Annotated in this window: 162 protein-coding genes, 1 tRNA gene, 3 pseudogenes and 1 riboswitch (2 of these 167 only partly in view); of the genes and pseudogenes, 82 read left to right on the top strand and 84 right to left on the bottom strand. The window is 70.6% G+C overall.

Annotated features, from left to right (window positions below):
• Positions 1–225, bottom strand: the start of a protein-coding gene (locus LXT23_RS26815; protein WP_253983136.1) for a hypothetical protein. Its footprint begins 483 nt before the window's first position; only the first 225 of its 708 coding nucleotides appear in the window; the start codon lies at positions 223–225; its stop codon lies beyond the left edge, outside the window.
• Between the two features lie 234 nt (positions 226–459).
• Here LXT23_RS26815 and LXT23_RS26810 point away from each other — a divergent pair, with 234 nt between their 5' ends.
• From LXT23_RS26810 to LXT23_RS26775, 9 genes are all read left to right on the top strand, one after another.
• Positions 460–1,134, top strand: coding sequence for a hypothetical protein (locus LXT23_RS26810; RefSeq protein ID WP_253983135.1), 675 nt, complete (start codon positions 460–462; stop codon positions 1,132–1,134).
• A gap of 172 nt (positions 1,135–1,306) precedes the next feature.
• The gene (locus tag LXT23_RS49765; RefSeq protein WP_256561135.1) at positions 1,307–1,783 is read left to right on the top strand and encodes a GNAT family N-acetyltransferase; all 477 of its coding nucleotides are present in this window, start codon (positions 1,307–1,309) and stop codon (positions 1,781–1,783) included.
• Positions 1,784–1,875: 92 nt separating this feature from the next.
• Entirely contained in the window at positions 1,876–2,787 is a 912-nt protein-coding gene (gene bla / locus LXT23_RS26800; RefSeq protein WP_253983133.1) for a subclass B3 metallo-beta-lactamase, read from the top strand.
• 32 nt (positions 2,788–2,819) lie between these two features.
• Positions 2,820–3,239: a serine/threonine-protein kinase gene (locus LXT23_RS26795; protein WP_253983132.1), complete on the top strand. Its 420-nt coding sequence runs from the start codon at positions 2,820–2,822 to the stop codon at positions 3,237–3,239.
• A gap of 969 nt (positions 3,240–4,208) precedes the next feature.
• The gene (locus LXT23_RS26790; RefSeq protein WP_253983131.1) at positions 4,209–5,555 is read left to right on the top strand and encodes an AHH domain-containing protein; all 1,347 of its coding nucleotides are present in this window, start codon (positions 4,209–4,211) and stop codon (positions 5,553–5,555) included.
• A gap of 21 nt (positions 5,556–5,576) precedes the next feature.
• A complete protein-coding gene (locus LXT23_RS26785) occupies positions 5,577–6,146 on the top strand; it encodes an imm11 family protein (protein ID WP_253983130.1) in 570 nt (189 codons plus the stop codon).
• Between the two features lie 870 nt (positions 6,147–7,016).
• Positions 7,017–7,280, top strand: coding sequence for an AAA family ATPase (locus LXT23_RS50725; RefSeq protein WP_407692910.1), 264 nt, complete (start codon positions 7,017–7,019; stop codon positions 7,278–7,280).
• 41 nt (positions 7,281–7,321) lie between these two features.
• Entirely contained in the window at positions 7,322–8,590 is a 1,269-nt protein-coding gene (locus tag LXT23_RS26780) for an ATP-dependent nuclease (RefSeq protein ID WP_253983129.1), read from the top strand.
• A 187-nt stretch (positions 8,591–8,777) separates the two neighbouring features.
• Entirely contained in the window at positions 8,778–10,274 is a 1,497-nt protein-coding gene (locus LXT23_RS26775) for a hypothetical protein (protein ID WP_253983128.1), read from the top strand.
• 258 nt (positions 10,275–10,532) lie between these two features.
• On the opposite strand, the gene LXT23_RS26770 is transcribed toward LXT23_RS26775, so the two are convergent.
• From LXT23_RS26770 to LXT23_RS26750, 6 genes and pseudogenes are all read right to left on the bottom strand, one after another.
• On the bottom strand, positions 10,533–11,675 hold the full coding sequence (locus LXT23_RS26770) for a glutathione-independent formaldehyde dehydrogenase (protein WP_253983127.1): 1,143 nt from the start codon (positions 11,673–11,675) through the stop codon (positions 10,533–10,535).
• A 729-nt stretch (positions 11,676–12,404) separates the two neighbouring features.
• The gene (locus LXT23_RS50720; RefSeq protein WP_407692917.1) at positions 12,405–12,962 is read right to left on the bottom strand and encodes a transposase; all 558 of its coding nucleotides are present in this window, start codon (positions 12,960–12,962) and stop codon (positions 12,405–12,407) included.
• Positions 12,848–13,432: a transposase zinc-binding domain-containing protein gene (locus tag LXT23_RS50715; RefSeq protein ID WP_407692916.1), complete on the bottom strand. Its 585-nt coding sequence runs from the start codon at positions 13,430–13,432 to the stop codon at positions 12,848–12,850. Before LXT23_RS50715 ends, LXT23_RS50720 begins: the two co-directional genes overlap by 115 nt.
• Positions 13,433–13,774: 342 nt before the next feature.
• Positions 13,775–14,002 carry a hypothetical protein gene (locus tag LXT23_RS26760; RefSeq protein WP_253983125.1) on the bottom strand — a complete coding sequence of 76 codons (228 nt, stop codon included), beginning with the start codon at positions 14,000–14,002 and terminating at the stop codon, positions 13,775–13,777.
• Between the two features lie 51 nt (positions 14,003–14,053).
• Positions 14,054–14,776, bottom strand: a complete 723-nt coding sequence (gene sitI6 / locus LXT23_RS26755; RefSeq protein ID WP_253983124.1) for a SitI6 family double-CXXCG motif immunity protein — start codon at positions 14,774–14,776, stop codon at positions 14,054–14,056.
• A gap of 6 nt (positions 14,777–14,782) precedes the next feature.
• Positions 14,783–14,962 (bottom strand): annotated as a pseudogene (locus tag LXT23_RS26750) (DUF2380 domain-containing protein); the annotation flags it as partial.
• 157 nt (positions 14,963–15,119) lie between these two features.
• Here LXT23_RS26750 and LXT23_RS26745 point away from each other — a divergent pair.
• From LXT23_RS26745 to LXT23_RS26730, 4 genes are all read left to right on the top strand, one after another.
• Positions 15,120–16,907, top strand: a complete 1,788-nt coding sequence (locus tag LXT23_RS26745) for a hypothetical protein (protein ID WP_253983123.1) — start codon at positions 15,120–15,122, stop codon at positions 16,905–16,907.
• Complete coding sequence (locus tag LXT23_RS26740; RefSeq protein ID WP_253983122.1) at positions 16,904–18,253, top strand: cytochrome P450; 1,350 nt, start codon at positions 16,904–16,906, stop codon at positions 18,251–18,253. The genes LXT23_RS26745 and LXT23_RS26740 overlap by 4 nt, the downstream gene beginning before the upstream one ends.
• A gap of 120 nt (positions 18,254–18,373) precedes the next feature.
• Positions 18,374–20,821, top strand: a complete 2,448-nt coding sequence (locus LXT23_RS26735; protein ID WP_253983121.1) for a hypothetical protein — start codon at positions 18,374–18,376, stop codon at positions 20,819–20,821.
• 167 nt (positions 20,822–20,988) lie between these two features.
• Positions 20,989–21,861, top strand: coding sequence for a peptidoglycan-binding domain-containing protein (locus LXT23_RS26730; protein ID WP_253983120.1), 873 nt, complete (start codon positions 20,989–20,991; stop codon positions 21,859–21,861).
• 100 nt (positions 21,862–21,961) lie between these two features.
• On the opposite strand, the gene LXT23_RS26725 is transcribed toward LXT23_RS26730, so the two are convergent.
• On the bottom strand, positions 21,962–39,514 hold the full coding sequence (locus LXT23_RS26725; protein WP_253983119.1) for a non-ribosomal peptide synthase/polyketide synthase: 17,553 nt from the start codon (positions 39,512–39,514) through the stop codon (positions 21,962–21,964).
• A 112-nt stretch (positions 39,515–39,626) separates the two neighbouring features.
• Between LXT23_RS26725 and LXT23_RS26720 the strand changes: the two genes are divergently transcribed.
• The 3 genes from LXT23_RS26720 to LXT23_RS26710 all read left to right on the top strand — a co-directional run bounded on the left by LXT23_RS26720 (position 39,627) and on the right by LXT23_RS26710 (position 43,436).
• Entirely contained in the window at positions 39,627–41,027 is a 1,401-nt protein-coding gene (locus LXT23_RS26720) for a cytochrome P450 (protein WP_253983118.1), read from the top strand.
• Entirely contained in the window at positions 41,024–42,694 is a 1,671-nt protein-coding gene (locus LXT23_RS26715; protein ID WP_253983117.1) for a cyclic peptide export ABC transporter, read from the top strand. The genes LXT23_RS26720 and LXT23_RS26715 overlap by 4 nt, the downstream gene beginning before the upstream one ends.
• Positions 42,695–43,043: 349 nt before the next feature.
• A complete protein-coding gene (locus tag LXT23_RS26710) occupies positions 43,044–43,436 on the top strand; it encodes a hypothetical protein (protein ID WP_253983116.1) in 393 nt (130 codons plus the stop codon).
• Positions 43,437–43,847: 411 nt separating this feature from the next.
• On the opposite strand, the gene LXT23_RS26705 is transcribed toward LXT23_RS26710, so the two are convergent.
• From LXT23_RS26705 to LXT23_RS26670, 8 genes are all read right to left on the bottom strand, one after another.
• Positions 43,848–44,078: a hypothetical protein gene (locus LXT23_RS26705; protein WP_253983115.1), complete on the bottom strand. Its 231-nt coding sequence runs from the start codon at positions 44,076–44,078 to the stop codon at positions 43,848–43,850.
• Between the two features lie 111 nt (positions 44,079–44,189).
• Positions 44,190–48,560 carry a type I polyketide synthase gene (locus LXT23_RS26700; protein ID WP_253983114.1) on the bottom strand — a complete coding sequence of 1,457 codons (4,371 nt, stop codon included), beginning with the start codon at positions 48,558–48,560 and terminating at the stop codon, positions 44,190–44,192.
• A gap of 20 nt (positions 48,561–48,580) precedes the next feature.
• On the bottom strand, positions 48,581–49,882 hold the full coding sequence (locus LXT23_RS26695) for a glycosyltransferase (RefSeq protein WP_253983113.1): 1,302 nt from the start codon (positions 49,880–49,882) through the stop codon (positions 48,581–48,583).
• 26 nt (positions 49,883–49,908) lie between these two features.
• The gene (locus LXT23_RS26690) at positions 49,909–54,621 is read right to left on the bottom strand and encodes a type I polyketide synthase (protein WP_253983112.1); all 4,713 of its coding nucleotides are present in this window, start codon (positions 54,619–54,621) and stop codon (positions 49,909–49,911) included.
• Positions 54,622–54,677: 56 nt separating this feature from the next.
• The gene (locus LXT23_RS26685) at positions 54,678–59,231 is read right to left on the bottom strand and encodes a type I polyketide synthase (RefSeq protein WP_253983111.1); all 4,554 of its coding nucleotides are present in this window, start codon (positions 59,229–59,231) and stop codon (positions 54,678–54,680) included.
• Positions 59,232–59,237: 6 nt separating this feature from the next.
• Positions 59,238–65,711, bottom strand: coding sequence for a MupA/Atu3671 family FMN-dependent luciferase-like monooxygenase (locus LXT23_RS26680; protein WP_253983110.1), 6,474 nt, complete (start codon positions 65,709–65,711; stop codon positions 59,238–59,240).
• 469 nt (positions 65,712–66,180) lie between these two features.
• Positions 66,181–67,239: a 4-hydroxyphenylpyruvate dioxygenase gene (hppD, locus tag LXT23_RS26675; RefSeq protein WP_253983109.1), complete on the bottom strand. Its 1,059-nt coding sequence runs from the start codon at positions 67,237–67,239 to the stop codon at positions 66,181–66,183.
• Between the two features lie 174 nt (positions 67,240–67,413).
• Positions 67,414–69,063 (bottom strand): cyclic peptide export ABC transporter, encoded by a 1,650-nt coding sequence (locus LXT23_RS26670; RefSeq protein WP_253983108.1) that lies wholly within the window; start codon positions 69,061–69,063, stop codon positions 67,414–67,416.
• Between the two features lie 219 nt (positions 69,064–69,282).
• Between LXT23_RS26670 and LXT23_RS26665 the strand changes: the two genes are divergently transcribed.
• Positions 69,283–70,287 carry an Lnb N-terminal periplasmic domain-containing protein gene (locus LXT23_RS26665; RefSeq protein WP_253983107.1) on the top strand — a complete coding sequence of 335 codons (1,005 nt, stop codon included), beginning with the start codon at positions 69,283–69,285 and terminating at the stop codon, positions 70,285–70,287.
• On the opposite strand, the gene LXT23_RS26660 is transcribed toward LXT23_RS26665, so the two are convergent.
• Entirely contained in the window at positions 70,276–71,016 is a 741-nt protein-coding gene (locus LXT23_RS26660) for a hypothetical protein (RefSeq protein ID WP_253983106.1), read from the bottom strand. The two genes, LXT23_RS26665 and LXT23_RS26660, sit on opposite strands and share 12 nt — an antisense overlap.
• Before the next feature lie 153 nt (positions 71,017–71,169).
• Between LXT23_RS26660 and LXT23_RS26655 the strand changes: the two genes are divergently transcribed.
• Complete coding sequence (locus LXT23_RS26655) at positions 71,170–71,556, top strand: ArsR/SmtB family transcription factor (RefSeq protein ID WP_253983105.1); 387 nt, start codon at positions 71,170–71,172, stop codon at positions 71,554–71,556.
• Between the two features lie 80 nt (positions 71,557–71,636).
• On the opposite strand, the gene LXT23_RS26650 is transcribed toward LXT23_RS26655, so the two are convergent.
• Together LXT23_RS26650 and LXT23_RS26645 are read right to left on the bottom strand one after the other, a co-directional pair.
• Positions 71,637–72,593 (bottom strand): ketopantoate reductase family protein, encoded by a 957-nt coding sequence (locus tag LXT23_RS26650; RefSeq protein WP_253983104.1) that lies wholly within the window; start codon positions 72,591–72,593, stop codon positions 71,637–71,639.
• A 73-nt stretch (positions 72,594–72,666) separates the two neighbouring features.
• Entirely contained in the window at positions 72,667–73,986 is a 1,320-nt protein-coding gene (locus LXT23_RS26645) for a styrene monooxygenase/indole monooxygenase family protein (RefSeq protein ID WP_253983103.1), read from the bottom strand.
• A 243-nt stretch (positions 73,987–74,229) separates the two neighbouring features.
• On the opposite strand from LXT23_RS26645, the gene LXT23_RS26640 reads away from it, so the two are divergent.
• Positions 74,230–75,225, top strand: a complete 996-nt coding sequence (locus LXT23_RS26640) for a nucleoside 2-deoxyribosyltransferase (protein ID WP_253983102.1) — start codon at positions 74,230–74,232, stop codon at positions 75,223–75,225.
• 6 nt (positions 75,226–75,231) lie between these two features.
• Here LXT23_RS26640 and LXT23_RS26635 read toward each other — a convergent pair whose 3' ends face one another.
• Positions 75,232–76,323 (bottom strand): alanine racemase, encoded by a 1,092-nt coding sequence (locus LXT23_RS26635; RefSeq protein ID WP_253983101.1) that lies wholly within the window; start codon positions 76,321–76,323, stop codon positions 75,232–75,234.
• Between the two features lie 143 nt (positions 76,324–76,466).
• Between LXT23_RS26635 and LXT23_RS26630 the strand changes: the two genes are divergently transcribed.
• A complete protein-coding gene (locus LXT23_RS26630) occupies positions 76,467–77,567 on the top strand; it encodes a winged helix DNA-binding domain-containing protein (RefSeq protein WP_253983100.1) in 1,101 nt (366 codons plus the stop codon).
• Positions 77,568–77,655: 88 nt separating this feature from the next.
• Positions 77,656–77,796, top strand: a riboswitch (cyclic di-AMP (ydaO/yuaA leader).
• Positions 77,796–79,790: a potassium transporter Kup gene (locus LXT23_RS26625; RefSeq protein ID WP_253983099.1), complete on the top strand. Its 1,995-nt coding sequence runs from the start codon at positions 77,796–77,798 to the stop codon at positions 79,788–79,790. It overlaps the preceding riboswitch by 1 nt.
• 90 nt (positions 79,791–79,880) lie before the next feature.
• On the opposite strand, the gene LXT23_RS26620 is transcribed toward LXT23_RS26625, so the two are convergent.
• Together LXT23_RS26620 and dacB are read right to left on the bottom strand one after the other, a co-directional pair.
• Complete coding sequence (locus tag LXT23_RS26620) at positions 79,881–82,067, bottom strand: prolyl oligopeptidase family serine peptidase (RefSeq protein ID WP_253983098.1); 2,187 nt, start codon at positions 82,065–82,067, stop codon at positions 79,881–79,883.
• A gap of 180 nt (positions 82,068–82,247) precedes the next feature.
• On the bottom strand, positions 82,248–83,729 hold the full coding sequence (gene dacB, locus LXT23_RS26615) for a D-alanyl-D-alanine carboxypeptidase/D-alanyl-D-alanine endopeptidase (RefSeq protein WP_253983097.1): 1,482 nt from the start codon (positions 83,727–83,729) through the stop codon (positions 82,248–82,250).
• Between the two features lie 145 nt (positions 83,730–83,874).
• Between dacB and LXT23_RS26610 the strand changes: the two genes are divergently transcribed.
• On the top strand, positions 83,875–85,107 hold the full coding sequence (locus tag LXT23_RS26610) for a GAF domain-containing sensor histidine kinase (RefSeq protein WP_253983096.1): 1,233 nt from the start codon (positions 83,875–83,877) through the stop codon (positions 85,105–85,107).
• A 73-nt stretch (positions 85,108–85,180) separates the two neighbouring features.
• Here the strand turns inward: LXT23_RS26610 and LXT23_RS26605 are convergent, their stop codons facing one another.
• The 4 genes from LXT23_RS26605 to LXT23_RS26590 form a co-directional block, all read right to left on the bottom strand.
• Positions 85,181–90,700 carry an RHS repeat domain-containing protein gene (locus LXT23_RS26605; protein WP_253983095.1) on the bottom strand — a complete coding sequence of 1,840 codons (5,520 nt, stop codon included), beginning with the start codon at positions 90,698–90,700 and terminating at the stop codon, positions 85,181–85,183.
• 37 nt (positions 90,701–90,737) lie between these two features.
• Entirely contained in the window at positions 90,738–95,192 is a 4,455-nt protein-coding gene (locus LXT23_RS26600; protein WP_253983094.1) for a hypothetical protein, read from the bottom strand.
• Positions 95,193–95,446: 254 nt separating this feature from the next.
• Positions 95,447–95,665, bottom strand: a complete 219-nt coding sequence (locus tag LXT23_RS26595; protein WP_253983093.1) for a hypothetical protein — start codon at positions 95,663–95,665, stop codon at positions 95,447–95,449.
• A gap of 5 nt (positions 95,666–95,670) precedes the next feature.
• The gene (locus LXT23_RS26590; protein WP_253983092.1) at positions 95,671–96,138 is read right to left on the bottom strand and encodes an FBP domain-containing protein; all 468 of its coding nucleotides are present in this window, start codon (positions 96,136–96,138) and stop codon (positions 95,671–95,673) included.
• 147 nt (positions 96,139–96,285) lie between these two features.
• Between LXT23_RS26590 and LXT23_RS26585 the strand changes: the two genes are divergently transcribed.
• Positions 96,286–97,065, top strand: coding sequence for a carbohydrate-binding protein (locus LXT23_RS26585; RefSeq protein WP_253983091.1), 780 nt, complete (start codon positions 96,286–96,288; stop codon positions 97,063–97,065).
• Between the two features lie 18 nt (positions 97,066–97,083).
• The gene (locus tag LXT23_RS26580; RefSeq protein WP_253983090.1) at positions 97,084–97,584 is read left to right on the top strand and encodes a GNAT family N-acetyltransferase; all 501 of its coding nucleotides are present in this window, start codon (positions 97,084–97,086) and stop codon (positions 97,582–97,584) included.
• Between the two features lie 3 nt (positions 97,585–97,587).
• On the opposite strand, the gene LXT23_RS26575 is transcribed toward LXT23_RS26580, so the two are convergent.
• Complete coding sequence (locus LXT23_RS26575; protein WP_253983089.1) at positions 97,588–98,262, bottom strand: hypothetical protein; 675 nt, start codon at positions 98,260–98,262, stop codon at positions 97,588–97,590.
• Between the two features lie 102 nt (positions 98,263–98,364).
• On the opposite strand from LXT23_RS26575, the gene rdgC reads away from it, so the two are divergent.
• Both rdgC and LXT23_RS26565 read left to right on the top strand, forming a co-directional pair.
• Positions 98,365–99,015, top strand: coding sequence for a recombination-associated protein RdgC (gene rdgC / locus LXT23_RS26570; RefSeq protein ID WP_253983088.1), 651 nt, complete (start codon positions 98,365–98,367; stop codon positions 99,013–99,015).
• Positions 99,002–99,691, top strand: a complete 690-nt coding sequence (locus LXT23_RS26565) for a hypothetical protein (RefSeq protein WP_253983087.1) — start codon at positions 99,002–99,004, stop codon at positions 99,689–99,691. The genes rdgC and LXT23_RS26565 overlap by 14 nt, the downstream gene beginning before the upstream one ends.
• Positions 99,692–99,757: 66 nt before the next feature.
• On the opposite strand, the gene LXT23_RS26560 is transcribed toward LXT23_RS26565, so the two are convergent.
• The 10 genes from LXT23_RS26560 to LXT23_RS26515 all read right to left on the bottom strand — a co-directional run bounded on the left by LXT23_RS26560 (position 99,758) and on the right by LXT23_RS26515 (position 110,873).
• Positions 99,758–101,470 (bottom strand): PA14 domain-containing protein, encoded by a 1,713-nt coding sequence (locus tag LXT23_RS26560; protein ID WP_253983086.1) that lies wholly within the window; start codon positions 101,468–101,470, stop codon positions 99,758–99,760.
• A gap of 235 nt (positions 101,471–101,705) precedes the next feature.
• Positions 101,706–102,389 carry a VTT domain-containing protein gene (locus LXT23_RS26555; protein ID WP_253983085.1) on the bottom strand — a complete coding sequence of 228 codons (684 nt, stop codon included), beginning with the start codon at positions 102,387–102,389 and terminating at the stop codon, positions 101,706–101,708.
• On the bottom strand, positions 102,382–102,807 hold the full coding sequence (locus tag LXT23_RS26550; protein ID WP_253983084.1) for a GAF domain-containing protein: 426 nt from the start codon (positions 102,805–102,807) through the stop codon (positions 102,382–102,384). Before LXT23_RS26550 ends, LXT23_RS26555 begins: the two co-directional genes overlap by 8 nt.
• A gap of 86 nt (positions 102,808–102,893) precedes the next feature.
• Positions 102,894–103,613, bottom strand: a complete 720-nt coding sequence (locus LXT23_RS26545) for a hypothetical protein (protein ID WP_253983083.1) — start codon at positions 103,611–103,613, stop codon at positions 102,894–102,896.
• A 78-nt stretch (positions 103,614–103,691) separates the two neighbouring features.
• Entirely contained in the window at positions 103,692–104,780 is a 1,089-nt protein-coding gene (locus LXT23_RS26540) for a hypothetical protein (protein WP_253983082.1), read from the bottom strand.
• Between the two features lie 2 nt (positions 104,781–104,782).
• Positions 104,783–105,631 carry a PEGA domain-containing protein gene (locus LXT23_RS50175; protein WP_267146714.1) on the bottom strand — a complete coding sequence of 283 codons (849 nt, stop codon included), beginning with the start codon at positions 105,629–105,631 and terminating at the stop codon, positions 104,783–104,785.
• A 6-nt stretch (positions 105,632–105,637) separates the two neighbouring features.
• Positions 105,638–107,329, bottom strand: coding sequence for a protein kinase domain-containing protein (locus LXT23_RS26530; protein WP_253983081.1), 1,692 nt, complete (start codon positions 107,327–107,329; stop codon positions 105,638–105,640).
• Between the two features lie 47 nt (positions 107,330–107,376).
• Positions 107,377–108,717: a sigma 54-interacting transcriptional regulator gene (locus tag LXT23_RS26525; protein ID WP_253983080.1), complete on the bottom strand. Its 1,341-nt coding sequence runs from the start codon at positions 108,715–108,717 to the stop codon at positions 107,377–107,379.
• Between the two features lie 19 nt (positions 108,718–108,736).
• Positions 108,737–109,750 carry a serine/threonine-protein kinase gene (locus LXT23_RS26520; RefSeq protein WP_253983079.1) on the bottom strand — a complete coding sequence of 338 codons (1,014 nt, stop codon included), beginning with the start codon at positions 109,748–109,750 and terminating at the stop codon, positions 108,737–108,739.
• A gap of 142 nt (positions 109,751–109,892) precedes the next feature.
• Entirely contained in the window at positions 109,893–110,873 is a 981-nt protein-coding gene (locus LXT23_RS26515; protein WP_253983078.1) for a hypothetical protein, read from the bottom strand.
• Between the two features lie 335 nt (positions 110,874–111,208).
• On the opposite strand from LXT23_RS26515, the gene LXT23_RS26510 reads away from it, so the two are divergent.
• Positions 111,209–113,425, top strand: a complete 2,217-nt coding sequence (locus LXT23_RS26510; RefSeq protein ID WP_267146713.1) for a hybrid sensor histidine kinase/response regulator — start codon at positions 111,209–111,211, stop codon at positions 113,423–113,425.
• A 152-nt stretch (positions 113,426–113,577) separates the two neighbouring features.
• Entirely contained in the window at positions 113,578–113,811 is a 234-nt protein-coding gene (locus LXT23_RS26505; protein WP_253983159.1) for a hypothetical protein, read from the top strand.
• Positions 113,812–113,954: 143 nt separating this feature from the next.
• Here the strand turns inward: LXT23_RS26505 and LXT23_RS26500 are convergent, their stop codons facing one another.
• On the bottom strand, positions 113,955–114,821 hold the full coding sequence (locus LXT23_RS26500; RefSeq protein WP_253983077.1) for a hypothetical protein: 867 nt from the start codon (positions 114,819–114,821) through the stop codon (positions 113,955–113,957).
• Between the two features lie 40 nt (positions 114,822–114,861).
• Here LXT23_RS26500 and LXT23_RS26495 point away from each other — a divergent pair, with 40 nt between their 5' ends.
• Positions 114,862–115,269: a hypothetical protein gene (locus LXT23_RS26495; RefSeq protein WP_253983076.1), complete on the top strand. Its 408-nt coding sequence runs from the start codon at positions 114,862–114,864 to the stop codon at positions 115,267–115,269.
• A 10-nt stretch (positions 115,270–115,279) separates the two neighbouring features.
• Here the strand turns inward: LXT23_RS26495 and LXT23_RS26490 are convergent, their stop codons facing one another.
• The gene (locus LXT23_RS26490) at positions 115,280–115,699 is read right to left on the bottom strand and encodes a hypothetical protein (RefSeq protein ID WP_253983075.1); all 420 of its coding nucleotides are present in this window, start codon (positions 115,697–115,699) and stop codon (positions 115,280–115,282) included.
• Between the two features lie 196 nt (positions 115,700–115,895).
• Between LXT23_RS26490 and LXT23_RS26480 the strand changes: the two genes are divergently transcribed.
• A complete protein-coding gene (locus LXT23_RS26480; protein WP_267146712.1) occupies positions 115,896–116,903 on the top strand; it encodes a cupin-like domain-containing protein in 1,008 nt (335 codons plus the stop codon).
• 18 nt (positions 116,904–116,921) lie between these two features.
• Here LXT23_RS26480 and LXT23_RS26475 read toward each other — a convergent pair whose 3' ends face one another.
• Entirely contained in the window at positions 116,922–117,089 is a 168-nt protein-coding gene (locus LXT23_RS26475) for a hypothetical protein (RefSeq protein WP_253983074.1), read from the bottom strand.
• 126 nt (positions 117,090–117,215) lie between these two features.
• Here LXT23_RS26475 and LXT23_RS26470 point away from each other — a divergent pair, with 126 nt between their 5' ends.
• The 3 genes from LXT23_RS26470 to LXT23_RS26460 all read left to right on the top strand — a co-directional run bounded on the left by LXT23_RS26470 (position 117,216) and on the right by LXT23_RS26460 (position 121,842).
• Positions 117,216–118,184, top strand: a complete 969-nt coding sequence (locus LXT23_RS26470; protein WP_253983073.1) for a cupin-like domain-containing protein — start codon at positions 117,216–117,218, stop codon at positions 118,182–118,184.
• A complete protein-coding gene (locus tag LXT23_RS26465; RefSeq protein ID WP_253983072.1) occupies positions 118,181–119,032 on the top strand; it encodes a cupin-like domain-containing protein in 852 nt (283 codons plus the stop codon). The genes LXT23_RS26470 and LXT23_RS26465 overlap by 4 nt, the downstream gene beginning before the upstream one ends.
• A gap of 245 nt (positions 119,033–119,277) precedes the next feature.
• A complete protein-coding gene (locus LXT23_RS26460; RefSeq protein ID WP_253983071.1) occupies positions 119,278–121,842 on the top strand; it encodes an Ig-like domain-containing protein in 2,565 nt (854 codons plus the stop codon).
• 183 nt (positions 121,843–122,025) lie between these two features.
• Here the strand turns inward: LXT23_RS26460 and LXT23_RS26455 are convergent, their stop codons facing one another.
• The gene (locus LXT23_RS26455) at positions 122,026–123,279 is read right to left on the bottom strand and encodes a hypothetical protein (protein ID WP_253983070.1); all 1,254 of its coding nucleotides are present in this window, start codon (positions 123,277–123,279) and stop codon (positions 122,026–122,028) included.
• Between the two features lie 41 nt (positions 123,280–123,320).
• Complete coding sequence (locus LXT23_RS26450; protein WP_253983069.1) at positions 123,321–126,089, bottom strand: CHAT domain-containing protein; 2,769 nt, start codon at positions 126,087–126,089, stop codon at positions 123,321–123,323.
• 134 nt (positions 126,090–126,223) lie between these two features.
• On the opposite strand from LXT23_RS26450, the gene LXT23_RS26445 reads away from it, so the two are divergent.
• The 7 genes from LXT23_RS26445 (at position 126,224) to LXT23_RS26415 (ending at position 133,803) form a co-directional block, all read left to right on the top strand.
• The gene (locus LXT23_RS26445) at positions 126,224–127,162 is read left to right on the top strand and encodes an FAD-dependent oxidoreductase (RefSeq protein WP_253983068.1); all 939 of its coding nucleotides are present in this window, start codon (positions 126,224–126,226) and stop codon (positions 127,160–127,162) included.
• Between the two features lie 69 nt (positions 127,163–127,231).
• Entirely contained in the window at positions 127,232–127,411 is a 180-nt protein-coding gene (locus LXT23_RS26440; RefSeq protein WP_253983067.1) for a hypothetical protein, read from the top strand.
• A 25-nt stretch (positions 127,412–127,436) separates the two neighbouring features.
• Positions 127,437–128,750, top strand: a complete 1,314-nt coding sequence (locus LXT23_RS26435; protein ID WP_253983066.1) for a poly-gamma-glutamate hydrolase family protein — start codon at positions 127,437–127,439, stop codon at positions 128,748–128,750.
• 90 nt (positions 128,751–128,840) lie between these two features.
• Entirely contained in the window at positions 128,841–129,872 is a 1,032-nt protein-coding gene (locus tag LXT23_RS26430; RefSeq protein WP_253983065.1) for a hypothetical protein, read from the top strand.
• 208 nt (positions 129,873–130,080) lie between these two features.
• Positions 130,081–132,381 (top strand): PQQ-dependent sugar dehydrogenase, encoded by a 2,301-nt coding sequence (locus LXT23_RS26425; RefSeq protein WP_253983064.1) that lies wholly within the window; start codon positions 130,081–130,083, stop codon positions 132,379–132,381.
• Positions 132,382–132,504: 123 nt separating this feature from the next.
• Positions 132,505–132,903 (top strand): hypothetical protein, encoded by a 399-nt coding sequence (locus tag LXT23_RS26420; RefSeq protein WP_253983063.1) that lies wholly within the window; start codon positions 132,505–132,507, stop codon positions 132,901–132,903.
• 159 nt (positions 132,904–133,062) lie between these two features.
• Positions 133,063–133,803: a peptidoglycan-binding protein gene (locus LXT23_RS26415; RefSeq protein WP_253983062.1), complete on the top strand. Its 741-nt coding sequence runs from the start codon at positions 133,063–133,065 to the stop codon at positions 133,801–133,803.
• A 34-nt stretch (positions 133,804–133,837) separates the two neighbouring features.
• Here the strand turns inward: LXT23_RS26415 and LXT23_RS26410 are convergent, their stop codons facing one another.
• Positions 133,838–135,115: an endonuclease/exonuclease/phosphatase family protein gene (locus tag LXT23_RS26410; protein ID WP_253983061.1), complete on the bottom strand. Its 1,278-nt coding sequence runs from the start codon at positions 135,113–135,115 to the stop codon at positions 133,838–133,840.
• 226 nt (positions 135,116–135,341) lie between these two features.
• Here LXT23_RS26410 and LXT23_RS26405 point away from each other — a divergent pair, with 226 nt between their 5' ends.
• The 5 genes from LXT23_RS26405 (at position 135,342) to LXT23_RS26385 (ending at position 139,915) form a co-directional block, all read left to right on the top strand.
• Complete coding sequence (locus LXT23_RS26405) at positions 135,342–136,151, top strand: hypothetical protein (RefSeq protein WP_253983060.1); 810 nt, start codon at positions 135,342–135,344, stop codon at positions 136,149–136,151.
• Between the two features lie 198 nt (positions 136,152–136,349).
• Entirely contained in the window at positions 136,350–137,180 is an 831-nt protein-coding gene (locus tag LXT23_RS26400; RefSeq protein ID WP_253983059.1) for a serine aminopeptidase domain-containing protein, read from the top strand.
• The gene (locus LXT23_RS26395; RefSeq protein WP_253983058.1) at positions 137,177–138,169 is read left to right on the top strand and encodes an alpha/beta fold hydrolase; all 993 of its coding nucleotides are present in this window, start codon (positions 137,177–137,179) and stop codon (positions 138,167–138,169) included. The genes LXT23_RS26400 and LXT23_RS26395 overlap by 4 nt, the downstream gene beginning before the upstream one ends.
• Positions 138,170–138,252: 83 nt before the next feature.
• Complete coding sequence (locus tag LXT23_RS26390) at positions 138,253–138,702, top strand: hypothetical protein (RefSeq protein WP_253983057.1); 450 nt, start codon at positions 138,253–138,255, stop codon at positions 138,700–138,702.
• A 16-nt stretch (positions 138,703–138,718) separates the two neighbouring features.
• A complete protein-coding gene (locus LXT23_RS26385) occupies positions 138,719–139,915 on the top strand; it encodes an SMI1/KNR4 family protein (protein WP_253983056.1) in 1,197 nt (398 codons plus the stop codon).
• A gap of 25 nt (positions 139,916–139,940) precedes the next feature.
• On the opposite strand, the gene LXT23_RS26380 is transcribed toward LXT23_RS26385, so the two are convergent.
• The 10 genes from LXT23_RS26380 to LXT23_RS26335 form a co-directional block, all read right to left on the bottom strand.
• The gene (locus LXT23_RS26380; RefSeq protein WP_253983055.1) at positions 139,941–141,068 is read right to left on the bottom strand and encodes a hypothetical protein; all 1,128 of its coding nucleotides are present in this window, start codon (positions 141,066–141,068) and stop codon (positions 139,941–139,943) included.
• A 254-nt stretch (positions 141,069–141,322) separates the two neighbouring features.
• On the bottom strand, positions 141,323–144,010 hold the full coding sequence (locus LXT23_RS50170; RefSeq protein ID WP_267146711.1) for a tetratricopeptide repeat protein: 2,688 nt from the start codon (positions 144,008–144,010) through the stop codon (positions 141,323–141,325).
• Positions 144,007–144,609, bottom strand: coding sequence for an RNA polymerase sigma factor (locus LXT23_RS26370; RefSeq protein WP_253983054.1), 603 nt, complete (start codon positions 144,607–144,609; stop codon positions 144,007–144,009). Before LXT23_RS26370 ends, LXT23_RS50170 begins: the two co-directional genes overlap by 4 nt.
• Before the next feature lie 153 nt (positions 144,610–144,762).
• Complete coding sequence (locus LXT23_RS26365) at positions 144,763–144,948, bottom strand: hypothetical protein (protein WP_253983053.1); 186 nt, start codon at positions 144,946–144,948, stop codon at positions 144,763–144,765.
• A gap of 115 nt (positions 144,949–145,063) precedes the next feature.
• Positions 145,064–148,081 carry a CHAT domain-containing protein gene (locus LXT23_RS26360; protein ID WP_253983052.1) on the bottom strand — a complete coding sequence of 1,006 codons (3,018 nt, stop codon included), beginning with the start codon at positions 148,079–148,081 and terminating at the stop codon, positions 145,064–145,066.
• Positions 148,078–148,659, bottom strand: a complete 582-nt coding sequence (locus LXT23_RS26355; protein ID WP_253983051.1) for an RNA polymerase sigma factor — start codon at positions 148,657–148,659, stop codon at positions 148,078–148,080. The genes LXT23_RS26360 and LXT23_RS26355 overlap by 4 nt, the downstream gene beginning before the upstream one ends.
• 152 nt (positions 148,660–148,811) lie before the next feature.
• Positions 148,812–150,419, bottom strand: a complete 1,608-nt coding sequence (locus LXT23_RS26350) for a sensor histidine kinase (RefSeq protein WP_253983050.1) — start codon at positions 150,417–150,419, stop codon at positions 148,812–148,814.
• Positions 150,420–150,452: 33 nt separating this feature from the next.
• Entirely contained in the window at positions 150,453–151,304 is an 852-nt protein-coding gene (locus tag LXT23_RS26345) for an alpha/beta fold hydrolase (protein WP_253983049.1), read from the bottom strand.
• Positions 151,305–151,397: 93 nt separating this feature from the next.
• A complete protein-coding gene (locus tag LXT23_RS26340) occupies positions 151,398–151,976 on the bottom strand; it encodes a TetR/AcrR family transcriptional regulator (protein ID WP_253983048.1) in 579 nt (192 codons plus the stop codon).
• Positions 151,977–151,989: 13 nt separating this feature from the next.
• Positions 151,990–152,751, bottom strand: coding sequence for an alpha/beta fold hydrolase (locus LXT23_RS26335; protein ID WP_253983047.1), 762 nt, complete (start codon positions 152,749–152,751; stop codon positions 151,990–151,992).
• A gap of 106 nt (positions 152,752–152,857) precedes the next feature.
• On the opposite strand from LXT23_RS26335, the gene LXT23_RS26330 reads away from it, so the two are divergent.
• From LXT23_RS26330 to LXT23_RS26320, 3 genes are read left to right on the top strand one after another with little or no spacing between them, the layout of a single operon-like run.
• Positions 152,858–153,604, top strand: coding sequence for a helix-turn-helix transcriptional regulator (locus tag LXT23_RS26330; RefSeq protein WP_253983046.1), 747 nt, complete (start codon positions 152,858–152,860; stop codon positions 153,602–153,604).
• A complete protein-coding gene (locus tag LXT23_RS26325; RefSeq protein WP_253983045.1) occupies positions 153,601–154,491 on the top strand; it encodes a hypothetical protein in 891 nt (296 codons plus the stop codon). Before LXT23_RS26330 ends, LXT23_RS26325 begins: the two co-directional genes overlap by 4 nt.
• Before the next feature lie 42 nt (positions 154,492–154,533).
• Positions 154,534–155,154, top strand: a complete 621-nt coding sequence (locus tag LXT23_RS26320) for a cysteine hydrolase family protein (RefSeq protein ID WP_253983044.1) — start codon at positions 154,534–154,536, stop codon at positions 155,152–155,154.
• Between the two features lie 9 nt (positions 155,155–155,163).
• Here LXT23_RS26320 and LXT23_RS26315 read toward each other — a convergent pair whose 3' ends face one another.
• On the bottom strand, positions 155,164–156,531 hold the full coding sequence (locus LXT23_RS26315; protein WP_253983043.1) for a tetratricopeptide repeat protein: 1,368 nt from the start codon (positions 156,529–156,531) through the stop codon (positions 155,164–155,166).
• Positions 156,532–156,614: 83 nt separating this feature from the next.
• A complete protein-coding gene (locus LXT23_RS26310; protein ID WP_253983042.1) occupies positions 156,615–157,583 on the bottom strand; it encodes an AraC family transcriptional regulator in 969 nt (322 codons plus the stop codon).
• Between the two features lie 168 nt (positions 157,584–157,751).
• On the opposite strand from LXT23_RS26310, the gene LXT23_RS26305 reads away from it, so the two are divergent.
• From LXT23_RS26305 to istB, 6 genes and pseudogenes are all read left to right on the top strand, one after another.
• The gene (locus LXT23_RS26305; RefSeq protein WP_253983041.1) at positions 157,752–158,405 is read left to right on the top strand and encodes an NAD(P)-dependent oxidoreductase; all 654 of its coding nucleotides are present in this window, start codon (positions 157,752–157,754) and stop codon (positions 158,403–158,405) included.
• A 44-nt stretch (positions 158,406–158,449) separates the two neighbouring features.
• On the top strand, positions 158,450–158,920 hold the full coding sequence (locus tag LXT23_RS26300; RefSeq protein ID WP_253983040.1) for an anthrone oxygenase family protein: 471 nt from the start codon (positions 158,450–158,452) through the stop codon (positions 158,918–158,920).
• A 186-nt stretch (positions 158,921–159,106) separates the two neighbouring features.
• Positions 159,107–159,879 (top strand): annotated as a pseudogene (locus tag LXT23_RS26295) (IS5 family transposase).
• A gap of 83 nt (positions 159,880–159,962) precedes the next feature.
• A complete protein-coding gene (locus LXT23_RS26290; protein WP_253983039.1) occupies positions 159,963–160,943 on the top strand; it encodes an IS701 family transposase in 981 nt (326 codons plus the stop codon).
• Positions 160,944–161,632: 689 nt separating this feature from the next.
• Positions 161,633–163,138: an IS21 family transposase gene (gene istA / locus LXT23_RS26285; RefSeq protein WP_253983038.1), complete on the top strand. Its 1,506-nt coding sequence runs from the start codon at positions 161,633–161,635 to the stop codon at positions 163,136–163,138.
• Positions 163,135–163,896 carry an IS21-like element helper ATPase IstB gene (gene istB / locus LXT23_RS26280; RefSeq protein WP_253983037.1) on the top strand — a complete coding sequence of 254 codons (762 nt, stop codon included), beginning with the start codon at positions 163,135–163,137 and terminating at the stop codon, positions 163,894–163,896. Before istA ends, istB begins: the two co-directional genes overlap by 4 nt.
• Positions 163,897–164,477: 581 nt before the next feature.
• Here the strand turns inward: istB and LXT23_RS26275 are convergent.
• Positions 164,478–169,682, bottom strand: a complete 5,205-nt coding sequence (locus LXT23_RS26275; protein ID WP_253983036.1) for an NACHT domain-containing protein — start codon at positions 169,680–169,682, stop codon at positions 164,478–164,480.
• Between the two features lie 545 nt (positions 169,683–170,227).
• On the opposite strand from LXT23_RS26275, the gene LXT23_RS50710 reads away from it, so the two are divergent.
• Together LXT23_RS50710 and LXT23_RS26265 are read left to right on the top strand one after the other, a co-directional pair.
• On the top strand, positions 170,228–171,175 hold the full coding sequence (locus LXT23_RS50710) for an IPT/TIG domain-containing protein (RefSeq protein ID WP_407692915.1): 948 nt from the start codon (positions 170,228–170,230) through the stop codon (positions 171,173–171,175).
• 223 nt (positions 171,176–171,398) lie between these two features.
• The gene (locus LXT23_RS26265) at positions 171,399–171,563 is read left to right on the top strand and encodes a hypothetical protein (RefSeq protein WP_253983035.1); all 165 of its coding nucleotides are present in this window, start codon (positions 171,399–171,401) and stop codon (positions 171,561–171,563) included.
• A 222-nt stretch (positions 171,564–171,785) separates the two neighbouring features.
• On the opposite strand, the gene LXT23_RS26260 is transcribed toward LXT23_RS26265, so the two are convergent.
• Positions 171,786–173,855 (bottom strand): lipoxygenase family protein, encoded by a 2,070-nt coding sequence (locus LXT23_RS26260; protein ID WP_253983034.1) that lies wholly within the window; start codon positions 173,853–173,855, stop codon positions 171,786–171,788.
• Positions 173,856–174,068: 213 nt separating this feature from the next.
• The gene (locus tag LXT23_RS26255; protein WP_253983033.1) at positions 174,069–175,952 is read right to left on the bottom strand and encodes an RICIN domain-containing protein; all 1,884 of its coding nucleotides are present in this window, start codon (positions 175,950–175,952) and stop codon (positions 174,069–174,071) included.
• A 302-nt stretch (positions 175,953–176,254) separates the two neighbouring features.
• On the opposite strand from LXT23_RS26255, the gene LXT23_RS26250 reads away from it, so the two are divergent.
• Positions 176,255–177,304, top strand: a complete 1,050-nt coding sequence (locus tag LXT23_RS26250) for a hypothetical protein (protein WP_253983032.1) — start codon at positions 176,255–176,257, stop codon at positions 177,302–177,304.
• A 23-nt stretch (positions 177,305–177,327) separates the two neighbouring features.
• Here the strand turns inward: LXT23_RS26250 and LXT23_RS26245 are convergent, their stop codons facing one another.
• Positions 177,328–177,822, bottom strand: coding sequence for a hypothetical protein (locus tag LXT23_RS26245; RefSeq protein ID WP_253983031.1), 495 nt, complete (start codon positions 177,820–177,822; stop codon positions 177,328–177,330).
• A 293-nt stretch (positions 177,823–178,115) separates the two neighbouring features.
• Positions 178,116–178,676, bottom strand: coding sequence for a dihydrofolate reductase family protein (locus LXT23_RS26240; RefSeq protein ID WP_253983030.1), 561 nt, complete (start codon positions 178,674–178,676; stop codon positions 178,116–178,118).
• A gap of 92 nt (positions 178,677–178,768) precedes the next feature.
• Between LXT23_RS26240 and LXT23_RS26235 the strand changes: the two genes are divergently transcribed.
• Positions 178,769–179,389, top strand: coding sequence for a winged helix-turn-helix transcriptional regulator (locus LXT23_RS26235; RefSeq protein ID WP_253983029.1), 621 nt, complete (start codon positions 178,769–178,771; stop codon positions 179,387–179,389).
• Positions 179,390–179,481: 92 nt separating this feature from the next.
• Here the strand turns inward: LXT23_RS26235 and LXT23_RS26230 are convergent, their stop codons facing one another.
• From LXT23_RS26230 to LXT23_RS50885, 5 genes and pseudogenes are all read right to left on the bottom strand, one after another.
• On the bottom strand, positions 179,482–180,657 hold the full coding sequence (locus LXT23_RS26230; RefSeq protein WP_253983028.1) for an FAD-dependent monooxygenase: 1,176 nt from the start codon (positions 180,655–180,657) through the stop codon (positions 179,482–179,484).
• Between the two features lie 110 nt (positions 180,658–180,767).
• Positions 180,768–181,166 (bottom strand): GFA family protein, encoded by a 399-nt coding sequence (locus LXT23_RS50705; RefSeq protein ID WP_456106252.1) that lies wholly within the window; start codon positions 181,164–181,166, stop codon positions 180,768–180,770.
• A gap of 186 nt (positions 181,167–181,352) precedes the next feature.
• Positions 181,353–182,117 carry a DUF5953 family protein gene (locus LXT23_RS26225; RefSeq protein WP_253983027.1) on the bottom strand — a complete coding sequence of 255 codons (765 nt, stop codon included), beginning with the start codon at positions 182,115–182,117 and terminating at the stop codon, positions 181,353–181,355.
• Positions 182,114–182,260: a hypothetical protein gene (locus LXT23_RS26220; RefSeq protein WP_253983156.1), complete on the bottom strand. Its 147-nt coding sequence runs from the start codon at positions 182,258–182,260 to the stop codon at positions 182,114–182,116. Before LXT23_RS26220 ends, LXT23_RS26225 begins: the two co-directional genes overlap by 4 nt.
• A gap of 32 nt (positions 182,261–182,292) precedes the next feature.
• Positions 182,293–182,624 (bottom strand): annotated as a pseudogene (locus tag LXT23_RS50885) (DUF6310 domain-containing protein); the annotation flags it as partial.
• A gap of 254 nt (positions 182,625–182,878) precedes the next feature.
• Here LXT23_RS50885 and LXT23_RS26210 point away from each other — a divergent pair.
• Positions 182,879–183,400: a DUF4112 domain-containing protein gene (locus tag LXT23_RS26210; protein ID WP_253983026.1), complete on the top strand. Its 522-nt coding sequence runs from the start codon at positions 182,879–182,881 to the stop codon at positions 183,398–183,400.
• A gap of 46 nt (positions 183,401–183,446) precedes the next feature.
• On the opposite strand, the gene LXT23_RS26205 is transcribed toward LXT23_RS26210, so the two are convergent.
• Positions 183,447–185,900 (bottom strand): CBM96 family carbohydrate-binding protein, encoded by a 2,454-nt coding sequence (locus LXT23_RS26205; protein WP_253983025.1) that lies wholly within the window; start codon positions 185,898–185,900, stop codon positions 183,447–183,449.
• Between the two features lie 258 nt (positions 185,901–186,158).
• Here LXT23_RS26205 and LXT23_RS26200 point away from each other — a divergent pair, with 258 nt between their 5' ends.
• From LXT23_RS26200 to LXT23_RS26175, 6 genes are all read left to right on the top strand, one after another.
• On the top strand, positions 186,159–186,851 hold the full coding sequence (locus LXT23_RS26200; protein WP_253983024.1) for a RibD family protein: 693 nt from the start codon (positions 186,159–186,161) through the stop codon (positions 186,849–186,851).
• A gap of 133 nt (positions 186,852–186,984) precedes the next feature.
• Positions 186,985–188,406, top strand: coding sequence for a serine/threonine protein kinase (locus tag LXT23_RS26195; RefSeq protein ID WP_253983023.1), 1,422 nt, complete (start codon positions 186,985–186,987; stop codon positions 188,404–188,406).
• Positions 188,407–188,625: 219 nt separating this feature from the next.
• Positions 188,626–189,438: a lipoate--protein ligase family protein gene (locus LXT23_RS26190; protein WP_253983022.1), complete on the top strand. Its 813-nt coding sequence runs from the start codon at positions 188,626–188,628 to the stop codon at positions 189,436–189,438.
• A 191-nt stretch (positions 189,439–189,629) separates the two neighbouring features.
• A complete protein-coding gene (locus tag LXT23_RS26185) occupies positions 189,630–191,051 on the top strand; it encodes a serine/threonine protein kinase (RefSeq protein ID WP_253983021.1) in 1,422 nt (473 codons plus the stop codon).
• A 3-nt stretch (positions 191,052–191,054) separates the two neighbouring features.
• Positions 191,055–191,549, top strand: a complete 495-nt coding sequence (locus LXT23_RS26180; protein ID WP_253983020.1) for a hypothetical protein — start codon at positions 191,055–191,057, stop codon at positions 191,547–191,549.
• 95 nt (positions 191,550–191,644) lie between these two features.
• On the top strand, positions 191,645–192,184 hold the full coding sequence (locus LXT23_RS26175) for a GNAT family N-acetyltransferase (RefSeq protein WP_253983019.1): 540 nt from the start codon (positions 191,645–191,647) through the stop codon (positions 192,182–192,184).
• A gap of 329 nt (positions 192,185–192,513) precedes the next feature.
• On the opposite strand, the gene LXT23_RS26170 is transcribed toward LXT23_RS26175, so the two are convergent.
• The 3 genes from LXT23_RS26170 to LXT23_RS26160 all read right to left on the bottom strand — a co-directional run bounded on the left by LXT23_RS26170 (position 192,514) and on the right by LXT23_RS26160 (position 195,613).
• Entirely contained in the window at positions 192,514–193,149 is a 636-nt protein-coding gene (locus LXT23_RS26170) for a hypothetical protein (protein WP_253983018.1), read from the bottom strand.
• A gap of 906 nt (positions 193,150–194,055) precedes the next feature.
• A complete protein-coding gene (locus LXT23_RS26165) occupies positions 194,056–194,514 on the bottom strand; it encodes a dirigent protein (RefSeq protein ID WP_253983017.1) in 459 nt (152 codons plus the stop codon).
• Positions 194,515–194,707: 193 nt separating this feature from the next.
• A complete protein-coding gene (locus tag LXT23_RS26160; RefSeq protein ID WP_253983016.1) occupies positions 194,708–195,613 on the bottom strand; it encodes a sugar phosphate isomerase/epimerase family protein in 906 nt (301 codons plus the stop codon).
• Positions 195,614–195,742: 129 nt separating this feature from the next.
• On the opposite strand from LXT23_RS26160, the gene LXT23_RS26155 reads away from it, so the two are divergent.
• The 3 genes from LXT23_RS26155 to LXT23_RS26145 all read left to right on the top strand — a co-directional run bounded on the left by LXT23_RS26155 (position 195,743) and on the right by LXT23_RS26145 (position 197,896).
• The gene (locus LXT23_RS26155; RefSeq protein WP_253983015.1) at positions 195,743–196,621 is read left to right on the top strand and encodes a DMT family transporter; all 879 of its coding nucleotides are present in this window, start codon (positions 195,743–195,745) and stop codon (positions 196,619–196,621) included.
• A gap of 115 nt (positions 196,622–196,736) precedes the next feature.
• The gene (locus LXT23_RS26150) at positions 196,737–197,285 is read left to right on the top strand and encodes a hypothetical protein (RefSeq protein WP_163998408.1); all 549 of its coding nucleotides are present in this window, start codon (positions 196,737–196,739) and stop codon (positions 197,283–197,285) included.
• Positions 197,282–197,896, top strand: a complete 615-nt coding sequence (locus LXT23_RS26145; RefSeq protein WP_253983014.1) for a tRNA-uridine aminocarboxypropyltransferase — start codon at positions 197,282–197,284, stop codon at positions 197,894–197,896. Before LXT23_RS26150 ends, LXT23_RS26145 begins: the two co-directional genes overlap by 4 nt.
• A gap of 3 nt (positions 197,897–197,899) precedes the next feature.
• On the opposite strand, the gene LXT23_RS26140 is transcribed toward LXT23_RS26145, so the two are convergent.
• A complete protein-coding gene (locus LXT23_RS26140; RefSeq protein WP_253983013.1) occupies positions 197,900–199,342 on the bottom strand; it encodes a protein-disulfide reductase DsbD family protein in 1,443 nt (480 codons plus the stop codon).
• Between the two features lie 61 nt (positions 199,343–199,403).
• Positions 199,404–201,491, bottom strand: coding sequence for an SPFH domain-containing protein (locus tag LXT23_RS26135; RefSeq protein ID WP_253983012.1), 2,088 nt, complete (start codon positions 201,489–201,491; stop codon positions 199,404–199,406).
• Positions 201,492–201,870: 379 nt separating this feature from the next.
• Between LXT23_RS26135 and LXT23_RS26130 the strand changes: the two genes are divergently transcribed.
• From LXT23_RS26130 to LXT23_RS26100, 7 genes are all read left to right on the top strand, one after another.
• On the top strand, positions 201,871–203,232 hold the full coding sequence (locus tag LXT23_RS26130; protein WP_253983155.1) for an IscS subfamily cysteine desulfurase: 1,362 nt from the start codon (positions 201,871–201,873) through the stop codon (positions 203,230–203,232).
• A gap of 98 nt (positions 203,233–203,330) precedes the next feature.
• Positions 203,331–203,732 carry a Fe-S cluster assembly scaffold IscU gene (gene iscU, locus LXT23_RS26125; protein WP_253983011.1) on the top strand — a complete coding sequence of 134 codons (402 nt, stop codon included), beginning with the start codon at positions 203,331–203,333 and terminating at the stop codon, positions 203,730–203,732.
• A gap of 29 nt (positions 203,733–203,761) precedes the next feature.
• Positions 203,762–204,163 (top strand): HesB/IscA family protein, encoded by a 402-nt coding sequence (locus tag LXT23_RS26120; protein WP_253983010.1) that lies wholly within the window; start codon positions 203,762–203,764, stop codon positions 204,161–204,163.
• A gap of 103 nt (positions 204,164–204,266) precedes the next feature.
• Positions 204,267–204,824, top strand: a complete 558-nt coding sequence (gene hscB / locus LXT23_RS26115; protein ID WP_253983009.1) for a Fe-S protein assembly co-chaperone HscB — start codon at positions 204,267–204,269, stop codon at positions 204,822–204,824.
• Positions 204,821–206,665, top strand: coding sequence for a Fe-S protein assembly chaperone HscA (hscA, locus tag LXT23_RS26110; protein ID WP_253983008.1), 1,845 nt, complete (start codon positions 204,821–204,823; stop codon positions 206,663–206,665). Before hscB ends, hscA begins: the two co-directional genes overlap by 4 nt.
• Before the next feature lies 1 nt (position 206,666).
• On the top strand, positions 206,667–207,044 hold the full coding sequence (locus LXT23_RS26105) for a 2Fe-2S iron-sulfur cluster-binding protein (protein WP_253983007.1): 378 nt from the start codon (positions 206,667–206,669) through the stop codon (positions 207,042–207,044).
• Between the two features lie 82 nt (positions 207,045–207,126).
• A tRNA-Leu gene (locus tag LXT23_RS26100) sits at positions 207,127–207,210 on the top strand.
• A gap of 56 nt (positions 207,211–207,266) precedes the next feature.
• Here LXT23_RS26100 and LXT23_RS26095 read toward each other — a convergent pair.
• A complete protein-coding gene (locus LXT23_RS26095; RefSeq protein ID WP_253983006.1) occupies positions 207,267–208,343 on the bottom strand; it encodes a lysylphosphatidylglycerol synthase transmembrane domain-containing protein in 1,077 nt (358 codons plus the stop codon).
• 13 nt (positions 208,344–208,356) lie between these two features.
• Positions 208,357–209,919 (bottom strand): alkaline phosphatase family protein, encoded by a 1,563-nt coding sequence (locus tag LXT23_RS26090; RefSeq protein ID WP_253983154.1) that lies wholly within the window; start codon positions 209,917–209,919, stop codon positions 208,357–208,359.
• A gap of 178 nt (positions 209,920–210,097) precedes the next feature.
• Between LXT23_RS26090 and omp85 the strand changes: the two genes are divergently transcribed.
• Complete coding sequence (gene omp85, locus LXT23_RS26085) at positions 210,098–211,273, top strand: Omp85 family outer membrane protein (protein WP_253983005.1); 1,176 nt, start codon at positions 210,098–210,100, stop codon at positions 211,271–211,273.
• A 24-nt stretch (positions 211,274–211,297) separates the two neighbouring features.
• Here the strand turns inward: omp85 and LXT23_RS26080 are convergent, their stop codons facing one another.
• The 7 genes from LXT23_RS26080 to fni form a co-directional block, all read right to left on the bottom strand.
• Positions 211,298–211,900, bottom strand: a complete 603-nt coding sequence (locus LXT23_RS26080) for a hypothetical protein (RefSeq protein WP_253983004.1) — start codon at positions 211,898–211,900, stop codon at positions 211,298–211,300.
• Positions 211,901–211,973: 73 nt separating this feature from the next.
• Positions 211,974–212,561, bottom strand: a complete 588-nt coding sequence (locus LXT23_RS26075) for a DUF642 domain-containing protein (RefSeq protein WP_253983003.1) — start codon at positions 212,559–212,561, stop codon at positions 211,974–211,976.
• Between the two features lie 150 nt (positions 212,562–212,711).
• Positions 212,712–213,791, bottom strand: coding sequence for a mevalonate kinase family protein (locus LXT23_RS26070; protein WP_253983002.1), 1,080 nt, complete (start codon positions 213,789–213,791; stop codon positions 212,712–212,714).
• On the bottom strand, positions 213,791–214,777 hold the full coding sequence (mvaD, locus tag LXT23_RS26065; protein WP_253983001.1) for a diphosphomevalonate decarboxylase: 987 nt from the start codon (positions 214,775–214,777) through the stop codon (positions 213,791–213,793). The genes LXT23_RS26070 and mvaD overlap by 1 nt, the downstream gene beginning before the upstream one ends.
• Positions 214,778–214,785: 8 nt before the next feature.
• On the bottom strand, positions 214,786–215,718 hold the full coding sequence (gene mvk / locus LXT23_RS26060; RefSeq protein WP_253983000.1) for a mevalonate kinase: 933 nt from the start codon (positions 215,716–215,718) through the stop codon (positions 214,786–214,788).
• A 4-nt stretch (positions 215,719–215,722) separates the two neighbouring features.
• On the bottom strand, positions 215,723–217,051 hold the full coding sequence (locus LXT23_RS26055) for a hydroxymethylglutaryl-CoA reductase, degradative (protein WP_253982999.1): 1,329 nt from the start codon (positions 217,049–217,051) through the stop codon (positions 215,723–215,725).
• Between the two features lie 33 nt (positions 217,052–217,084).
• Positions 217,085–218,143 carry a type 2 isopentenyl-diphosphate Delta-isomerase gene (gene fni, locus LXT23_RS26050; RefSeq protein WP_253982998.1) on the bottom strand — a complete coding sequence of 353 codons (1,059 nt, stop codon included), beginning with the start codon at positions 218,141–218,143 and terminating at the stop codon, positions 217,085–217,087.
• Positions 218,144–218,356: 213 nt separating this feature from the next.
• Between fni and LXT23_RS26045 the strand changes: the two genes are divergently transcribed.
• Positions 218,357–218,743, top strand: a complete 387-nt coding sequence (locus LXT23_RS26045) for a hypothetical protein (protein WP_323379086.1) — start codon at positions 218,357–218,359, stop codon at positions 218,741–218,743.
• A gap of 10 nt (positions 218,744–218,753) precedes the next feature.
• On the opposite strand, the gene LXT23_RS26040 is transcribed toward LXT23_RS26045, so the two are convergent.
• Together LXT23_RS26040 and LXT23_RS26035 are read right to left on the bottom strand one after the other, a co-directional pair.
• Positions 218,754–221,165: a TonB-dependent receptor family protein gene (locus tag LXT23_RS26040; RefSeq protein WP_253982996.1), complete on the bottom strand. Its 2,412-nt coding sequence runs from the start codon at positions 221,163–221,165 to the stop codon at positions 218,754–218,756.
• Positions 221,166–221,289: 124 nt separating this feature from the next.
• Positions 221,290–222,765 (bottom strand): NHL repeat-containing protein, encoded by a 1,476-nt coding sequence (locus LXT23_RS26035; protein ID WP_253982995.1) that lies wholly within the window; start codon positions 222,763–222,765, stop codon positions 221,290–221,292.
• Between the two features lie 235 nt (positions 222,766–223,000).
• On the opposite strand from LXT23_RS26035, the gene LXT23_RS26030 reads away from it, so the two are divergent.
• The gene (locus LXT23_RS26030; RefSeq protein WP_253982994.1) at positions 223,001–224,182 is read left to right on the top strand and encodes an imelysin family protein; all 1,182 of its coding nucleotides are present in this window, start codon (positions 223,001–223,003) and stop codon (positions 224,180–224,182) included.
• Positions 224,175–225,620 (top strand): HTTM domain-containing protein, encoded by a 1,446-nt coding sequence (locus LXT23_RS26025; protein WP_253982993.1) that lies wholly within the window; start codon positions 224,175–224,177, stop codon positions 225,618–225,620. The genes LXT23_RS26030 and LXT23_RS26025 overlap by 8 nt, the downstream gene beginning before the upstream one ends.
• Before the next feature lie 29 nt (positions 225,621–225,649).
• Here the strand turns inward: LXT23_RS26025 and LXT23_RS26020 are convergent, their stop codons facing one another.
• Positions 225,650–226,468, bottom strand: a complete 819-nt coding sequence (locus tag LXT23_RS26020; RefSeq protein WP_253982992.1) for a 2-oxo acid dehydrogenase subunit E2 — start codon at positions 226,466–226,468, stop codon at positions 225,650–225,652.
• A 246-nt stretch (positions 226,469–226,714) separates the two neighbouring features.
• Here LXT23_RS26020 and LXT23_RS26015 point away from each other — a divergent pair, with 246 nt between their 5' ends.
• Positions 226,715–227,779 carry a coiled-coil domain-containing protein gene (locus tag LXT23_RS26015; protein ID WP_253982991.1) on the top strand — a complete coding sequence of 355 codons (1,065 nt, stop codon included), beginning with the start codon at positions 226,715–226,717 and terminating at the stop codon, positions 227,777–227,779.
• Between the two features lie 160 nt (positions 227,780–227,939).
• Here the strand turns inward: LXT23_RS26015 and LXT23_RS26010 are convergent, their stop codons facing one another.
• The gene (locus LXT23_RS26010; protein ID WP_253982990.1) at positions 227,940–228,386 is read right to left on the bottom strand and encodes a MarR family winged helix-turn-helix transcriptional regulator; all 447 of its coding nucleotides are present in this window, start codon (positions 228,384–228,386) and stop codon (positions 227,940–227,942) included.
• Between the two features lie 127 nt (positions 228,387–228,513).
• On the opposite strand from LXT23_RS26010, the gene LXT23_RS26005 reads away from it, so the two are divergent.
• Together LXT23_RS26005 and LXT23_RS26000 are read left to right on the top strand one after the other, a co-directional pair.
• Positions 228,514–229,878 carry a TolC family protein gene (locus LXT23_RS26005; RefSeq protein ID WP_253982989.1) on the top strand — a complete coding sequence of 455 codons (1,365 nt, stop codon included), beginning with the start codon at positions 228,514–228,516 and terminating at the stop codon, positions 229,876–229,878.
• Positions 229,879–229,904: 26 nt separating this feature from the next.
• Positions 229,905–230,686 carry the 5' portion of an efflux RND transporter periplasmic adaptor subunit gene (locus tag LXT23_RS26000; protein WP_253982988.1) on the top strand. The gene runs 373 nt beyond the window's last position, so 782 of the gene's 1,155 nt are visible here — the first part of the coding sequence; the start codon lies at positions 229,905–229,907; the stop codon falls past the right edge of the window.

The following is a 230,686-nucleotide window of genomic DNA, read 5'->3' as shown; positions in this document are numbered from 1 at the left end:
TGCGCGCTCGGCAGCCACGAGACCGGTCACACCGGCCGCGGCCTTACCGAGGCTCGCGGCCTTGCCGGTCTTGCCTAGTTTCGCGCCGACGCTGACCGCCTTGCCGCCCTTTGAACCGACGCGACCGAGCTTGCCCAGCAGGCTGCCGATGCCTGCGTGCGAGACGAGGGGGACGACAGCCAGGGACAGCGCCACGATCAATGCCAGTGTTCGAGAGCCGAGCATGTCGAGTCATACATGCCATGTTTCCGGCCGCTGTGCAGCCGGGGGGCGGTCAGCAGGCCGTTGAACCCGGGGTGCGACGCGACCCCGGCTGTGCAGGAGTTGAAGCGTACCGGCTGAATCCTTTCAAGCGACAACCACCTTGTCGCTCACCGAAGGCGGCTGACGGGGGCCCCAAGCTGTGCGCCAGGCCGGTAGGATGGAGCGCCTCGTCCAGACAGCCACCGGGTGGGAAACATGAAGCTCGCAACGTCCTACCGGGAGCAGCTCGCCACCGAGAAGCGGTCGGCGTACGTGCGTCTGGTGGGTGCGGTGGCTGCGGCCATCGGAGGGCACTGGTTGCTCTACGCTTTCAACGGCCCGCTCCGACTGGGGTCCTTCTGCCTCACGTTCTGCAGCGCCGGGGTGGTGCTCTACGCGGTGATGGTCCTGCGGCGGAAGCCCAGAGCGCTCCATGCCGTCTTCGACCGGCGGGTGATACGGCCGAGCACACCGGAGCCGCATGTGCAGCACCTCCACCGGCTGGCGTTGATGAGCGCTGTAGAGGAACTCGAGGTGCTCCCACGTGAGCCTGGCGTGGCTCCGCTGAGCCATTTCGTCCACATCGAAGGGATGAGGGAGGGCATCGCGTGTCACGAGCCGAGCCTGGGGCTGGCGACGCTCGACGCCCTCCTCGCCGCGCTCCCCCGGACCAGGCCGCCGCTTCGGGATGCTGCGGCGGTGCGCGAGGGGCTCGAGGATCTCCGTGCGGACTTGCAGGCCGCGGACGCGTGCGGGGCACGCTTCTGCCTCATGCCGGTGGCCGCCTGGACGGGGTTGGCCGAGTCGAACCTGGGGCTGTTCCTCGGGACCTGGCCCAGAGGCTCCTCTTCCTCCAGCGCGCGCATCAACGGGGTGAAGCGCGGCCGGTAGCTGAGGCCATCTGCTGTTTAGGCCTCCGCCACCGCTCCATCCAGCAACTCGATGAGGTGCCGCAGCTGCGTGCCGAGTCCCCTGCGCATGCCCGATTCGTATAACGGCTTATGCAAATGCTCAAGCGCGGTGAGGATAGGAAGAACAGCCCGGGTTTCTCGTGCAGCGCCGCATGACACGCGCGCCCCAGGCGCCGCCGCTCCCCGCCATTCACGTCGAGCGCTCGGGACGGGGAGTTTGTTTTCACCCCGCGGGCGTACCTCGCCTGCGCCTCACCCGCTCGCCCCTGCCCTGCCCTCCGCGCGCGCGCCCTCGCCCCTACTCCCACGCCGGTGGGCCCTGCGCTGCCGCGAGCGGCGCCATCTGCGTCGCCTCGCCCACGTGCGGGGAGCTCGCGGTCTTCGTGCTGTGCTGGTTGGACCCGGAGAATGCGGTGGGTGAGCTGGAGCCCGTTGGCACTGCGCCGGAGCACCGTCGCAAGGGCGTGGCCCGCGCGCTCATCGTCAGCGCACTGCACCGGCTCGAGGAGGCAGGAGCCCGCACGGCGCTCGTCTATGCCAAGGCGAACAATCCTGCCTCCGTCGCGCTCTACACCTCGGCGGGCTTCAGAGAGGTGGACTGCAACGTGGGCTACGTCCACGGTGGGTGAGGCACACAGCTGGCACGCGGAGTGCAACTCGGGCGACCCCCGTGGCCCGTGAGCCACAGTGCCCCGTGTACCCTCGTGAAATGGAGACCCAGATGACAGCGAAGATGATGATGGCGGCAGTCCTGCTTGCGCTGGTCGGCCCGGCTGCAGTCGCCGAGGTCACGCCCACCACGCCCATCGTGTGCTCGGCGTGCGAGGGTTGGAACAAGCCGCAGAAGCCTTTCAACATCTACGGCAACACCTGGTACGTCGGGACCAGCGAGCTGTCGGTCCTGCTGGTCACCGGCCCCAAGGGCCACGTCCTGCTCGACGGTGCGCTGCCGCAGTCCGCCCCCATCATCGCGGCGAACATCCAGGCGCTGGGCTTCAAGCTGAAGGACGTGAAGCTCATCCTCAACACGCACGAGCACTTCGACCACGCAGGCGGCATCCCGGCCCTGCAGCGCACCACCGGTGCCACCGTGGCGGCGAGCGTCAAGGGCGCCAAGGTCCTGCGCGCGGGGACCGTGGGCAAGGACGACCCGCAGTACGACCCCGCCAAGCCCTTTCACCTCGCGAAGATTGCGAAAGTGCGTGAGGTGGCCGATGGCGAGACGCTGTTGGTCGGTGACGTGAAGCTCGCCGCGCACTACACGCCGGGCCACACGCCGGGCGGCACCAGCTGGACGTGGAGCTCGTGCGAGAAGGACCGCTGCCTGAACATGGTGTACGCGGACAGCCTCACACCGGTGTCGACGGACGGCTTCCACTTCAGCGGCGGCAACGGCACCCCCGACATCTCCAAGTCCTTCCAGGCCACCATCGACAAGGTCGCGGCGCTGAAGTGCGACGTGATGGTGTCCAACCACCCGGGCTTCTCGCAGGTCCTGGAGAAGCTGGCTTCGCGCACGGCCGAGAAGAACACCTTCATCGATCCGACCGGTTGCCAGAAGTACGCGGAGGCTGCCTCGAAGCGGCTCGCGGACCGGCTCGCCGTAGAGGCGAAGGAGAAGGCTGCCAGGTAGGAGGAGCATAGGAGAGCATCAGTGCGCCCGACATGTTGCTGGAGGGCTTGTGGGCGCTCGTACCTGAAGCGGAGCGGGAGCGGCTGAGCAGCGCCATTGCCCGCGTGCAGGATGATTGGGATGGGGTGGACCCAGAGGAAACCATTCTGCGGGCAGCCACCTTCACCCCGGCGGACGTGGACGCGGCAACGCAACGGCTGTCCGAGCCCACGCGGGCCGTGTTCCGCAAGTTGCTGCGCCGGGAACCGGCAGAGCGCTACCCGTCCGCACTCGCGCTGCAAGAGGCCTTGTCCAGCGTGCTCCGGGAGCGCGGGGGGTACAGCGCCAAGAATGCGGCAGACGAAATCCAGGCGGCAATGCGGCGGGCGGGCGAAGCGCGGGCCGATGAAGAGGACGGAGCGCAGAGCGCGTTCTGCGTGGACGCCATCACGACGGAGCCGAGCCCGCCGTGACTGCGCCTGTCCGGCGTCCGGTGACGTTTCGCGTCGCCGTTACGGACGAGTCCCTACGCGCATCCATTGGCCACGCCGCGAAAGCGGCGCTGCTCCGGTTGGGGCTCAGTCAGTGGGAATCGCGGAGGCCATCGACATCAACTCCGAGGTTTACGGGCGCTTGGAGCGGGGGGTAATGGCTCCGCGCATTGGCGCGCTGCACCGCCTGTGCGTGGCGCTCGGCATTTCAGCTGACGTGGCTTTCGGCCTGGAGTCCTCCGGTGCGCGTGCTGCCGCGCTTGAACCCGTGAAGCCACAAAGCACCCTGATTCGCCGCCTCTTGCGGCGTGCGTCTGTCCTCAGTGCGCGTTCGGTGCGTACGCTGACGTGGGTTGCCGCCAACATGGAGCCCAACGCGCGGAAGAAGCGGGCGCGGTAATCACTGCGCACCGGGCGGGCGCCACGGCTCCGAGGTGGCGCTCGGCACGGGCCCTGACCGCAACCACTCACCGGGTGGGCGCCACAATCCCGAGGTGGCGCTCGGCACGGGCGCTGGCGGCTACCGCGCACCGGGCAGGCGCCAGTGCCCCGAGGTGGTACTCGGCACGGGCGCTGGCGGCCACCGCGCCCTCGGCAGGCACTACGGTTCCGAGGTGGCGCTCGGCGCTGGCAGGCACCATTGCGCCGAGGTGGTGCTCGGCGCGGGCAGGCTCTACGGCGCCGAGGTGGTGCTCGGCACGCGCACAGGCAGCCACTACACACCCGGCAGGCGCCACAGCCCGAGGTGATGCCCGGCGCGGGCTCTGGATGCCACCAAGAACCGGGCAGGCACCACGGCCCCGAGGTGGCGCTCGGCATATCCCCTGGCCGCCGCTGCGCTCGGTGGAGGCGCCACGCCCCGAGGTGGTGCTGGGGGAGGCCCGATCCGATGGGTCCTGGCCGTGACTCGCCGCGCCCCGGAGGATGGAGCCCTTTTCCGCTGGGGGGCTGATGAGGGTACATCGCGCTGCCGCGCTGCTGCTGGCTTTGGTGACAGGTTGTTCCTCGGGGCGCGTGGTGCGCTTGGAAACTGGCCGGGGGCCGTCGGTCGTCTTCACCCCCGTCAGCGGTGAAGCCGGGCCCGTGAAGGTGGAGCGGGACGACTTCAAGAAGGCCGTGGCTCGGCTGGTGCGGGAGATGCGGCCTCCGGCCAATCCCCAGCAGGCCGCGCGGCATCTGATGGGAGTGGATGCCCGAGGCGGCGCGTTCTTCTTCAACGAGCGGACCCGGCAGCTCACGCCGCTGAACGGCGCTGCATTGGTCTCCGACATGCCCCCAGCGGACGTGGAACTGACGCGGGCATATCTGCGCTGGTGCGAGCGCACCGGGCGCAAGGGCGATTGTCTGCGCCTGTTGATAGAGAGTCCTACCGTCACCGGAGACGGGCGCTACACCCTGGCCATGGCCCTGGCTCAAGGTGTCGTCCGGGAAGAGATGCTGGACGCCTTCCGGGACATGGCCGACCCGCACGCGGCGCTCTCGGCGGTGCTGTGGACTATGACCCTATACCTGGTCCTCTGGTCGGTACCCGAGCCGGTGAGCAAGGGCCTGGCTGCCGTTATGACGGCCACAGCCATCGTCTACCTGGGGGTAGATACCTTCTGGTCGCTGATAGCGGGCTTCAAGCGACTGGTGGAAGCAGCCGACCGGGCCACCACGTTTGACGACTTGCGCGAGGCGGGCGAGCGCTACGGCAAGGTCATGGGCCAGAACGCGGCGCGAGCCTTCGCGCTGCTGGCGACGGTGGCCGTGGGCAACACTGCGGTGGGTTTCGCGGGCAAGGTGCCCACGCTGCCCGGCTCCGCTCAAGCGGCGGTGCTGGCCGGGGGCCGGGCGGGCATCCGCCTTGCCGCCGTGGGCGAAGTGGGCATGGTGGCCGTGTCGGGCGAGGCCGTCACCGTGGCACTGGCCCCCAACGCGGTGGCCATGACGGCACGGGCCATGGGTGGCGCGGCTGCCGGTCCGGTGGACCAGGAAGGCCACGACCACCACATCGCTACGAACAAGTGGTGGAAGTCCACGAACAATGCAGGCCCGTGGTCCCCACAGTTCCAGAAGATCTTCGACAGGGCGGGCATGACGCTGGACGACCCGGCCAACATCGTCCACGTCAAGGGCCACAAGGGGCCTCATCCACAGGAGTATCACGAGGAAATTTTCCGGCGCTTGAGTACCTCGGTGCGGGACTGCCGCACCATGGAGCAATGCCGCAAGGCGCTGACAGCCGAGCTTGGCCAGTTGGGGCAGGAGATCGCCACCCCAGGGACTGACCTCAACAAGCTGGTGACGCGCACCTAGAAGCGGCGCCACAATGAGCCTATGCCAAAGCGGTACTTCGACCTGTTTGACGACATGACCGTTCGGGGGCGGTGGTTGCTCGGCACCCCCACAGATGTTCAAGGTCGGGAGGTGGACGACCCGTGGATGTTCCAGCGGGGAGAGCGACTCCCGGACCCGGGCCCCTTGAATCTCCCCGTGACTGTGCCCGGCAGGGCGCTCGATTTCTCTCGGGCGGCGTTCGGGGTTCCGGTGGTCCACGCCCGAGTGGCTTCGGTATTCTCGGAACTCGCGCCCACCGAGGTGCAAACCCTGCCGGTGGAGATTCAGGGCCAGTCGGAACAGTTCTTCATTCTCGTTGCTACCAAGCTGATTCGCTGCATTGACGACAAGGCGTCCAAGCAAGTCCTGAAATGGATGCCGGAGGACGGGACCCCTGAGAAGGTTGGAGAGTACCGAAATGTCCGAGGTATGCGGATTGACGCCTCCCAGGTAGGCGACGCGAAGGTGTTCCGCCCCTGGGGATGGCCCATCGCCTTGATCGTCCGAGAGGAGATCCGCACCGCACTTGAGCGTATGGGCGCCACGGGAACGAAGGTTGAAGAGGTTTAGGGGCATGTTCCACGGCGCCGAGGTGGATCTAGGCACTACGGCTCCGAAGGGAGGCTCAGCTTAGAACTTGGCCGTCTCCGCGTACGGAACCGGCACCAAGGCCCCGAGGTGGTGCTCGGCGTGGGCGGCCGCCACCGTGAATCGGCCAAGCTCTACGGCCCGAGGTGGCGCTCAGCACGGGCCCTGGCCGCCGCTGCGCACCGGCATGGCCCCACGACCCGAGGTGGTTCTCGGCATGGTTCCTGGCTGCGAATACGCACCGGGCAAGCCCCACGGCCCCGAAGCGATGCTCGGCGTGGGTAGCCGCCACCACGCACTGGAATGGCACCACGGCTCAAGGTGGCACTCGGCACGGGCGCTGGCAGTCACCACCCACCGGGCAGGCACCACGGCGCAGGGGGGCTCGGCATTAGTCCTGGCGGTCACCACGTAACAGGCAGGCGCCACGGCCCGAGGTGGTGCTCGGAGCGGGCGCTGGCGGCCACCACGCACCGGGCGGACACCACGGCTCTGAGGTGGTGCTCGGCGTGGGCGTGGCTGACACTGCACATCGTGCAATCACTACGGCTCCAGGCGACGCTCGGCACAGCCTTGTCCGCCACTGCACACCGGGCAGGCTCCACGGTCCTATCGAGCGACACCACGCCCCGAGGTCTCGCTCGGCAGAGTCCTGGCCGCCGCTGCGCTCGGGCTCAGCTAGGGAAAGTGAATCCATTCAGGGACACCGCAGCGCTCCTTGGGCGACAAGACGGCTGGGGCGCTTGGCGTTTCGGGTGCTCCTGAACGGATTTAAAACCCTTGGCTCAGAAGCAGTCGGACCACTATATTGCAGAGTCATCTATTCTTGGCTTTGGTTGATTTGGGTTCTACATGATCCACATAAAACAAGCTGTTCTCGAAGCATTCCGCTGTTTCGACAAGGTAGAGCTGGAGCTGTCTCATGTTAATATATTCGCAGGCCCAAATAACTCCGGAAAATCAGCGCTCCTCGCAGCAATTCGACGGTTGCCTTCAATCAATCTTGAGCGACACCCGCGCGATCCCCAAGGGGGAGGGTTTCTAGGCTCATTCACTGATTTAAAACTCCAACACGACGACATACAAGACAACAAGTCCCCGCTCGGCTTGGCCTGACTGTTTCAAAGACTGCACGCATCCAAGAGGCAATGCAGACCATGAAGATCGGACGCAAACATGGACGCTACAGCAAGACAGAAGTTCTCTTGCAGGACGCCTATTGGCCTTTCACGGTGGTAGCTCGATTCGCCGAAGAACGCGTCAAGATGCTTGAACTAGTCCAACATGACCGCATGCCTCCTGAAGAGGAACTCCCTGAGAACGAACGTGTAGGACTTGCAGGAACAATCCTTGAGCTTATCGAAGCACTGCCAATCGTAGTGCTGCCTGAGCGTCGAGATTGTGGCCCTGAAGCGGGTAAGGCAAATGGGATTCGCGAAGAACGAATCGACGCAAGCATACTGCTATCAGAACTGATAGACATGTATTGCGTGGACCAGTCTCGTTTCAAAGGCTTTGTGTGCCGTCTTGGGGAGCTGGCGGGAATGTCCGCGAGAATCACCTTGCATCCCCGAGAGCGTCAACTCAAATTGTCGCTCGGCAATGAAAGTGCTCGCTCAGTCGAGAACCTCGGAGCTGGCGTGTTGGAGTTAATGATGTTGTCATTGGCTCTGGAAAAACACAATGGCGGTCTGCTCCTTTATGAAGAGCCGGAACTACACCTGCACCCCACTCTCCAGCGAAGCGTGATGCGCATGTTGAAAAAAGAGTGCGTTGATGGCAGTTGGCAGTCGCTTGTCACCACTCATAGTAATCACATTTTAGATCTGGAAATGAAAGAGGGCGTCGCAACCCACATTGTTAAACGCACTTCAACAGCAAGCAGCATCACCACTCTAAATAAGAATGAAATGAGGGATGCTGTTGAACTGCTCGGTGTTCGTCCTAGTAGCCTACAGGAAGCCAATGCCCTCATCTGGGTGGAGGGTCCCTCCGATGCAATCTATCTCCGATTCTTCATTGAAGTGGCGTCTAGACGACGCGACATCAAGCTGGAAGAATTTATGGATTTCAGCTTCGCATTTTTCGGCGGCGCCCTCTTGGCTCACATGCGCCTCACGGATGAGCCTGTTGATGGTTTTGTTTCTCTACTCTCAATACATCCGGGATCCTATTTAATTTTAGACTCAGACAAGAAGTCGGATATGCCAGAGCTTGGTAAGCTGTATGCGCGAAACTTCATTGAGAATTCCGACTATCGGGATCGCATTTGGGTAACCGAGGGCAAAGAGATCGAGGATTATCTCCCATCTCGCATAGTTGCCGATGTTATTCCCAGGACAAGAAATGACATGAAGAAGGTCAAGGACTCTGGACGCTCACGGTGCGCCCGGGCGCGGAGGTGCCCATCGAGGCGACGCTGGTGAGCGAGCGGGCTGTCGGGACGTTCGAGCAGGTCCTTCTTGCGGCGGTGGGGTTCGGGACACGGGGCCTGCGGGTGCACTGTGAGCCCAAGCTCGACGCCACGCGTCTCGAGCGCCTGCGCCGGGCCGCGTCTGTCTTCTCCCACGTCGAATGGGTGTGCGCGTGTCCGCGTCGCGGTAGAGTGGCGATGTGGATGACATCGTGTACGGTCACCTGGAGCGCGCCGCGGAGTCCTTTGCCCGGCACGACGAAGAGGAGACGCTCGGCGCCCTGTTGGCCGCCTGGCGGGTGTGTCGCTCACCGGCCCTGGTCAAGGTGTGTGAAGAGGTCGAAAGGCGCCTAGTCGCGAACGGCCTCTCCGCGGATGGCAACGCGAGGCCGCCGCCGCACGAGGCGTGGGAGTACACGCCCAGGTCCATGGCGTGGCTCCTCGTGTCGCAGGCAAAGAGGTCCTCGACATCGGCGGCGCATTACCTCGACCAGCTCCTTCGGATGTCCCCGAACCCGCAGTTCGGGCCAGCGCTGCTGCTCCTCTCCCGGCTGCCCGAGTTCCAGGCTCCGCTGAACCTGACGAAGCTGTGTCTGGCGCTCAAGCACGTGGGCCCGCCCTTCGACGTCGCGCCGCTCGAGGCGCTTCACGCCAGACTGGCGCCGGACAACGACTCCGCCGGTCGGCTCGCGTTCATCATCCGCATGGGGCGTGAGTGGGTGCCCCCGGCCCTGGATGCGCGCGCCGAGGCCGCGCTGCAGGACTTGAGCAAAGCGCTCGGCGAGAGGGAGGAGCATGAGCGGCGCTGCGCGAGCGTCCGGGAGCAGTGGCTGCCCCTGGTCTACGCCCAGCTCGACGACGATGCCGCGCGACTGGTGATGGCCGATGAGTTGGTGGCCCTCGGAGACCCCTGGGGCGAGTTCATCGTGCTTCAATGCTCGCCCGCTTCCGATGAGGCCCGAGTCAACGTGCTGCTCGAGGCGCATCGGTCGAGCTGGGAAGAGCCCCTGGGGCTCCTCGTCGTGCCGGGCAAGACGCGTTTCGAGCGGGGGTTCCCAGTGGCGGTCCAACTGGGAAGGAGGACTTCGATGCGACCTTCCTTCCCTGCGCCGAGCCCTTCGTGGAGCACGGTGCGGGAGATTGATTGGGGCGGAGGCGAAGGGCCCGGTTTCCACGGGGAGTGGTTCATGCATCCACACCTGCGCGGTATCAGACGGATGCGCCGGATGGAGTTCCACGAGGCCCACTTCATGGGCCCACATCCTTCCGTGAGCAGGCTGGAGTTGCGTGCGCCTCAAGTGGGCGGGGTCTATCCGGTCAGGGAGCCGGGTGTTGAACGGTCGGAGACGTTCGAGAAGCTGGCGCTGCTGCCAAGCTTGTCGTGGCTGGAGCTCCGCGACGCGGAGCCGGAGGACCTGCGCATCTGCGCCAGCTCTTCCCTGGCGAGGAAGCTGGAGCGCTTCGATGCCGACAGGCAGGGCGCATGGCGGCTCACGGCGCGGCCGGCGGCGGAGGTACCCATCGAGGCGACGCTGGTGAGCGAGGAGGCTGTCGGCCTGTTCGTGGAGGTCCTTCGCGCGGCAGAGGGGTTTGGGACGCGAGGGGTTCGCGTGCGCTGCGAGCGCAAGCTCAAGCCCTGGGAGATGCAGGACCTGAAGCAGGCCACGGCGGCCTACGCCCACGTCGAGTGGGCGTGAGCTCCGCTGCGCTGGTAACCGTCCGGAGAGTGGCCGGCTCCGGCTTCCACCGTCTTGATGCCCGCGAGGCCCGGTACCTGTGTTCCCCCAAGCAGGAGAGGAGGAGGCGAGAGCGGGGAAGGAGGCAGCGGCCAGGAAGGAGCGGATACAAGAGGTCGGCGGTCCCTGCCCAGGCACCTCTGCACTCTCCCTCCCCCTCAACAGGGCACCCATCCCTCTGATGCTTCGCCCCCTCCCTTTCTCCGCTTTCGCGCCGGCTCATGCGGCCGGCTGCAGGACGACCTTGGTCCAGCCGCTGTCGCGTTTGTCGAAGTGCAGGTAGCCATCCGGCGCCTTGTCGAGCGGGAGCGTGTGCGAGACAATCCACGAGGGCTTCACCTTGTCCAGGTGGATGAGCTCGCGCAGCTGGCGGTTGTAGGCCTTCACGTTGCACTGGCCGGTCGCCACGCGCTGCCCCTTGAACCAGAGCATGCCCCAGTCGAAGACGAGTTCACCCTGCTTGGCCAAGGTGTCCGGGCCGCCGGGGTCATTGGGGATGAAGACGCCCACCACGCCGATGCCGCCGGTGAACTTCACCGACTTCACCAGGTTGTTCATCGTCAGGTTGGGGTGCTCCCTCCCCTGCGGGTCGTGCGCCTGGTAGCCCACGCACTCGCAGCCGCGGTCGGCGCCCTTGCCGTTGGTGAGCTCCATCACCCGCTCGACGGGGTCCACCTTCGAGTAGTCGATGGGGATGGCGCCAATCTTCTCGCAGAGAGCGAGCCGGTCCGGATGCCAGTCGACGACCATCACCTTGCTCGCGCTCTTGATGGTGGCGGAGAGCGCGGCCATCTGTCCCACGGGCCCTCCACCGAAGATGACGACGGATTCGCCCGGCATGAGCCCGGCGAGCTCGGTGACGTGGTAGCCGGTGGGGAAGATGTCGGCGAGCATCACGTAGTCGAGCTGCTTCTCCTCGGCGTCCTCCGGCAGCCGCAGGCAGTTGAAGTCGGCCCAGGGCACGCGCAGGTACTCGGCCTGCCCGCCGTTGTAGGGCCCCATGTCGGCGAAGCCGTAGGCGGCGCCGGCCGTCCCCGCCGGGTTGGCGGTGAGGCAGAAGGCGGTCAGGCCGTGCTCGCAGTTCTCGCAGTGGCCACAGCTGACGTTGAAGGGAACGGCCACCCAGTCGCCCACCTTCAGCTTGTCCACCGCCGAGCCGACCTCGACCACCTCTCCGAGGTTCTCGTGCCCGAGCACCCGGCCCGACTCCATGTCGGTGCGGCCTTCGTACATGTGCAGGTCCGAGCCGCAGATGTTGGTACTGCGAATGCGCACCACCGCATCGGTGGGCCGCTCAATCTTCGCGTCCGGCACTTCTTTCACACTGACCTTGCGCGGTCCCTCGTAGACGAGTGCCTTCATGGTGCCCCCTTGTGCATGGCGTCGCAGCAGTCCTCGACAAGCCTTGGCAGGAACGCACGTCAGGACAACCCGCCCCACAGAGGGAGCCGGCCGCGCGGCGGAAGGGTGACCGAAGCACTGCAGGGCCTGCCCTGACGTCGGCTGCCTGCGGACCAGTGCAGGGGACCGGGGCCCTCCTGGGGCGCCTCCGGGAAGGGCTCGCGCGCCAGCTCCGTTGTCGGAAACGGTCCGGATGCCGGCCTGCTGCAGCCGGCGGAGCGCGACGCGGTAGCGTCGGCGCCAGCGCTCTTGCGCCTGCGCGCTCGGCGGCTCCGGATGGGCAGCGCCCCCCGACAGGAAGGTTGCAGCCAGGGAGGTGATGGCGAGCCTGGACGCCGCCCACAGCTCCGCCACCGCGCCCGACTCCTGCAGCCAGCCATACTCCCGCTCGTCCAGCGCGCTGAGGATGAGCGACACGGCGTCCAGGCTCAGGAAGAGGGTGAGGGTGTCGTCGTCGATACCGAGGATGAGCCCCGCCTTCCGGCAGCGGCGAGCATAGGCGGCATGGGAGCCCTGTTGCGTGCGAGGGCCGGGGTAGGTGGTGGGCCAGGAGGGCCTTGCGACATGCCCTGGACGTTGAAGGAGGCCCCCCCAAGGAGGCCTGCACGTCGCGTTCCAGGCGCACCACTGCCTTGCGCGGGCGACCGGTTGCCGCGAGCTGCTCGAGAGGGGGAGACCCTCAGCCGAGAGTTACTCCCAGAGCGCCTGCTGCGGTGGCCCCAGCGCCGGAGCCAGGCGGGGCGGCTGCTCGGGCAGCTGAAGGTGACGGAGAATGCGCCGGATGACGGCGCCCTGCGTCAGGTATGCCAGCCCCCGTCGCTGGCCTGCGCACCTTGGGCACGAGAAGACATCTATTGCGAACGTCCTGCGCAGCAACCCGGCCCAGTCCAGCCTCGGAGCGCGCTGACGCCTCTCGCAGCTGCCCACAGTTGCCGCCCCTGCAGAGGGTGCCTCCTCCTCGCCCGAGGCCGCCGCTGCGGGGACCAGAAATGGCCGCAGTTTCGCCCCTGGGGCGAAGACGCCATGGAAGCGCGTCAAATTTGTCCTGGGCGGGGGTACCCGACTGGCCACCCGCCGGAGCAGCTCCAGTCCTGTGAAGAGCAGGTGCGTGGTGCCATCCGGCATGGGCCGCTTCATGCGGTAGGCGATGCGCCCGTCTTCTGCCTCCTCGAAGCGCTCCATCGCGAGGGCGCCCCGCGCTCCGTACCTGCACAGCCGCTCCAGGCCCTCCCTGTCATTTGCATGCAGGTGGGTGTTGGCATGGAGGGAGAAGCCCTCCAGGAAGGCGCAGCGGGGCACCTTCTTGGGCGGTGGCCGCACGTCCAGCCCCGTCCATCGGAAGCGCTGCTGAAGGGACTGGGCCTGATAGGCCTGCCGCGCGTCCTCGGGCCCTTCCCCGGGCAGCGCCCATTGCGCGTGCCCAGCTTCCTTGCCCTTCGGCGCTGTAGGGCGAAGAGCGCGCGCAGGAAGACGGTGAGGACATCCGACAGCAGCCCGCTGTCCTTCAACAGCGCCCAGCGCACCCGGTGCGGGAAGGACAGCGTCCACTGACGGTAGGGCACGTGTGGCAGCACCCGCTCCACCAGGTGCACCTCCGTCACATGCGCCCGCTTCGCGTTGCAGGACGGGCACACCCCTCGTCCCTTGCACGAGAAGGCGACGAGAAGCTCGTCCTTGCAACTCTCGCAGCGCACCCGCGCGAAGCCGTGCGCCAGCACTCCGCATTCCAGGTACTTGGCGAAGTCCCGCTCCACGTACCGGGGCAGGCCGCGCCCTACCTCGCTGGCTTCCCCCAGCAATGTGGCCAGGTTCTCCCGCACCGCCTCGTACAGCACCGTCCCCTCCGGCTGCCTTCGCCGGTACGCCCACCCGTGCGTTCCCACCTGCCCCTCCCAGCCACACCTCGCCAGGGCACACGCTACCGTCCACCTCCCACAGGCCCCGTGGAGCCCCTGGCTGCTTGTGGGGATCGGGGCCTACGAGAGCAAGCTACAGCAGCCCCGCGCTGAAGGCGCGGGTTCGATTCCCGCCGCTTCCAATGAGCACCTCCCGGAAAGGACTCAGCTCTCCAGGAGACTGGAGTTGGGCACGTTCCGTACGATGATCGCGTCGAGGCGCTTCCCGAGGTCGCGCTTCCAGCCCGGCATCCCGGCGATGTACTCCTGCGCCGGGGCGTCGCCGTCCGCCTTCTCGATCTGAGGGTTGCCGCCCGAGAGGAGGACGACGGCGACCTTCTCGCCTTTTCGCACCTTGATGGGCCTGGCCTCACTCGCACCTGGCCTGAGCATGCCAGTCGCACCAACTGCGGGACGAGCCCACCCTGCCAGCTCCAGCGTTGATCAGCGTGCGGGCAGCTCGCGCGAGGTGATGCCGTCCAGTTCCAGGCGGCGGACGGCCTCGACGAAGCGCTCGGTGCCGATGACCATGGTGGCGAAGTTGCCCACCCGGAACAGGTCCAGTTCCGGGGGCAGGGACGCAGCGTCCAGAATGGGCTCATCTGGTCGAGTGAGCCCGTACCGCCCGCAGGTGGCGCAACGAGGAGGCGCATCCGGTGGGATGCAGTCCGGATGCAAACGGCCATGGGGCTCCACCTGGAGTTCCAGCAACTCCGGTGGATTCTTCTGCCGGAATCGCAGCACGGTCGGGCAAGCCAGCAAGCCCCGCACGCCCTCCGCCTGGAGACGCTCCAGCACCTCCCGTCGAACGACCAGCTTCAGTCCTCCGACCCAGGTAATAGGGCCGAGCTCACCAAAGGCGCGGCCCACCAGCGGACCGAAGCCCGTACCGGGTGGTAGCTCGGCATGGGGAGGCGCCAGGGGACGTACCAGCTCGCGCAGGCGCACGAACTCGGCGAAGGGCTCGGGCCTGGCCTTCTCGAACTCTCCGCGCTCGGGGAGCTGAGATAGGTCCACGCACGGGTACTCGTGGCCCGCGCCAGCCCAGGTGACCCCGCAGGTGTGACACCTCGCGCCGGGCAGCGAAAGCTTATGCCACCCGTCGATGCCACCGCCGTACTTCGCGGCTACCGCCATGTCCTCATGTATCCAAAAGAACCGGCTCATCCGTCCTCACGCTACCGGGCAGGAATAGTAGGGCTGGATGGGACCACCGATGAGCTGGAAGCGATAGATGAGCTCTCCCGCGTGCTTGTAGATCTCGGCAGGGGGGGCATCTGGCTTCGCGATTCTGAACTCGCGCCATGCCTGGTTCCACGGCCCGCCACGTCCGCCGCTGCCGTGAATCCTCCGAAGGTGGAGCAGCCCAGCCAGGACACGGCCAGCAGCGACAACCAGAAGGCGTGCAGGGTCCGCATCACCTGCCAATCCTCATCGAGGCGCGGCGACTGCGACGGCCCTCAGAGAGCACTGTTCCCGTCAGGGGGACATGCTGGGATGATGGGAAAAGATGGAAACCCCCGCTTCCCCTGGAGGCCGCTGGCTGGCCTTCCCACGCATCCTCTGGCTGTCGCTCGCCGCCGCGCTGGTGCTGTCGCTGCCCATGTTCCTGGCGGGCTTCGTCACCGACGACTACGTCTACCTCGGCGTCCTCAGTGGCAGGCCGCCTCCGGGCCCGCTCCCCAACACCAGCTACGACCTCTACCGGTACGTCGACGGCAACCCGGACACGCTCCAGCAGCTCGTCACCCGGGGCGTCTATCCGTGGTGGACGCTGCCCGAGCTGCGGCTCGCCTTCTGGCGGCCTCTGTCCAGCGCCCTGGCGGTGCTCGACCACCGCCTCTTCGGCATGAGCCCCACGGGGTACCAGGCCCACTCGATTCTCTGGTACCTCGCGGCGGTCGCCGTGGCGGGACTGCTGTACCGGCGCCTGCTGCCGGGGCTCGCGGCCGGGCTGGCGGTGCTGCTCTTCGCGCTCGATGACGCCCATGCCGTGCCGGTGGGGTGGATCTCCAACCGCAACGCGCTGGTGTCCGCCGTCCCCGCCATGCTGGGCCTGTGGCTGCACCTGGAGTGGCGTGAGCGGGGCCGCGTCTGGGCGATGCCCCTGTCCATCGTCGGCCTCGCGCTGGGGCTCGGGGGAGGTGAGGGGGCGCTGGGCTTCTTCGCCTACCTGGGCTGCTACGAGCTGCTGGGCCACAAGGGTCCGCTGCGCCAGCGGCTCCTGGCCCTGGTCCCCGCAGTGTTGCTGGGACTCGCGTACGTGGTCGCCTACAAGTCGCTCGGCTATGGCGCGTTCGGCTCGGACTTCTACATCGACCCCGCACGGCAGCCCGGTCCGTGGCTGGCGAATGCGCTCACCCGGGTGCCTGCGCTGTTGAGCGGGCTGCTGCTCAGCCTGCCCTCGGACATGGCCCTCTCGGGGCCCGGCTTCCAGGTCGCGCTGGGCCTCGCGGGCCTCGCGGGCGTGGTGGCCGTGGGCCTGCTGGTGCGCGCGGCGTGGCCGGGCCTGGAGGAGCAACAGCGCCGCCACCTGCGCTGGCTGATGGCCGGCGCCGCCCTGTCCCTGCTGCCCGTGGCCTCCACGCTTCCTTCCAACCGCCTGCTGCTGACGCCGAGCCTCGGCGGCGCGGCGGTGGTCGCCGTGGCCCTCACGCAGCTGTGGCGCTGGCGGGAGCGGGCGTGGCAGCCCCGGGCCCTGGCGGCTGGCGCCGCCGTGCTCGTGCTGCTCCACGTGGTGACGGCGCCGTACTTCTGGTGGGAGACCGCCGCGGGGTTCCGCGCCGTCAGCGCCCGGGGAGACCGCATCCACGGCGTCCTCACGGGAGAGCTGGACTCGGGCCGGCTCGCGCAGCAGCGGGTGGCGGTGCTCGCCGCGCCGGACCCGATGGTGGGCATGTACACGGCCGCGCGCTGGTGGATGGGCGGCGGCGTGCTGCCGCGCGCCTGGTGGACGCTGTCCTTCTCTCCGGAGGTCCACCGCGCCACCCGCACCGGCCCTTCCACCCTGGAGCTGGAGCTCGAGCGGGGACGCTTCCTCACCACGCGGGGCGAGCGCCTCTACCGGTACGCCGATGCTCCCGTGGCCCAGGGCACCGATGTGGACCTGCAGGGCGTCCGCGTGAAGGTGCTGGAGGCCGATGCCGAGGGGCCCCGGCGGCTGGGCGTGACGTTCGACGCGCCGCTGGAGGACCCTTCGCTCGTGTTGCTGTACTGGAAGGAGGGTGCCCTGCGCCGGCTGCAGCCCCCTCCCACCGGAGGCCAGGTCCTCCTCAACGTCAGGATGAACGTCCCATGACCGCGTCCGCTCCGCTCTCTGCTCCCGGTCCCAAGGGTACCTGGCCCTTCGGCAGCTTCTTCGACGAGGCGAAGGACCCGCTGGGCTTCATCAAGGAGAACCAGCGCCGCTACGGCGACGTGTTCCTCTTCCGGATTGGCGGCCGCGTCCACTGCGTCCTCAGCCACCCCGAGGACGTGAAGCGCGTCCTCATCGACGAGCCTGCCGCGTTCCCCAAGCCGCGGATGCCGCCGTCCCTCTTCGCGGGCAAGGGCCTCTTCGGCAGCGAGGGCGACTACTGGAAGAAGCACCGGCGGATGATTCAGCCCGCCTTCCAGCGCGAGCGGATGCTCGCGTGGGTGGACACCATCTCAGATGCCACGCGGAAGATGCTCGACCGGTGGGAGCCGCTCGCCCGGAGCGGGCAGCCCGTCGACGTGTACGAGGAGTTCCTGCGGCTGGCCTACACCATCCAGGCCCGGCTCTGCCTGACCACCGAGCCCGACGACGCCCTCTACGCGAGCATCCACGGCGCCGTGAAGCACATCGGCCGGAGGGACCCGCCGATGCACGAGCTGGTGTTCACCGTGCTGCCCTTCCTCTCGTCGTGGCGCCAGAAGATGGCGGCCTACATGAAGCCCGTCGACGAGTTCATCCACGCACGCATCGCCGAGCGGCGGCGGGGCGAGGGCGTGCAGCAGGACCTCCTGCAGATGCTCCTGGAGCTGAAGGACCGGGACACCGGCGAGGGCTTCAGCGATGTCGAGGTGCGCGACGAGCTGATGAACATCTGGGGCGCGGGCTACGAGGCCACCGGCGCGGGTCTGGCCTGGTCCGTCTCCCTGCTCGACCGGAGCCCGGAGGCCCTGGCGCGCGTGGAGCGCGAGGCCGCCGAGGTGCTCGCGGGCGGCCTGCCCACCGCCGGCTCCTCGGAGGCGCTCACGTACACGGGCCAGGCCTTCCGTGAGGCCCTGCGCATGTACCCGCCCGCCTGGCGGCTGGAGCGGCAGGCCACGCAGGCGGTCGAGCTTCGCGGCGTCTCCGTGCCAGCGGGCACCATGCTGTTCATGCTGCCCTATGTGCTCCACCGGGACTCGCGCTTCTGGGACTCGCCGGAGCGGTTCGACCCGGAGCGCTTCTCGACGGAGCGCTCCGTGGGCCGGCCGAAGTGCTCGTATGTCCCCTTCGGAGCGGGGCAGCGCACCTGCCTGGGCAACCTGCTCGCCCTGCTGAAGGGGCCCCTCATCCTGGCGATGGTGACGCAGCGCTACCGCGTCACCCCCGTGTCCCGGGAGGAGCCCGGCTTCGACGTGGGCGTGACGCTGTCACCCCGGGGCGGGCTGCCGGTGCGCCTCACGCTTCGGTGACGTGGGGCGGCCTCGGGCACCCGAAGGTGAAGGATTCCGCCCGGCCCCGTTGAGGGAGGTGATGCGCTCGTCACGGGGGTGACGCAGGCATCGATTCCGTCCCTCAAACCAGGTGAGTCCTTGCGCACACGTCCGACCGTTCCGCTCTATCCGCTGGCACTCCTGGTTGCCCTGACCGCCTGCTCCGACTCCAACGACGACACCGATGACCCGGATGCCGGCTCGGACAACGCGAAGGTGGACCGCATCGTCGTCACCCCGGACCAGGGCTTCCTGTGGGTGGGGGAGCAGCTGACGCTGGCGGCGTTCGCCTACGACGAGGACGGCACGCTGCTGAAGGACGTGAGCTTCACCTGGTCCGGCACCGACGCCTCGGCGGTGGGCCTCGAGGACGGACGCATCCAGGGCGCCTCCACGGGGGTGTCGCTGGTGAGCGCTTCCGTCGGACGCGTCGAGAGCCCGCCGGTGACGGTGCTGGTCCTCGACGCCCCGGAGGACGTGCGCAGCTCCGAGGAGGCCCTCGCCCAGGCCGCCGAGGCGGGGCTCCTGACGCCACACGAGGTGCTCACGTACCGCGTCTATGCCGCCTTCTCCGACCCGCGCCTGCCGCTTCAATACAAGGGGCGCGCGACGGGGGCCTTCGAGACGGAGGCGCTCCAGGACGTCCTCGACCAGTACGACACGCTGCCCGCCGAGACGCGCGCCGCGGTCGACCCGTTCCTGGTGCCTCCCGCCGCCGACGCCAGCTGGCTCTCGCCTCCCGGGAGTGGCAAGGGGCTTGGCAAAGGCCGCCCCACCTGCCAGGCCAGCCTCGACGGGTGGGACTTCGTCAACTCCACGCAGGCCAAGGTCAACGTCTGGTACCAGTTCAACGTCCCCGGCCAGAGGGCGAAGGCCGCCCTGGTGTCGGAGGCCATCGAGAAGGACATCTGGCCCAAGCTCTTCGGGACGCTTGGCTTCCCCGAGCCCCTCTCTGACGCCACCTCGAGCTGCCCGCTCCACAGCCCGAAGCTCGACGTGTTCCTCGTGCGCAACGTCGAATTCCGCGGCCTCACCGTTCCCGAGGCCGGCGCGCCCTATCAGTCCTCCGTGTTCATCCTGCTGAAGGAGTCGATGACGCCCGACGAGCTGAAGGCCGTCGCCGCCCACGAGCTGATGCACGCCAGCCACTGGGCGTACCGGACCCAGTCGTTCCAGACGAGCTACGGGTGGCTTCGCGACGCGGTCGCCAACTGGGCCATCGACGCCGTGTACGGCCAGAGCATCCAGTTCGAGCAGGAATTCGCGAGCTGCTACCTGAGCTCGGCGGAGCTTCCGCTCCAGGACCGCTCCAAGGGCCACTGCAGCGCGAGCAAGTCCAAGGTGGAGCGTGACTACGGCGCCTACCTCTGGTTCCAGTACATCGCCAACACGCTCGGCCCGTCAGCGGTGAAGAGCATCCTCACGGCGACGCAGTCCGTGGACACGGGTGTGGAGGCCATCGACAGCGTGGTGCCGGGAGGCTTCCAGAAGCACTGGCCGCTCTTCGGGAAGATGCTGTGGAACAATGCTCCGGTGGACTCGAAGCCCGCGTCCTTCTCGACGTGGGACTCGCTGGGCGAGGTGGTGAAGAGCGTAGACGCGAGCGGCGACCTGGGCGGCGCGGCGGAGAAGAAGGACGAGCTGGAGGCGGAGTCGCAGAACCTCTCGCACCGCGTCTACTACTTCGACTTCAAGGACCCGCAGACCCGCTCGGTGCTCTTCTACAACGGCTTCTTCGAGCCGAAGAAGGAGGGCAAGCACCTCAAGGTGCAGGCGCTGTGGCTGGACGGCGCCGGCGCATGGCAGGAGGAGGACTGGTCCGACTTCGAGTTCGTCGGGCTCTGCCGGGACCTCAAGACCCAGCGCGCGCAGTACCTGGTCATCATCGTGAGCAACGCGGAGACGGAGGAGGGCGAGAGTGTGACGGCTGCCCGGACGCCGTACCTGAAGCGCAGCAACGTGGGCTGCTGGAAGATTGAGGGGGTGGCGAGCGCCATCGAGATGCAGCCGGGCTGGTCGAGGCAGGGGCGCAGGGGTTTCGCCACGGTGAGCTTCGAGGTCGACGCCTCGACGACGCAGCTCGACTTCAAGCACCCGCAGTTCCCGGACACGCTCCGGGTCGGAGCAAACCTGCTCCTGCCCCCGAGCGGCTCCTTCTCCTTCGAGGTGGACTATGGCGACGGTGGCTGCTCGCACAGCTTCGGCCCCGCGAGCTTCTCGCTGGCTCCGTTCTCCGGCTTCCTGAAGACGAATCCCTTCCCCGAGCTGCACAGCCCCGACGCCGCCGTGACGGCATGGCTGAAGCAGCCGGCGCGCGCGTACGTCGGCGCGCTGGTGGACAACTCGGGCATCGAGGAGCGGGTGGCGGGCCTGGACTGCCAGAGTCCCCAGTACGGCGTCCCAGGAGGACTCCTCGTCACCAATGACGTGAACAACGAGGTGTACGTGAATCCTCCCACCGTGCTGCCGGATGGCCGCTTCATGAAGACCTACTCCACTCTGGGGTTCACCTTCGACTGGAGCTTCACGCCCCAGAGGCAGCCGTGACGGTCGCCGGTGCGCCTCAGCCTCCGCTGATGACTCCATGCGTCAGGTGCTGAGCGTGGTTGAGGCGCGGCGGAAGTGAGGAGAGGAAACATCTTCCCCTACCTCCCGATAATCAGGTTGTTCCTCACGAATTTCCTCGCGGGGCACGACCGATTGGGAGCCTGGCCATGACGGGTGTTTCGCGTTCTTCGGACAACCATTCTCGCTCTTACGGCTCCTCTCGCGACACTTCGGCGCTGTCCCCCCAGAAGACGCAGGCCGACCGTTCGGGACGCCAGCCTCCCAGCAGCGACGTCGCGGGGGCGCGTCCCAGTGCTCAGACGCCCACGGGCTTCAGCAATGTCAGCGCCTTCACGCCCGCGGGGCAGAGGACCTCGACGGGCTCGCTGACCTTCGGCGCGCGGGGTGAGGAGGTGCGTGCGCTCCAGGACCAGCTGCGGACCGCGGGCTTCGACCCGGGCGCCAGCGACGGCATCTTCGGCCAGCGCACCGATCGCGCGCTTCGTGACTTCCAGGCCTCGAAAGGCCTGGAGGTGGACGGCATCGCCGGCCGCAGGACGTTCGCGGCGCTCAGCGGCGTCGACGGCATGGACCCGAACGCGCCCGCGGCGGGGGGCGTCAATGGCACCGCGCGTCTCAACGGCCAGCCCGAGGGCGTCGGCATGACCACCGGCAGCATCACGGTGAACGGCAACACGTACCAGTTCAACTCGGGCGGGGCCAACGCCTACTCGGTGCCGCAGGGCACGTACCGTGTGACGGCGCATCGTGACAGCCGCTCCGATCCGGGCTTCGTGCGGGATGGTGTCGGCTACAGCTTCCTCATGGAGGATCCGAACCGTCCCGGCTCCGACAAGATGTATGACGCCCGCGCGGGCCGTGACCGCGAGTGGCTGCGCATCCACCCGGACGGTCGCAATCCCGGCACGGAGGGCTGCATCGGCATCGTCGGTGACGCGGAGACGCAGCGCCAGTTCCGCGCGGACCTGAACGCGGAGCTCCAGCGCAACGGCGGCGTCTACACGCTCCGCGTGGAGTAAAGCGAAACACCGGACCGCGCAGGTGTCCACCCAGGTCGCGAGCAAGTCCCCTGGGTGGCATGCCGGTGCGCCTCCTCCTTCGTTGAGGCGCTGGTGCCCCTCACCCTCGGGTGAGGTGAGGCGCGAGCGCGGCGGCCAGGGCCTCCACGTGCGGCGGCTTCAGCAGTGAGTAGTGGTCTCCCGGCACGGAGGCCACCTCGCAGCGGAGCCACTGGGACCAGCCACGGTCTCCGCCGGCGTCCTCGGTGTCGCTGGCGCGGAGCACGAGCGCCGCACCCTCGTAGGGCCGCACGCTCCAGCCGTCGAGCGCGCGCAGGTGGCTCTCCAGGACGTCGTAGTGCCGCCGCAGCGACGCGGGCGCCTGTCCACCCAGTGAAGCGAGGAAGGCGTCGAGCTGCTCCGGGGTGGTGAGCGTCTCGGGCACGGCGACGTCCAGCCCCAGCGTCTGCACCACGTCCATGGCGAAGATGCGGGGGGCCAGCGCGGCCTGCTGTCCCTGGCCGTCGGGCGCGGGCGTGGGCTCGATGAGCAGCAGGCTGGAGACCTGCGCACCGAGGGCCTGAAGCTGGCGTGCCAGCTCCACCGCCACTACGGCGCCGAAGGACCAGCCGGCGAGGTGGTAGGGGCCCGTGGGCTGCTGCTCCCGCACCGCGCGCACGTAGAGCGCCGCCAGCGCTTCGATGGAGTCGAGCGGCGCGTTGTCGGGCCCCAGGCCCGGGGCCTCGAGTCCGTACACGGGCTGCTCGGGCCCCAGGCACCGGGCCAGCTCCTGGTACGCGAAGACAGCGCCTCCAATGGGGTGGACGCAGAAGAGGGGCGGCCGTGAGCCCGCGGGCTGGAGGGGGACGACGGGCGTCCAGGCGGCGCTTCCTTCGCGAAGCCGCGTCGCCAGCCCCGCCACCGTGGGGGCCTCGAAGAGGACGCGCGGCGACAGCGTGCGCCCGGTGCGCTCCTGGATGCGTGCAATCAACCTCATGGCCAGGAGCGAGTGGCCGCCCAGCGCGAAGAAGTCATGCTCCGCGCCGACGGGACTGATGCCCAGCAGCTCCTCGAACGCCGTGGCCAGCGTGGCCTCCAGCGCGTCTCGCGGTGCGACGTAGGGGGTGGCGTCCCCCGCGAGCGCGTCCGGGGCGGGCAGGGCACGCGTGTCCACCTTGCCATTGGGCGTGAGCGGCAGGGCCTCCAGGACTCCGAGGGCCGAGGGCACCATGAACCCGGGCAGGCGGGCCTTGAGCCAGTCCCTCACGGCCGCGACGTCCACGGTGCCTCCCGGCGCGGGCACCACGTAGCCCGCCAGTCGGGTGTCACCGTCCGCTTCACGCCGCAGCACGGCGGCGGCGTGCCCCACGCCTGGCGCGGAGGCGAGCGCGGACTCCACCTCTCCCAGCTCGATGCGCAGGCCGCGCAGCTTCACCTGGGCGTCGACGCGCCCGAGGAACTCCAGCTCACCACCGGGGAGCCAGCGCGCGGCGTCTCCCGTCCGGTACAGGCGCGCACCGGGCACGTCCGAGAACGGATGCGGCAGGAATCGCTCCGCCGTCAGGTCCGGGCGGCGGTGGTAGCCGCGCGCCAGGCCTTCACCCGCGATGTAGAGCTCGCCCGGCATTCCCACCGGAACGGGCCGCAGCCCCGCGTCCAGGACATACAGGCACGTGTTCGGCCAGGGAGCACCGAGGGTGATGTGCTCCGGGTCTACGCCTTCCGGAGTGATGGCCGCGCAGATGCTCGCCTCGGTGGGACCATAGGCGTTGAGCAGCAGGCGCCCGGGAGCCCAGCGCCGCGCGAGCTCCGGCGGGAGCGCCTCACCGGCCGAGATGAGGGTGCGCAGCCCCTCCAGTCCTTCCGGTTCGAGTCCCGCCAGCACTGAAGGCGTCAGCGTCGCGGCGGTGATGCGCTGCTCCTGGAGCAGCGTGCGCAGCGGGAGGCCAGGGAGCAGCGACTCCCTCGGCGCCATCACCAGCGTGCCGCCCGCGAGCAGGGTGCCGAACACCTCGCACAGGGAAGCATCGAAGCTGGAGGCCGCCACCTGCAGCACCCGGCTCTGCGGCGTGAAGCGGTGCAGGCGCACGGCGGCCAGCGCCGTGTTGCAGAGCCCGCGGTGCTGCAGCAGCGCGGCCTTGGGCTGTCCGGAGCTTCCGGACGTGTAGATGACGTACGCGAGGTTCGAAGCCAGGACGTCGACGCCCGGACTGGACGACGGCCAGTCCTGGAGCCGGAGCTCCTCCAGGCACAGCGTGGTCCGCTCCGTCCGGGGCAGCGAGACGCGGGTGGCCGTGTCCGTCACCAGCAGCGCCGCGCCCGAGTCCTCCAACATGAAGGCGAGCCGTGCGGCGGGATAGGCCGGATCCAACGGCAGCCACACCCCCCCGGCCTTCAGTACGCCGAGCAGGGTGGTCACCAGCTCGAGGCCTCGGGGGAGCGCCACGGCGACGACCTGCTCCGGCCCCACGCCGGCCGCTCGCAAGGCGTGTGCGAGCTGGTTGGCGCGCGCGTCGAGCTGCGCGTACGTGAGGGCCGTGGTGCCATACTCCACTGCGGTGGCCTGGGGCGTGAGGACCGCCTGTCGCTCGAAGAGGTGGTGGATGCAGGCCCCGTCCGGGAAGGGCGAGGCGGTGTCGTTCCACCCGTGGAGGACCTGATGGCGCTCGGCCTCGTCCAGCAGCGGCGCTTCGAGGGCGGGAGCTTCCGGCGCGCGGAGCACGGACTCCAGCAGGCGCTGGTAGTGCCGCGCCAGGCGCTCCACCGTGGAGGCCTCGAACAGGGCGGTGCTGTACTCGATGAGGCCCTCGATACCCCGAGCCGACTCCGCGAGCTCCAGGGTGAGGTCGAACTTGCAGGTGGACCGCTCCGTCTCCAGCGGCCGGGTCTCCAGTCCGGGGAGCGTCAGCGCGGGCCCTCCGGCCTGCTGGAACGCGAAGCCCACCTGGAACAGCGGGGAGCGGCTCCGGTCCACCGGCGGGCGCAGCGCCTCGACGAGTCGCTCGAAGGGCACGTCCTGGTGGGCATAGGCCCCCAGCGCCGCCTCGCGCACGCGGCGCAGCACCTCGCGGAACGAGGGCTTGCCGTCCAGCCTCGCGCGCAGCACGAGCATGTTGACGAAGAAGCCCACCATGCCCTCGAGCCCGGCCTCCGTGCGGCCCGCGATGGGCGTGCCCACGCAGACGTCCTCCTGCGCCGCATGGCGCGCCAGGAGCACCTGCCACGTGGCGAGCAGCACCATGAACGGGGTGACGCCCTCCTGACGGCAGAGCGCGGCCAGCGCCTCACCCGTGGCGGGCGACAGCGTGAAGGCTCGCGCGGCGCCCTGGTGCGTCTGGACGGCGGGACGGGGCCGGTCCGTCGGAAGCGACAGGGCCACCGGCACGCCTGCGAGCTGCTCCCGCCACCATGCGAGCTGCCGCTCCAGCACGGCCCCTCGCAGCCAGCGGCGCAGCCAGGCCGCGTGGTCCACGGAGTCCAGCCGCAGGGGCGGCAGGGGCGAGGGCTGGCTCCGCGAGAAGGCCTCGTAAAGCGCCCCCAGCTCCCGCATCAGCAGGCCCAGGGACCAGGCGTCGCAGATGATGTGGTGCACCACCAGCAGCAGCAGGTGGCGCGTGGGCGACAGCCGCACCAGCGTGGCGCGGAGCAGTGGGCCCCGGGCCAGGTCGAAGGGCCGCTGGGACTCTTCCTCCGCGAGCGCGCGGGCCCGCGTCTCCGCGTCTTCGAACCGGGAGAGGTCGATGCGGCCCAGGCGCAGGTCCGGCTCCGCGAGCAGTCGCAGCACCGGCTCACCGCCCGCCGAGGCGAAGGTGGCGCGCAGGGCTTCGTGGCGCCGGCACAGCTCGGCCAGCGCGGACTCCAACGCCTCGTCGTCGAGTGGCCCCTCCAGCAGCAGGTGCGACGGGATGTTGTAGAAGGCGCTGCCCGGTTCGAGCTGGTCCAGGAACCACAGCCGCTGCTGGGCGAACGACACCGGCAGGTCCCCCGTGCGCGGCGTACGCACCAGGGGCGGGCGCGCGGACTCCAGCGCGCGCGGCTCGAAGGGCAGCCGGGCCAGGGGCGTGCCGGGCGCGTCGAGCACGGCCTGGGCGAGCGCCACCAGGTCCTCCGCCATGCGCTCGGCGGTGCCGCGCAGGTAGAGGTCCGAGCTGTACTCCAGGCTGCCTTCGAAGCGCGGGCCGTCCTCGCCCAGGCTGAGGGTGAGGTCGAACTTCGCGGAGGCGTCGTCCCGGGCGAGCGGCTTCAGTGCCAGGCCCGTCGCCGACACGTCTGGCAGCGGCGTGTTCTGGAAGGCGAACATCACCTGGAACAGTGGAGAGCGGCCCGGCACGCGCTCGGGTTGGAGCGCCTCGACGAGCTTGTCGAAGGGCAGCTCCTGGTGCGCGAAGGCGCCCAGCGTGGCCTCCTTCACGCGCTCCAGCAGGCCGGTGAAGGAGCGCTCCGCGTCCACCTTCGCGCGCAGCACCAACGTGTTGACGAAGAAGCCGATGAGGCGCTCCAGCTCCACGTGCGTGCGCCCGGCGGTGGGCACGCCGACGGCGAGGTCGTCCTGTCCCGAGTAGCGCGAGAGCAGCGCGTCGAAGAGGGCCAGGAAGACCATGAAGGGCGTGGTGCCCGTGCCGCGGCACAGCGCCCGTACGCGGCGGCTCAGCGCCTCGGGGAAGCGCACCGGCACCGCGCCACCCCGGCTGGAGGCCAGCGCGGGACGCGGAAGGTCGGTGGGCAGCTCCAGCACCGGCACGCCGCGCAGCTGGTCCGCCCACCAGGACACCTGGGCGTCCAGCCTGGGGCCCGTGAGGGCCTGACGCTGCCACTGCGCGTAGTCGGCGTACTGGAGCGGCAGGGGCGGCAACGTCGACGGCTGTGCCCCCGTGTGCGCGCCGTAGAGGTGCATCAGCTCGTCCATGAGCACGCCCATGGACCAGCCGTCGGAGACGATGTGGTGCATCGCCAGCAGCAGCGCGTGGGTGCGAGGCCCCACGCGGACCACGGTTACCCGGAACAGCGGCCCCCGGCTCAGGTCGAAGGGCTGCCGGGCCTCATGCTCGACGACGCGGCGCAGCTCGTCCTGCACGCTGCTCGCGGGCAGCGCGGTGAGGTCCGCCCAGCGCAGCGGCAGCGGGGCCTCCGGGGCGATGGACTGGACCGGCTGATGGCCGTGCTCCACGAACGTCGTGCGCAGCGACTCGTGGCGGGACACCACCTGGCCCAGCGCCCGGGCCAGGGCCGGCACGTCCAGGGCGCCTTCCACGAAGGCCGCCGAGAAGAGGTTGTAGGCGCTGCTGGCGGGCTCGAGCTGTTGCAGGAACCAGAGGCGCTGCTGCGCATATGACAGCGCAGGAGCGTCCTCACGCGCTCCGGGCGCGGGCGGCGGTAGCGGCTCGGAGGTGGGCTCCGTGCGCGCCGTGTCCAGTCTCCTCGCGAGCGCTTCGATGGTGGGCGCGGCGAAGAAGTCCTCCAGGGACACCTCGCGTCCGAAGGTGCTCCGGATGCGGGCGGCCACCTGGGTGGCCTGCAGCGAGTGGCCTCCCAGGTCGAAGAAGCTCTCGTCGACGCCGATGGCCTGACCGGGAAGGAACGTGGCCCAGAGCGTCGCGAGTCGCTGCTCGGTCTCCGTGCGCGGCGGAGTGACGGCGCGCTCCGGCCCGGTCGAGGACTCGGGGTCGGGCAGCTCCGACACGGCCACCTTCCCGTTGGCGGTGAGCGGCAGGGCGGGCAGGGCGACCAACGCCGAGGGGACGAGGTGCTCGGGGACCGAGGCGCGCAGCTTCGCCCGGAGCGCCACCGGGTCGAACCCGGTGCCCGCTTCGAGGACGAGCCAGCCCAGCAGCCGGGGCTGGCCTCCCGCGTCGGGGCGGACGTGGGCCACGGCCTCGCGCACTCGCGGCAGCGCGCGCAGCGCGGCCTCCACCTCGCCCAGCTCGATGCGGAACCCGCGGACCTTCACCTGCGAGTCCGTGCGGCCCAGGTACTCCAGCTCCCCGGGCTCCACCCACCGCACCCGGTCTCCCGTGCGGTACAGCCGGGCGCCCGGCTCCGTGCTGAAGGCATCCGGCAGGAAGCGCTCCGCCGTGAGGTCCGGCCGGTCCAGGTAGCCGCGGGCCACGCCGACACCCGCGATGTACAGCTCTCCGGCCACGCCGGGAGGCACCGGCTCCAGGCGCTCGTCCAGCACGTAGAGCCGGGTGTTGGGCCACGGGCTGCCAAGCGTGAGCCGCGTCGCCGAGGCGCCTCCGCGCGTGATGCTGGCGCAGACGGTGGTCTCGGTGGGGCCGTAGGCGTTGAGGAACGTGCGCCCCTCGCCCCACTGCCGCACCAGCTCGGGACTGCAAGCCTCGCCCGCGGAGATGAGGGTCCGCAGCAGTGGCAGCGGCCCTGGTGGAAGCTGGGCCAGCACGGAGGGCGTCAGCGTCACGCCGGTGATGCGGGCCTCCGCCAGCAGCGCTCGCAGCGGCTCTCCGGGGAGCATCTTCTCGCGCGGGGCGAGCACCACGCAGCCCCCCGCGAGCAGCGTGGCGAAGACCTCGCACACGGCGGCGTCGAAGCCGAAGGCCGCGGCCTGGAGGACGCGGCTCGTCTCATCGAAGCCATGCTCACGCGCGGCCGCGAGGCCCGTGTTGCACAGGCCCCGGTGATGGAGCGCCGTGGGCTTGGGCAGCCCCGTGGAGCCCGAGGTGAAGATGACGTAGGCGAGGTTCTCGGGGCCCCCATCCGATGCCACGGGCAGCGATGGCAGGGCGGCCAGTGACTCGCGCTCGGCGTCGAGGAAGACGCGCGTGGCCGGGCCCGGCGACAGCCGGTCCACGAGCGCCCGGTGGGTGAGGAGGAGCTTCGCACCGGAGCGCTCCACCATGCCGTCGAGCCGCTCGCGCGGGTAGGCCGGGTCCAGCGGAACGAAGGCCGCGCCCGCCTTCAGCGTTCCGAGCATGCCCACGACGCGGTCGATGCCGCGCTCCAGCAGCAGGCCCACCCGGACCTCGGGGCCGGCACCGAGGGCCTTCAGCCGGTGTGCGAGCTGGTTCGCGGCGGTGTCCAACTGCGCGTAGGTGAGGGACTCGGACTCGTACTCCACCGCTCGGGCGGCAGGCGTGAGGGCAGCCTGACGCTCGAAGAGGTGGTGCGCGCAGACGTCGTCGGGGAGGGGGACGGCGGAGCGGTTCCACTGGACCAGGACGCGCTCGCGTTCCTCACCGCGGAGCGCGCAGGCCTCCCGGGGAGACACTTCCGGTTGGAGCAGCGCGGCCTCCAGCAGGGCCTGGAAGTGTGAGAGGGCAGGTCGCGCCCAGGCCAGCGCGAACCGGCCTTGGAGCAGGACCTGGGGCCGGGGACCACCGTAGGCGACCACCAGTCGCAGCGAGCCCGTTCCTTCGTCCAGGGGCAGTGGCCGCCAGCTCGCGACCTTCCGGGTGTGCACGATGCGCAGCTCGACGCGGGGGAACGCGGCATGAGCGGCGCGCAGAGTCGGTAGCGCCTCTCGCGCCAGGTCCTGCAGGGCAGCGTGGAGGGCCAGCTCCGCCAGGGGCGCGTCCATGGACACCCGCGCCCGGTACAGCGTCAGTCCGCCTTCCTCGCTAGTGAGGAAGCAGACTTCACCCTGGCCCGAGTGCAGGCGCAGCCAGGCCGCGAAGGCGGAGGCGACGGGCTCGACGCCGCGCGCCTCCAGCGCTTCCACGAGCCCGCGCCGCAACGGCACCGGCAGTTCCTGGACCTCCGAGGCCCCCGTCTTCAATTCCAGGGGCTCCACATCCGCGAGCGCCCTCCGTGCCTGACTGTCCGCTTGGGTTGCGACAGCCCTCGGGGCCGCGCCGCAGGCCAGGGCGACTTGCTCCAGCAGCGCCTCCGGACCCAGCTCCGAAGCGCGCACGCTGACGACCAGCGCACAGCGCTCCTCGTCGAGCAGGACCCGCCGGGCCCGGGCTGTTTCGGGGAATGGCAGCAGTTGCTCATCCGCCACGAGCCTGCGGCAGCGCTCCAGCCGCTCCTCGGGTGCGGTGTCTCGCAGGTCCACGTCTCCCGCGAACGCGACGGAGAGGGCGGCGAGCGCCGAAGCGAGGCGCTCCGCTTCGAGTGGCCCTTCGATGAGCACGGCCGCGGTCCGGTTCAGCGTGGGGACCGGGATGATGGGGACGCTCGGAGGGTGCGCGGCCTCCTCGGCAACCGGGGCCTCGGGTGAGGCAGAGTCCAGCCGCGCGGCGACCTGTTCCAGCGTGGGGAACTCGAAGAGCACGCGCAGCGGGAACTGCGTCCCGAAGCGCTGGCGGATGCGTGAGGCCACCTGGGTGGCCAGCAGCGAGTGTCCTCCCAGCTCGAAGAAGTTGTCGCGAGCACCCACCCGCTTCAGTCCGAGCACCTCCTGCCAGATCTCCGCGAGGGCCCGCTCCGCGTCGGTGCGCGGGGGCACGAAGCCCTCATCCGCCTCGCGCTCCAGACGGGGCGCGGGCAGGGCCTTCCGGTCCACCTTGCCATTGGCCGTCAGGGGCAGCGCGTCGAGCACCACGAAGGCGCCCGGCACCATGTAGCCGGGAAGGCGCTGCTCCAGCCGGGCCCGCAGCTCGGACGCCGTGAGCTTCGGCTCCCCGGGCATGGCCACCCACGCCACCAGCTGCTTCGTCCCCGCGCTGTCCGGACGCGCGAGCACCACGGCCTGCCTCACGCCGGCCACGACGTTGAGGGCCTGCTCCACCTCGCCCAGCTCGACACGGAAGCCGCGAATCTTCACCTGCGAGTCCGCGCGTCCCACGAACGCCAGCTGCCCGTCCTGCTGCCACCGCGCCACGTCGCCCGTCCGGTACATGCGCGCGCCCGGCTCCCGCGAGAACGGGTCCGGCAGGAACCGCTCCGCCGTCAGTCCGGGCTGGCCCAGGTAGCCTCGCGCCAGGCCCACGCCGGAGAGATAAAGCTCCCCCGGCGTACCCACGGGCACGGGCCGCAGCCGCGCGTCCAGCACATACGCCCGCGTGTTGGCGAACGGCCTGCCGATGGGGGGCTCTCCCGTGGAAGGCACGCACTCCGTCAGCGTGGCGATGACGGTGGCCTCCGTAGGGCCATAGGTGTTGAGGAAGGTCCGGCCCGGCGCCCAGCGTGAGACGACGTCCGCGCTGACGGCCTCTCCGCCGGAGATGACGGTGCGCAAGTCCTCCAGCCCTTCCGAGGGCGTCGCCGCCAGCGCCCCCGGCGTCAGGCTCACCACCGTCAGCCGGTGCTCCTTCAGGAAAGCGTGCAGCGGCTCGCCGGGCATCAGCTTCTCCAGCGGCGCCATGACCAGGCAGCCTCCGGAGGTGAGCGTGGTGAAGATCTCCTCCACCGAGAGGTCGAAGCTGAGGCTCGCGAACTGGAGCACCCGGCTGCCGGGGCCGATGCCGTAGGCGCGGGCCTCATGCGTGACGAGGTTGCAGACGCCCTGGTGCTGCAACAGCGTCCCCTTGGGACGGCCCGTGGAGCCGGACGTGTAGAGCAGGTACGCGAGGTTCTCCGGCGCGGCGCGGCGGGGCCGCGAGTCCCCGGAGTGGTGCGAGAGGCTGGCCGCATCCTCGTCCAGCATGATGGTCCGCACGCCCTCGCGCGGGGGCACGGAAGTGCGCACGGACGAATGGGTGAGGACCACCGTGGCCCCGGAGTCCTCCAGCATCAGCGCGAGGCGCTCGCGCGGGAGGAGCGGATCCATCGGCAGGTACGCGCCGCCGGCCTTCAGCACGCCGAGCAGCGCCACCACCAGCTCGAGCCCGCGAGGAAGGCACAGCGCCACCGGCACCTCGGGCCCCACCCCCAGGGAGACGAGGTGGCGCGCGAGCTGGTTGGCACGGGCGTCGAGCTGCCCGTACGTGAGCACGGTGCCCTCGAACTCGACGGCCGGAGCCTGCGGCGTCCGCAGGGCCTGCGCCTCGAAGAGCTCGTGCAGGCAGGCTTCGGTGGGGAAGGGGGCGTGGGTGCCGTTCCAGGCTTCGAGGACGAGCTGCCGCTCCTCGGGGGACAGCAGCGCTGCGTCCTCCACCCGCTGGTCCGGCGCATCGAGGAAGCGCTCCAGCAGGGCTTGGAACCGGAGCGCCAGCCGGTGCGCGCTCGGCGCATCGAAGAGGTCCAGGGCGTACTCGAAGTGGCCCCCCCAGCCCTCGGCGTCCTCCTCGGCATGGACGGTCAGGTCGAACTTGGCGGACTGGATGGCCACCTCGGCGGCCTGGAAGGACAGCCCGGGCAGCTCCAGCTTCGACGCGGGCGTGTTCTGCAGGATGAGCATCACCCGCACCAGCGGCGTCTCCAGCTCCTCGAAGGGCAGGTGCGGATGGGCGAACGCGTCGAGGGTGGTGGCCTTCGCCCTGCGCAGGAGGGCGCGGAAGGGCTCGTGCGCGTCCACCTCGTTGCGCAGCACCAGCGTGTTGACGAAGAGGCCGACCAGCCCCTCCAGCTCGGTGTGCGACCGGCCCGCGAAGGAGGTGCCGATGCAGATGTCCCGCTGCCGGCCCACGCGCGCGAGCAGCGCCTGGAGCGTGGCGAGGAACACCATGAAGGGCGTGACACCCTCCTGGCGGCAGAGCGACTGGAGTGCCTGCGCGTGCGCGCGAGTCAGGCGGAAGGGCGCCGTGGCCCCGCGGTGGCTGGGGGACTGCGGCCGGGGCCGGTCCATGGGCAGCTCCGGAGGCTCCGCGCCGTCGAGCTGCCGCTTCCAGAAGCCGAGCTGGGACTCCAGCGTGTCGCCGGTGAGCCAGCCCCGCTGCCACACCGCGAAGTCTCCGAACTGGAGGGGCAGCTCGGCGAGGGGCGACGGCAGGCCCTGGGAGAGGGCCGCGTAGAGCTGCGCCAGCTCGCGCACCAGCACGTCCATGGACCAGCCGTCCGAGACGAGGTGATGCACGGTGAGCAGCAGCAGGTGCTCCTGTGCGTCCTTGCGGATGAGCGCTGCCCGCAGCAGCGGGGGCCGTGACAGGTCGAACGGAGTGCGCGCCTCTTCCTCCAGCCGCCGCTGGGCCTCCGCCTCGCGGGCCTCCGGAGGCAGCGAGCCCAGGTCCACGCACGACAGGACGAAGGGCGCGGGCAGGAGCACCGTCTGGTAGGGCGTGCCGTCCTCCTCGTGGAAGGCGGTGCGCAGCGACTCGTGGCGGCGCAGCAGCTCCGTGAAGCAGGCCTCCAGCACTGCGGTGTCGAGCGCGCCCCGCAGCCGCACGGGCGAGGGGATGTTGAAGGCCGGGGAGCCCGGCGCGAGCTGTTCGGTGAGCCAGACGCGCTGCTGGGAGAACGAGAGCGGCAGCCGCCGCAGGTCCGCGGACCGCCGGGGCACGGTGGGCAGCGGCGCGTGGCCGGCCGAGGCTGCCCGAGCCTCCATGAGGTACTGCGCGAGCGCGGCCAGCTCGGGGCGGGCGAAGACCTCCTTGAGGGGGAGCTCCACGCCGAAGGACGCCTTCATCCGCGAGACGAGCCGGGCCGCGAGGAGCGAGTGCCCGCCGAGCTGGAAGAAGTCGTCGCGCCGGCCCACCCGCTCCACGCCGAGCAGCCCTGCCCAGAGGGACGCGAGCTGCTGCTCGACCTCGTTGGCGGGCGGCTCGTACTCCACCTCCGTGCCGAGCTCGGGCGCGGGCAGGGCACGCCGGTCGACCTTCCCGTTGGGCGTCAGCGGCAGCCGCTCCAGCACCACGAAGGCGGAGGGGACCATGGCGTCCGGCAGGTGCTCCTTGAGCCGGGCGCGAAGCGCCGCCACGTCGAGGGTGGCACTCCCGGTGGGCACGAGGTAGCCGACCAGCCGCCTCACGCCCGGGGCGTCCTCTCGCACGTGGGCCACGGCCTGCTCCACGCCGTCCTGCGCGAGCAGCGCGGCCTCCACCTCCCCCGTCTCGATGCGGTAGCCGCGCAGCTTCACCTGCGAGTCCACGCGGCCCGCGAAGGCCAGCGTTCCATCCTGCTGCCAGCGCGCGAGGTCGCCCGTCCGGTACAGCCGCTCTCCCGGCGAGGCTGGGAATGGATGGGGCAGGAACCGCTCGGCGGTGAGCTCCGGCCGTCCCAGGTAGCCGCGGGCCAGCCCGGGGCCGGAGAGGTAGAGCTCGCCGGTGGTGCCAGGAGGAACGGGGCGCAGCCGCTCGTCCAGCACGTACGCCTTCGCGTTGGCATAGGGCCGTCCGATGGAGGGCATGCCCTCGCCCGGCGTGCACTCCGCCAGGGTGCAGAAGACGGTGGCTTCGGTGGGGCCGTAGGTGTTGACGAAGCGGCGGCTCCGGGCCCAGCGGTCCACCACGTCCGCGCCGCAGGCCTCGCCTCCGGAGATGATGACGCGCAGGGACGACAGCCCCTCCGAGGGCGTCGCGGCGAGCACTCCCGGCGTGAGGCTCACCAGGTGGATGCGCTGTTCCAGGAGCGTTCGGTGCAGCGGCTCTCCGGGGAGCACGCGCTCGGAGGAGGCCATCACCAGCGTCGCGCCGGAGGTGATGGGCAGCAGGTGCTCCTCGATGGAGGTGTCGAAGCCCGGGCTGGCGCACGCGAGTATGCGCGTGCCCGGACCGCACTCCAGCTCCCGCGCCTCGGTGGACAGCAGGTTGAGCAGGCCGAGGTGCGGCAGCAGTGTGCCCTTGGGCGTCCCGGTGCTGCCGGAGGTGTAGATGATATACGCCAGGTGCTGCGGCGAGATGGGCACACCGGGGGAGGACGAAGGCAGCGACTGGAGCCGGTGCAGCAGCGACGACGAGTCGAGGCACAGCGGCAAGCCGGAGAAGTCCTCGCCCAGCAGCGGCAGCAGGGCCTGATGCGTGAGGCACAGGCGGGCGCCCGCATCCCGGAGCATGAAGCGCAGGCGGGAAGGGGGAAGCTGGGCGTCCAGGGGCAGGTAGGCGGCACCGGTCTTGAGGCACGCCAGCAGGGCGACGACGGCATCCAGGCCGCGCGGCAGCAGCACGGCGACGGGCTGCTCGGGGCGGACACCGGACTGGAGCAGCCGGTGTGCCAGGCGGTTGGAGGCGGCGTCGAGCTGGGCGTAGGAGAGGACCTGGCCCTCGAAGTCGACGGCGGGAGCGTCAGGGGTGGCGCGCGCCTGGGCCTCGAACAGCGCGTGCGCCGAGGGCAGCTCGGGCAGTGGCGACGCCGAGGCATTCCACGCCTCCAGCACCTGCCTGCGCTCCTCCTCGCCCAGCAGCGAGACCTCATCGACGCGGGCATCCAGGTCCGACAGGAAGGTGTCGAGCAGGCGCGTGTACTGCGCGGCCATGCGGCGGGCCGTCGCCTCGTCGAAGAGGCGGGTGTTGTACTCCAGCGAGCCGGACCACCCGGAAGCCGACTCGGAGAAGGCGAGCGTCAGGTCGAACTTGGCGACGCGCCCCTCCAGCTCCAGCGGTGCGATTGCCAGCCGAGTGGAGGTGGTGTCGAGCGTGGGCTCGGCATTGAGGGCGAACATCACCTGGAACAGCGGGCTGCGGCTCAGGTCGCGCTGCGGACGCAGCTCTTCGACGAGCTTCTCGAAGGGAATGTCCGGGTGCGTGAAGGCATCCAGCGTGGTGTCCCGCACGTGGCGCAGCAGGCCGCGGAAGCCGGGATGGCCACCCAGCCGCGTGCGCAGGATGAGCGTGTTGACGAAGAAGCCGATGAGCTGCTCGCACTCGGGATGGTTGCGCCCGGCGATGGGCGTGCCCACGGCGACGTCGTCCTGACGGGCCAGGCGGCCCAGCAGCACCTGGAGCGCCGACAGCAGCACCATGAAGGGAGTGACGCCCTCCTGGCGGCACACGACGCCGAGCCGCTGGACGAGCTCCTCCGGCAGGCGCACGTCCACCACTGCCCCGTCGTACGTCTGCAGCGCGGGCCGGGGACGGTCCGTGGGCAGCTCCAGGACGGGCAGCGCGCTCAGCTGCGCCTTCCAGTAGGAGACCTGGGCGGCGAGCACGTCATCCTTCAGCCAGCTGCGCTGCCACGCCGCGTAGTCCGCGTACTGGATGGACAGCGGCGGCAGCGGCGCGGGCTGGCCCTGGGCGAAGGCCTCGTAGAAGGCGGCCAGCTCGCGCACGAGGACGCCGAAGCTCCAGCCGTCCGAGGCGATGTGGTGCATGTTGAGCAGCAGCACGTGCCGCTCCGGCGACAGCCGCAGCAGCGTCGCGCGCACCACCGGGCCGTTGTGTAGATCGAAGGGCGTCGCGGCGTCCTCGCGCGCCAGCGCATGCACCCGGGCTTCGGTATCGGGCAGCGAGGACAGGTCCTCCAGCCGCAGCGCGCACGCCGGTGCGTCGTGGATGCGCTGCCCGGGCTGGCCGTCCTGGGTGGCGTACGTCGTGCGCAGCACCTGGTGGCGCTGGACGATGGCCTCGAAGCTCCGGGCCAGCGCGGCGGCGTCGAGCGGCCCGCGCAGCTCGAAGGCGCCGGGCAGCGAATAGGACACGGACCCGGGCTCCAGCAGGTCCAGGAACCATAGTCGCTGCTGGGCGAAGGACAGCGGGAGCGCACCCTCGCGGGCCACGGGCAGCAGCTGCGGCAGCCGGGAGGCGCGCGCGGACGCGTCCACGACCCGGGCCAGGTGCTCCAGCGTGGGAGCCTCGAAGATGCGCCGGACGGGCAGGTCCACGCCGAGCGCATCGCGCAGGCGGGAGCCGAGCCGGGTGGCCAGCAGCGAGTGCCCGCCGAGGTCGAAGAAGCTGTCATGCAGGCCCGCGCGAGGCACGCCCAGCAGGTCGCACCACAGCGCCGCGAGCGCCTGCTCCGTGCGGGTGCGCGGGGCCACCCAGGCTTCATCCGCCGTGGACGTCTCGGGAGCGGGCAGGGCGCGGGTGTCCACCTTGCCGCTGGCCGTCAGGGGCAGGGCCTCCAGCGAGACGAAGGCGGCGGGCACCATGTACTCAGGCAGGGAGGCGCGCAGCCGGGCGCGGAGCTCCGAGCCGTCCAGCCGGGGGGCCACGTAGGCGACGAGCCGCTCCTGGCCGGGCGCGTCCCGCCGCAGGAGGACGTGCGCAGCGGCCACGCCGGGACTGGCGAGGAGCGCGGCTTCCACCTCGCCGAGCTCGATGCGATACCCGCGCAGCTTTACCTGCCCGTCGGAGCGACCGAGGTACTGCAGCTCACCCGAGGACCGCCAGCGCACGATGTCTCCGGTGCGGTAGAGGCGGGCGCCCGGAGTGCGCGAGAAGGGATGGGGGACGAAGCGCTCCGCGGTGAGGTCCGGACGTCCCAGGTAGCCTCGGGCCAGCCCCGGGCTGGCGACATACAGCTCGCCGGGCACGCCCACGGGCATCGTCTGAAGCGCCCCGTCCAGGACGTAGAGCGCGGTATTCGGCCACGGCGTGCCGATGGACAGCCGGGTCGGGTCCACGCCTTCCGCGGTGATGGAGGCACAGACGGTGACCTCCGTGGGCCCGTAGGCATTGAGGAGGAGCCGCCCCCGGCCCCAGCGCTCCGCCACTGCGGGCGGAAGCGCCTCGCCGGCGGAGATGACGGTGGCCAGCCCTCCCAGGCCCTCGGGCTGGAGCTGCGCGAGGACGGACGGGGTGAGCGTCACGGCGGTGATGCGCTGGCGCACCAGCAGCTCGCGCAGCGGCGCATCCGGGAGCAGCGACTCACGCGGCGCGAGCACCAGCGTGGCTCCGGCCGCGAGCGTGCCGAAGACCTCGCACACGGAGGCATCGAAGCCCGGTGATGCGAACTGGAGGACGCGGCTGCCCGGTGCGAAGCGGTGCAGCCGGGCTGCCGCGAGCGCGGTGTTGATGAGGCCCTGGTGCTGCAGCAGCGTGCCCTTGGGCGTCCCGGTGCTACCGGAGGTGTAGATGATGTACGCGAGGTGCTGCGGCGAGACGGCCACCCCAGGGGAAGAGGGCGGCAGTGTCTCCAGGGGGTGCGAGTCGAGGCACAGCGGCGAGCCGGAGAAGTCCTCGCCCAGGAGTGGCACGAGTGCCTCATGGGTGAGGCACAGCCGGGCGCCCGCATACTGGAGCACGAAGCGCAGGCGGGAAGGGGGATGCTGCGCGTCCAGCGGCAGGTAGGCGGCACCGGCCTTGAGGCACGCCAGCAGGGCGATGACGGCATCCAGGCCGCGCGGCAGCAGCACGGCGACGGGCTGCTCGGGGCGGACACCGGACTGGAGTAGCCGGTGTGCCAGGCGGTTGGCGGCGGCGTCGAGCCCGGCGTAGGAGAGGACGTGGCCCTCGAAGTCGGCGGCGGGGGCGTCAGGGGTGGCGCGCGCCTGGGCCTCGAACAGCGCGTGCGCCGAGGGCAGCTCGGGCAGCGGCGACGCCGAGGCATTCCACGTCTCCAGCACCTGCCTGCGCTCCTCCTCGCCCATCAGGGGCAGTGCCGACAGCCGCGGCTCCATCGACTGCGCCACGGTCTCCAGCACCTGCCGGAGGTGGGCGCTCATGCGACCCAGGGTAGCGTCGTCGAAGAGGTCGATGTCGTACTCGAACCAGCCGGTGACCTCGTCCGGCGCATCACCCTCTTCGCGCAGCTCCAGCACCAGGTCGAACCGGGCGATGCGCGGGTCGAACGGGAAGTACACCGAGGTGAGCCCGCGGATGGCGAGGTCCTGCCGGGGCGTGTTCTGGAACGAGAACATCACCTGGAAGAGCGGGTTGCGGTTGAGCCGGCGCTCGGGTTGCAGCTCCTCGACGAGCTTCTCGAAGGGCAGGTCCTGGTGGGCGTACACGTCCAGGCACGTCTGACGCACGCGGGCGAGCGCATCCTGGAAGGTAGGGTCGCCCGTCAGGTCCGTGCGCAGCACCAGCGTGTTGACGAGGAACCCGATGAGCAGCTCCACCTCCGGCCGCTGGCGGTTGGCGATGGGGCTGCCGATGAGCAGGTCCGTCGCGCCGGTGTAGCGGTGGAGCACGGCCTCGAACGCCGTCAGCAGCAGCATGAAGAGCGTGCAGCCCTCGCGCTGGCTGAGCGCCTTGAGCGTCCGGATGAGCGGCGCGGGAAGGCGGATGAAGTGGCGCGCGCCCTCGTAGCTCTTCAGCTCGGGCCGGGGCCGGTCCGTGGGCAGCTCCAGCGGGGGAGGGCGGTTCGCGAGCCGGGCCTTCCACCAGTCCAGCTCCCGCGTCAGGTACCCGCCCTCCAGCTGCTCCCGCTGCCAGCGCGCGAAGTCCGAGTACTGGATGGGCAGCGGCGGCAGCGGGGACGCACGGCCCACGGCGAAGGCGTCGTAGAGCATGACCAGCTCACGCACCAGCACGCCCAGGGACCAGCGGTCCACGACCAGGTGGTGCATGTTGAGGAAGACGACGTGGTCCTCCTCACCGAGCTTGAAGAGCGTCACCCGCAGCAGCGGGCCCCGCGCCAGGTCGAAGCGCTGCCGCGACTGCACGCGCATCCGCCGCTCCACCTCGCGCGGCTGCTCGTCGGCGGGAAGACCCGTCAGGTCCTCCCACTGGAAGGGAAGCTCCATGGCGGGCGCCACCACCTGCACCGGCTCGCCGTCCACCGAGGCGAAGATGGTGCGCAGCGACTCGTGCCGGTCCACCACCTCACGCAGACACCGCGACATCACCGCCACTTCGAACCGACCGAGAAACTCCACTCCGATCGGAATGTTGTATGCGAACGAGGCTTGCGGCTCGATCTGGTCCACCAACCACAGCCGTCGCTGTGAGAAGGAAGCAGGGAATGGGCCGCGTCCTGGCTGTCTGGAGATCTGCGACGGAGCGCGCTTCTTCTCCTTCACCAGCAGCTCATAGAGCGCCCGCTGCTTGGGCGAGAGCTTGTCCAGACGGCTTCCGATGTCGCTCATGTGTCGCTCACGGGTGCGAAGGTCTACGATGCGGGCCCGACACGTGATGACTCATGAATTCTTTGAAATCAAGAGTCCCAGGGATGTCGCACCTGAGTGGTAGGTCTCCGCCATGAGCACTGCTGAGTCACCGAAGCCCACCCCGCCTCCGCCCGGGCCGCGAGGTCTCTGGCCGCTCGGGCCCATCGTGGGCGCGACGTTGGACCCCCGTACTTTTTACGCGACGCTTCATCGCGACTACGGGGACATCGTCGGCTACCGGATTGCGCGTCACCGGTTCTACGTCATCAACGATCCGGACAGCATCCAGGCGGTGCTCGCGGGCAGGACATCTCTGTACCAACGACACGCCGCGCCAGGGACGCCGTCGCCCATCGTGGGCATGGGCCTCATCCGCAATGAGGGGGCGCCGTGGAAGAAGCAGCGCGGCCACATCCAGTCGTCGATGTCGAAGGAGCAGTCGGCGGCGATGATGGAGCCGTGCCTCGACGCCTTCGCGCGGCGCGCGCGCCCGTACGTCGAGCAGGGCCGGGTGGACCTGTTCCCCGCCGTCAAGCGGATGATGTTCGAGGGCATGGCCGCGGTGCTGGTGTCCGAGCCTCCCGGTGACGAGGTCTACGCGGATTTCTCCCGCGTCCTCGAGTCCATCGACCCGGAGGAGAGCGAGCTCACGAGAATCTTCCAGACGCTGGCGCTGGTCTTCACTCCTACCAAGATGCCGCCGCCCACGGGGCGCACGTCTTCGCTGATGAACGGGCTGCACGGCTGGGTGGATGGCCTGATTGCCCGACGCAAGGCCGCTCCGGCCGCGGAGCCCCGGGACGTGCTGGACCGGCTGCTCGCCGCGCGCGGTCCGGATGGCGCCCCGGCGATGGACGACCGCCAGCTGCGCGATGAGGTGGTGACGCTGTTCTTCACCAGCTTCACGACGCTGTCGAAAATCATCGGGTGGACGCTGTGCCTGCTGCACGCCCACCCCGACGCGATGCACAAGGCGCGCGCGGAGCTGGACTCCGTCTGCGGGGACGGGCTGCCACGGCCGGAGTCCCTTCCGGGCCTGCAGTACCTCACCTGGGCGTGCCAGGAGTCCATGCGCCTGATTCCGCCGCAGATGCTGCTCATCCGCTACCTCAACGCTGAGGATGTGCTGGGCGGCTTCCGGCTGGAGCCCGGCGCGCAGGTCCACGTCTGCACGTGGACCACGCACCGGCACCCTCGCTACTGGAAGGAGCCGGAGGCCTTCATCCCCGAGCGCTTCAGCCCCGAGCGTGCCGCGGAGCTTCCTCGCTGGCTGTACCTGCCGTTCGGCGGCGGGCAGCGGGCCTGCGTGGGCACCCACCTGAGCCTGGCGATGCTGCCCGCGGCGCTGGCCACCCTGCTGCAGCTGGCGGACGTGGACTTCACGGACGCCCGCGTCCCCGAGCTGGCTCCCGGCTTCACCATCCGGCCGAAGAAGCCGGTGGAGCTGCGGCTCACCCCGCGCGCCGCCGCCGCGGCCAGGGCCGTGGGATGAGCGCCCTCCTGTTGTTGCTCCGCGCATCGCGGGGCCGCTTCGTGCTCGCCATCGTCATGGGTGCGCTGTCGGGCGCGAGCAGCGCGCTGCTCGTGTCCCGCGTCAATCAGGCCGTCGCGGGCCAGGAGCCGGTGAGTCCGTCGCTGGTGCTGGGCTTCGCGGGGGCCGGGCTCGCGGCGCTGCTCACCCGGCTGGGGGCCCAGTTCCTGCTCAACGGGCTGCACTATGGCGCGCTCTTCGAGCTGCGGATGGCGCTGTGCCGCCGCGTCCTCGCCGCCCCGCTGCGCAAGCTGGAGGAGCTGGGCACGCACCGGCTGATGGCGTCGCTGGTGGAGGACGCCAACGCGGTCAGCGCGAGCCTGCTGCACCTGCCCAACCTGTTCATCAACGGCGCCATCATCGCCGCGTGCCTCGTGTACCTGGCCTGGATGTCGCCGCCGCTGTTCCTGGCCATGCTGGGGTTCATGGTGGGGGCCGTCGTCTCGTACTGGCTGCCCACCACGCGCACGTTCGGTCTGCTGGTGCGCTCGCGGCAGGCGCAGGACGCGCAGTACCAGAGCTTCCAGTCCCTGCTGGGCGGCCTCAAGGAGCTCAAGCTCAACGGCCGGCGCCGCGCGGCCTTCACGCGCACGGTGCTCGAGCCCTCGGCGCGGGAGCTGCGGCACCTGTCCACGCTCAGCTCCAACATCTTCTCCGCCACCGCCAGCTGGGGCGTGTTCCTCCACGTCATCGGCGTGGGCCTGCTGCTCTTCGCCGCCCCGTCTTTCGGGGGGATGAGCTGGGGGCTGGTGGTGGGCTACACGCTCGTCGTCCTCTACATGCAGCAGCCGGTGGAGGCCCTGATGGGGCTGCTCCCGCTGCTGGGCCGCGGCACCGTGGCGGTGCGGAAGATGGAGCAGCTGGGCCAGCAGCTGGCCGAGGCCGGCACCGACACGGGCCTCGCCGGCACCGAGCCGCGTGCCTTCCAGTCGCTGGAGCTGGCGGGCGTCACCCACACCTACCACCGGGAGAACGATGACCGGCCCTTCACCCTGGGCCCGCTGGATTTGCGGCTGGAGCCCGCGGAACTCGTCTTCCTGGTGGGGGGCAATGGCAGCGGAAAGACGACGCTGGCCAAGCTGCTGACCGGCCTCTACACGCCCGAGGGCGGAGAAGTCCGCCTGGACGGAGCGCCCGTCACCGGCGCGCGGCGCGAGCACTACCGCCAGCTCTTCTCGGTGGTGTTCTCCGACTTCCACCTCTTCGAGTCCCTGCTCGGCGTGGATGGCTCGGACCCGCAGGTGGTGCGCGAGGTGGAGCGCTCGCTGGCGCGGCTCCAACTGGACCGCAAGGTGCGCATCCAGGACGGCGCGCTGTCCACCACCGCGCTGTCGCAGGGGCAGCGCAAGCGGCTGGCGCTGCTCGCCGCGTACCTGGAGGACCGGCCCATCTACGTCTTCGACGAGTGGGCCGCGGACCAGGACCCCATCTTCAAGGACGTCTTCTACCGGGAGCTGCTGCCGGAGCTGAAGCGGCGAGGGAAGACGGTGTTCGTCATCTCCCATGACGACCGGTACTTCCCGCTGGCGGACCGCATCCTCCGGCTGGAGTCCGGGAAGCTGGCGTCCCTGGCAGAGCATCCCGGGGCGCAGCGCGTCTCCTTGGGGCCCGGATTGGCACGGCCCTGAGAGGGGCTCATCGACCGGCCGAGGTCTCGTGAAATACGGTCACTGCTGCCTATGAGCGGTTGGCCTCAAAGGGCTTCCTATACAGCCGCATCGGCTCGGGCACGTTCGTTCGCCGATGCTGCCAGCAGCATTCCGGGAGACTTTAGAGCCTGCTTTGGTAGGCCTCAGCTCTGACAGGCCGGCCTTGCCCCCTCGGTAGAACCCCCACGACAAAGAAACCGCATCGTCATTGGAAAAATAATGCATTGGCAGAATTGAGTTTATCGAGATCCATCCAATGCATTACTCGGCAATACTAGTTGAGGCTCAATGGCGAGCCTCGAGGTTTCACTCATTCACAGGAGTTCAAGTGAAGAACATCGTGCTGGTCGGCGCGCTCGTGTTCCTGGCGGGCGGTTGTGGTGGTGTGAGCGATGGACAGGCAGATGCGAATGAGCCGTTGCCGTCCGAAACGGATTCGACGAATCCGTCGGCGGATGCTGAGCCCGCTGAAACGCATGCAATGTGCAGCACCAACTCCTACGGAGTCATCTGGTCGGTTGCTGGAGTGTATAACCGGCCCAGCCACGGCGCCTATCACATCATGAACAAGCGCGCGGGCGACATCGTTACCGGGCCGACCGGCTGGGGTCACGTGGCCAACGAGGGGAATTACTGGACCAAGGTGTGGATCTACAGCGACCCCAGCTTCCGTGAGGGTTGGATCCGCGACGATGCCGTAAACTATCGCGGCTGCAACTAGCGCTCTTCACGGTCGCAAGGTTGATACCTGGCTGACGAAGGCGCGTGACGCGTCTATCTTCCTGAAGCCCCGCTGGGCGCCCGGTGTGCTGGGCGCCCAAGCCTGGGAAGGAGTGGGAGCTGTCTACCGCGAGCCACTGCCGGAGCTGAAGCGCCGGGAGAAGACGGTGGCGGCAGGTCCGCGGAGTAGAAGACCTTGTACTTCTGATAGCTCACGATGGGCCGGCCCTCGGCATCGAAGCCGACCTTCACGTTGTTGAGCAGGCCCTGGTTCGTCTGGCTGGGGTCACCACGGCGCGGGACGAAGTCGTGATGGGGAGGGGCACGTGGAAGCGATAGCGCCCGCGCCACACCGATTGCTGGCGGCCTGCTCGGCCATGAGCTCCGAGGTGCCCGAGAGCACCAGCTGGCCTCACGGATCGTCGTAGGCCGAGGCTCCTGAATAGACATGGATGCGCAGGGAGGCCGCGACGCCCTGCTGACAGGTCCAGCCATGCAGGAAGTACTGGTCTCCCTCGAGTACCATGCCCTCCAGCGTCCCGATGATGGCGCCGGGCTCGGCCAGTTCCTGGCCGGAGGGCTCCGCCGCGGACCAACCTGGCAGCAGCAGGACGGACAACACGATGAAGCGGAGAGCGGCCATGGAGCCTCCTCGATTCGTTGAGGTCCCCGGGCGACGGCCACCGAGCATGGGCATCGGAGCGCAGCGCAGCTTGTGCGCCCCGGGCCGGGCTGGCCCGGGGCAGGCTCACCCCTAGCTGGAGCGCCTTGCCAGCTCGGCTTCGATTTCCTCGTCGCTGAGGTTGGCCAGCTCATCCAGCGCGGCCTGGCTGGCGGCTTCCTCCAGCGCGGCCTGGTGGTCGGCGACGAGCTTCGCGAGCGCGGACACGGTGGCCGCCTCGAAGAGCTTCGCCAGGGGGACGTCGAAGTCGAACTGGGTGCGCAGGCGTCCCGCCACGCGGGTGGCCAGCAGCGAGTGGCCGCCGAGGTCGAAGAAGTTGTCGTGCAGGCCGACGCCTTCCACGCCCAGCACCTCCTGCCAGAGCGCAGCGAGCTGCTTCTCCAGCTCCGTCTCCGGCGCCACGTAGGGCGTCTTCGAGCGGCGTGCCTTGCTGGCGACACGCCCGCCCGTCGACTGCTGCGACGTATCGCGCTGGATCCACAGCTTCCAGCGCTGCTGCAGGTCGCCCGTGGCCACCACCACCTGACCATCCACGCCGAGCGTCGCCAGCCGGCGCACGGCCTCGGCGCCCTCCTGCGTCGTCATGGCGTACTGGTCCATGCTGGTGCGCACGTTGTTGTGCTTCGTCTCCTCCGGCCACGGGTCCCACGACGCACTCACCCAGCGCGTGCCGGGCCGTCCCGAGCGCGCCTGCGCGAAGGCGTCCATGAAGAGGTTGGACGACGCGTACGTGAGGTAGCCCAGGCCGCCCAGCACCGCGGCGTTGGAGGAGAACAGCACCACGAAGTCCACGGCCCGGCTGCGCAGCGCCTTCTCCAGCGCGTAGGTGCCGTACACCTTGGGGCCGAACTGCGTCTCCGACTCGCCGCGGCCGATGTCCGTCAGCGGGTTGTACAGCGAGGGGCCCTGGGTGACGCCCGCGCAGTGCAGCACGCCGTGCAGCGCGCCGAAGCGGGCCTCCACCTGCGCCACCGCCGCCTCCAACTGCGCCGCGTCCGCCACGTCCGCGCGCACCACCATCACCTCGGCGCCGCGCTTCTCCAGCTCGCGCACGCTGGCAATCTGCCGGGACACCTTGTCGTCCGCGGAGTGCGACGCCAGGTACGCGTCCCACTCGGCGGGGGCGGGCATCTCGGAGCGGCCCAGCAGCGCCAGCCGCGCGTGCACCGTCTCAGCGAGGTAGTTGGCCAGCAGCAGGCCCACGGCGCCCAGGCCACCGGTGATGAGGTAGACGCCCTTCTCGCGCAGCGGATGGGGCGGCTCGCCCTCCGCGTCCAGGCGCATCGGAGCGAAGTGCTGCGCGAAGCGGTGGTTGCCGCGCCACGCCACCACCACGTCCTTCGGCTTCTGGCTCAGCTCGGCCAGCAGCCGCGAGGCCACCTCCGCCACGCCGTCCGACAGGGGCTCGGGCGCGATGATGTCGATGCAGCGCGTGCTGACGTGCTCCTGCTCCTGCGGAATCACCTTGCAGGGGCCCAGCACGGTGGCCTTCTCGGGCAGCGCGTGGTGCTCGCCCTCCAGGTCGTGCACGCGGTTGGTCACCACCTCCACGCGCACCTGCCGCGAGGTGTCACCCTTCGCCAGCGCCTGCCCCAGGTGGAGGAGGCTGTAGTAGCCGGTGTCCTGCGCCTTGCGGAAGAGTTCCGGGCTGGAGACACCCTCGCCCTGGGGCGTGAGGCTCCACAGGTGCACCACCGTGGACGCCTGCAGCTCCTGGTCCGCCAGGTCCTTCCACAGCGTGGCGTAGTCGCCGGGCTGGCGCGGGTCGAGCGCGTACCGGCGCTCCGCATCGCGCATGAAGGCGGTGCCCGGTCGCACGCGCACCACCTCCTGGTTCGCTTCCTCCAGGCGGCGGCACAGCGCCTCGCCCACGCCCAGGCCGTCCACGAAGACGACCCAGCAGCGGCGCTCGGCCAGCGCCTTGCGGTCCAACGCTGCCGGAGCCGTGCGCCGCCACGAGGGCACGTGGAACCACTCCGCCATGTCCACCAGCTTGCCCTGCGGGCCCTGCGCCTGCGCCGTGGCGGAGCGCTCGGCCGGAGCGACCCAGAAGCGCTGGCGCTCGAACGGGTAGGTGGGCAGCGGCACGCGGCGGCGCGCCTGGCCCTCGTACAGGCCCTCCCAGTCCACCTCCACGCCCTCCAGCCACAGCCGGCCCAGCATGGTGAGCACCGCGGCGGGGACCGGCGTCGTGTCACCCGGGGCGGGCAGCGACGCCAGCACCGTGCGCGTGCCGGTGGAGCCCGCCAGCGCGCGGGCCGCCTCCAGCAGCACTCCAGGCGAGCCCACCACCAGCAGCACCCGCGTGGCCTCCTTCACCAGCTCCCGCAGCCCGTCCGTCACGCGCGAGGGCCGGCCCGCGGCCTCCAGCCACGTCGCGGCGCGAGTGGCTTCGGCGGCGGTGAGCAGCGCGCCCGTGGCGGCCGAGTAGAGCGGCACCTCCGGGGCCTTCAGCGTGTGGCCGTTCAGCACGGGCTCGGCGCCACCCGCGCGCGCCACGGCCAGCGTCAGCGCATCCTCCAGCGGCAGCACGCCCGCGAGGCACGCGGCGACCAGCTCGCCCATGCCCTCGCCCAGCAGGGACTCCGGCTGGACGCCCCACGCCATCCACAGGCGCGCCAGCGCATACGGCTCCACGAAGTGCGCGGCGGCGGCCACCGGGCCGGTGAGGGCGGGGCGGCCGCCGTCGTCCGGGTAGAGCGCGGTGCGCAGGTCCAGCCCCAGGTGCTTCTGGAGCAGCTCCGCGCACCGGTCCACCTCCGCGCGGAAGGCGGGCTCGGAGCGGTAGAGCGGCTCCAGGTGCGCGCCGACGCCCGCGTCGGAGAAGAGGAAGGCCACGGGCCGGTTGCCCGTCTCGTGCGCGCCGGTGAGGACGCGCTGGGGCTCGGCCATGCGCAGCACGCGCGCGGCATCCCCGGAGTCCTTCACCACCACCAGCCGCCGGTGCGCGTGCGCCTTGCGGCCCACCTGGAGCGTGTACGCCACGTCCGCGAGCGCCGCCTCCGGGTGGTCTTCAAGGTGCTGAGCCAGCCGGGCCGTGGCGGTGTCCAGCGCGGTGTGGCTGCGCGCGGAGAGGACGAGCAGCTCCCACGGCCGGCCGGGCGCGGACGGAGGAGCGGGCGGGGCCTCCTCCAGCACGATGTGCGCATTGGTGCCGCCGATGCCGAACGAGCTGACGCCCGCGCGACGCGGCGTGCGGCCCTTCGCCCAGGGCTGCAGCGAGGTGTTCACGTAGAAGGGCCCGCTGTCGAAGTCGATCTGCGGGTTGGGCGACTCGAAGTGCAGGCTGGGCGGCATCTGCTGATGCTTCAGCGCGAGGATGGCCTTGAGGAGGCTGGCGCTGCCGGCCGCCGCGTCCAGGTGGCCCACATTGGTCTTCACCGAGCCGATGGCCACCGAGCGCTTCCCGCGCGTCTTGCTGCCGAAGGCCTTGGTGAGGGCGCGGATTTCGATGGGGTCGCCCAGCGCGGTGCCGGTGCCGTGCGCCTCCACGTAGTTGATGGAGTCCGCCGGCACGTCGGCGGCGGCCAGCGCGTCCTTGATGACGGTGGCCTGGCCCTGCACGCTGGGCGCGGTGAAGCTGGCCTTCACGGAGCCGTCGTTGTTGATGGCCGAGCCCTTGATGACGGCGTGGATGGTGTCGCCATCGGCCAGCGCGTCCTCCAGCCGCTTGAGGACCACCAGGCCCACGCCGCTGCCGAAGATGGTGCCCGCCGCCTTCGCGTCGAAGGCGCGGCAGTGCCCGTCCGGGGACATGATGCTGCCGTACTGGTAGAGGTAGCCCACCTTCTGCGGCACGTTGATGGCCACGCCGCCGGCAATCGCGAGCTGGCACTCGTCGGCGAGCAGCGCCTGGCTGGCCAGGTGGAGCGCCACCAGCGACGTGGAGCACGCAGTGTGGACCGAGTACGCCGGGCCGCGCAGGTTGAGCCGGTGCGCCACGCGCGTGGTGAGGAAGGCCAGGTCGTTGCCCAGGCCAATCTCGAAGGGGTCCAGCCCGCCCACGGCGGCCTGGTTGGAGAAGAGGTTGAAGACGTAAGTGTCCGTGCGCGCTCCGGCATAGACGCCCACGCGGCCCCGGAAGCGCTCGGCGTCATAGCCGGCGTTCTCGAGCGCCTCCACGGCGCACTCCAGGAAGACGCGCTGCTGCGGGTCCATCACCTCCGCTTCCTTGGGGGTGACGCCGAAGTAGCTCGCGTCGAAGAGGTCCGCGTCCTCCAGGAAGGCAGCGGCCTTCACGTAGTTCGGGTCGCTCCGGATGCCGGGCGAGTCGAGCGCGCTGGCCTCCAGGTCCGAGTCCTTCAGGAAGGTGATGGACTCCACTCCGTCGCGCAGGTTGCGCCAGAAGGCTTCCAGGTCCCGTGCACCCGGGAAGCGCCCCGCCATGCCGACGACGGCGATCTCCAGTCCCGTGGTGCCCGTGTTGGACGTATCTGCGGCCATGTCTCTCTCCCGCGAACCGCTCAGGTGTCTTGTTTCCGGGCGCGCTGTTGCTTCAGCGCCGCCCTGCGCCGCTGCTGCCGGGCGCTGTCGTCATCACTCTCTTCGTCCGCGGTGCCCTCGTCGCCAGTCCCGGCCGACAGGCCCACCCGGCGGACCAGGTCCTCGATGAGGTGGCGTGCCTTCGCGGCGCCATGCTCGGAGCGGATGCCCTCGCCCAGCCGGGCCGCCGCCTCGCGGTGGTGCCCGCCGGTGAGGACCGTGTCGAGTGCCCCCGCCAGCCGCTCCGCGCTCAGCTCGCCGATGGGCACGGCGGCGCCGCCGCAGCCCAGCTCCTGCACCAGCTCGCCCCAGGTGAACTGGTCATAGGTGTGCGGCACCACGACCTGCGGCACGCCCGCGCGGAAGGCCGCGCCCGTCGTCCCGGCGCCGCCATGGTGGACGACGCAGGCCACGCGAGGCAGGAGCCAGGCGTGGGGCACCTGTCCGAGCGCCCGCACCGTCGGGGGCAACGGCCGCTGTCCCAGCCCGCTCCACCCGTGCTGGATGAGCGCCCGCCGCCCCGCGCGCACGGTGCCCTGCACCAGCGCGTCCGTCAGCGCGGCCGGGTCCTCGTGCGTCATGCTGCCGAAGGTGATGACCACCGGCGGCTCGCCCGCGTCCAGGAAGGCGGCCAGCTCCGCGTCCGGCGTGAAGTGGGGCTCGTCGAGGAAGAAGTAGCCGACGGTGTGGTGGTGCGGCGGCAGGTCGGTGGGCGGCGGCCGCACGTGCCGGCTGAGCGCCGTGAGCACCAGCTGCGGCGACAAGCCGTCCACCAGCGGATTCTCCAGGGGCGGCAGGCGCAGCGAGTCCCGCAGCGGATTCACCAGGGCGCGCACCGCTGCCTGGAAGGCGGGATTGCCGCCGCCGCTGCCGCTGTGCTCCACCAGCACGGTGACGAAGGGCACATGCGTCACGTCGTGCACCATGCGCGCCGCGGGCTGCACCCGGCCGCTGACGAGCACGTCCGCGCCCCGGCACACCGCGCGCAGGTCCTCGAACATCTTCGGCAGCGCCTCCATCAGCGGCTGGAAGAGCTGGAACATGCCTCCGGCGGACTGGAGCACGTCGGGGGCCGCCATCATCGCCTGCGTGATGCCGCTCTGCGCCTGCCGCAGGTCCGGGCCCACGGGGGCGAAGTCGATGCCGTGGGACTCCGCCATCGCGCGGTACGAGGGCGCGGCGGCCAGCACCGGGTGGTGGCCATGACGTTTCAGCTCGACGGCCAGCGCCAGGAAGGGCTGGACGTCGCCGAGGGTACCGAAGTTGGTGAGGACGGCTCGCATGGGGGTGTGGGGAGCGAGGGCGGTCGCTAGCTGCCGGCCTCAGCGTCCTCGTCGTCGTCGGCGCGCCGGCGTGAGCGCTGGCGCTGGAGGTTCTGCTTGCGGCGCTGGAGCGCGGACTCCCGCTCCTCCGCCTCGGTGGCCGCCGCGCCAGGGCCTGCCTCGGGAGGCGCGAGCAGCGCGGCCAGGGCCTGCACGGTGACGCCTTCGTAGAGGCTGGAGGCAGGCACGTCCACGCGCAGCTTCCGCTTGAGCCGGTCACTGAGCTGCACGGCGATGAGCGAGTCACCGCCGAGCTCGAAGAAGTTGTCCTGCGTGCCGATGGGCGCCACGCCCAGCGACTGCTGCCACAGGTCCACCAACGTGCGCTCCAGCTCGGTCGTCGGCGCCACGTACGCGCTGCGCAGGCTGGCGGGGCGCGCGTGCAGCGGGCGCGCGGAGGTGTCGACCTCGGCTCCCGCCGGTGCGGACGGTGCCGCCTCGCGGGGAGCCACCCAGCGGCTCAGGCGTGCGGCCAGGTCATGCGTGGACACCGCCACGTAGGGGCCGGTGGCATGCGCGAGCGCGCGGGTGAAGGCCTCGGCGCCCTGCTCGGGCAGGAGGGCCAGCCGGTCCAGCTCCGCGCCGCGCGTGCCGGGGTGCGCGCCATAGTCCTCCACGCGCACCACGTCCCAGCCCAGGCTCAGCCAGCGGCGTCCCTCGCGCGAGCGGGCCTGGGCGAAGGCGTCCTGGAAGAGGCTCGCGGCCGCGTGCGCCACGGTGGCCACGCCGCCCAGCACCGCCGACACCGACGAGCCCACTGCGCGGAAGTCCAGCGGCCGGTCACCCAGCGCCGCGTCCAGCATGGCCAGGCCCCGCGCGCGAGGCTCGAAGTGCCACGCGCTCACGGCGTCATCCGTCTCGGAGACGAGCCGCGCTACCCGGTCCGGGGGCAGCCACGCGCCATGCACCACACCGTGCAGCGCGCCGAAGCGCGCCACCGTTGCGTCCACGGCCGCCCGCATCGACTCCAGTTGGCCCAGGTCGGCCTCCAGCACGGCCACCTCGGCGCCCAGTGTCTGCAGCGCCTTCGCACGGCGGATGCGCTGCGCGAGCGCGTCCGTGGCGGGGTGGGCGGCGAGGTACGCGTCCCACGTCTCCTGCGCGGGGAAGCCGGGGGCCTCCACACAGGACAGCTTCACGCCCGTCGCACCCTTCGCGAGCGCCAGGGCCTGCATGGCCCCCATGCCGCCCAGGCCATGGGTGACGAGGTACACGCCGCCGTCCCGCACCACGGGGTGGGAGGCGGGGGGCAGCCGCACCGGCTCCACGGACTGGGCCCAGCGGTGCTGTCCGCGCAGCGCGACGACGGCATCCGAGCTGGAGGCGCGCAGCTCGGCGCGCAGGGCCCGCACGGTGGCCTCGGACAGCTGCGCGCCGTCGGCGGGCAGCACGACGTCCACGTTGCGGAAGGTCAGGTGCGGGTGCTCCTGCGGCACCACGCGGCAGGGGCCCAGCAGGGTGGCCTTCTCCGGGGCCAGCACCTCGTCGCCCGTCACGTCATGCAGGTGGTTGGTGACCACCCAGACGCCCACCGGCCGCTCCGGCGCGTGCTCGGCCAGCGCTCGCGCCAGGGCCACCAGGCTCTGGTAGCCGAGGGGCAGGGCGTGGAGGAAGGAGGCGGGAAGCTCGCGGGTGAGGCTCCACAGGTGGAGCACCGCGTCCGGGAGCAGGCCCGTGTCACGCAGCGCGCCCAGCAGCAGCCCGAAGTCGGAGACCGAGCCTGGCGCCACGGTGAAGTCCCGCTCGCCATTCCGGGCGAAGCCCAGGCCCGGCCGGACGCGCACCAGCACGCGCTCTTCACCGAGCCCCGGCGGCTCCGAGGCCAGCACGGCCTCGGCGGCGGGCACCGCGTCCTCGAGGACCAGCCAGACGCGGCGCGAGGTCTCCTTCGCGGCGGCCACGGGCGGCAGGGGCGCGCGCTTCCAGGACGGTACGTAGAACCACTGCTCCATCGGGAGCTGTGCCTGCGGCGTGGCGCTGTCACTCGCGGCCTGCACGGTGGGCGCAGGCGCCTCCGCGGCGGGCTCCACCCAGAAGCGCTGCCGCTCGAAGGGGTAGGTGGGCAGCGGCACGCGGCGGCGGCGCTCCGTGCCGTGGAAGCCCTTCCAGTCCACCGTCGCACCCGCCTGCCAGAGCCGGCCGAGCGTCTCGTACGCGAGCGGCGCGGCCCCTGGCTGCGCGGTGTCCTGCGGCGGAGGCATGGAGGGCAGCACGGCGCGCGCCGGTGTGTAGCCCGGGTGCCGCTTCGCCAGCCGGCCGAGCACCTGGCCGGGGCCGACCTCCAGCAGCACGCGCTTGGGGTCGGAGAAGAGGGCGTGCAGGCCGTCCGCGAAGCGCACCGCGCCGCGCAGGTGCTGGGCCCAGTAGCGCGGGCTCGTCGCCTGCTCGGCGGTAATCCAGGTGCCGGTGACGTTGGAGACGAAGGGCAGGGTGGGCGGCTTCAGCGGCACCGCGGCGACCTGGGCGGTGAAGGCGTCGAGGATGGGGTCCATCATCGACGAGTGGAACGCGTGCGACGTCACCAGCACGTGGCTCTGCACGCCCGCGTCCTTGAGTTGCTTCTGCACCGCCTCCACCGCCGCGTGCGTGCCGGACAGCACGCACTGCATCGGCGAGTTCATGGCGGCCAGGCTCAGCCCGGAGGCGAGGTAGGGCTGCACCTCGTCCTCGGAGAGCGGCACCGCCAGCATGGCGCCGGACGGCAGGCCCTGCATCAGCCGCCCGCGCGCGGCCACCAGCTGGAGCGCGTGCTCCACGGTGAGGACACCCGCCAGGCACGCGGCCACGTACTCACCGATGCTGTGGCCCAGCATCGCGGCGGGCTTCACGCCCCAGGACATCCACAGGCGCGCGGTGGCGTACTCGAGGACGAACAGCGCGGGCTGGGTGAGCGACGTCTGCGCCAGCTTCTTCCCGCACTCCTCGGCGGCCTCGGGCTTGGGGTACAGCACCGTGCGCAGGTCCAGCCCGTCCAGGTGCCGCTTCAGGACTTCCGCGCACCGGTCCACCTCGGCGCGGAACACCGGCTCCGACTCGTACAGCGCGCGGCCCATGTCCACGTGCTGCGAGCCCTGGCCGGGGAAGAGGAAGGCCACCGGCCGGTCCACCGCGTCCTGGGACTCGGTGAGCACGCGCGCGCCCTGCGGCTGCGACAGCGCCTCCACCGCGTCCTCCGCGCTCTTCACCAGCACGAAGCGGCGGTGCGCGAAGCGCTGGCGTCCGGCCTGGAGCGTCCACGCCACGTCGGCCAGGTTCACGCCCGGCTGACTCCGCAGCGCGTCCGTGAGGCGCTGCGTGGCGGACTCCAGAGCCGTGGGCGTGCGCGCGGAGACGGGCAGCAGGTGCCACGTACGACGCGACGGCGCGGTGGCCGGGAGCCTGGGGGCCTCTTCCAACACCACGTGCGCGTTGGTGCCGCCCACGCCGAAGGAGCTGACGCCCGCGCGCCGGGGCGAGGCGCCAGCAGGCCAGGGCTTGAGGGCGGCGTTGACGTAGAAAGGGCTGCCGTCGAAGTCGATGGCGGGGTTGGGCCGCTCGTAGTGGAGGCTGGGCGGAAGCTCGGCGTGCTCCAGGGCCTTCACCGTCTTCAGCAGGCCGGTGACACCGGCGGCCGCGTCCAGGTGGCCCACGTTGCCCTTCACCGAGCCGAGCGCGCAGAAGCGCCGCCGCTGGGTGGTGGCGCGGAAGGCCTTGGTGAGCGCCTGCACCTCGATGGGGTCGCCCAGCGGCGTGGCGGTGCCGTGCGCCTCGATGTAGCTGATGGCGTCCGCGTCCAGACCGGCCGCGGCGAGCGCCTCGGCCACCACCTGCGCCTGCCCTTCCACGCCAGGCGCCGTGAAGCCCGCCTTCAGCGAGCCGTCGTTGTTGATGGCCGAGCCCTTGATGACGGCATGGACGGTGTCTCCGTCCTCCACCGCGGCGCGCAGCTTCTTGAGCACCACCACGCCCGCGCCGCTGCCGAACAGCGTGCCCTGGGCCTTCGCGTCGAAGGGCCGGCAGCGCCCGTCCGGGGACGCCATGCCGCCGTCCGCGTGGCGGTAGCCGTGGAAGAAGCTCACGTTGACGGACGCGCCACCCGCGAGCGCCATGTCGCACTCGCCGTTGAGGATGCTCTGGCAGGCCTGGTGCACCGCCACCAGCGACGTGGAGCACGCGCTCTGCACGGTGTGGCTCGCGCCGCGCAGGTTGAGCTTGTACGAGACGCGGGTGGCCAGGAAGTCGCCGCCGTTGCCGATGTTCACCTGCACCGGCTCGAACGACGCGAGCATGCGCGGGTTGCGCGCCAGGTTCATGAGCAGGTACGTGTTGAGCGTGGCGCCGCCGTACACCGACACGGAGCCCGGGTAGTCGCGGGGCGAGTAGCCCGCCTGCTCCAGGGCCTCCCAGCACACCTCCAGGAAGACGCGGTGCTGCGGGTCCGTCAGCTCCGCCTCGCGCGGCGGCATGTCGAAGAAGGCCGCGTCGAAGGACTCCGGCTCCGGCAGCACGGCCGCGGCGCGCACGTAGGACGGGTCCTCCAGCTGCTCCTCGGGCACTCCGGCCGCGCGGCACTCCTCGCGGGTGAAGTGGCTGATGGACTCCACCCCGCCGCGCACGTTGGCCCACAGCTCGGCCACATCCCGTGCGCCTGGGAAACGTCCGGCCATGCCGATGATGGCGATGTCGGCGTCGTCGATGTCCAGCGGCAGCTTCGTGTCCACGTCAGTCACTCCTGAATCTCGTAGCTCGTGAGGCGGGGGCGGACGACAGGCCGTCCCTACTCACGGCGGCTGCGCCGCTCCCTTCGCTGGGCGCCGCGGCTCTGGCTGGCCTCGAAGGTAGGAGGCTCCACGGCGGCCGTCTGTCCCAGCTTTTTCGCGAGCGTGGCCACCGTCGGCGCCTCGAAGACGGAGGTGAGGGGGACGTCCCGCCCCAGCTCGCGCTTCAGCCGCCCGACAATCTTCAGCCACAGGAGCGAGTTGCCCCCCAGGTCGAAGAAGTTGTCGTGGATGCCCAGCTGCTCCAACCCCAGCTGCTCCTGCCACACCCGGGCCAGGGCGTGCTCGACTTCGTCGGTGGGCGCCACGTACTCGGTGCCCAGCGTGGGCCGCGCATGCAGTGCGCCGCCCGCGGAGTCCTTCTTCGCCGCCGCGCCCTCGCGCCGCACCCACTGCGCCAGGCGCGCGTCCAGGTTGCCGGTGGACACCACCACCTGCCCGGCGAGCGGCAGCTCCACCACGCGGCGGAAGGCCTCCAGCGCCTCGTCGCGGGACATGGCGAACTGGTCGATGCTCGTCTGCACCGCGCGCTCGCCCTCGGCGGCCACCGGCCACCCGTCCCAGTTGGCGCTCAGCCAGCGCGACTGGCCGTCACGCGAGCGCGACGCCGCGAAGGAGTCCAGGAAGGCGTTGGCCGCGCCGTACGCCGCCAGGCCCAGGCCGCCCAGCACGGCGGCGTTGGAGGACACCAGCAGGACGAAGTCCAGCGTGCGGCCCGCCAGCGCCGCCTCCAGCGCGTACGTGCCATGCACCTTCGCGCGGAAGTGGGGCGCGCAGGTGGAGGGGTCCAGCCCGCCGAGCAGCGCCACCGCGCCGTCTCCCGCGAGACCGGCCGCGTGGATGACGCCATCCACCGTGCCGAAGCGGGCCTCCGCCTCCGCGAGCGCCGCGCGAAGCTGGGCTTCGTCCGCCACGTCCGCGCGGACCACCAGCACCTCCGCGCCCAGGGCCTCCAGCGCCTGCACCGCGCGCTGGCGGCGGCCATCCGCGTCCGCAGCGCCCGAGCGGCCGACCAGCACCAGCCGGGCCTGATGCGTGCGCGCTAGGTGCTCCGCCAGCAGCAGGCCCACGCCGCCCAGGCCGCCGGTGATGAGGTACACGCCGCGTGCCTTGAGGGGCCGTGCCGCCGGGGCATCTGCCTCCAGGCGCTGCGGCTCGTACGTCTGCACATGCCGGTGCGCGCCGCGCCAGGCCACCACGGGCTCGTGGGAGCCGGACGTCACCTCGCGCAGCAGCGCGTCCGCGGCCGTCGCCACCGGGGCGCGCAGGTCCACGTAGCGGCAGGCCAGGGTGTCCTGCTCCTGCGCGATGACCTTGCACAGCGCCGCCAGGGGGGCGCGCTCGGGAGCCACCGCGTCCGCGCTCTCCACCTCCAGCGCCTCGCGGCCCACCACCGTCAGCTCCACCGTACCGGCCAGCTCCGCGCCGGCCAGGGCCTGCGACAGCCGCAGCACGCCGAAGTAGCCGCGCTCCTGGGCCTCCTCGAAGCGCGCTCCGGCGGGGAGTGCCGCCGCGTCCGGGGGCACGTCCAGGCTCCACAGGTACACCACGCGCTCCAGCTTGAAGTCGCGCGCCTTCAGCGAGCGCAGCACGCTCGAAAGGTCCTCGCGCTCGCGCGGGTCCACGGTGAAGTGGTGCTCCGTCTCCACGTTGAAGCGGGTGCCGGGGCTGACGCGCACGACGGAGTGGCCCTGCCGCTCCAGCCGGTCCGCGAGCGCCGAGCCCACGCCGCCCGCATCCTGGAAGACGAGCCAGCCCCGCGGCTCCACCGGGCCCGCCTTGGGCAGCGGGAGCGGCGCGCGCTGCCACGAGGGCAGGTAGAACCAGCCCGCCACGTCCGCGCTCTTGCGCGCCACGCCCTTGCGGCGCGACGAGGCGGCCTCGGGCGCGAGCCAGTAGTCCTGGCCTTCGAAGGGGTAGGTGGGCAGCGGCACGCGCAGCCGCCGGGCGCCACCGTGGACGGCGCTCCAGTCCACCTCCAGGCCCGCGGCCCACAGCCGGCCGAGCGCGGTGGTGAGGAACTCGTCGTCGCCCATCGGGTCCTGCGGGTGGCGCAGCGAGGACAGCACCGCGGGCGCCTTGGGCCCCGTGAGCTGCAGCCGCGCCAGCGTGCCCAGCGTACGGCCCGGGCCCACCTCCACGTAGACGCGGCCGGACTGCGCGGCCAGCGTGCGCACGCCGTCACCGAAGCGCACCGTCTGCCGCAGGTGCCGCGTCCAGTACGCCGGGTCCACCGCCTCCTCGGGCGTCATCCACGTGCCGGTGACGTTGGAGACGATGGGCAGCGACGGCGCGTTGCGCTTCAGCGTCCCGACGAATGCCTGGAAGCGCGCCAGGATGGGCTCCACCAGGTGCGAGTGCGCCGCCACATCGATGGGGATGTGGCGGAACTCCACCTCGCGCTTCGTCAGCTCGGCGGCCAGCGTCTCAATCGACTCCACCGTGCCGGCCACCACGCACTGCGACGGGCCATTCACCGCGGCCATCGACAGCGTGGCACCCAGCATCGGGCGGACCTCGGCCTCGGGCAGCGGCACGCTCAGCATGCCGCCACCGGGCAGTTCCTCGAACAACTTGCCGCGCAGCACCACCAGCGCCAGCGCGTCCTCCAGCGAGAAGATGCCCGCGAGGCACGCCGCCGCGTACTCGCCCAGGGAGTGGCCGATGAGCGCCTCGGGCTTCAGGCCCCAGGACTGCCACAGCTGCGCCTGTGCGTACTCCACGGTGAAGAGGGCGGGCAGTGCCAGCGAGGTGCGCTTGAGCTTCTGCACCGCGTCCGCCGCCTGCGCCGCGTCCGGGTACATCACCGGCCGCAGGTCGAAGCCCAGCCGGGGCCGCAGCAGCTCGCAGCACTTGTCCACCGCCGCGCGGAAGACCTTCTCGGAGGCATAGAGCCCCCGGCCCATGTCCGGGTACTGCGCGCCGCCGCCGGGGAACATGAAGACGGCGCCAGGCGCGGTGCTGCCCGGGGCCAGCGTGAAGGTGCGCTGCGGGTCCTTCGAGGCCAGCGTGCGCAGGGCGTCCTCGCGGCCCTGGCACACCACCACGCGACGGTGTTCCATGGGCTTGCGGCCCGCCTGGAGCGTCCACGCCACGTCCGCGAGCGCCTGCTCCGGGTGCGCTTCCAGGTGCGCCAGCAGGGCCGAGGCCTGGGCCTCCAGCGCGGAAGGCGTCTTCGCGGACATCACCAGGAGCTGCCACGGCCGCGCCGCGTCGCCAGGCTTCGTGGCCGGCGCCTCCTCCAGGATGACGTGCGCGTTGGTGCCGCCGATGCCGAACGAGCTGACGCCCGCGCGCCGGGCCGTGGTGCCCTCGGGCCAGGGCTTGAGCGAGGCGTTGACGTAGAAGGGGCTGCCCTCGAAGTCGATGCGCGGGTTGGGCTTCTCGTAGTTCAGGCTGGGCGGCAGCTCGCCGTGCTCCAGCGAGAGCACCGTCTTCACCAGGCCCGTGACACCGGCCGCGGCGTCCAGGTGGCCCACGTTGGTCTTCACCGAGCCCAGGCCGCAGAAGCCGCGCTTGTCGGTACCGGCGCGGAACGCCTGGGTGAGCGCCTGCACCTCCACGGGGTCACCCAGCGGCGTGGCGGTGCCGTGCGCCTCCACGTAGGTGATGGAGTCTGGCGACACCTCCGCCACGGCCTGCGCGCGGGCGATGACCTCCGCCTGGCCCTCCACGCCGGGGGCGGTGTAGCCCACCTTCACCGCGCCGTCGTTGTTGATGGCCGAGCCGCGGATGACGGCGTGAATCGTGTCGCCGTCGTTGAGCGCGTCCTCCAGCCGCTTGAGCACCACCACGCCCGCGCCGCTGCCGAACAGCGTGCCCTGGCCCTGCGCATCGAAGGCGCGGCAGTGGCCGTCCGGGGAGGTGATGCCGCCCTCCTGGTAGTGGTAGCCGGTGCGCTGCGGCATGTGCACGGACACGCCGCCCGCGAGCGCCACGTCGCACTGGTAGCCCAGCAGTGCCTGGCAGGCGAGGTGCGTGGCCACCAGCGACGTGGAGCAGCCCGTCTGCACGGTGAGGGCAGGGCCCTTGAGGTTGAAGTGGTAGGCCACGCGCGTGGCGAGGAAGTCCTTGTCGTTGCCCACCATGGCCGGGAAGGTGTCCTCGGCCTGCTGGAACTCCGCGCGGGTGAGCAGGTTGAAGAGCAGGTAGCTGCTCAGGCTGGAGCCGGCATAGACGCCCGTGGCGCCAGGAATCCGGCCCGGCGCGTAGCCCGCGTGCTCCAGGGCCTTCCAGGCGCACTCCAGGAAGACGCGGTGCTGCGGGTCCAGCAGCTCGGCCTCGCGGGGTGCGTAGCCGAAGAAGGCCGCGTCGAAGCGGCCGGGCCGCTCCAGCATCGGCTGGGCGCGCACGAAGTTCGGGTTGGCCAGCCAGGCCGGGTCCACGCCCAGCGCCTTGAGCGCGTCATCGCCGAGAAAGGAGATGCCTTCCTTGCCACCGCGCAGCAGCCGCCAGAACGCGTCCACGTCCTCCGCGCCCGGGACTCGCACGGCCATGCCGACGATGGCCACCGCGAGTCCCGCATCTCCTTCGTACTCCGTCTGACGGCCCATGACTGTCTACCCCTGCTTCCTTGCACGCTGCTGCTGGCGCTTGAGGCTCTCGAGCTGCTTCTTCGCGCGGTCCTGGGCCGCCTCCACCGGCGCGGCGCCCGAGGCGGGCTCCTGTCGCAGGTAGCGCGCCAGGGCGCTGATGGTCGGGTGCTCCAGCAGCTTCAGCAGCTGCACGTCCTGCCCCAGTGCCGCCTTGAGCTGCGTGTGCACCTGCACCATCAGCAACGAGTGCCCGCCCAGGTCGAAGAAGTTGTCGTGCACGCCCACCTGCTCGACCTTGAGCACCTTCCGCCACACCTCGGCGATCTGCTGCTCCAGCTGGCTCTGCGGCGCCACGAAGGCGGTGCGCGAGGTCCGGGCCGCGGTGGGCGCGGGCAGCGCCTTGCGGTCCACCTTGCCGTTGGGCGTCAGCGGCAGGGCCGCCAGCTCCACCACCAGCGACGGCACCATGTGCTCCGGCAGCCGCAGCGCCACTGCGTCGCGCAGGGCCGTCGCGTCCACCGGCTGGCCCTCACGCGCGACGACGTAGGCCACCAGGCGCACGTCGCCCGGGTCGTCCTCGCGCGCCACCACCACCGCCTCGCGCACCGCGGGCTGAGCGGTGAGCACGGCCTCGATTTCACCCGCTTCGATTCGGAAGCCGCGCACCTTGAGCTGGTAGTCGACGCGGCCCAGGAACTCCACCGTGCCGTCCTCGCGCCACCGCGCCCGGTCTCCCGTGCGGTACAGCCGCGCGCCCGGCTCCTTCGAGAACGGGTCCGGCACGAAGCGCTCCGCCGTCAGCTCCGGCCGCGCCAGGTAGCCGCGCACCACGCCCGCGCCGCCGATGTACAGCTCACCGGGCACGCCCACCGGCACCGGCCGCAGCTTCGCGTCCACCACGTAGAACTGCGTGCGCGAGAAGGGCGTGCCGATGGACGCCACCGGCCCGGCCTCCTGCTTCACGTCCTGCGTGGAGGACCATATGGTGGTCTCCGTGGGGCCGTACATGTTGAGCAGCGCGGAGCCCTCCGGCAGCCCCTGCCGCAGCGACGCGGCCAGGGAGGAGGGCAGGGCCTCGCCGCCCACCATCAGCCGGCGCACGCCGCCCAGCGCCTCGGCGGACTCGGCGTCGGCGAGCAGCGCGCGCGCCAGCGACGGCGTGCATTGGAGATGTGTCACCGCGTGCTCGCGCAGCTGGAGGGGAATGGGGCGCGCGCCACCGGAGCGGCGGCTGTCCCTGTCACTCCGGGCCTTCACCTCGTTGAGCAGCGGCAGGCTCGCCAGCACGGTGTCGGCGGGGATGCCGAAGTCGATGAGGCAGCCCACCTCGTCCACGCCGGACGCCTTGAGCTTCTCCACCTGGTCGCGCACGGAGCGCGGCGTGCCGAACAGGCCGCTCGTCTCGAAGTAGCGGTCGAAGGCGTGCGCGGCCAGCCGGTCCAGGTCCGCCTCGGTGAAGGCGGCGGACTTCATGTCCAGCCCCAGCGTGCCCGCCAGGCCGCGCATGAGGTCCGCGGAGCTCTTGAGGTAGTTCTTGAAGGGCTGCTCCACCACCGCGCGCACCTTGCCGGCGTCCTCGCCGATGAAGGTGTGCAGCATGAGGGTGACGTGGCCGTCGCCCGGGTGCCCCGCCGCGCGCCAGGCGTCGCGGTAGAGCGTCAGCTTCTTCTCCAGGTCCTCCCACGTCTGCCCCAGCAGGTGGGTGAGGACGTGGCAGCCCAGCTGCCCCGCGCTGACGAAGGTGTCCGGGTTGCCCGCGGCGGTGAGCCACACGGGCAGCTCCGCCTGGAGGGGCTTCGGCCGCAGCGTCACGTCCACCTGCGTGCCCGCGCCGCCCGGCAGGCGCACCGTCTCGCCGCGCCACAGCCGCCGCACCGTGTCCAGGCCGGACAGCATCAGCTCGCGGCGCTGCTCGTAGCGCTCCGGGGCGAAGACGAAGTCGTTGGCGTGCCACCCGGATGCGACGGAGATGCCCACGCGGCCCCGGGAGAGGTTGTCCACCAGCGCCCACTCCTCGGCCACGCGCACCGGGTGGTGCAGCGGCAGCACCACGCTGCCGGCGCGGATGCCCACGCGCTCGGTGACGGCGGCGATGGCCGCGCCCGCGACGGAGGGGTTGGGGTACAGGCCGCCGAACGCGTGGAAGTGGCGCTCCGGCGTCCACACCGCCGCGAAGCCGTTCTTGTCCGCGAACTTCGCGCCCTCCAGCAGCAGCCGGTAGCGGTTGCCGCCCGCGTCGTCCGCGTCATCCGCGAAGTAGAAGAGGCTGAACTCCGCCGGCTTGCGGCGCGCGGCGGACACGCGGGCCGGGGCCTTGAGCAGCGCGCCCTCGCCCTGCACGACGACCTTGAAGCCGCGCGTGAGCGTCCACAGCAGCTCCAGCACGGAGATGTCGAAGGAGATGCTGGTGACGGCCAGCCACGAGCCCGCGGGCTGATTGCCCACCCGCGCGTCCATGGCCGTGAAGAAGTTGGCCACGCCGCCGTGGGGCACCATGACGCCCTTGGGCCGTCCCGTGGAGCCGGAGGTGTAGATGACGTACGCGAGGTTCGCCGGGCCGGTGCCGGAGGGCGGAGGCCCATCGCTCGACACCGCACCGGGCGCATCCGGCCCGTCCAGCAGCACGGTGCGCGCACGGCCCGCGGGCACGGTGCCGTCCAGGTGCGACTCGGTGAGCAGCACCGCCGCGCCAGAGTCCTCCAGCATGTACGCCAGGCGCTCGCGCGGGTAGTCCGGGTCCAGCGGCACGTACGCGCCGCCGGCCTTGAGCACGCCCAGCATCGCCACCACCATCCGCGCGGAGCGCTCCACGCAGAGGCCCACGCGCACCTCGGGGCCCACGCCCAGGCCGCGCAGGTGCCACGCCAGCGCGTCGCTCCGCCGGTCCAGCTCCGTGTAGCTCAGCGTCTCGTCGTCACCGGCCACGGCCACCGCGTCCGGCGTGCGTGCGGCCTGGGCCCGGAACTGCGCGTGGATGCAGAGGGCCGCGTCCTCGGGAGCGGGCGGGGTGAGGTCGTTCCAGTCCACCAGCAGCCGGCGCGTCTCGCCCTCGGTGAGCAGGGGCAGGTCCTCCACGCGGGCGTCCGGCGCGTCCACCACCGCGCGCAGCAGCGTCTCCAGGTGGCCCGCCAGCCGCGCGGGCGTGGAGGGCGCGAAGAGGTCGGTGCGGTACTCCAGCGCGCCCGTCAGGCCGTCCGGCGTCTCCACCAGGGAGAGCTGGAGGTCGAACTTCGAGGTGCCCTCCACCGCGCCATCCGGCACCGGCAGCACCGGCTTCCACTCCATGCCCGGCACCGCCAGGTCCGTGGGCGGGGGCACCTCCAGCAGGAGGCTCGTCTGGAACAGCGGGTTGTCCGCGCCACGGGCCACGCGGGCCGCGCCCACCACTTCCTCGAAGGGCAGGTCCGCGTGGGCCAGCGCCTCGTGGAAGGTGCGGCGCGTGCGGGCCAGCAGCTCGCGGAAGGTGGGCTGGCCGGACACGTCGCCGCGCAGCACCAGCGTGTGCGCGAAGAAGCCGACCACGTCCCGCAGCTCCGGCCGGTCGCGCTGGGCCACCACCGTGCCCAGGCCGAAGTCCTCCTGCCCGCTGTAGCGGTTCAGCAGCGCCGTCCAGGCCGCCGCCAGGGTGACGAAGAGGGTGCAGCCCTCACGACGGCCCAGCGCGCGCAGGTTCTCCACCAGCGGGCGGGGCAGGGTGAGCCGGTGCACCGCGCCCTGGAAGCCGGGCTCCTTCGGGCGAGGGAAGTCGGTGGGCAGCTCCAGCCGGGGCAGGCCCGCCAGCCGCTGCGCCCAGTACGCGCGCTGCCCGTCCAGCAGCGAGCCCAGCCCCTGCTGCCAGCGCGCGAAGTCCGCGTAGTGCAGCGTGGGCGAGGGCAGGGTGACGGCCGCGCCAGCCACGGCCGCGCGGTAGAGGGCCGCCAGCTCATGGGCCAGCACGCCGATGGACCAGCCGTCCGTGACGATGTGGTGCTGCGTCATCAGCAGCACGTGCTCCTCGTCCCGCAGCGCCACCAGCGCCGCGCGCGTCAGCGGGCCCTCCGCCAGGTTGAAGGGCTCGCGCGCCTGGGCCAGCGACAGCCGGTGCAGCTCGGCCTGCCGTGCGTCGGGCGCCAGCGCGCGCAGGTCCGACTTCGGCAGCTCCAGGGCCATGGAGGGCCGCGGCGCCCGGCGAGGCTGGCCGTCCGCCTCCGGGAAGGCGGTGCGCAGCACCGGGTGGCGCTCCACCAGCGCGTTCAGGCTCGTGCGCAGCGCGGCCTCGTCCAGCGGGCCGGTGAGGTGGAGCTGGAAGTGGACGTTGTAGAGCGGGGTCTCCGGGACCAGCCGGTCCAGGAACCACAGCCGCAGCTGGCCGGAGGACAGCGGCGCCTCCGCGTCCGCGGGGCCGGCCACCAGCGGGGGCGCGACCAGCGCGGACACCGGGCGCACGCCCTTCCACGTCTCCAGCAGGTGCGCGGCGGCCGCGCCCAGCGTCGGGCTCTGCCACAGGAAGGCCGCCGGGAGCTGGACGCCCAGCCCCGACTCCAGCTGGCCGTGCAGCTCCAGCACCATCAGCGAGTCCAGGCCCAGGCCCGCCAGGTCCGTGTCTCCGGCCAGCGTCGCCGCGTCCACGCGCAGCACCCGCGCCACCGCATTGCGGAGGAAGCGCTCCATCACGCCCGCGCGCTCCGCCTCGGACGCCGTCGCGAGCTGCTCCTTCAAGGGCACCGCCGGCTCCGTCACCGCCGGGGCCTCGGCCGTCACTACCGACGCCTCCACCACCTCCAGCTCACCGGCCAGGTACGCCGCCCGAGTCGCCCGCCGCTGAATCTTCCCGCTGGACGTCTTGGGGATGCTGCGCGCCTGGAGCAGCACCACGCCGTGCGCGTGCACCGAGTGCTCCTCCGCCAGCGCGCCTCGCACGGCCTCCACCACGGCGGCCGCGTCGAAGCCGTCGCGCATGTCCACCTCGGCCGCCACCACCAGGCGCTCCTCGCCCTCCACGTCCACGCTGAAGGCCGCGCAGCAGCCCGGCCTCACCGCGCGGTGGGCGCGCTCCGTCGCCAGCTCCAGGTCCTGGGGATACAGGTTGCGGCCGCGGATGATGAGCAGGTCCTTGAGCCGGCCGGTGACGAACAGCTCACCGTCCGCGTTCACGAAGCCCAGGTCACCCGTGCGCAGGTACGGCCCCTCGCCCGAGGCCAGCCGCGCGTCGAAGGCGTGCGCCGTCTCCTCCGGCCGCGCCCAGTACCCCTGCGCCACGCTGGGGCCGGACACCCAGATTTCGCCCACCGCGTGTGTCGCGCACGGCACGCGCGTCTCCGGGTGCACGATGAGCATCCGCTGGTCCAACGCGCTGCGGCCGGCGCCCACCAGCGTCCGCGCCTTCGGCCCTTCGTCCTGGTCCGACGCGTCCACGGCCCTGCCGTGCTCCAGCGCCTCCGCGTCGAAGCGCCCTTGCACGACGGGCTCGCCCTGGGTGCCACCGGTGACGATGAGCGTGGCCTCCGCCAGGCCGTAGCAGGGGTAGAAGGCCGTGGACTTGAAGCCGCACGGGGCGAAGGCGTCCGCGAAGCGCTCCAGCGTCTCGCGCCGCACCGGCTCCGCGCCGTTGAATGCCAGCGCCCAGCTGCTCAGGTCCAGCCGCTCGCGGTCCGCGTCCGTGGCCTTCCGTACGCACAAGTCGTACGCGAAGTTGGGACCGCCGCTGCACGTGGCCTTGAAGTGCGAAATCGCCTCCAGCCACCGCAGCGGCCGCTGCAGGAAGGCGATGGGCGACATCAGCGTGCACGGGAAGCCCAGGTACATGGGCTGCAGCACCTTCCCGATGAGCCCCATGTCGTGGAACATCGGCAGCCAGCCCATGCCCGACGAGCGCGAGGCCTCGAGGTTGAAGCCCCGGGTGATGAGCGCCTCGTTGTGCAGGATGTTGCCGTGGCTCACCATCACCCCCTTGGGGTTTCCGGTGGAGCCCGACGTGTACTGGAGGAAGGCAATCCCGTTCGTGTCCGTCTCCGGCAGCTTCCAGTCCGCCGCGCGGGCCTCGGGCACCGCGTCGCTCGCCAGCCACTGCAGCTCACCCAGCTCCGGCGCCTGCGGCTTGAACAGCTCCGACATCTCCAGGATGAAGCTGGTGGTGAGCACGTACTTCGCGCCGCTGTCCTGGGCGATGGCGCGCAGGCGGGGCAGGGTGCGCTCCAGCCGCGTCGGATCCGGTGGGTAGCACGGCACCGCCACCACGCCGCCATAGAGACAACCCATGAAGCCGGCGACGAACTCCATACCCGGAGGGTAGAGCAGCAGCGCCCGCTCACCCGCCGCGCCCGACTCGCGCAGCAGTGCGCCCAGCGCCCGGGCCCGCGTGTCCAGGCGCGTGTAGCTCCACTCCTCCACGCCGCCGTCCACGTCGCCCGTCTCCAGGAAGCGGTAGAGCAGCGCGTCGCCCTTCCGGTCCGCGCGGTACCGCAGCAGCTCCACGAGCGTGGGAAATTCGCTGGCCGCCTTCTCGTTCCGGTCACTCATGCGTGCTCCCCGCCTCTGGCTCGCAAGGCTGTGCGTCAGGCCCGGACGGAGGGCGTCGCCCGGATGGCCCATTCACTTCATGCATGCAGGTAGCGACTTCGTCCGGACCGGACCGCTGCAGCCGCGGTCAACGCCTCCCGGCGTCCAAGACCGCCGCAGCCACGCTTCCGTGCGAACCTGGCGCCGAGCCCCAGAGGGCCCCGCGCGCAAGAGACGCCGTTGTAGCGGGCGACCGCGTCAGCAGGAAGATAGGTCGAAGTTGAACCATGCCCGGTGCTTTCATCCCTTGTTTTCTGAGGAATGTCTAGTCAGCCAGGAAGCACTGTAAGGGGCTGTATTGCATGGAGGTCTGACCTCCTCGCCACCCTGCGCGGCCCTTCACGAAACCCACCAGGTTCCCGCGAATCCTGGCTCACCTGGAGCAGGGAGGCTGCCCGCGAGGGGCAGCCTCCGCGCGAACCGGGCCGGATCAGCGCGCCGACGTCCGGAGCGCCTCGCGCTCCTTGGCCTCGTAGAGCGCCTGGATGTTGGCGCCGCCGAAGCCGCGCGCGGCCTGACGCTGGATGACCTCGAAGAAGAGGGTGCGCCGCGCATGCTGCGTGCGGGTGAAGACCTGCAGCAGGTGGCCCCACGCGTCGCGGTCCATGAGGATGTTGCGCTCCTGCAGCGCGTCCCGGCGGAAGCCGGCCAGGTCGCCCAGCCGCGTCTCCAGCCCCTCGTAGTAGCCCGGCGGCGCGTCCAGGATCTTCATGCCGCCGCGGGCCAGCGCGTCCACCGAGCGGACGATGTCGGGCGCCAGGAACGCCAGGTGCTGCACGCCCGAGCCGCCGTGCGCCGCGAGGAAGTCCTCGAGCTGCCCACGTCGCGTGCCGGTGTACGGCTCCTGCATCGGGAAGCAGATGCGCCCGCCGGCCGTCTGCACCACCCGCGAGTTCATCCCGCTGTACTCCGTGCGCACGTTCTCCTCGTGCGTCTGCTCGAAGCCCAGCACGTCCCGGTAGAAGGCCACCGAGGGCAGCAGCGTGCCGCGCTCCAGGCACAGCGCCACGTGGTCCAGCGCGGTGAACAGCTCCTCCGTCCCCGTCGGGACCGACTCCAGCGGCAGGTACACGTCCGGCAGGAAGCCGCTGCCGCCGTCGCGCTGGATGAACGAGTGCACCAGGTCACCCGGGCCGGCGATGGTTGCCTTCACCACCCGGCCACCCGCGCCCTCGTACGTCACCGGCTCCTGCACCGCCTTCGCGCCCCGGCGCACCGCCTCGCGGAAGGCCCCGGCCGCGTCGGGCGTGGAGAACGCCACGTCCTTCACCCCGTCGCCGTGCACGCGCACGTACTCCGCCACCGGGCCTTCAGAACCGAGCGCGGAGGTGACCACCACCCGCGAGCTGCCCTGCTTCAGGACGATGGACCGCCGCCCCTCGAGCCCGCTCTCCGGCGCTGCCTGCGCCACCATGCGGAAGCCCAGCGCATGGCAGAAGAAGTAGGCCGACAGCATGGCGTCGCCCACGTACAGCTCCACATGATCCACGCTCGTGAATTCCACCGGAGGACCCCTTGTCGTGTTGGCGTGGCCGTCCATCGTGCTATGGGGCCGCGAGATTATCTGCCAGTGAAAAGGCTGATACATCCCCTAGCATGAATCACGGGTCTGACGGGAGCGTCGTATATTCCAGTTGAAATTTTATAATCCTGGAATTCCGCCTCAGGCGGAAGCGGCAGTGTTTACGGGTGGTTGCATCGAGGTCGCCACCAGCCGCCCTGCCTCGAGCTTCAGCACCCGGTCCGCCATCCCGAAGTATCGGTCATCATGGCTGATGACAAATACCAGTTTTCCCCGGCTTCTCAGCTCAGGGAGCAGCTCCCGGTAGAAGAGCTCACGAAACACCGGGTCCTGGTCGGCGGCCCACTCGTCGAAGATGTAGACGGGCCGGTCCTCCAGGTACGCGGTCAGCAGGGCCAGCCGCTTGCGCTGCCCCTGGGACAGCTTCGTGGTGGAGAGCCGGTCGCCCTCGAGCCGCACCTTGCGGTCCAGGTGGAGCTTGGCGAGGTACGTGCGCGCGCGCTCCAGCAGCTCCGGGCGGCCCAGGCCCAGCAGCCGGTCGAAGAGGTGGAAGTCGTAGAAGACGGCGGTGAAGAGCTGCCGGTACGCGGCGCGCGTCTCGTTCACCACCGGCACGCCGTCCACGCGAATCTCTCCGGCCTCGGGCACGTAGAGGCCGGTGAAGAGCTTGGCCAGGGTGGTCTTCCCGCTGCCGTTGCCGCCCACCAGGAAGACCAGCTCGCCCCGCCGCAGCGTCAGGTCTATCGGGCCGAGGGTGAAGTGGCCGTCCTCGTGCTCGCGGTAGTAGCTGTGGGTGATGCCGGCCAGCTCGAGGGTCTCGAAGGTGGGGTTGGCGGGCACGTTCTCCGGGACGATTTCCCGGGCGTCCTCCAATGAGAGCCCGAGCTTCTCCAGCTTCCGGATGGCCACCTGGCTGCGCGCGAGGTGGGGAATCTGCGTCGCCAGGCCGTCCAGGGGCTGCTGGACGTAGAGCACCACCAGCGTGTAGCCGACGAGCGTGGCCATATCGACGTCGAAGAAGCGCGGCACGCCGAAGAGGACCGCGCCGATGACGGCCACGATCATGAAGTTGCCCCAGTTGGCGCTGAGGATGAACAGGTTGTTGGAGGAGATCATCGACTCGGACACGGCCTCGGCCGTGGGCCTGAGCTCGGTGCCCATGAAGGCCGTCCTCCGGGCATGGTGGAGCCTCAGCTCCTTCGTCCCCTCGATGAGCGTGCGGAAGCCGGCGAAGAGCTGGTCGTTCTGCTCGCGGCGCCGCTCGAGCTGGCCGAAGGCCTTGCGCATGGGCAGCACCACGGTGACGCCCACCAGGGCCAGCACGCCGAGCATCAGCGCCAGCACGGGCCCGGACAGGTACGCGAGGTACGCCAGGCAGCCGGCGATGGTCGCCACGCTGATGAGGACGTAGGGCGCCAGGGAGATGGACGTGCTGATGACGAGGATGTCGTCGGTGAGCGACGACAGGATGCGGTGCGGGCCCGCCTCCTCCATCTTCCGCAGCGGCGCGCGGAGGATGCGCTCGCACAGCTCCATCCGCAGGTCCTGCACCACGCGCTGCTGCAGCACGTTGAGCTGGATCTGCGACAGCAGCCGCGTCACCAGGACGGCCACCGCCATCGCCGCGAACTTCGGGAGCAGCCGGAAGGCCTCCTCGGGGCTGCTGGAGGTAATCGCCTCGTTGGTGATGGCGATGAGCGCCGCGCCGCAGCCACCCGCGAGCAGGCCCAGCAGCAGTGAGGTGATGATGGGAAGCTTGGACTTCCGGAACAGCAGCGCGAGCAGGGTCAAGGCGTCTCCCGGAGACCGGGGAGCCCGGTTGGCGCGGGCTCCGAGCGCCGTCATATGTCATCGCCGTTCGCGGCGGTACCCCGTGCCTCAGGAGTCGGGCTCCATGCCGGGACGCGGCTGGCACCCCGAGTGTGGCTCGCGGTGGAGCGCGTCAGGAGAACGGAGCGGAATGCGGGGAGGGCGGTGACAGCTTCCGTGGGGACGCGGATACTCCGGTCCATGCGCCTGCTCTCCCATCTCGCCACCGGCCTCGTGCTCCTGCTGGGGACCGCCTGGATCGCGCTCGCCCTCTCACTGACGGGCGCGGGCGCGGAAGGGTCGCACCCGGTGCGGGCGCTGCTGGCGCTGGTGCTGGCCGGCGCGGCGGTGGTGGTGTGGCGCAAGGGCTCGCGGCGCGGAGCGGTGGCGGTGGTGGTGGCGGGCTGCGCGGCGGTGTTCGGGTGGATGCAGACGGTGAAGCCTTCGGGTGAGCGCGACTGGGCGCCGGACCTGGCGCGCGCGGCGCGGGCGGAGGTGGACGGCCCTCGCGTGACGATTCACGACGTGCGCGACTTCCGCTACCGCAGCACCACGGACTGGGACGCGTCCTGGTACTCGGCGACGTACGACACGCGCGAGCTGACGGGCGCGTGGTTCATCGTGGAGCCGTTCTCCGGCTTCTATGGCGCGGCGCACACCATGGTGAGCTTCGGCTTCTCGGACGGGCGCTATGTCGTCTTCTCCGTGGAGGTGCGGCGCGAGAAGGGGGAGACGTTCTCCGCCGTGGGTGGCCTGTTCCGCCAGTTCGAGCTCATCTACGTCGTGGGCGACGAGCGCGACCTGGTGCAGCTGCGCTCCAACCACCGCAAGGACGACGTCTACCTGTACCCGGTGGACGCGTCGAAGGAGCGCATCGTCTCCTTCTTCCTGGACATGGTGGCGCGGATGAACGCGCTGCACGCGCGGCCGGAGTTCTACGACACGCTCACCAGCAACTGCACCACCAACCTGGTGCGCCACGTCGAGAAGGTGAGCGACGTGGACGTGCCGTACGACCACCGGACGCTGCTGCCGGCCTACTCGGATGCGCTGGCGTACGAGCTGGGTCTCATCGAGAAGGACGCGCCGCTGGAGGTCGTCCGCGCGAGGCACCACATCAACGCGCGCGCGCTTGCAGCGGAGGGCCGGCCGGACTTCTCCCGGGCCATCCGCGGGCTCGCGGCCACGGCGGACTCAGCCCCCTGAGGCTGTGGCCGGCGCCGGCCCCGCCTTCAGGTGCTTGTCGTAGTGCTGCTGGAGCGCGAGGAAGTAGCCGCGCTCCTCCCACAGCTCCGCGAGCAGCCGGTCCGTCAGCGACTTCACCTCGGCGCTCTGCTCCGCGTCGGGCGTGCGGGGGCCGGGGTTCTTCGGGCTGAAGAAGGCGCGGGTGGCCTCAGCCATCAGCACGCGGCTGCTGGCGAAGAGCCGGCGGAGGATTTGATTCACCGGGCGGGCGTCCACCTCCGCGCAGGCGGCGACGATGGCGTCGTGGATGCGCCGGGGCATGTCGCCCGCGAGCGAGCCGGCGTCCACGTCTCCCCGCTCCACGGCGTGGGTGAGCAGGTAGCCGTGGTGCAGGGACAGGGACGCCATGTCCACGCAGTCCTTGATCCACAGCACGAAGAAGACCTTCCGGAAGATCTTCTGCACGGGGAAGAGCACCACGCTCTTGAGCAGGCTCATCACCCGGCCGCCCATCGTCTGGCTCACGTGCGAGCCGGCCAGCAGCTCCACCGCCCGGGCCGGCGCGGGCAGGCCGTGCTCCCGGAGGATGGTGCGGACCATGCCCTCGCGCGTCTGGCGCAGGGCGTAGTCGTCCAGGAAGGGCACCGGGATGAGCGGCGTCAGGCCGGAGGCGACGGCGAGAAACGCCACCCGGCCCATCAATGGCGGCAGGTCGCTGGCGGCGGCGGGACGGGGCTTCGGCTCGGGCATACCCCCTCCATATGCCAATCCCGGCCCGCCATTGCATGCACTGGAGGGCCGTGCTGGCGGCTCCCAGGACGTCCGAGCACGGCGGCCCCGCCTGGCCCCCGGACTTGACGCCGGAAGGGGGTGTTTTTATATAACCATATGGATATAAATCCGATGACTCATGGAGGCGCGGCCGGGAGCCGCCTGGATGCGATTTTCGCCGCGCTCGCGGACCCGACCCGGCGGGCCATCCTCGCCCGGCTCGCGGCGGGGGAGGCGTCGGTGAACGAGCTGGCGGAGCCGTTCGCGATGAGCCAGCCCGCCATCTCCAAGCACCTCAAGGTGCTGGAGCGCGCCGGCCTGATTTCGGGCGGCCGCGATGCGCAGCGCCGGCCCCGCCGACTGGAGGCCGCCCCGCTCGCGGAGGCCAACGAGTGGCTGGAGCGCTACCGCGAGTTCTGGGAAGCCACCTTCCAGCGCCTCGACGCCGTGCTCGATGACATGAAGGCCGAAGAGGAGGGACGCGAAGCTCCCCGGCGCGGCAGGAAGAAGAAGCCCTGAGCGGCCTCAGCCCTTGCGGAGCCCGTGCACGTGCGGCAGCCGCGGTGGCAGGAAGCAGAAGCCCTGAGCGGCGCGCGGCCTCAGCCCTTGCGGAGCCCGCGCACGTGCGGAAGCAACAGTGAGTAGAGCGTGCTCATCACCGGCGTGGGCACGCCGCGGGCCTTGCCCCGCCGGGACACCGTGCCCTGGAGGTACTCCACCTCCAGCGGCTTGCCGCCCTCGAGGTCCACCATCATCGACGGGCGCATGTCGTCCTGCAGCCCTTCCATGAACTTCCGCACGTCCTCGGGGCGGGTGGTGGTGACGACGCCCTCGGCGGCGGCCACGCGGAGCACCTCGGCGGCGGCCTCCTGGAACATCTCGCGGAAGGGGCCGGCCTCCCGCAGCGGCCCCAGGGGCAGGCGGGCCGCGGTGCAGAAGCCGGACATGGCCGCGAGGAAGGCGAGCTTCTCCCAGAGCGGCGCTCGCGCGTCGGCCACCGCCTCCACGTTCAGCCCCGCGCCCGCCAGCACGTCGCGCAGCGCCTGCACACGCGGGGACACGCGGGACGTGTCGCCGAACACCTCGCCCAGCACGATGCGGTGGTACTTGCCCGTCTGCGAGATGACGCCCGGCTCGCTGATGGCGGTGGAGATGTACGTCGTGCCGCCGATGACCGGTGCCTCGCCCACCACGGCGGCCACCTCGCCGGGGCTGTCCACGCCATTCTGCAGCGTGAGGATGGCGGCGGTGGTGCCGCCCAGGGCGGGCGTGTCCGACGCGGCGGCGAGCGTCTTCACCGTGGGCAGCACGGAGGCGACGTCGTAGTTCTTCACCGCCAGGACGACCACGTCCACCGGGCCCACGCGGGCGGGGTCCTCCTCGGCGCGCACGGGGACGGTGAAGTCTCCCTCGATGCTTCGGATGGAGAGGCCCTTCTCACGCATGGCTCTCAGATGAGCGCCCCGGGCGAGGAACGTCACCTGCTGGCCGGCGCGCACCAGCCGCGCGCCGTAGTACCCACCGACTCCTCCCGAACCCACGATGGCGAATCGCATGGCGCGGAAGATAACCGGGCGCTCCCGCGGCGGCAGGACTCAATCCCGCCGCGCGGGGGGACGGCCGCCGGGCTCAGTGCACCCGGGCCACCGGCACCACCACCTCTTCGGGAGGCAGCTGCCAGGCCGGCGCGTCCATCGCCGGGGACACCGCGGGGGCCGGCTGACGGCTGTTGGCGACGAAGGCCGCCGCGCTCTCCGGGCTCCCACAGGCAGCGAGGATGCGCTCCGGAACCATGAAGGCACTGACGAAGGCGTCCGCGACGCGCTGCTCCTGGCTGCCGGCGACCAGCACGTCGACGACGTGCGGAGGCGGCGGCTGGAGCAGGGCATTGGTCCAGTGCGTCGCCGGGGCGGCGGCCGCCCACGTCTTCGTCTCCGCGTCGCGGCAGAAGGCCTCGTCGAACGGACGGTCCATGCCCACGGCGTCGAGGATGCTCGCCGCCAGCGCGAAGGCGGAGGCCGACGCCGCGTTGGCGCCCTGGCCGGCGACCGGGTCGTTCGTCACGTGCGTGTCGCCCACGGCCATGACACAGCGGCCGTTGGCCAGCCGTGCCCAGCCCTGGCGGACCATGGGGGTGAGGCTGCCCTGCAGCCAGTCCATGGGCCCCAGCACGCCGAACTGCTCCGGCTCCACGCGCTCGAAGGTGGTGGGCGCGAAGCGGCGCAGCCGGTCCATCAGCAGCGCCTCGAAGGCGCGCGGGTCCGCGTCGTAGCGCTGCTGGCCGAGCACCGCCAGCTCCCCCTCGGGCAGCGCCTCGATGAGGATGCTCGGCACGCGGCCGTAGCGGGTGATGACCTGAGCCTCGAAGATTTCACCATGGCCCGGCACCAGGTTCGCAATCATGCTGATGGGCTCCTGCATGTGCACGCCCTTGAGCAGGGCGGCGAACAGCAGGCGGGCCGGCTTCGTGTGCGGCGACAGCTCCGGGATGCGCGGGAAGAGCGACGTCAGCCCGTTGCGGCCGGTGGCCACCACCACCAGGTCATGCCGGAGCGTCACCGCCTCCAGCACCGCGACGTCCACGGGCAGCACCTCCAGCCGGCCCCCGCGCGCCACGAAGTCCTCCGCCAGCCTCGGCTGGTACAGGCGGTAGTCCACGAAGATGGTGGACGAGTCCAGCCGGCCCCGCAGCCCGAACGGCTGCGGCCCGTTCACGTGGATGCCCACGGAGTGCAGGTCCGCGTGCGGCCCGCTCCAGTGGTCCACGCCCAGCTCGCGCTCCCGGTTCCGGGTGGGCGAGTGGTGCGCCACCGTGTTGAGCAGCCGCCCGGTGCGCAGCTTCGCCGGGTCCTGCTCCGCGTACAGCGTCACGGGGATGCCGTGGGACAGCAGCTTCAAGCCCAGGTGCAGGCCGGCCGTGCCGGCGCCGATGATGCCGATGCTCGCCATGTGACTCTCCTTCCGTGCCCGGCAGGCCAGCGGCCGTGTCGGGTTGGACCCCCCCCAAGGGGACATGGGGTGCCCCGGACTTTTCCCGGAACGCTGGGCTCCATAGCACAATACGGGTGGAGAACTTCAAATGGGTCGTACTAATTTTTTGAGAATCTGCGCACGACTCCAGATTTCCTACTGCGACGGACGGTGTGGGTCCGGGTTGGGTGGACGTGGCGGAAGGCCCTACAGTCGGGGGCGATGAGTGTGTCCCTGGACTTGATTCTGGAAGTGGGAGACCTCGCGGACACGTCCGCGGACGCGGTGCTCTACAAGTACGCGCAGCGGCTCTACGGGGCGGCGGGCGCGGCGGCGAAGCGGCTGGAGCGGGTGGGCATTCCCGCCTCGGAGGTGGAGGTGCTCCCGGGGCAGTACCGCCTGGTGGAGACGCGCGGGGGACTGGCAGCGCCCCTGGCGCTCTTCCTGGGCACGGTGCGCCTGGGCGACTTCGGCTACCACGAAATCCGCCAGTTCTCCGTGCGCGCGCTGAAGGCCCTGGAGTCACACACGGCGCTGAAGCACGTGGCCGGCACGGTGCACGGGCCGAACTACGGGCTGGACGAGGACGAGGCGGCGCTCGCGTTCGTCGGTGGACTCGTGGAGGCCTTCCAGCGGGGCACGGGGCCGCAGGGCCTGGAGCGCTTCACGGTGGTGGAGGTGGACGCGCGGCGCGCTGCGCGGCTGCGCAAGGCGATGGAGCGGGGGCTCGTCGGCACGCCCGGGGTGACGGCGCTGCCGGGCGGCAACGGCTTCCGGGTGCAGCGGATGAGCGCCGTCGTGCAGGCGCCGCCCATGGCCACGGCGGGCACGGTGTCCTTGGAGAAGCCGCACGCCTTCGTGGCCATGCCCTTCGCGCCGGAGCTGGAGGACACCTACCACTACGGCATCCTCGGGCCTGTGAAGACGGCGGGCCTGCTGTGCGAGCGCGTGGACCAGGCGGTGTTCGACGGGCCCATCATCCAGCGCATCCGCGAGCGCATCGACACGGCGAAGGTGGTCATCGCCGACCTGTCCATGGCCAACCCCAACGTGTACCTGGAGGTCGGCTATGCGTGGGGCCGCGGGCGGCCGTGCATCCTCATGGTGCGCGACGTGAGGGAGCTGCGCTTCGACGTCGCCTCCTACCGCTGCATCGTCTACAAGAGCATCCGCGAGCTGGAGACGCTGCTCGCGCGAGAGCTGGAGCGGCTGGCCTGACGCCGCTCACCAGCCCCGTGCCGCCACGCTCCACGTGGCGTGCGGGGCCCCGCTGCGCAGCACGTGCAGCCGCTCGTGCAGGTTGACGGAGGTGCAGACGTGGTTGGGCACCACGCGCACGCGCTCTCCCACGCGGGGGCGCCACGCCGTGCCGGACACGTCCAGCAGGCCGTGCTCCTCCGACACGCCGCGCACCACCACCTCCGGCCTGTCCAGCAGGGCGCCGTAGCCCCCGGCGGGGTCCACGCCTTCCTCCTTGGCCAGGGCCTTGGAGCCGGCGTCGATGACGACCTGTCCGGGGACGGCGGTGCTCACCACGGTGGCGAGCACGGAGTACGCACACTCCGTCCACGCGCACGCGCCCAGGGCGGCGGAGTTGCGGTCGTTGAACACGTTGACGCCGGGCCGTATCTCCGTGAGCCCGGCCACCTCGTGCGAGCGCCACAGCGTGGGCGTGGAGCCGCCGCTCACCTGTGGAGGCTTCAGGCCGGCGGCGGCCAGCGCCGTCACGAAGGTGCCCACGCGTGAGGCCTGCTCGCGCAGCACCGGGCCCTGCTCGGCCACGGGCGTGCGCACGTGCCCGGCGTAGAAGGTGATGCCCTCGTAGCGCACGCCCTCGGTGTCAGCCACCGCGCGAGCCAGGGCCACAGCCTCCTCGGGGGCCTGGAGGCCCACGCGGCGCATGCCCATGTCCAGCTCCACCAGCACGCCCACGGTGCGGCCCGCGTCGCGCGCGGCCCGGCCCAGTCCGTCCAGCGCCTCGCGCGAGTCGAGCGCGACGGTGACGCGGACGTGGCGGGGCAGGGCCATCAGGCGCGCGAGCCGCTGGGGGCCCACGGGCGGGTAGGCCACCAGCACGTCGTCCGCGACGGAGGCCATGACCTCGGCCTCGTGGAGCGTGGCCACGGTGGCGCCGGCCGCGCCGGCCCGCAGCTGCAGGGCGGTGAGCTCCACCGTCTTGTGCGTCTTGGTGTGGGGGCGCCAGCGCAGGCCGTGCTCGCGCGTATAGGCCGCCACGCGCTGGAGGTTCGCCTCCACGCGGTCCAGGTCCACGATGGCGGCCGGAGTGACGAGCGAATCCAGGGATGGAAGGTCCATGCCGCGCATGGTGGCACCCGACGCGCGGTGGCTCCAGCGTCAACGCCCGTGCTCGCGACCTCCTGCGGAATGGTACACACCCGGCTCCAGCGCGCCGGCCGGGACTTCTCCCTGCGGGGGCGTGCCACCCATCCGAGGGCTCCATGCCAGCCACTCCCATCATGACCCTGCGCGCGCTCAACCGGGCCACGCTCGCGCGACAGCTGCTGCTGGAGCGCGAGAAGCTCCCCCTCCTCAAGGCCGTCGAGCGGCTCGTGGCGCTCCAGGCCCAGCAGGCGAAGCCGCCCTTCCTCGGCCTCTGGTCCCGCGTCGAGGGCTTCGAGCGCGAGGCGCTCCTGCGGCTGCTGCAGCGCCGCGAGGTCGTCCGCGCCACGCTGATGCGCGGCACGCTGCACCTGCTGAGCGCGAAGGACTACGTGAAGCTGCGGGCCCTCTTCGCGCCGCTGCTGGAGGCCTCGGTGCACGCCATCCTCCGCGAGCGCGCGAAGGGCCTGGACATCGCGCCCCTGGTCCAGGAAGCGCGCGAGTACCTGCTGGAGGAGCCTCGCACCTTCGAGGAGGTGCGCGACTACCTGGTGGAGCGCCACCCGAAGACGGACGAGCGCGCCATGGGCTTCGTGGTGCGGATGTACCTGCCGCTCATCCAGGTGCCCACCGACGCCGAGTGGGGCTACCCGGGCACCACGGACTTCGCCGTGGCGGAGTCCTGGCTGGGTGAGCCGCTGGGCACCGACGGGACGCCGGAGGCGCTGGTGCTGCGCTACCTCGCGGCCTTCGGCCCGGCGACGGTGGCGGACGCGCAGACGTGGACCGGCCTCAAGGGCCTCAAGGACGTGGTGGCGTCGCTGATGCCGAAGCTGCTCACCCTGCGCGACGAGAAGGGGCGCGAGCTGTTCGATTTGCCGAAGGCGCCCCGGCCTCCCGAGGACACGCCCGCGCCCGTGCGCTTCCTGCCCGAGTTCGACAGCCTCATCCTCGGACACGAGGACCGCACGCGGCTGGTGGCGGACGAGTACCGCTCCCGGCTCATCACGAAGAACCTGCGCATCCCCGCCACGTTCCTGGTGGACGGCCTCGTCACCGGCACGTGGAAGGTGGAGCGGAAGAAGGCCACGGCGACGCTCGTCGTCGAGCCCTTCGCGCCGCTGGGCAAGAAGCTGCGCGACGCGCTGGTGGGGGAAGGGGAGGGCCTGCTGCGCTTCGCCGAGCCCGACGCCCGCGCCTTTGAGGTCCGCTTCGCCTGAGTGGCCGGGCCGGGGGCTGCGCAAGTGCCCGCCATGCCTGGGCTTTCCTCCAGACGCATTGCGGTGCGGGAGGGCAGGGACTAGTTATGGGCCTCATACGCCGAATCCCGCTGTCAGCGGGAGCGGGGGACCCAGGTTCGTTGGGGCGAGTCGCTCGAGGTCGAGCGTAGGGCAGGTTCTCTCAGCCCGAGTCCGTCAGCTAACCCCGCAGGCGTCGAGGAGAACGCAATGTCTTCCGACCCTGGCAGTTCCGGGCCGGGCTCGCCGTCGTCCGCGAGCTCGGCTGCTCCCGCTTCACCCCGTCCTCCCTCCGGTGGCCATGCGGCCGTCAGGGGCCGGGAGCCCCTCTCCCGCCTGGCACCGCTCGCCCTGGGCGCGCTCGGCATCGTCTACGGCGACATCGGCACCAGCCCGCTGTACGCGCTGCGCGACTGCTTCAGCGGCGAGCACGGCATCGCTCCCACTCCCGACAACGTGCTGGGGGTGCTCAGCCTCGTCTTCTGGAGCCTGCTCATCGTCATCTCGGTGAAGTACCTCGCCTTCGTGATGAAGGCGGACAACCGGGGGGAGGGCGGCATCCTCGCCCTGCTGGCGCTGGTGCTGCATCGACGCGGGAGCCCTGGTGGCGAGGCGGGCGGCGGGGCGCGACGCATGGTGCTGCTGACGCTGGGCCTCTTCGGCGCCGCGCTGCTCTACGGCGACGGCATCATCACCCCGGCCGTCTCGGTGCTGTCGGCGGTGGAGGGGCTCGCGGTGGCCACCCCGCTCTTCACGCCCTACGTGGTGCCCATCGCGCTGGTCATCCTGCTCGCGCTCTTCCTGGTGCAGCACAAGGGCACGGGGGGCATCGGCCGGGTGTTCGGCCCCTTGATGGTGGCCTGGTTCGTGACGCTCGCGGTGCTGGGCGTGCACGAGCTGGTGAAGAACCCTTCGGTGCTGCAGGCCGTGCTGCCCACGCACGCGGTGCGCTTCTTCGCGCACAACGGCTGGCACGGCTTCCTGGTGCTGGGCGCGGTGTTCCTCGTGGTAACGGGCGGCGAGGCGCTCTACGCGGACATGGGCCACTTCGGCTACCGGCCCATCCGCCTGGCCTGGTTCGTCCTGGTGCTGCCGGCGCTCCTGCTCAACTACTTCGGGCAGGGGGCGCTGCTCTTGCGCGAGCCCGGCGTCGCCAGCAATCCCTTCTTCCACCTGGCCCCGGACTGGGCCCTCTACCCGCTGGTGGGGCTGGCCACGGCGGCCACCGTCATCGCCTCCCAGGCGCTCATCTCCGGCGTCTTCAGCCTCACCCGGCAGGCCATCCAGCTGGGCTACTGGCCCCGGCTGGAGGTGGTGCACACCTCGGCGTCGGAGCAGGGGCAGATCTACCTGCCCGGAGTGAATCTCGCGCTGCTGCTGGGTGTGGTGGCGGTGGTGCTGGGCTTCCGCTCCTCGCTCGCGCTCACGGCGGCGTACGGCATCGCGGTGACGGCGACCATGGCCATCACCACGTGCCTCGCCTACGTGGTGGCGCGCGAGCGCTGGGGCGTGCGGCGCTCGCTCGCGCTGCCCGTGGCCGCCGCGTTCCTCGCCATCGACCTGGGCTTCTTCGGCGCCAACATCGTCAAGGTGGCGCACGGCGGCTGGCTGCCGCTCTCGCTGGGCGTCGTCCTCTTCACCCTGATGACGACGTGGAAGCGAGGCCGCGAGCTGCTGGCGGAGAAGCTGCGCACGGGCGCGCTCGGGCTGAGGGACTTGCTGGAGAGCTTCGGGGACACCGGGCCCCGCCGGGTGCCAGGGACGGCCATCTTCATGACGGGCAACTCGGACCTCGCGCCCACCGCGTTGCTTCACAACCTGAAGCACAACAAGGTGCTGCACGAGCAGACCCTGTTCCTCACCATCCTCACCGAGGACGTGCCACACGTGCCCTCCGCCGAGCGGGTGACGGTGGAGGACCTGTCCCAGGGCTTCCGCCGCATCGTCGCGCGCTACGGCTTCATGGAGGACCCGTCGATTCCCGACATCCTCAAGCGTTGCCGCGAGGCGGGCCTGCCCTTCAACGTCATGAGCACCAGCTTCTTCCTCGGCCGGGAGACGCTCATCCCCAGCAAGAAGCCCGGCATGGCGCTGTGGCGCGAGGTGCTCTTCACCTGGATGAGCCGCAACGCGCGCAGCGCCACCTCGTACTTCCGGATTCCCCCCAACCGCGTCGTCGAGCTGGGGGCCCAGGTGGAGCTGTAGGCCGGCCACCGCGCCCACACGAAGCCCGCCGCGAACACGGTGTCCCCGTGTCCACGGCGGGCGGAGTGCCCTTGCGTCAGGGCTCGTGCGTCACTGGGGAGGCGGCGCGCTGACCTTCTTCGCCGGCGGCCGGTACTTCATGCCCAGCTCGTTGAAGACGAAGGAGTAGACGTCCACCTCCTCCTCGATGCGGGCGTTGAGCGGGGTGCCGGCGCCATGGCCGGTCTCCGCGTTGGCGCGCAGGAGGACGGGGCGCTTGGAGGTGGTGGCCTCCTGCATCCGGGCCACCATCTTCCGCGAGTGGAACGGGTCCACGCGCGGGTCATTGGCGCCAGAGGTGAACAGCACGGACGGGTACTGCGTGCCGTCCTTCACGTTGTGGAAGGGCGAGTACGCGCGCAGCGCCTTGAACTGCTCGGGGTCCTTCACCGTGCCGTACTCGGTGATGTTGAACTGCCCGTTGGGCGTCAGCTCCACCCGCAGCATGTCGTAGATGCCCACGCGCGCCACGACGGCGCCGTACATCTCTGGGTGCTGGGTGACGGCCGCGCCCATCAGCAGGCCGCCGTTGCTGCCGCCCTGGATGGCCAGCTTCTTCGGCTGCGTGTACTTCTGGTCCACCAGCAGCTTCGCGGCGGCGTAGAAGTCGTCGAAGACGTTCTGCTTCTTCGTCAGCGAGCCCTCGGCGTGCCACTTCTCGCCGAACTCCGAGCCGCCGCGCAGGTTGGCCACCGCGTACACGCCGCCCTGCTCCAGCCACAGGCCCGTCAGCGCGCTGAAGCCCGGGGAGATGGAGACGTTGAAGCCGCCGTAGCCGGTGAGCAGCGCCGGGTTCTTGCCGTCCAGCTTCGTGCCCTTCTTCTTCAGGATGGTGACCGGCACCTTGGTGCCGTCCTTGGACGTGGCCTCGGTGCGCACCACGTCCACGTCGCTCAGGTCCATGGGCGACGTGCGGGCCAGCGCCGTCTTCGTCACCTTGTTGTCCTTGGCGGAGTAGCGGTACCAGGCCATCGGCTGCACGAAGCTGGTGTTGACGAAGAGGATGTCGTCGCCGCCCGCGCTCACCAGCCCGCCCACGGAGGACACCGGCAGCGTGGGCACCAGCCCCAGCACCTGGCCCTTCAGGTCCACCATGCGCACCTGGGACGGGCCGCCGAGCTGCTCGTTCACGTACACCCGCGACTTCGCCGGGAAGATGCCCTGGATGCTGGCCTCGCCCTCGGGCACCAGCACCGTGGCCTTGTCCAGCGTGGGGGTGGCCAGGGGCAGCCGCAGCACCTTGCCGCGCGGCGCGTCCTTGCGGCTCACCAGGTACAGGGCCCCGTCGTGGCCGAAGCGCGCGCGGATGACCTTGTCCTCGAACTTCGACACCTGCGTCCACTGCTTGGAGGGGCCGCGCAGGTACAGCATGAACTCGCCGCCGTCGCCGTTGGCCACCAGCGCGGAGGTGTACTGGCCGTCGTGCGACGTCTCCAGCTCCGTCATCGCGATGCGCGGGAAGTCCTTGCCCAGCGCGTACGTGTCCTTCTCCGTGGGCGTGCCCAACTGGTGGAAGTACACCTGCTGGAAGAAGTCGCGGTCGGCCGCCGGGCGCTCCTCGCCGCGCGGGTAGCGCGTGTAGAAGTAGCCGGTGCCCTCCGCGTTCCACGCGAGGCTGCCACCCGCGGTGCCGCCATTCACCTTGGGCACCACCTCGCCAGGCAGCGCCTTGCCGGTGGCCACGTCGTAGACGGTGACGTCACCGCTCTCCGTGCCGTTCTTCGACAGGGACACCGCCACCTTCTTGCCGTCCAGGGTGGGGACGTACCAGTCGATGGTGGTGTGGCCCGACGGGTCCACCACCATGGGGTCCACCAGCACGCGCTCCTTGGACGTGTCGTCCACCGAGCCCAGCACCACCAGGAAGGCCTGCTGCTTCGGCGGCTGCGACTTCATGGCGAAGAGGGTGCCACCGGCATCCTCCAGCGCGCCGTAGCCCGGCGACTTCCAGGACAGCAGCTCGGAGATGCGCTGGCGCAGGCCCTCGCGGCCGGGCAGCTTGTCCAGGATGGCGCGCGTGTGCGCGTTCTGCGCGTCGTTCCACTGCTGCACCTTCGCGTCGCCGGAGGACTCCAGCCACTGGTACGGGTCCTTCACCTCCGTGCCGTGGTAGGTGTCCACCTTCTCCTGCTTCTCCGTCGCGGGCGCCTTGGCGGCACCCTTGCCCGGGGCCGGCGCGGCCGGCACGGCCAGCGGCAGCATCAGCACCGCCGCCGTCACTGCGGTTGTCAGCTTCAAGCTTCACCTCCAGGGTGAGGTTGGGAAGTCGCGCGCAGCCTGCCACGTCCCCTGCCCACAGGCGCACCTTCCCCGTCATGGGAATGTCGTCCCCGCCCGGGTGTTCGCTCGCGTTCCGGCCGACCGGCTTTCGCGTCCCAGCCGTGGGAATGCGCCGGGCCCATGCGGTTGCCTGGAGCCTCAGCGCAGGGGCAGCTCCACCAGCGCCGCCGCGAAGCGGTCGAAGGCCTCGCTCGAGGGGAGCGCGGTGCCCTCGTCCATGTTGCCCAGCATCAGCGCGAAGACGACGCGCGGGTGCTGGCTGTCACCGGGGCGGTCCACCACGCCCACGAAGCAGCGCTGCCCGGAGAGGGTGCCCGTCTTCGCGCGGATGCGGCCGGCGGTGACGGGGGTGACGGGGCGGGTGGCCAGCGTGCCGTCCTGGCCGGCCACGGGCAGGCTCTCCACCAGCGCGGTGCCGTACGGCTCCCGCAGGCTGGTGAAGAGCACGCGCACCAGCCCGCGCGCGGTAGCCAGGTTGTAGCGGGACAGCCCGCTGCCATCTACCGGGCGCAAGTCCCGGGCGGGGATGCCGCGCCGGGTGAGCTCCTCGCCCAGGGCGGAGCGCAGGGCGGCGTACGTCTCCGCGCCGGTGCGCTCGCGGGTGAAGCGCAGCCCCAGCCGCTCCGCGTAGAGGTTGAGCGACTCCTTGTTGGTGACCTTGACCAGCTCCGACAGGGGCGGGCTGACCAGGGTGACGAGCGGCTCGGGCACGGGCGGGCGCAGCGGGGCGGGGGACTCCAGCGTGTGCGGCAGGCGGGGCACGCCGCGCTTGAGCAGGGCCTCCTCCACGCACGCGGAGAAGAGGACCTGGGGCTCGTCCACGGCCAGCTTCACGGTGGCGGCGCGCGGGCACTGGTTGGCGGGAGAGCGCCACACGCAGCGCACCCCGGGGCCGCCGCGCTGGCGCACGCACGCGACGTTGGTGCGCTCGGCCGTCATGTCCACGCTCACCACCGTGGACAGCGACGCGAAGGCGGGCGTCAGCTGCACGGTGGGAGGCTGCGCGCAGTCCACGCCCTCCGCGCGCGACAGCGACAGGTCCACCACGTTCTCCCGGAACACGAAGCTCGTCGGGGCGGCGCTGTAGGCGTAAGCGGCGTCGTCCCAGGCCCAGCCGGGGCCGAAGGGGAAGTCCGCCTCGTCGGTGCCCCGCACCCGGACGTTTCCGCGCCACTGGCGGATGCCGCGCGCCACCATGGCGTCCGCCACCTGGTCACACGCGAGCGCCGTCTCCGGGAAGCGCCACGAGCCCAGCGAGGGGTCTCCAGCCGCCTCCACCACCACGTCCCCCAGGAAGAGGCCATCCACGTGGGCGCCCTCCAGCGCCACGGGCGTCTGGTAGCGGAAGTCCGCGCCCAGCGCGGACAGCACCGACGCGGTGGACACCACCTTCATGGTGGAGGCGGGCAGCAGCCGCACGTGCTCGCGGTGGTTGAAGAGCGGCTCGCCCGTCACCGCGTCCACGACATAGGCGCTCGCCAGCGCGCCCTCGTCTTCCAGGGTGCCGAAGAGCGACTTCGCCAGCGAGGGGAAGGTGGGCGCGTCCGGACGCTTCGCGCGGGTGCATCCGGCGAGCGGTAGGAGGGCCAGCAGCAAGGGGAGCAGGAGAGCGCGGCGCATCACGCGGCCACGCTACCGCCGCCTCTGGTGCCCTGTCATGCGAACCCGCGAGGGGGCTGGCCGTTCGGTATTCGACCCACCGGCCCGGGAGCGTCCTGGCGGTGCAAGAAGCCCCGCCGGGGTGGCGGTTAGAGTCCGCACATCCATGTCGGACTCGTGGAAGACATCATCCCTGGGCAGTCTCTCCCCTGAAGAGTCGCGGCTCGCCGAGGACGTCGCAGCGGTGGGGCGCATCGAGGCCGTCAAGACGGTGCTGCGGTTGCTCCTGAAGACGACGGGCCTGCGACTGGGCGTGGTGGCGCGGGTCACCGCCGAGTCGTGGACGTGCTGCGCCGTGCTGGACGAGGTGAACTTCGGGATAAAGCCCGGAGACACCCTGGCGGTCGCCACGACGTTCTGCAGCACCGTGCGCGGCATGATGGCGCCGCTGCTCGTCAACCATGCGAGCCAGGACCCGCGCTTCGCGACCCACCCGGCACCGAAGCTCTACGGCATCGAGAGCTACATCGCCGTGCCGGTGTACCGGCGGGACGGTTCCTTCTTCGGGGTGATGTGCGCGTTGGATCCGCGCCCGGCCGACCTCACGGAGGACAAGCTGGAGGTGTTCCGCCACCTCGGAGAGCTGATCGGCTACCAGCTCGAGCAGCTGGACGAGCTGGGCCGCCGGGATGCCCAGCTGTTCAGCGCCCAGGAGGCCGCGCAGCTTCGCGAGCAGCTCATCGGCATCGTCAGCCATGACCTGCGCAACCCCCTGAATGCCATCACCCTGTCCGCCGCGACGCTGCTGCGCCGCACGGACCTGGATGACCGGGCCCGCAGCGGGCTTGGCCGCATCCTGGAGTCAGCGAACCGGGCCAACCGGCTCATCCGGGACCTGCTCGACTTCACCCAGGCCCGGATGGGCAAGACGCTCCCCGTGAAGCCCCAGGCCATGGACCTCCAGGTGATTGCACAGCAGGTGGTGGCCGAGGTGTCGCTGGCCGCGCCCGAGCGCCGGTTCGAGGTGGAGGGCCCACACGACGTGTGGGGCTCGTGGGATTCAGACCGCATCTCGCAGGTCCTCACCAACCTGCTCACCAATGCCGTGCAGTACAGCCCTCCCGGGACGCCCATCCGGGTGAAGACGGAGGCGGAGGAGCGCGGGGTCGTCCTCTCCGTCTCCAACGAGGGGCCGCCCATCCCGGCGCAGGTCCTGCCCGGCCTGTTCGAGCCGATGACCCGCGGCACCGACGGGGGCGGTGAGCGCCGCAGCATCGGCCTGGGCCTCTTCATCGTGGACCAGATTGTCCGGGCCCACGGCGGCAGCGTCGAGGTGGTGTCCACGCACGACGCGGGCACCACCTTCCGCGTCCGCCTGCCTCGGGACGCTCAGCGGTAGGCACCGGGTCGAGCGCCGGCGTGCTGGGGGCCGAAAGTACGGACCGGCCCCCAGGACGCGTCAGGAGCGTTCTCTACTGCAGCTCCTCCTTGGTTACCTCCATGAGCTCCAGGTTCTCGCTCATCTTGTCGATCTTCTTCTGCATCTCACTGTCCTTGCGGGACAGCTCCAGGATGCGCGAGTCGACGAAGTTCATGCGCGCCTGATCCGGCGAGGACTGCATCCCCTCTTCCAGGTAGAGCGACAGCTCGTTCTGGAGGGCGGACTGCTGCTTCTGCAGTTCCTGGATGCCTTCCTTGTTGACGCGAATGTAGTACTCGCGCGGTGGTGACCCGCTGAACAGCGGGTTGGCGCCGATGTAGCAACCGCCGATGAACTTCACCACGTTGATGGCGGACCCCACCGAGCTGATGACGTTCAACACGGACTTCATCTCCTGCCGGCGCGAGTTGGAGGCTTCGAAATACTGGTCCTCCGCATTGGAAATGTCCTCCTTCGCGTTTGCGACGACCGCGGGCGTGCCCACGCTCACCGCCGCACCGGCAGCCTGGTTGGATGGGACGTCCTTGCCCTCGGTGCCGGTGGGGTCCACGAGGTCCAGCGGGCGATTGCGCACATAGCCGTAGAGGTTGCACTCCACCGGGCTCTCACGGCACTTCTCCAGGTCCTGGAGGAACAGCGGGTCTGGCGTGGTGAAGCGGCTGATGCGGGGGTCGTAGTCGCGCGCTCCCATGCGGACGAAGCCGAGGTCGGCGTCGTACCCCTTCTCCACGTAGTCCAGCGCTGCCGCGCCCGCCGTGTGGGTGGTGCGGTCTCCGAAGGGCGAGGCCAGCCGCTCCGTCCCATCCAGGTCCGCCATCACCGTGCCGCGGCGGTCCGTGGACAGCAGCTGGAAGACGCCATTGCGGAGCGAGCCCACCACCTGGCCTTCCACGCGCACCGGCAGGGTGAGGCCCGAGGCGTCCAGGTAGCCGCCGCCCTCGAGGTAGCCAGCCAGCGGCACGCCCCCCGCTCCGAGCTTGAGGATGCGCTCACCGTCCTCGTCGTAGAGGAAGCTCCAGGTTCCCGCCCCGTGCTGAGCGGTGGCCACCTGGCCGTCGGGGCCGTAGGTGAGGGTGAGGCCATCCCGGCTCACCGTGCGGCCCAGCCCGTCGAACGTGTACGTCACGCCGCCGGCCACGAGCGTGTTGCTCCCCGTGGCGAGCGTGCGCATGCCCGCGCCATCCGTGATGTGGGTGGGCAGGCCCATGGCGTCGAAGCCGTAGGCGTACGCGTGCTGCGCGTCCTGTGCGCTGCTGAGGAAGCCCTGCTCGGAGTAGCTGTACTGGCGCGTCAGCTGCGTGCCGCCAAACCCCATCACCTCGCTGCCGGTGAGGCCGCGCGTGTTCAGCTTCCACCCCACGGACGACGTCCATGTCGGCGCCGTCTGCGCCAGGCTCGTGCGCTTGCGGGTGAGCAAATCGTAGCCGAGCTCCACGAAGGTGCCGCCGCCGAAGTCCACCTTCGTCAGCTGTCCGAGCCCGTTGTACAGCACGGTGGCCCAGGGCTGTCCGTCGAGGCTCAGGCTGTTCATCCGGCCATGGGCGTCCCAGGAGGTCCCGAGCGCGGTGGTGGTGAGCACGCTGCCGCCGCCGTCCTTCACCTGCGTCACCTCCAGCTTCACGTCGCCGCCCTCCGCATGGGTGAGGGTGGTCTCCACGCTGCGCCAGCCGGTGAAGCCCAGCGTCGTCCGGGCCAGGCTGCCGTCCGGGCGGTACTCGAACTTCTTCGCGTACCCGTCACCGGCGGCGGCCGTGAGCAGCCCCGGCCAGCTCGTGTTCGTGGGCTGAGCGGGTGAGGCACCGTCGTAGTAGAGCTGGTACGTCTTCACCCCGCCACCCGCCTGCGTGTGGGTGATGACGGTGCGGCGGCCCACCGCGTCGTAGAGGTAGCCCTCGCCGCGCACCAGCGTGTTGGCGGGCGTGCGGAAGCGCTTCGCCGAGGTGAGCCACGTGCCGGGCGCGTACTCGTAGTCCACGCTCGCCACGCCGTCGCGCTCCACGCGCCCGACACGGCCGTAGCCGTCATACGTCAGCCGGTGGCCCTGGCCACCCGGCAGCGTCACGACTCGCAGCCGGCCCAGGGCGTCGTAGCCGTAGGTGTAGGCCGCGCCGAGCGCGTCCTCGTACCGCGCCAGCCGGCGCCCCGCATCCAGGAACTGGCGGTGCTCCAGCGTCCCGTTCTCCACCGTCTGCACGCGCAGGCGTCCGGCGTCGAGCACCCACGAGGTCGCCAGCGTCTGCTCGACGTCCGCGTGGTGGCGCAGCGCCTTCTCCACCTCGTAGCCGAAGACGGCGGTGCGCTCGCTCGCCGTCTGCTCGATGCCGCTCAGGAGCGTTGCGTAGTCGAGCGTCGCCATGTCGGTGTTGGCCGGCAGGTTCTGGCGCACGTAGTGCGTCGTCTCGCGCTGCTGGCGGTCGTGCGCCGTCAGCCCGTCCACCACCCAGCCCTCGGGGATGAGGCGGGGCTTCGCCACGTCCTCGCCCGCGGCGGTGGAGAGGTCCTGCGTGAAGCGCCGGGCGTTGAGGCCCGCGTCCACCAGCGCCGTGGCCGCGATGCCTCCGGGCCGCGTGGCCGTGGCGAACCGGTAGGCCAGCTGCTCGTTCGGGTTTGCCTCGCTCGCGCCGCCGAGCGCGTCCCACCGCTTCACCAGGCGCTCCAGGGCGTCGTAGCGGAAGCGCTCCGTGTGGGCATTCACCCCGCGCCGCGTCGTCAGGGTGAGCAGCCCGTCGTGCAGGGGGGCGCGCTCGGTGACCTCCGCCACCACTCCGTCCGGCTGGGTGATGCGCGACAGCAGCATCCGGCGGTCGTAGTCGAACGTCGTCGTTCCCTGGCCCGGCACGCTCACCGTCTTCACGGTGAAGTCCGGCCAGTACGTCACCGTCTGTAGCGGGAGGGCGCCTTGTGGCCCCAGCGCCTCCACCTTCTCCACCAGCCCCACCGCGTTGCGGGTGATGACGCCCGGGTACGAGAAGTCGAGCGAGGGTTGCTGCGGGTGGCTCCCCGAGTAGCTCACCGTGGAAGGCAGGCAGTGCAGGTGCTTCACCAGGCCCGCGAGGTTTGCTCGCATGGAGATGCTGGTGAGGGTGCCCCACGGCGTGGCGCGGACCGTCTGCTGCGGGCACACGCCATCATGGACGAGCGTCTGCGTCGTCTCGGTCAACGTCACCGCCGGGTTGCCCGCGTCCTGGAACCCCGTCGCCTCCTGGTTCACCCGCTTGTAGGGAACGCCCTGGTGCGTGGCGTCCTCGTACTGGCGGGACGTCACCTCCTTGACCAGGGGCGTGCGCGCGTCCGTCCGCGTGCTGGACAGCTGCAGGCCCGCGAAGGTGTCCCCGTTGAGGAAGTTGATGGCGTGGCCCTCCTGCGGCGCCGTGCGCACCACGCTGTCGAAGCCGAGCAGGTAGCCGCCCTGCGAGTGGTAGTTCGCGCCGAAGTACTGGTACGTGTAGGTGACGGGGTCGTACCCGGACGATGCCGACGTCAGCGACGCCAGCACCGGCTGACGGAAGCGCGCGCCGGGGGCCGCCGGCAGGCGGGTGTACGTGAAGCCCAGCACGGTGCCCTTGCCGTCGTCCGCGGACTGGAGCAGGCCCGTCTCCGGCCCGTCCAGCGAGGTGCTGTAGGCGTCCAGGCCCTGCGTCACGGTGAGGCTGGTGTTGCCGCTGCCCGCGAAGTCACCCTGCGTGAGCGCGCTCGTCGTCCCGTTGAAGAAGCTCAGCGCCGGGACGCTGACCTCGCGGAAGGCGGTGCCGTCGTTGACGAAGAGGAGCGCGAGCCCCGTCTTCGACAACAGGACGTCGGAGAGGCCGTCGCGGTTCACGTCCACGAACATCACGGAATAGGTGCCCAGCTGCGCCAGGCTCGTCCCGTTCTTCGTCAGCACCTGGAACAGGCTGCCGGACGTCGAGTCGAAGCTGAACCCGCCGGTGCCCGGCCACACGTGCAGGCCGTTGGTGAGCCGCGCGACGATGTCCGGGATGCTGTCGCCGTTCATGTCGTGCACCCACGTCGCGCTCGCCGACACGCTGGGGCTGAGGGTGCCGGTGATGGCGGGACCGAAGCTGATGCCCGGCGGCGCGCCGCTGGTATTGGGCCGCACCTGGAAGCCGCCGGGGACGACGCGGATGAGGTCCGGCTGCTGGTCGTTGTCCAGGTCCACGAAGCGGGTGTGGGGCCCCAGCTGCCAGGCGCCGGAGAGGGACTGCTGCGCGAGGAGCGTGCCCGCGCGGTCACAGACCTTGAACTCGGTCGCCGAACCGCCCGGGTTGTTGATGGCCACCACCTGGGGCACCGGCTGGTTGGGGCGCAGCCGCGTGAGCAGGCGCGGCCCGTTGCTCGTGCTCGCCGAGGGACGGCACACGCTCTGCGTGCCCGCGTTGGGGGGCGGGAGCGGCTCGGCCCGGAAGCCGTGGTCCTCCTGCACGTAGAGCGTCTGGGCCTGGGCGTGCTCGAAGTCGAGCCGGCCGTCCTCGTCATTGTCCACGAGCGCGGCGCGCCAGGGCTGGATGGCGTCCTGGCCCGCGGCCACGAGCGTCGCGTCCAGCTTCGTCACGCGGGCGAAGAAGGCGCCGGCGAGCGCGTCCGTGGACTTGTAGTACGTGTAGCGGGACGGCGGCGCCGCCGTCGCGTTCCGCCCCAGGCCGTACGTCGGGGTCAGCTGGGTGAGGTAGAAGGCCACGCCCTGCGCGGGCTCCTCGTAGGTGAGCTGGTACTGCCAGCGCGGCTCGAAGAGGCCCAGCGACGCGTGCCTCGCCTTCACCTCCACCGTGGACACGCGCCGGTCCAGGCGCAGCTTCTGACCCGAGCGGAAGTCGTCGACGGGCTTCGTCAGCGGCGCGTAGCCCAGGTCCACCTGGTACTGGAAGTCGGTGCCGGTGCCGCCGTACTGCACCGTCTTCAGGAAGAGCCGCCTGGTCGCATTGGCCTCGTAGGTGAAGCGCGTCCTGCGGCCGGTGGCGCTCACCACCTCACGCAGGTGCCACGCGTAGGTGCCCTTCGGCGTGTTCACCTGCGCCGAGCCCGCCGCGCCGCCCGCGCCATCACCGAAGCTCCAGACGCTGCCGTCGGGCAGGTAGGCGGTGAGGCCGGTGGCGGACGCCTCCACCCGCACCGCGGGGTTCATGTCGGACGGGTACCAGGCCCCGTCGCTGCCCTGGATGAGCCGGCCCCAGGGGCTGGAGCGCTCGTCCGTCGTGTAGTCGAGGTCGCCGCGCACGCGCCAGCGGCGGATCTCCAGCCGCGTCTGCCAGCCATGGCCCCACTCCGACAGGCCCGCGTCCGACGAGTAGGTGGGAAACGGCGTGGCGAGCAGCTCGCCGCGCTCGGTGGGGAAGGTGAAGGCGGAGGCGAGTGCGAAGCCGCCGCGCGCCACGTCCGCCGCGCCGAAGGCCGTCTGGGCATAGGTGCCGATGAGCGAGCCGCGCTGTGGGGCGCCGAGCTTGGGGGGTTGTATCGTCGCGTCCGTGAAGCCGGCGGGCTGTGCGAGCGCGAGGGGGGAGATGAGCAGGGCGGTGCCACCTAGCAGCCGCCGTACGAGGGATTGCAGTGTCATGGGGTCCGGATGTCGTTCGAATGGTGCGGGGTGAGGGCTACTGGCAGACCGCGGCGCCCATGGCCGGGCCAGCGACTTCGAGCGCGTCTACCTTCAGGGTGACGACCAGCGCGGAGGCATCGGTGAACATGGCGGGGTCCACGTTGCCCAGGCCGAGGGTGAAGGTGCCGAAGGGCGACAGGCCATTGCCCGCCACGGTGGCGAACGGATGCTGGATGTCCTGGGCGAAGGTGGTCAGCACGTCGATGTCGTTGCCGAAGAGCAGGTGCGGGGCTCCGACGAGGAAGTCGGGGTTGAGCATCGCGTAGTGCTTGAAGCTGCCGGCGGCGGGGTAGGCGAGCACGTCCTCCCACCGCACCGGCACCGTCAGCCCCGCCTGCGAGTCCGCCGCGTTGGTGCTGCTGAAGGGCCTGACCACCTGGACGCCCAGGTTCTTGATGACGGGCATGTGGTGGTTGCAGAGCAGCATGCCCCCCTGGCCTCCCGCGCTGTAGAGGTCGTCCGGCGTGAGGGTGATCATCACTTCGCCCGAGCCCGTGGAGATGCTGTTCCACACGGCCTCGGAGCGCTCCAGGTCCGCGCTGCTCCAGCGGGTGCCCAGGTAGAACGAGGGGTTGGGGAAGGCGAAGGCCAGCGCGAACTCCTTGGGCGCCTTGTCGTTGACGCGCGCGGTGGCAAGCTCGGTCTCGATGGTGCCCACGGCCGTGAGCGCCTTGGCGCAGAGCACCGCGAAGTCGTCGGACCAGTCCGCCTGGACCAGCGCGTCCATGCTCGCGTGCGTCTTGAGCGGCGCGAGCGCGCTGGGGTGGCGCAGGTCCATCGTCGGGTAGAGGTACTCGGTGACCAGGCTCGTCAGTGCGCGCGACTTCTCGCGCAGCTCCACGCCATCCAGGTTGCGCAGCCGCCACAGGGGCAGCAGCCGCAGCAGCCGCGCCTTCTCGGCGCCCGCCGTCAGGTCGTCCCCCAGGGTCTGCAGCTCGAGCAGCTGCAGCTCGAGGGCGCGCTCCACGGTGCGCAGCTGCACCAGTCGCTCCAGCCTCGCGAGCTCCTTGCTGACGAAGGTGGTGAAGAGCGAGCCGAACACCTCCGGCATCTGGCTGGTGGAACAGCCGGGGCACTCGGCCCCGTACTCCAGGAGCAGCCGGCTCTGCGCGTTGCTCCTGAGCGCCTCCAGCTCGGAGCCCGTCACGCGTCCCTGGTTGACGAAGGCGGGCGTCGCCGCGCGCAGCTCGGTCATCACCGTGGCCATGGCGTTGCCCAGCGCCCTGGCGGCCTCGCCCGTGGGCATCAGCCGCATCACCGTCAGCGTGAGCCGGTGCGAGGTGTCGTCGCCACAGGAGCCCTGGTCGTTGACCACCAGGTAGTAGTCGGCGTCCTGCTTCACCACGATGGACGTGCGCGCCTGCAGCACCTGCACGTCGAGGACGCCCGACCGGTCGGAGGTGCCCGGGCTCATCGCGACCAGGAGCAGGCTGCCGACGGGGGCATTGGGGAAGGGGGTGTTCGGCAGGCGCAGGCCGATGGCGAAGCTCGCCGAGGTCCGCGCCTCGGTGCCAGCCTGCGAGTTGATCGCCTCGTCGATGCCCGTCGAGCCATTGACACAGGCCTCCGCGAATGCGTACGCCTTGGTCCCGTTGCCAAAGAACGAGACGCCGGTCTCCACCTTGACGCCGGCGCAGGCCCGTACCTCGGTCGAGGCCTTGGCGAAGGTGCTCGCGCTGGCGTTCTCCGCCGTGAAGCTCCCGTTGCTGAAGACCGCCGTGTAGCCTCCGGGGCCCGTCAGGGCCGCCGTGCCGCCCACCCCGATGGTCACCGGGGCACCGCTCGCCGGGTCCAGCAGCCGCGCTCCCGAGATGGCGCAGCTGGGCGCGTACTCGCCCGAGACCTCGAAGTTCAGCAGCTCCCCCCTCAGCGCCGGAATGCCGAAGGCAGGCGGTCCTCCCACGCCACCGGACGGCTGGCGTACCGCGAGCGTGAAGATGTCGAACGCCCCCCCTGTCACGCCGTGCGCCTCGGCGGCGCTGATGTTGAGCGTCTGCAGCGGCCCGCGCTGGATGTCCGTGCCCAGGTTCGGAGACTCGTTCTCCAGCGCGGTATTGAAAGCCGCCGCGAACTCGCTGAACTGCGCCTCCTGGCTCAGCAGGTTGTCCTGGAGTCCGACGAGGTCCGCGGCGAGCGCGTAGAACTCATTCAGCTTGCGGGCGAGCGTGGTGCGCACCGTCTTCTGGTTCGCGGCGTTCCCCACCTCGTTCAGCACCTCGCTGATGAGCGCGGCGCGGTTCTGGGTATAGGTGTCCACCGCCGTCGTGAGCGCGCTCTTGCGCGTGGTCACCACGTCGTTGATGAAGTTGGCCTTGTAGTCCTCGATGCCCGTCTTCAACGTGTCACGCGCGGTGCTGACGAAGAACCCGGACTTGGCGTAGCTGTCCGCGTAGGCGTCTGCCTTCTCGACCATCCGGGCCCAGCCGGCCATGGGCGCGGGCAGGCCGTTGGCGCCGCCCTTGAGCAGGTCCGGCGTGTACGAAGGCGCGCCCGTGGCGGCCACCACCGCCTGGGTGAAGGTGGCGTGATTGGCGTGCAGCAGGTTGAACACCCCCACCCATTGCGCGTGGTGGTCGTAGCTCGACGTGTTCAGCCGGTTGGCGTCCGTCACCGCCGCCTGCAGCTTCGCCGTGTCGGGCACGGCGCCGAAGAGCGCCCACAGCTCGGCCATCTCGGTGTCCACGGCGGGGCCGCAGCCCTTGAAGCGGCAGCCCAGGTCGTGCAGGTAGCTGAAGTCCTCCATGCGCTCGAAGAGGCCGTGGAAGCCGTCGCCCAGGAGCATCAGCAGCGGCGGGCCGCTCATCGCCGGGGTGCCGGTCAGGACCGCGGTGAGCACCGTCTGGTCCACCAGCAGCCCCGCGTTGAGGGGCTTGGCGTGCACCGGCGGCCCGGTCACGTTCAACAGCGTGTTCTCGTAGGCGGCCTTCCAGAAGACACCGAACGTCTCGCTCAGCTGCCGCATCAACACGGGGCTGTCGGGCTCCGCCGGGAACAGCTGCGCCTGCTGCACCGCGTGCCAGTTGCTGATGCTCGCCAGGTGGATGCGCACGTCGGACGGCTCCGGCACCTTCCGCTGGAGCATGTCACCGGGCACGTCCTGGCGGCGCATGTCGGAGAGCGTGCGCTCGTACAGCTTCAGCCACATGCCATGATAGTTGTCCCGGTAGGCGTCGCCCTGGCAGACGCCCGCGGGCACCGCCGCCACCTGCGACGCCAGGCCCACGCAGAAGGGAAGCTGGGCGCGGGCCGAGGCTCCCGGCACGTGGGCCCCCGACAGGCGTGTGCAGGCGTCCAGCGCCGCGTTGAGCGCCGTCAGGTTCATGCCGCACCTGCCGAGGGAGGGCGGGAGGTAGCCGGAGCTGCAGGAGGTGTTCGCCAGCGGGTCTGACTGGTACAAGCCGCGGCTGAACTGCTCCTGGGCAGGCGTCATGTGGTGCGCGTGCAGCTCGAAGAGGAGCTTCAGCCGGGCGACGACTTCGGAGCGCAGCTGCGCGCCTCCAGCCCCCGCGGGGAGCCCCGCGGCCAGGCTCTGCACCAGGCAGTCGTACTTGGCGGTGACCTGCGCGGCATCACTCTGGGCGGTGAGCGTCAGATGGTCGCAGGTCCGGCAGAACGGCGGCTGGACGTAGAGCGGGGTCGCCTCGGAGTTCTTCGGGGCCATGGCCCCCCAGACGGTGCCCGCCGTCTGCCTCACGCCGCTCAGCATGGTGCCGGCCGGAGCGAACAGGACGCTCGCGTTACAGGCGGAGGGGACGTCGTCTCCGAAGCTGTTGTTCCGGCACGTCGGGTAGATGGGGTTCGAAAGGTCGTCGCAGGTGCTGGTGCCCGTGGCGGCCCCGCACGCGGTGTCCTCCTTCGCATTGTAGGTGGGCCAGTTGCTCAGCGTGTACGTGCAGGCGCCGGACGACGTGCTGGACTCGGTGGCCCCGCTGGCGGAGAGGATGGTGACCAGGTTGCGGTCCGCCAGGGGAAGGCTGTTCCTCTTCGCCTGGGCCGCGGCGACGCACTGCGACTGGCAGTTGTAGTAGGTGACCGTCGTGCAGAGCTCGATGTCGGGCGTCGTCGGCTTCGGGCGACATTCCTTCACCGTGAAGGAGCTGCAGGAGGAGACAGTCTGGGTGAAGGTCTTGGTCGCCCGGCCCTCGACCCCGAACTGGGGGAGTCGGCATACCGGGTAGTGGATGCACGTCTTCTGCTGGTACCCGGTGCGGGCGCCACAGGCGCTCGTGCTCCCCGACTTGTTGCAGTCGAGCCCGTACTGCCACGGCACCGCGCAGACGTTGGACGGATTCCCGGCGGACTCCCACGCCAGCCGTGTCTCGTCACACGCGCCGGAGGCCTGCTCGCTCGTGGCGAGTGCCTCCAGGTCCGGCACCTCGTCCTCGAGAGGTCCTCCGCATGCCACCAGCAGGCACACCACACCGAGCCACCACGGATTGAAGCGACGCAAGGGAAGCACTCCATTCATGGAGCTCGCGCGCAAGCGCACGGGCTCCCGGCGCCCCCGAGGGCGCCTGCAGACTGAGACTGAGAAGAACGCCACGGAGCGCGCCCGGGCGAGGTGTGTGCCCGGGCGCTCCAGCGGCGGAGTGGGAAATGTCTGCTGAATGAACGAAGTCGCTTCGGGATATTCCTGGAGGTGCCGGAATTAAAGCTCCGACGAGCCCGCCCAAGAGGTCCCGCGCGTGTCGTGCGGACGGCGGTCTACACGGCCACGGTCGTCTTCTGCTCCCGTGCCGCTTCCACGGGCGCCAGACTCGGCTCCTTCGACCCGAGGTGGGAAGTGGCCGGCCCCGTCGCGCCGACCTGGTGCCGGGCCGCGAGGTCGCTCGCCCCGGCGAGCACCGCCATCCGGCTCCGGGCGTGCAGCACGCCCACCAGGGCGGGGACGACCGCGGCGCCCACCAGGGGCAGCGGCCCCACGCCGCCTACGTGCGGACCTCCATGCCCAGCGCCTCGTCCGCGAAGCGGGCCATGTGGCCGAGCAGCTTCTGGGTCCCTTCCAGCAGGTCCGCGCCGGCCAGGTTCATCATCGACTCCAGCTTTTCGTTGCAGCGCAGGTCCAGACAGAGATTCACGCCCACCCTGCGCTTCGCATCCACATCCGTGGTGAGCAGGCCAATCTGGTCCGCCGTGCCGTGGGCATGGCACCACTCGCACACCCGCGACGCCAGGGCCTTGTCACCCTGCTGGTCCCGGCGGAAGGCGATGCCCATGGGACGGGTACTGCCCGGCGGCGAGAACAGCAGGAAGATGCGGACGCCGTACGGGTCTACCCACGCCAGGTAGTCGCGGACGAAGAGGGGAAGCTTCGTCCCCTTGGGCAGCTCCACGTGCTTGCGGTCTCGCGAACGGAATGCGTTCAGCAGCTCTTTCTCTGTCTCGATTCGGAACATGGGACTGTGACGACGTCATGACGGTTCGTGGGATGCTCTTCACAATTCCAGACGGGCTTGAATCCATCAAGGAAAGCCCGACGGAAGTCGTTCTCTCTGCGATTGCCTCGGGGTTGAATGGTGCCCCCGCAACCCGAGGAGCCCCACTTGAAATCCCTCAACCCTGGACGCATCGCGCTGCTCACCCTGACCTTGCTGTTCGCCGCCGCGGGCACCGCGCGCGCGGAGGACCCGAACGTGCGGCTCGCCTACGCGAAGCTGAAGAAGACGTGTGGCTCGGCGGCCTGCAACCAGCTGGTGGGCGTGGTGGAGGTGAGGAGCCTCGACTACGCCAAGCAGGTGACGCTCGTCTACACCACCGACGGCTCGCAGTGGAGCGAGACGGCGGCCGGCTACTTCGGGGCCGCGCCCAGTGGCTATGAGAGCTGGTCCTTCACCCAGGACGTGCCCGCCGGCGCGGAGGCGCGGTTCGCCTTGCGCTACACCGTGGCGGGACAGACCTTCTGGGACAACAACGGCGGTGGCGACTACCGCGTCGGAGGCGCCAGCGCGCCGGAGTTCCTCCTCGGGAGCAGGGCGGTGAAGCTGGACACCGCCGTCCTCGGGCCCAGCCGCTCGGGCTTCTTCGTCACCGGCTACCTGGTGCTGAAGAACCTCGCCTACGCGAAGAACGTGGTGACGCTGTCCTCCTCGGACAACTGGGCCACCGTGCAGGAGTTCAGCGCGGTCTACCGGGAGGCGGTGCCCGGCTCTGGCGGCAGCCAGGAGCGCTGGCTCTTCAGCATCCCCGTCTACCCCCAGGGAAGCCCGACGGTGCCCACGGTGCGCTTCGCCATCCGCTACACGGTCGACGGCGTGACGTACTGGGACAACAACTTGGGGTGGCAATACTCACTGTCCTATCCGAACGGCAACACGATTCCCTAGCATCCAGGTGGGCCAGTCATGTCACCGCCGCTGAGCATCCGTGAAGCAGACCCGCGAGACTGGCCCCGCATCTACCCCTTCTTCTCCTCCATCGTCGCGGCGGGGGAGACGTATGCCTTTCCGGAGGGCCTCTCGCTGGAGGAGGCCCTCCCGTGGTGGATGGAGCGCCCGCCCGGACTGACGGTGGTCGCCGTGGACGCCGACGGCACGATGCTCGGCTCCGCGAAGATGGGCCCGAACCGGCCCGGCCGGGGCTCTCACGTGGCCACGGCGAGCTTCCTGGTCGACCCGGCCCACCAGGGGCGCGGGGTGGGACGGAAGCTGGGCGAGTACATGGTCGGCTGGGCGCGGCGGGAGGGCTACCACGGCATCCAGTTCAACGCCGTCGTGGAGACCAACACGGTGGCGGTGCGGCTGTGGCAGTCGCTCGGCTTCCACATCATTGGAACCGTGCCCGAAGCCTTCGACCACCCGAAGCACGGCCGGGTCGGGCTGCATGTCATGTTCCAGCGCCTCTGAGCTTCAGAACCGCCCGACGAGCCCGCCCATGACGCCGCCGCCCGGCGAGGCGCTGACGGCGGGCATCAACCTGACGCGGCCTTCCGTCAGTGAGAAGCCCGTGTCGGGCTGGGCGAAGCGCCCCAGCTCGTAGCCCGCCACGGCACCGATGGCCGGCAGGGAGAACAGGGCAATCGCGCCCGCCGCCTCGTCGGGACCGTTGGAGCCCACGATGAGCAGCCCCGCGCACGTGCCCAGGGCGCCGCCGATGAAGGACCCCAGGAGGCTGCCCTCTCCCTTCATCCAGGTGCCGGTGGCGTACGTGGCGCTCGTGGCGCCCAGGGACATCCCGGCCAGGGCGAGGACGCCCGTGCTGCTGCAGTCACCTTCGAGGATGGCGCAGTCGGAGGTCGCGATGCCCAGGAAGGCCCCCAGCAACCCGCCCACCACCATGCCCGCGCCGCCCGCCAGCGTCTCCAGCACGATGCGCGGCAGGGTGGGCATCCCTCCGCCTTTCTCCTCCCGGGTGGGAGTGGGCTTCGGCGGGGCGAGGGGCTCCGGCTCCACGTGCTCCGGCGCGGGGACGAGCGGCGGCGCCACCAGCGTCTCATCGGTGGGCGTGGGGGCCGGGGTGTCCTGGGTGAGCCCCGGACGGGGCAGGAGCGCACACACGAGGAGGAGGGCGAGGAGGCGGGACATGGCGGAAAAAAGTACCTCGAAATCGCGCCCGGGGAAGGGACGCGTCCAGAGACAGCGAGTGCCTTGACGGCGCGGCGCTCGCCCCCCATCCTGCCGCGCCCCATGCCTGTCCTTCGTGGTGCCGTCACCTTCTCGCGCTTCCGGGTCGAACCGGCGAAGGAAGCGCCCTCCGATATCAAGCGCTGGCTGTCGCGCGGCCTCAAGGCGCACGCGTTCGAGCCCATCGACCGGAAGTCCGAGGAAGAGCGCGCCGCCGGCTTCGTGGAGCTGGAGAACGCGGACGCCAGCGAGTTCTCCGCCGGCCGCCTCTTCTATGGTGAGTACGCGCTGTTCGCCTTCCGCATCGACACCATCAAGGTGCCCGCCGCGCAGATGAAGGCGGAGCTGACCAAGTGGGCCGCCGCCTTCGAGAAGGAGAACGACCGTCCTCCCAGCCGCGGCGAGAAGACCCAGTTCAAGGGCGAAATCCGCCAGATGCTCCGCAACCGCGCCACGCCCCGCACCAACGTGCTGGACGTGAGCTGGAACCTGAAGACGCAGCAGATGCAGATCTGGGCCGCGTCGCGGAAGGTGGTGGACGAAATCATGGTGGCGCTGGAGAGCGCGCTGAGCGTGAAGTTCATCGGCATGACGCCGGCGGACCAGGCGCGCACCGAGGGCATCGACGAGGCCGCCCTGGGGCCCACCGCGGAGCTGATTGGCATGGACCTGCCGGCGTCGGCGGGCGAGGAGGTGTCCCATGGCAGGGCGTGAGCAGGCGCGGGCCGAAGCGGCCTTCATGCGCGGCGACGTGGGTGTGGACGGCGGCGCCACCGAGGAGAAGCAGGACGAGGCCGAAGCCGAGAAGGGCAAGGCCCGCGAAGCGCTGCTGCGCGGCCGGGCCTACCTGGGCCGCGAGTTCCTCACGTGGCTCCTGTGGCGCTCGGAGTCGGGCGACCCGCTGGTGGAGTACGAGAACGAGGGCGTCAAGGTCCTCTACATGGGCCGCGTGGTGCTGCGCGGCGTGGCGGGCGACGTGACGGAGCTGAGCGCCAAGGGCACGCTGGCGCCGTACTCCGAGCAGGTGAAGCACTCGCTGGACCGGGGGCTGCTGGTGTCCCAGGCGCGGCTGCGCTTCACCCACGGAGAGAAGGAGTACGAGGCCACGGTGGACTCCGAGTTCCTGGACGTCCGCGCGGCGAAGCTGCCGGCGCTGATGAGCGAGGAGGAGGATGACCAGCTCTCCGAGCGGCTCTTCCTCACCGAGCAGCTCGCGGCCATGGTGGACGCGCTGGTGAAGGACTTCCTCGCCGTGCGCGCGGGCCGGGCCTGGAGCAAGCAGGTGGTGCCCGCCATGAAGGAGTGGATGCGCGGCGACGAGAAGGGCGCGGACGCGCTCTCCAAGGCCGCCAGGGCCAAGGGCCGAGAGGCCCGCGCCGCCCGGGGCTGAAAGAGGTTGAACCGGACCGGGCGTGCCCTCGTGAGCGCGCCCGGCCCGTGAAGCAGGTGCCTCAGGCTACCGGGGGCTGCACACGGTGGCGCCTTCGTTCCAGATGGTGACGTTGCCCACCGGGTAGACGGAGCAGTACCCGCCGCAGCAGTCCTCGCTGGAGCGGCACTGCGAGCCCAGCGGCCGGCACGCGAAGAGGGACGGCGTGGTGAGCGCGGAGGTGATGGTCTGCAGGGGGATGCCCGGCCCGGACCACGCCAGCTGCGCGTGGGCGGTGCCGTAGCCCTCGAAGAACTCCATCACCAGGTCGTGCTTGCTGCCGGCCGTCATGGACACGTTGGCGGTGAGCGTCTGCCCGCCGGGCGCCTCGAGCCAGTTGTCCATCAGCATGTTCCCGTCCAGCCACAGGCGCACGCCGTCCTCGGTGCTGGTGCGCAGGGTGTACGTGCCCGTGGAGGGTGCGGTGAGCGTGGCGGACCAGCGCGCGGACCAGCGCTCCGCGGGCACGCCGGGCGCCGGGGCCGTGGTGCCCCAGAAGGTGGACACGTACTGCTCCTGGCGCGCCACCACGGGGGTGTAGAGGAACTCGGAGGCGAAGTACTCGGCCTTCACGCCGGGCTCGCCCTCGGGGACCGGGGGGGCGCAGACGGCGTCACCCTCGTTCCAGATGGTGACGTTGCCCACCGGGTAGACGTTGCAGTCGCCGGAGCGGCACTGGCTGTCATCCGTGCAGTGCGCGCCCAGGGGACGCGCCAGGGGGAGTGAGCGCGTCTCCAGGCTGGACGTGGGCACGTCCTGGAGCGGCTGGCTGGGGCTCTGCCACCGCAGCAGCAGCGAGGCCGCGGCCTCCGCGTCGAAGAACTCCACCACGACGCTGGCGGGGATGCCCTGCGCGAGCCGGATGCTGCCCGAGTGCTGCTCGACGCCGTGCTCGAACCAGTCGTCCACCAGGAGCCGGCCGTTGACCCACAGGCGCACGCCGCCGCTCGCCTGCGTGTAGAAGGTGTACGTCTGCGAGTACGCGGGGGTGACGTAGCCCTCGATGCGCGCGCCGAAGAAGTCCGCGGGGATGCCGGGCACCGGTGCGCCGGTGCCAGCGGAGAAGCTCACGTCGGGCAGGTAGCGCAGCACGGGCACGCCTCCCATGCGGATGTCGGGGAAGTAGCGGGCGATGACGCCCGGCTGGGGCGTGACGAACTGGGCGACCACCGCGTACTGCGCGTTGGTGCCCTGCGCGGGGGCGGCCATTCCGCCGCCCAGCACCAGCGTCCCGCCCGGCACGGACTTCACGTACACCTTCATGGGCGTGGAGGGGGTGGACGTGGTGGCGGACGGGTCGTTGGTGGCGAACGTCTCGTCGGTGAGCGACCAGGTGCCATCCGCCAGCCACGCCGGCAGCACGGTGTTGCGGCGGTCCATGGCCACGTAGACGGTGGCGGCGCTGTTCAGCCGCAGCCGCACCTGCTCCGTGCCGGTGTATTGCTTGTCGTCATTGGCCGCCTGGAGCAGCACGCCGCCCTGGAGGCGCGAGGACAGGCCGGTGATGGCGTGCTGCGCGCGGTCGACGTACAGCTTCGTGCCCACCTGCGCCGTGGCGAAGGTGTAGGGCTTGCCGGTGGCCACGGCTTCCAGCGTCACCAGGCCGTTGCTGGAGGTCTGCGCCTGGGCGCTCGTCTCGAGCTCGGCGCCAGCCGCGGGCTCCTGCGTGGGACCACAGGCGAGCAGCGCGGTGAGCGCGAGCGCGCCGGCCATGAGGCGCACAGCGGGGGTGTGTCGCATCGGAGGGACTCCTCTCTGAAGGGGAAGGCCCATCCTCGGGAAGGCGGAGGGAGGAGGGCCCCGGCAACTTGCGTCGGCGCTCCACGCGAGGGAAGAGACGTGAGGCGCCTTCACCGAGAAATGAAGCGCCTCTCGTCACAACTTTTCCGCTCCGCTGCAGCCAGGCTCCACGGTGTCGCTCCGGAGCGTGGGACCGGGTCGCTGAGGTCGCTCTTCGCGCCCCCAGGTGGGAGCCTCAGCGGAAGGCGCCTCGGCGGCGCACCCACGCGAGCGCGAGGCCCGGCACCATCACCATGCCCGCGAAGAGCACCAGGAAGGACTCCCAGCGCGCCGCCGTGGCGCCCAGCGCCGCGTACGTCGCGGACACTCCCAGGTTGGACAGGGCGCACACCATGAGGAAGGTCCGGCGCGGCATCCGTCCCGTGCCCGCGAAGACGACGGAGGTCTCCGCCAGCACCGGCACCGCCCGGAACACCAGCAGGAACCAGGGCCCCAGCCGCTCGGCGGCACGCGCCAGCCGCTCCACCTCCGCGTCGCCCGTCAGGCGCCGCAGCGCAACCGTCCCCGCGCGGGCGCCCAGGCCGTAGCCCACGACGCAGCCCACCATCATTCCCAGCCACGCGGTGACGAGGCCGCCCCAGAAGCCCAGCAGTCCTCCCGCCGCCGTGCCCACGAGGCTGGAGGGCACGGGCAGCAGCACGTCCCCCGCGAGCAGCCCGCCCAGCACCAGCGCCACCTGCCAGGGGGGAGGGCGCACGGAGAGGAACCGCTGCGCCACTGCCTCCAGCTCCGCGCCGAACAGGGCAAAGGGCACCAGCACGCCGGCCAGCAGCAGCGCGCTGAACGCCGCCCAGCCGACCCATACCCGGGGGCTCGCGGCGCGGGTGGGGGTCAGGCCTCCCGGCGCGGGCTCAAGCATCCGCGAGCGGCAGCCGCGCCGCCGCGGCCATCAGGGCCTGCTCCTGTTCGGCGGGCAGCTCGCCTTCCTTCATGAAGGCGATGCCCACCACCGCGCGCACCTGGCCGTCGCCGTCCAGCACGGGCAGCGCCACCGCGGCGCGGGCGTCCACTGCCTTCGCACCGGGCTTGATGCGGCCCGTGTCGTCTTCCTTCAGGTTGCAGGTCTGCACCGGCGCCTTGCGCACCTGGGCCAGCCCGGCCATGCCCTTGCCGTGGGGCACGTGCCGGACGGCGTTGAGTACGGGCGGCGGGATGTTGAGGGCCGCCACCAGCTCCAGGTCTTCACCGCGCTGCACGTGGATGGTTCCCGCGGCCGCGCCGTGCTCGGCCGCGAAGGACTCCAGCCACGCCTGATACGAGGGGGTGTTCGTGCTCATGGCGCACTCGACTGTGCGCCCCCGTCTCTCGGGGTGTCAACGCGCCGGTCCGCGACTATGCGGCAGTCGACGTTGCCCGCGGGGGCTCACGGCCCGCCGCGGATGCCGAAGATGGGCGCCCACCAGGGCTCCACGCCGCGCATGTCCACGCGGCCGGCGCCGGCGGTGAGCTCCACGAACTCGCCGCCTCCGATTTCGAACTGCCCCGCGAGCGCCACGCCCGCATACGTGGCCGACGCGGTCCGGTCCGAGATGATGAGCCGGTGCACGCCGATGAAGGGCACGACGCCGAACACCGCGTCGTCGCCGTGCAGCGCGAGCGAGGCGGACGCCTCCACGCCCAGCACGCTGCTGGGGCCTCCCACCGACGCGAAGCCGAAGTCGGTGGCGCCGCGCAGCACCACCGCGGGCGCGATGCTCACGTCACCGAGCTGGAAGAAGTGGGACATGCCCAGGGAGAGGCCATAGCCGGGCACCGGGACGGGGCAGGTGGCCTCGACCTCGTCGCAGCCCACCTCGCCCTGGAAGCCCACGTGGACGCCGGTGCCGCCGCCCACCGGGATGAGCAGGTCCGCGTCGTACGCCACGCTCCACTGGGGGGAGGAGAAGGGCGCGCGGTTGCCCTGGAACTCCTCAGGGGTCTGCAGGGGCACGGACAGCCGGGGACCGGTGCGAATGCCCGCGCGCTTCGTGACGTGGCCTGCGCCGCCGCGAGCCAGCCGCACGCCCATGGGGCTCATCGTGGTGGGCGCGCAGCCGGCCAGCCCCGTGAGCACGGCACCCAGCATCCATGGCGCGGCTCTCACGGCGGCCCCCTTTCCGACGCGGTCGGAGCAGGGCCTCAGGATAGCGCGAATGGCGCGCGGTCGCCGGGAGCCCCCGGCTCACCTGCACCAGGTGGGAGTACAGACGTTCTGCCGGCACGCGGCGGTGGGGCCGCAGTCCTGGGGGAAGACGCAGCCCTCCCCGGGCGCGGCAGGGGCCAGGCAGATGAGCTGGAGGCCGCCGCCAAGGAAGCAGAGCGTTCCTGAGCACAGCACCAGCTCATCCGTGCCATTCACGTCTCCGCACGCCGAGCCCTGGGTGGGCCAGGGCCGGCACCGGCTCGTCGCCGAGTCGCAGTAGTGCAGGAGCTCGCACTCCCGCGCACCGGGTACACACGGCTCGTCGAGCCTCTTCGTGGGACGGCACTCGAGGGGGGACTTGTCCTTCGCGGCGGGCTGCGTCCGCACGCAGAGGTACCCGGTGGCGCAGTCGTCATTCGCCTTGCACGTGCCGGACGTCCTGCGCTGTACGCAGCGGCCTTCCGGGCCGCAGACGATGTTGCTGTCCGGGTTGCACTTCAGGTCGGACGTGCACGCCTCGCCCGCGCCCGGGTACTGCCGGCACGTCCCGGACACGCAAATGGAGCCTGGCATGCACCGGTCCGTCGCGGTGCACGCGCGACCGGCCGGAATGAGGCGCGCGCACGTGCCGGGACAGGTGTTGGCCGTCCTGCACCACCCCTCGTTGCACTCGGCCGAGTTGCCGCACTCCCCGCCTTCCTCCACGCGCGGGACGAAGGCCGCGCACTCGTTCAGGAGGAACCCGTCGAGCCCCATGGAGACCTGCCCGCACGGCAGCTCACGAAGGCTCCGCAGGCAGGTGCCGAACATGGATGGCTGGAACTCCAGCCTTCCCGCCCTCACGCTGGCCTCCACCGAAGGGCACACCTGCGTGGGGTCCACCGCGTGGAGGTAGCCTTCCGCCGTGCCACCGAAGCACGTGTCCGCGCGCATCGCCATTTCCTCTACTGCCATGCGGCACGACTCGGCGAGCAGCTCCTGTGAGCGCGCGCCCTCCTTGCACGTGCGCTCCAGGCCGCAGTGCAGCTGTCCGGGGCACTGCAGGTCGTCGTTGCACGGCGCACCGGCGACCTGCACGGAGCAGCCCAGCCACAGCAGTCCCAAGAGTCCCACCATCCCTGCGCGCATGGTCAGAAGCTCCCTTCGACGAAGAACAGGGTGACGCCCGCGGCGCCAGCCACGCCGGCCACCGCGTAGAGGACGTTGGCCGTCCGTGACTTGCTCACCGCCGAGTCGTGCAGCCGCTGCGCCTCGGGCTGCTCGTGCCGGCTGCCCACCAGCTCGCGCGAGTCCTTGCGTGCCATCAACCCCAGCGTCACCGCGCCCGCCGCCGCCACCCCGGCCGCGCCCGCCGCCACCCACGTCCAGGTGCGGCCCCGGGGACGCGGTTGCTCCTTCACCTCGCCCGTGAGCGCCATCTCCGGTGTCAGCGCGAGCTGAAGCTGCACCGGCTCGCCGGAGCGGACCTCCAGCTCGCGCCGCAGGGGCGCATGGCCCGGGTGCGTCAGCTCCAACTGGTGCGTGCCCGCCTCCACCGGGCCGCTCCAGGGCGTGGCGCCGACGGCCGTGCCGTCGAGCCGAAGCTCCGCGCCCGAGGGCTCACTGGCGATGTTCACCTGGGGTTTGCGCCGGGCTTCGGCGCGTGCCTCCAGGCTGGCGATGAGCCGCTCGACGGTGTCCCGGTCCTCCGCCTGGGGCACGTCGCGCAGGTATGCGCGGTACGACTCCAGCGCCTTCTCCAGGTTGCCGAGCTTCTCGTGGCACTGGCCCAGGTTGTAGTGGACGACGCCATTGGGCCGGAGGCGGTAGGCCTCCTCGAACGCGGAGACGGCTTCCTCGTAGCGGGCCTGTTGGTAGAGGCGGGTGCCTCGCTCGAACTGCTTGCGCGCGGCGGCGCGGTTGTCGGCCGCGTGGGCACTCGTGCCTGTGACGAGCAGGGCGAGCGCGAGGAAGAGGAGGGGACGAAGGCCGCGAGTCATAGGGGCTCAGAATGGATTGGGCTTGAGGTCCTGCACCTTGGGCAGCCGCGTGGGCGCAGGCGTGCGGACGGAGGACGAGGCCTGCTTCTTCAGAGTCACATCCAGCCGCGTGCCCGGAGTCAGGCGCTCCACCGACACGGATTCATGGCCTTGCAGCGTGAAGCGCAGGGGGCCCTCGCCCACGGCGGCGCGGTCGAGAACCAGGGGCGTGACGCCCAGGACGCGCCCGCCCACGGACACGCTGGCGCCCGGCGGCGTGGAGCGCACGTGGAGCCGTGTCCGGGCAGCGGTCTCGGACGAAGGTGCCGGTTCCGTGGCGCGTGCGGAGGGGTGTCGCGTGGCAGGGGCGCTCGCAGGGCCTCCCTCGGCGGAGGCCGTGTCGGGCCGAGCGGAGGCCGGCCCCGACGCGGGAGGCGCACCGGGACCTGGCGCGGATGACGCACCCGGGCCGGAGGCCGCGACCGCTGAAGCATCCCCCTGGGCGGGTGGAGTCGCGCGCGTCGTCGGCGGAGGCTCCGCGCCGTTCATCCACACGAGTCCCGCCGCCGCGGCCAGCACGACGGCCCCGGCGCCCATGCGCCAGCCGCCACTCCTCCGCGTGCGCTCGGGAGCGCCACCCCCTGAGGCCACGGTCGGAGGCAGGGCCTCCTCTTCCACGGGCGTGGCGCTGTCGGCCCTCCTGCTCGGAGTGAGCGGTCGCGTCGCGGCCGTGGGGGTGTGTCGTGGAGACGCTGGCGCCTCGGGTGGGGCCACACCCGCACTCGTGACGAGGGGAATCGTCCTGGCCCCCACGGGCAGCGCCTCCAGCCCCGCGCGGAAGCGGGCCATGGAGGGGCGCGCGGCCGGGTTCTTGGCGAGGGCCGCCATCACCAGTGCGTCCAGCTCCGGGGGCAGGCCGAGCTCGGGGCGGCGGCGGCCCGGCGGCTCGGGCGTGGCCTCCACGTGCTGGAGGATGGTGGCGAAGGTGTTCTCCCCGCGGAACGGCAGCGTGCCCGTGCACAGCTCGTAGGTGAGCACGCCCACCGCATACACGTCGGCGCTGGCGTCCACGTCGATGCCCCTGGCCTGCTCGGGCGCCATGTAGTCCGCGGTGCCGAGGATGGCGCCTGCCTCCGTGAGCTTCACGCCCTGCGGCGTGCTCACCTTGGAGATGCCGAAGTCCACCACCTTCACGAAGTCCGGCCGCCCCTCGCGCATCAGCAGCATCACGTTCTGCGGCTTCACGTCACGGTGGACGATGCCTCGCGCATGCGCGGCCTCCAGCGCCCGGCACACCTGCGCCAGCACGGGCACCGCGCGGGAGAGTGGCAGGTACCGCTCGCGCAGCAGTACCGAGCCCAGGCTCGCGCCCTCCAGCAGCTCCATGACGTAGTACAGCTCGCCCCCGGGCGTGCGCCCCAGGTCCGTCACGTCGACGATGTTCTCGTGGCCCATCTGGCTGGCGGCGATGGCCTCCAGCTCGAAGCGCCGGGCGAAGGTGGCGTCGCGTGAGAATTCCCCGCGCAGCACCTTCACCGCCACGCGCTTGCCCAGGCCCACGTGCTCGGCCAGGTACACCCGCCCCATGCCGCCCGCGCCCAGCGGGGACAGCAGCCGGTAGCGGCCCTCCAGCACCATGGGCAGCAGCGCCTCGGCGTCGCGCGGGCAGTAGACGAGGCCGTCCTCGTACTCGCTCTGGCACTTCGGGCAGCGAGGCATGACGGCGGAGGACGGTAGCACGAGCAGCAGGGCGGATACGGTGGGAGTCAGCGCACCGCGTGCTTGCGCAGCAGCTTGATGACGTGGGCCCGGTCCACCTCCGCCTCGCGCGCCATCTGGCTGACGTTGCCGCCCGCGGCGCTCAGCCGGTGGCGGAGGTACGTCTCCTCGAAGTGCGCCAGCCAGGTGTCCTTCGCCTCCTTGTAGGGCAGGTCCACGCGCACCACGGGGCTGCCCGGCGTCGCCGTGTCCGTCCGCGCGCCCTGGACGAAGGACGTGTCCAGCGCGCCGGACATGGCCACGCTGCGCTCCACGAAGTTGCGCAGCTCGCGCACGTTGCCGCGCCAGGGCAGCGACGCGAGCTGGCGCAGCGTCTCCGCGCCCGGAGCCGCATAGGGGCGCGGCGGCAGGCCCAGCGCGCGGAACGTCTCGTCCCACAGGTGCTGCAGCAGCAGGGGCACGTCCTCCAGGTGCGCGCGCAGCGGGGGCACGCGGACCATGCCCACCGCGAGCCGGAAGTAGAGGTCCTCGCGCAGGTGGCCCCGGTTCACCGCCTCGCGCAGGTCGCGGTGCGTGGCGGCCACGAAGCGCACGTCCACGCTCCGGTACTGGTCCGAGCCCACGCGCTTGACCTGCCGCCGCTCCAGCGCGCGCAACAGGCGCGGCTGCACCGCCAGCGGCAGCTCGCCAATCTCGTCCAGGAAGAGGGTGCCGCCGCTCGCTGCCTCGAAGGCGCCGCGCCGCTCGTGGGTGGCGCCGGTGAAGGCGCCCTTCTCGTGGCCGAACAGCTCGCTCTCCACCAGCTCCGAGGGGATGGAGCCGCAGTCCACGACGATGAAGGGCCCGGAGGCACGCGGGCTCTGCTGGTGCAGGGCCTCGGCCACCAGCTCCTTGCCGGTGCCGCTCTCTCCCTCGATGAGCACGGTGGCGTCCGTGGCGGCCAGCCGCGCGAGCTGCGCGAACAGGGCCCGCATCGCCACGCTCTCTCCCACCAGCCGTCCGTAGTGCGGCTCGGGGTGGAGCGGCACCACGTCCTGCTCGGCCACCAGCGAGAAGCGCACGGAGGTGCCGCCGAAGGCGAGCGTGGCCCCGTCCGCGACGTACGCGTCCGCCACGCGCACGTGGTCCACGCGGGTGCCGTTGGTGCTGCCCAGGTCTCTCAGCCGGTGGCCGCCGCGCTCCCGCACCAGCTCCGCGTGGAAGCGGGACACCGTCGGGTCGCCCAGCACCAGGTCGTTGCCCGGCGCGCTGCCGATGGTGAGCTTCTCCGCGGACGTGCACACCTCCGCGCCCGCGTCCGCGCCACCGGAGACCTGGAGCCGCACGCGCCGCACGGTGAGCCCGCCGGCCGCGTCCCGCGTGGAGATGACCTCGGTGTGTCCCGACATGCCGCTCCCGCTCATACCATCAACCCTCGTCATCGCCCTGGACCTCGAGCAGCGCGGCGGAGAACGGGCCGGGCTCCCGGCCAGCACGCGGCGCGCCGGAGACCGCGGCCTTCTCGGCCGCCAGCGTGTCCGCCACCACCTCCGCCACCCGCCAGGGCTGCTCTCCGGCCAGGGCCTCCGTCTCCACCGCCATCAGCGCGCGGGCCATGTCGGCGGCGGAAGCGAAGCGCTCGGCCGGGTGCGCACTCAGCGCGCGGTGGAGCACCTGTGCCAGCGCGGCCCCGCCCGCGCGCACCAGGGCCTCCGGCGGCACCAGCCGTGCCTCGCGCACGGCGAACAGCAGCTGTGCGTCCGTCGTTGCGGCGAAGGGGCTCTGGCCCACGGCCACCTCGTAGAGAAGCACCGCCAGGGAGAACAGGTCCGCGCGCGCATCCAGCGGGCCTCCGCGCAGCTGCTCCGGAGACATGTACCGCAGCCGGCCGCGCGTGCTGCCGGGCGCCGTGCGCGCGGGGGAGCGCAGCCCCTTGGCGATGCCGAAGTCCGCCAGCTTCACGTCGCCCGTGCGCCCCAGCAGCACGTTGGCGGGGCTGATGTCGCGGTGGACGATGCCCAGCCCCTCGCCCCGGGTGTCGCGCAGGCCGTGCACGTGCTCCAGCGCGCTCAGCAGGCACAGCCCCAGGTGGCGCACCAGCGCGGGCGTCAGCGTGCCCTTCACCGCGAGCGCCCGGCCCAGGTCCACGCCGTCCACGTACTCCAGCACCAGGAAGGGCGCTTCGCCCTCCACGCCATAGTCCAGCGCGGAGACGACGTGGCCGTGGCCGAAGGTGGCCATCAGCCGCGCCTCCTGGGCGAACATCTGCCGGTACGTCTCCTGGCCGGCCAATTCGGGCAGCATGCGCTTGAGCACCACGGGCTTCTCGAAGCCTTCCGGGCCCGGCAGCACGCCCACGTACACCTCCGCCATGCCGCCGCGAGCCAGGCGCGCCGTCAGCCGGTACCGGCCCAGCGTGCCGAGGTCAGCCGCGTGCGCCATGGCGCCGGACCGTCCTCGAAGGGGAGGGAAGGCGGCGCGCGAACGCGTCCGCCGGGGGCTGCTCGGAAGAGAGGTGGGATGCCGCCACGCACGCAGCATAGCCGGGGAGGTGCGTGGCGGCATGGGGTGTCGACCGGGGTCGTCAGTCCGCGTAGTCGGGCGCGGTGTAGGCGCAGCCGGTGGGCGCGCTGCCCCAGGCCTCGTAGGCGTCGCTGCGCACGAGCACCGTGCTGCGGAAGCGCGCGTCCCAGCACTCGCCGAGGGTGCCCTCCACCGTCAGGTCGCCACCGCGCACGCGCGCGTCCGAGCGGCCCTCGCCGTTGGACTTCCAGCGGCTCTTGATGCTCAGCCGCTCGGGCGCCAGGCGCGTCAGGTCGAACCAGTGGATGTTGTCATCCTTGGCGAACGCGAAGGAGCCCTCGCCGCCGGGCACCTGCGTGTAGCGGTACAGCGCGGTGAGGGGCACGGGGTTGTCGCCGTGGAACTCGCGGAAGTCCACCTCCACGCGCACCGTCTCTGCCGGCGCGGCGCGGGTGTAGCGGAACTCCGCGCTGCCCTTCTTCACCGGCTGGTTCGACAGGCGCGTCACGTGCTCCCACTCGATGAGGAAGCTGCCCTCGCCGTAGCCCCGCCTCGCACGGCCGTCGTCGCCCACGGCCACGGTGTGGTTGCCGGACAGCAGGGTGACATAGGCGGAGTCCGGGCCGTCCTTCGGCTTGCCGGACAGGCCATACGTGAAGCGGTCCGCATCCGTGCGCGTCACCGTCAGCCGCCACGTGGTGGAGCTGCCGGCGGGCGTGTGCGGGCCGAAGGTGGCGGTGTCCCCGTCCACGGACGTGGGCTCCTGGCTGGCGACCGCCGCCAGGCCCGCGAGCGTGAAGGCGGTGGTGCCATTCACCAGCACCACGGAGCCGAGCGTGAGGAGGTAGAAGCCGGAGACCTCGCCCTGCTTGTGGGCGCGCACGCCGCCCTCGGTGCTCACCAGCCCCTGGCCCTGCGAGTCGCTCGCCGGCAGGGCCAGCTTCACGGTGTCCACGGTGGGCAGGCCGTCCTGGAAGTCGACCTCCTTCTGACAGGCGGTGAGGGCCAGGGCGGAGAGCAGCCACGCACTCTTCTTGAACATGATGTCGTCCTTGCGTTGAGGCCGTCGGGGGTGTCGTTGGCGGCCAGACGCGGGGCGGCAAGAGCAAGCCCCGGGCCCGAGCCAAGGGTGCGAAAGGACGAAGCCCGCTCACCCGGCCTGTAGGCTGACGACTACAGGTGCGGGCCGGGTTGATGGCTGGCGCCTGCGATGGCACTCCATGTGCGGCTTTCCGGAGCAGGAGTGTTCAGCCCGCGCCACTCCGACGGGAGCGGGTGCTTATTGACTCTGAGGCGGGGCAGGATGGGGCCCGCCGCTTCTTGTCCTTTGTGGCGCTGACCCCTCCCCATGCACGAGCTCCTCCTGGACTCCGGTCGATGATGGCGCGTCCGCTTCGCTTCCACCTCGCGCTGCTCGCGCTGGGCCTGCTCATTCCGGTCGTCCTCTTCGCCGTGGGCGTCGTGGAGCGCTTCGCCACCGCCCAGTGGGACGCGCGCGAGCATGGCATGCGCGAGACGGCACGGGCGCTGTCGCTCGCCATCGACCGCGAGCTGGGTCAGTCCATCCGGGCCCTGGAGGTGCTGTCCCACTCCGAGCCGCTCGCGCACGGTGACCTGAAGACCTTCTACGCAACGTGCAAGGCCGTCGTCCGCTCGCAGCAACCCTGGGTGTCCCTGGCGCTGCTGGACCTGGAGGGGCGGACGGTGCTCTCCACCGAGCAGCCCTTCGGCTCGCCCGGCGCCATCGAAGGAGAGCGTCCCTACCTGCGCGAGGTGCTGGAGACGGGCCGGCCGGTCATCTCCGACTTCCCCTTCGCACGCTCCCACGGGCAGCCCCGGGTGGTGGTGGCGATGCCGGTGCGGAAGGGGCAGCGGATTACCAGCGTCCTGGTCGCGATGTACGCGATGTCGCACTTCAACAAGCTGTGGGCGGAGCAGCGCATCCCCGGAGACTGGCTGGGCGCCCTGGTGGACGAGGAGGGCATCATCCTCGCGCGCAGCCGCGCCGCCGACCGGTTCGTCGGGACACATGCCAGCGCGGGGTTCCGCGAGAAGCTCCGCTCCGCGCCGGAGGGCTTCTACCCGACGGTGACCCGGGACGGCGTGGAGTCGTACACGGCCGTGTCCCGCTCGCAGCTGGTGCCGTGGTCGGTGGTCTTCTCCGCGCCACGGGCGACCTTCGATGCGCCCATCCACCGCTCACTGCTCTCGCTGGTGGGCGTGGGCCTGGTGTGCTGTCTCATTGCCGGGGCCTGGGCGGCCTGGGTAGGGCGCCGCATCACCCTGCCGCTGAAGGCCCTGGCCCGCGCGGCCACGGACAGCGCGGCCACGTCCGCTGCCTTTGGCCGCGTCGGCCCCACCGGCATCTCCGAGCTGGAGGGGCTGCGGGTGGCGCTGGCCCGCACCACCGCGCTGGTGGCGGAGCGCGAGGTGGTGCTCCGGGCGAAGATGTCCGAGGCCGAGGCGGCGCGCGCCGAGGCCGAGGCGGCCAACCGCGCGAAGGACCAGTTCCTCGCCATGCTGGGCCACGAGCTGCGCAACCCGCTGTCCGCCATCACCAGCGGCGTGAAGGTGCTCAGCGTGGCCCGCGACGACGTGCGGCGCGAGCGCGCGCGGGCGCTGGTGGAGCGGCAGGCGCTGCACCTGGCCCGGCTGGTGGATGACCTGCTGGACGTGGCCCGCGTGAGCACCGGCCGCATCGTCCTCCAGAAGGGGAGCCTGGACCTGGCGGAGTGCGTGCGCCGCGCCGTCGTCGCGCTCGAGTCCGCCGGCCGCACCCGGGCGCACCAGGTGGAGCTGGACGTGGAGCCCGCGTGGCTGGAGGGCGACGAGGGCCGGCTGTACCAGGTCGTCACCAACCTGGTGTCCAACGCGCTCAAGTACACCCCGGACGGAGGCCGCGTCCACGTCCGCACGCGGGTGGAGAGCGAGCACGTGGTGCTGGAGGTCTCCGACACCGGCGTGGGCCTGCCGCCCGAGGTGCTGCCGCGCGTCTTCGAGCTGTTCTTCCAGGCGGACCACACCCTGGACCGCTCCCAGGGCGGGCTGGGCGTGGGACTCACGCTGGTGAAGCGCCTGGTCGAGCTGCACGGCGGCACCGTGCAGGCGCGGAGCGAGGGCAACGCGCGCGGCAGCAGCTTCACGGTGCGCCTGCCCCGGGGCGAGGTGACGACGGTGACGCCGCCGGGCGTGGACGTCGTGGCTCCCGGCCAGGGGCTGCGCATGCTGCTCGTCGAGGACCACACCGACAGCCGGCAGCTCGTGCGGGAGCTGCTGGAGACGGATGGCCACACCGTCTTCGAGGCCGAGGATGGCCTGTCGGGACTGGCGAAGGCGCGCGAGCTGCACCCGGACGTCGTCCTCCTGGACATCGGCCTGCCCGGGCTGGACGGCTACGAGGTGGCGCGGGCGCTGCGTGCGTCCGAGAGCGGGCGCGCGCTCCTGATTGTCGCGGTGACGGGCTATGGCCTGCGGGAGGACCGCCTGCGCGCCCTGCAGGCCGGCTTCGACGAGCACCTGGTCAAGCCGGTGGACCTCGCCCGGCTGCGCGAGGTGCTCGCCGCCCGGGAGCCGCGGGTGGTCGCCGCCTCCTGAGGCGGACGTCCAGTCTGGAGCAGTCGCACCAATCCGGTGCTCCAGTCTGGAGCAGCCCGGGGGACGGCGGCACGTAACCCGCTGGAGCCACGGGCACTGCGTCCTGGCATTCGAGGTGCAATCCCTGGCGGCGTCCCTCAGAGGAGGCCGCGATGCCTGTCCGTGACTCGTCGTTCATCCCCTCGCTGTCGCGCTTTGGCGTGGTGGTCGTCGTGGCCGCCGTGGCGGTGTGGTGGGTGCGCCGGCGCCGCCGGCAGGCGTCCCGGAGTGCGAGCCGGCCGTCCTCTCGGCGGGGCGAGGTGACGTTGCTGCCGGCCGTGACTTCGCCGGAGGGCCGGGGGGCCCGGAAGCGAAGCCCCGGGGGCGCCAGCACCGCGCAGGCGTAGTGGAGCATGTCCACGGCGACCCGGCGCGAAGCCAGGGGGCGCACGCCGTCCAGGTCCAGCAGCACGCCGCGCTCGTGCGCCAGGATGACCGGCGTCAGCAGCGGTTGGGGCCTTCCTGTTTTCTCGCTACCGCACCGGCGGGCTCACGGCGGAGGAGGCGCGAGCGCGCGGAAGCCCTCCGCGATGGCGAGGCCGATGTTGCTCATCAGGTCCTGCCGCGCGTTGACCACGTAGAGGTGCGGGGTGAGGGCCCAGACCTCGCGGACCACGCGCCGGGGAGCGGGGGGCGGCTGGGTGCTCAGCTCGGCCTGGAGCAGGGGCAGCACCTTGTCGGACAGGCGCAGCGCGGTGTCCATGACGAAGATGGCCAGGTGGGGCCGCAGCGCGCGCACGCGCCGGAAGAAGGCTCCTACCTCGTCGGGCGCCAGGTGCTTGGGGGGCGAGGACTTCATCTCCAGGTACAGGAGCTTGCTCTCGGCGGTGGCGACCACGTCCAGGTCTCCGCCGACTTCCGGCGCGTGGAACTTCACGCCGACGGCGACGTCGAAGCCGAACCGCAGGCGCAGCTCGCGCGCCACGTACCACTCCAGCGTGCCGCCGAAGCTGGCGGCGGGGTACAGGAGGCGGAAGCGCCCGTCGTCCTCGCGGGCCGCGAGCCCCAGTGTCACCAGGTCATTGGCGAACGTGGTGGCCTGGGACTCCTCCAGGTACCGCGTGGCCTCGGCGGGAAGAAAGCTGCCGCGCCGGAGGATGGCGCCGCGCAGGAAGAGGCGGAAGGCGTAGTGCCCCAGGCGCTCCACGAGTCGCTCCAGGCGCTCTCCGTCCATGTCGGCGGGGAAGGGCAGGTCCAGCGGGGCGAGGGTGGGCTGGAAGCCACGACGCACGAGCATGGCGCGTGGCTCGCTCCCGGACGCGAGCAGCAGGCGCGGCGTGGGCGGCGCGTCGGCCGCGCTCTGTTCCAGGACGCGGGCCGTGGGGAGGTCTCCGGGGGGCGGTGGCTGCTCCGGCATTCCGCGAGCTTAGTTGAAGACGAGGAGAGGTTGGCGGGACATGCTGTCGACCTCCATGGCAACGAAGAAATCCGCAGTGAAGAAGAAGCAGCCTGTGGCGAAGAAGCAGTCCTCCAAGGCCAGCAAGAAGTCCGCCGCTGATGCGGAGATGAAGCGGCTGCTCAAGGCCGCCGACCGCATCGAGAACGACCTCCTCGACGTGGAGCCCGACGACCCGGAGCTCGATGGAATGCTCGAGGACCTGGAGCAGGTCTTCAGGGCCATCCTGCAAATGGAGCCGGAGAACGTCCCGACCCTGATTCGCCTTGGCGAGTTCTTCCTTGAGCGGGGTGGGGCCGAGGATGTCGCGCTGGAGTTTCTCGAGCAGGCCCTCAAGCTCCAGCCGGCGAACAAGGAGCTCGCGAAGACAATCAAGAAGGCACGAGCGCGGCTCAAGCGAAACAAGTGAGCCAGGCTCCTCAGTGCACGTAGACGGGGCAGTAGCGCAGGAACTCCGTCACCGGAGGTTGGCAGAGCTGCACCGCACGCCACTCCTCGAGGAAGGTCTTCCGCCGCGCCTGGAGGTAGCAGGCGGCGGGGTCCTCCTCGGGGGTGGCGAACTGGCAGAGCTGGACGGCCTGCCCCTGCGTCAGGGAGCCCTCGTCCTGCACGCGCAGGAAGCACCGGGCGGGAGCGGACGAGCGGGCTCCACGGCACAGCTGGGTGGCCGCGTATTCGTCCGTCAGTCCGCCATCCAGGGCCAGCCGGTAGCAGGACAGCTGCGGCGCTGCGTCCCCTGCATGTCCGCTCGCCGGTGCCGCGAGGACGAAGAGGCTGGCAAGCACCGCCGCACCAGCCGCATGACGGAAGAGCCGGACCGGGCCGCTGCCTGTCTTCATTCGGACCTCCTGCGGGCAATCTAGGTGTCCGTGGGCCAGTGGAGCGTCGCGATGGCGCAGGCCCGCTCCAGGCCGGAGCCGTCGGTGGAGGGCCCGGCCGGCCGCCTTCTGGCTGCAACGAAGCTGCCGCGAGAAGCAAGGGTGATGAACAGCCGCCGAGCAGGCATGCTCGCCCCCGATGCGAAGGGCAGGGTGCATGGCGGACGCGGTAGCGAGTCTCTCGCCGGAGTGCCAGGCGTGGCTGGCGGAGAACCTGGTCCTGGGCGTGGCGCCGGAGGCGCTGGAGCGCGCCCTGGTCCAGGCGGGCACACCGCCGGAGCAGGCGAAGGCCGGGGTGGAAGCGGCGCGGCGGCATCCCGCCGTGGAGCACGGGCGCCAGCGCACGAAGCTCCACGGAGAGCACCGGGCGCTGCTCGACACCCGGGTGGCGCTCCATCGTCAGGCCGGCTGGCACCGGCAACTGGAACGCCGCCGTGGCGTGTCCCCGCGCGAGCTGATGGAGCGCTACTACTTCGCGCACCGGCCCGTCATCCTCCAGGGCTTCATGGACGGCTGGCCGGCCCTGGAGCGCTGGCAGCCCCAGGCCCTGGCGGAGCGCTACGGCCACGTGGAGGTGGAGGTGATGGCGGGCCGCGAGTCGCGCGCGGACCATGACCTGGAGCCGGACCCCTGCCGCACGGTGATGCGCTTCGGGGAGTTCATCCGCCGCCTGCTCGAAGGCGGACCGTCCAATGACTTGTACCTCACGGCGCGCAACTTCGCCCTGGAGCGCACGGAGCTGCGCACGCTGCTGGACGACGTGCGCTATCCGGAGGGCGTGCTGCGCCGGACGCAGCTGGCCGGCGCCGTGAAGCTCTGGGTGGGGCCGGCGGGCACGCTGACGGCGCTGCACCATGACCTGGGCACGGTGCTCTTCGGGCAGATTGCCGGGCGCAAGCGCTTCCGGCTCATCCCCTCGTTCCAGACGCAGTCGCTCTACAGCCACCGTGAGGTCTGGAGCCAGGTGGATGCCGAGCACCCGGACCTGGAGCGCTTTCCCGCCTACGGGGAGGCGGACGTGCTGGAGGACGTGGTGGGGCCCGGGGAGATGTTGCTCATCCCCGCGGGCTGGTGGCACCAGGTCCTGGCGCTCGACGTCAGCGTCTCCATCACCTTCCAGGAGTTCGACGTCCCGGGAGGCAACACCTGGTGGAGGCTGCGGTGAGGCGGGACGGCCCGGCGACTACTTCTTCAGCGGAGGCGTGGTCGGCGGCGGCGTCGGCTGGCGCGTCACGTCTGCCGGATGGGGATGGCTGCCCGGGTTCGGGACGATGGCCGGCTCCTGGATGGTGGGCGGGTTGGGCGGCGGGTTGGGGACGATCTGCGGGAGAGGATCGGGTTGCGTGGCCATGGGTCTCCAGGAGCACAGCGGCGATGGACAGCACTGCGGGTATATCGCACCGAGCACGTGATGCGGCCTGACAAGAATGCCTTGCACGAGCGGCGTGCCTGGATAGCGGAAAACCTGACTCGCGGCGTGCCGTCGCAGCGTCTGGTCATGCTCTTGCGAGCGTCGGGTGAGTCGTTGGAGCAGGCGCAGGCGGAGGTGGAGTCCGTCGCGGAGCACCCCGCGGTCCGCCAGGCGAGAGCGGCGGCGCCCCGGAGGAGGGAGCTGGAGGCGCTGCTGGAGGCGCGGTCCGCCCTCTACCGGAGCGAGGGGCCGCAGGTGGAGCGACGGCGTCAGCTGTCCCCGGGGGAGTTCTTCGAGCGCTACTACCTGCGCAACCGGCCCGTCATCATCGAGGGGCTGATGGAGGACTGGCCCGCGCTGAAGCGCTGGACGCCGGAGTGGCTCGCGGAGCGGTTCGGTGACGAGGCGGTGGAGGTGATGGCGGGCCGGGAGTCGGACGCGGACCCGGACTTCAACGCGGAGCACCTGCGCCAGTCGTTACCCCTGCGCGAGCTGGTGGCCCGGATGCGGAGCGCGGGCGAGACGAACGACCTGTATGTGGTGGCGCGCAACAGCCTGCTGCTGCGCGAGGCGTTCCGGCCGTTGTTGTCGGATATCCGGGCACCGGCGGGCTACGTGCACCCGGACATCCTGACCCCGGAGAGCGTGCACCTGTGGTTCGGGCCGGCGGGCACGCTGTCGAACCTGCACCACGACCACCTCAACGTGCTGTTCTGCCAGGTGCTGGGGCGCAAGCGCTTCTGGCTGGCGCCTTCTTGGGAGACGCCGTGGCTCTACAACGACCGCGGGCTCTACAGCGCGGTGGACATCCGGGCGCCGGACCTCGAGCGCTTCCCTGACTTTGCGCGTGCGACGGTGCACACGTGCGAGGTGGGACCGGGGGATGCGCTGCTGATTCCGGTGGGCTGGTGGCACGCGGTGCGAGCGCTGGACATCAGTCTGTCGGTGACGTTCGTGTGCTTTGACCGTGAGCAGCGCAACACGGAGTGGCGGGATTACTGGCTCGGTCCGAAGCCGGGGAGGGTGGAACGATGAACGGAGCAGAGCTCGCGCCCGAGTGGCGAAGCTGGGTCGTGGAGAACCTGCTGCGCGGCACGGCGGAGACGGAGCTCGTCGACGTGCTGGTAGGGGCGGGAGTGGACGCGGCGGTGGCACGCGCGGCGGTGCGGGCCGAGGCGGAGGACCCGTGTCTGAGAGGGAGCATCAAGGCGCTGAAGCTGCACCGGAAGCTCGAAGGGCTGCTGGACCTGTACGGGGACCTCTACCGGCAGGAGGAAGGCCATGCGCGGGTGGACAGACATGAATCCCTCTCACGGGAGGCGTTCTTCGACCGCTACTACTTCCAGAACCGGCCGGTGGTGCTGCGAGGTACGGTGGTGCCGGTAGGGAGCTGGGAGCCGGAGCGGGTAGCCACGTTGCTGGAGTGGCTGAAGCCTCCAGCGGGGGCGCCGTCGTCGCGCACGGTGCCGCTGGTGAAGCACCCGGAGTTGCTCATGTCGCTGCGACCGCCAGCGGACTACGTGGTGACGGAGGGACAGCCGGTGCTGTCATTGGAGTCCGCGGACTTCACTGCGGCGGAGGCGCCTCTTCGGGAGAACGTGCTGGTCTGCCAGGTGTACGGGCGGAGGCGGCTCCAGCTCGTTCCCGCGTTCGAGCTGCGCCGGATGAGGGGCTCGCCCGAGGACGCGGGTGCGGTGTTGCGCCTGGACGTGGAGGTGGGCCCTGGGGACCTGGTGCTGCTGCCCGTGGGCTGGTGGTGCGGCTACCGCGTGCTGGAGACGAGCGCCTCCGTGTCCTTCTTTGCCTTCGCGGCCTCCGTGCCCAATGCGACCTGGGCGCAGGAGCCGGTCGCACCCGAGCCAACTCCTCCTTCGTGGCGCTGACCAGGAATCTGCGCTTTCTCGCGAATGCCAACACGTATAGGCGCGCGGGCGTCACCGCACGCCAAGCGCAGACGTGCGTGCAGCAGGGTCAACGCGGACCGCTATGGCGTGGCGCTGACTCAGGAGAAGACGCACGAGCACTGCTTGTAGAGTCCCGCGCTCCTTTCCTGTCGAGCCTCCACATGCGTGGGAGGAGGACAGCCTCCAGGCGAGGACTCACAGCAGTCTCCACGCGCGGAGAAACCATGAAGCAAGAGAGTCGAAGCAGGCTGGTGTGTCTGGCCTTGGGCTTGGTGATGGCCCTGGCTGGTTGCGACGAGGAGGCGACTGGCAGTGCTCGGGCGGTGGCGACGCTGCCGCAGGCGCTGAGCGCCAGCGACGTGGCCCGGGTGGAGCTCACCGTGAGCGGCGCTGGCATGACGACGCGCACCGATGCCCTGGTGAAGACGGGCCAGCAGTGGGGCGGGGTGCTGGGGCAGTTGCCCGCCGGCACCGGCCGCACGTTCAGCGCCCAGGCTTTCGACGCTTCCAACACCGTCCGTTACTCCGGCCAGGTGACGCCCGTCACCATCCAGGCCGGGCAGACGACGGCCGTCACCCTCCTCCTGCAGGAAGTGAATCCGCCGGCACCCTTCGACAACGCGGCGCCCCGCATCACCTCGCTGGTGGCGAGCCCCGCCACTGTGGCCCCTGGGGGACTCGTAGCCCTGCAGGCCTCCGCGGAGGACCCGAACGCGGGAGACACCCTTACCTCCGCATGGACGGCCGGCGCGGGCAGCTTCAGCGTCGCCTCCAGCCTTTCAACCGTCTGGACGGCGCCGGCTTCTCCGGGCCCGGTGGTGCTGACGCTGCAGGTGACGGATTCCAAGGGCGCCTCCGCAGCCCTCAGCGTCACCGTGACGGTGGGGACTGACACCGGGAACGCGGCCGTCAACGTCTCCTTCAACACCTGGCCCCAGGTGGCTGGGGTAACGGCCACGCCTTCCTCCGTCGCTGTCGGCCAGGTCACCCAGGTGACGGCCTCCGCCAGCGACAACGACGGGGACGGCCTCAGCTACCAGTGGACGGCCTCGTGCGCGGGCACGTGGACGAATGCCACCTCCGCCAGCGCCAGTTTCACGCCCTCCGCCCAACCCTCGGGTGGCATCTGCACACTCACCGTGGCGGTGCATGACGGGCGGGGCGGGCAGGGCACTGGCAGCTTGAGCATCTACGTGGGGCGTCCGACGACAGGGCGTTTCCCTCCGGAGGTAGTGGAAACGTTCCAATCGGTGGCCACGGTGCCAGCGGCTGGGGGCACGGTCGTCTTCCGAGTGAGGGCGAAGGACCCCCAGGGCAGCGCACTCAGCTTCACGTGGACCAGCAGCACGGGCACGCTGGGCACCCCTACCCATACCGCCACAACGAGCGAGGTTCTTTGGACGGCATCGGCGTGCGTGCCCTCGGGCGGCACCCCCTCGGTGACGATGACCGTCACCAACGCCCTTGGCCTGTCGGCCAGTTCTACCTTCTCCCTCCAGGGCGGTGCTGGCTGCGGCTCGTGTGTGCCAAGGACCTGCGCGGCTGTGGGGCGCCAATGCGGGCCGCTCGACGATGGTTGCGGCGGCATCCTGGAGTGTGGGACATGCACCTCAGGCGATCAGTGCCACGCCGCCTCGTGCAATCTTTCGACCGGCACCTGCGAAAGTTCTCCCAGGCCCAACGGCACCACTTGCAGCGACGACAACGCCTGCACCCGGGTGGACACCTGCCAGGGCGGCGTATGCACCGGTGCCCAACCCGTGGTCTGCAATGCGCCAGACGCCTGCCATCCAGGAGAGACGTGCAACCCAAGCACGGGGGTGTGTGGTCCAGACGCTCCGGTCTGGAATGGTGACTATTTCATTACGAATGAGGCCAGCGTGGCTGAGCTTGCCACTTATGCGACGGTAACAGGCAGTATCTACATCCAGACCAACGCGACGACGACCAGCATCGACCTGCCCAATCTCACCACCGTCAAGGGTTCTGTGAGTCTCCACCGAAGCCCCGTGGTCAGTGTTCGACTGCCGAAGCTGACAACCATCGGATCGTCTCTCGATTTCCATCAGAACAACGCCCTGACACAAGTGGATACGCCAAGGCTCAGGGGCATTTGTGACGAGGCCTACTTTCACCAGAACACTGCATTGGTGAATGTCAACCTGGGGCAGTTGAAATCAGTGGGCGAGTATCTCTACTTGAATGGAAACACTGCCCTTGGTGCACTCGACCTCGGTGCTCTGACTCATGTAGGCGAATACATCTACCTCGATGCGAACAATGCCCTCTCGAGCCTCAACGTATCCAACCTGACAAGCGTCGGCCAATCGATCTCAATCTATCAGGGCGGCCCACTCACCACCTTGGACCTGGGAAACCTCACCTCACTCGGAAGTGATCTCTCCCTATATCGTACGAAGATTGCAAACCTGTCGTTGACGAAGCTGACCACAATTCCCGGTTTCTTCTACCTTGATCGCAACCTGCTACTCGGGAACGTCAGCTCGAGCGCTCTCACGCACGTTGGCGGCTACCTCTACCTGGACCAAAACGAGGCGCTTACCTCCATGAATCTCACGTCGCTGGCGGGCATTGGTGAGTACTTCTACGTGACCAACAATGGGCTGACGCAGCTGGGCGTCCCAGCTCTCACCAGCGTGGGTGGATATGTATACATCGGGAACAACGCCTCCCTGCCCACGGCGTGCGCGACGGCGCTCCAGTCACAGCTCACATCGATTGGTGGGGACTTTACCGTTATAGGAGGCAGGTCAGGCCCCTGCCCGTAGTCGTGCTCGCGCCAGGGCGTCGGCACAACGCGCGGCGGTGTAGCAGGCATCTGTCGAACTGGTGGGGATGGCCTTCATGGAGGATGCGTGAAGGTCATCCCACCCTCCATGAGGAGGGCCAGCTGTAGGGGCATCTTTGGGCTGTGTCTCCAGGCTCGTATGCATGCCCCGAGCTGGCATCTTCTACCCTGTCCACATGACGCCAAGCTCCAAGACCTGCTCAACCTTCACGGTGATGCCGTAGTTGCCCCGCAGCAGGTCCACCTCCCAGTGTCTGCCATTGGCGCGGAGTGCGCCCATGACGTAGGGCATCACCCGGTGCAGATAGTCCCTGCGGAACGGCGATTCCGGTCCCAATGTCAGCAACTGGCCGTCCGCCTCGGGCAGCGCCATGTCCAGCGCAATAGCCTCGGTAAGGAAGCTGGGGTCGTACAGGTAGAGCCGGCCCCCGTCCTCCAGGAAGTTGAGGCTGTGGCCGTCATTCATTCCGGCTTCGAAGCAATACCGCGCGTCCTGCCGACTCAGCAGCTCCACGGGCTCGTCCGGTGCGAACGGGTAGCGAATGCAGTCGTGGTAACGGCCCAGGAAGCGCGTGTGCCGGCTCAGCTCCACCTGGTTGATGCCCGGCGCCACGGCGACCAGGGCATTCCAGCGCACCTCACCTGTCTTTTCGTTGCGCGTGGGATTCAGGTGCAGCGTGCGCCGCTCCACCGCCACGCCCTGGCAGTTGGCGAGCTGCTGGAACAGTTGATACCAGCCGCCACACATGCCCCCGCCAGCCACCAGCATATGGCGCACCGTCCACGCGGGCAGCCCGTAGCGCAGCTGCGTCTCCGGCAACCCCCGGAGGATGGCGTCGCAGACGTCCTTTCTCGACTCCAATCCCGCGCACCACCGCGAGGACCAGCGCACCAGCGGTGCGTACGTCCCCACCGGTGGCCCTCCAGGCAGACCGTCCTTCAGTGGCGCCCCGGTGGTGAAGACCTCGTGCCGGCTGTCACCCAGGAACAGTTGGCGCGCTTCGCCCCGTGCATCCGTCCACTCCGCGTACCACTGGAGCTCCAGCGCATGCGTGCCAACCTGGTTGGGCAATGCCCGGCTGAAGCACACCGGCTCCGGGAGCGTGGTCCACCCGGCCTTCCGCTCCAGCTTCACCGGATGCGGGCCCAGCCACCGGACCCGCCCGCCGCAACCGTCCCCGTAGGCGCTCAGCTCGAATGCCTCCGGCACGAAGTGGTTCGCCAGCAGGGTGACTTCCACGGACGGCACAGCACCTCGGACGTAGGCCACCGGCTCCGAGCGGTGTCCTCGAATCCACTCGGGCTGCGTCCCCAACCGCGCATCCGTCACCGGGTCCCACAGCGGAATCGCGCCACGCTCCGAACCGGCCCGGTCGAAGTGCAGGCTGTAGACGCTCAGTGCTTCCTCGATGTGCATTCCACCCTTCCCCGCGACGCAGTCTCGCACGGGCAAGGCGTCTACTCGTACAGCAGCACCCGGTTCACCCACTGCGAGCTGCGCTCCCCTCGCAGCCAGCGCAGGCGCTCCGTTCGCAGTGCATCAGCCGGACGGGCCCCCGCGTGAATGCGCTCTCGCACGGCCTGGAAGAACCGTCCCGCCGAGTCGGGGATGTCCACCGTCGCCGCGAACACCGCGCGCGCGCCCGCATCCACGAACGCCTGCGGCAGCGAGGACGTCTGGTGCAGCAGCGAAGGCAGCTTCGCCGCGCTGCACGCCCCCAGCAGCACCACCGGCGCCCCCTCCAGCTTCACCCGGCGCAGCTCCTCCGCGGTGAGGCCGTACCGGCCGTCGTTCTCGGCGGCCAGCGCGATGACGGTGGCGTCCGACAGGCTCCGGTCCAGCACGCCATGCGCGTGGAACTCGATGTCCGTGGCCCGCTTCATCGCCTCCAGCACCCGCGAGGGCGTCGCATTCGCTCCGGCCAGCCGCACGGAGCCCGTCGCGGGCGCGGGCGCCGACTCCCAGGACGGCAGTCGCGCCAGCCGCAGCTGGGCCGGCGTCTCCACGTCGGCCACCACCACGTGCAGGGGCGCCCGGCTCGGCGCGGGCGCGGCGGCCTGCGCGGTGCCCACCCGGTAGCGCCAGGCCAGGTCCGCGGGCAGCAGCCCCGCGCGGCTGTCCAGCGGCGGAGCGGCCAGCACGTCCACCTGCTCGCACCCCCGCAGCAGCGTCACCAGGTCGCGCGGCACCACGCCGGACAGGTCTTCGCCCAGCGGCTCCTTGCGGGACGCATCATGGTGCCCGCGAAGCTCCCCGCTCGGTCCCCGGACCACCACCACCGTGCGCTCGGCCTCCATCGCGGCGGCCAGCATGCAGCGCTCGGGCGCGGTGACTCCGAGCTGCTCCGCCACCACCTGCGCCGCCTCGTCGTACGCGCCCGCCCTGCCGGCGCTGAGGGCCAGCGACTGGTACGCCACGGCCCGTGCGTCCCGCGCGTCGGCGTTGTCATGCAGCCACGGCGCGGCCTCGGCGATGGTCTTCCGCAGCAGGGCCTTGCCCTCGTCGCGGTTGCGCTCCACGGCGAAGCGCGCCGCGATGAGCGTGCCCAGCACCCGCCGGCCCGGAGGGTCCTGCACGGGGTCCACCTTCGAGAGCTCCAGTCGCACCTGCTCCGCGTCCGCCGGCCTCGGGTCCATCCGGCCCAGGTCCGCCAATATCCACGCGCCCACCAGTCCCACGGTGCGGCCACAGGCCTGGGCCTCGTTCAGGGCTCGCCGGGCCTCCTCGGGCCGCAGCCGCATCATCGCCAGCGAGGCCAGGTTGCGGTGCACGTAGGCGCGCGCTTCGCAGTCGCCCGGGTTGCGCTCCAGGTACTCGGCCAGGTAGGCGCGGGCGGGCGCGACGCGGAACTGGTAGCGCGCCGCCTGCCCCAGCTCGCGGATGGCGAAGGCCTCGTGGCCCCACTCCCCGAGGACGCGCGCCTCGCGCCAGCCCGAGCGGGCCAGCTCCTCCGCCTCCGCCAGCCGGTTGGCGGTGATGGCCCGGCTGCTCAGCCGCCGCTGCAAGTCCAGGCACCGCAGGCCCAGCTCCCGCTCGCGGCAGAGGCTCAGCGCGTCCCGCAGTCGCTGGAGGGCCTCCCAGGACTTCCCCGCGACGTCGTCCAGGCGTGCCAGCTCCTCGCGCGCCAGCACGTCCATCCACGGGTCGCTCAGGCCACGGGCCAGCGACTCCACCTCCGCGGGCTCGCGGGGCACCGCGGGGCTGAGCAGCAGCGCACCCAGCAGCAGGTCCGTCTCGCCCGACGCGCGCAGGCGGCGGATGAGCAGGGCGGGGTCCGGATGGGTGCGCTGGACGAGCTTCGCGTACTCGGCGGCGAGCGGCCTCCGGAGGGCAAAGTCCCGGGCCGCCACGCGCCGCACGGAGTCCACCAGCGCGGTGCCTCCGAAGGCGCGGTCCAGCACCTCCGCCAGCGGGAGCAGGGCGAGGACCCTCGCGGCCGAAGGGGCGGTGCGGACCGCGTCGTAGAAGTGGGCGCGGGCGGTGCCGGGGAGGCGCCGGGCCTCCTGCAGCGGAAGGGGCGCCTGCGCGTCGGTGGCGAGCGCGATGACGGCGGCGCGGGTGGCTCGCCACAGCTCCGAGCGCTGACGCTCGGTGTCCCGCAGCGCGCTGGCCTGCTCCCGGGCCTCCGCGCTCCAGCCGGGCTCCTCCAGCGCGGCCACCCTGTCGAAGGCCGCGGCCGCGAGCAGCGTCAGCCCCAGCTCGCGCAGCACGAGGGCGCGGTTCCAGAGCGCCTGGGCATGGCGGGGCTCGGCGTCCAGCGCGCCGTCGAGCAGCGAGAGCGCATCGTCGTGGCGCCGCAGGAGGAAGGCCGCGACGGCCCGGTCATTCTCCCGGCTGGCGGACGGGCGCGCGTGGTTCAGGTGGGCCACCGCCTGCTGCGGGTCACCATGGACGAGGTACGAGGCCGCGATGCCGGCGCGGTCCTCGCGCGCCTCCAGGCGGGCCAGCTCGCGCAGCGGCACGGGCGTGGCGTGCTCCGCTTCCCGCGACGGGACATAGGGGCGGTGGACGTCCGCCGGCACCACGCTCAGCCGCGCCTCGATGGGGCGGGTGGCGGTGTTGGACAGCCAGATGCGCGCGGCGTCGGGGTCCGCCGAGGGGCCGGAGCCGGGGAGGATGAAGGCACCGGCCGCCAGCAGCGGGAGCGCATAGGCCACACGCGCGAGCAGAGGGCGGCGCCGCCGGGGCGCTTCAGGCTCTCGCGGTGTTCCCAGCTCCCCGGCCATCGGCTGGACCTCCCTTGAATCCCCATCTTGGGCCATCTGGGCTCACGGGAACAAACCAGGCCGCCAGGCACCCAGTCCCCGGGAGACAGTTGGCAGGGTGGGTAGGATGAGCCCCGGGAAGGTAGGGTGGACGGATGTTCATCCTCGTCCTGGGCTGTGGCGTGTCTGGACTGACATGTGGCATCCGGCTGGCCGAAGCCGGGCACACCGTCGAAATCCGCGCGCGGGAGCTGCCGCCGCACACCACGTCGGATGTCGCGGCCGCCGTCTGGTATCCGTACCGCGTCTATCCGCAGGAGCTCGTCAACGCGTGGGGGCGGCGGAGCTACGAGGTCTTCCAGGCGCTGGGCCGCGAGCATCCGGAGGCGGGCATCCTGATGGTCTCCGGAGTCGACGCGTTCCGGACGCCCGTCCAGGACCCGTGGTGGCGTGACGGCGTGCCGGACTTCCGCCGGGCCACCGCGGAGGAGCTGCCTCCGGGCTTCGTGGATGGCTACGGCTTCAGCGCCCCCGTCATCGAGATGCCCCGCTACCTGCGCTTCCTGATGGACCGCTTCCGCGCGCTCGGCGGGCGCATCGTCCAGCGCGAGGTGCGCTCGTTGGAGGAGGCGTGGGTGGACGCGCCGCTCGTCATCAACTGCACCGGCCTGGGCGCCCGCGCGCTGGTGGGCGACGAGACGCTGTATCCCGTCCGGGGCGAGGTGCTGCGCGTGGAGCCCTCGCCGGTGGGCCGCTTCGTCTTCGACGCGGACGAGAAGGCCGGTGTGGCCTACGTCATCCCCCGTGCCACGGACTGCATCCTGGGCGGCACGACGGAGGAGGGGCGCTGGTCGCTGGAGCCCGACCCCGCGCAGGTGGAGGGCATCCTGGCGCGCACCGCGCCGCTGCTCCCGCCTGGGACCCGGGTGCACGTCGTGGAGCACAAGGTGGGCCTGCGCCCCGGCCGGCCCGCCGTTCGGCTGGAGGCGGAGGACGTGGGCGGGCGCCGGGTCATCCACAACTACGGCCATGGCGGCGCGGGCGTCACCCTGTCGTGGGGCTGTGCCGAGGAGGTCGTCTCGCTCGTTCGCTGAATCGCGCGGGAAGATGTCCGGTGCCTGTCGTTCCTTCGGCAAATCCTCGGGACACGGAGGGGGAACGACATGCGCGCGATGGCGCTTCGATTCATGGGTCTGGGTGTGGTGGCACTGGCGCTCACGGGCTGCGAGGGAGGGACGACGTCCTCCTCCGCCTACGATGAGCTGGCGAGCACGCGGACGGCGCTGCTGTCGGGCACGCTGACGCTCGGCACGAACAACAGCATCTCCGGCTTCGCCTACTAAGGAGTACTGCCACGTCCCGCAGGACGTGCTGACGCAGCTGGGCACCGGGGTGGGGCGTCAGGTGCGCGTGCGGACGGGCTCCGGCGCCACGTTCGGCGAGGGCCTGTGCACCGTCACCGCGGCGCTCGATGCGGGCACGGGCGTGGTGCGGATGCACACCGAGGGCGTCACCCGGCTCGACATGGCGCCGGACGCGGGCGTGGTGCTCACCGCCCTGCACGGCACCAACAACGACAAGGCCGGCATCACCTACCACGCGCCCACCGAGACGGAGGCCGAGCTCAACGCCCTGCAGGCGCAGTCTCCGAAGCCGAACGAGCTGCTGGAGCGACTGGCGGACGACGGGCTGAACAACACGCTCATCTACACCGCGCCCCATGGCGGCAGCATCGAGATGCAGACGGCGGAGCAGGTGGAGCGGATTGCACCGGCGTCCACCCCGAAGGTCTCCACCTGGCGGGTGAAGGGCTGGTACGCGGGCACCAACAACGCGAAGGACCACTGGCACATCACCTCCACGGACCTCCACGAGGCCAGCTTCCCCAGCCTGGGCAATGTGCTGGGCCGCGACTTCCGCTACGCCGTGTCCTTCCACGGCTACAGCGACGCCACCTACCCGGACGCTGGCGTCCTCGTGGGCGGCCGCGAGGACGAGGTCTTCCGGCAGGGCGTGGCGGAGGTCATCACCGACGCGCTGCGCGGGAAGAACCTCGAGGTGCTGCACGTGCCGCCGAAGCTCGCGGGCTTCGAGCCGGAGAACTTCGTCAACCGGCTCGCGCTGGATGGCAAGGGCCTGCAAATCGAGCAGTCCAACACGGCCCGGGTGAACCACTGGGACCTCATCGCCGACGCGGTGAAGGCCCACTACGCGTGCCTCATCGACACCACCGCCGAGGATGCGCTGACCGTCGCCGGCTCCGCGCAGACGGGCAGCAGCAACGGCACCGGGTACGACAGCACCGGGTGCAAGCAGTACGCGGCCGACTTCACGGTGAATGCGCGGGCCGTGCCCACCCCGTACCGCGTGTCCGCGAGCACGTCGCTGGCCGGCCTCTCCCAGGCCGACTGCACGAAGACGGAGTGGTACCTCAGCCTCTACAGGTGGTCTCCGTCGAAGGCGCGCTACCACCGCGTGGGTGGCAGCCGCGGGGTGGGCTCGTACCAGACCGGCAGCTGCCAGCCGGCCTTCAAGGGCACGTACGGCCTGGTGCCCATCCAGGCGCCCTCCACCGGCGCACCGGCGGACCAGTACCGGGCGGTGGCATGGGCGCGGCGCCATCCTGACTCGGCGCCCTACGTGCCGCTGCCGGTGTCGGTGTCGGTGAGCCCGGCCCCGTAGGTCCACCGGCGGCGAAGTGCGTCCGTCCCCGCCGCATTCACCGAGGCGGGGGCGGGTGTCAGGCGCGGTCCACCGGTCCGTCTTGCCGACATGGAACTGCATTGGGATTTGAAGGGCTCACGGGAGCTGCGTCTCACCGTCCCGCAAGAGCCCCGCTCGCTGTGCTGGCAGGGGGACGCGCTCGTGGACTGGGCCGGTGACTGCCGGCGCCTCGGGCTGGATGGGACGCTCACCCGCGTTGGCATCGGACTGGCGTATTCGAGGTTCGACGCGGCGGTGGCGACGCCGGACGGACGCTGCGCCGTCGTCTACGAGCGGCGGGGCACCAAGGGGCTGCTGCTCCATGACGGCCGCTACCTGCGTGAGATTGACCGCAGCTGCTGCCACGCGGAGGTGTCCGACTATCCCGTGGCGCTGGTGCGACGCCCCGAGGGCCGGCTGCTGCTGGTGCACTGCCCCGAGGACTCCGGCCGGCTGGAGGTGGAGGACTTCTTCACCGGGGAGCGGCTGACTCCACGCTCCGGTGAGCCGCCAGACATCTTCCATGCGCGGTTGTTGCCCGCGCCGGATGGGCGCTCGCTGCTGGCGGAAGGGTGGATATGGCACCCGGTGGACGTGGTGCAGCGCATCGACCTGGACGCAGCGCTGGCCGACCCGGCGGTGCTCGATGCGGCGGATGGGTTGGGGCTCTGGAAGCTCGACTTCGACACCGCGGTGAGCGGGGCCTTCGGCGCGGATGGTGCGTTCCTCGTCAACAGCGCCACCAGCCACGCGGAGCAGGACGGCAGCGGGTACCGGTGGAGGATGGAGCCGAAGACGCTGGTGCGGCTGGACCCCTCGACGGGCAAGGTGCTGCACGAGGTCCAACCGGAGGTGGTGCTCGGCCACATGATGCCGGTGGGACACACGCACGTGATGGGCTTCTACCTGCATCCCACGCTGGTGGAGCTGGCCACCGGCCGCGTGGTGCACCGCTGGACGGAGCTGGACACGGGGCCCAGGCTTGGCAGCACCAGCAGCTTCGAGGGCCCAATGCCGGCGCTCGCGATGGACCCTCGCAACCGCAGGTTCGCGGTGGGACGTGGCAGGGAGGTCGTGGTGGTGATGCTCGGCGAGCTGTGACGCGGCCCGCTCGGTGCACCACGTCGTTCCGCACAGGGACAGACGGGCGTCTACCCGCGCGCACATGCACGGGATGTGTCCACCGCGCTACTCCGCGGAGGCGGTGCCGCCTTCCCTCCGTGCACGGGATGACGCCGCCGAGTCCTCCAGCGGGCAGACGGACCGCCAGGGCAATCGTCGGGTCGGTCAGCCAATGGCAGATGGCCGCATGCTCCGACGTCGCCCACCGGTGCTGGCCCTGCTTGGCATCGTTGTCTTCGCCACCGGTCTGCTCATGTCTCCTGCCGCCTGTCCGGGGGTGGTCGGCGGTGGAGGGCCCGACGAGCCACCTCCCACCGTGGAGCCGCCCGATGCGCCGGGCTCGGATGCCGAGCCCCTTCCCGGGGACCCCGATGCGGGCCCGGGGCCGGAAGCGCCCGACTCCGGAGACCCCATCGTGCCGTACGGCCTCGACGCCCGGCCCGCCAACCCCACCTGCGTCGCCCCGGCCCGGCCCGCGGAGCCCACTGGAGTGGCCCTCCAGCGGGTCTTCCCCCGGCTGGCGTTCCAGCAGCCGCTCCACGTGCTCCAGGCCCCCGGCGACAACCGCCGCGTCTACGTGGTGGAGAAGGAGGGCCGGGTGCGCGTCTTCGCCAACGAGGCGGACCCCGCCAGCAGCGCGCTGTTCATCGACCTCTCCGGGCGGGTGAATGCCTCGCACAACGAGACGGGGCTGCTCGGCATGGCCTTCCACCCGCGCTTCGCGAGCAACGGGGAGGTGTTCCTGTCCTATGTCGGGGATGACCGTGGCGGGAAGCTGAACTCGTACATCGTCCGCTACGTCAGCCGGGATGGGGGCGCCACGTTGGACCCGCGCAGCGAGGAGCTCGTCCTCCAGCTCGCGCAGCCCTGGTCGTACCACAACGGAGGACACCTCGCGTTCGGCCCGGATGGCTACCTGTACATCGGCTTCGGTGACGGCGGAGGCCGTCTGGACGAGAACCGCACCGCGCAGAACCCGGACCAACTGCTGGGCAAGCTGCTGCGCCTCGACGTGGATGGCGCGCGGCCGTATGCCATTCCCGCCAGCAACCCGTATGCGAACGGTGGCGGACGGAAGGAAATCTACGCCCTCGGCTTCCGCAACCCGTGGCGCTGGAGCTTCGACCGGCGCACCGGCGCGCTGTGGATGGGCGACGTGGGCGAGAAGCGCTACGAGGAAATCAACCGCGTGACGCGAGGGAGCAACCACGGCTGGAGCGTCCTCGAGGGCACGGCCTGTGTGCGGGGCAGCCCGTGTGCCACGCAGGGGCTGACGCCTCCGGTGGCCACCTATGGCCGCGACGAGGGCGTGTCCGTCACCGGCGGCTACGTGTACCGCGGCGGCGCGGTGCCGGCGCTCGTGGGGCTGTACGTCTTCGGGGACTTCGGCTCGGGCCGCCTCTGGACGCTCCCGAGCGACGCCATGCCCGGCGGTGGGGTGAAGCCGAAGCCACTGCTCTCCACCTCGCTCAACATCGCCTCCTTCGGAGAGCTGAATGACGGAGAGCTGCTCCTGGTGGACTTCAGCGGAGGCGGGCTGCACCGCCTCGTCCCCGCGCAGCCGGCGCCGGGCGACCCGTTCCCCACGCGTCTGTCGGAGACGGGCTGCGTGGACGCGGCGGACCCCACTCGGCCCGCGGGCGGACTCATCCCCTATGGCGTGAATGTCGAGCTCTGGTCCGACGGCGCGGACAAGGAGCGCTTCCTCGCGGTGCCGGACGGGAAGACGGTGGCGGTGGGGGTGGACGGGACGCTCGACTTCCCGCCGGGCACCGTGACGGTGAAGAGCTTCCTGCTGGAGGGCCGGCGGGTGGAGACGCGCCTCTTCATGCGCCACCCGGACGGCAGCTGGGCCGGCTACAGCTACGAGTGGAACGAGGCCGGCACGGACGCGGTGCTGCTGAGCACGGGCAAGGTGAAGGCCGTGGCCGGCCGCACGTGGACCTTCCCCAGCCGGGGCGAGTGCATGCAGTGTCACAACGCCGCGGCGGGGCACGTGCTGGGGCTGGAGGTGGCGCAGCTCAACGGGGACTTCGTCTACCCGGCGCAGCGCAAGGCCCACCAGCTGCTGACGCTGGAGCACATCGGCCTGCTGACGCTGCCGGCGGTGCCGGACTCGCTGCCGCGCCTGCCGGCCGTGGACGGCTCCGCGGCGCTGGAGGCGCGGGCACGCGCGTACCTCCACACCAACTGCGCCGCATGCCACCGCCCCAATGGGCTCGGCCGGGGAGAGGCCGACCTGCGCTTCACCACGGAGCTGGCTCGCGCGGGCGTGTGTGACGTGGTGCCGGAGCTGGGCGGAATGGGCGTGCCCGGGGCGCGGCTGGTGCTGCCGGGCCACCCGGAGAAGTCCCTCGTGTCCCTTCGCATGCACGCGCTGGACACGTTCCGCATGCCCCCGCTCGCCACCCGCCACGTGGACACCGCGGGTGCCGCGCTGGTGGACGCCTGGATTTCCTCCCTCACGGTGTGCCCCCAGCGCCTCTGACACGCGGACGTGACACGCGCACCGATGTGCGCTGGCCTGGGCCAGAGGGCGCGCATGTGCGGCGCGTCCGGTTGCCACAGTGCCTACCCTGTGGAGACACGGCACGAACCCAGGAGGCACGCGATGGCTGGACAGAGCTGGAAGTGGCTGACGATGGCGGGCCTGTGCGGCGCGCTCGGGATGGCGGCGGGCTGCACGGAGCGGCAGGAGGACTCGCTGCGGGAAGACGCCCGCCAGGTGGGCAAGGAAGTGGGCGAGGCGACGAAGGACGTGGAGGCCGGGGCGCGCAAGGCGGCGGAAGGCGCCCGCGAAGCGGCCCAGGGGGCCACCGAGGGCTTCAAGGAGGGCGTGGGCGGCTCCGGAAAGGCGCCCATCGGGGACAAGCCCGGCGTCATCAACGACGGCGAAGGTCCACTGGAGAACGGACGCGGACCGCTCGAGGAGGATGACGCGGACATCGGCCGCAACCCGGGCGTCGTCAACGACGGCGAGGGTCCGCTCGAAGAGCGCGAGCGCCGCTGACGCGCGTCACATCCGGACGCCTGTATCCCTCTCATGAAGGAGGGACGCGTCCCTCCCGGCGGTGGCCAGCCACCGAAGGTGACCCCTCTTGGCGCCCGCTTCGCGCCGGTGCCAGGATGGTGCGCGGCCGGCGCTCGCGGTTGCCGGCGGGGGGAGTCCATGAACGAGCTCGAGCTGGACAGGGTGTACCGCCGAGGCGAGCAGGGCCGCGGCGTGAAGCGCATCCAGGAGTGGCTGTCCCTCTCCGGATTCGCGGTCGCCATCGACGGTGACTTCGGCGCCGCGACGGAGGCGGCGCTCAAGCGGTTCCAGGCGAAGGCCGGCCTCACCGTGACGGGCGTCGCGGACGCCGTCACCTTCGACCGGCTGGTGGCGCCGATGAAGGCCGCCGTCGCCACGATTCCCACCCAGGGCCGCTCGCTGGGCGCGCTGGTGGTGGCCTACGCCTCGCAGCACCTGGCGCAGCGCCCGCGCGAGGTGGGCGGGGACAACCGCGGCCCGTGGGTGCGCCTGTACATGGACGGCCACGAGGGCCCCGCGTGGGCCTGGTGCACGGGCTTCGCCACCTTCTGCATCCAGCAGGCGGCGAAGACGCTCGGCGTGCCCACGCCGGTGGCGCGCACGTACTCCTGCGACTCGCTGGCCCACTTCGGCCGGGAGCAGGGGCGCTTCCTGTCCACGCTCACCGCGCCGCCCGACCGCGCCCTCATCCGGCCCGGCAGCCTCTTCCTGCGCCGCAGGACGGCCACGGACTGGGAGCACGCCGGCATCGTCACCGAGGTGGACGAGGAGACCTTCCAGTCCATCGAGGGCAACACCAACGACGAGGGCGGCCACGAGGGCTACGAGGTCTGCGCGCGCACGCGGGGCTTCAGGAACATGGACTTCGTGCTGCTGTGAGGACGGCGCGCGCTCGCCCGCGCGCGCCGTCGCCTCACGCCGGCTTGCTGTTGCCGGACGGCGGCTTGACCTCTCGCGCCCCCGGCGCGCACACGGTGTAATGCGCGATGACGGGCTGGTGGTCGGAGGACTCGGTGCTGCGGTCCACCTCGAAGAGCAGCGGCACCAGCCCGGGCGTGGCGTAGATGTTGTCGAAGCGCTTGCCGGTGGCGGGCACCTTGCCGCTCTCGTCGGGCAGCGACGTGAGGGTGGCGCTGTCGGCGACGTCCTGCAGCCGCAGCCAGTGCTCGCTGCCGCGTGGCACCTTGCCCGACTTCAGCTCGGAGCAGGCCTGCTTCGGCGTCATCGTCGTGCCATCCGCCAGGCGCACCTGGGCCAGGGTGGCATGGGCGATGGTCTCCGGCAGCTCCAGCTCCAGCACGTGCAGCTCGTGCCGCAGGCGCGGGTCGGCGATGTTGCCCACGCCCCGGTCACCCACGCTGGCGTGCGGCTCGCCGTAGCGCACCGCGTACTCCTCCACCGTGTCCGTGTCGTCGTAGGTCAACAGGTGCGCCATCAGCCAGGAGCCGCCGCGTTTGATGGCGGTGTTGGCGTTGAAGTCCCCCAGCACCACCGCGTGGGCGACCTCGCGGTGGCGCAGCAGCCCGTTGAGCTGGCGCAGGTTGCGGGCGTTGATGCCGGAGTCGCCCAGCGTGTGGTGCACGTTGAAGAGCACCACCGGGTGCCCGTCCACCTCCAGGCGCACGTAGAGCGCGCCCCGGTCCTCCGGCAGCTCGCACGGGTCGCCCCGCCGCGCGATGGCGGCCTCACGCTCGGCGTCGGACAGGGAGTAGGTGAAGTGCGCCGCGTCCACCAGCGGGTGGCGGCTGAGGAAGGCCTTGCCGTTGACCAGCCGCGCCCCGGGGCCACCGTCATGGCCCTGGTAGGCCATGTGGAAGCCGTAGCGCCGCGCCAGCAGCACGGTGATGGGGACGTTGGCCTCCTGCAGGCCGATGACGTCCGGCAGCCGCCCCTGCGCCTCCAGGTGGTCGAAGTAGTCCAGCAGGGCCTGCCGGCGCTGACCTCCGAGCAGGATGTTGTAGGACATCACCGTCAGCCCCGGCCCCGTCGGTGGACGCACGTCGGGGTGCCGCACGATGAAGGTGCGGCCATCACCCAGCGCCCGCTCCGTCTTCGGCAGCGGCACGGCCTCGAAGTCAGGGAAGGTGACGGTGGGCTCGCGGCGGGGAGGCGGCTCCTCCGGCCCGCCGGGAAGGCGGGTGAGCAGGGGGCCGACCCCAGGCAGATGCTCCAGGAGCTCGGGCACCTTCATACAGGCTCCCCCCTCGGGAGCCGTGAGTACGAAGCGAAGACGAAACAGTCGTGCTGGAAAGCAGCTGGGGCCACCGGTCCTCCTGTGTGGCCTCAAGTTCTGCGCTGATCCTCCCGGAGGCCAGGGGGCACACGGGCCTTTGAGGGCTGCCCGGGCCGTCTCGTCAGACTGGTGGGCTGGCGGGCGGGGGAGCGGCGGCTGCGGCGTTCATGGTTGAATGGCGGACATGCGGCGGATGTGGCTGACGGCGGTGCTGGGACCCCTCTTGGTGGCGTGCGCGACGACGCCTCCCGTGCCCCTGGGGACGGCCTGCGAGCAGGGCGATGCCTGGGCGTGTGACTCCCTGGGGGGCGCGCTGCTCCAGCAGGGCGAGCGGGAGAGCGCGGACGCGGCCTTCGGGCGTGCCTGCGAGGACGGCATCCTGTCGGCCTGCCGGGCGCAGGCCCGGATGCGGATGGAGGCGGGCGACCTGGTCGGGGCAGAGCCCCCGCTGCTCCGCGCCTACGAGGCGGCCGACGAGGAGGGCACGCTCGTCCTGGCGGACCTGCACGAGGCCCGGGGCGGCGCGGAAGGCCTGGAGGCCGCCGCGCGCCTGAGGCGGGAGGCCCCGGCGCTCGACAAGCCCGCCTTCGAGTTCGTCGCCTCGTACCGCATGGATGTCTCCAATGGCCTGGGCAGCGACGTCACGCTGAACATCCAGCCCCTGGGGATGATGGAGCGGCGGCTGACCTTTGGAGCGAATGTCGCCTTCATCTCCGCGGGGGCGTCGGAGCTCAACGGCTTCGTGGGCTATCAGCACTTCGTCTCGTCCTGGCTGGTGCCCTACGGGCGCGTGATGCTGGGCGCCGCCCTGGACGCCGCGCCCGGCCAGAACGGGCCCAACATCGGCGCCGAGGTGGGGGCGAAGCTGTGCCTGGGCTCCATCGGCCACCTGAACCTCGCGGCGGGCAGCTCCCGGGCCAGTCCCGGCTACGTGTCCATGGGGCTGGGCCTCGACGGCCTCATCGTCCTCATCGCCGCCGCACACGCGCTCTGACGTCCTGCTTCAACGCACGGGCCTGCCGTGCACGAGTGAGCCCCGGCTACGGGCTTCTCCTTACGGCGCCCCCGGGTGTCGTGGCCCCTCCCCCCGGGGCAGTTGCAAGTGCTCTCTCTTGCACTCCCAAAGGAGTGTTTGACTCCTGCTGTAGCTCGTAACTAGCATTGCAACTGTCACAGGGGGAACCACCACCACATGCAGGCCTTGACTGAGTCTCCGGGGTATCTCACCCGGGGAGGAGACTCGCTCTATTACGTCCACCACCGCGCCGCGGGAGGGTGTCGTGCGGCGGTGGTGCTGGCAGGGCCGCTGGGCCTGGAGCGTTCGCACGCCTACATCGTCTGGACGCGGTGGGCGCGGCACCTGGCCGCCCTGGGCGTGGACGTGCTCCGGCTGGACTACCGGGGTGGCGGCGAGAGCACGGGCCGCTTCGCGGACATGACGCTCCAGCACTGGGAGGAGGACGTGCGCGCGGGGCTGGCGCACCTGCGTCGCGAGTGTCCCGGAGTGCCGGTGGTGATGCACGGCCTGCGCCTGGGGGCGCTGCTGGCGGCGCGGGTGTTCCACACGGACGCGGCGGACGGCCTGCTGCTGTGGGACCCGCCCGAGTCCGGCCGCGCGCACCTGATGGAGCTGCTGCGCCGGAAGGTGGCGGCGGACAACCTGGAGGGGACGGGGGGATCCGCCCGCTCGCGCGACGACTACGTGGCGGAGCTGGAGGCGGGAGGGCTCATGGAGGTGGAGGGCCTCTCCTGGTCCCGCGCCCTGTGGCGCAGCACCGAGGCGTATGAGCTGGCGCTGCCCGCGCGGGACGACGCCCGGCCCTGGCGGGTGGTGCACCTGGATGGCCGTCCGGCGGAGCGCTGCCTGGCGCCGGGCTGGAGCCGCTCCGTGCGGGTGCCCCGGCCCTTCTTCTGGACGACGAGCAACAAGCTGTTGCCGGACGTGGGGGAACTTTTCGAGGACAGCGCGTCCTTCGTCAGCAGGGTGGGTGACACGGCTTCGGCAGCGGGGGTGAGGTCATGAGGGAGCTGATCGAGTTGGACGTGAAGGGGCACCGGCTGTGGGGCACGTACCACGCACCGGCGCCGGCCCGGCGCGGCGCGGTGGGCTTCCTCTTCCTCAACCCGGGGCATGTGCCGCGCTCGGGGCACGGCGGCCTGTCGGCGCGCGCGGCGGACGGGCTCGCGGCGCAGGGCTTCCCGTGCTTCCGCGTGGACCTGCCGGGGCTGGGGGACTCGGATGGCACGCTGCCGGACACGACGGCGGAGCTGTACCAGTTCGTCTGTGGGGGCGGCTTCGTGGAAGTGGCGCAGGCGGTGCGCGAGGAGCTGGTGAAGCGCCACGGGCTGAAGGGCCTGGTGGTGGGCGGGCTGTGCGGGGCGGCGACGACTTCGCTCTATCTGGCGGACCGCAATCCGGAGGGAATCGCCGGCGTCTTCATGTTCGAGCCCGAGTTCTACCTGTCCGAGCAGGAGGCGGCCGCCACCGGAGGCGAGGAGGCGAAGCCGGAGGCGGAGCCCGCGACGTGGCGCTCGCGGCTGCCGCTGCGGCGGGTGACGTCGAAGCTCTTCTCGTACTGGGGCTGGATGCGGATGCTGACGCGGGAGAACGAGTACGCGCGGCTGTTCCGCTACGTGCCCTTCCCGCGCCAGCTGGTGCTGGACCTGCTGATGGACTGGGGCTCGCTGCCGGCGGTGGCCAACGTCCCCCTGGTGCGGGCGTGGCAGCGGCTGGTGGAGCGGGGGCTGCCGGTGCTCGTCATCACCGCCGAGGGCAAGCTGCGGGACATCTACTTCGACCGCATCCACCGGTCGGCGTTCTCGGACCTGAAGCTGCCCATGGTGGAGCGACTGCGGCTGCGGGGCACCAACCACATCTTCACCACGGGCGGGGCCATCGACGCGTGCGTCGGCCACCTGGCGCGCTGGGCGGCAGAGCACTTCCGCGAGGAGCGTGCCGGCGTGGCGGTGCCCCAGCCTCACGTGGCGGAGCTGCACGGCGTGGCCCGGTGAGCCCGCCGAGGCGGGGCTGAGTGCTTCCGACGCGGCGGTGGTGCCGGTAGAGTCGGCAATCCGCCGCCGAGGAGGAACACCGCATGCCGAGGTCCCCGTTGAAGCTGGTTCCGCGTCTGGCGCTCGTGTCCGCGTTGCTGCTCGGGGCCGTGCCGGCCCGCGCTGAAGACACCGCCATCCACACCATCGTCGCAGTCGCGACGGAAGGAGGCTGCGCGAGCGCGCTCGGCTACGTGGTGGAGGTGGGGGAGCGCGACAAGGTCCGCGAGGCGGCGGAGCAGAAGCTGCTGGAGCAGTTCCCCACGCGGAAGGTGAGCAACCACAAGGACAACGACAAGAAGGGCAAGCCCCTGGGCCGGTACCTGGTGGTGCTCTCCGCCGGAGTCACCAAGGGGGGCTGCACCGGACGCGCCATGGGCGTCGGCTTCGGCGCCGACGAGGCCTCGGCGAAGAAGGACGCGAAGAAGGACCTGGGCAAGCACTTCCCGTTCAATGACGGGGCGCTGAAGGTCGAGCACAGCAAGGGTTACTGATGTACAGGGAGGCGCCATGCCTCCCAGCCTCCTTCCGCCCGCACTCGCTTCTCGTCTCTCGAGCTTCTCCCTGGCGCCCGCGCCCACCCCGGAGGAACTGGAGCAGTTCGAGCGCGGCCTTCCTCACCCGCTGCCTGCTGACTTCCGGGAGTTCCTCCTCCAGTTCCACTGCGCGCTCCTGCATGACTGTTCCACGGGGTTCCGCGACGCAGTGGAGAGGGAGGTGAGGACCAGCCACATCCTCGGCCTGAGCGAGTTCGAGCATGGGGGCGCGGAAATCCCTTCCGACGTGCTGGTCTTCGCGAGCCAGCGGGGCTCCATCAACCGCTTCGGAATCCAGCTCGCCGACCGGCGGGACTCGCCCCGGGGAACCGTCTGGTTCTTCGACAGCAACGCGCCGAGCGAGACCGAGGACCTCTACGTCGCGCGTGAATGCGCGCCGTCCTTCAGCGCGTTCCTCGCCCAGCTTACGCCGCATCCGGAGGACCCGGTGGACCCGGTGGCCCCGGTGTCCCAGGCCGCCCCGGACGACCCGAATGACCCCTGGCTCCATCCCGAGGCCCTGGAGAAGGTTCCCGCGGACCTGCCCACGCCCGAGAAGCCGCTCGTGCTGGCCGGGCATGGGCATGCGATTGGAGGGGCGCGCCTCGAAGTCTACGTGGACACGTGGGTCCCCGACCTCGAGGCCCGCAAGTACGGCTACGAGCCCGACCGCGCCACGGTGAGGTACTCGCTGGAAGTCCATGCCGCCGAGAGCTCCGGCGAGGATGGCGCGCCGGAGCCGTACGCATCGACCCTCCCGGTCGCCGAGGCGAACGGAGGGCGGCATCCGAGCCTCGTGGAGTGGTCGACACTCGTCCTCGGTCCGGAGGGCGACTGGGATGCGTGGTACGGCAACGACGCGCCGAGCCTGCAGGACAACCGGCTGACGGTGCTGGAGCGCTCCGGCGCGGACCTGAAGGTGCGCTGGGAGGCGAGCTACTCGCAGTACGGCCGGGACTTCGCCTTCCTCTTCGAGGGCCCGGTCCACTTCGAGGGAATCCGCTTCGACGTGAAGGACCCCGCGGACGTCGACCGCGTGCTCGCGTCCGCGTTCGGTGGCGCCCACCGGCCCGAGGAGTGGACCCGGACGGTGGGCGAGCGCCAGGACCGCGGGGAGCACGTGTCGGAGGACCGGCGCTACCGCTTCCCCGTCACGCTCGTGCCCGCGTGAGCCGCGGCCACCTGCCGGCCTGACGCTACATCGGTGGAACCGGCCGGACCTCTCCCGGGGGCAGCGAGCCGAGGAAGCTCAGCCACTTCCGGTACGGCTCGTCGTAGTGCCGGTACTCCAGGTAAACGTCACCGAAGGCGCCGGTGCTCGGCGTGCCGCGCAGCCACAGGCGCAGCGTCTCGTCGTCACCCAGCTGGGCCAGGCCGATGGTGCCCTCGGGCACGGCGCCGGCCTTCGGAGGCGGAGGCCCGCCGCCCTCGGCTGGCTTCGTCCGAAGCGTCTCGAGCTCCTCCCGCACCCACTCCAGGTGCAGCTCGGCGGTCGCGTCTCCCCGGTACCGCTCCAGATTCGAGTCGAGGTGCCGGGCGAGCTCCGGGACGACCTGGGACCTGAGCACGTCGACGGCGGCGGGAGTCCACCCCGAATGGCGCGTGCTGCCCTGCAGGAGGCGTCTCAGGTTCGCCAGCTCCTCCGCCGACTGGAGCGCGGCGGGGCGCGCGAGCCAGGCCTCGTAGAACGCGCGGAGGAACCACTCCTGGTCATGCCGGACCGCCACCAGCGACCTGTTCCAGTCCCACGCTGGAGCCAGGCCGAGCTGCTTCGGGTTCCAGCTCCTGAAGTCGGACGTCTGCGAGAGGAAGTTCCTGAACTCGCTCCAGCGCGCCTGCGGAGTGGGCAGGGACTCGATGAGCGCCCGGCACCGCCGCATGTCCTCGGGCGTGGCGGCCGGGTCCAGCAGCACCAGCTCACAGGCCTTGTACTCGGCCCCGTTCTCGACCTCGGCGCGAAGCGCGGCCCGCGCCCGCTGGGTCGCCGCCTCACGGGCACGGCTGGTGAACCCCTCTCCCGCGCTGAACGAGAGGTAGCACGCTCCCGCGCACACCACGAACGCCGCCCACGGCAGCCCCAGCCCGAGCGGAATGCCCTCCAGCGCGCGGTCCGAGAAGAAGCGCCGCCAGGACACCCAGAGGGTGACGAAGAGCGGCAGGGCCGCGAGGAACATCCCCAGGACGTTCAGCGCCTGATGTGCCGGCGACATCCCGTGCCGGTACGACTCACCGGCGAAGCCCTGCATGATGAATGCGTAGTGCAGCAACACCACGCTCAGCACCAGCGCCACCAGCGAACTCAGGACCGCGAGGACCGCGCCCATAGGGGTGCTCCATCGATTCCGGAGGCCAGCGCTCCGGAGGGTGTCATCGGCTCGGCTTCAGGCCTCCCCTGCAGCCTATGCCAGGACGTCACACCGGACGATTCCAGGTCGCATGCGTGGCCTCGTCGCCAGGGCGGTTCGGGACCTCCGGGCGGCGGGGGGCGGGCCCCTGTTCGGAAATGTCGGGACATTTCGCCGCTCAAAACCCCCGACATTTCCGAACAGCAACGTCCGGCCCCGGCTCCGGCGGCCCCTCACGCCGCCTCGCGCCCGTCCTCCTCCGGCGCCAGCACCACCAGCGACGCGTCCGACATCTCCGGGCTGTAGGCCCCGTGCGCGTGCAGCTCCACCTCGCTGGCGTCCGCCATGGCCTCCAGCACGCGCGACGGCGTGGCCCGCGCGCCGCTGAGCTCCAGCCGGTGCGGGTCCGGCACGGACGGGGGCTCCAGGGGCGCCAGCCGGGGCAGGCCCAGCGAGGCGGGCGCCTCCACGCCGGTGACGACCAGGTGGCGCCCGCCGGGACGGGGGCTCGCCGCGGGCGTGGCGCGGCCCACGCGGTAGCTCCACGCCAGGTCCGCGGGCAGCAGGCCCGTCAGCCCGTGCACGGGCGGCAGGGCCAGCACGTCCACGCGCTCACAGCCGCGCAGCGCGGCCTGCAGCGACGCCGGCACCAGCCCGGACGCGTCCCGCCCCAGCGGCGCGACGCGGCCCGCGTCGAAGTGCCCCAGCAGCTCGCCTTCCGGCCCGCGCACGGCGACGACGGAGCGCTCGTAGTCGACGGCCACGCCCAGCACGCACCGCTCGGGCACGTCCATGCGCAGCGCGGCGCCGACGAGGGCCAGCACCTCGCCCGCGCCCCCGCGCCGGCCGGCGTCGTTCACCAGCACGCTGTAGGCGCCCATCCGCGTCTTGCGCGCGTCCACGTCGTCGGGCAGCGCGTCCGCCTGCTGGATGGCGCCGCGCAGCAGCTCGCGGCCCGCGGCGCGGTCCTGCTCCAGGATGAACTGCCCCTCGGCGAAGGCCAGCTGCACCTGCTCGCCCGGCGTGGGCTGGCCGCGGCGCAGCTCGGACAGCGTGCGGCGCAGGAGGTCCGCGTCGTGCGCACCGGAGCCGAAGCGCGCCAGGTACGACAGCAGCAGCGCCCCGGGCAGGCCCGGCGGCTGGCCGCACTCCAGCGCCTGCTCCAGCTCCTGCCGCGCGCCCCTCGGGTCGAAGTCCAGCCAGGACAGGTACGCGAGGTTGCGGTGGACGTACGTGCGCTGCTCGCAGACCTCCGGGGTGCGCGCCAGCGACTCGCGCAGGTACGCGCGCGCGGCGGTGACGTCCAGCCGGTAGCGGGCGATGTGCGCCAGCTCCTGGAGGAACTGCTGCTCCAGCTCCCACTCGCCCAGCTTCCGGGACGACTGCCAGCCGCTCCACGCCTGCTCGAAGGCCTCCGCCGGGCGGTTGAGCGCGAGGTACAGGTCCGCCAGCCGCTTCTTCAGCGTGGCGCAGCGGAAGGCCAGCCCCCGGCCCTGGCACGCCTCCAGCGCCGCCTTCAGCCGTGCCTCCGCCTTCCACCACTGGCCCTCGTGCTCCTCCTGCGTGGCCAGCTCGCGCTCGGCCACCAGCACCAGCCACGGGTCCTGTCCCGTCCCGGCCAGGCGCGTGAAGGCCTCCCGCCTGCGCGCGGCGTCCTCCGACGTCGGCGACACGAGGACGAGCGCCCCCAGGTAGAGGTCCTCCTCGCCCGAGCGGTGCAGCGCCTCGACGAAGGCACGGGGCTCGCGCAGCTCGCCGCGCACCAGCCGCGCATAGTCCCGCGCCAGCGGCGCCCGGCGGCCGAAGTCCCGCTCCGCCACCTGCCGCACGTAGCCGCGCAGCACGTCGCCCCCCTGCACCCCGTCCAGCACCTCGGCCAGCGGCAGCAGCCGCAGCGCCTGGGCCCGGGAGGGCGCCGCCCTCACCGCGTCGTAGAAGGCCAGCCGGACGATGCCCGGGTACTGCCGCGCCTCCTCCAGCGGCAGCCGCGCCTGCCCGTCCACCATCAAGTCGCGCACGGCCGCCAGGGCCGCCTTCCAGGCCCGGCCCCGCGCCTGCGTCTCCTGTCGCAGCGCCCGGGCGCGGATGCGCGCCTCCTCGCTCCAGCCCGGCTCGCCCCGCTTCGCCACCGCGTCGAAGGCCTCCGCCGCCAGCAGCGTCAGCCCCATCTCCCTCAGCACCAGCGCCCGGTTCCACAGCGCCTGCGGGTGCTCCGGCTCCCGGCGCAGCACGCCCTCCAGCAGCGCGAGCGCCTCCTCGTGGTGCCCCTGCTCCAGCGCGACGACGGCCAGGTCGCTGTCCCGGTCCGCGGACGGCGGCGAGCGCTGGAGGAAGTCCGACGCCTGCCGCAAGTCCTTGCGCACGAGGTACGCGGCGGCGATGCCGTGCAGGTCGCCCGCGTCCTCCAGGTCCGCCAGCTCGCGCAGCGGCAGCGGGGGCGCGGTGGACGGAGCCTCCGGGCCGCCGCGCATGGGGGTGTAGGGACGGTGCCCGTCCGCGCGCGGGTAGGCCACCCGCGCCTCCAGCAGGCGGGTGGGCGCCTGGGCCAGCCACACCTCCTGGGACACGTCGGGCGACGCGGGCGCGAAGACGAAGAAGGCCGCGAGCCCCGCGGCCAGGACCGCAGCCCCCACGCCCACGGCCCACCCGCGCCGCGACAGGGCCCGGAGCCGCGGCCGGCGACTCGCGGGCTCCCGGGCCATCGGCGCGGGCGCGTCGAAGTCGAGCTCCTCCGCCGGCGCCAGCGCCGGGGCGTTCACGTCCCGCAGGGCATGCAGGCTGAGCATCTCCAGCTGCAGCGCCTCGTGCAGGCCGGCCGCGCATGTCTCACAGCGGGCCAGGTGGTGGCGGAAGTTCTCCTCGTCCACCGGGCCCAGCTCCCCGTCCAGGAAGAGGTACAGCTTGTGGCACTGGGGGCTCATGTCGCCCCTCCCCCGCCGTCACCCCCGGTCAGCGGAAGCAGCAGCACCTTGAGCTCCTTGCGCGCCTGGAACAGCCAGCTGCCCACGGTGCCCTCGGGCACGCCCATGCGCTGGGCAATGGCGCGGTAGCGCAGCCCGGTGGCGTGCAGCTCGTACGCCTCGCGCACGCGCGGGTTGGGGAGCTGGGCGATGGCGGCGCGGAAGTCCTTCTCGGAGATGTGCTCCCAGGCCTCGCCCGACATCGCGTCCGGCGCCTCCACCTCGCCGCGCACCAGCCGCAGGTCCCGCTCCTGCTCCAGCACCTCCGTGCGGCGCTTGCGGCACAGGTCCAGGAAGTGGTTGGTCAACGCGCGGCACAGCCACGCGCGCAGCACGGGCTCCGGCTGGTGCGCCAGCGCCGCGTGGTGCACGAGCGCGCGAGCCAGCGCCTCCTGCACCAGGTCTTCCGGATCGATTCCCCCGTGCCCGCACAGCCGCTTCGCCAGGGCCAGCAACATGGGCCTGACTCGTTGCGCGAACTCCTCGAAACCGTCGAGATGCACGTCGATACTGTAGGCCACGGGGAAATCGACCACCGTGGCAATGCGCTGGACCCTCATGAGCCCCCCGCCCTCCTTCCACGCCCATTCGAGACGCGCGGGGCGGGAATCCTTGGGTCCCCGTCTGAAAACCGACGCCGTCACGCCGGTTTGCACCGGCGGACGGACACTCCCATCACCCTGGCGTCAGGGATGACCCTCCGGGAGGTGCCCCTAACCGCGAGGCCCCTTGGGCGGCACGTCGAGCACCTCCGGCGGCTCCGGGAGCGCCTCCTCCTGGGGCGGCGCCTCCACCGGCCCGCCTCCGCCTCCCGCGTTCCCCGGCGCCTGGCTCCCTCCCGGAGGCCCCCCGGGCGGCGGCTCCAGTCCCTCCGGCTTCTCGTCCTGGCAGTTCAGCATGTCGGACTCCCCCTCTCGGCCACGATGTCCCGCCGTGATGACGGGCGCTCGCGTCCTTCCTGACAACGCACCGGGTTTCGCTCCTTGCGGAGAACCTCCCGGGCGGGTCCGCCCCTCACTCGAAGAGGAGCACGTGGGGGAGCCAGCTCCCGTCGCTGGGATGGGCCTTCAGCCACTGCACGCGTGCATCTCTCAGGGCCTTCGACGCAGGGGCCCCTCCGCGCACGAGCTCCCGCACGGCCTCGAAGAAGCCTCCGGCCGTGTCGGGAATCTCCACCGTGGAGGCCAGCACCGCGCTCGCCCCCGCCTCGATGAAGGCCACCGGCAGGCTGAAGGGCTCGTGCAGGTAGGGCGCCGTCTTCGCCGCGCTGCACGTGACGAGCATCACCAGCGGGGCACGCTTCAGGCGGAGGCTCCGGACCCGGTCCGCGGTGAGCGCATAGCGGCCGTCGGGCTCCGGGGCCAACACCACCAGCGACGCGTCCGACACCGCGGGGCTGAACATGCCATGCGCGTGCAGCTCCACCTCGCTGGCGTCCGCCATGGCCTCCACCACGCGCGACGGCGTGGCCTGGCTGCCCCGGAGCTCCAGCCGCAGCGGGTCCGGCACTCGCGGCGGCTCCAGGATGTCGAGCAGCGGCAGCCGGAGCGACGCCGGGCCCGTCACGTGCGTGACGACCAGATGGCGCCCGGGCCCCACGGCCGGGGGTGGCGAGGGCGTCGGGCCACGGCCCACGCGGTAGCTCCAGGCCAGGTCCGGAGGCAGCAGCCCGGTGAGGCCGTGCACGGGAGGCACCGCGAGGACGTCCACGTGCTCGCACTCGCGCAGCTCCACCAGCAGGCCCGGTGGCACCAGCCCTTCGGCCCGTCGCTGGGGCGCGGCGCGCGAGTCATCGTAGTGCCCCAGCAGCCTGCCGGACGTTCCACGGGCCAGGACCACCGTGCGCTCGTGGTGCAGGGACACCGCCAGCAGGCACTGCCGCGGCGCGGGCCCCATCCTCAGCTGGCGCTCCAGCAGGCTCAGCGCATCGGACCAGCCGCCCACCCTGCCGGCCTCGGCGATGAGGGCCGCGTAGGCATAGGCCCGGGCCTTGCGCGCCTCCACCTCCTCCGGCGCCTGGTCCGCCAGCTCGATGGCGCGCGTCAGCAGGGCGTGCCCCGCCACGCGCGAGCGGGCCAGCTCGAACTGGCCCTCGATGAAGTGCAGCAGCGCCTCTCTGCCGGGCAGGACTCCCTGCCGGCGCAGCTCCACCAGCCCGCGGCGGAGGTGGTCGCCATCGCGAGGCTGGGGTCTGGAGCGCGCCAGGTGCGACAGCACGAACGTGCCATTCATCCCCACGGTCCGCTCACAGGCCAGGGCCCGGTCCAGCTCGCGCCGGGCGCTGTCCGGCCGGAAGCGCTGCCACTCCACCGCGGCCAGGACCTGGAAGACGTGCGTGCGCTGCGCGCAGTCCTCCGGCATCCGCGCCAGTGACTCCTCGAGGTACGCACGCGCACTCGCGAAGGCATGCTGGTAGCGCGCGACGTCCGCCAGCCCCTGGAGGAACTGCTGCTCGAAGCTCCAGTCCCGCGCGGCCTTCGCGCGGCTCCAGCCGCTCCACGCGTACCCGAGCGCGTCCGCGGGGCGGTGCAGCTTCAGATACAGGTAGGAGAGCCTCCACTCCAGGTCCAGGCAGCGGTAGACGAGGGACGAGCCCAGGCACGTCTTCAGCGCCTCCTGCAGCTGCTGCTCCGCCTTCCACCAGGCACCCTCCCGCTCCGCGCTCGCGGCCTGCTCGCGCGCGGCAATCAGGCGCATCCACGGGTCGCCCTGGGCCTCGGCGAGTCGCGCCAGGGCCTCCACGTCCACCGGCCCGTCGAAGCTCGCGAACACGAGCGCTCCCAGGTAGATGTCCTCCTCCCCCGAGCGCCGCAGCTCCTCCATCACCTCCGCGCTCGAGGGCAGCTCCTCCCGGACGAGCTTCACGTAGCGCCGCGCCACCGGAGCACGGCTGCCGAAGTCCCGCTCCGCCACGCGCTCGACGTAGTCGCGCAGGACGCTGCCTCCGTATTTCGAGTCCAGCGCCTGGGCCAGCGGCAGCAGCCGCTCCACGCCCTCGCGTGACGTCGCCGTCCTCACCGCGTCATAGAAGGCCAGCCGGACGATGCCCGGGTGCTGCGCTGCCTCATCCAGCGGCAGCCGCGCGCCCGGGTCCGTCATCAGGTCCTGCGTCGCCGCATAGGCGTCCTTCCAGTCGCGCCCGCGCGCCAGCGTGTCCTCGCGCAGCATCCGCGCCTGGGTCCACGCCTCGTCGCTCCAGCCCGCCTCCGCCTGCCTCGCCACCGCGTCGAACGACTCCGCCGCCAGCAGCGTCAGCCCCATCTCCCTCAGCACCAGCGCCCGGTTCCACAGCGCCTGCGGGTGGCGTGGATTGCCGTGCAGCACCCCCTCCAGCAGCTCCAGCGCCTCATCCAGGTAGGACTGCTTGAGCTGCGCGCCGTTCACCTCCGTGGGCTTCTCCAGCAGGGCCTGCTCCAGCGCCACCACCGCCAGGTCACAGTCCCGGTCCGCCGAGGCGGACATGCGCTCCAGGTAGGCCCGGGCCTGCCCCAGCGCGCCGTGCATCACGTACGCGGTGGCGATGCCGTGGAAGTCCTTCCGGGCATCCATCCGCGACAGCTCCTGCAGCGGCGGCGCCTTCGCGCGGCCGGGAGTCCCCCCCTCGGCCCCGCTCCGGACGGGCACGAAGCGCCGGTAGTGCCGGTCCACCACGTCATAGGTCAACCGGGCCTCCAGGGGCCGGCTCGCCTCCGCGACGAGCCACTCCGCCCCGCCCGCGTCCCCGCCTCCCACCCGCGGCGCGAGCCACAGCGTCACCAGCCCCACCACCAACACCCCCACGCCCGCCAGCCACGCCCGCCAGTCCCGCCACCGCCCGCTCCACCAATGGGGCCTCCGCGCCGGCCTGCGCGGGCGGATGGGCCCCTCCTCCATCGTCATCTGCCCCAGCAGCTCCACCTGCAGCGCGTCGCGGAACTCCTGCGCGCAGTCGTCACACGTCCCCAGGTGCTCCCGGAACCGGCCCTGCTCCTCGGGGGACATCTCCCCGTCGAGGAAGCGCGGCAGCTCGCGGCATGGGTCCTCGGGGTTCATCGCATCTGCTCCCGCCGCCGCCGCTCCGCGGGCTCGCGCAGCAGCGCGCGGAGCTCCTTGCGCGCACGCGTCAGCCGCGCCCCCACCGTGCCCGCCTTCTCGCCCGTGTCCCGGCCAATCTCCGCGTACGACAGGCCCTGCAGGTACAGCTCGAACGTCCGCCGCAGCTTCGGCGTGCTCAGCCGCTCCACGGCCGTGAGCAGGTCCTCCGGCCCGACGTACTCCCACAGCTCCGGCTCCCACGAGTCGTCGTACTGCTCCGCCAGCTCGTGCAGGCGCAGCAGCGACTCCATCCGGGTGGCCTCGCTGCTCTTGCGGCGACACCGGTCCAGGAAGCAGTTGCTGGCCACCCGCGCCGTCCACGCCCGCTGCGCGTCCTCGTCCAGGTGCTTCAGCTGCTCCCAGCGCAGCAGCGCCCGGAGCAGCACGTCATGCACCAGGTCCTCGATGTCCTGTTCCTGGCCACCGCAGTACTTTCCCAGCACCGCGAAAAGGGTGGGCTGGATCCGCCAGGCGAAGGCTTCGAACTCTCCCCCCAGCGGGGACTTCACAATCGCCAGTCGCGCTCTTGCTCTCACGGGCCCCCTCCGTTCCAACCAGTAGACGCGGAGGGTGGGAATTCTTATCTGGAATCCATCGAACCCCCCGTACTGCTGTCGTAGTCACCCGGGCGTGACGGGGGTGTGACGGCGTCTGGTTGAACAGCGTAATCCCTTGCAGCTCCGGGACGTTAGGAGGTCGCGGCGGCCAGCGAGGCGGGCTGCGTCAGGGGAAGCTCCAATTCGAAGCAGGCGCCCCCCAATGCCTCCGAGCGCCCCGCGCGAATGTTGCCTCCATGACGTTCGATGATGCCTCGCGCAATCGCGAGCCCCAGCCCGGTGCCCGGCCGGGGGCCCTCGCGCTTGCGCCCCGTCACGAAGGGCTGGAACAGCCGGGGAAGCAGCTCCGGGGGGATGCCCGGCCCGCTGTCCTCCACCCGCACCCGCAGCGTCTTCTCGCCGCGCTCGCACCGCACCCGCAGCGTGGGGGCGGACACCTCCCTCAACGCGAGCAAGGCATTCTCCAGAAGAATGACAAACGCCTGGGTGAGCTGGGCCTGGTCCGCCTCCACCTCCAATGCCTCGCTTCCGGGCAGGTCGAAAGCCACCTCCGGGGCGAGTGCGCCCAACCCCTGACGCGCGGTGGAGTATGACAAAGCAAGACTGGCAGGCACATCCACGCGGCGCAGCTCCAGCGGGCGGGGCCGGCCATAGCGCAGCAGCTCGTCCACGAAGTGGCTGGCGCGCTCTATCTGCTCGCGCATGGCGGCCACGGAGTCCGGGTCCCCGCCCCGGCGCTCCAGCAGCTTGAGGTGCGCGGCGAGCACGCCCAGGGGGTTGCGGACTTCGTGGGCCACGGCGGAGGCGAACTGGCCCAGTTCGGCCAGCCTGGCGGCCTGGTCGGCGCGGGCCTCCTGGGCGGCGAGCGCGGCGGCCAGCTCGCTGCCGCTGGCGCGCCCCTTGAGGAGCCGGCGGCCCAGCCACTCCTGGAGGCCCTGGCGCACCGGCTCGAAGGCGAGCGCCGCCAGGGCCAGCAGGAAGAAGGCGCCCACGCGGTACTCGACGAGGAAGGGCTGGCCGCTGCCGGCCAGGAGCGTCAGCACACCGAAGAGGAAGCCCGCGGACAGCACCGCCGCCATCGCCGAGTACACGAGGCTGCGCTCCAGCAGCCTGCGGTCTCCGGGCGCCTGGTGCGCGTTGATGACGTGGACCAGCACCAGCAGCGCGGCCAGCACCAGGTACATGCCGAAGGGCAGCGCATAGCCGCCCGACAGCAACAGTGCGTTGCTGATGCTGCCCACGTACGCCAGCGCGCCGGCGATGCCCAGGCTGCGCAGCAGCGGCCGGCGCTCGGGGGATTCGTGCTGGTAGGAGCGCGCCAGGTGCGCCAGCGGCACGGCCGCCGCGGCCACGGCCAGCACCATGGCGGGCCAGAACAGCGGGCCGCGCCGCATGGCCAGCGGCCCATGGAGGATGTGGGGGACGAAGATGCCGATGCACGTCACCACCACCGCCACCGCGTAGGCCAGCTTCACCAGCCGGTAGGAGCGCTGGCGTGTCACGTCATAGGCGGCGTGGAGGTAGGTGGCGGAGATGAATGCGCCGATGGCGGCGAAGCGCTCTCCCACCCAGGCCACGGAGGGGAAGCACAGCAGCAGCAGCGCGCCGCTCCACACGGCGGTGGCCAGGCAGTAGAGCGTCAGCCCCCGGGCATTGAGGCCCCGGAGCGCGGCGGTGAAGTACAGCAGCAGCGCGACCGAGAGGACGGGCACGAGGCTGTAGGCGAACAGGGGCCCCATGCCGCCACTGTGCCAGAGGCGCCGGCCCCGTGCTCAGCGCGCGGCGGCGGTATGGGCGGTGATGGCCCCGGCGAGGGTGGGCCAGTCCGCCTCGTGCAGCTCGTGCCCCGCGTCCTCGAGCGTCACCAGCCGCGCGCCCGGGACGGCTCGGGCCAGGGCCACGCCATGCACGTAGGGGACGACGGGGTCCAGCGCGCCGTGGATGACGAGCAGCGGCGCCCGGAGCTCGTGGCTCCGGCCATACCACTGCTCGCCGCCCGTGAGCGTCGCGTGGTTCATCATGCTCTGGAGGCTGGACGAGCGCCGGAACTCCTCCGCCGCCACGCGGCGAGCGAAGGCCGCGTCATAGGGCCTGCGCCCGCTGGCATTCAGCCGCCCCGCCTCCACCATGAAGTCGAGGACCGCGGCCTCGTTGCTCCAGTCGAGCGTGGCCACCGTGCCGAAGTGCGCCAGCAGCGCCGGGGAGAGCGGCGGAGGCTCGACGCCCAGGTCGCCGAGGAACTCCGCGCTGATGAGCGTGAGGGAGAGGACGCGCTCGGGCGCCTTCAGCGCCACGATTTGCGAGAGCATCCCTCCGAGCGACATCCCCACGAGATGGGCCCGCGCGAGCCCGTAGCCGTCCAGCACGGCGAGGAGGTCGTCGGCGAGGTCATCGACGGAGTAGCCCCGGGCCCCCAGCGGCCAGGTCGTGGAGCGGCCCGTGTCGCGATGGTCATGGCGGATGACGTACCGCCCCGCCGCGACCAGCCGCTCGACGAGCGGGTCAGGCCACCACTTCATCGACGAGACGGCGCCCATGACCAGGAGGATGGGCGGGTCCGTGGGCGAACCGAAGGCCTCGGTGCACAGCCGGATGCCGCGGGTCTCGAGGATTCGCTCAGTCATGCAGGCTCCCCTTTCATGGGTGAATTAATAACCGACGCGACGGTTATAAACAAGTCCCTGAATGAAAGTGCCCTGCTGCCCGGGGAAGCGGGCTCAGGACTTCGGAAGCTCGAAGGACTCCTTGGGGAACATCAGGCGGAGCACCCTGCGCAGGCGCTCCAGCACGTAGCGGGTGAGCGGAGGCTGCCGCTCCACCATCCACTGCATTGTCGCGCCGACGATGACGTCCTGGAGCACCGCGGCCACCGCGTCCCGCTCGGCGCTCTCGGGGAGCCTCGCGGCGATGGCGTCGCGGACCATGAGGTTGCGCTCGAGGGCCATGCGCCTCAGCGTGGTGTCGCGCAGGTCCTGCCAGCCGAGGAGCAGGTGGCCTTCGAGCCCCTCGCCCGAGCCCATGCCCGCGACGATGTCCGTGAGGAAGCGCCACAGCCCCGGCGCGCCGACCTCCACGGGCATGGAGGCGAGGTAGTCGCGGCGCTGCTCACCGGAGCGCTCCATGGCCCGCCGGTACAGCGTGTCCTTGTTCTTGAAGCGCTGGATGAGGGCGGCGCGGGACATGCCCAGCTCGACGGCCACGTCGTTCAGGGTGAACTCGCCCGGCCCGCGACGCAGCAGCACCTCCATGGCGGCATCGAGGATGGCTTCGTCGCTGTGCAGCTTGGGCCGGGGCACGGCCCCGTACCTATCACGTCGTGGAGGAGAGGAACCCGTCCAGCAGCGTGTTCACCGCGTCCGGCGCGTCCAGCTGCACCCAGTGCCCCGTGCCGTCCACCTGCATGGACGGAAGCTCGGGGACGAGCCTCTGGTAGGAGTTGGGCTCCTGGTTGAACGCCGTCACCACCGTGAGTCGTGGCCCCTTGTAGCGACGGAGCGCGGTGACAGGGTCGAAGGTCAGCAGCGAGCCCAGTCCCGCGCTCGCGCCCACCTGCGACGTGGCCCGCAGGTCGGACAGCACGCGCTCGCGGACCTCGGGCCGCGAGGGGGCGAGCATCGGCGCCCAGTACTCCGCGATGACGGCGCCCCAGGCGTCCGTGGAGAGCGCCTGCATCAGCCCCGCGGCCTGCTCGGCCGGAATGACGCGCCCGTCCGAGGCCGGGTCGAGCAGGAACAGGCCCACGACACGGTCCGGGTGCGCGGCCGCGTAGGCCGTGGTGACGGCGCCGCCCAGGCTGTGGCCGACCAGGACGAAGCGTTGGAGGCCGAGCCCGTCCACCACCGCGTCGACATCGGCCGCGAAGTCCTCCACGGAGATGGGGCCGCCACCGTCGAGCGTGGACTTCCCGTGGCCCCGGAGGTCGAGCGCCACCGCCCGCCGGCGCTTCCTCAGATGGGCGAGCTGCGCGGCCCAGTGCGTGGTGTTCCCGCAGCTCGCGTGGACGAACACCACCGGCACCCCACCCTTCCCTCCGTCGTCGACGTGCAGCGCTCCAGCAGGTCCCTTCAGCATGGCGGTCTCCTCGGTGCATGGGGTGCGCGGCCTCGCGCACCATGACGCTTGGAGTACGCCCCATCCCTGACAGAAACTGTCACCAATGGCACGAGTCACCCGAGTCATGCGGCTGCAGGACTTCCTCCGGGCCCACGAGTCCACCACCGTCGCGGAAATCGCGGCGGCCCTGGAGGTGAGCGTCCGCACCGTCCACCGGGACCTGGCGACACTGCGGGAAGAGGGCGTGCCCATCAGCAGCGACTCGGGGCCGGGCGGAGGCGTGCGGCTGGAGCGGGACAGAGGCCTGACGGCGGTGCACCTGTCGCTGGAGGAGGTGGTGGCGCTGTGGCTGGCGGCGAACCTGTCGTCGGCCGGCAGCACGCTGCCCTGGGGGAGCGCCGCGCGCTCGGGGCTCCAGAAGCTCTTCGCCAGCGTGCCCCGCGAGCGGGCCCGGGGCATGCGTGAGCTGTGCCGCCGCGTGGTGGTGGGGCGGCCCGCGAGCGCCCGGGTGCTGGCGGAGGTGGGCGTGCCGCCGGAGGAACTGCTCGCGGTCTTCGAGCGCGCCTTCCGAGAGAAGGTGTGCCTGTCCTTCGACTACCGGGACCGGCACGGCAATGCGACGCGCCGGCTGGTGGAGCCGCACGGGCTGCTCGTCGAGGCGCCCGTCTGGTACGTGCTGGCACGCGACGTGGAGAAGTCCGCCGCGCGCATCTTCCGGATGGACCGCATCCGCCGGGCCCGCGTCGTGCCCGAGCGCCCCTTCGTCCCCGACATGGAGGGGCTGAAGGCCCAGGCGCTCGCCCAGAAACAGAAGGAGTCCACCCCGGAGCCGGGCCCCGCGCGAGCACCGGGTATGCTCGCGGAGTCATGACCGCCAACGCGCCCCGCTTCGACATGGATGCCCCGGACGTCGAGGGGGCCTCACGTTACTTCGAGCGTCGAGCCATGCAGGGGCTGATGGACGGCTACACGTGGACGGGCGTCGTCACGCCCCTCACGGACGGGCGCGGCGCAGCCTGGGGCGCGAGAACGACGACCCATGACGCGGAAGGAACGCTCCGCCAGTCCGTCTACGTGCTGGCGTCCCACCGCGGGCAGGGCCACCTGTCCCGCTACCTCGCGGAGACCGACGTCCCCTTCGTCACGGCCCCCGACTGCGACCTGGAGGCGTACTTCACGAAGCGTGGGGTGCCCTACGTCGTCTCGGGGCGATTCACCACGACGCGGGAGTACCGCGCCATCGAGCGGCACTACGGGTCCCGACAGGCGGTGCGCAGTGGCGTCGACTACATGAGCCACATCGACGAGGGGCTCGGGGTGCTCCGGCACTTCGAGGCCAGCGATGCGGCGAAGCGCGCCTGGTGCCTGCACCCGCTCGTCCAGGCCGACGGCGACCTCGCGGAGAGCTTCCCCCGGCTCCACGAGCTGACCGACAGCCCCCAGGTGCTGGCGCTCGCGATGGAGTACCGCAACATCGCCAACGCGTACCTGTCGCAGCGCACGGTGACTTCGACCGACGAGATTGCGCTCGGTCCGCTCCCGGACGTGGCCGACATGCTGCGCGCGGACAAGGTGCAGAACTACAAGGACTTCCTGCTGCACCACCGGAAGGCGCATCCCCGGCGCGAGGCGCTGGACCGGTACTTCCGCCTCTGGCTCGAGCGCCTGGGCGTCTCCCAGGAGACTTTCGCCAGGCTCTTCGAGCGGTTCCAGGTGCGGCCCGGGAAGGTGTCCCTCGACACGGTCCTCCGGACGTGATGACTGCCCCTTGCTCCGAGAGCCTCCCCACATGAGGTGGACGTGACGAAGCAGGCGAAGGCACGCGGCAAGCGCTCCGACACTGCGCTGCTCATCATCGACGTCATCAACGACCTGGACTTTCCCGGCGGAGAGAACGTCCTGCCCTGGGCCCTGCGGATGGTGGAGCGGCTGGGCCCCTTCGCCGCCCGCATGCGTCGCAGCGGCGTGCCGGTCATCTACGTCAACGACAACTTCGGCTACTGGCGCAGCAACTTCAGCGACATCTACAAGCACTGCACGCGCCCGGGCATCCGGGGCCGCGACGTCGCCCGCGCCCTCAAGCCCGTCGCGGATGACTACTTCATCCTCAAGCCCAAGCACTCGGCCTTCTTCGCCACCTCGCTGGTGCCGCTGCTGGAGCACCTGGGCACGAAGAAGCTCATCCTCGCGGGCATGGCCACCAACCTCTGCATCTTCTTCACCGCCCACGACGCGCACATGCACGAGTACAAGCTCACCGTGCTGAGCGACTGCTGCGCCGCGGAGAGCGACCACGACCACGACGAGGCGCTGTCCCAGCTCCAGCGCTTCCTGCGCGTGCGGGTCTGCCGGAGCGACGAGGTGAAGCTGCCCCCGAAGCGGCGCCGCGCCGCGGCCAAGCGCCCGCCCCCCGCGAAGTGACGAACCGCTTCAGAGGAAGCGACTGCTCTTCACCGGCGAGTCACTGAAGTGCCGGCGACGGAGGCCCGACTCACGGAACAGCCCACCGACCGCGGCCCCCTGCACCGAGGCCATGGCCCCCAGCAGGCGCAGCAGCTCGGGCAGGTCCTTCAGCGCCTCCGCCTCCAGCTTCATGGACGCGAGCCGTGCGGCCAGGGACTCCACGGAGCCCTCCTCGGGAGCTGCCTTCTCCGTCTGCTGCGTGTCGGGCACCACGCGCAGCCGCGCGCCCCAGGGGGACGTGTTCATCTGGTAGAGCAGCGTCGTCAGGTCCGGAGAGAAGGGAGGCGACTCCGTCCACGGCACGGCATGGCTCCAGAGCAGCTGCCCGGGCCGGTGCCGCCGGAACTGGGCCGTCAGCTCGGGCTCCAGCATGCTCAGGTCATAGGCCACCACCAGTCCGGGTGCGTCGCTGCCGTGCTCCGGCCAGGGCTCGGCGGGCAGGCCCAGCACCCGCGCGGTGGCGTGCCCGAGGATGGCGCTGTCCCGGTCCGGGAGGATGAAGACGCGCGGCGGCCTGCGGTCGGTATGCGCGAGGACGGCCTCCACGCACCGGATGCCCTCCAGGCAGCTGTGCTCGGAGTCCTGGAGATAGGCGTAACGCCCGTTCATGCCCTCGTCGAAGCCGTACGGGGACAGCCGGAGCAGCACGCTGCCGGTGATGACGAACTGCCAGCCGCGCAGATCCTGGTCGTCCAGGGGCGAGACAGCGCGGACGGCATCGGCGCGCGCGAGGAACTCGCGGATGCGTCCCACGAGCGTCTCGAAGAGCTGGGCCTTGTCTGGCGGAGTCTCCTCGGTGGGCGTGCACAGCACCGCGAGCCGAGGCAGGAGCTGACGGGGAGTGTCCAGGTCGCCCGACATGATTGAGTTGAAGGCGTACAGGTAGCGGAGCATGGCGTGCTCCTGCACCAGTTCCGGCGCGGCCTGCAGGAAGCGCGCGGCCTCCGAGTGGGCGTCCATGCCCTCCAGCGCGGAGCTGAGCTCCTCGAGGATGCCGACATGGCCCGGCAGGCACGCGTGGGCGCGCGCGAGCACCGTGGCCGCGAGGTCGTGGAGCGACTGCTCGATGAGCTGGAAGCCCAGGTCATAGAGGGCCTGGACGTCATCCGGGTCCTGCGCGGCCTTGCGAACGATGGCCGCGAGCTCCTCGCTGGAGATGGCCGCCGCGATGCGGGCGAAGACCTCCCAGGCCTCGGTCCACCGGACCCGGTCCTTCAGCTCCGGCGCGCCGGGATAGCGCAGCGCCCCACGGAAGATGCCGAATGCCTTGCGTGGCTCCTGGGCAATGAGGGCTTCGAGCGCCTGGACACGGTGGGAGTCGTAGGTTTCGGACATGAAGTCTCCAGCAACAGGGTGGTTGTGGGCCTGGGCGTGGACGGCGGATTGTGGCGCGGCCTGACGCTCCTGGCGAGGTGGGGTCAGGCCTGCTGACGCACGGCGTCCGGGTTTCGTTTCACCGCGCCCGGGGAGATGCCCATGAAGCGCTTGAACGCGCGGCTGAAGGCGGCCTCGGACTGGTAGCCGAGGCGGCTCGCGAGCTCTCCGAGTGCGGGCTTGTCCTCCTTGAGCCAGGTGTGCGCCACCTGCATCCGCCAGCGCGCGACGTAGTGCATGGCGGACTCTCCGACGAGCTCGGTGAAGCGCGCCGCGAAGGCCGAGCGTGACATGGCGACCTCGGACGCGAGCGAGGCGAGAGTCCATGCGCGCGAGGGGTCGCGGTGGATGAGCGTGATGGCGCGGCCAATCTGCGGGTCCTGGAGCGCGCCGAGCCAGCCAGTCTGTGCGGCGGGGTCTCGCTGAATCCACGAGCGGATGGCCTGGATGACCAGGATGTCCGCGAGGCGGGTGATGACCGTCTCTCCTCCCGGGCGCAGCTCCCTCGCTTCGGCGGCCATGAGCCGCAGCGTGCTCTCCATCCAGTCCAGGTGGGGCGAGCTGGACGCGTCCAGGGAGATGACCCGAGGGAGGAGCTTGAGGAGGGGGTGCGCGGCCGGATGGTCGAAGCGCACGGCACCGCAGATGAGGGTGCATGGAGCGCCGCCGCCGCCGTACCGCAGGAGGGAGTACCGCTCGCTGACCATGTCTTGCGGCAGCTCCACGACGTTGGGCGTGGCGGCCTGGGGGTCGGTCCAGAGACGGTGCCCCGCGCCATGAGGTACGAGCGCGAAGTCCCCCGGCCGCAGTTCGATGGGCTCGCTGCCCGGCACGTCGAGCCAGCCCCGGCCGGACGTCACGACGTGGAACCACAAGCAGTCCTGCATGGCCGGGATGGAGCACCCCCACGGCGCGGTGAGCTCCGAGCGGCAGTAGAAGCTGCCGGTCATCCGCAGGAAGTGGAGCGCTTCTCCCAGCGGGTCCACGGGCGCATGAAGTGGTGGGTTCCTCATGGGCCCAGCATGAGGCCGGCATGATGCATCGTCCAGGCCTTCTGGACGAATGAGCATGAAACAGCGACTTCCAGTCATTGAGAGTACAGACTGCCGAAGACATCTTGGACACGTGGAATCGGCCGGCGCGCTTCCGATGGGCGGAGGGCCGGGTCCGAGGGAGCGGTCATGAGAGTGCTGGTCATTGGAGCAACGGGCGGTTCCGGGCGCGCGACAGTCGCGGAGCTGCTGTCCGCGGGGCATGAGGTGACGGCGTTCGCACGGCGGCCGGATGCGCTCGCTGTCACGTCGGAGCGCCTGAAGGTCTTCCAGGGGGACGCGACGAAGCCCGCTGACGTCGAGCGCGCGGTGCGAGGGCAGGACGCGGTCATCGTCACCCTGGGCATCACCGAGAACGCCATGCTCGTCCGGATGCGGGGCAGCGCGAACACGCCGCTCGACGTGCGCTCGCAGGGAACGCGGAACGTCATCGCGGCGATGAAGCAGCACGGCGTGCGCAAGCTGGTGGTCCAGACCACCTACGGCGTGGGTGAGACGCGGGGCAGGCTGCCGCTCAAGTGGAGGCTGCTGTTCTCGCTGCTCCTGAAGCCGCAGATTGCCGACACCGAGCAGCAGGAGCGAGCGGTGCGCGAGAGCGGCCTCGACTGGGTGCTGGCGCAGCCCGTCGGGCTGACGGACGGAGCCGGGCCCGGTGCGCCTTTCGCGTCACCGACGGGGGAGGCCCGCGAGTTCAGCATCTCCCGGAGGAGTGTCGGCCGCTTCCTCGTTGAGGCAGCGGAGAGCGCGAAGTACATCGGCAGGTCGGTCGCGCTGTCCGCCTGAGCAACGCCTGCAAAGGTTTCCCCTTCCCTGCCCGGAGACTCCAGATGCTGCTGACCTTGACCTTTCTCACCGCGCTCGGGGCGGGCCTCATGGCGGGGCTGTTCTTCGCGTTCTCCGCAGTCATCATGAAGGCCCTCGCCCGGCTCCCACCGGAACAGGGCATGCGCGCGATGCAGTCCATCAACGTCACCATCCTCCGGCCGTCGTTCCTGGGGGTGTTCCTCGGAACGGCGGTGGCCTCGCTCGTCCTCGGGGGCCTCGCGGTGCATTCCTGGGAGGAGCGCGGAGCGCCCTACCTGCTCCTGGGCAGCGCGCTCTACCTGCTGGGAGTCATCGGGGTGACCTTCGCGTTCAACGTGCCGCGGAATGAGGCACTGGAAGCCGTCGACCCGGCCAGCGCGGAGGCCCCCAGGCTGTGGGCGCGCTACGTGTCGGGCTGGACGGCGTGGAACCACGTGCGCACGGTATCGGCCCTGGGCGCCACGGCTTCGTTCATCCTCGTGTTGTGGAGGTAAGGTGGCCCGGTTTACAGGCGGCGACGGGAATTGAATCCACAGCAAGGCGGAAGCAAAACCCTAAGAGCCTATATCGGTAGGGAAGAAGCCGGCCCACCTGCTGCGTTATGCGAGCAGGAGGGCAGGCGCATGGGGCTGGTGAAGAAGGATGACGGCTGGAGGATGCCGGGCGAATTGTAGTCGAAGCTGGAGCCGCTGCTGCCGTCGCGACCCGAGCCCCCGCTGGGCTGCCACAACCTGCGGGTACCTGACAGGTAGGCCATGGACGCCATCCTTCTGGTGCTGCGCACGGGCATGCAGTGGGGCGCCTTGAAGGCCACCGGCATCTGCCACCCTTCCTCCGCCTACCGACGCTTCCGCGAGTGGCTGGCGGCCGGCGTCTTCCGAGAGTTCTGGCGGCTGGGCCTCTTGGCCAATAACGGCCTCGTGGGCACCCACTGGAACTGGTTGGAATTGGACGGAACCATGGGCAAGGCGCCGCTCGGTGGGGAAAAAACAGGCACCAATCCCACCGACAGAGGGAAGACGGGCACCAAGAAGAGCCTGCTGACGGACTCGCGGGGCGCCCCCCTCGGCCTCGTGGCCGGTGGCGCCAACACGAACGACTTCAAGCTGGCGCGCGCCACACTCGAGTCCATTCCAGCCCCAGGCCCACGCCCACTGAAACCTCGCGTCAGCACCTCTGGGCGGACCTGGGGTACGACGACGATGAGATGCGAAGGCTGGCCGAAGAGTTCCGCTTCACGCTGCACCTGCCGCGACGAGGGCAGGCGGAGCGCACGAAGAAGCGCAACACGCGTCAGCAGGCGCGGCGGTGGATGGTGGAGCGAGGCCACTCCTGGCTCAACCGCTTCCGCCGGCTGCTGGTTCGCTGGCAGAAGCGCGAGGATACCTACCTGGGGATGCTGTACCTGGCACTGGGCATCATCACTTGGTTCCACGCGCTCCTACCGAAATAGGCTCTAATACTACAGTTGTAGTTCGGAAGACCTCATAGGTCACCTCCTGTTGATCCAACAGCAGAGGTAGCCGGAGGTTTCCCGTGAGGGCACAGGTCGAGGCCGAACGTGACGAGGTGGTCCTGGCAAGACGGCTGGCCGAGGAGTTCGAGCGAGTCGCCGCGTGGCTGGAACCGCACTTCCGCCGAAGAGAAGCGCACGAGGCAGCCAGCCTTTACGTGAAGGCGCTGCTCTCGCGAGCCGAGAGGAAGAATACGTGGGGCCTGGCCGAGGCGGCTGGCAAGCCCGCGCCGTACTGCTTCCAGCACCTGCTACTGCGAGCGAGGTGGGACGAGCAGGCGGTGCGCGATGCGGTGCTGGCCTACGCACGCGAGCGGCTTGGCGAGGGCGGCGTGCTGGTGGTTGATGAGACAGGCTTCTTGAAGAAGGGCGAGAAGTCGGCCGGCGTGGCACGCCAATACTCGGGCACCGCCGGGCGGATTGAGAATTGCCAGGTGGGAGTCTTCCTCGCCTACGAAACGCCCCGAGGCCACGCGCTGATAGACCGGGAGCTGTACCTGCCCGAGGAGTGGATGCAGAGCAGGCCCCGGCGCCAGCAGGCCGGTGTTCCGGACGCGGTGACCTTCCGCACCAAAACCCAACTGGCCCACGCCATGTTGCTGCGAGCCTTCGATGCAGGTTTGCGCCCCTCATGGGTGACGGGGGACGAGGTGTACGGGCGCGACGGCGAGCTGCGCCGCTTCTTGGAGCAGCGCCACCAGCGGTACGTACTGGCGGTGGCCGCCAACACCTACGTCTGGCGAGGCTTCATGCAGGTAAAGGCCGGCCGCGTGGTGTCCGAGCTGAAATCAGAGGACTCCTGGACGCGCCTGTCCGCGGGAGCCGGCAGCAAGGGCCCGCGCCTGTACGATTGGGCCCTGGTCCGGGTCAACTCGCATACCGGCACCCTGGCGCGCTGGCTGCTGTTCCGCAGAAGCCTCGCAGACCCAACCGACGTGGCGCACTATGTTGATGGTCTCCAGGAAGCGCGGATTCCTGGTCATCGGTCGCCCAGAGTTCCCTGACTTCGTGGCCGGCACCGCCGGCGCGTGCAGCCAAAAAGTTGAGGGGCGGGGAGTGCGCCGGTGGAGTCCACGGCTGCGCGCGTCCTGAAAAACGGAAGGCCCCCCAGCGACACCTGGAGGGCCCTCCTGGAGGCGCGCCCTGGTGTGCGAGAGGGGCGGGCCGGTGAGGCAGGGGTAGCGCACTCCAGGGCGCGGCGCCAGAAGTCGGCGTGCGCGGGAGGCTGCGCGTGGAGTCGCTGCGTTTGGCGGTGTGCGGTCGGCCGGAGTGCCGGCGGCTGTTCCAGCTGTGCACCGGGTGCGACCGGGGCCAGCGCTACTGCGAGCGGGCCTGCGGCAGCAGGGCGCGCGCGGAGTCGGTGCGTGCGGCTGGGCGGCGCTACCAGCGCACGCGGGACGGGCGGCATGCCCACGCCGCGCGCCAGGCCGCGTACCGGGAGCGACGCAGGAAAGTGACGCATCAGGCTCCCCCGGAGGTGGCCTGGGAGGCGACGGTGCCACCCTCGCCGGTCCAGGTCACCACGCAGGTGACCGCGGAGCCGAGCGCAGCGAGGCCACCTCCGCATGCACTGCCGTCTTCTCCCGCCTGCACGTTCTGCGGGCGCCCCAGCCTCTTTCTGCGTCACACCACCCTGGCGCGCACGCGAGTGGGTCCGCGCTGGCGGCGCTCCACTTCCTGAGGAGGCGCGCGGATGATTGACCCCGAGGTACGCGCCCGCATTCGCCGACTGCACTACGCGGAGCACTGGCCGGTGGGCACCATCGCCACGCAGTTGGGCCTTCACCACGACACCGTGGAGGCCGCCCTCGAGGACGCGCAGGTGGCCCCTGCCGACAGGAGCACGGTGAAACCCACCGTGTTGGGCCCCTACACGGACTTCATCGACGCCACCCTCAAGGCCCACCCGCGCCTGAGGGCCACGCGCCTGTTTCACATGGTGAAGGCCCGTGGCTACCCGGGTGGCTACGAGCAGGTGAAGCGCTACGTGCGGCGGGTGCGCCCGGGTCCCCACGCCGAGGCCTTCCTGCGCCGCTGCACGCTGCCCGGAGAAGAGGCGCAGGTGGACTGGGGCAGCTTCGGCAAGGTGCAGGTAGGGCGGGCCACCCGGACGCTCTCCTGCTTCGTGCTGGTGCTGGGCCACTCGCGCGCCATGTACGCCAGCTTCTTCCTGGGCCAGACGATGGAGTGCTTTCTCCAGGGCCACGTCCAGGCTTTCGAGGCGCTGGGCGGCGTGCCTCGCAGCCTTCTCTACGACAACCTGAAGTCCGTCGTGCTGGAGCGGGCCGGAGACGCCATTCGCTTCCACCCGCGCATTCTGGAGGCCGCCGGGCATTACCACTTCGCGCCCAAGCCCTGCGCTCCCTACCGCGGCAATGAGAAGGGCAAGGTGGAGCGCACCATCCGCTACCTGCGCGACTCCTTCTTCGCCGCGCGCAGCTTCCACGGGCTGGACGACCTCAACCGGCAGCTGAAGCGTTGGGTAGACGAGGTGGCCCACCAGCGCCGGGTGCCCGGCGACGCCTCGGGCCGCACGGTGGCGCAGGCCCTGGAAGAGGAGCGCCCCCGCCTGCTGCCGCTGCCCGCCCACCCACTGCCCACCGACGTGGTGCGCCCCGCCTCCTCTGGCAAGACGCCCTACGTGCGCTTCGACGGCAACGACTACTCGATTCCGGATGCCCTGGTCCGCCGTCCCCTCACGCTGGTGGCCTCCCCCACCACGGTGCGCATGCTCGACGGCGCCCAGCAGGTCGCCTCGCACGTGCGCAGTTGGGACAAGGGCGCCCTCGTCGAGGACGCGCGGCACCTGGCCGCGCTGGCGAAGAAGAAGGCCCATGCCCACGAGCTGCGCGGCCGGGACTTGCTGCGCGCCCGCTGCCCACGCGCCGACCAGATGCTCCAGGCGCTCGCCGACCGCGGTGACAACCTCGGCAACCACACCGTGAAGCTGCTGGCGCTGGCGGAGCGCTACGGCGCCGCGGAACTGGATGCCGCCCTGGCCGAGACGCTCAAGCGCGGCGCACTCGGGCCCGCCTCCGTCGCTCACGTCCTCGACCAGAGACGCCGCCAGAAGGGGGCGCCTCCGCCGCTGCCCCTGGTACTGCCAGATGACCCGCGCGTGCGCGAGCAGCGCGTCCCCCAGCATTCTCTCAACGCCTACGACGCCCTCCTCGGGGGCGACCCGGAGCAAGCACCATGATGCCCCTGAAAGAACGTCTCACCGCCCTTGGCCTGAGCCACACCAGCGACGCACTCGATGACCTCATTGCCATGGCCACCAAGCGCAGGTGGGGGCCGACGGAGCTGCTAGAGGCCATTGCCGAGGAAGAGACGAAGGACCGAGCCCGTCGCAGCGTGGAGCGGCGTCTGTCGCGCAGCAAGCTCGGCGCGCTCAGGACGATGGCTGACTTCGATTGGGGCTGGCCCAAGCGAATTGACAGGACGGCCGTCGAGAGCGCCCTGGCCCTCGACTTCATGGCCCGCCCCGCCAACGTCGTCCTCGTCGCGCCCCAGGGCCTGGGCAAGACGATGATTGCCCAGAACATCGCTTACAACGCCGTGCAGGCCGGCCACTCCGTCCTCTTCACCACCGCGTCCCAGCTGCTGCTCGACCTCGGTAGCCAGGACTCCGCCAGGGCCCTCGACAGGCGACTGAAGCACTACTGCACCCAGGCGGGCCTGCTCGTCATCGACGAGATTGGCTACCTCTCCTACGACGCCCGGAACGCGGACCTGCTCTTCCAGGTGGTGTCGCGCAGGTATGAGAAAAAGCCGATTGTCCTGACGACAAACCTCCCGTTTTCGGAATGGACCACCATCTTCCCCAACGCCGCGTGCGCCATTGCGCTCATCGACCGCGTCATCCACCACGCCAGCATCATCAGCATTGAGGGCGACAGCTACCGCCGACGCGTGGCCGAGGAGTCCCGCGCCGAGCGCAAGGCCAAGAAGGGCTGAACTCCTCCGTGCCCCGCAGTGACCAGCCGGCCTCGCTCTCCCGCTCCGCCTCCGCGGTCGGAGGGCGGGGCCGAGCTGCTTTCGATGACCAGATTTCCGCGCTCCGCGATGACCGCCAACAGCGCACTACCTGGTGCACGCGCCCGCGAATACCTCGCTGGAGGCAATGGTGAAGGCGGCTGGCAGTCGCTGGCCGGTCGGACTACGAAGTCCGCAGCTACACCGGCTGGTACCGCCACATGACGCTATGCTTGGTGGCCCACGTGTACCTGGCCGCCGCGCGCTCGCTGGCGAATGCCGAGGAGCAAGCACCTCCCCCAAAAGGGCTGGGCCCGCCGCACCGCAGAAACCGGATGGCCGCGTTTCGAAGGCGGCAGGGCCTGCTCTCCTCGTCCGCTTCTCCGTCCAGGAGATAAGACGTCTGCTGTTGGCGCTCGTCTGGAGGATGCACTCGACGGTGGACTTCATGCTGCGGTGGAGCCGCTGGAGGCGACGGCACCAAGCCATCGCCAAGCGGTGCCACTACCGCCGCGGCAATCCTCGGCTCAAAGTCCAACTGTAGTACTAAGGGGCGCCTCCCGCTATGCGCTCCCTTCGCGAAGGGGAGTTACGAAGTCGTCGCGCATGCGGTATGCGGCCGAGGAGCCGGCAACCACCATGAGATCGAGAAGCGCTAGGACTGCCTCCCGAAGCGCTGCATCCCGCTTCAAGCGAAGCGGCTGCCCGTACACGAAGAGCCCGAGCAGCGTCTCCAGGATATACGTCACTCCAGCGGAGAAGATCGCCTTCGTGTTCTCCGCACGCCTGAACATCGTGTGCACAACCTTGAACGCGCCTGGCAACTCCTGGCGTCCGATGTCGTAGAGGAAGCTCAGGTACGCCTCCGCGACCACGCCAGCAGCCGGCAGCCGATTCGCCAAAGCGTGCACGCGGTGCGCGTTGCTATCAAGACGTGCCCAATGGCTTGTGCCCTCCGTCCACTCGACACGCAGGAAGAGGCGATTGATGAGCGGCTCCTCGTGTAGGCGACCTCGCCCGAGTCGAGTCGCCCACTTGGCGGACGCTGCTCGGTCCGCTATCGCCTGCCACACTGCCCAGAAGCTGTCGCCAGCACCTCCGTCCGCCGCATAGATCAGGTGCTCCAGGAAGGTGGCGACCTCACGGCCCTCGGCCGCCGCCAGGGCAATCAGTGGTGAGCAGACGACAACTGTCGCATCATCGGTCAATTTCAGCGCGAACCTTGCGATCAAGCGAGACAGATCGCGCTCGACGTGGAAGTCCCGGTTCCGTCTCCTAAGAGCACTACGATCATCACTCCACGTTTCAGCGAGCCACGCTGCCGCCCTAGCCACGAATGCCCGTGCCTCCTCGGATTCTGAACGGGCGAGTATCACAGCCCACATTCGGATAGCCGCCGCCCGGCCCTGCCATGTGTCGAAGCGTAGCGTCAATAGAGCGGTCTTCGCCTCTGCAACACTGCCAGTGACAGCGCGCCTAACCGCCGCCGCGACCAACAGCCTCCCGTCGACCTCGGGCGCAGGCTTGAACAACCTATGGTGTTCCCGAGCTACCGCTGCCACCTCCTCCAGCACAGTTGCTTCGCGAGCGGCTGCCGCAGCGCACCGCCAAGCGAGGTCTATGTGCTCGGGGCCAAGGAACACGCTTGCACCCATATACGCATGATCGAGCACCTCGCGCGCGGGATCCGTCAGCACCTGCACTAGAAGGTCTGTCGCATTGATAGGGAGCTGCGTCGGCACCTTAGCTACCAAGAGGGGCACGACGGCTGCGGAAACCCGGACGGCGTCGGACAGGCGCAACCGGGACGGAATCTCATCGCGTTCGTTGGTTGCTCTGGACAGCTCCTGCGTTACTTGCGCAATGCACCAAGCGCGCTCGTCCGGCTCGAGCTCATCGAGTCGGTCGCGTATACAAGCGGCTGCAACGATACTGGGAGCGCCTCGCGCATAGGCGCCAATGTCCTCATTGTCCTCAGCGATAGCCCGCGCTTCGGCCAGGAGAGGGCGCCACTCGGCAGCCTTTGAGCCACGCCGGTTCTCCCATGCCTTCTTCGCGGCCATCCTGAGTTTGACATGGCGGTTGCCCCCTGTCAGTCGCTTCAGGCTTCCCTGAACGACCTCTTCGAGATCTGACTCGAGTTCTCCCGGCACAAGGAAGACGCGCTGCTCCTTAGCACGCTCGGTCGACTCCGATGCTTCGGGCCCAACAGGATTCTCAGAGAAGGACACGCGCGCGTCGGTGCCCTCGCGGGCTGACGCAGGTTCGCCCGTATCCTCTTGGGCCGACGGATCTACAATCTCTGCTGGCTCATTGGCCTTGGCACCGCCAGTTGCATTGGGTGTCTTTACAGTCCGGAAGCCGCGCATATCCATGCGGTGGAGTGCCAGCCGCCACAGCTTCGCCTCTTCGGGGGATTGGTCGGCCAGTTTGGCGCGGTGCCTATCGATGATCGCCCACACGTCTTCACGCCACTTCGTGAGCTGCAATCTGAGCGCGAGGGCCTCAAGATCCTCGCATCGATGAGGGCGCATATTAGCTGCCCGGCGCTCGGCTTCGTAGATCGTGTGCTCCGGATTGAGGCCGGCGAGGAACTCGATCGAGTTCGCCCCCTCGGCGGCCATGCGCGACCGGTCGTACTCGAAGAGGTCTCGATTCGACAAGAGAGCCAAGGCCGCCCTCCCCGCTCGCATCGGATGCGCCACGCACACACTCGCAACCACGGCCGTCGTGAGTGCGCTGTTACCCCTAGTGAGGATGTGTAGAAGCCACGACTCGAGGTCCACGTTTTCGAACGTGGCAATTGTCAGGAGCCATTCCTCCAGCGCCATAAGCGCCGACTGCAGCGGGTACGGCCCGACAGTCATCCCGCGATACAGCGCGTACAACCGCCCAAGGAACCACTGCTCGACCTGCCCATATCCCGGGACGTCTATAGTGATGCGCTCCGCCTCCTCTAAGTTATGTCCCGGCCACTTGCGCTCGCCATACCACTCGGCCGCGTGATTCGAGAGTTCGAGCAGGAAGTCGAGCGCCTTCCTCGGGTGATGCGTGAACAAAGCCCCGAAGGGGCCCTGAAGCGCGCTTGCCGGGAAGAACTCATTCCGGTCGTGCTCGTGCATGCCGAAGCACTCATCCACGCCAAGTGCGAACTGGCTGTAGCCATACTGCTTACGATCGGCGTCGGTCAGCATCAAGCGCGCTCGGAGCAGCGTGATCACGAAGTCCGGATAGTCCCGGCCGACGTGGACGCTCGACAGAGTGGACAGCGCCAGATCGCCGAACTCCTGTGCCGTGCGATCATCGCGGTCGCCAGCCAATGCCCGCCGAACCAAATTGTCAAATGCCGGCGCATGCGTGGGGATAGCGAGAAGAACCTTCAGCGCCCGTTCGCGCGCGTCGTCTTTCCAGGAGAAACCGAACAGCGGTACCAAGGCCGACACGATCTGGCCGGTCGCATCGGCACCATCCGGAACCGGCGAACCGATCGCTAGCTGCCGTAGTTGCCGTGCCCAGTCCTCAGCGAGCCCGAGAGCGAGAAGGGCGTCCTCGCTTAACTCTGTGGGCATGTGCTGCGCGACAAGCTCCAGCACGAGCGGCCACGCGGGACCAGTCGGAACGAGCAGCGCCGAGGGTAGCCCTCCGCGTGGAAGCCACGACGGGACGGTCTTGCAAGCTACACGCAGCAGGTGAATTACCTGCCGCAAAAGCGCCGCGTCACCAGAAACCACGCGCTGACGGCATCCCTCGATGAACGCTGTGGCGACGCCAGAGAGTAGAACTGCGACGATGCAGTCGTCCCGGAAATGCTGCGGCACATCCGTGCGCCTACTCACCTCGAGCACGAGGTCTCGACCGCCGACCGGGTCCACGTCTAAGCGTTCGGCGAGCCAGCGCCTGAGCCCCCGCCGCATCGCGGGGAGACCGCCGACTGCTGCCGCGAGGGCCACAGGCAGGTCTTCTGCGGCCGACGCGACGTCGTCTAGCCACTGAAGGAGGGCCCAGTCCTCCAGCACGTCGTGCGCCGGTGCATAGAGCTTGTCGGACTCGGGCGACTGATCGAGCAGCGATGCTTCAAGAAGGGCGCTGATGACCTGTGGGTCCTGAATCTCTGGCCGAACGTACGGCTTCAACTCTGTGGCGCGCAGCCGAGCGATGGAAATGAACATCTCCTCGCGGCGGTCGGGCATCCCATTGGCACGGTGCGCTTCGTCGCGAACCAGTTCACGCCAGCAGCGTTCTCGGAACGTACGCACGCTCTCAGGTAGCGACGTGCTCCCCCACTCAAGCCGCGACGCCATATCCAAGAGGTACGGCGTGCGAAGGAACGCACGCATACGCGAGTCATTCAGCGGCGGCGCGAGCGCGGTGACCTGATGCGCTACCGCGTCGAGTTCCTCGTCGGAGAGGGGCTCTACTTCCACCACCGTGTGCGTCAACCCGATTGGCTCCAGCAGCGCACTCCTGACCGTATCCACCGAGTAGTCCCGGCAGGTCATCACCAGCCGCAGCGAAGGGGTCTCCTTCACCAATTGCAACAGGTGGGTGAGCGCGTCCCGAACCGAGTGCTCGAGCAAGCGCTCTACGCCGTCTATCAGAATGGTGGTTCGATCATGTGCCGCCAGAAGACTCATTAGCGACATCGCGTTGAGCGCCGTCCGAGTCTTACTCAGGGTTTCATTGATGTGCGCCGTCGCGAACTCCACAGCTTGGAACGCCAACACGGGGCGCGCAGCCTCGACGCGGTCGAGGAGCATCCTCGCGACTGCGGATTTGCCCGAGCCGGCCGCCCCTGACACCACCGCCACGCGCGGCTCTTCCAGCGCGCGCAGTAGTGCGTCAGACAGAGCGGCACGGTCAATTGTGTACCCACGCGCGATCTGTGTGCGAATGCTGGTGCGTACCATGCGGCCATGGGCGATCAGGTCCTGACGTGCTCGCTCGTCCGACGTGGGTACGGCTTGGTGACTGTCCCTAAGTTCCTTGGGCAAGCTGTCCCTACGATACGACGTTGCGGACTGTCTACCTTCGCTGGCAACATCGAGCAGCCTCGCCCAAGTCGCGCTTGCCGTAGCCCTGGGGTCGCTTCCCTGCGCTGCGACGTGCGCCAAAAGCGCCAGTACCATTGCGTCTGTCTGCGAGGTCGGAGTGCCGAGGTCGAAGCTCAGTACCGTCAGCACTCGGAGGAAATCCCAGTAGCGGTCCGCGTCTAACTGGTCTCCGATGTGGCAGCGCAGGATATGCAGAAGCGCTTCATTCTGAGCCTTGGCCTTCTTCGACAGGTAGCCCGGGAGGCCCAAGCGGCGGCGAAAGTCGCCGCCACTGGTCGCGGCGCGTGCGCAATCCAAGAGCGACGCAAAGTCCTTGAGCAGCGTAGCTGTACCGTGGAGGGTCGCGATGGCCAACCGGTCCCGAGCCGGGTCAAACCGCTCTGCGGCGATGAAGTCGTCCCACATCCCGCTAATGGTCTGCACGCACTCGTCGTCACTCTCCGAGATCGTGAAAGAGCGCTTCGCCTGAATGGCGAGTTTCCGTGTCACGCCCGGTCGGAGTTCCGCGACGATAAGTACGTCATCAGTGCACCATCTGAGCTGTCTGGTTTGAAAGTGGACCTCGGTCACTGCCGAGTCGACAAGTACTGGAGGCGTAGAGCGTGTAAGGAGCAGCGCGAGCGCGAACGCGCCCAAGCGCTGCTCGAATCGCTCGCCGCCGCCGCCAGTCGCGACGGGGCTAGGAACGTTCTCGGGATCCTGTTTCTGTCCATCCACGATGCGCGCTACCTCGCTTCTTGGTGACGTACGCTGCGTCGAAAGTATAGGAGGGATGGGGGGCACAGTTGAGTTTGAAGTGCACGTTGCCAAGCGCGGCTGTCCGCTGGAGAGGCACGCTACCCAGGGCACCGCCGTTGCGAGCTACTTCGCGGGTGATGGTCGACGGAGCTCGCCGCTGCGTCCTGGAGATGTGCGCATCGACAGACCGCTGGCGAGTCCTCGCAAAATCTCCTGCCGCCCCTCGGACGTGAGTACTAGGCGAGGGCGTCGACGTGTTGGAGGGACGAAGCCTCCGTTCGCCGTTTCGAGTCCTTTGACGCCACCGCTGCTGCGAGGAGCATTTCCCCGCGCCCGGAAATTTTCATTGGACACACCCCGTTTCATCAGCAACCAGTCTTCAATTCTCTGCGCCTGAGAATTCATTCCCTACCCTGCTCTGCATCAATGCCACATCCCCGGGTCTGCAATGCCTCATCTTGCGCTGTTCAATTGAACACTGGTACCTCTTGCAACTCCAGAACAACTGGATTTTGGAGATTGAAATGCAAGAAAATACCTGGAAGCGGCAAGCGGCGGAGCATTGCCGTTCCAAGCCAAATCAGATCAAGCAGGGCACGCTCATGATTGTCATTGCCTGCCTGATCTCATCAATTTCATACGCCGAGACATCCCAGCTCATCGTCACGAACGTCGACGTGGATTACACGAGTGGGGAGTTGTTCATCTACGGTCGTAACTTCAACGGCACAGCTCCCACGGTGAAGCTCGCGGACGTCCAACTCCCCGCAGAGCAGAGCGACAGCACGTTGATCATCGCCTCGGCGCCCCCGGCGTTTCTGCGCACTCCCGGTTCCTACCTGCTGTCAGTGTCGATGGGCACTGACCTCTCGCAGAACGACTCTTTTGCAATCACGTTGGGCGCGGCGGGACCTCGGGGGCCGCAAGGGCCTGCGGGACCTCAGGGGCCCGCGGGAGCGCAAGGCCCGCAGGGGCTCAAGGGAGACACAGGCCCGGCGGGGCTGCAGGGTGAAACGGGGCAGACGGGCCCGCAGGGCCTGAAGGGTGACACGGGCGCTGTCGGCCCCCAGGGGGAGCCCGGCCCGGTGGGGCCTCAGGGGATGCAAGGTGAACGCGGACCTGTCGGTCCCCAGGGCCCCAAGGGTGACACTGGGCCGCAGGGGCTGCAGGGTGAACGCGGACCTGTCGGTCCCCAGGGCATTCAGGGCCTCACGGGGGCCACTGGCGCAACGGGAGCCACTGGCGCAACGGGGCCGAGGGGATTAACAGGTGCAACCGGTCCTCAGGGCCCCAAGGGCGATATCAGTGGCGGCCCGCCGTGTGCCTCGAAGCATGTCGCCTGCGCTGGTTTGGTGCCAGCACTGGCGGGTGGCCAGGCCTGGGGCGCCAGCGGAAACAACAACGGGCACGTCATTGTCCAGTGCTGGCAGGGAACACTCAGGACCCTCTATGCCTACTGCCCGCAGCCCTGAATCACAGTTGCGCGAGGTCATGACACGCTGAGCATTGCCGTCACCCCTCGCCGTCCACGGAATTGCGCTCCGGCGCGGGTTCTCCTAGCCATGTCCCCATGGCGAAACGAAAGCCCGCGCCGGCCACGCTGAACCGGGAGCTGCGCGGCCACCTGCTCCTGCTCGACAGCATCGACAACACTCTGCGCTCGGCTGGGTAGAGACGGAGTTCAAGGACCGCACCTTGGAGCGCCAGCTCACCAAGCTGACCACCGCCGGCGTCGATCGGGTGGGAGAGGTGCTCGCCGAGCACGGCTGGGCCGGACGCAGCCAGGTGGGCTGCGCCGCCGCAGACGCCGAGTGCCGGCTCGTCCTCACGTCGAGTGCCCGCGGGCCTTTCCCCCTGTGACAGGAAACTTGTCGCGTCGGCAGCGGTAGCTCTGCGCGCTACCGCGAGCTTCGTACGCTGCAGGTGACGATGCAGCCGAGGCTGGTTGCACGGCCGCTTTTCCTTGGATACCCGCCACCAGCCATGTGCCCGTACTGTTCGCGCCCCAACCTGGCAGGCGCCGCTCGGCTCCGCGGGGTGTGCGCCCACGCGGAGCCGGGAGGGCCTTCAGCGCGCTTCGACTCAGATGTTGATGCTCTGCGGAATCTCCGAGGGAAGCAGGGAGCGGTAGGGAATGCGGCGCAGGTTGCGCCGGGCGATGGCCGCCTCCACCTCGCCAAGCCGCGCCTGGAAACCCTTCAGCGGGACGGCCACGCGCGCGTCCTGGAAGTACGGGCCCGCCGTGTACCGGTCGTAGGCCCCGAGCGCGCTGAAGTACACGCTGCCCAGCAGCGTCATCAGCGTCTGCTGCGAGAAGGACTGCTGGAGCGGCGGAAGGTACGCGAGGAGCGCCTCGGTGCTCGCGGGCTCCGTGGCCAGGGGCGCGCCGGGCAGCGGAGCGTAGGCCGCCAGCGGCAGGGAGGGCGTATAGGACATGACGTAGGACTGCGGGAAGTTCACCGCGGCGTGCTGCGCGCTCGCCGTGAAGATGACCATCGTCACGAGGTCCGCGAGATACGCGCGCGTGCGGATGGCGCCGTCCTCGCCGATGTCCTGAAGACGTCCGCCCGTGGGCGAGGTCAGCTCCTTCAGCCACCCCTGCAGCTCGTAGTCCCCCGCCACGTCCGCGTCCGAGCCGTAGTAGAGCGCCAGATAGTCCTCCACCCAGCGGTGCAGGCTGTCCCAGACGAGCAGTCCGTCATCCCGGTACGGGTAGTCCGGAAGCGCCTGCGTGTCGTCCACGCCGCGGTTGGCGAGGCTGCGCGGGAACAGCTCCTGGTTGAAGCGGAATCGCTCCACGGCCTGCACGGCCAGCGTCGCGGATGCCTCGATGGTGCCCGGCAGCAGGCGGTCCACGAAACCACCCGGCGCAATGAGCGACTCCACCGCCGCGTTGTTGATGGCCAGCGTTCCCTGGAAGTGGGGCGCCAGGAGCACCTGGAGCGGATGCTCCGGCGCGAGCTGCCGAGCGGTGGCCAACGTGAAGGCCTCGATGAGCAGGTGCGTGAGGCCCAGGTGGCTGATCATCTCGTGCCACGTGCCGTCCGCGACCTGGAGGAAGAGCTTCGCCACCTCCCAGCCCAGACCGTCCCCAGGCGTGACGACGGGTGTGGAGGGGCCCGGCTTCTGGGCGCACTGGATGGCCACCGCCCGCAGGAGCCGGTCCGAAGCGCCAGCACGGGGCACGGCGAAGAGGGCCAGGGGCGAGCAGACGTACTTGCGAATCGGGAAGGTGCCCGGCTGCAGTCCTTCGAGCACCGCGTAGTCCGCGAGGTACACCCGGCCTTCCTGCATGGCTGTGGCGAGGCTGTCCTCCGCCCCCATCACCGAGCGGAACTGCGCCTCGGACACCGGGAAGCGCGCGTCGGGCGCGGTGAGGCGGCGGAGCACCACGGGATTGGGGCCTGCAACCCGCAGCCGCGCGAACATGACGTCATCGAGCGCCACGCCCGCCCCCTGCGTCATGGGCAGGAGCTGGAACTGCGACTGATAGGCCCCCAGGGTCTTCGCCTCTCCGTACTGGCCGATGATGCGCAGGAGCAGGTCGAACGCCGTGCCGCCCATGAAGCCCGTGAGATTTCCGAGCGCCGACTTGAGCCCCTCGGAGAACTGCTCCAGGGCCGCGGGGGATGCTGGCAGTGCGCTCGCCGGGGCCGCGGAGGACGCGGGGGTCTGCGAGACGCTGGCGCCGCTTGGGGCCACGACGAACGATGCGTCCGTGCCCGTCGCAAGCCCCGTCGCGGTGGACGCGCCCGCGAGCGCCACGGGCTGGGCGGGCGCGGAGATGACATGGGTCGGGTCGAAGAGGCGCGAGAGGCCCAGGTGGTGCGTCTTCAAATCGAGGTAGGCCTTCTCCGCCGCTTCCACTTCCTTCTCGGCGAAGCCCTCGACCTTCTTGCCGAAGGACTCCAGCTGCTCGAAGAGCGGCGCGGCCATGGAGATGAGGTTCGCGGTGATGCCGAGCGCCTGGTTCAGCACGCCCAGCGTCCAGACGAAGGAGAAGCCCTGTCCCGAGGGCACCGCCTGCGCGACACCGAGCGGCTGGACGCGGGTCGTGAAGTCGTAGACGTACTCGGCCTGGAGCTGGTCGAGCTGCTGCCTACGCTTCGTCTGCAACGCGGGAGGGTCGTTCTGCGGCAACGTGGGGGTCATCGACATTCCTGTGGGCGCGAGCGGCCCGGCGGCGGGGTCCATCCAGGGCGGGGCCGCGCTCCAGGAATGCCGCCATTCTTCCCCAAGGAGCTCGCACGGAACGAGCCGCCCCGCGGTCTGATGGCCTGATCGACCCACCCGGTGTGCCCATCCGTACGACAGGAGGCCCGCTGTGCGCTCTGCGGGCCTCCGTCCATCATGCCGTACGCACGGCTACAGCGGCTCCATCCGGAACTGCTGGCAGTCATTGTTGGACCAGGCCCACTGCTGGAGCCGCGCGCCGTCGCCGCTGCTCCAACAGTTGCTCACGTCCAGCACCTTGCCGCTGTGGCGCGCCTCGACGCGGTACCACCCGTTCCCGGTGGAGACGGGCCGGAACTGCTGGTTGAAGCCACCGGCCGGGGACCACTGCTGCAGGAGCGCGCCATCCGCGGTGCTGGCACCCGTGACGTCCAGCGCCTTGTTGCTGTAGCGCGAGACAATCCGGTACCAGCCGCTGTCGGTGGGCTCCAGGGCCCACTGCTGGCTTGTCCCCGTGTGGCAGGCCCACTGGTGGATGGCCGTCCCATCAGCGGTGCCCGGCCCGGCGATGTCCACACAGCGCCCGGTCAGCTTGTTCACCAGCCGGTACGCGGCGGTGGCGGCGCCTCCCCACTTGAAGGACGCCACCGAGCGCGCGGGCAGCGTGTACGTGAAGGCCTGCCCGGCGTGGCGGACGCGGAAGGTCTGCGCCGCCGTGTCATTCGAGTTCAGGGCAATCAGCGCCAGCGAGCCGTCGGGGTTCCTGAAGGCCAGGGTCTCGATGCCGTTACTGCTCGCCGTCGAGCCGATGCGCACCGCGCCGGAGCGGACGACCTTGGCCAGGTGGGCCCAGGCGTAGAACTCCTCGTTGCGCGTGTACGTGCCATTGGCGTTGTTCACCGTGAGCATGCCGCGGCAGTCGGCGCAGCCGCCCACGCGGGGGCCGTGGTTCGGGTCCAGCGCCAGGTTCCAGTACAGGGAGCTGCGCGCGTGGTGGCGCAGGGGGCCGAAGAGGTTGTTCTGCATGGCCCACTCCAGGTTCGCCGCGGCGTTCGTCGCCCATTCGCCACCGGTGCACTCGGTGTAGTGAACCTCCTTGTCGGGATACGCGGCCTGGAAGTCGCTCTGGACGGTGTAGCTGCCCTCGGGGCTCTCGTAGCAGTGGTAGGCCACTCCAGCCACGGCCGGCAGCGCCTGGCCGCCATTGAAGGCCATCACCTCGCGCGGGTAGCCGGCGGGGCCGCCCAGGTCGTGCCAGTTGTGGTCCCAGGCGATGATCTTCACCGCGCCGAAGCCGGCCGCGTTCAGCGCGGGCCGCAGGTGGTGCGTGGCGAAGTTGGACTGGTCGTTCGACTCCATCTGCATCGTCGCGTAGCTGCCGTTCGCATTGTGGGGCTCGTTCTGCATGCTGACGGCGTGGATGGGCACTCCGGCGGTGCGGTACGCCTGGAGGAACCGCACGAAGTAGCTGGCATAGAGGCCGTAGTGGTCATTGCGGAGGTAACCGCCGCCCAGCAGCGAGTTGTTGAACTTCATCCAGGCCGGAGCACTCCACGGCACTGACATGATCTTCAGCTCGGGGTTGAGCTGCCGTGCCTGCTGCAGCAGCGGGAGGATGTAGCCCGCGTCGTGGCCCACCGAAAAGTCATTCAAGTCACAGCAGGTGTCGTCGTAGGTGTAGTGGCTGCGCGCGAAGTCCGACGAGCCCATGGGCAGCCGGACCATGCTGTACCCGGCTCCGGCGCCGACACTGAACAGGTCGTTCATGATGGCGTTGCGCTGGGGCGAGTTGAAGATGAGCCACGCGGACGAGTCCGTGAGCGCGCCACCGAAGCCGTCGATGCGCTGGTACGTGAGCGCCGGGTTGACGTCGATGGGGGTGCCCTGGCCGGAGTCCGGGCCAAAGGTCTGGGACGCCTCGGGGTTGAGCCTCTTCGCGAGCGCACTGCCCGAGGTGGTCGTCAGCCAGACCTGGACGGACTCGTTGGCAGCCAGGGCAGGCGTGGCGCCCAGCACGGCGCAGAGCAGCGTCGCGACGGGGGTGAGGTGCCTGCGGGGGACAGGAGAGGGGGCCATATGAGCTCCAGCTGGGGGGATGAGAGGACTTCTTCGCGGGCCCACTGCGGCCGGCGTGCCAGTCCGGGCTTCCCCCTGCCCTTCCTGTTTCCAGGGGGTTACCCTCATCTGCACCGCACGCCCTGATGACAGCGCTTCGGGCCCTGGTGGCAGCTGTCACCAGGCAGGCCGAAAGCGCACACGCCGAGGGATGCGGAACTTCCGGGGCCATGATGATGTCATGACGAAGAGATGAGCCCGGGGTGACCCGGCGCTTCGGTGGATGACGAACTCTCCACTTCTTGATTCGAGAGGAGCGACTCATGCGTGTCGATGTCCGCCATCGTTCGTCGAGGTGCCTCATCCTGGTCCTGGTCCTCACGCTCGCCTCATTGCCGCGCGCGGAGGCCTTCCCCATCAACCCGCAGACGCTCTGGGAGCTGACGGCTGAGGCGGAGCTGGTGGTGTGGGCGGACGTCGATGAGGTGGTGGCCGCCCCGCGGGACAGGTCTGCCGAAAAGAAGCCCAGGTTCACGCTCGATGGTGAAATCGCGCGCCTGCACGTCCGCGAGGTGTGGAAGGGCAGCGCCCGCCAGGACGAGCGGCTCGAGGTGCGATTCGACTCGAGACTCGTCTGCCCCGCGCCCCCACGGTACGAGCCCGGGCTCGCCGTCGTCGCGTTCCTGAGGCGGCACGAAGGGAAGTGGTTCACGGTGGCGCTGTCGTACGGGACGCGCTACCCGACGAGCAGGGACGAGGCCGACGCCTACCGGAGGGTGGTGACGCGTGCCGCGCAGGCCCAGGAGCGGACCGCGGGGAAGGCCGCGAACCTGAAGGCTGCTCAAACGGACTGGCAGGTGCTCGCTGCCTCCCATCCGGCCACGCGCTGGGATGGCCTGTACGCACTGGTGCCCGAGGCCGACGAGCACCATGCCTGGTTCGACTCGCGGGCCCCTCGCGGGGCCTCCCTCTCCCCCGAGCAACGCGAGCAACTGGCGCGCGGCTTCGTGGAGCATCCGCCGCTGGACCGTGCGCTGCCGATGATGCTCATGGCGCTGCGCGGTCATGCGAGCAAGGAGGTGGATGGCGTGGCCGCGCGCGCGCTCGAGACCGTCCTGGACGGCGAGGAGGTGCCGCACTGGGCCGGGCTCGCGTTCAACCTGCTACGCGAGCGCCTGGGCGAGAAGGTGAAGGCGCGCACCCGCGTGGACGGGGACCCGCTGCTGCGCGGCATGCAGGAGACGGGCACAGGCGCCTCTCCGCTCATCCAGGAATGGAAGCGCCTCAAGGAGCGCCATTCGCTGGAGCCAAAGCTGCTGCCCCTGCCTGTCGAGCCTCCCGTGCCTGGCACCGGTGGAGAAACGCCGCTGTAGGGCCGCGAGACCGGTAGGCCTTGTCATGGACTCAGCAACTGCCCGGCGAGGGACACCGCGAGTGAGGCCTCACTCCCGAACGTAGTTCGCTCCATCCGGATGACGACGCCGGTCGGCACGGGGAAAGGACCCAGCGTGGCATTCAGGCTCTGCGCGGCCGTAAAGACTCTCCTGCCACTGAGAGCGGTCCCCTGGTCAGCCACGACGAAGAAGTGCACGACCGGCCTGTTGATGAAGAGCCCTGATACCGAGTCTCCAGCCGGCACCTTCCCCATGGCCGACAGATAATCAATGGCCAGGCGCTTGCCGGCAGGGATGGTGAAGACCTGGTTGTCAATCTGGTTGCTCGAGCCAGAGACCTCCTTGAAGACATTGACCGGCTCGGCTGCTGCGACGGTTGCAGCCCCTGCCGGGTTCGTCACCTGGGCCGGCTGGGCGGCAGCCGATCCACTGATGACCGCAAGGACTACGAGGAGGGGCCCTCCCACCCGCCAAGGACGCAGGCTCTGCCTACTCATGGATGAGTCCTCCTTCAGGGCCGGGCGCGGACCGGGGGCGCAGTGCCATCGGGCCTTACATGCTTGGGCACGCCGGCACGTTGTTGCACGGCTCCCCCGGTTGGCGGCTTCCTCCCCAACGCCATGAACAGGGTGACTGGGAGGCCAGCCCGGGCAGGCGTGTGCCCCAGGGGCAGCACGCGCCTTCCACCGAGCTGGCGTTCAGCCGAGGCTCCACCCGTCAGCGCCCCTCCTCTGCCGCTCTGCTCCTGCCCTGCCGCTGACGTGCGGACGTGTGCGCCCGCGGCGCGCCCCTACGCGGCCGGCTTGTACCAGAGCACGACGTTGCCGTTGCTGAAGGACCGGGTCTTCTCGAGGGTCAGCCCCAGCCGTCGCTGGACGCCCTGGAACAGGGTCCGGCCACTGCCCAGCACGATGGGCTGCAGGACGAGCTGGTAGTCGTCCACCAGGCCCGCTTCGGCGAGCTGGGCGACGATGGAGCCGCTTCCCAGGATGGTCATCTCGGGTCCGGGCTCCGCCTTCAGCTTCCGCATCTCCGACACCAGGTCGCCCTTCATCAGCCGCGTGTTCTTCCACGACGCAGTCTCGAGCGTCCGCGAGAACACGACTTTGGGCATGTTGTTCATTCTCTCGGCCACTGCGGGGCTGAGCGCGAGGGCCGCGGGGGTCGGCCAGAAACCCGCCATCATCTCGTACGTCACCCGGCCGAGGACGAGCGCACCGCCGCCTCTCGCATTCTCCGCGGAGAAGGCGTTCCACTCGGCATCCTGCTTGTGGGCCCAGCTCATGTCGCCGCTTCCGTCCACGAAGTAGCCATCCAGCGAGACATTGTTGAAGACGCTCAGCTTGCGCATCCCACTCCTCCTTGTGCAGGCAACTTGGTCCTAAATTAGGACCAAACAGTCCTGCTTTGCAAGTTCACGGGGGCGGGGTTACATGAAGGGGCATGCGCAGCTACGAAGACCCCTGCGGTATTGCGCGGGCGCTCGACCTCATTGGCGAGCGCTGGGCGCTGCTCATCGTCCGCGAGCTCGTCCTCGGGCCGAAGCGGTTCACGGACCTGAAGGCCGGCCTCGTCGGAGCGAGCCCGAATGTCCTGTCCCAGCGACTGCGCGAGCTGGAGAGCGGCGGGGTCATCCGCCGTCAGAAGGTGGGCGCGCCCACCTACGAGCTGACGGACTGGGGCCGGGAGCTCCATCCCCTCCTCCTCCAGCTCGGTCGCTGGGGAGCCCGCTCGTCGCTGCGGCCCAAGGGGCCCATGAGCGTGGACGCCCTGCTGGTCGCGCTCGAAGCGACCTTCGTGGTCGAGCGTGCCGCCGGGCTGTCGGCCACCTACGAGCTTCGGCTCGGCGAGGAGCGCTTCTCTGCCGAGGTCGACGCGGGAGCCCTCGCCATCATCCGTGGGGCGCCTCGCAAGCCGGATGCTGTCATCACCACTGATGCTGCGACCTTGCGCGCGCTGGTCTTCGGCGACCTGGCGCTCGACGGTGCTCCGGTCGAGCTCCAGGGGGATAAGCGGGTGGCTCGCGCGTTCTTCCGTCTCTTCTCCCGTCCGCCCATGGACTGAGCGCGTGGCGCCGCTGCACCCGCCCTTCCCCTCGACAGGGTTGCGCGGCATGAGGGAAGCGATGCCCCTGCGGGATGCCCACCGCCGTGGGGCTACGCCAGGAAGTCGTAGCCCACCACGGAGCGGAGCTGGCGGAGCGCCACGGAGGGAGGCAGGGCCTGCAGCAGCAGGTCTCTCGCCCACCGCGCCACCGGGTTGCGGACGTACCGGATGGCCCCCGCTTTCAGGCTCAGCTCCGAGACCCGTGCTGTGCGAGGCCGGCGCTTCGACTCGTAGGTCCGCAGCGCCCGGACCCGGTCCGGCTCCTCGCGCAGGAGCTTCGCCAGCACCAGGGCATCCTCGATGGCCTGGCACGCCCCCTGGGCCATGTCGGTCACCATCGCGTGCGCCGAGTCGCCCAGGAGCGTGACGGGGCCCTCGCCCCATTTCGGCAGCGGCTCCAGGTAGTGGATGTCGGTGCGAAGGATGTCGGCTTCCAGCGTGGCTCGGACCAGCGATTCGACGGGCTCCATCCAACCCCGGACCTGGTTCAGCACCACCTCCCGGTGGCTCCCTTCCGCATCCCGGCCACCCTCGGGCGCGGGCGACAGCAGGAACCAGTACATCCGCCGCGTGCCTTCCGAGCCTCGACCGAGGTGACAGATGCCGAAGCGGGCACCCGGACCGTAGATCTCGAACTGGGTCCCCTCCGGAATCACCTCGGAGGCGACGTTGACGACTCCGCGCCAGGACGTCCGGCCGCCGTACCGCGAGCGCACGTCCGGGAGCAGTTGCTGGCGGACAGCCGAGCGCAGTCCGTCCGCGCCGATGAGACAGTCGCCCCGCACCTGCTGGCCACCGACGAAGGTGACGCGGACGCCGCCCCCATCCTCCACGTCAAAGCCCGTGCAGGCGGCCCCCAGGTGCACCACGCCCGGCCCGAGCGCCCGCAGCAGCACCTGCTGGAGCTCCGAGCGGAGCACCACCACCGTCGGCTGGCCCAGCTCCCGACACAGCTCGTCCATGGGGAGGCGAGAGAGCACCTTGCCATCCCACCGGTGCATCACCGTCTCGCGCCAGGCGGCCCCCGCCCCTGCCACCTCCCGACTCAGCCCCAGCGCCTCGAAGGCCCGCATCGCGTTCGGCCAGAGTGAGAGCCCGGCGCCGACGGGCCGCCAGGCCTCGGCTCGCTCGTACACCGCGACCTCGAGACCCGCCTGACGGAGCGCGATGGCTGCACACAGCCCACCCAATCCCCCGCCGATGATGATGACTCCGCGTGATTGCATGTGACCCTCCCCTCCCATGCATCGAGGACGGGCGAGGAGTAAGTCTGCCTCACGAAGCCGGGGCAAGCTCCGTCTTCAGCACCAAGAGGATGCCGCACACTCAGGCGCGGTCATCCGCTAGTCGGATATTCCTGGAACTGCTTTGCAGAATCGCAGATTTCGTACCACGCGGGCTTGCTAGCCACAAACACATGGAACGTGTTCCGGACCAGGGGATCGGCATCCAAGCAATTGGCCGATATTGGGAATGAGTCCTGCTGTGACCCAGCCTCGCCCAAAGAGGTGCCACATTGCTTGCAGAATGTCCGACTGTGTTTGTACGGAGCTTCTGGCTCATAGCGCGCAACAAATTCTTGTCCTTGAATCCAACGGAAGTCGTCCTTCTTCACGAAGACAAGGGTGCTGGCGCCAACCTTCCTGCATCGAGAGCAGTGACAGGTGCCCATCATGCTTGGCGGATTTATCAGTTCGAATTTGATCGCTCCGCAGCAACAACTCCCGTTGATCATGTTTCTCTCGTCTTGTGGACGGGCAATCGACGACGCCCGGCGGCTGATTTGAACGCTTCCTTCGCTGCCAATGAGGTATGCCTGAACACCCATTCAGCCGCAAGCAGAACCTACCAGGCCACCTCAACGCCTCCGGTAGCCTCCGCCCACTCAGTGATGACTCCGTCCCGAGTCAGGAGGGATGCCTCAAGGCGGCGCGCGATGGCCACGTCCGCCAATCTCCGGGAAGCGATCATAAGCGCGCAGGAGCGCTTCCAGATGGGCGGGGTTGTCCAGGTCGAGCGGCGCGTCGGTGAGCCGCACGACCCAGCCGCCCGATGCCGTGCGCCGCGCCCGCGACAACAACTCGGCGTCGCGCGCAGGGTCCGGGAACCCGATGGCCCGCGCGGCAGCGGCCGACCAGTAGTTCAGCCAACCCAGGCGATGCGGAATCTCAGGCGAGCTGATCTTCTCTGGCAGCTTGAGTGCTGGCAGCCCCCGGGGCGGGACCCCTGGCTTGTGAACCGAATCGCGTGTTTGGCGCGCGATGTCCACGCTTGCCCTGAACGGCGTCGCATGCCCCCAATACGCGCGTGCGCTTTCCGCGACGGCCTCCAGCACATCCTTCACCGCCGCGCCCCCTCCTGCGTCCAGTGGCAGCTCCGCATGGACTTCAAATTGTGCCTGACCACCCGGCGAACTGCCCGCTGGTAGTTCCCATCCGGAAATCATCACGGGGTAGCTCTCGTCACCGTTGCATACGAGAGGGAAACCGCCGTCTTTGATTTCTTCTGCGAGCCACACGTCGCGCTGAGACAATGCGATGGGGCGCCCGTCTTCGGAAACCTTCCACTCCAGGCGCAGACCAGGGAATGAACGCTCCATCCCATGAACCACGGCCACAGGGCGGTTGTCGCTCTCCACAAGCGCAGGTGCATAGACGATGAGGGTGATTTTTCGTTTGGCTATCATCTCAGCACCAGTCCATGACGACGATAAGGCCCTTGAGATCCGGGGCCGTAACTTCCAGCGCCTCTTGATGCGCTGCGCACACCGACTTGGAAGTCAAATCCGCAGGCCAGAGCGAGGGCGCGTTCAATCCGTATCTTCGGCACCTGATCTCTGATCACCTGACCTCGGAGAAAGTCACTGCGCCCACAACAATCTCCGGCGCCACCAGGACACAGAGTCCGATTCCCAAGGCAGCCGCGCCCGCAGAGGCGACCGCGCAGCGTCCCGTAGGGTCATTGAACCGGATGCGGTCATGGTCGAGCGCCTGAAAGCACCGCTCCGCCAGCATGGGCCATGGTTGGAAGCTTCGTTGACGGCGCAACGCCCTCCGTCCCTCAACGGCAGCGTCGCCGCTCGCTGGAGGTTGGCGATCCTCGGATTCCGGGACGCCGACTCTCTCGGGCTCGGCGCGCTCGTGGCGCACGCAGAGAGGAAGGGGATGAGTGCGGCGCAGGCGCCAAGTCGCATGGCTACGTCTTTTCAGTCGAGCCAACGCGCTTGCGCACCTGGTCCCAAGCCGGTTCGTCAGGAACCGATTCAGCCCCTGGAGAATACGCGCCTCCTCGTCAGGAGCAGACTCAACCACCGTGGGGCTCGCCATCGGGCTCACGGTGTGGCTGCGCCGGGGACAACCCACGTGGAAGGACGAGGCCCGGAGCATGGGCGCGCCCGGTGGGCTAGACTCGCCGCCGGCTCCTCCACGCTACGCCCGCTGATACCTGATGCCCCCCTCCCCTCCCATCCCCAGGACCACGCCCCCGCCGGCCCTCGCCACGCGCGACGCGAAGTCGCTCGAACAGCTGCGCTGGCTGTCACACACGCTGGACGCCTCCATCCCGCTGCCCTTCGGAGTGCGGGTGGGCTGGGACGCGGTGCTCGGCCTGATTCCGGGCGTGGGCGACGCGGCCGGAGGACTGATGTCCGCCTACGTCGTGCTCCAGGCCGCGCGGCTGGGTGCGCCGCCCGCGGTGCTGGGACGGATGCTCGGCAACGTGGGCATCGAGGTGCTGGTGGGCGCGGTGCCCCTGGTCGGCGACCTCTTCGACGCGGGCTTCAAGGCCAACCTGCGCAACGTGCGCCTCCTGGAGCAGCACCTGGACTCGCCTCACCAGACGCGCCGCGCCTCCACGCTGTGGGTGGTGGGCGTGCTGCTCGCGCTCGTCCTCATGGTCGGAGCAGGAATTGCGCTCACCTTCGCCTTTCTCGTCGCCTTCGGCGGCTTCTTCACCGGAGGCGGAAGTTAGGGGGCACCTGCCCACGCAGTGCGCGGGCAGGGCCGGTCCCGGACTGCTACGGCCGCAGCTTCAGCAGCAGGAAGTCCTGCGACGCGTTCACCTGCTCGTACTCGCTCCCGTCAATCGTCAACCGCTCCGGCTGACTGAAGCGCATGCCGGTGAGCACCTCCCCCGTGCTCAGCACGGCGGCCTCCTCCAGCGGCACCCGGCCGAAGGAGCGCACCCAGCGGACCGCTCCCTCGGAGCTGAAGGCGCCGACGAAGTTCGTCCCCGTGCCCAGCGAAGCGGAGCCGAAGTCCATGGGCCGGCTCAGTGCGCCCACCAGCACCACCTGCCCCTCCGGCCCCACCGACAGCGCGTAGGAGAACTCCGCGCCCGACGTGCCCAGGTGCCGCAGCCACACGTCCCCGCCCGCCAGGCTCACCGCCCCCAGGAAGACGTCGTAGTCCGGCTGGTAGAAGTCTCCGCTGGCCACCTGCGTGTACGCCTGCCCGCCGAACGTGAAGGCACCCTGGAACTGCCCGGCGAAGAAGACCCGGTCACCGGACACGCCCAGGCCCGCCATCGAGCCCGCGGCCCCCGACAGCACCCGCTGCCAGAGGAGCGCACCGGCGCTGGAGTACCGCGCCACGAAGAGCGAGGTCCCGGCCACCGCGCCACTCCCAAGATCCGTGCCTCCCGCCAGCATGCCGCCCACCACGACGCCTCCTTCGCGGTCCATGGCGAGCACCTGTCCCACGGTGACTTCCGTCATGCCGCTCGGGACGGCCTTCGACCACCGGTGCGAGCCGTCCGCGCGGAAGCGGGCCAGGAACAGGCCGTCCATCGACTCGCCCGCTCCGGACGCCCCGGGGCCGGAGACGAGCACCCCTCCGCCCAGGTCCAGCAGCCCGACGAAGGCTCCCGTCACCGCCACCTCGCCCTGGGCATCCACCGCCACCGCGTAGGGGAACGCGCGCCCGGCAACGCCTCCGCGCGTCGCCGCGAAGCCCCGGCTCCACAGCGTCTGGCCGTTCGAAGAGAACCGCGCGACGAAGAGGTTCGTCGCGCCGGGCTCCACGGGAGGCAGCGCCCCGGCCCCCAGGTCCAGTGGCCCGTAGTAGGCGCCCGCCACGAAGATGCTCCCATCTCCGGCGACGGCGACAGCGGTGGCCGACAGCCCCTGCCCGGGGAAGGCCCGCGTCCAGACGGGCGTGCTGTCCGCCCGGTAGCGCGCCAGCGCCATGCCGTACCCATTCGGCAGCGGGCCCGTGCCGTAGTCTGCCGGGAGGCTGCTGCCACGCGCCCAGAACTCACCGAGCACCACGTAGCCGCCGCTGCCGTCCGGAGCCATGGCGCGCAGCTCCTCGTCCCCGCCTCCACCAATCTGACGCGTCCACGCCACGGTGCCGCCGATGCCGTCACCCGCGTAGGCGCAGGACGGCGCGTCCAGGGAGAGCACCAGCTCGGGCCGGAAGCCCGCCGCGCCCTCGCGCGAGGTGAAGTCCATACCGTCACCGCTCGTGGGCACCAGGGCAAAGCCGTACGTCCCAGGCCCCGTCACCGCGCTGCTCACGTCCAGCTCCACCCAGGAGCCCGTCCGCACCGCGCCCAGGTCCGCCAGCGGCGCGCCCTCCAGCGCCGGCCGGGTGTTCCAGGTGACGGCGCCACCCGCCCAGGACGACGAGACGCGATGGAGCGCCGGGCCGTCCGACGAGCCATCGCGCACGTGCAGGCGAAGGCGTGCATTCCGGATGGGCCGGTCCGTGGCCACTCGGAAGAACAGCCAGGCCTCGCTGCGCGGCGAGCCGTCCGCCACGAGCAGGGCATGGTTCGGCTCCCCCGTGTCCGGCGTGGCCTCCGCCACCGTCGTGTCCAGTTCGGGCTCGAAGACGGCCGGGCGCGGCGTGGCGCAGGGCTCCAGCTCCAGCACGAGCTGGGGGTCGCGCTCGTCGCCCGTCCCGTTGTCCGACAGGAAGACGACACCGTCATCGGTGGTGGAGACGAGCACGAAGCCGTAGTCCCCCATGCCCTGCACCCACGCCGTCACGTCCCAGTCGGTGAAGGCGCTGTCCGCCACCGCGCCCACGTCCGCCAGCACGGGCCCGCGCGGAGGCGGGGCGTTGTTCCAGGTGATGTTGCGGAAGTTCCAGTCATGCGCCGAGGCGTAGACCGCCGGCCCGTCCGTGCTGGGGTCGGTCGCGTACATGCGCAGCGTGGCGCGCTTCACCCGCTGGCCCTCGAGCCCCGAAACATGGAAGCGCAGGTACGTGCGCCGCTCGGGCGAGCCATCCACCGTCAGCCGTGTCGCGGAGCCGAAGTTCGTGTCCGGCTCGCGCACGTCCACGGTGGCGTCCGAGAGCACGTTGAAGACATACGTCCCATCCACCGCCTGTCGAGCCTGCGCGCGTGGCCGCTCATCCACGTCGCCGGCTTCGAGCGCTCCGCCGCAGCCCACCAGCGCCAGCATCCCCGCCACCAGCGCGCCCCATCCCAGTCGTGACTTCCCGCCATCCACTCCACGTCCCACGAAGGCCCCCTCGCATGATGCCCCTGCCACGCACTGTCGCTAGCAAGGAAGAAACCAGCGCACGGGGACCATGGGACGTGGACTGCTGGACGTCCCGCACGCCATGACAGGCACGCGCGGGTGCGCTACCGGAGAATCGATGGGCAGGAATGGGCAAGCACTTCCCACTCCTGTGGCACCGGTGCGCCACTTCCGCCGCGCAGGCTCCAGGCCTGTGACATGGTCGACGGCGTCATGGGTCTGGAGCGGAGACGAGCGATGAACAAAGCAGCGCGGCCATATGTGATCTGCCACATGGTGCCCTCGGTCGACGGGCGCATCGTGACGAAGAGCTGGAACCTCCAGGACGAGGCCTCGGCCGAGTACGAGCGTGCGGCCAGGACGTTTGGCGCGGATGCGTGGATGATTGGCCGGGTCTCCATGGAGCCCTACGCCGGGAAGTCGAAGGTCCCGAAGCGCAAGTCCACGGAGCCGATTCCCCGGAAGGACTTCATCGCGAAGCGCGACGCGGAGTCCTACGCCATCGCGCTGGACCCGTCCGGCAAGCTCACCTGGAAGTCGGGCTCCATCGACGAGGAGCACGTCATCACCGTGCTGACCGAGGAGGTCTCCGATGACTACCTGGCCTTCCTCCAGCAGCGGGGCGTGTCCTATCTGTTCGGCGGTGCAAAGACGTTGAACCTGAAGCGGGTGCTCCAGAAGCTCGCCCGGGAGTTCGGCATCCAGAAGCTGCTGCTGGAAGGAGGCGGGAAGATCAACGGCTCCTTCCTGGCCGCGGACCTCATCGACGAGCTGAGCCTGCTGCTTGTGCCCGTCGCGGACGGCGGCATCGGCACCCCGTCGCTCTTCGACGCGAAGGAGGGACGCGCCGTGGCTCGACCGCTGGAGCTCATCTCCATGCGGCGGCGAAAGGGTGACCTGCTCTGGCTGCGGTACCGCGTGAAGCGCTGAGAGGCTTGTCCCGTGGACCGCCGTACGGCGGCAGCGGGATGGACGCATGAACCTGGGGGATAGTGCTGACTTCGGCCTACTCCCCGAGTAGCCTCCGCGTGGGCGGACACACCGCCACCGCACGAGGCACCTCATGGACTCTGGCCCCCTGAATCCGGCGTGTCTTCCTCCGGGCACCCAGGTCGGTCCCTGGCGCGTGGTCAGCCGCATGGGCATGAGCACCTATGGGGCCGCCTACCTGGCCGTGGGCATCGAGCCCGATGCCCCGAGCCCCGTCGCCCTCAAGCTGGCCCTCTACCCTCGCGATGCCCGCTTCCCGCGTGAGGAGGAGCTCCTGTCCCGTGTCGACCACCCGGCCGTCCCCCGCCTGTGGGGCTCCGGGTCCTGGAAGGACGCGAGGGGCACGCGCTACCCCTACCTCGCCATGGAGTGGGTGGAAGGCGTGTCGCTGTACGCCTGGGCCAGTGCGTACCAGCCCTCCTCCCGTCAGCTGCTCCGGCTTCTCGCCGTGCTGGCACGAGCGCTGGAGGCGACACATGCGGCGGGAGGCGTGCACCGCGACGTCAAGGGCGACAACGTGCTGGTGCGGCACTCCGACGGCCGTGTCTTCCTCACCGACTTCGGCTCCGGGCACTTCATCGGGGCCGCCACGCTGACCCCGCCGCCGTTTCCCCCGGGGACGCCTTCGTATCGCTCGCCGGAGGCCTGGCGGCACGTGCTTCTCCGCCAGGGAGACATGTCCGTGCCCTATGCACCCGGGCCCGCGGATGACGTCTTCGGGCTGGGCGTCACCGCCTGGCGCGTCGTCACGGAGGACTACCCTTTCTCGGTGGATGCGGCGGACGACGCCTCGCGCCGCTGGTACCTGGAGGGCACTGCGCCTCCGTCACCGCGTGCGCACAACGCGCGCTGCTGCGAGGAACTGAGCGCCCTCGTGTCGCGGATGCTCTCCCCCACCCCAGAGGCGCGCGGTACGGCTCGAGAGCTCGCGGTGGCGCTGGAGCGGGCTGCTCGACGCGCGGGGCCGGAGGCCGATGAGCCGCTCTTCCTCCGGCAGACGCCTGCAACCGACGGCGTGCCGCCACGCATTCGAGCCCCGCCCGCAGGCTGGCGTGTCAGGATTGTGGGTGCCGGCCTGGCAGCGTCACTCGCTTTGGGCGTTGGATGGATGCTGAGCAGTCCTTCGGCACAGGAGCCCGCCGAGGCCAGCGCCTCTGAGTCTGAGGAGTCAAGGGATGGTGGCACCGTGGCCGTCGGAGACACCGCGCTGACGGCTCCAGTGGCCCCCGTGCGGGCCCCGTCCACCTGGTCGGCCATCTCCGTGGACAGTCCACCGAAGCTCGTGCCAGGACAGACCCGGCCAGATGCCACGGGCCGTTGTCCCCACCGGACGCACCTCGTCATCAACGGTGGATGCTGGAGAAAGCTGGCCATCGCGCCGACGGACTGTGACGAGACTGGTAACTACGTATACAGGGGGGCTTGCTACACCCCCGTCTACCCGCCCCCACGCCCCGCGACTTCGGGGCCGGCGACTCAAGATGACCACCCATGACGACCGGGGGTAGGATGGCAACGTCGTCTTGCCTCGCTCGTCCTCCCTCGGACCTGCCTGGCCCCGAAGGCATTGCGCCAGCGCAGCCACCTCTTCCATGCATGCCTTGCAAGCCCCCGTCGCCATCCAGTTGGTCGGGCACTCCGTGCCCTGGGCATTGCGCCTCGCGAAGGATGCAGCGGGCATTGCGTTCCACTCCGAAGCGGAGAGGATGCGCCCATGACTCCGTCCGAAGCCCGCCGCGAGTGGAATGTCATCGAGCCCCTCGAAGAGTCGCCGGGGGCATGGCAGATGGCGCTCGACGAGGCGCTGCTGGAGGACGCCTGTGCGCGGGCGGACTTCGTCCCTACCCTGCGCCTGTATGTCTTCACACCCGGCTGCCTCAGCCTCGGGCGCACGCAGTCGTATGGGAGCGTCGACGCCGCCGCGGCGAAGGAGCACGGGCTGGAGCTGGTGCGCCGGGTGACGGGCGGCTCGGGCGTGTTGCACCACGGTGAGCTCACGTACAGCTTCGTCGCCCGCGTGGGCGAGCCGTTCACCGACAGCATCGAGCAGAACTACACGCTGCTGTCGGAGGCCATCGCCGCGGGGCTCGCGAGCCGCTTCGGCGTCCACGCCGACCTGGAGCCGTCCCGGCCCGAGCGCAACCCGGCCACCGGCGCGTGCTTCCTCACCCCGGCCCTCAAGGAGCTCAAGGTCCACGGGCGCAAGCTCGTGGGCAGCGCCCAGCGCCGGCAGCGCGGCGCCTTCATGCAGCACGGCGCACTGCCCCTGGTGACGGACTACGCCCTGCACGCGCGCCTCTTCGGCCTGGAGCCGGAGCGGCTGCGCGCGGCGATGGTGGACCTGAAGGAAGCCGCCGGCCGCGAGGTGAGCCACGCCGAAACCGCGGAGGCACTGAAGCAGGGCTTCACCCAGAGCCTCGGCGCGCAGTGGACCACGATCTCGATTGCGCCACAGGTGCGCGCTCGCGCGGAGGCGCTCGTCACGGAGCGCTACGGCCGCGAGGAGTGGACGCGCGACGCCCTCTGATGGTCACGGAGCTTCGCACGATCATGTCGGCACCTCCGGGCCGGAAGCCCGCAGCCGCCGGTGCCAGGCGGTGAGGCGAAGCAAGGAGGAAGCGGGACTGACGCGTGAACCCGGGGGATAGCGCTGACTTCGGCCTACTCCCCGAGTAGCCTACGCATGGGCGGACACCCCGCCATTTCGCGAGGCACCTCATGGACTCTGCCCCCCTGAATCCGGCGCGTCTTCCTCCGGGCACCCAGGTCGGTCCCTGGCGCGTCGTCAGCCGCATGGGCATGGGCACCTACGGGGCCGTCTACCTGGCCGTGAGCAGCGAGCCCGATGCCCCCAGCCCCGTCGCCCTCAAGCTGGCCCTCTACCCTCGCGATGCCCGCTTCCCGCGTGAGGAGGAGCTCCTGTCCCGTGTCGACCACCCGGCCGTCCCCCGCCTGTGGGACTCCGGGGACTGGAAGGATGCGAGGGGCACACGCTACCCCTACCTCGCCATGGAGCTGGTGGAGGGCACGTCGCTGTATACCTGGGCCAGTGCGAACCCGCCGACTTCACGTCAGGTCCTGAGGCTTCTCGCGCTCCTGGCGCGGGCGCTGGAGGCCACTCATGCGGCGGGAGGCGTCCACCGCGACGTCAAGGGCGACAACGTGCTGGTGCGCCACTCCGACGGCCGCGTCTTCCTCACCGACTTCGGCTCCGGCCACTTCCTCGGGGCCTCCACGCTGACCCCGCCGCCGTTTCCTCCCGGCACGCCGACCTACCGCTCACCAGAAGCCTGGAGGCACGTGCTTCTCCGCCAGGGAGACATGTCGGTACCCTATGCGCCAGGGCCCCCGGACGATGTCTTCGCACTGGGAATGACTGCATACCGGCTGGTAGCAGATGACTATCCCCTCTCGATGGACGCGACGGACGAGGCCTCACGCCGCTGGTACCTGGAGGGAGTTCTTCCTCCAACGCCGCGTGCGCGCAACAGACGCTGCAGCGAGGAGCTGAGTGAGCTCATCTCGCGAATGCTCGCCACCACGCCGGAAGCGCGTGGCTCTGCCCGTGAGCTCGCGGTGGCGCTGGAGGGTGCGGCGCGGCGCGCGGAGCCGGAGGCGGATGAGCCGCTCTTCCTCCGGGAGGTGCCTGTCACCAACGATGCGCGGCCCCTTCCTCGCGTCCAGCACAAGCGCTGGCGCCCCAGGCGCGTAGGGGCAAGCCTGGGAGCATCGCTCGCGCTCGGAGCCGTATGGCTGCTGAGCAGGCCCACCTCAAAGGATTCCGCGGAGGTCCACGCCTCGGTGCATGAGGAGTCAATGGACGGTGGCACCGCGGCCGTCGGAGACACCGCGCTGACGGCCCCGGTCGCCCCGGTACGTGCTCCGTCCGCCTGGTCGGTCATCGCCGTGGACGTTCCACCGAAGCCCCTGCCAGGGCAGACCCGGCCAGATGCCACGGGCCGCTGTCCCCATCGGACGTACACCGCCATCAATGGTGGATGCTGGAGGAAGCTCGCCATCGAGGCGAAGGACTGTGACGCGAGCGGTGACTACGTATACCGGGGAGCCTGCTACACCCCCGTCTTCCCACCCCAACGTCCGGCCACCTCGAGCCCCGCAGCTCGAGATGGCGGCCTCTGACAGATGCCCCGCGAGCCCCCCATCGTCCTGCCCGTCACCCTCGAGCTGCTCGGGCATGCCAACCCATGGGCCTTGCTGCTCGCGAAGGAGGAAGGACATTCGCTCGCCACCGCCGCCCTGCTATCCGAGCGCTATGCGCTGAAGAGCGACGAGAAGCCGTTCGTGCGCGAGCTGCTCGGCCGCAAGCGCAACCTGTGGGTCTACCGCTGCGACCAGCGCCGCTTCGCCGGTGACTTCGTGGTGGTGGACATGTCCGAGCCACGCCCCGCCCGGCGGTGGGTGGTGGTGCTCGACCTCAAGATGGGGGCGCCGCTCGTGCTGGGCGGGGGCGGAGCGGGCATCCAGCTCACCAACGCCCAGCTCGCCGTGGAAGGTGTCGCGGCAAGGAAGGGCCGCATTGCCCCCGGGACGCCGTACGTGCTGGCCACGGGCGACAAGGACGCCATGCTCACGTTCCTGCGTGCCCGGAGAAACCAGCGGACCTCCAGCAGGGATTGAAGGCGTCCCTCCAGGAATGACTGCCCAAGCAGTCCGGGCATGTCACAGTCCAGGTGTCACCCATCTGGCGAGTACCGCCCACAGGAGTGAAGTCCATGCCCGCCACCGTCATCCCCGCCATCGACACCGAGCGCCTCACGCTGCGTGGCCATCGCCTCGAGGACTTCGAGGAGTCCTTCGCGCTGTGGGGAAACCCGGAGGTCACCCGCTACATCGGCGGCAAGCCGTTCACGCGCGAGGAGTGCTGGTCCCGGCTGCTGCGCTACGTGGGCCACTGGGACGTGCTGGGGTTCGGGTTCTGGGTGGTGCGCGAGAAGGCCACGGGCCGGTTCGTCGGCGAGGTGGGGCTCGCGGACTTCCGGAGGGACATCCAGCCGTCGTTCGCAGGCGCGAAGGAAGCCGGCTGGGTGCTCATGCCGGAGGCGCACGGGAAGGGGTACGCCACGGAGGCGGTGCGCGCGGTGCTGGCGTGGGCCGAGCAACGGTTCGGCCCGGAGCGCGTGGTGTGCATCATCGCCCCGGAGAACACGGCGTCCACCAAGGTCGCGAGCAAGTGCGGCTTCCGTGAGCTCGCGCCCGGCACGTACAAGGGGGAGCCGACGCGCATGTTCGAGCGCGTCCCCGGGGCCCGCTGACCCCGCTGCATCCTCCCGAGCGCCACCTCTTCCGGAGCAGGTGCGCAACCGTTCCGGGTAAACCTTCTGAGACTCCACGCCGCCTTCGCTTCGGGCGTGAAAATCCGGCCATTTCTGCTCTCCCAAACAAGGGCAGAACCTAAGCCACGAAAAGAGAGCCCAGCGATCGAGAGCCCCGGCCCGCCCTATTGGACATATTCATGACTGGCTATCGGTTGCCACAGGCTTGTCTCTGTCCTTCCAACTGATGGGGTGGCCAACATCTACCCAATAGCCTTCGAGAACCCTCCCATGATTGTGCTCAGGCCATGCTCGGGCATACCAATGGTTCAACGGAACGCGGCCGGTGCGGGCAGCGGACTGAGGATGCTTGTCACCTCGGCGCGCCGGAAGACTAGGAACTCCCGAATGTGCGCAGAGGTGCCGACAGGCTCAGCCCATGTGAACTGGTCCAGCTCCCATGTTTCAGACGAGGCCGCCGGGATGGAATATTCGACTGGGAGCAGGCGGCAAAACGAGCCGTAGAGGTTCTGCGCGCGGCGGATCAAGAGGTTCCGGAGAGCCCCCGCAAAATCTGTAGGGCGGATCAGATTGCATGGGACATACACGGTATTGGCGGCGCTGGTGTACAGGCCGAAGAGTGGTCGAGTGGGCGTCGATGGCGAGGTGCGCTCAAACTCGTCAGACGCACGGTTCCCGTGCTGCTTGTGATCAGCCAAGTGGGCCAGGGAATAGCCTTGTGGGCCATGTTTGGCGAACTTCGAGCCCCGAAACACAAAGGACCAGAGCTGCTTCGGGTAATCGTTGTCGTCGAGGCGGAGGGCACCTGTCGGCACTTCCGCCTGGAGGGAAGTGTGCCCGCGGTATGCCGCCACCTCGCGACTGCCTGCGTAGCGGCGTACCCCCGGAAACACACATGGCGAGCCATCCCAGAGATAGATTTCCGGATCGATTCCCCGTGCCAACAGCGCACTTGACCAATCCTCTCGATGCTGCGCGGTGTCCTCGACAACCGCACGGACGATATCGGGGTGAAGGTAACGAACAAGGGGTATAGCTATTCGGGCGAGCTGGAGTACGTCGGCCTCGCTGGGCTGTGGCCAGGCCGGCCAGCCGGCCGGGAGAGGGTGTGCCGTCCGGCCTGGCTGCGGCGGTAGGAGGCCCGTCGGACGAGCCATGAGTCGCTCATTGCCAGCCCTGAACTGCTTGTAGAGCGTGACCGCATGACGGAGCGTCGCCGTGCCGGTGTACTTATCCCCATCAATTGGTATCCCGTGGCGGAGCGGTCTCCCTGCTCGTGCGTCCTTCGTCGAATACTCCAGTCGCTGCAGGAGTAACTCCAGGCCATCGCGCTCAAAATGATGGTCGAGGTCTCCCTCATACCGCTCAACTGTTCGGCAGTTGGACACGCGCGAAGTCCGCGCCCGGAGATTCATCCGGGTTCCTCGCCCCGTCATGTAGGTCTCAGCCAGCCAGCGGTGAAAGTCAGCCTCATTCATGTTGATCTATCGGGGCTACCGGACACGGCAGTGGCGAGTGTGTGGGGCGACGCTGCAGGGTGGCGAAGGCCTGGCAGCGTTGTCAGTGCGGGTTCACGATAGACCATTGGCAACCTAGCGGGGTGATTCCTCCGACGCTGGATTGTGCACGCCCCGACTCCGCCGGGCGGCTGACACGTCGTTGATTCCCGACTCGTTTTCGGAAGCTTCAGCGCCGCGGGCCGCTGCGTCTTCGAGACCCCGACCCGGCCCTTTCGCGGCAGCAGGGGCTCAAGCGCCCTCCACTGCCGCTCGTTCAACGCGTTGCGCATCACGCCAGCACGCCTCCGCTGGGAGGCAACAATCGGCGTGCACGCATCCATCAGGCAGGGCCTAGCGCATCCTGTGCAGGGTGAGCACCTGGGTGAACGTCCTGTCCCCATTGGGAGTGGTGCTCAGCACGCCACGCACTCCCACATAGTCACCCGTGCCACCGATGATGGGTACGAGCGAGGTGCCAGTCTCCGCCTCGCGGCCCGCGACGGTGATGGTGCCGTCGGCCATGGTGAGCGTCCACTGGCACTCGCTGAACTGGCCAGGCAGCGTCCGGATGCAATAGCCGCTGTTGGAGCCAATGGTCTCCCGGGCCTCGTTCAGCAAGGGCTGGTCGAAGACGAACATGTCACCCGGCGAGTCTCCTGGCGCTCCAAGGTCCACCGGTGAGGCAATGCCACTGCGGGCATCCGCGATGGTGAACAGCGTGTTGGTTTCCTCCGCGTGGGCGCTGGAACAGCCCAGCATCTGCGTGGCGGCGGGAACAGTGAGAACGGCTATGAGGCTCAGCTTGCGCATCGTGTTTCTCCCTGGGATTGGCTCTTCTTGAATGGCGGTCGAGGCTCGCCTTGGTGCTGCCGAATGCTCAGGCACCAAAGCAGGCGCCGTGCCAGCTGAAGCCGGCTCGCGATGCGAGGAGAAGAGGTTCGCCTGGGAGGCAGTTCCAACTGCTCCAGCAGACGCGCACCGTCGGACACACGTCCCTGCCGTGTCACTGACGTGTTACTGACGCGTCAGCCGTCGCGGGCACCAGCTCCGCCGCCACCGCGCGCTCCATCCTCCGCCACGCCTCGAGTGAGCGCCGGAAGTGCGCCTCCGGGGACTCCTCGATTCCGAAGGTGTGCAGGAGGATGGGCCCTGTGTAGCCAGCGCGCGCCAGGGGCAGCAGGTACTGGTTCTGCACATCGAGGTCGCCCCGGTCCAGCGGCATGATGGTCGTGGACCAGCCCGGAGCGCTCGTGTCCCGCGATGCGCCATGGATGCTGGCGAGCGCGAGCCGGGGCGCCGCGGCGGTGATGACCTCCGCGAGCCGGTCCCGATGGCCTGCCTTGAGCTCGTGGCAGAGGTGGAGCGACGTCTGGAGCTCCGGCAGGCCCACTGCGTCGATGAGCGCAAGCGACTCCTCGGCGGTGGCCACCCCGGCCCCCTCGTGGGGATACAGCACCACGCGGACGCCTCGCGCAGTGGCCATGGAGGTCAGCTCCCGCACCGCGGAGACCCTCGCCTCGTGCCGGCTCGCGGGGTTGCCGAGGATGAGCCAGAGGTCCGTGCCGTGCGGCGCGAGCGTAGCGAGCAGGCTGTCGAGCTCGGCGCGGTTCCAGTCCGGCTCGAAGTGGAAGTCGAGGAGCACCGCGCGCATGCGGAACGTGCCACCGCGCACCTGCTGCGTGGCGGCGAAGGCGTTGAAGCCTTCCTCCCCGGGCCAGAACAACACCATCCCTTCGTACCCGTACGCGTCGAGCAGCCCGACCTGGTCGGCGGGAGTGCGGGACTCGAGCGTGAAGTTGAAGGCCCCGAACGGATTGGGGAGCGTGCCCGTGCGCTCCTCACCACAGGCGAGGGTGAGCAGGCTGGCCACGAGACTCGCGAGCAGGGCACGGTGCTGACGGAGCGGCATGGTCGCGACCCTAGCAACGCGCGCAGCAGCGGCGAGCAGGACCGGGGGAAACCACACGCCCGCGGTGACTGGTGTACGCTACGCCTCGCCGGAGCCTTGGGGTGCGCCGGTGTTACCAGGAGTCACGCGGTGCGGTACTTCGCCATGGTCGCGGCCGGGGCCACCCTCTGGGGGTGCTGGGCGCTCTTCCTGCGTCCCGCGGGGCTGACAGGGCCGCAGAATGCACTGCTGGTGCTCGCGGCCATGTCGCTGCCGGCCCCCTTCCTGCTGCGTCGCGAGGCCCTGCGCGACAGGCGCGCGACGGCGGCGCTCGCGGTGATTGGCGTGGCGGACGCGGCCAACGTGGCCCTCTTCTTCGCGGCGATGCGAAACGGCCCCGTCTCGGTGGCCGTGCTGACGCACTACCTCACCCCGCTGCTGCTGGCGGTGACGGCCCCCTGGGTGCTGGGCGAGCAACGCTCGACACGGGCGCTGGTGGGCGTTCCCGTGACGCTGCTCGGCCTGGCGATGCTCGTCCTCCAGCCCGGGAGCGGCTTCTCCGGACGGACGGCGGCCCTGGGCGCCGGGAGCGCCATCTTCTGCGCGGCCACCATCCTGGGCGCCAAGGAAGCCGCGCGCGCGTACTCGCCGCTCGCCGTCACCTCGCTGCACGCGCCCATCTCCGTCGCCATGTTGCTGCTCTACTTCGGCGGCGAGGCCCTACCCCCCGCGCTGGACGGAGCCGCACTCCGCGTCCTCGCCGGTGGGTTGGTGTGCGGCCTCATTGGAAACATCCTCTTCAACGCGGGCCTGCGACGCGTCCCCACCGCCGCCGTGGGCGCCCTCACGTACCTGGAGCCCCTCACGGCCTCGGTGGTGGGCTGGGCCGTCTTCGCGGAGGCGCTGACGCCGGTGGGCATGGCGGGAGGCGTGCTGGTGTTGGTGGCGGGAGCCTGGGTCGCCGCCGAGCGCCGGGCGCCCGTGCTCATCCTTCCAGCGTCGGAGCCCCAGGTGGCCCCCGCGCCCTGAACCGTCCACCCAATTCCCCCCTTGCATGCGCGGGGACTCCTTTGGTCCTCTTGGGCCCCGCCGAGCAGAGACACCCTCACAGTAGTCCTTCAGTTCCTGGCGACGCCGTATGCCTATGGAAACCGCAGCTGACAGCCGTGAGTACCGCGTGGTCTTCTTCTGCCCGGCTTCGAGCGCCCGGCTCGAGCGGCTGGAGGCGCCCGTGCGGCGGTTGCTCTCGCGCATCCAGGCACCGCCCGCGGAGCTGGCGCCGCTGCAGGAAGCCGGTCCGCTCACCGAGGCGGGGTGGCAGGTGTTCCTCGTCCGCTCGCTCACGGAGCGCTCCGCCGCGCAGGCCATGGCGGCCTACGTCAGCGAGGCCACCTGCGCGCTCGCCGCGGAGCTGGATGCTGAGGTGCTGGGCCTCTACGTGGACGTGTCGGGTGACTCGGCCCGCATCTGCCGCTGTGGCCCCGAGGACGGCCCCGAGACGTTCGCCGGCCGCCGCCAGGCCGCGCTCAACCGCACCGCCGAGTGGCTGGAGGTGGCCCCCACGAGCCTGTCCGCCCTCTTCCACCTCGACCTGCCCGACGCGGACTACGAGCCGGACGCGGACGACCGCTTCGTCGAGGAGAAGCTGCGCGAGGCGCGCACCCTGATGGAGCGCTATCGTCAGGGGAAATGAGGTCTAGAACCCCCGAGGACCTCGCTGGCCGCTGCCCGCGCTGCTTCCTGCCCACCCTCCTGTGTCTGTGCGCCGAGCTTCCCTGCCTCCCCACGCGCACGGAGCTGGTCGTCATCCGCCACCACAAGGAGACGCTGAAGTCGACCAACACCGCGCGCATGGCGGCGCTCGCCCTGCCCCGCTGCCGCATCGTCTCCTACGGCTCGCCGGGCGTGCCGTTCGACGCCTCGGTGCTGGACGCGCCCGGCACCTGGCTGCTCTTCCCGGACGCGCAGCAGTCCCCCGCGCCGGACGCGCCGCTGCCAGCGCGGCTCATCGTCCTGGACGGGAGCTGGGGCCAGGCACGGCGCATGGTGCAGCGGGTTCCCGCCCTGCGCAGGCTGCCGGGGCTGAAGCTGCCGCCGCCCCTGCCGGACACCCGCCGCCTGCGCCGTCCGCCGCACCCGGACGGCATGTCCACCCTGGAGGCCATCGCCGGCGCGCTGGCGCACCTGGAGGGCGAGGACGTGGCCCGCCCCCTCTATGCGCTGCACGAGGTGATGATTGACCGGGTGATGATGAGCCGCGGCCGGCTCGCCATGCCCGGCTGCGACGAGGACGACGGAGACTGAGGCTCAGCAGGTCTTCCCGTCGGTGCAGCGCGCCTTCTTCATCTCCGCGGCGAACGGGCTGGGCTCCAGGAAGCCGGTGACGCGCGGCCTGGTGAGCACCTCGCCCTGGGGCGACACGAAGGCCACCGTGGGCAGGCCCTCCACGCCGAAGCGCTCCATCAGCGCGTCGAGCGCGTCCTCGGCATTCGTAGCGTCAATCTTGATGTTGAGGAACTGCCCCTCGTCCGCCGTGGAGATGACCTCCGGCGCGGGGTACGTCTCGCGGTCCAGCTCCTTGCAGGCCGCGCACCAGTCCGCGAAGAAGTCGATGAGCACCGGCCGCCCGTCCGCCTTCGCCTGGGCGAGCACCTTGTCGAACTCCTCCGGCGAGAAGGTGGCCTGCTTCGCGGGCATGACGTGGTGCCACTGCCACGACGGCGCGCGCGGCGGCTCGGCCAGCCCCAGGCGCACCCACAGCGCGCCCACCGGCCCCGCGTCCAGCGCGCCGCCGCGCAGCACCAGCGCCACCACCACCAGCGCCACGCCCAGCGCCTTCAGCGAGAAGTCCCGCGTCCCTTCCTTGAACGAGCGATGCACCGCGCCCACCAGCACGCCCACCACCGCCAGCGCCGCGGCGAGCGCCGCGCCGGGCAGCTGCCCCACCTGCGCGCCCAGCCCCTTCACCGTGTCCCGGGCCCAGGGGAAGGCGTCCTTCAGGTAGTTGAAGGCCAGCGCCACCAGCATGATGCCCAGCACGCTCTTCACCCACTCCATCCACACGCCGCCGCGAGGCAGCCGCACGGTGAAGACGCCGATGAGGAAGAACGGCACGCCGATGCCCAGCGCGTAGATGAACAGCAGCACCGCGCCCAATGTCGTATTGGCCGTCTTCGCCACGAAGGCCAGCAGGCCCGTCAGCACCGGCCCGGTGCACGGCGCCGCGAGGAAGCCGGACACGCTGCCCATGAGGAACGCGCCCGCCACGCCGCTGCCGCCCACCGAGTTCAGCTTCGTCTGCAGCGACGAGGGCAGCGCCAGCTCGAAGGCCCCGAACATGGACGTGGCCAGCAGCAGCAGGAACACCGCCAGCCCCGTCACCACCGCCGGGTGCCCCAGCAGCGCGCCGAAGGCCTGCCCCGTCTTCGCCGCCAGGATTCCCAGCGCGCTGAACACCACCCCCATGCCCACGATGTAGGACGAGGTGAGCAGCAGCGCCTTCCCCCGTCCCTCCGCCTTCCGCGCGCCGAAGACGGACACGGTGATGGGGATGAGCGGGTAGACGCAGGGCGTCAGGGCGGTGAGCAGCCCACCGGCGAACACCACCGCGGCGCCCACCGCCAGGCTGCCCGACTCCAGGAACCGGGCGGCGTCCAGGCCGGCATTGGGGCCGGTGGGCAGCAGCCAGGGAACCACGGCCACCGCGACACCGGCCAGCACGGCCAACACTCCCAGCTTCCTTGCGTCCATCGCGCTTTTGCTCCGTATTCCCCGGGGGCCCTCCTTCTATACGCAGGCCCGGGGCTACGGGCTACTGCGCCGTGGGAGCAACCGAGGAAGCAGGCGTCTTCAGCCCGGCGGAGCGCGCCAGGCCCATGACGCCTTCCACGGCGGCGGCGATGTAGCCAAACGGATTCGCACCATCCACCGCGGTGACGTGCACCTCGCCCATCTTCTGCTGGAAGGCCGCGGCCACCTGGGGCAGCTGCTGCGCCAGGGTCATCTGGATGACCTCCGCGCTCACGCTGTTCTCGATGTCGCGCAGCGCGCGCGCCTTGCCCAGCTCCAGCTCCTGGTGCGCCCGGTCCTTGCGCGCGCGCAGCTCGGCGATGGCCACCTCCGTCTCGACGATGGACCTGCGGGCCTGCACCACCTGGAGCTCGGCATGGAGCCGCTCCGCCTCCTGCTGGTGCTCGGCGAGCAGGGCCTCGTGCCGCGCCGTGGCCTGCTCCTGCTCGCGGCGCATGCGCTCCAGCACCATGCGGCTCTTCTCCGCGTCCGCCTCCTGCTCGGCCCGGAGCCGCGCCAGGTCCACCTCCTGGTCACGCTTCTGCTTCTCCAGCAGCAGCTCCTGCTCGCGCCGCTGCTTCTCCAGCGCGAACTCCTGCGCGTGCTGCTGCGCCGCCAGCTCGACTTCCTGCTCGCGCTGCTGGCGCGCCAGCTCCATGCGCGCCTTGGTGGCCTCCGCCTCCTGCTCCCGCTGCAGCCGCGCCAGCTCCAGCTGCTGCTCGCGCTCCTGCCGGGCCAGCGCCAGCTCCGCCTCGCGCTGCTGGCGCGCCAGCTCCATCTGCGACTTCGCGGCCTCCGCCTCCTGCGCGCGCTGCAGCCGGACCAGCTCCACCTTCGCCTGCGCGGCCTCCGCCTCCTGCGCCAGCTTGAGCTTCTCCAGCTCCAGCTTCGCCTGGCCCACGTCCGCTTCCTGCTCGCGCTTCAGCCGCTCCAGCTCCATGCGCTGGCGGGCGGCCTCCGCCTCCTGCTCGCGCTGCAGCTTCTCCATCTCCACCTGCGCGCGGCTGGTGGACAGCGCGCGCTCGGAGACAATCTTCGCCTCGGCCAGGCGCGCCTCGGCGGCCAGCGTCTCCAGCTTGGCCTGCTCGTCGGAGACCTGCTTCTTCTGGCGGACCTCCTGCTCCGCGGCCAGCTTGGTCAGCGCCACCTCGCGCTCCACCGTGGCCTGCTCCTGCTTCAGCGTGCGCTCCTGGGCGAGCTTCGCCTCGGCCACGCGCGCCTCCACCGCCAGCGCCTCCAGCCGGGCCTGCTCGTCCGCCACCTGCCGCTTCTGGCGCACCTCCTCCTCGGCGGACAGCCGCTGCAGGCTCAGCTGCCGCTCGGCCTCCGTCTCCTCGCGGTGGACGAAGCGCTCCTTGGCCAGCTCCGCCTCACGCGCCTGCCGCTCCTGCTCGCGGCGGAAGCGCGCCTGCATGTTCTCGAAGACGGTGGACGACAGGACGCGCACGTCCTGGATTTCAATCGTGTCGAGGATGACGCCCCAGCCCGCGTCGGACTGGTCCTCCAGCTTGCCCCGGCCCGCCACCACCGGAGCGATTTCCCGCATCAGCTCCGCGGCGATGCCCTCCTTGCGCTTGGAGAGGCACTCCTCCACCGACATGTTCGCCACGAGGCGCCGCGCCGCGCCCACGAACATCTCCCGCAGCAGCTCCGCCAGCTTCTCCTGCGCCCGCTCCGGGAAGGAGAAGTTGAGCATGCGGAAGGCCACCAGCGGGTCCGCGATGCGGTACACCGCGAGGCCCGTCACCTGCACGCCGACCTTCTCGTTCGTCACCTGGTCCGCGGTGAACTGCAGCCGCTGGATGCTGGTGGGGACGATGGCCACCGAGTCACCCGGCAGCTTGAAGCAGCTGGCGCCCTGGCCGCTGACCTCGCGCACCCGGCCGCGGCGCATGTGGACGAGGAACTCGCTCGGCCGCGCCGTCACCAGGCCCCAGCGCTTCATCTTCTCCGGGTCCTCCACCGGCTTGCCCGTGCGCCAGCCGTCCACATGGCGCGGCTGCTCCAGCCGTCCGCCGCCCCCTCCGCCCTCTACACGGACGAGTGGCGCCCGCTCACCGGACTCCGGGGACTCCTTCGACCTGGCCGCCTGCTTCGTGTTCGCGCTCATGCCTGCCTCCCTTGCGCACCTCCCCCTGTGCAGGCAGCCGGCCAAGGCAGGGCCCACCGGGAAATCAGGCCTTTGAGCGAAAGGGCCGCGCCATTCCAGTGCACCCTGCCCCAGGACGGCGCACCCGGAGTGATCCACGACGGCGCGGCGTTCCCTACTGACGGCGCCAGTCCGGAGCGAAACCCCGCCTCATGGGGCGCATCTCCCAGGTCTCGCGTCTCCCTTATGTTCGCTTGACCCGAGGGCACCCCTTTTTATATTTGACCAGTCCGGTCCACATTCATGTGTGACGGTGTATGACCCCTGCGGCGCGCCTCCTGGATGGCGCCGGGGCGCGGGGGCCGGTAGAGCCCCCTACAGGAAGGTGTTGGAAGCAATGGTGAAGCTGCCGATCTACATGGACTACCACGCCACCACGCCGCTGGACCCGCGGGTGCTGGAGGTCATGCTGCCCTACCTGCGCGAGGACTTCGGCAACGCGGCCAGCCGCAACCACGTGTTCGGCTGGAAGGCCGAGGCGGCGGTGAAGAAGGCGCGCCAGCAGGTGGCCGAGCTCATCGGCGCGTCCGAGCAGGAGATCGTCTTCACCTCGGGCGCCACCGAGTCCGACAACCTGGCCATCAAGGGCGCCATCGAGTTCTACAAGTCGAAGGGTGACCACATCATCACCCTGAAGACGGAGCACAAGGCCGTCCTGGACACCTGCAAGCGCCTGGAGCGCGTGCGCCAGGAGCGGCTGGACGAGCTGAAGGCGCTGCGCCTGTCCCAGCTGGCCGAGCAGGAGGTCACCGAGGACAACCTGGCCGAGCTGGCGGCGAAGTACGACGTGGAGAACGACGCCGTCTACCAGAAGTGGGCGGAGCGCCCCACCGGCGGCGCGCGCGTCACCTACCTGGACGTGGAGCAGGACGGCCGGGTGAGCCTGGAGAAGCTGGCCGCGGCGATGACGCCGAAGACGGTGCTCGTCTCCATCATGTTCGCCAACAACGAGATTGGCACCGTGCAGCCCGTCGCGGAGATTGGCGCCCTCTGCCGTGAGAAGGGCGTGCTCTTCCACTGCGACGCGGTGCAGGGCATCGGCAAGGTGCCCTTCGACGTGGAGGCCATGAAGGTGGACCTGGCGTCTATCACCGCGCACAAGATGTACGGCCCCAAGGGCGTGGGCGCGCTGTACGTGCGGCGCAAGCCCCGCGTGCGCATCGCCCCCATCATCGACGGCGGCGGCCACGAGCGCGGCATGCGCTCGGGCACCCTCAACGTGGCGGCCATCGTCGGCTTCGGCGCGGCGGCGGAAATCGCCCGCAAGGAGCTGCCCGAGGAGGGCGCCCGCATCCTCGCCCTGCGCGAGCGGCTGCGGAAGGGGCTGACGGACGCGCTCGACATGACGGTCATCAACGGCTCCATGGAGCACCGGCTGCCGGGCAACCTCAACATCTCCTTCGCCCACGCCGAGGGCGAGTCCCTGATGATGGGCATCAAGGACGTGGCCGTGTCCTCCGGGTCCGCGTGCACGTCCGCCTCGCTGGAGCCGTCCTACGTGCTGCGCGCCCTGGGCGTGGACGAGGAGCTGGCGCACAGCTCCATCCGCTTCGGCCTGGGCCGCTTCACCACGGTGGAGGAAGTGGACTACGTGGTCAAGCTGGTGGTGGACAAGGTCCGCAAGCTGAGGGACATGAGCCCCCTCTACGAGATGGCCAAGGAAGGCATCGACCTGAAGTCCATTGAGTGGACGGCGCATTAGCCCGTCTTTCCAGGCATACAGGGGGGCCCCTGGCCTCTCGCCCGGGGGGCATTGCCCTTCGGAACCTTTGGTGCGAAGCATCCGTTGAAGGAGTCGATATGGCTTACAGCGACAAGGTCATCGACCACTACGAGAACCCCCGCAACGTCGGGACGATGGACAAGGAAGACCCGAACGTGGGCACCGGCCTGGTGGGCGCGCCCGCCTGCGGTGACGTGATGCGCCTGCAGCTGAAGATCTCCGACGACGGCACCATCCAGGACGCCCGGTTCAAGACCTTCGGCTGTGGCTCCGCCATTGCGTCCTCGTCGCTCGTCACCGAGTGGGTGAAGGGCAAGACGGTGGACGAGGCGATGACCATCTCCAACAAGGACGTGGCCCGCGAGCTGTCCCTGCCGCCGGTGAAGATCCACTGCTCCGTGCTGGCCGAGGACGCCATCAAGGCGGCCATCGAGGACTTCAAGAAGAAGCGCGCCGCGCGCCAGGCCAAGGCGTCCTGACGACGGCAGGCGGGACGGGAGACGGAACCATGAACGAGCAGGCGACCCAGGAGACGACGCAGAGCCAGGCGCCTGCCCCCGCGCCCGCGGCGAAGCCCGCCCCGAAGGGCATCACCATCGCGGACAGCGCGGTGGCCCGGCTGAAGGAGCTGCTGGAGCAGCGCCAGACGCCCGAGGCCGGCTTGCGGCTGGCCGTGAAGGGCGGCGGGTGCTCGGGCCTCCAGTACTCCATGGAGTGGTCGGAGAAGAGCCGCGAGCGCGACAAGGTCTTCGAGAAGGACGGCGTGCGCGTCTTCGTCGACCCGAAGAGCTACCTGTACCTCATCGGCACGGAGCTGGTGTTCGAGCAGACGCTGATGGCCTCGGGGTTCAAGCTGAACAACCCCAACATCAAGGCCGCCTGCGGCTGCGGAGAGAGCTTCTCCGTCTGAGTCGGCCGTGCGCTCCGCCCCTCCCCGGGTGGAGCCACCGCCACGCGGGGCCCGGCCAGCCGCCGGGCCCTTTTCGTTTGTCCCCTTCCTGGAGAGACACCCTGTGAGGACCCACTTCGACGTCTTCGGGCTGCCGCGCGCCTATGACGTGGACGTGCCCGCGCTGGAGAAGCAGCACCGCGAGCTGTCCCTGAAGCTGCACCCGGACCGGGTGGCCCAGGCGGACGCGCGCGAGCGGCTCAAGGCGCTGGAGGGCACCACCGCCCTCAACGAGGCCTACAAGACGCTGAAGGACCCGGTGCGCCGCGCCTTCTACCTCCTCAAGCTGCACGGCATCGACCTGGACCGCGAGGACGCGGGCGCCCAGAAGGACATGCCGCTGGAGTTCCTGGAGGAGGTCATGGAGCTGCGCGAGGCGCTGGACGCGGCCATGGAGAAGAAGGACCTGGCGCGCGTGCAGGCCATGGCCACCGACGTCCGGGCCCGCCACCAGGCGGCGCTCGGCGAGGCGGCCGGCGCCCTGCGCGCCCTGGAAGGTGGGGCCGCCGCGGACGGCGGGCAGGTCCTGGTGAAAAAGGCATCGCACGCGCTGGGGCGGGTGCGCTACTTCACGCGCTTCCTCGAGCAGGTGGACGCGTTCGAGGAGGAGAGTCTGTCGTGAGCAAGAATGGCTACCTGCAGATCCACGACCCGCTGAAGCCCAAGGGGCAGGCGGTGGGCATCGACCTGGGCACCACCAACTCACTCGTCGCGTCGGTGGTGCAGGGCAAGCCCCGCTGCGTCCCGGTGGACGAGGGGGACTCGCTGCTGCTGCCCTCCGTGGTGCACTACGGGAAGGACGGCGGCGTGCTGGTCGGCGCGCGCGCCCGGCGCCTGGCGCCCGAGCACCCCAACGACACCATCGCCTCCGTGAAGCGCTTCATGGGCCGCAGCCCCGACGACGCGGAGACGCGCAAGCTGGGGCACTACGCGTTCGTCCCCGGCGGCAAGGTGGTGCGCTTCCAGGTGGCCGGCGGCACGCCCGTGACGCCCATCGAGGTCTCCGGCGAGGTGCTGCGCGCCCTCAAGCGCCGCGCCGAAGCGCACTTCTCCACCAAGGTGGAGCAGGCGGTCATCACCGTGCCCGCCTACTTCGACGACGCCCAGCGCCAGGCCACCAAGGACGCGGGCCGGCTGGCCGGGCTGGAGGTGCTGCGGCTGCTCAACGAGCCCACCGCCGCCGCGCTGGCCTACGGCCTGGACAAGGGCAGCCAGGGCACCTTCGCCGTCTATGATTTGGGCGGCGGCACCTTCGACGTGTCCATCCTCAAGCTGGTGGACGGCGTCTTCGAGGTGAAGTCCACCGGCGGCGACTCCGCGCTGGGCGGCGACGACTTCGACCGCGCGATTGCCGAGCGCGTCCTCCAGGCGATGGGCGCGACGCAGCCCGCGCCCTCGCTGGTGGCGGAGGTGCTGGCCGCCTCGCGCAAGGCGAAGGAGGCGCTCACCGACGCGCCCGAGGTGACGCTCAGCGTCGGCGGCCACTCGCAGGTCGTGAAGCGCGCGGACTTCGACGCGTGGATTCAGCCGCTGGTGCAGAAGACGGGGCTGGTGTGCCGCCGGGCGCTGAAGGACGCGGGCGTGGCGGTGGGCGAGCTGGACGGCGTGATTCTCGTGGGCGGCGCCACGCGCGTGCCGGCGGTGCGGCGGTACGTGGCGGAGCTGTTCGGCCGCGAGCCGCTGGGCGACATCGACCCGGACCAGGTGGTGGCGCTGGGCGCGGCGGTGCAGGCGGACCTGCTCACCAACGCGGACCGGCAGGACGAGGTGCTGCTGCTGGACGTGATTCCGCTGTCGCTCGGGCTGGAGACGATGGGCGGAATCACCGAGAAGCTCATCCAGCGCAACTCCGGCATCCCCACCGCGGCGGCCCAGGTCTTCACCACCTTCAAGGACGGGCAGACGGGCCTGGACGTGCACGTGGTGCAGGGCGAGCGCGAGCTGGTGCAGGACAACCGCAGCCTCGCCCGCTTCACCCTCTCCGGGATTCCGCCGCTGGCGGCGGGCATGGCGCGGGTGGAGGTCCGCTTCCAGGTGGACGCGGACGGCATCCTCTCCGTCAGCGCGAAGGAGCAGAGCACCGGCACCTCGCAGACCATCACCGTCAAGCCGAGCCACGGCCTCACCGACGAGGAGATCGAGCAGATGCTGCTCGACTCCATCGACCACGCGGAGGAGGACATCCAGGCCCGGCAGGTGCGCGAGCAGCGCGTGGACGCCGAGCGCGTCCTGGCCGAGGCGGACCGGCAGCTGCGAGAGCACGGCTCGCTCCTCGAGGAGGGCGAGCGCGCGGTCATCGACGCGGGGCTGGCCCGGGTGCGCGAGCTGATGAAGGGCGAGGACCACCTGCAGCTGAAGGAGGCCGTGCACGCGCTGGACGAGGCGTCCCGGCCCTTCATCGAGCGGGTGATGAACCAGGCCATCTCGCAGGTGGTCGCCGGACACTCCGTGGAGGAGTACTGACGTGCCGAAGGTCACCTTCAAGAGCCCCCTGGCCGAGGTGAGCGCCGACGTCCCGACGGGGACCACCCTGCTGGACGCCGCCGAGCACTGTGGCGCCCAGGTGGGCCATAGCTGTGGCGGCGTCTGCGCCTGCTCCACCTGTCATGTCTGGGTGCGCAAGGGCCTCGACTCGCTGAGCGAGCAGACGGACGCGGAGGCCGACCGCCTGGACATGGGGTTCGACGTCCGCCCGTACTCCCGGTTGAGCTGCCAGACGGAGCTGGGGGGCGAGGACATCCTGGTGGAGATCACCGAGGAGTCCCTCACCGCCTTCATGGACGAGAACCCCGCCCTCCGCCGCGCGCTGGAGGCCGAGGGGAAATGGCCGCTGAAGAAGTAGGGTTGTTACGTAGTGCTTGACGAGGCGGGGCAGGAAATCTATATGTCCCGCCCATCGCAGCACCGGCAGCACAGCCCCACCCGCCCAGGTGGTGGAATTGGTAGACACACTAGATTCAGGGTCTAGCGCCTGCAAGGGCATGGAGGTTCGAGTCCTCTCCTGGGCATGAAGTTGAGAAGGGGTCCCGGTTTCTGACCGGGGCCCCTTTTCGCTTTCCAGGGGTCAGGGCTTCGCCGGCTCCACGGCGTCGTGGGCCACGTGGTGCGCGGCCTCGCGCGCCAGGCTGCCTCCCTTGCGCAAGTCGCGGATTCGAATCTTCCGCACGTGCACGGAGACGGCGCCCACGGCGACCTGGCTGATGACGGTGCCCAGGTGGGTGAGCGTGGCGAAGGCCGCCGCGTCCTCCGGCGTAGCGCCCAGGCTGCGGGCCGCCCAGCTGGTGACGAAGTAGTAGATGCCCATGCCCGCGGGCACGCCCGGCAGGGACTGGCCCAGGGAGATGGCCCCCAGGACGACGGCCCCGGCGAACAGCCCCCCGCTGATGCCGATGCCGTGCAGGGCCATGCCGTAGGCCAGCGCGGACGCCAGCACCGGCCCCACGGAGAAGAAGAAGACGCGGGCCATGCCGGTGAAGGAGCGCGCGGAGCCGAAGCCCTCGCTGACGTGGTGGAGGAAGCCCTCCACCCGGGGCAGCTTGTGGCGCCGGTGGAGCCAGTGCGCCAGCGGCGCGGACCAGTGGGCCAGCAGCACCACCAGGGACACCAGCCCCACGCACAGGGAGATGGCCACGCGCAGCTCCCCCTTGAAGCGGGCCAGCGTCTCGCCGAAGGGGCCCAGCAGCGAGAGGGAGACGAGCAGCATCAGCGCCGCGAACTCCATCAGCTTGCACACGCCCACCGAGCCCAGGCAGCGCACGAAGGGGATGCGCTGGGTGCGTGACAGGAGGAAGGAGCGCATGACGTCGCCCAGCTTCCCGGGCAGCGCGTTGTGGACGAAGGCGCCAATGGCCACCAGGTGGTAGCGCTCCTTCAGCGGCACCGGCCGGCGCAGGGTGCGCTGCCACTGCACCGCGCGCAGCGGAATCACCGACGCCTGCAGCAGCATGAAGGGCAGCAGCCACACGAGGTGGCCGGGCAGGTCCCGGACGAACTTGTCCAGCGGGAAGCGCGGCTGGAGCAGGCCCCCCGGGCCGTCCAGGTTCCACCGGAAGAAGGCGGTGGACAGCAGGACGACGGACAGGACCAGGCCGATGACCCCGAGCAGAACCTTGAGGAGCGTCCTCCCGCCCTGAGCTCTCATCCCCTCCCCTCCCTCACAGCACCAACCGCAGGGGTGGCGCCGGGTCCAGATAGGTCTCCGCCAGCCGCTCATGCAGCTGCGCGCAGTGGCCCAGGCCGGACAGGTCCACCGGCCCATCCGCCGGCCAGCACACCAGGCTGTTGGCCTCCGTGCGCGTCAGGCCCCCGTGCGAGCCGAACTCCCAAGCGAAGCCCACGGTGCCGCCGCGGCGCACGGCCTCGCCGAACAGCACCACGTCCCCCGCCGTCGACATGGACGGCAGCACGCGGAGGAAGTCCGCCACCGCGCGCTTGCTGTACTCGGGCGACAGCGGGGCCCTGTCCAGCTCGTCGGGGCCGTAGACGCCGCCCTTCACCAGCGCCACCGCGGAGTTGCCGCGCCGCAGCGCCACGATTCCAATCTCCGGGCTCTGGGTGACTCGGGCCAGCACGTCCGGGTGCCGCGCCAGCAGCTCCCGCGCCTCCAGCGGCTGGAGCGCGCCGGAGAGGTACACGTGGGCGAAGTTGCCGCACTCCATGGCCACGGGCTTGAAGGGCGCGCGCGGCGTGGTGTCCGGCGCGGGACGGGGCCGGCCGTCGCAGAGGCCGCGCACCAGGTCCTCCGCCAGCGGCCCGGCGCTGCCGTCCTCCAGCAGCCACTGCTCCAGGCGCCGGCCCTGGCGCTGCTCCAGCGGCAGGCTGTCCACGTGGCCATGGTCGGAGAGGATGACGACGTCGTAGGGCCGGTCCACCGAGCGCGCCACCGCGTACAGCTCCTCGAGGTACGTGTCCACGCGGTGCAGCTCCTCCAGGGCCCCCGGCGAGCGCGGGCCCCGGCGGTGGGCCACCTCGTCGTAGTTGCCATACACGAGGTAGATGGCGGGCACGCCGCGCACCATGTCCACCAGCGCCTTGGTGTGGGCGAAGCTCCAGCCCAGCCGCTGGAGGAGCACGCGGCTGATGAGGAAGCCCTGCTCGTGGCGCCAGTCCTGAAGGGAGCGCCCCCACTGGAAGACCTCGCGGGCCGCGTGCCACGTGTCCATGCCCAGCGAGCGCAGATACGCCCAGGTGCTGCGCGTGCGCGCCGCGGACAGGCCCATCATCTCGTAGGAGAACGAGCGCGCCATCAGCTTGAAGCTGGCCAGCGTGCTCATGCTGAGTGCGTTGCTCGCGCCCGCGCGGAACAGCGAGAAGTAGCCGTGCCCACCGCCGTCCAGGAGGCTGGTGCGACCCGCCCCCCGCAGGCGCCGGTCCATCTCCATGGCGTCGGTAGGGGTGTTCATCTGGACCTTGCGGCCCAGCGCCCGGTCGTACCAGGAGTAGGCAGGCAGGTTCGAATGACGCATCCCGTACAGAAGGCCCGCCTGGAAGTACGGCGTGGAGGTCGGCGCCCCCCAGAACGCGTCATCCAGGTGAAAGGTGCCAGAGCGGACGAGGCTCGCGACGAAGGGCATCTTCCCTGCGACGATGGCCTCGTCTAGCAGGGCTTTCGGGACTCCATCGAGGTGGATGAGGAGGAGATTGCGGGGCCTGTGCTGCGCCGAGGGCGGAACCTTCGCCCGGATTCGACGGATGAGCCCGTGGGCCCACATGTGCATGGCTGGGGTGATGACAGGTCTCACGTTGACGGCTCCCCTCCCAAGGCAGGCAAGATGAGCACTCGGGGGGTCGATCGCCTTCGCCAGGAGCCCGTCTTCCTGGTGGGTAGGCAAGCGGCCCGGGCCAGTCATCTCTTCGGGATGGTTCCATCCCCCTGACGTGTCTCAGCGGGCCCTCATGTTCATTCCCGCAGTTCTCATCCTCGCCAGCCTGAGTGCCACCCCGGCGGTCGTTCCGCCACAGCCCGCGCCTGGGCTTTCCCCCGCGAAGAAGGAGTCCGGGTTCGACGGCATCGCGCTGCCCCTGCTGAGCTTCAACTCGGACCATGGGTTCGGCTACGGCGGCGTGGGCGGCATGTACCTGTACTCGCCCGGCAAGACGCCGTACGCGCATGCGCTGGGCGCGCAGGTGTTCTTCAGCAGCCGCGGCATCCAGAACCACTACATCCGCTATGACGGGCCGCAGCTGCTCGGACCGCTGCGGGTGGAGGGGCGGCTGGAGTACCGGCGGGAGATGCGCAGCCCCTTCTTCGGCGCGGGCAACAAGTCGGCGCCGAACTTCAAGGGCGACGAGAACGACCCGCACTACAACTTCGACAAGGGCTCACCGGGGTTCTGGGTGCGCCTGCGCGGTCGGCCCTTCGGCGGCACCCACCCGCTGCAGTCGTACGTGGGCTACGGCTGGCGGCACACGAGCGTGGACGCGTTCGAGACGTCCATGCTGTCCGTGCAGAAGCCGCTGGGCATCGAGGGTGGCTCCACGGGGCAGCTGCTGGCGGGCGTGCTCTGGGACACGCGCGACGACGAGTCGGACCCGACGGAGGGCGGCGTGGAGGAACTGGCGCTGCGCGTGTCGGGCAGCGCCACGGGCAGCCGGTACCACTACGCGGGCATTACGCTGAGCGAGCGGCGGTACATCAAGCTGTCGTCGCGGCTGACGCTGGCGCACCGGCTGACGTTGGACATGCTCTTCGGCGACGTGCCCTTCTACGAGTGGAGCAACACGGGCGGCGTGAGCGTGTCCGAGGGCGTCGGCGGAATGAGCAGCGTGCGCGGGATTGAGCGCAACCGCTTCTCAGGGAACATCAAGGCATTCAGCAACACGGAGCTGCGCTTCCAGGCCACGCAGATGCAGGTCTTCGGACAGGCGATGCGGGTGGGCGCGGTGGTGTTCATGGACTTCGGGCGCGTGTGGCACCCGGGCGTGGCGGACGGCAAGTGGTACGAGTGGCACCCGGGCATCGGCGGAGGCCTGCGCCTGGCCCGGCGCGCCGCGGTGATTCGCGCGGACTACGCGCGCTCCACGGAGTCCGGGCGGCGGCGCTTCTACCTGACCTTCGGGCACATGTTCTGAAGCGCCGGGCCTTCGGGCCCGTGGCTACATGATGACCCCATCCAGCCGCTCCAACGCGGCGAGAAACGCGTCCGGGGTGACACCGCAGTCCCTGAGGAGCCTCGACGCGGAGAGCGTCACCGCCGCCGTGGTCGGTGGGGACCTCGAGAGGGAGCGCATGACGGCGCCGAGCTGACCGGGCCACTGTAGCGCGGCCAGCGCGTCCTTCTTCCCCACGGGGTCGAGCAGGGTGAAGCAGGGCCACGCCGGAAGCCGGAGCGTGCTGACGTCGCAGCCGATGAAGCGGCACCCGTCCAGGTGCGCGGCCGTGAAGTCGCAGTCCTCGATACCGCCGAGCTGCGGGTGCTCCGCGTAGGGCCAGGAGCCGAAGTCGTTGCCGTTCAACCGTCCCGTGAAGCGACAGCCTTCGAGGCGCGCCTTCTCCCAGCGGAAGTCCACGAGTTCCCGCTTCGCGTCGATGGTGCAGTCGATGAGCCGCGCCCCGGTGATGCTCAGGAATCGAGCGGGGACATCGACGACGAGGGTGCACCGCCTCAGCGTCAGGTTCTGTCCCAGGGAGTAGAGCTGCGTCCTGTCGTTCAGCTCCAGGCGCTCGTCACGGATTTCCCTGTCGCTGAGCTGAATCATGGCGAAACACCGCGCGCCTGGAGAAGGAGTCCAGGTCTTCATCCGGGCGCACGGTCTGATTCCTACAGGTGTATCAAGGACCGTCAACGGTGACGTCGTCGATGGCCAGGCCGCAGGTCACGCCGCCCGAGGTGCTCTCCAGCTTGATGAGGCTGCTGGTGCTCGTGGCGTTGAAGACGTAGGTCCGCTGCGTCCACCCCGCGAGCGTGTTCGAGAAGCTCGCGGTGGAGGGGCCATAGGTGAGCTTCGCCGAGCGGCTGATGCCCGTGCAGCCCGGGCTGTTGGCCACCCAGAACCGCACCGTGTACCCGCTGCCCACCACCGTGGGAATCGTCTGCGAGATGCTGCCGGCCCCATAGGAGCCATTGAGGCTCACGGACTTGGTGCCGCTGTTCGGCGTCTTGTAGGAGTTGCTCATCACCCGGATGCTGCCGCCGACGGTCCAGTTCGTCAGCGACGTCGCGCCCGAGGTGAGGTCCACCCAGTTGTAGCTGCCGGACGGCGCCGCCTCGAAGCCGGTGTTGGTGATGTGCTGGAGGCCCTGCTCCGTGCTCCCCAGCTCCGGAGCCCCTGCCTCCTCCGTCTGCGGCCCTCCACAGGCCGCCAACGCCAGCCCCATGCCCATGACGACGCTTCCACGGATGATGTGTCTCAGCTGCATGTCTGCCCCTTTTGGTGTTGGCCGCTCTCGCACGGCACGGCGTTACAGCCGTGACTGAGTAACGCCAAACACGGCAAACATTGAATAAATGCACTGGCGCTCGCCAGGTCGGCCGCTGGGTACGAAGAGACCTCAGGGCTTCACGTGCGCTCAAACGAGCGCGTCCACCCAGTTGCGCAGCCGCACATCCACCTGGGCCTCGCCGCGCACGCCGGGCTCCGCGTCCAGCGGCAGCGTGTGGAAGCCACGCGCCTCCAGGCCCTTGCACAGCTCCGCCCGCGTCTGCGCATCCGGAGCGAACAGGATGCACCCGTCCCCGCCGCCCGCGCCGGACAGCTTCCCCGCGCAGCCATACGCCGCCGCCATCGCGAGCACCCGGCGCATGCCCTCCGTCTCCAGCGGCCCCAGCTCCAAGAGCAGCTCGTGCTGCGCCTTCACCGCCTCGGAGAACGCACGGAAGTCCCCGCCGCCCAGGCCATCTTCAATCACCTGGCCGAGCCTGTCGGAGCGCTCCACGTACGCCCGCCGCCCCGCCTCCTCCAGCTTTGCCTCCACCTGCGCAATCAGCACGCGCGTCGAGGCACTCTCGCCGGTGAAGGCATAGGCCATGGACACCCGGGGCGGAGGCAGCCGCCACACGTCCACGGACGGTGACTCCGCCAGCGCCGCGCGCAGCCGCCCCGCGTTGCTGGCCTCCACCAACGGAGCGACTTCATAGCGCCGGTAGCGCAGCAGCCCGCCGGCGAAGCTCGCCGCCACGTCCCCGCCGCTCCCCTTCCCGCCCTGCCCCAGCGCATGCGCCGCCAGCGCCAGCTTCAGCGCGTCGTAGCGCTCCTCCAGCACGTAGCGCGCGCCCTCCGCCGCCAGCACCGTCGCGCACGCGCTGCCGCCCATGCCCAGCTTCTGCCCGTTGGGCCCCACCGCGGACGGCGCTATCGCCAGGTCGAACCCCTGGCTCGCCCGGCCGTGCGCCCGCAGCGCCTCGTCCAGCGTGCGCGCCACGAAGGAGAACCCCGCCGGCACCTCGCGCGCCCACCGCACGCCCAGGGGCGTGGTGCTGCCCGCCAGCGTCCCCTCCTCCAGGCACACGTGCACGCGGGCATCCGCGCGGCGCCGCACATAGGCCGCCGTGCGAGGCGCCACCGCGGCCACCCGCGCCACCCCGCCCCACAGCACCGCGTACTCACCGGAGACGAACAGCTTGCCCGGCGCGGAGAGGGCGCGCTCCATCAGAACAGGTGCTCCGGCTTCAGCTCCGCGTCTCCACCGGGCACGCAGCGAATCACGTCCACCGCGCCGCAGGCGCGCGCCAGCGCCTCCGCTGCCACCTCGTGCGCCGCGTCCGTCAGCAGCACCGGGTTGGGGCCCGCGTCCAGCGTGAACCACACCGGCATGCCCTTCTTGCGCTGCTCACGCAGGTGCTGGATGAGCCCCAGCGTCTGCGAGTTCAGGTAGCAGAGCGGCGGATTCGCGGCGAACGCCGTCGCGTGCATCCTCCACGCGTTGCGCTCACACAGCTCTCCCAGCGCCTGCAAGTCACGCCGGGAGATGTGCTCGCGCGCCTGGGGCACCTCCACCTCCGCGTCCTTCACCCAGGCCGGGTAGTACGGGCTGGTGTCCACCGTGTGCTTCATCCCGTCCCGCGACTTCACTTCCTTCTCGCCGCGGTCCAGCACGGCCACCACCATGCGCAGCTCCGGCCAGTGCGCCGCGTCGAAGCGCTGCACCGCGAAGCTGTCCTCGCCATCCGGACGCTCTCCACGCTGCCACTCCACGAAGCCACCCTGCACGCTGCGGCACGCCGAGCCGCTGCCCATCCGCGCCAGGATGCTCGCCGCCTTCGGCTCCGCCGGCAGCCCCGCCGCCGCGCGCCCCGCCACCGCCAGCGCCGCGAAGCCCGCCGCGCTGCTCGCCAGCCCCGCCGCCATCGGGAAGTCCCCGCGCGACACCACCTTCGCCGGGCCCAAGTCGCTCTTCACACCCGCGCGCACCGCCTCCAGCAGGCGCAGCACGCGCTCGCGCTCGCTGCCCTTCGCCGTATGGCCGTTGAGCTCCACGTGGTCGCCGCCCACGCCGAACTCCACCGTCGTCGTCACCGACAGCGGAGAGAGCGTGAGGGACAGGCTGGACTGGTGCGGCAGGATGAGGGCGTCGTCCCGCTTCCCCCAGTACTTCACCAGGGCAATGTTCGGATGCGCCAGGGCAGTGGCTTTCATGGGAGCACTCACAACGCCCGCGGGCCCGCGAGCTGGCTGCTGAAGCAGCGCACGCCCAGCGCGGTCAGCTTCACCACCGCGGGCGCGGGTTCGTGGAACAGGCCGATGACGGCCCCACCATCTCCGCCGGCCCCGGTGAGCTTGGCGCCCAGCGCCCCCAGCTCCCGCAGCCGGTACACCATCTCTTCCAGCGGCGGAGACGACAGCCCCAGCGCCGCCAGCAGGCCCTGGTTGACGTTCATCGCGTCCCCCAGCGCCTCCAGGTCTCCCGCCGCCACCGCCTCCGCGCCCTCGGACGCCACGCGGCCAATCTCCGTGAACAGCCGCTGGTAGCGCTCCGGCCAGCGCGCCTGCCGCTCACGCAGCGCCCCCACCGTCTTCTTCGTGGGGCTGCGCTCGCCGGCCAGCGCCACCACCACGCGCAGCGGCTTCGGGCTGTCCACCACACGCCCCTTGCCGACAGTCGTGCCCGGCTTGCGGCGGTAGAGGACGAGCCGCTCCTCCACGCTGGTGGTGTGGTCCACGCCGGACGGCGTGCCGTGGAACTCCTGCTCCATCTCCCACGCCACCCGCGCCGTCTCCTTCGTCGTGGGCGTCTGCCCCGCCGCCTGGAGCAGCAGGCGCGCACACGCCACGGACAGCGCCGCGGAGCTGCCCAGCCCCACGGCCAGCGGCAGGTCCGCCTCCAGCGCCACCTTCACGGGCGGCTCGCCGGTGGCCTGCGCCGCGCGGGCAAAGGCGGCGGTGAGCTGCGCGCGCTGCGGGCGGCTCAGCGTGGACGGCAGCACCAGCTGGCACTTCTTCGCCGGCACCCCGAGCGCCTTCACGCCCTGGGACAGCGGCCCCGCCAGCGCGGGGTGGCCGTACACCACGCTGTGCTCGCCCAGCAGGATGACCTTGCCGGCACCGAAGGCCGTCAGGGGTGGAGAGCGGGAGGCCACGGGCTCAGCCGTTGGTGCCGGTGGGAGCCGGGACGTCCTCGGCGGGCAGGCTCGCGAGCAGCTCGCGGGCCTTCTCCACCTTCACGTGGCCGGCCTTCACCAGGAGGTTGGCAATCTTCTCCACCCAGTGGCCCCGCGCGCCCGCCGTCACCGCCACGCAGCGCGCGTGCAGCGCCATGTGGCCCTTCTGGATGCCCACGCTGCCCAGCGCCCGCAGCGCCGCGAAGTTCTGCGCCAGCCCCACCGCCGCGAACACCATGGCCAGCTCGCGCACGCTGTTGGTGCGCATCAGCTTCAGCGACATCTGCACGCCCGGGTGCACCTTGATGGGGCCGCCCACCGTGCCCAGCGCCATGGGCAGCTCGATGCGGCCCACCAGGTGGCCCTCTTCCAGGTACCAGGTGGACAGCGGCCGGTACTGCCCGCCGCGGCAGGCGAACGCGTGCGCGCCGGCTTCAATCGCGCGCCAGTCCTGCCCCGTGGCGATGGCCACCGAGTCGATGCCGTTCATCACGCCCTTGTTGTGCGTGGCCGCGCGGTACGGGTCCGCCTCCGCGAAGCGGCTGGCCTGGGCGATGCCCTCGGCAATCTCCTCGCCCGGCATGTCGAAGTCCGCCAGCTGCGCCAGGGGGATGCGGCACATGGCGCGCGCCAGCCGGCGGTCCGCCAGGTTGGAGAGGATGCGCAGGTACACCTTGCCGTTGGTGATCTGCTCGATGAGGGGCGCCACGCCCTCCGCCACGGTGTTGATGAGGTTGGCCCCCATCGCCTCCTGCGTGTCGATGAGGATGTGGACGATGAGCAGCGGCTCGCCGCGCGGGCCCTCCGGCGCCGGCAGCACGCGCACCTCCACGTCCCGGGCGCCACCGCCGCGCGCCACCATGGACGGGTGGAAGCTGTTGGCCAGCGCGAGGATCTGCTCCTTGTGCGCGAGGATGCGCTCGGTGGCCACACTCGGGTCCCCGTAGCGCGTCACCTGCACCTGGCCAATCATCATCGAGTCGTCGGCCTCGGCGGTGAAGCCGCCCGCCTCGCGGACGATCTTCGCGGCGAAGGACACCGCCGCCACCACGGAGGGCTCCTCCACGGCCATGGGCACCAGGTAGTCGCGCCCGTTGACCTGCATGTTGAGGCCCAGCCCCAGCGGCAGGGAGAACGTGCCCACCGCGTTCTCGATCATCTGGTTGGCCAGCACGGGCTCCAGCGACTCGGTGCCGCGCAGCTGCAGCAGTTCCTCGGGGGTGAGCCGGAACATCCGGGCGAGCTGCGCATGGCGCTCCTCCATGGGCAGCTTGTGGAACCCGGCGAGCCGGGACGTCACGGTGTCAGACATGTTCTTCCTTCCCCAACTTCGCTTCGGCACCTGCTAGAGGGCCGCCAACCAATCCTTCAACTCTCCGGTGACCACCCGGGGTCGCGTGCGCAGTTCAGCGCAGCTTCTGCTCCCCGTCAGGACGAGCGCCTGCCGCAGCCCGGCCAGGATGACGCCCAGCGCGGCCTCCGCCCCCTCCACGCCCCCCGCCTGCTGCGCCCGGAACAGCGGCAGCGCCATGCCCGCCAGGTCCGCGCCCAGCGCGAGCACCTTGGCTGCTTCGAGCCCCGTCCGAATCCCTCCGCTGGCCACCAGCCGGACATCCGGCCCCACGGTGCGCCGCACGGTGGCCACGGCCGCCGCGGTGGGGATGCCCCACGCGCTGAACTCCGCCCCGACCTCTGCCTGCACGCCCGACGCGCGCAGCTGCTCCACCCGCACCCACGAGGTGCCGCCCAGGCCGGACACGTCCAGGTTGCGCACACCCAGGTCCACCAGGCGGCGCGCCACGTCCGGGCCGATGCCGCACCCCGTCTCCTTCACCAGCAGCCGGTCGCCGAAGGCGCTCACCAGCGCCTCCACCACGCGGTAGCCGTCACGGAAGTCGCGGTCGCCCTCGGGCTGCGTGAGCTCCTGGCCCGCGTTGAGGTGCAGCGCGAGCCCGTCCGCGCCAATGGCGTCCACCAGCCGCCGCGCCCCGTCCACGCCCAGCCGCACCGCCTGGTACAGGCCGATGTTGCCCAGCAGCGCCACCGTGGGCGCCACCTGCCGCACCTGGAACGAGGCCGCCCGCGAGGCGTCCTCCGCCATGGCGCGCTGGCTGCCGACACCGAAGGCCAGCCCGTGGCGCTCCGCCACCAGGGCCAGGTCGCGGTTGACGGCGCCCGCGCGCTCGGTGCCGCCCGTCATGCCGGTGACGAGCAGCGGGTAGCGCAGCCGCTTGCCGAGGAACGGCGTGGCGAAGTCCACGTCCTCCACCGCCATCTCCGGCATGGCGCAGTGGACCAGGCGGACGCACTCCAGCAGCGTGCTGTTCTCGGTGGGCTCGACGTCTCCGGTGGCGCACAGGTCGAGGTGGGCGTCCTTCCGCCTGGCTGTGATGTCCTCGCCCATGTCGCTCGAACCCGGTCCGCCCGAAAGTGCCAAAGCGTGTAAGTGCCTGAATGGCCGGGGGTTTCCTAGCAAGCGGGGGGGGACGGGTGCAAGCCAAAGGACCCCGAGCGGTCGCCCCGTGGCCGTGAATGGACGACCCCCGCTTGTGGGCGGTATGAGGCCCGGGTGAGCACACCCCCGCAGCCCGGTGCGCCCGGCGCACCCGCCCCCAAGGTGGTCGTCTTCCTGCACAGCGGCGACTACGACCGCGTGCACCAGGGGCTGTCCATCGCCGCGGCGGCGGTGGCCTCCGGGCGCCGGGCGGAGGTGTACCTCTTCTGGTGGGCCCTGGAGCGCTTCCTGAAGGGCGCGCTGGACGAGCCGGACCTCCCGGGCCGCGAGGACGTCGCGGACCGGATGGAGTCGCGCGGAATGCCCACCCCGCGCGTGCTGCTGGAGCACCTGTCCGACTCCGGGCTGTGCACCGTCGCGGGGTGTACGGGCTCGCTCGGCGCGCTGGGCGCCGAGGCACGGACCGAGGGCAGCGGCATCGACGTCTGGCTGGGCTGGAGCGCCATCCTCCAGCGCACCGCCAGCGTCGTCGACCGCTTCTACCTCTGAGCCCCGCGCCTCAGGTCGACAGCTTGAACCCGAGGATGAACGTCCGGGGCGCGTTGGGCCGGGCACCGTATGGCCGGCGCGACACGATGACCTGCTCGTTCAGGATGTTGCGCGCGCTGAGGTAGAGCTGACCCCACCGGGAGAAGTTCCAGTTGGCGTTGACGTCGAACGTCAGCTGCGAGTCGGTCCGCTCCCCCGGCAGCGCCTCTCCCTGCCCCGCCTCCTCGCGCATGGAGTCCACGTAGAGGCCGCTCAGCGCCAGGCCGCCGTACGCGCTCTCCAGCCCCACGGTGGCGAACAGCTGGTGGCGCGGCACGTAGGGCAGCTCGTCCCCGGCGCTCACGTTGCCGAACTGTGGGTCCGCCGACTGGAAGTCGTCCCGCAGCCGTGTGCGCGTGAGGGTGTAGGACAGCGAGAGGGGGAACGTCACCCCGCCGCCGGGACGGAACGTCTTCTCCGCGAACAGCTCCAGCCCGTAGATGTGGGCCCGGCCGGCGTCCGTCTGCCGGTCCAGGTCCTCGTCGAGACAGCCGCTGGAGAAGGTGCAGATGTCTGTGAGGTTGGAGTAGTCGTTGAAGAAGCCCACCGCCTCGAAGCGCTCGCCCCGGCGCGTCCACCGGGCGCCCGCCTCGTAGTTGATGCTCTTCTCCGGCAGCACCGTGTCGGGCTGCCCCGGGGCCGGCGGGGAGAAGCCCCGGTACGCCCCCGCGAAGAGGCCGAACTCCCGGGTGAGCGCGCCATACACGCCCAGGCCGGGCATGAGCACCTCGAGCGCGCCGCTCGTGCGCTCATCCGTGAGCCGGTCGACCGAGCGGGAGCGGATGAGCTCCATCCGGACACCCGGCGTCAGCACCAGCCGGCCCCAGGCGATGGCGTCCGTGACGTGCAGCGCGAAGGCGTGCGTGGAGTCCTTGTTGTCGGCCGTGGTGGCGGTGCGCGCGGAGGTCTGCACCAGCTCGCCCGCCACCGTCAGGAACGCATCCTCCGTGTGGCGCCGGTCGATGCTGTCGTAGTGGTAGCGCACCCCGAACTCGAGGTTGTGGCTCAGCGGCCCCGTCATCGTCGTCCACCGGGCCACGCTCTGGAGCCCCTGCGACACGAAGCCGCGGTCGTTCGGACCGATGAGGAGCTCCTCCTGCGAGGAGGACGCGTCGAGCTCCCCGGTGAGGACGCCGTAGTAGATGGCGTTGCGCGCGCTCGTCGGGTCCGCGAGCACGTCGGCGATGGAGACTCCCCGGAACCGGTTCACCTTGCGCCAGACGCGGGCGAAGTCGTGGCGGTACGCCGTCGTCGTCACCGCCAGGGCGCCGGCCTCCAGCACGTGGCTGAGCGCGACCTGGGTGCGGTGGTTCTCCATCCGGTCGAACCGGCTCGCCCTGTAGCGGCGCAGCGGGTTCGCCTCGAAGTCCGCGTCGCTCAGGCCCAGGTACGTCTCGTTGGACAGCTCGTCCGAGTAGCCCAGCTTGAGCTGCAGCGTCTGCCGGGCCGGGCCCTCGGGGACGAGCAGGTAGCGGCCCTTCGCCATCCACTCGTTGCGGCGGAACCCCGTGTGGCCGCCGCCGTCCAGCTCCTTGAAGCCGCTGCTGCGCAGGTGGACGCCCTCGAGCAGGAAGCCCATCCGCTCGGTGCTCGCGCCGACGACGCCGTGGGCCTTGCCGTAGAGGTACCCGCCACCGGCGACGTCCAGCCAGACGGACTCCGCCGCCGGGATGTCGCGGGTGATGAACTCCACCGAGCCGCCCACCGTCTGCGGGCCGTGCTGGATGGAGGAGGGCCCCTTCAGCACGCGCACGGACTGCATCCGCGTGACGAGCGGGAAGAAGTAGGCCGCCGGCGCCGAGTAGGGCGCGGGGCCGAAGAGGACGCCGTCCTCCAGCAGGGTGACCTTCTTGCTGCGGTCCGGGTTGACGCCGCGCAGGCCCACGTTCGGACGCAGCCCGTAGCCGTCCTCGCCACGCGCATACACGCCGGGCACCGTCTGCAGGACGGTGGTGGGGTCATCCCGCTCGAAGCGCTCCAGTTGGGCCGGCTTCAGCACGTGGATGGAGCCGCTCGTCCGCGCCTCGGACGTCCCCACCACCACGCTCTCGAACTTCTTCTCGCCGGAGTCGGCGGGCGCGGGCTCCGGCGTGGGCTCCACCGCTTCGGGGGACGGCGCCTCGGACGCCACGGGGCCGGGCGCGTAGGGCACGGGCTCCGGGGGCGGCGCATCACCGGCGGGCACCTGGGCGGGCTCCAGCACGGGCGCGGGCGTCGCCACGGGCGCATCCACCGCGGGCGTCGTCGCTTCGGGCGACGGGGCCCCGGGCACCGACACGCCCGCGTCCGGCTCCTGCGCGGCCGCTGGGGTCATGCATACCCACAGGAGCGCCGGAGCCACCCAACCCCGTGCCCGCCTCAGCTCTTGCTCGAACAGTGCCATCTGGAGCGTATCGACCTTGTCTCGTCCGGCGTTGCCCGGCACTCAAATGCCAGAAGCCGGGGTGAGGAGAAGCCACCCATGGCCTCCCCTACCCCGGCTCCGGTGCTGGGACCTACAAGCTCAGTTACTGCTTCTCGATGGGGCCGCCGACGACGACCTTGCCGTCTGACTGGATGGCGATGCCGCGCACGGTCTCCTCGGTCTTCGCGGTGACGACGTTGAGCTTCGCGACGCCGCCCGTGCCGAACGTCGTGTCCAGGTCTCCGGCCGTGGTGTAGCGCGCCACCACCATGCGGTTGTCACCACCCTCGGTGACGAAGCCGGCCGCGTACAGGCGGTTCTGCGAGTCGAAGGCCGCGGCCCAGAAGCGGTCGTTCTCCGTCTCGGACAGCGGAACGGCCTTGAAGACCTCCACGCCGGTGCCCTTCACCGGGATGATGGCCAGCACTGCGTCGTCATCCTGACCGCCACCGGAGCGATAGCCCGCGGCGGCGACCCAGTTGCCGTCCGGCGAGGCCGCCACGCCGAAGAAGGCGGACTCGGGGCGCTCGAAGTCATAGAGTTTGTAGCCCTCGGCCGCGAACGTGGTGTCCGCCCGGCCATCCGCGTCGAGCACCAGCACCATGGCGTCGATGTTGTTCGGCGTCGGCGTGGCGCTGCCCACGTGGACCGTGCGGTCGTCGCCGAGCACCGTGAGGTTGCGGCCGCGCTCGTTGTCGTTCGACAGGTCGAGCACGAACGCGCCGCCCACGCCCCAGGTCTCGTCGAAGCGGCCGTCGGCCGTGTAGCGGAAGGACACCAGGTCCACCGTGCCCGTGGGGGTGCGCATGCCGTAGCCCGTCGTCACGTAGCTGCCGTCCGCCTGGCGGACGACGGCGTAGGACTCGGCCATGCCCCACTCGGGGTTGGTGGGGCTCTGGGCCTGGAACGGCGCGGAGACGACGGTGCCCTTCCAGCCGAACGTGGCGTCCGCCTTGCCGTCATCACCCAGCCGCTGCAGGACGATGCGGTTCTGCGACTGCGCGCCCGCGCCCGTGGGCATGGAGGTATAGCCAGACGAGACAATCTTCCCATCGGGCTGGATGATGCCGTTGCGGATGCTGTCGTTCAGCGTGCCGAGGTTCAGGATGCTGAGGCCGGTGGTGGGGCTCTCCGAGCCGAAGGCCGTGTCCAGGGCGCCCGCCGCGGTCAGCCGCGCGACGACGCGCTCGGTGTCGACGCGGTCACCCGAGCCCCGGCGGTTGCCGAACAGGACGATGCGGTTCGTGGCGTCCACCTTCACGTCCCACAGGGAGTCACGCGTGCCGCGGCCCGTGCTGAAGTCCACCCGGGTGACGCCGCCAGCGCCGAACGTCGTGTCCTGCGTGCCGTCCGTGTTGAAGCGCGCCACCGCGATGTCGCTGTCCAGCACCGGAGTCCCGGCGTCCGTGCCGGCGTCGGTTCCAGCGTCCGTCCCGGCGTCCTCGGTGACGCCCGCATCCGTTCCCGGAGTCTGGGGCTCACCATCGTCGTCGTCGCCACAGCCCGTCACGCACGCAAGCGCCAGCGCCAGCACCGCTCCACGCAGCAGGAAACCGCCCTGCTTCACCGTGTTCGCCATGATGTCTCTCCCCTCCGAAGTTGAAGCCATCGAAATCTGCAAACAATAATCGTTATCAGAATCGTGCGGCGGGTGACTAAGCCAGGAATTGACACTGGTCAAGAGTGTCCATTTCCACCCTCCGGAAATGCTGGATTTTGACGTTGATTGTCATTCACAACATCGCCGTGATAGCCAGGGCCCCATGAATCCTGTCTCATCACGCTCGTCCTCCGCCCGCCGTGTGAGCGCGCTCGTGCTCCCCGCCCTGCTCTGTCTCACCGCCTGCAAGTCGGAAGACGGGGGCAAGCCGGACGCGGGACCGGGGCCCGGAAATGACACGCTGGCGGCGACGCGCACGGCTGTGCTGGGCGCCACGGGCGCGTGCGTGCTGAAGACGGCGCGGGAGTTCGAGACGGCCGCCACGGCGCTGGAGACGGCGACGGCGGCCCTCGCCGCGGGGCCCGGCGACACCACCCGGGACGCGGCCCGGGCGGCGTTCCACTCGGCCATGGACGCGTGGCAGGTGGCGGAGGTCATGCAGCTCGGTCCGGCGGCGCCCACCAGCGTCGCGGGCGGCGCGGAGCTTCGCGACAACATCTACTCCTGGCCGCTCGTCAGCCGCTGCGCGGTGGAGGAGCAGCTCGTCAACAAGAGCTACGAGTCGGCGGGCTTCCCCAGCGCCCTCGTGAGCCGCCGCGGGCTCGCCGCGCTCGAGTACCTGCTGTTCTACGAGGGCTCGGACACGGCCTGCCCGCCGACGTCTGCCATCGTCGCGCAGGGCACGTGGGCGGCGCTGTCCACGGAGGAGCGGGCGGCGCGCAAGCGGGCCTATGCCGTGGCCGCGGCCGCCGACGTCCGCCGCCGTGCGGCCCAGCTGGTGCAGGCCTGGAGCCCGGACCAGGGCGGCTTCGTCCGCACGCTGGAGACGGCCGGCTCCGGCAACGCGACCTACCCGACGAGCCAGGCGGCGCTGAATGCCGTGAGCGACGCGCTCTTCTACTTCGAGCGCGAGGTGAAGGACATGAAGCTCGCGCGGCCACTCGGGCTTCGGGACTGCTCCACCGCGACGTGCCCGGAGTTCCTGGAGTCGCGAATCTCCGCGCGCTCGAAGGCGAACGTGCGCGCCAACCTGGTGGGCTTCCGGCGGCTCATCCAGGGCTGCGGCGAGGGCAACGAGGGCACGGCGTTCGACGACCTGCTGAAGGCCTCCGGTGCCGAGGCGCTGGCGACGAAGCTCCAGGAGCGGATGGTGGCGGCCGAGACGGCCATCGACGCCGTGCCGGGCGCCGGCCTGGAGGCGCCGCTCGCGCAGGACCCGGCCTCGGTGCGGGCGCTCTACGACGCGGTCAAGGGCGTGACGGACGTGCTCAAGACGGAGCTGGTCACCGTGCTGGATTTGGAGCTGCCCCAGAGTGTCGAGGGGGACAATGACTGACAGGGCGCCGGGCGCCCCGCGCGCGGCCGAGCGGCTGTGGCGGTACCTGCTCGCGCCGCGGGACATCGCCGCGCTCGCCGTCTTCCGGGTGGCCGTCGGGCTGCTCGTCACCGTTTCCGCAATCCGCTTCCTGGTCTACGGCTGGGTGGACGTGCTCTTCACCCAGCCCCGGTTCCACTTCACCTACTGGGGCTTCGACTGGGTGCCCGCGCTCCCGGCGCCGTGGATGCACGCCGTCTTCGCGGTGCTCGCGGTGCTGGGCCTCTGCGTGGCGGCGGGCCTCTTCTACCGGGTGGCGGTGGCGCTGCTCTTCGTCGGCTTCACCTACGTCCAGCTCGTGGACGTCAGCAACTACCTCAACCACTACTACCTGGTGAGCCTGCTGCTGGGGCTGCTGTGCTTCGTCCCGGCGCACCGGGCCTTCTCCGTGGATGCGTGGCGCAAGCCGGCGCTGCGCCAGGAGTGGCTGCCGGCCTGGTGCACGCTGCTGCTGCGCTTCCAGGTCGCCGTCGTCTACGTGTTCGCCGGGCTGGCCAAGCTCACCACGGACTGGCTCGTCCACGCGCAGCCGCTCAACATCTGGCTGGCGGCCCGGACGAGCCTCCCGGTGGTGGGACCGCTGCTGGAGCAGCGCTGGGTGGCCTACGCCGCGGCCTGGTCGGGCTTCCTCTTCGACACCACCATCGTCGCCTTCCTGCTCACGCGGCGGCTGCGCCCCTTCGCCTACGTCGTGGTGGTGGGGTTCCACGCGGCCACCTCGGCGCTGTTCCCCATCGGGATGTTCCCCTTCATCATGGTCGCCGCGGCGCTCGTCTTCTTCGAGCCCTCGTGGCCGCGAGGGCTGCTCCAGCGCGTGCGCGTGCGCCTGACGAAGCGGCCCCCGAAGAACCTGGTGGCGGTCGCCGCTCCGAGCAGAGGCACTCCCGGCTGGAAGGGCTGGCTGGCCCTCGGCGTGGCCGCGGCTTATGCGCTCGTGCAGGTGGGGGTTCCGCTGAGGACGCACCTGTATGGAGGCAATGTCCTCTGGCACGAGCAGGGCATGCGCTTCTCGTGGCGGGTGATGGCGCGCGAGAAGAACGGCAGCGTGACGTTCATGGTCCGCGCCCCGGCCACCGGCAAGGAGTGGCACGTCACGCCCAAGCAGTACCTCACGCGGCTGCAGGAGCGGGAGATGTCCGTGCAGCCCGACCTCATCCTCCAGCTCGCGCGGCGCATCGCCCGCGACTTCGAGGCGAAGGGCGTGGGCCCCGTGGAGGTCCGGGCCGACGTGCAGGTGTCCCTCAACGGGCGTCCCGCCGAGCAGCTCGTGGACCCGACGGTGGACCTCGCGCGTGAGGTGGACGGGCTCGAGCCCAAGGCCTGGATCCGGCCCGCGCCCGAGTCGGCCCCCATCCGCCTGCGCCCCACCCTGAGCGCCGCGCGGGCCACGAGCCCCTGAGCATCGGGACGGCCTCCTGGCGCCCTTCCCTATTCTGGCGCGCCGAACGCGGTGAGCGGGTCTTCCAGCAGCTCCCGCACGGTGCGGGCCAGCACGCCCGCGTGGTAGCCGTCGATGAAGCGGTGGTCGATGGACGCGTTGACGCTCATCACCCGCCCCACCACCACCCGCGCGCCCTCCACCACCGCCGTCTCCCGCACCGCGCCGGGCGCAAGGAACACGGGCACCCGGGTGAAGGGCACCAGCGGCAGGTACGCGGTGTCCAGCCCCAGCGCGCCCACGTCCGCGACGACGGCCCCGCCAAAGGCGTCCCTCGGAAGTCCGAAGCGGCCCAGGTCCATGTTGAGCGTCACCGCGAAAAAGGACACCAGCCGCGTGAAGAGGTTGAGCAGCGGAGCCGGAACCCGCCCCACCCACCGCCAGCCCTGTCGAGAGACCCCGTCCTCGCGCAGCGCGGCGTCCAGCTCCGCCGCCAGCTCGCGCAGGCCCTTCCGGTCCGCGTCCACCACCCGTACGGGAAGCAGCCGCATCACACCGCCTGGTTCCGTGCGCGCCACCAGCGCGGACACGGTGACGCGCTGGCGCAGGTAGATGCGGTTGAAGCGCAGGACGGCATTCGCCTCCGGGCAGCGGCGCAGTGCCTCCGCCAGCGCCTTGAGCACCAGGTGCATCACCGTGAGCCGCACCCCGGTCCGCGCCCGGAAGTCCTCCAGCCAGGTCAGCGCCCGGTCCATGCGCACCGTCAGCGTGCCGTAGACGGTGGGGTCATACGCCGTCTCCCAGCTGCCGATGGCCAGCTTGCGGAAGCTCGACACCTGCCGCTGGGGGACCAGCTCCACGTGCGCCATCGCTCACCCCACCCCGGGAACCTGCGCCTCCCAGCCTCCGGACGCCTCGGACACCAGGGAAGGCCCCGCCCGGACGGATGCCCTCCGACCAGCACCTCCCGGCCCGGGGCCAATTACGGAGTGCGCGGCGCCTCCAGGCAGGGCATAGAGGCGCCGAGGGCCCACGGTCCATCAGTGGACCCTTGACGCGCCGGTGTCTGACGGTAGGCTGCCCCGCTTTTTGCATATCCCGTGGAGGTCGTTCCCGTGCTGGTTGCACTCATCCTCGTATCGATCGGGTTTGCCGTGACACTCGGCATCCTGCTCTTCGGTGGCTCGAATCGGGCCGCGCTCCCGTCCTCCGCCTCCTCGTCTTCCTCGGGCCGCAACGAGCTGGAGTCGGAGACGCAGCGCCGCGCCAAGGCGGAGGCGGAGCTTCAGCGGAAGCAGAAGGAGCTGGATGAGCAGCGGGCCCAGCTGAAGGACGTGAAGGACGAGCTCAAGCAGACCAAGCGCAAGCTCTTCGAGCAGAAGGAGTCGGAGAAGGGCCCGCAGGACCTGGCGAAGGCCCGCGCCGAGGTGGAGCGCGCCGCGTCCCTGCAGCTCGAACAGACCCGCGAGGAGCTGTCGAACGTCCTGACGGAGAACCAGCGCCTGAGGTCGGAGCTGGAGTCGCGTGGCCGCCGCCCGCAGCCCGCGCCGGTGACGGCGCCCGTGACGGTCGTCGCCGCGGCCCCTGCGCCCGCGCAGCAGATCTCCGCCCCCGCCAAGGAGGGCGAGCACGTGGTGGCGACCACGGTGGCGGTGACGCCGGTGGCCGACGCCGCGCAGCAGGACCGTGGCCAGCGCCGCTACCGCGAGCTGAACGACGCGGACCGCGAGAAGATGGAGCGGCTGGAGCAGCTCGCGAACAAGGAGCGCTCGCGCGCGGTGGAGCTGGAGAAGGAGCTGCGCCGGGTGAAGGGCCGCACGGAGACGCAGCAGCGCGTCTACGCGGCCACGAAGAACGACCTGGACCTGATGCGGGACAAGTACAAGGCGCTGGAGAAGCGCCTCAACCGCACGCTGCTGGAGCGCGACCTGCTCCGCCGCGCCATCAAGGACCTGGAGAAGAAGACCGGCATGCTGGCCGACCGCACGGAGCTGACGCCGGAGGAGATGGCGGCCAGCGACCAGCGCACCGAGGAGACCTCGCGCGTGCGCGCGGAGACCGAGGCCCAGTCCGCTGCCCAGCAGGCCCCCGTCGCCGCCGCCGAGCCCACGGCGTCCGAGCCGTCCGCCACCGAGCCCACGACGCCGGGCGACTCCGAGCAGAAGCCCGCGCCCGTCTGACGCACGGCCTCGTCGCTTCGAGCTGAAGGGCTCGGTCTCCGGGAGGAAGCTCCCCGGGGCCGGGCCCTTCGCCGTTTCAGCCCCTCACTATCGCTTCGAGCTGAAGGGCTCGGTCTCCGGGGTCACGCTCCGGGGCCGGGCCCTTCGCCGTTTCAGCCCCTCACTCTCCCGCGCAGCGGCCCGAGGTCGCGGGGCTCTCGCCCTGGCTCAGCCCCGCCTGCAGCTTCTCCAGCAGGCGCTTCAGCTCCACCACCTCGGAGGCCGACAGGTACCGGGTGAGCTCGCCATCCGCCCACTGGAGCGCGGAGCGCATCAACTCCAGCTCCACCTGCCCCTTGTCCGTCAGCTCCAGTCGCACGCAGCGGCGGTTCTCTCCCGCGAGCCGGTTCACCAGGCCGTCCTCTTCCAGCCTGTCCACCAGCCGGCTCACCGCAGGCGGGTCCACCGAGAGGCCATCCGCCAGGGACACCTGGCTGCGCGCGCCTCCGGCGATGACCTTCAAGGCCAGTAGCTGCATGAAGGGCCTGCCCGTCTGCTCCCCGAGCCGCTCCGTCAGGAGCCGGCGCAGGGCGCGACGCAGAGAGCCCAGTTGCTCCGGGAGCGTCATTCTGCGTAGAAGAATGGTTGCAGACTACAACCGTTGTCAATTACATCTGCGCCCGACGCAGGCCGTCACACGGGGGGAGTCCAAGCAGTACACGCCGCTACCCTCTTCATTCCCTCTCGTCTGACGTATGGCCACCCCTCCCGTCCTCCTCCTGGCGCTCCTCGCGGTCTCCTCCCAGACCGAGCCCACCCCGTCCCCCGTCCCCTTCCAGCCGAAGGTGGAGGACGCGATGCTCACCCCCGTCCCTCCCGCCCCCAAGCTGGTGAAGGACTGGAACGAAGCGCTGGGCCTGGTGCGCGAGCGCTCCACGGACCTGCGCAGCGCGGAGGCCGGTGTCCAGCGCGCCTCGGGCCGCTGGCGTCAGGCCCTCGGCGCGCTGCTGCCCAACGCGCGCGCCCAGGCCGGCGTGGCTCATGACCTCCTCAACCCGGACGTGCCCGCGGGGGTGTCCCCCGGTGCCGCTGGCGACGGGCGCACGCCCACCACGCCCGCGGGCACCGTCACCGCGACGCTGACGCAGTCGGTGGTGGACGTGAGCGCCTGGCGCGGGCTGTCCTCGGCCCGAGCCGCCGAGGCCGGCGCGGTGGCCAGCCTCCAGGACGTGCGCCGCCGCCTCACGCTGGGCGTGGCGCAGGTGCTGGTGGCCACGGTGGCCGCCGAGCGCGCCGCGGAAATCAACCGGGTGGGGCTGCGCCAGGCACTGGAGCGCGCCGCCCTCACCCAGCGCAGCTTCGAGCTGGGCGCGGGAAACCAGCTGGACGTGGTGCGCGTGGAGCAGGACGTCGCGGTGGCGCGCGGCGCCCTCATCGCCGGCGACGAGCAGCTTCGCCAGACGCGCGAGGCGCTGGGCTTCACGCTGGGCTTCGGCCAGCCGGTGGGCGTCGACCCGTCCTTCAACCTGCAGGGCCTGGTGGACCAGACGCGCAATGACTGCGCCCCGCTGGAGAGCCTGGACGCACGGCCCGACCTGGTGGCGTCGCGGGCCCAGGTGGAGTCCGCCAAGGACAGCCGGCGTCAGGCCTCCGCCGGCTACCTGCCCACGCTGGGCGTCTCCAGCACCCTCTACGGCCTCACCACCGACCCGGGCTTCGGCCGCTTCGCCACGTGGAATGTCTCCGCCGTGCTCTCGGTGCCGATTTGGGAAGGTGGCAGCCGCTCGGGGCTGGTGCGCGAGCGCGCGGGCGTGGAGGAGCAGGCGTCCGCGGCGCTGGAGAGCGCGCGCCGGGACGTGGCGCTGGAGGTGGCCCAGGCGCGGCGCGGGGTGCAGGTGGCCGAGGCGCTGGTGAAGACGGCGACCGAGTCGAGAGACCTCGCGGAGCGCACCGACCGGCTGACGCGCCGGGCTTTTGAAGTGGGCCGCGGCAGCAGCCTGGAGCTGGTGCAGAGCGCGGCGGCCCTGCGCCAGGCACAGCTGACGCTGGTGCTGCGCGAATTCGAGTTGGTCCAGGCACGCCTGGACGCATTCCTGACGGAGGCCCGGTGCGACTGGTGAAACGGGTACGTCCCCTGGAGATGAAGATGAAGACGGTTTGGAGTTTCACCCTGCTGGCGATGGTGGCGGGCTGCTCGGGACAGAAGGCCGCTCCGGCCGCGCCCCCGCCTCGCGAGGTGGAAGTCGTCACGCTCGCGCCCCATGAGGTGCGGGACACCGGCGAGTACCTCGGCTCGCTGCTGTCGCGGCAGAGCCTCACCGTGCTGCCGCAGGTGGCCGGCTACATCCGGAAGATTCACGTGCGCCCCGGCCAGCAGGTGGAGGCCGGCGCGGCGTTGGTGGAAGTCGACGCGCGCGAGGAGACGGCCGCGCTCGACAGCGCCCAGGCGCAGCTCAGCTCCTCGCAGGTGAACCTGGAGCTGTCGCGCCGCACACTCGCCCGCACGGAGGCGCTCCACAAGGAGGGCCTCGCCAGCGCCCAGGAGCTGGAGGCCGGCCGCGCGCAGGTGCAGGCCGCCGAGGCCGCCTCGCGCTCCTCCGCCGCGCAGGTGGCGCAGCGTCAGGTGCAGCTGCAGTACCACGTGGTGCGCGCGCCCTTTGCCGGCACCGTGGGCGACGTCGTCATCCGCCAGGGGGACTTCGTCAGCGCCACCACGCCGCTGACCAGCGTGGCCCAGTCGGACGTCCTCGAGGTGAGCGTGGCGGTGCCCTCAACGCGCGCCCGCTCGCTGAAGCCGGACACGGCACTGGAAATCCTCGACGCCCAGGGCAAGGTGCTGCTCACCAGCTCCATCTTCTTCGTGGCACCGCAGGCCGACCCGCGCACCCAGCTGGTGGAGGTGAAGGCCGCCTTCCGCAACACGGGGGG

The sequence above is a fragment of the Pyxidicoccus xibeiensis genome (assembly GCF_024198175.1).
Taxonomy (GTDB): Bacteria; Myxococcota; Myxococcia; order Myxococcales; family Myxococcaceae; genus Myxococcus; species Myxococcus xibeiensis.
This window is presented reverse-complemented; position numbering and strand designations above follow the sequence as displayed.

Excerpts from the sequence above, each read along its gene's own strand:
- fni (WP_253982998.1), bottom strand. The coding sequence starts at position 218,143 with ATGGGCGAGGACATCACAGCCAGGCGGAAGGACGCCCACCTCGACCTG.
- LXT23_RS26240 (WP_253983030.1), bottom strand. The coding sequence starts at position 178,676 with ATGCGCAAGCTGAGCGTCTTCAACAATGTCTCGCTGGATGGCTACTTC.
- LXT23_RS26385 (WP_253983056.1), top strand. The coding sequence starts at position 138,719 with ATGCCTCCCAGCCTCCTTCCGCCCGCACTCGCTTCTCGTCTCTCGAGC.
- LXT23_RS26260 (WP_253983034.1), bottom strand. The coding sequence starts at position 173,855 with ATGACCCCCACGTTGCCGCAGAACGACCCTCCCGCGTTGCAGACGAAG.
- LXT23_RS26610 (WP_253983096.1), top strand. The coding sequence starts at position 83,875 with ATGTCGGACTCGTGGAAGACATCATCCCTGGGCAGTCTCTCCCCTGAA.
- LXT23_RS26190 (WP_253983022.1), top strand. The coding sequence starts at position 188,626 with ATGACTCCGTCCGAAGCCCGCCGCGAGTGGAATGTCATCGAGCCCCTC.
- LXT23_RS26345 (WP_253983049.1), bottom strand. The coding sequence starts at position 151,304 with ATGACTGAGCGAATCCTCGAGACCCGCGGCATCCGGCTGTGCACCGAG.
- LXT23_RS26250 (WP_253983032.1), top strand. The coding sequence starts at position 176,255 with ATGCGTGTCGATGTCCGCCATCGTTCGTCGAGGTGCCTCATCCTGGTC.
- LXT23_RS26075 (WP_253983003.1), bottom strand. The coding sequence starts at position 212,561 with ATGCAGCTGAGACACATCATCCGTGGAAGCGTCGTCATGGGCATGGGG.
- LXT23_RS26440 (WP_253983067.1), top strand. The coding sequence starts at position 127,232 with ATGCGCGCGATGGCGCTTCGATTCATGGGTCTGGGTGTGGTGGCACTG.
- LXT23_RS26655 (WP_253983105.1), top strand. The coding sequence starts at position 71,170 with ATGACTCATGGAGGCGCGGCCGGGAGCCGCCTGGATGCGATTTTCGCC.
- LXT23_RS26465 (WP_253983072.1), top strand. The coding sequence starts at position 118,181 with ATGAACGGAGCAGAGCTCGCGCCCGAGTGGCGAAGCTGGGTCGTGGAG.
- LXT23_RS26770 (WP_253983127.1), bottom strand. The coding sequence starts at position 11,675 with ATGAAGGCACTCGTCTACGAGGGACCGCGCAAGGTCAGTGTGAAAGAA.
- LXT23_RS26725 (WP_253983119.1), bottom strand. The coding sequence starts at position 39,514 with ATGAGCGACATCGGAAGCCGTCTGGACAAGCTCTCGCCCAAGCAGCGG.
- LXT23_RS26420 (WP_253983063.1), top strand. The coding sequence starts at position 132,505 with ATGGCTGGACAGAGCTGGAAGTGGCTGACGATGGCGGGCCTGTGCGGC.
- LXT23_RS26055 (WP_253982999.1), bottom strand. The coding sequence starts at position 217,051 with ATGTCTGACACCGTGACGTCCCGGCTCGCCGGGTTCCACAAGCTGCCC.
- LXT23_RS26230 (WP_253983028.1), bottom strand. The coding sequence starts at position 180,657 with ATGCAATCACGCGGAGTCATCATCATCGGCGGGGGATTGGGTGGGCTG.
- LXT23_RS26475 (WP_253983074.1), bottom strand. The coding sequence starts at position 117,089 with ATGGCCACGCAACCCGATCCTCTCCCGCAGATCGTCCCCAACCCGCCG.
- LXT23_RS26095 (WP_253983006.1), bottom strand. The coding sequence starts at position 208,343 with ATGAGAGCTCAGGGCGGGAGGACGCTCCTCAAGGTTCTGCTCGGGGTC.
- omp85 (WP_253983005.1), top strand. The coding sequence starts at position 210,098 with ATGTTCATTCCCGCAGTTCTCATCCTCGCCAGCCTGAGTGCCACCCCG.
- LXT23_RS26120 (WP_253983010.1), top strand. The coding sequence starts at position 203,762 with ATGAACGAGCAGGCGACCCAGGAGACGACGCAGAGCCAGGCGCCTGCC.
- LXT23_RS26590 (WP_253983092.1), bottom strand. The coding sequence starts at position 96,138 with ATGTTCCGAATCGAGACAGAGAAAGAGCTGCTGAACGCATTCCGTTCG.
- bla (WP_253983133.1), top strand. The coding sequence starts at position 1,876 with ATGACAGCGAAGATGATGATGGCGGCAGTCCTGCTTGCGCTGGTCGGC.
- LXT23_RS26780 (WP_253983129.1), top strand. The coding sequence starts at position 7,322 with ATGAAGATCGGACGCAAACATGGACGCTACAGCAAGACAGAAGTTCTC.
- iscU (WP_253983011.1), top strand. The coding sequence starts at position 203,331 with ATGGCTTACAGCGACAAGGTCATCGACCACTACGAGAACCCCCGCAAC.
- LXT23_RS26160 (WP_253983016.1), bottom strand. The coding sequence starts at position 195,613 with ATGCCGCTCCGTCAGCACCGTGCCCTGCTCGCGAGTCTCGTGGCCAGC.
- LXT23_RS26070 (WP_253983002.1), bottom strand. The coding sequence starts at position 213,791 with ATGGAGCGCGCCCTCTCCGCGCCGGGCAAGCTGTTCGTCTCCGGTGAG.
- LXT23_RS26395 (WP_253983058.1), top strand. The coding sequence starts at position 137,177 with ATGAGGGAGCTGATCGAGTTGGACGTGAAGGGGCACCGGCTGTGGGGC.
- LXT23_RS26555 (WP_253983085.1), bottom strand. The coding sequence starts at position 102,389 with ATGCTTGAGCCCGCGCCGGGAGGCCTGACCCCCACCCGCGCCGCGAGC.
- LXT23_RS26720 (WP_253983118.1), top strand. The coding sequence starts at position 39,627 with ATGAGCACTGCTGAGTCACCGAAGCCCACCCCGCCTCCGCCCGGGCCG.
- LXT23_RS26810 (WP_253983135.1), top strand. The coding sequence starts at position 460 with ATGAAGCTCGCAACGTCCTACCGGGAGCAGCTCGCCACCGAGAAGCGG.
- LXT23_RS26795 (WP_253983132.1), top strand. The coding sequence starts at position 2,820 with ATGTTGCTGGAGGGCTTGTGGGCGCTCGTACCTGAAGCGGAGCGGGAG.
- LXT23_RS26350 (WP_253983050.1), bottom strand. The coding sequence starts at position 150,419 with ATGGGGCCCCTGTTCGCCTACAGCCTCGTGCCCGTCCTCTCGGTCGCG.
- LXT23_RS26005 (WP_253982989.1), top strand. The coding sequence starts at position 228,514 with ATGGCCACCCCTCCCGTCCTCCTCCTGGCGCTCCTCGCGGTCTCCTCC.
- LXT23_RS26530 (WP_253983081.1), bottom strand. The coding sequence starts at position 107,329 with ATGCCTCGCTGCCCGAAGTGCCAGAGCGAGTACGAGGACGGCCTCGTC.
- LXT23_RS26325 (WP_253983045.1), top strand. The coding sequence starts at position 153,601 with ATGACCGCCAACGCGCCCCGCTTCGACATGGATGCCCCGGACGTCGAG.
- LXT23_RS26335 (WP_253983047.1), bottom strand. The coding sequence starts at position 152,751 with ATGCTGAAGGGACCTGCTGGAGCGCTGCACGTCGACGACGGAGGGAAG.
- LXT23_RS26605 (WP_253983095.1), bottom strand. The coding sequence starts at position 90,700 with ATGACACTGCAATCCCTCGTACGGCGGCTGCTAGGTGGCACCGCCCTG.
- LXT23_RS26700 (WP_253983114.1), bottom strand. The coding sequence starts at position 48,560 with ATGGCCGCAGATACGTCCAACACGGGCACCACGGGACTGGAGATCGCC.
- LXT23_RS26195 (WP_253983023.1), top strand. The coding sequence starts at position 186,985 with ATGGACTCTGGCCCCCTGAATCCGGCGTGTCTTCCTCCGGGCACCCAG.
- LXT23_RS26645 (WP_253983103.1), bottom strand. The coding sequence starts at position 73,986 with ATGGCGAGCATCGGCATCATCGGCGCCGGCACGGCCGGCCTGCACCTG.
- LXT23_RS26715 (WP_253983117.1), top strand. The coding sequence starts at position 41,024 with ATGAGCGCCCTCCTGTTGTTGCTCCGCGCATCGCGGGGCCGCTTCGTG.
- LXT23_RS26685 (WP_253983111.1), bottom strand. The coding sequence starts at position 59,231 with ATGGGCCGTCAGACGGAGTACGAAGGAGATGCGGGACTCGCGGTGGCC.
- LXT23_RS26705 (WP_253983115.1), bottom strand. The coding sequence starts at position 44,078 with ATGGCCGCTCTCCGCTTCATCGTGTTGTCCGTCCTGCTGCTGCCAGGT.
- LXT23_RS26210 (WP_253983026.1), top strand. The coding sequence starts at position 182,879 with ATGCCCCCCTCCCCTCCCATCCCCAGGACCACGCCCCCGCCGGCCCTC.
- LXT23_RS26785 (WP_253983130.1), top strand. The coding sequence starts at position 5,577 with ATGCCAAAGCGGTACTTCGACCTGTTTGACGACATGACCGTTCGGGGG.
- LXT23_RS26500 (WP_253983077.1), bottom strand. The coding sequence starts at position 114,821 with ATGCCGGAGCAGCCACCGCCCCCCGGAGACCTCCCCACGGCCCGCGTC.
- LXT23_RS26415 (WP_253983062.1), top strand. The coding sequence starts at position 133,063 with ATGAACGAGCTCGAGCTGGACAGGGTGTACCGCCGAGGCGAGCAGGGC.
- LXT23_RS26330 (WP_253983046.1), top strand. The coding sequence starts at position 152,858 with ATGCGGCTGCAGGACTTCCTCCGGGCCCACGAGTCCACCACCGTCGCG.
- LXT23_RS26180 (WP_253983020.1), top strand. The coding sequence starts at position 191,055 with ATGCCCCGCGAGCCCCCCATCGTCCTGCCCGTCACCCTCGAGCTGCTC.
- LXT23_RS26560 (WP_253983086.1), bottom strand. The coding sequence starts at position 101,470 with ATGCGACACACCCCCGCTGTGCGCCTCATGGCCGGCGCGCTCGCGCTC.
- LXT23_RS50710 (WP_407692915.1), top strand. The coding sequence starts at position 170,228 with ATGCAAGAAAATACCTGGAAGCGGCAAGCGGCGGAGCATTGCCGTTCC.
- istA (WP_253983038.1), top strand. The coding sequence starts at position 161,633 with ATGATTGACCCCGAGGTACGCGCCCGCATTCGCCGACTGCACTACGCG.
- LXT23_RS26695 (WP_253983113.1), bottom strand. The coding sequence starts at position 49,882 with ATGCGAGCCGTCCTCACCAACTTCGGTACCCTCGGCGACGTCCAGCCC.
- LXT23_RS26550 (WP_253983084.1), bottom strand. The coding sequence starts at position 102,807 with ATGAGCACGAACACCCCCTCGTATCAGGCGTGGCTGGAGTCCTTCGCG.
- LXT23_RS26565 (WP_253983087.1), top strand. The coding sequence starts at position 99,002 with ATGGCAGGGCGTGAGCAGGCGCGGGCCGAAGCGGCCTTCATGCGCGGC.
- LXT23_RS26255 (WP_253983033.1), bottom strand. The coding sequence starts at position 175,952 with ATGGCCCCCTCTCCTGTCCCCCGCAGGCACCTCACCCCCGTCGCGACG.
- LXT23_RS26660 (WP_253983106.1), bottom strand. The coding sequence starts at position 71,016 with ATGCCCGAGCCGAAGCCCCGTCCCGCCGCCGCCAGCGACCTGCCGCCA.
- LXT23_RS26305 (WP_253983041.1), top strand. The coding sequence starts at position 157,752 with ATGAGAGTGCTGGTCATTGGAGCAACGGGCGGTTCCGGGCGCGCGACA.
- LXT23_RS26080 (WP_253983004.1), bottom strand. The coding sequence starts at position 211,900 with ATGATTCAGCTCAGCGACAGGGAAATCCGTGACGAGCGCCTGGAGCTG.
- LXT23_RS26450 (WP_253983069.1), bottom strand. The coding sequence starts at position 126,089 with ATGGCCGGGGAGCTGGGAACACCGCGAGAGCCTGAAGCGCCCCGGCGG.
- LXT23_RS26650 (WP_253983104.1), bottom strand. The coding sequence starts at position 72,593 with ATGCGATTCGCCATCGTGGGTTCGGGAGGAGTCGGTGGGTACTACGGC.
- LXT23_RS26235 (WP_253983029.1), top strand. The coding sequence starts at position 178,769 with ATGCGCAGCTACGAAGACCCCTGCGGTATTGCGCGGGCGCTCGACCTC.
- LXT23_RS26185 (WP_253983021.1), top strand. The coding sequence starts at position 189,630 with ATGGACTCTGCCCCCCTGAATCCGGCGCGTCTTCCTCCGGGCACCCAG.
- LXT23_RS26370 (WP_253983054.1), bottom strand. The coding sequence starts at position 144,609 with ATGAGGGTCCAGCGCATTGCCACGGTGGTCGATTTCCCCGTGGCCTAC.
- LXT23_RS26390 (WP_253983057.1), top strand. The coding sequence starts at position 138,253 with ATGCCGAGGTCCCCGTTGAAGCTGGTTCCGCGTCTGGCGCTCGTGTCC.
- LXT23_RS26035 (WP_253982995.1), bottom strand. The coding sequence starts at position 222,765 with ATGGCGAACACGGTGAAGCAGGGCGGTTTCCTGCTGCGTGGAGCGGTG.
- LXT23_RS26175 (WP_253983019.1), top strand. The coding sequence starts at position 191,645 with ATGCCCGCCACCGTCATCCCCGCCATCGACACCGAGCGCCTCACGCTG.
- LXT23_RS26315 (WP_253983043.1), bottom strand. The coding sequence starts at position 156,531 with ATGTCCGAAACCTACGACTCCCACCGTGTCCAGGCGCTCGAAGCCCTC.
- LXT23_RS26445 (WP_253983068.1), top strand. The coding sequence starts at position 126,224 with ATGTTCATCCTCGTCCTGGGCTGTGGCGTGTCTGGACTGACATGTGGC.
- LXT23_RS26540 (WP_253983082.1), bottom strand. The coding sequence starts at position 104,780 with ATGCGCGCAGGGATGGTGGGACTCTTGGGACTGCTGTGGCTGGGCTGC.
- LXT23_RS26495 (WP_253983076.1), top strand. The coding sequence starts at position 114,862 with ATGCTGTCGACCTCCATGGCAACGAAGAAATCCGCAGTGAAGAAGAAG.
- LXT23_RS26490 (WP_253983075.1), bottom strand. The coding sequence starts at position 115,699 with ATGAAGACAGGCAGCGGCCCGGTCCGGCTCTTCCGTCATGCGGCTGGT.
- LXT23_RS26680 (WP_253983110.1), bottom strand. The coding sequence starts at position 65,711 with ATGAGTGACCGGAACGAGAAGGCGGCCAGCGAATTTCCCACGCTCGTG.
- LXT23_RS26520 (WP_253983079.1), bottom strand. The coding sequence starts at position 109,750 with ATGGCGCACGCGGCTGACCTCGGCACGCTGGGCCGGTACCGGCTGACG.
- LXT23_RS50170 (WP_267146711.1), bottom strand. The coding sequence starts at position 144,010 with ATGAGCCCCCAGTGCCACAAGCTGTACCTCTTCCTGGACGGGGAGCTG.
- LXT23_RS26025 (WP_253982993.1), top strand. The coding sequence starts at position 224,175 with ATGACTGACAGGGCGCCGGGCGCCCCGCGCGCGGCCGAGCGGCTGTGG.
- LXT23_RS26040 (WP_253982996.1), bottom strand. The coding sequence starts at position 221,165 with ATGGCACTGTTCGAGCAAGAGCTGAGGCGGGCACGGGGTTGGGTGGCT.
- LXT23_RS26665 (WP_253983107.1), top strand. The coding sequence starts at position 69,283 with ATGCGCCTGCTCTCCCATCTCGCCACCGGCCTCGTGCTCCTGCTGGGG.
- LXT23_RS26745 (WP_253983123.1), top strand. The coding sequence starts at position 15,120 with ATGGAAACCCCCGCTTCCCCTGGAGGCCGCTGGCTGGCCTTCCCACGC.
- LXT23_RS26640 (WP_253983102.1), top strand. The coding sequence starts at position 74,230 with ATGAGTGTGTCCCTGGACTTGATTCTGGAAGTGGGAGACCTCGCGGAC.
- LXT23_RS26740 (WP_253983122.1), top strand. The coding sequence starts at position 16,904 with ATGACCGCGTCCGCTCCGCTCTCTGCTCCCGGTCCCAAGGGTACCTGG.
- LXT23_RS26310 (WP_253983042.1), bottom strand. The coding sequence starts at position 157,583 with ATGAGGAACCCACCACTTCATGCGCCCGTGGACCCGCTGGGAGAAGCG.
- LXT23_RS26630 (WP_253983100.1), top strand. The coding sequence starts at position 76,467 with ATGCCAGCCACTCCCATCATGACCCTGCGCGCGCTCAACCGGGCCACG.
- mvaD (WP_253983001.1), bottom strand. The coding sequence starts at position 214,777 with ATGAAAGCCACTGCCCTGGCGCATCCGAACATTGCCCTGGTGAAGTAC.
- LXT23_RS26145 (WP_253983014.1), top strand. The coding sequence starts at position 197,282 with ATGAGGTCTAGAACCCCCGAGGACCTCGCTGGCCGCTGCCCGCGCTGC.
- LXT23_RS26200 (WP_253983024.1), top strand. The coding sequence starts at position 186,159 with ATGAACAAAGCAGCGCGGCCATATGTGATCTGCCACATGGTGCCCTCG.
- LXT23_RS26400 (WP_253983059.1), top strand. The coding sequence starts at position 136,350 with ATGCAGGCCTTGACTGAGTCTCCGGGGTATCTCACCCGGGGAGGAGAC.
- sitI6 (WP_253983124.1), bottom strand. The coding sequence starts at position 14,776 with ATGAGCCGGTTCTTTTGGATACATGAGGACATGGCGGTAGCCGCGAAG.
- LXT23_RS26625 (WP_253983099.1), top strand. The coding sequence starts at position 77,796 with ATGTCTTCCGACCCTGGCAGTTCCGGGCCGGGCTCGCCGTCGTCCGCG.
- dacB (WP_253983097.1), bottom strand. The coding sequence starts at position 83,729 with ATGCGCCGCGCTCTCCTGCTCCCCTTGCTGCTGGCCCTCCTACCGCTC.
- LXT23_RS26150 (WP_163998408.1), top strand. The coding sequence starts at position 196,737 with ATGGAAACCGCAGCTGACAGCCGTGAGTACCGCGTGGTCTTCTTCTGC.
- LXT23_RS26480 (WP_267146712.1), top strand. The coding sequence starts at position 115,896 with ATGGCGGACGCGGTAGCGAGTCTCTCGCCGGAGTGCCAGGCGTGGCTG.
- LXT23_RS26020 (WP_253982992.1), bottom strand. The coding sequence starts at position 226,468 with ATGGCGCACGTGGAGCTGGTCCCCCAGCGGCAGGTGTCGAGCTTCCGC.
- istB (WP_253983037.1), top strand. The coding sequence starts at position 163,135 with ATGATGCCCCTGAAAGAACGTCTCACCGCCCTTGGCCTGAGCCACACC.
- rdgC (WP_253983088.1), top strand. The coding sequence starts at position 98,365 with ATGCCTGTCCTTCGTGGTGCCGTCACCTTCTCGCGCTTCCGGGTCGAA.
- LXT23_RS26360 (WP_253983052.1), bottom strand. The coding sequence starts at position 148,081 with ATGAACCCCGAGGACCCATGCCGCGAGCTGCCGCGCTTCCTCGACGGG.
- LXT23_RS26140 (WP_253983013.1), bottom strand. The coding sequence starts at position 199,342 with ATGGACGCAAGGAAGCTGGGAGTGTTGGCCGTGCTGGCCGGTGTCGCG.
- LXT23_RS26460 (WP_253983071.1), top strand. The coding sequence starts at position 119,278 with ATGAAGCAAGAGAGTCGAAGCAGGCTGGTGTGTCTGGCCTTGGGCTTG.
- LXT23_RS26010 (WP_253982990.1), bottom strand. The coding sequence starts at position 228,386 with ATGACGCTCCCGGAGCAACTGGGCTCTCTGCGTCGCGCCCTGCGCCGG.
- LXT23_RS26225 (WP_253983027.1), bottom strand. The coding sequence starts at position 182,117 with ATGATAGCCAAACGAAAAATCACCCTCATCGTCTATGCACCTGCGCTT.
- LXT23_RS50175 (WP_267146714.1), bottom strand. The coding sequence starts at position 105,631 with ATGACTCGCGGCCTTCGTCCCCTCCTCTTCCTCGCGCTCGCCCTGCTC.
- LXT23_RS49765 (WP_256561135.1), top strand. The coding sequence starts at position 1,307 with ATGACACGCGCGCCCCAGGCGCCGCCGCTCCCCGCCATTCACGTCGAG.
- LXT23_RS26410 (WP_253983061.1), bottom strand. The coding sequence starts at position 135,115 with ATGAAGGTGCCCGAGCTCCTGGAGCATCTGCCTGGGGTCGGCCCCCTG.
- LXT23_RS26165 (WP_253983017.1), bottom strand. The coding sequence starts at position 194,514 with ATGCGCAAGCTGAGCCTCATAGCCGTTCTCACTGTTCCCGCCGCCACG.
- LXT23_RS26245 (WP_253983031.1), bottom strand. The coding sequence starts at position 177,822 with ATGAGTAGGCAGAGCCTGCGTCCTTGGCGGGTGGGAGGGCCCCTCCTC.
- LXT23_RS26580 (WP_253983090.1), top strand. The coding sequence starts at position 97,084 with ATGTCACCGCCGCTGAGCATCCGTGAAGCAGACCCGCGAGACTGGCCC.
- LXT23_RS26525 (WP_253983080.1), bottom strand. The coding sequence starts at position 108,717 with ATGTCGGGACACACCGAGGTCATCTCCACGCGGGACGCGGCCGGCGGG.
- LXT23_RS26300 (WP_253983040.1), top strand. The coding sequence starts at position 158,450 with ATGCTGCTGACCTTGACCTTTCTCACCGCGCTCGGGGCGGGCCTCATG.
- LXT23_RS26430 (WP_253983065.1), top strand. The coding sequence starts at position 128,841 with ATGGAACTGCATTGGGATTTGAAGGGCTCACGGGAGCTGCGTCTCACC.
- LXT23_RS26515 (WP_253983078.1), bottom strand. The coding sequence starts at position 110,873 with ATGTTCAAGAAGAGTGCGTGGCTGCTCTCCGCCCTGGCCCTCACCGCC.
- LXT23_RS26505 (WP_253983159.1), top strand. The coding sequence starts at position 113,578 with ATGCCTGTCCGTGACTCGTCGTTCATCCCCTCGCTGTCGCGCTTTGGC.
- LXT23_RS50725 (WP_407692910.1), top strand. The coding sequence starts at position 7,017 with ATGATCCACATAAAACAAGCTGTTCTCGAAGCATTCCGCTGTTTCGAC.
- LXT23_RS26635 (WP_253983101.1), bottom strand. The coding sequence starts at position 76,323 with ATGGACCTTCCATCCCTGGATTCGCTCGTCACTCCGGCCGCCATCGTG.
- LXT23_RS26730 (WP_253983120.1), top strand. The coding sequence starts at position 20,989 with ATGACGGGTGTTTCGCGTTCTTCGGACAACCATTCTCGCTCTTACGGC.
- LXT23_RS26380 (WP_253983055.1), bottom strand. The coding sequence starts at position 141,068 with ATGGGCGCGGTCCTCGCGGTCCTGAGTTCGCTGGTGGCGCTGGTGCTG.
- LXT23_RS26365 (WP_253983053.1), bottom strand. The coding sequence starts at position 144,948 with ATGCTGAACTGCCAGGACGAGAAGCCGGAGGGACTGGAGCCGCCGCCC.
- LXT23_RS26790 (WP_253983131.1), top strand. The coding sequence starts at position 4,209 with ATGAGGGTACATCGCGCTGCCGCGCTGCTGCTGGCTTTGGTGACAGGT.
- LXT23_RS26575 (WP_253983089.1), bottom strand. The coding sequence starts at position 98,262 with ATGTCCCGCCTCCTCGCCCTCCTCCTCGTGTGTGCGCTCCTGCCCCGT.
- LXT23_RS26760 (WP_253983125.1), bottom strand. The coding sequence starts at position 14,002 with ATGCTCAGGCCAGGTGCGAGTGAGGCCAGGCCCATCAAGGTGCGAAAA.
- LXT23_RS26425 (WP_253983064.1), top strand. The coding sequence starts at position 130,081 with ATGCTCCGACGTCGCCCACCGGTGCTGGCCCTGCTTGGCATCGTTGTC.
- LXT23_RS50705 (WP_456106252.1), bottom strand. The coding sequence starts at position 181,166 with ATGATCAACGGGAGTTGTTGCTGCGGAGCGATCAAATTCGAACTGATA.
- LXT23_RS26135 (WP_253983012.1), bottom strand. The coding sequence starts at position 201,491 with ATGAGCGCGAACACGAAGCAGGCGGCCAGGTCGAAGGAGTCCCCGGAG.
- LXT23_RS26090 (WP_253983154.1), bottom strand. The coding sequence starts at position 209,919 with ATGCACATGTGGGCCCACGGGCTCATCCGTCGAATCCGGGCGAAGGTT.
- LXT23_RS26405 (WP_253983060.1), top strand. The coding sequence starts at position 135,342 with ATGCGGCGGATGTGGCTGACGGCGGTGCTGGGACCCCTCTTGGTGGCG.
- LXT23_RS26455 (WP_253983070.1), bottom strand. The coding sequence starts at position 123,279 with ATGCACATCGAGGAAGCACTGAGCGTCTACAGCCTGCACTTCGACCGG.
- LXT23_RS26510 (WP_267146713.1), top strand. The coding sequence starts at position 111,209 with ATGATGGCGCGTCCGCTTCGCTTCCACCTCGCGCTGCTCGCGCTGGGC.